Raw genomic sequence first — 177,736 nt, forward strand, 5'->3', positions numbered from 1 at the left:
GATTGCCGCCATCAAGCTCTCCGGGCTGGTGCAAATCACTACCGGCCCCGGCACCTGGGCGTTACTCGGATTATGTCTGCTGCTACCGGTGATTAATCATCAGGATTTCCAGCCGCTGTGGATCCTCAAAAATCTCAGAGGCCAGCGCGAATGATGCCCGTTCAGGCTTTGCCGCAGGGGCTCATCCGTTGCCACGTTTGCGGGCTGGTCTGCGAACAGGTTTCCGGCGTGCATCGTCTGCCGTGTCCGCGCTGCCATGCGGCGCTGCATCCGCGCCAGCCGGACAGCCGCAGTCAGTCCTGGGCTTTCCTGCTCACCGCCCTGCTGCTGTATTTACCCGCCAATTTACTGCCGGTGATGTACAGCTCGTTTGCCGGTCGCGGCAGCGAAAACACCATTCTGGGCGGCATCGCGGAATTCTGGGCGTCCGGCTCTTACGGCGTCGCGACTGTAATTTTCATCGCCAGTGTGGTGGTGCCTTGCACTAAATTCCTGATCCTCGGCGGACTGCTGCTTGTCGCCGGAAAAGGCGAAGCGAAAAACCGTGTTCGCCGCGCACGCCTGTACCGCCTGACGGAATATATCGGTTACTGGTCGATGCTCGACGTCATGGTTGTGGCACTGGTCGCCGCGCTCGTGCAGTTCCCCGGTTTCAGCACTGCCGAACCGCGCATCGGCATTGTCTTTTTTGGCGCAGTGGTGATGTTTACCCTGCTGGCCGCCATGAAGTTCGACCCGCGTTTGATTTGGGAAAATAACCAGAATGACTGAACACATTTCACCCCCCCCTGAGATCACCCCGCGCCGCTGGCGTCCGTCGCTGGTCTGGGTGGTGCCTGTCGCCGCCGCAGTGATCGGGCTGTTTCTGTTTTTCCAGCTGTGGGCATCCGCCGGGCCGGAGATTTCAATTACCTTCCAGACCGCCAGCGGCTTACAGGCCGGAAAAACCGAAGTGAAATACAAAGACGTCACCATCGGATTAGTGAAATCCATCATCCTCAGCCCGGACAGCCAGCGCGTGCTGGTGACCGTATCGCTGATGAAAAACGCCGAAAGTCTGGCGAAAGCCGATACCCGCTTTTGGGTAGTCCGCCCCCGCGTCGGAATGGGCGGCATTTCAGGTATTGATACCCTGCTTTCCGGCGCATACATCAGCCTCGATACCGGCAAATCGGACAAAACCGGCTCTGTCTTTCAGGGGCTGGAGACACCACCGGCCATCATCAACGGCATGCCCGGCAGGCAATTTGAAGTGGTTGCGGACGATCTCGGTTCGCTGGATATCGGTTCCGCCGTGTATTACCGCCGCGTGCCCGTGGGCCGTGTGTCATCTTACGCGCTGCGCCCTGACGGCAAAGGCGTCAGTTTGAACGTGTTTATCGATGCACCCTATGATCGTTTCGTCACGCCCGCCACCCGCTTCTGGAATGCCAGCGGGCTGGATTTATCCCTCGATTCCGAAGGATTGCAGTTGAAAACGCAGACCATGGCGTCGGTGATTGCCGGGGGCATTGCCTTCGCCAACCCGCCAGATGCGACAGCCGTCACCCCGTCGCCGGATCTCAGTATCTTTACCCTGGCCGACGATCAGGCCTCTGCGATGGCACCGCAGGACGGCACGCCGCAAATTCTTCAACTGCGTTTCCAGCAATCGTTACGCGGAATGAAAACCGGCGCGCCGGTGGAATTTTCCAGCGTGAAACTCGGCAAAGTGACCGCTATCGAGCTGGATTACGAGCCTGCCGGTTCACGGTTTATCTCGGTGGTGACGATAGAGGTTTACCCGAACCGGTTAGGCCAGGTGCTGGAAAAACTGCCAAAACCGGAAAAAGACGCCCAGAAACAGGCCGCCGTTTTCTTGCGAGATATGGTGCAACACGGCCTTCGCGCGCAGGCGCGCACCGGAAATTTACTGACCGGCCAACTGTATATTTCGCTTGATTTCATCCCCAACGCCGCACCGGTTCCTTACGATATCAACGCCAGACCACTGCGCATTCCGACGCTGAATGGCGGGTTTGACCATTTACAGGAACAGCTGGCAACGCTCATCGGCAAGGTGTCGAAAATGCCCACTGAGTCGATTGGCAATAATCTCAACGCCACGCTGGGCAATCTTAACCAGACGCTGATTCAGGTGAACAGACAGGTTCTGCCACAAACCACGCAGACACTCAGCACAATGAACCAGACCCTGACCCGCGCTCAATCCCTGCTGGCGGAAGATTCGCCGCTGCTGCAAACGCTGGCTGAATTCCAGCGCACGTTATATTCCCTGCGCACCCTGACCGGCCTTTTAACGCGTCAGCCACAGGCACCGCTTACCGGCAGAGCGGATGACAAAAAGGAACAGCCATGAAACTTGCCCGAACCGCCAGCGCGGCATTTGCCCTGCTGGTCTTAACCGGCTGCGCGTCTTCCGCACCGCACTATTACACGCTGACCACCGCCGCCGACGGTTCCACATCAACGACGGCCCGCCCCGCGCCTTTTGTGCTCCGGGTGAAACCGGTAACCGTTGCGGAACGGCTCAATCAGCCGCAACTGGTGGTGCATCAGCGCAACGGCGAACTGCTGATTTCGGATAACGCACTCTGGGCTGCGCCGCTGCCCGAGGAGATCCGCGCGGCGCTGACCGCCCGGCTTGAACATTCGCTGAATACCACGGACACCAGCGGGCTGACACCACCGGCAGACAAACCGGTTATTGGCGTCCGCGTGGCAGTCGGGCAGTTCGACGTCTGGCAAGGCGAGAAAGCGACGATAGCCGCCACCTGGCAGCTGGATTTCAGTAAAGAAAGCGGGCAGATCACCTGTCAGACGCAACATCAGCGCGCGGTACAGGGCGGCACTCAGGAGCGCGTGATTATTCAGCAGAAACTGGTGCAGGACGTGGCCGACGACATCGCCGTTTCGGTTCTCCGGCACCGTTGCGGCTGACTTTTTCGCAATGCTTACAGTGTAAAAACGGCCTGTGTCACATTATTGAATACGTTAACGAAGCCACGCGTAAGATTAACGAACTGTAAGACTGCTGTTACGTAAGCCCTGACGTTTATCACTTCGCTTAAATAAACCTGACTTAATCCGAACTGTTTTATTTCGATAAAACGGCCAGGGTTTTTTTTGCCTTTTTTTTAAATAGTAAAAATCGATATTTGGAATAAAAAAAAGGGGCCGTACAGGGTCGGCCCCAAAGAAGGAAGAACTCCAACAATATTATAATGGCATGATGTTTTACCATAAATGGTTGCTCAATAAACATCATGCGAGCATTATAATTGATTCACTATCTGTTTCCATCCTCATTACGTCTGTATAAAGTAATAACTTCGTAAGCCGGTAATATTATCACCAGGTTTTCCCGATATTAAACTGGAACTGTTCTGCGCTGTCGCCTTCATATTTCACCAGCGGTTGTGCATACGAGAATACCAGCGGGCCTAACGGGGATTGCCATTGCAATGAAATACCGCTGGAAACACGAATATGCGTCGGATCACTGTAATCCGGAATACCCGCCGCTTCCGTCGCCGTCGTATTTTGCCATTTCGTATCCCACACCGTACCGGAATCCACGAAGAACGACGTGCGCACGGAACTGGCGTATTTTTCACTGATAAACGGCGTCGGTACGTAGAGTTCTGCGCTGGCAATCGCCAGCGCATTCCCGCCCACCGCATCGGTAGATTTTGTCACCGGACAGGTAGAATACGAGGTATCAACGCTGGCACATTTGTAATACGCCGCTTTCGGGCCGATGGTGTTGGACGAGAATCCGCGTACCGAGCTGGAGCCGCCCGCGTAGAAGTTATCGTAGAACGGCACGTCGTTGCCGCCCAGTCCGGCGGCGTAACCGGCTTTGGCGCGGCCCATCAGCACCCAGTCAGATTTATCGCTCAGCGGAATGTAGTGATTGGCATCAAACGTAATTTTGTAATAACTGTCGTCCGAGCCCGGCGTAGTGACTTTTGCACTCAGGCTGGCGCGCGTGCCCGAAGACGGGAAGAAGCCGCGGTTAAGATCGTTATACGCCCAGCCAACACTGGCGAAGAAGTCGTTGGTGCGTAACTCCGCCGTGCTGTTGCCGGATGTCACGATCCCCGGATTTACACCGGTGGAATTGAGATAGCGCCACACCGCCACCTGCGGTTCCATGTCGCTCAGTGTGCTGTGAACATAATCCAGCCCCAGGTTCAGCGTATTGTCTTCGCTGACCGGCAGACCGAGATTGACGCCGGTGCCGTAGCTTTGCAGATTGTACGCGGCCAGATCGTTATCTGAAGCATCGTAGTGATTGTAGAAGACTTTACCGCCCAGACTGACGCCGTCGACCGTGTAATACGGGTTGGTCGCCGAGACTTCGACATACGTCTGGTAGGAGTTCCGCGTGCCGCTAAAACTGACCGTGTTACCGCTGCCCAGCCAGTTATCCTGCGTCACGCCGAGCTGATAGCTGATGCCGCTGTCCGTGCCGTAACCCACGCCGACGTTGAATGTGCCGGTGTTCCGCTCTTTGACTTTGTACACCACGTCAACCTGATCGGTGGAACCCGGCACCGGTTGTGTATCGACGTCTACAGTCTCAAAATAGCCGGTGCGGTTCAGACGGTCTTTGCCTTTTTGTACCAGATCGTTACCCAGCCACGCGCCTTCCATCTGCCGCATCTCACGGCGCAGCACTTCGTCTTTCGACGTGTCATTGCCCTCGAAGCGGATCCGGCGCACCGAATAACGGTTCCCGGTATCCACGTTAATATGCAGCCTGACAGTTTTATCGGCGTCGTTAATCTCGCTTTGCGTGGTGACGTGCGGATAGGCATATCCGTAACGGCCCAGCATATTTTTAATATCCCCTTCAATTTTCGTCACTTTCGCGCCGTTATATAATTCCCCAGCGGGAATCGCGGTCAGCGCTTCGACTTCGGCAGAATGCCCGGCCATCGGACCGGTCAGCGTGACACCGGAAACTTTATACTGCGCGCCTTCGGTAATATTGACCGTAATATAAATCCCTTTCTTATCCGGCGTTAAACTGACCTGCGTGGAATCCACCGTAAACCGCGCATAACCCCGGTCAAGATAAAAACTGCGCAGCGTTTCGAGGTCGCCGGACAGCTTTTGTTTTTCGTATTTCTTATCGCCGATGACGTTCCACCACGGAACTTCATCACGCAGCTGGAAGTGCGCGATCAGATCGTCATTGGTGAAGGCTTTATTGCCCACGATATTAATTTGCTGAATCTTTGCCGACACCCCTTCGGTGAAGACCAGTTTCACATCCACGCGGTTACGCGGCAGCGGCGTCACCACCGCTTTCACGCTGGCGCTGTATTTACCGACGCTGTAATAGAAATCCTCCAGGGCGTGTTCAATCGACGAAATGCTGGTGCGATCCAGCGCATTGCCGACGCGAACCCCGGAAGCTTCAAGGTTTTGTTTCAGCATGTCGTCTTTGATGGCTTTGTTGCCCGAGAACGTAATACTGGCGATAGTCGGCCTTTCTTTTACCTGCACAATCAGCGTGTTGCCCTCTTCCAACACTTTCACATTGTCAAAATTCCCGGTCGCAAACAGCGACCGAATCGTCTGGCTGATATCGTCATCCGATACCGTATCTCCCACACGCACGGGGATGCTCAGCAACGCAGCGCCAACGGTCACGCGCTGCAAACCTTCAACGTGAATGTCTTTGACGACAAAACCGTCCGCGGCAACAGCCGCCGTGCTGCTCAACAGCAGCGACGCTAAGAGTAATTTTTTCATTGTCATGTGATCCGTGCACGCCGTTTTTCAACTCACCCAATTTCCTGAAAACAAAAAATATTTAGCTTTCAGAAGAAATAACCACGCTAACAGACTGCGGGAAATATCCGAGGTTCATCGGGGACGTTTTGATTTTCGGAAAACATGGGATTCTGTTACGCATTACTTACGTTATTTTCGCGAGGCGTACAGGAGGGGTTTTAATATTGATAATAAAAATCTGATACCGCTACCTAAAAGAGCCAGAAAAAAATCACAAAACCTTTTGCATCAAATTGACACATTTTGTTATGTTATCACATATCAAATACACCACCACGATGAACAGGTTGAAGGGAATGACTGCTGACAGGGCGAAAAACGTCGAACCGGTCCTTGAGGTTAAGGGGCTGACGCTGGAAATCGCCGGTGAAAAACATGTCGCGAATTTGTGCTTTTCAGTGAACGCGGGCGAGCGGGTTTGCCTGCTTGGCGCTTCCGGTTCCGGCAAATCACTGACGGCGAAGATGATCACCGGCACGCCGCCTGCTGGCGCAAAACTCAGCGGCAGTATTCGCGTGAACGGCATCGAAGTCTGCGGAAAACATCCTGTGGCGCGTTGCGCGCAAAGCCGCGTGGCGACGGTGTTTCAGGATTCTTCCACGGCGCTCAATCCCCTGATGACACTCGGCAAACAACTGAATCTCGCCCTGCCTGCGGCCAGCGCAGACCAACTCGCCGAAATGCTCCAACGCGTCGGGCTGGATGACATCCCGCGTTTTGCGGCACGCTATCCGGCAGAGCTTTCCGGGGGCCAGCGGCAGCGTTTATGTATTGCGCTGGCGATGCAATCGTCTTCCTCCTTGCTGGTCGCCGATGAGCCAACGACCGCACTCGACGTGATCACGCAGCAACGGGTTTTACAGGTGATGCGTGACGCCAGTGAAAACACGCTACAGTCGCGCGCACTGCTGTTTATCACGCATGACATCGCCGTTGCCGCGCAACTTTGCGGGCGGGCGCTGGTGATGGAACACGGGCATCTGGTGGAATCCGCGCCAATGCCGCAGATACTTAACAATCCGCAACACGCTTACACAAAGCGTCTGGTTGAAGCCGCAAAGCACAGCGCGGCGCTGCACCGGAACGCCTCCACGCTTTGCGCGGTAGCCGTCTGATGAATCCTTCGCTGCAACGCGTCACCGAACCGTTTTTGCACCTTCACAACGTCAGCCGGAATCTGGCCGTTCCGGGCTTTTTCTGGCAAACAAAACGTGCGGAAACACCGCTTTTTTCGCACTTATCCTTACGCATGGCTCGCCACGAGCGCGTCGGGCTGGTGGGCGCTTCCGGCTGCGGGAAATCCTCGCTTTTGAGAATCCTGCTGGCGATGGACGCGCCAGACGGCGGCGACGTGTTCTGCGACGGAAAACCTGTCCGCCCCGGTTCTGCCCGTTCGCTGCGTGAATACCGCCAGCGGGTGCAATACATTCCGCAGGATCCGGCCGGTTCGCTGCCGCCCAACCAGACTGTCTGGCAGATTATCGCTGAACCGCTGAAGCGTCTGGGTTTTCAGGGCGAGTTACATTCTCGCGTGACGCAGGTGATGGCGCAGGTTGGCCTGCCGGAGACGCTGAGGCATCGCGCGGCGGGCGAGCTGTCCGGCGGGCAGGCGCAGCGCGTGGCGATTGCCCGTGCGCTGGCGGTTCGCCCTGAATTTCTGATTGCCGACGAGCCGGTCAGCGGGCTGGATTTACCACTGCGCGAGCAAATCAAACAGCTTTTACAACAGGTCACGCAGCAAAATGGCATGGGGCTGCTGATGGTGACACACGATATTTCGATGGTCGCCGGGCTGTGCGAACGCCTGCTGGTGATGCACGAGGGCGAAATTATCGAAGACGCCCAGACGCAGGACGCGCTGCTTTCCCCGCGTCATCCGCATACCCGGCAGTTGCTGGCGGCTGTTCCTCATTTACCTTTGATCGTTAACGGATAACCCGATGTTCACCCGCTCTCAAACCCGCACTTCTGCGCCCTGGCCCCCGCTGCTGCTCGGCAGCAATCTGGTCTTTAACATCGGTTTTTACGCCGTGGTGCCGTTTCTCGCCCTCTTTCTGCGCGATGACATGCTGCTCTCCGGCTGGGCGATCGGGCTGGTGCTTGGCCTGCGCACCTTCTCACAACAGGGCATGTTTTTGCTCGGCGGCGCGTTATCCGACCGCTTCGGCGCGCGGGGGTTATTTTGTGCGGTTGCGTGGTGCGCATCGCCGGATACCTGCTGCTCGGGCTTTCCGACACGCTGACGCCGGTGATACTCGGTGCCTGCCTGACCGGCATCGGCGGCGCGCTGTTTTCACCGTCGATTGAAGCCTTACTGGCGCAGGCCGGAACGCACAGCGAGAAAGCCGGAAAACGCAGCCGCGCCGAGTGGTTTGCGCTGTCCGCGGTTTGTGCGGAACTGGGCGCGGTGCTCGGGCCATTGCTCGGTTCGCTGCTTTCCGGCTACGGTTTCCAGCCGGTGGCGCTGGCGGGTTCCGGCTTATTTTTGGCCGCGCTGGTGGTGCTGTTTTTCACCCTGCCCGCCGCGCCGAAACGCGCTGCCGAACTGAAAATTGTGCCGTGGTGGGAGACCTTCCGCCAGCCGCGTTTCGTGGCTTTTATCGTGGCCTACAGCGCGTATCTGTTCAGCTACAACCAGCTGTATCTGGCGCTGCCGGTGGAACTGCGTCGCGCCGGCGGCGGCGAGCAAGATCTCGGGCCGCTGTTTGTGCTCGCATCAGTTCTGGTGATCGTACTGCAAATGCCGCTGGCGCGGTTTTCCCGCCGCATTGGCGCTCGGATCATTTTGCCCGCTGGTTTTCTTCTGCTTTCTGCCGCCTTTGCCGCCGTGGCGATGTTTGCCTGGACGGTGCCGCCGGAAGGCTGGCTGCGTCTGCTGCCGTCGGTGCTGCTGATCACCCTGCTGACCGTCGGGCAAATGCTGATTGTGCCGGTGGGCATGGATTTAATCCCACGTTTTGCCGGGCAGCATAATCTCGGCGCGCATTACGGCGCGCTGTCTTCGATGGGCGGTATCGCGGTGCTGGCGGGGAATTTCCTGCTCGGCGGCCTGCTCGATGACGCACTAGTGCCGTCGCCCGGCGCGGTGATCCCCTGGCTGGCACTGGCCGCCGTTCCGTTTTTAAGCGCACTGGCGATGTGGCGAATCTGCCGCCAGTTGCCTCCTCCTGCACTCTGACAAGGAACTTCTGATGTCTGCGTTACGCATGTGCCCGCTGGCCGGGCTGCTTTCTGCTGCACTTTTACTGACCGGTTGCTTTAATGAAGCCGATAAAACCACCGAAAACAACACAGATTCCCGTCTTCGTCTGGCGATGTTGCAACCGCCGCGCTCCGGCCTGACGCCGCTCAGCGACGATGCGTTTAAGCTTTCGCGCTGGAGCACGGCGGAAACGCTGGTGGTGCTGGATAAGCTCGGCGAAGCCCAACCGGCGCTGGCAACGAAATGGCAGCAAACCAGTGAAAACAGCTGGCGTCTGGAGCTGCGCACGGAGGTGAAATTCCACGACGGTACGGCGCTCGATGCAGCAACTGTCGTGAATTCCCTGACTGTAGCGGCAAACTCCGCGCCGAAACCGCGCATTCTCGACGGCGTTCAGCTCACCGCCGTAGCTGAAGGCGAGCACGCGGTGATTGTCACCACGGCGCAGCCCGATCCTCTGCTGCCGCAGCGTCTTTCCAGCCCGCAGCTGGCCATTCTTTCGCAGAAGGCCTACAGCGTCAGCGGCGTGGTTGACCCGCGTCATACCGGTTCCGGCCCGTTTGAACTGGTGCAGGTGAACGGCACCAGCAGCGCCAGGCTCGATCGTTTCGACGGCTACTGGGGCGAAAAAGCCAAAGCCAGCGGTATCGACGTCAGTTTTGTGCCAGACGGCACGGCGCGTGGCGCGGCATTGCGCACCGGCACGGCGGATATCGTTGAAGCCATTCCGGTTTCTCAGGCACCGTTGCTCGATCAAACCTTAATCCACGAAGTGCCGATGCCGCGCACCAATACGTTGTATCTCAACTCGCGGATCGGCGTGATGCGTGATCCGGCGTTGCGGGCGGCGGTGCGCGAAGCCATCAACCGGCAGCAACTGGTGGATAACGTCTACGAAAAACGCGCCGATGTGGCGCAAGGTCTGCTCGGCCCGGCGCTGCCGTGGGCCGCGCAGTTACGCCAGCCGGTCGCTCATCCGGTGGCGGCGCGTAAACCGGCCGGGGAAACTATCACGCTGGCGACGTTCAGCGACCGCGCCGAGCTGCCGGAAGTGGCGGTGTATCTGGCGCAACAGCTGACCGCCGCCGGGTTTACCGTGAAACAAGTGGTGCGCGAGTATTCGCAAATTGAAACCGATGCGCTGGCAGGTAAATTCGACGCCTTCATTTTATCCCGCGCGACGGTGCTGGATTCCGGCGATCCGGTGGCGTATCTCTACAGCGATTTCTCCTGCAAAGGGTCGTTCAACATCGCACAACTTTGCCGTCCGGAAATTGATGAAGCGCTGAAACACGCCTCCGTCATTCCTGCCGGAGAAGCGCGCCGTCAGGCCATTATGCTGGTTGAAAATCAGATCCTCGACACCGACGCCGCCATTCCAATGCTGCATGAGCGGGTGATTCAGGGCGAAGCGGCAAACGTCCAGGATGCGCTGCGCGACCCGCGTGAACGCACGCTGATCAACACCGCCACACAGCGCAATTCTCAGGCCGACTGATGAGCGAACCGATTTATTGCCGGACCTGCGCGGGCGTCAGCCGGTTGCGGTTGCGTCCGTCGAATACCCTGGTGCCGCTGATTTCACGCGCGCTGACGCTGGCCGCCATTGTGGTACTGATCGGCCTGCTGCCGTGGCTTTCCGGCACGGATCCGGCGCTGTCATTGCTGCGCGCCCGTTCCGGTGAACAGGAAGCAACGGCCGAAACGCTGAACGCCATCCGGCTGTCGCTCGGGCTGGATCAGGGGCCGTGGCACGCGCTGGCGCACTGGCTCGGCGGTTTGCTGCACGGCGATGCGGGGGTTTCGTGGGTATCAGGATTGCCGGTCTTGCCGGGTATGCTGCGGGCGACCGGCGTTTCGCTGACGCTAATGGCGTCGTCGGCGCTGGTGGCGCTGGTGCTCGCGTTGCTGTTGTGTGCGGGCACGTTAATGCGCGGATTACGCGGCCGCACGCCGCGCCCGGCGGGCTTTTTCGCCGCCCTGCTGACCGCATTGCCGGAGTTTTTGCTGGCGTCACTGTTGCTGATCACCGGCGCAGTCTGGCTGCAATTCTTCCCGCCTTACGGCTGGCTCGGCTGGCAGTACGCGGTTTTGCCGTCGCTGGCGCTGGGATTGCCTGCGGGCGGTTATCTCGGGAGGCTGTATTCCGATGCGCTGGCAGGAACCTTTGGCGAAAGCTGGCTGACCACCTGGAGCGTGCTGGGCATTTCTCGCCGTCACACCGCGCTGGCGGTGATCGCCCGATCGCTGCCGGGCGTCATGCCGCTAACGGGTCTGGTGCTGGTTTCGCTGACCGGCGGCGCAATCGCCGTGGAAAAAGTTTTTGCCATTCCCGGACTCGGGCGTGCCACGCTGGGTGCCGCCGCCGCCGGGGATTTACCGTCCTTGCAGACGGGTGTGCTGATCCTGCTGTTGCTGGCGTCGTGCATGGGAATGCTGGCGGGCGGCGGGCGACGTTTATTGCTGGGCCACGCGCTGCAACTGGGCGCGGTGCCCGTTCCGGCGCAGGCGGTTCCGCCGGAAAAACAGCGGGCGTGGATCCCGTTGCTGTGTCTGGGAATATTGCTAGTGATGGTGCTCACCGGTTTGCCGCGTGACCCGCTGACGTCGGAATATCTGCGTTTACAACCGCCGTCGCTGGCACTGCCTTTTGGTGCCGATGCGATGGGACGCGACCTTCTCGCCCGCGTGGCGCACGGTACGCTCAATACCTGTTTGCAGGCGCTGGCGGTGTCGCTGATTTGTCTGGCAGCCGGTCTGGTAGTCGGCGCCTTTCCCCGCGCAATGACCGGACCGATTGAAGTCACCAACGCGCTGCCGCCGGTGATTGCCGGATTAGTCGTCGCCGCCGTGAATGGCCCGACCGCAACCGGCGCGGCGATTGCCGTCACCGCCGTAAGCTGGGCACCGCTCGCAGCGCATACCGCTGCGCTGGTCAGCGAAATTCAGGCGCGCCCCTATATGAAAATGTTGCCGCTCGTTGGTGTGGGCGCTATCCGCCGCACAATCTTTTACGTGCTCCCCGCGCTGTGTGGCCCGCTGCTGCGCCACGCGATGTTGCGGGTACCGGGGATCGCGCTGGCGCTGGCGTCGCTCGGGTTTCTCGGGTTGGGCGCACCGCCGCCGGTGCCAGAATGGGGCGCGTGCTGGCCGAAGGTATGCCGTATATCGAACGCGCGTGGTGGAGCGTTTTCGCCCCGGCCGCCGCGCTGGCCGTGCTTTCCGTCATGGCCGTTACGTTCGGCGGTTTGCGCTGGAAAAAGCGCGCAACCGCGCACTGAAAATTATCTGAATCATTATTTTCGCGCTAAGCTGTCGGCCTGAATTTTTACCGGATGAACGGAAATGGAAGCGCGTAAACCGCTGGACGGAATGGCAACCAGCGTAATGGTGGGGTTGTGTGTGATTTGGGGCGTGCAGCAGGTAGCGATCAAAAGCGCGGCGGCCGATATTACGCCGTTGTTGCAGGTTGCGCTGCGTTCGGGAATTGCCGGGCTGGCGGTGCTGATTCTGATGCTGGTGCGCCAGCGGAAAATCCCGTTCAGCCGTGAAACCCTGCGCCCCGGTTTGCTGGTCGGTCTGCTGTTTTCCATCGAATTCATGTTTGTCGCCGAAGGGTTACGCTTCACCACGGCGGCGCACATGGCGGTATTTCTGTATACCGCACCGATTTTTGCCGCGCTGGGGCTGCACTTTCTGGTGCCGGAAGAACGGCTGAGCGGGCTGCAATGGTCGGGCGTCGGCATCACGTTTACCGGCGTGATTGTGGCGTTTTTGTTTGGCGGGCACTCTGCTGCCGTGCCGCAGGCCAGCAATATGCTGCTCGGGGATTTCTTCGGCCTGCTGGCCGGCATGTTCTGGGGCATGACCACCATCGTGGTGCGCCGCAGTAAATTATCGTCTGGCAGCGCCACCATGACGCTGTTCTATCAGCTGGCGGGCGCGTTCGTGCTGCTCGGCGGGCTGGCACTGCTGACCGGACAAACGCAGTTCCGCCTCAGCCCGGTTTCGGTCAGCAGTATGCTTTTTCAGACTGTCATCGTGACCTTCGCCAGCTACCTCGCGTGGTTCAGCCTGATGCGCCGTTATCAGGCGTCGCGTCTGGGGATTTTGTCCTTCATGACGCCGGTCTTCGGCATCATCGCGGGCGTGGTATTCCTGCACGAACCGCTGAAAGTGAATTTCATCCTAGGCGCGATGCTGATTATGTTAGGGATTGTGACCGTCAGCGCCGAAGGAATTTTGCGGGGCTGGATGGCGAAACGGCGGGGTTAATCCCCCGCGGTTTCAGGCGGCAAGAATATGCTGAATGCCGAGGAACATGGGCACTGCCCCGAATGCATTCGGCGGTGCATCCAGTTGGGCAAATCCCAACCGGGCATAGAAATTAATCGCGGCGGGATCGGCATCCAGATACACCCCTTTGATTGGCAGCGCGTCATGAATAACTTTTATTTGTTCAAAAAATGCCAACAGCAAATCCTGCCCGTACCCTTTATTTTGCTCTTTCGTGGCGACGCCTAACATAATGAGGCGTACTACGCCGACTTCCAGAGGCAATGAACCGCTTACGACTCCTGCTAATTTCCCGCGCTCAAGCCAGTAAGCAGAGAAAGTACACACACCGAACAACTCTCCGGTCTGTGCATCAATCACCGCTTTGGCGGCGCAGTTCCCATCTCTGACACTTTTTTTCAGGGAGTTGCGCACAAAGGCATTGAGCACCGGATGCCCGCAATCAAAGTGCTTATTGCCAGGATACGTAATATCAGACTGGTAGCTGCATACCATCACGCCGGTTTGCTTACTCTGCAGATTTACCATTTTTCTTTCTCCGCATTAACGCCTGCAATGCCAGCGTTGGTGCAGCCGGTTCCGCCAGAAGCTGATTAATCTGCTGCCAGCCTTGTGACGAAAGCTCACGGCGACGCTGATTCTCCAGTACGTTTTCAGCCCGCTCGATTGCAGCGTTGAGGATAAAAGCACTCAGGTCCAGCCCCGCCGCCGCCGCCGCTTCGCGCAACAACTCTTTCAGATCCGGACTGGTCTTTAGCTCAACACGCGCACTCTTTATATTTCTTGCGTCAGAAGGGAGTATCGCTTCTTTAGACATGATGACCTCTCGATTCAGATACGGCTATCAGCCGTATGCAGCACTGTACGCGCGTCCGCTGGCAACGTCAACGCTATACGGTTGATAGCCGTATAAAAGAGAAATCTGTGTTTTTTACAACATCACTTTCGCCGCCATTTCTCGGCTGTAATCGCGGCTGGCGTCGACCAGAACGCGGGTGTAGTCGTCCTGAATGTCGCCGCGCAGGAGTGCGTCGGTTTCCAGCGTTTCGAGGATTTTGCCGAATTTCATCACCGCCACGCGCTGGCAGAGATGCGCGATAACGCCCAGATCGTGCGTAACCATCAGGTAGGTCAGTCCTTCCTCTTTTTGAAGATCGAACAGCAAATTGAGGATTTCTGCCTGCACCGAAACATCCAGCGCCGAGGTCGGTTCGTCGAGCAGCAATACGCGCGGTTTGAGGATCAGCGCACGGGCAATCGCCACGCGCTGGCGCTGGCCGCCGGAAAGCTGGTGCGGATAACGGCTGCGGAAGGCACGGTTCAGACCGACCTTTTCCAGAATCGCATTGATGCGCGCATCGCGCTGATCGATGCGGTGAATTTGCAGCGGCTCTTCCAGAATATCGCCGATGGTATGGCGCGGGTGCAGCGAACCGTAGGGATCCTGAAACACCATCTGCACCAGACGACAGCGGTCGCGGCCAATGCGGTGTTCAAGTGGCTGGCCGTCGATTTCCAGCTCGCCTTTCCAGTGGGTAAACAGCCCTGCCAGGCATTTCAGCACGGTGGTTTTACCGGAACCGGATTCGCCCACCAGCCCGAAAATTTCCCCTTCGCGCACGGCGATATTGACATCCGTCAGCACCTGCGTGATTTTCGCGCCTTCGCCAAACGTGAGGTTCAGGTTGCGAACGTCGATCATGGTTTTTTGAGACATTTCGGTTTCCTTAATCGGTCAGCCAGCTGGCCTGACGCTGCATCACCGGCAGCGGATAACGGCGGTTATCCATGTCCGGCAGCGCATTCAGCAGGCCGCGCGTGTACGGATGCTGCGCGTTATCCAGATCGGTGGCGGCGATGGACTCCACAATGCGCCCGGCGTACATCACCAGCACGCGGTCGCAGAAACTGCGCACCAGATTGATGTCGTGACTGATAAAAATCAGCCCCAGACCGCGTGTTTTCACCAGATCGTCGAGCAGCGCCAGCACCTGTAAACGCACCGAAACGTCGAGCGCGGAGGTCGGTTCGTCGGCAATCACCATTTCCGGATCGGTGATCAGCATCATCGCAATCATAATGCGCTGCCCCTGCCCGCCGGAAATCTCGTGCGGATAGAGGCCATATACGCGTTCCGGGTCGCGGATCCGCACCACGTCGAGCATGTTCAGCACTTTGCGTTTGGCGTCTTTATATGAACATTTGTGGTGCGAGCGCCACGCCTCGGCAATCTGGTCGCCGACACACAGCACCGGATTCAGCGAGTATTTCGGATCCTGCATAATCATCGAGATGCGCTTCCCGCGCACCTGCCGCATTTGTTTCGCGGTGGCATTCAGTAAATCCACATCGGCGAACTGCATTTTGCTGGCCGTAATCTGCGCTTTAGACGGATGAAGGTGCAGCAACGCGCGTCCGACGGTGGATTTACCGGAGCCGGATTCGCCGACGATCGCCAGCTTTTCGCGTCCGAGCTGGAAGGAAACGCCGCGCACCGCGTGCGTCACCTGACGGCCATTCACAAAGCTGACGTTCAGGTCGCGCACGTCGAGTAACGCCGGAGCGTCAGTCATTTCGGGGATCAAGGATGTCACGAAGGCCATCTCCTAAGAAGTTGAACGCCAGGCTGTTAATCAGGATCGCCAGACCGGGAATGGTCGCCACCCACCAGCACTCCATCATGTAAGTACGGCCACTGGAAATCATCGCGCCCCACTCCGGATCCGGCGGCTGCGCGCCCAGTCCGAGGAAGCCAAGACCGGCGGCGGTCAGGATAATGCCGGCCATATTCATGGTGATACGGATGATGACCGACGGCAGGCACAGCGGCACAATGTGACGCCACAACACCCGCACCGGAGACGCGCCCTGCAAACGCACCGCCGAGATAAAATCGGCCTGACGCAACGAGAGCGTTTCGGCGCGCGCCAGACGCGCAATCGGCGGCCAGGCGGTGAGCGTAATGGCGATCACCACATGTTCCAGCCCCGGCCCGAGCGCGGCGACAAATGCCAGCGCCAGCACCAGACTCGGGAAGGAGATGAAGATATCGGTGACGCGCATCAGCACCATGTCGGTTTTGCCGCCAAAATATCCGGCGGTTACGCCGAGCAATAACCCGAGCGGCCCGACGGTGACGGACACCAGCAGCACGATATAGAGCGTGATCCGCGAGCCGTAAACCAGACGGCTGAAGATATCGCGGCCAAACTCGTCGGTGCCAAACCAGTGCGCCGCCGACGGCGGGCTGAGCGCGTTGTTTAAGTCCTGCACCAGCGGGTGGAACGGCGCAATCCACGGGGCGAACAGCGCCACAATCATTAACACCAGAACAATCGCGCCACCGATGGCGGTCAGCGGATTGCACGCCATCTGCCAGAGAAAATGCCCGATGCGGCCCAACGCCCGTTTCACACGCTGGCGCTTTTCGTCGCCCGCGCTGAGCACCACAGAATCGAGGGAAATCGTCATACTTTTGTCCTCGGGTCAAAGACCTGATACAGCAGGTCAGAGAGCAGGTTCAGCACCACGAAAATCATACCGACCACCAGCACGCAACCCATCACGGCGTTCATGTCGCCGAGCATCAGGCTGCTGGTGAGATAGGAACCGAATCCCGGCCAGGAGAAGACGGTTTCGATCAGCACCGCACCTTCCAGCAGCGAGCCATAGGCCAGCGCGACCACGGTCAGCAACTGAACCAGAATGTTGCGAAATGCGTGGTTCCACAGCACATCCCATTCGCTCAGCCCTTTGACGCGGGCGGTGATGATGAATTCCTGTGAGAGTTGCGCCAGCATAAAGCTGCGGGTCATGCGGCTGATGTACGCCAGCGAGTGAAAACCAAGCAGCGACGCAGGCAGGAGCAGGTGATTGAGCGCGTTGCGGAACACTTCCCCATTTCCGGCGATCAGCGCGTCGATCAGCATAAACCCGCTGTGGCGGGTGACCTGACCGTCGAGGCTGAAATCCAGACGCCCCGCGCCGCCGGCCCAACCGAGCCAGGCGTAAAACACCAGTAATCCCATCATGCCGACCCAAAATATCGGCGTGGAATAACCGGCCAGGCTGATGATGCGCACCATATAATCGGCAATGCTGTTGCGTTTTGCCGCCGCCAGAACGCCCAGCGGAATGCCGGCGCCTGCACCGAGAATGATCGCCAGCGTCGCCAGTTCCATGGTGGCCGGGAACACGCGCAGAATATCCTGCGTCACCGGTTTGCCGGTCAGCAGCGCATTGCCTAAATCGCCGTGCGCCAGCCCGGAAAGGTAGATGCCAAACTGCGTCCACAGCGGTTTATCAAAGCCGAGCTGGTGATAAACCTGCTGATACGTGCTGTGGTCGGCGTCCGGCCCGACAATCGCCAGCACCGGATCTACCGGCATCACGCGGCCAATAAAAAACGTCAGCAGCAGCAGGCCGAACAGCGTGACCGCCACCTGAACCAGCCGTTTGCCGATGCGTCCGGCGGGAATGCCGGAATGCCAGGTATGAACTTGCGTGGTCTGAGTTTGCGTGGTCATAACCCTTTACCTCCCGCCGGTTGAGGGTCAGCGGCGTCGACTTTGTACACGTCGCGCAGGAAAGTGGTTGCCGACGGATGCGGAACATAATTTTTGACGTCCGTGCGCACCACAATGGAATCCACCATTTGCGAAACCGGCACCAGCGCCGGGATCAGCGCGTCGTAGCGTTCCTGAATCGCGAAGTAATCCTGTTTTTGCTTTTCCGGGTCGCGTTCGAGCAGCGCCTGATCGATATCCATATTCAGCTGTTTATCGTAGAAACCGGTTCGCCAGCCCTGAAAATTGGTGAGACGCGCTTCATCGCTGTTGTCCGGGTTGTAGACCAGCGAACGCAGGCTGGAATGCGGATGCGGTTCTACGCCGCTACCGCCGCGCCCGACCAGCATGTCGAATTTACGTTCGCGCATCGCGCCGTAAATCTGGTTGCCAGTGCCGGTGACGATTTTGGCGCGAATGCCCGCCTGCATCAGCGTGGACTGCACGGCAATCGCGATATTGAGGAACGGCTGATCGGCCAGCACCCGCAGCGTGGTGTCAAAACCGTCGGGGTAACCGGCTTGCGCCAGCAAGGTTTTGGCGCGCGGGATGTCGAGTTTGTAGCCCGGATCCGGCAGTGTGGCGGGCATTCCGACCTGAATCGGACGCTGATGCACAATACCGTAACCGGTCATCAGCGCTTTGCCGATGCCCTGATAATCAATCAGATAGCGCACTGCCTCGCGCACTTTCGGGTTGGCGAAATGCGGCTCTTTCATGCTCATCGCCACGTAATAAAGGGTGCCCTTTTTCACCTGATCCACGACCATCGCCGGATCATGACTGAGCGCGGTAACGTCGGACACCGCCATATTATTGGCAATATCCAGGTCGCCTTTTTCAATCATCAGGCGCAGGGTCTGGGATTCCTGAAAATGGCGGAACACCACGCGGGAAAGCCGCGGTTCGCCGCGCCAGTACTGCGGATTGCGGCTCATGTTCAGCACATCTTTCGCCTGCCAGCTGTCGAGACGAAACGGGCCGGAACCTGCTTCGTTGGTGGTCAGCCAGCGGTTGCCCCGATCGCCGTTCACTTCGTGCGCCTGCACGGTTTTGCTGTCGAGCGCCACCACGCTGCCGAGCGCGGCCAGCGAGTAAATCACCAGTTTCGGGTCGTTCGGTTTAGGCAACTGGATTTCAACGGTATACGGTGACGGCGCGCGCACCATTTCATCGACGTTCTTTTTGGTGAATCCGTAAGACTTCCACACCGACGCCTGCGCCAGATTCAGGTGCAGAATGCGGCGCATCGACCACACGACATCTTCCGCCGTCACCGGATTACCGGAGTGAAATTTCACGCCTTCGCGCAGATGAAACGTCAGCAGATTTCCGGCATCGTTGACCTCCCACGAGGTCGCCAGCGCCGGACGCACATTGGTCAGTTGTTGCGGATCAAGCTCAATCAGCGGGTCATAAAGATTGACCACGATGCCGACAATGTCGTTGCCGGTCATCGCTGCCGGATCGAGCGTCAGCAGGTTATTCATGTTCATGCCGATGATCAGCTGGTCGGGCGGCGTTTTCGCCAGCGCCGGCCAGCAGCTCACCGACAACAGGAGCGCGAAAAACCACGCCCTGAGGGGTGTGCCAGAGTTCATGATGTACCTTCCGGGTAGAGTCAGAGGTTTATTATTTTTTCTGCCCGCAGGTCAGTCGCGGCTGACGGTATGGGTCTCTATGTATTCAAAATTGATGTCCTCTCCGAGGCCGGGACGGTTAGAAAGATGCACAAAACCCTGTTCATCCATCGGATCAACGATGCTGTTCAGGTAGGCGGCGGGTTCGTCATAGTCAAGGAACGGATGCAACAGGCCGCGTTCGTACCAGCGACAGTTGCGGATCGCACCGACCACCGCCAGGCTGGCCGCGCCGTTGCCGTGAACTTCGCAATCCATGCCGAACGCTTCAGCCAGACTGGCGACTTTCATGCACGGCGAAATCCCGCCGACGCCGTTTGCGCCTGCGCGCAGAATGTCGCAGGCACCCGCTTTCACCCAGTCCGCACGGCTGTGATGTTTACCGCCCAGGCTTTCCGGGCCGATCACGTCGATTGACAGATTTTCCGCCAGCCACGCGTAGGACGCCATGCTCTCTTCTTCCATCGGCTCTTCGAACCAGGCGAAGTTGAGTTTTTCCAGTGCCTTACCAATCGTCAGCGCCTGACTGCGGCTGTACCAGTGATAGCCATCGAGCATCAGTTCGATGTCCGGCCCAACCGCCTCGCGCACGGCGGCGCAGGCTTTGATGTCCATTTTCGGATCCGGCGCGAACGCCACCGGCGGCATCCAGGTGTGCAGCTTGATGGCCTGATAACCGCGCGCCACCAGTTTTTCGGCGAACAGACCGAATTCATCCGGCGTTGACAGGCCGCCTTTCAGCTCGTCGCCGCACATGGTGCTGCCGTAAGCCGGGACTTTTTCGCGGAATCCGCCCAGCAGTTTGTGCACCGGCATATTCAGCTTGCGGCCAATCAGATCCCATAACGCCTGCTCGACAAACGACAACGCGCGTTCGGTCAGCTGATGCGCACTGCCGCGCTGCCAGTGAACCAGATCCTGCCACAGACGTTCGCGGTCAAACGGGTTCTGGCCTATCAGCACTTTTCTAAAAAATGCGTTCACGACGTGCGGACGCACCACTTCCGGCGGCGCGAACGAATAACCGCAATCGCCTTCGTCAGTGGTAATCGTCAGCATCGCCATTTTTGCCTGACTTTCTTCACCCGGATGCGAATGACCCGCGCTGTCTGAAACACGACGGGTCGGATAAGTAAAAACAGTGACTTCAACAGAACTTATTTTCACAGCGATACCTGCCATTACTGAGAGAGTTAACGCTCATCAGAGCGCCCCCGGAATGCGTCAAAACCGCAATCCAACATAAATAAAATAGCGTTTCATTATTGAAGTTAGCCAGTTTATTCACGCATTGCCACGGATAAAAGCCGAAAATTTCCGTGTAAGTTTGGGCATCTGCACGGGGCGGTGTGAGCATTTTCACGAAAGCGGGGCAAAGTGTGATCTGTACAGGAAGTAGGCGGAGTGAGTGTGTGGGGATTTCCTGCGTGCTTTTTGTGATGAGAAAAGTGGGCATGAAGAAATCATTCCGTTAGGCTAACGTTTTTTAAGAACGTGTCCGGCGGTCTCTGGAGTGGAATATGTTGCGAGTTATTGATACGGAAACCTGCGGATTGCAGGGTGGCGTGGTGGAAGTGGCGTCTGTCGATATTGAGGACGGAAGGATCGTCAATCCGATGAGTGATCTGGTGCGTCCAGACCGCCCGATCAGCCACCAGGCGATGGCGATCCACAAAATCACCGAGGCCATGGTGGCCGACAAACCGTGGATTGAAGAGGTGGTTCCCCGCTACCACGGCAGCCCTTATTACGTCGCCCACAACGCCAGTTTTGACCAGCGTATGCTGCCTGAAATGCCCGGCCAGTGGATTTGCACCGTCAAACTGGCACGCCGTTTATGGCCGGGGATCAAGTACAGCAATATGGCGTTGTACAAATCCCTGAAGCTTGATGTGAAAACTCCGGCAGAACTGCATCACCACCGTGCGCTTTTTGACTGTTATATCACCGCCGCGCTGCTCATCCGCATCATGGATGAATCCGGCTGGACGCCGGAAGAAATGGTCACTATTACCGGCCGTCCTGCGCTGATCAGCACCATGATGTTCGGCAAATACCGTGGCAAAAAGATTGCAGAAATCGCCGAAGACGACCCGGCTTATTTACGCTGGATGCTGAAAAACATCAAAGAATTAACGCCTGACTTGCGCATGACGCTTAAACATTATCTGGATGCGCAATAGGGTTTTCTGGCACTTTTTCCCGGCAAACGCTCAGCACCAACTGACGCAGCCAGCGGTGCGCCGGATCGACTTCTGAACGCGGGTGCCACATTTGTGAAATCGTGATTTCGCGGGTTTTCACCGGCAGTTCGAACGCACAAAGCCCGACGGGATCAGAAATAAGGAATGACGCGGGGATCAGCGCCACCAGGTCGGAGTGTTGCGCGATCGCCAGCGCGGCAGAAAATCCCGGCACCACGGCGGCGATCTTTCGTTTCAGCCCCGTTTCGGCCAGCGCGTCATCCACCGGGCCATGCGTGCTGTTTCGGCGTGCAACCACAACGTGCCCGAACGAGACATATTCCTGCGCTGTGAGGGTTTTCGCCCGCGCCAGCGGATGACCTTTTCTCACCACACCGATAAATTTGTCGCGGAACAATGTCTGCAACCGGATTTCCGGCCCCATGTCGCCGGCGACGCCAATCTCGAGATCGACCCGCCCTTCGCGCAATGCATTTGAGGTTTTTTCCGGTTTTGGCGTGAACCGCAAACACACGGAAGGCGCGGCCTGCGCGGCAGCAGCAATCAGTGCTGCGCCAAACGCCACGACAAACCCGTCGTTTGAGCGGATCAGGAACGTGCGTTCAAGCCGGGCTAAATTGAGTTCTGCTGAGGACGGTCGAAGGAGCGCGCGCGCTTCAAAACTGGCGTTCTGCGCACGTTCGCGGATTGCTTCGGCATACGGCGTCAGCACCATCTGGCGGCCGGCACGCACCAGCAGCGGATCACCGGTTGTTGTGCGCAGGCGGCTGAGCGTCCGGCTCATCGCGGAAGCACTTAATCCCAGACGACGCGCCGCACCCGCTACACTTCTTTCAGCGAGCAGCACATCAAGGGCAATGAGTAAGTTCAGATCAGGTTCAGTCATCCGCGCAGTGTAACGCGCCACGAAACCGGAGAGAAGGCGTTGGGTGCAGGTATTCAATGCAAATGCTGCGTCTTCCGCTATGTCCGGCGTCCCGCTATATTCCCTGCATCCCCTGTGAAAGATAACGGATTGAATGATGGAATTATTTACAGACAGACCCGGCGATGAAGGATTGCCGGGACGCGAGCGCGGTTTCGCCATGGCGGCCGTCATGACGATGGCAACAATGTCAGTATTCGACGGTTCGATGGTCAATATCGCGTTGCCGCAAATCGCACGGGCGCTGGATATTTCGGCAGGCGCGGCGGTGTGGGTTTCCAACGCCTATTTGCTTTCGGCGTCCATGGCGCTGGCGATTTTTGCCGCGATGGCCAGCCACATCGGCTTTCGTTCTATTTTTGTCGGCGGGCTGGCTCTGTTCACCCTTTCTTCCCTGGGCTGCGCGCTGTCGTCCTCCCTCGATGTGCTGGTGTTCATGCGTGTGTTACAGGGGATTGGCGCAGCGGCCACGCTGAGTATAGGACCGGCGATTTTGCGGTCGGTATTCCCTACCCGCTTGCTGGGACGAATTCTTGGCCTGAATGCCCTGAGCATCGCCACCAGTACGGCCATCGCGCCGGTGCTTGGCGGCACCATTTTGTCGGCGCTGAGCTGGCAATGGCTGTTCGCGATTAATATTCCGCTGGGCATTATTGCGATGATCCTCGCGATGCGCGTCATCCCGGCAAACCCGGCAGCCACGCGCCAGCCGTTTGATTTTGCGGGTGCCGTGTTATCCGCCGCGATGCTCGGTACGCTGATCATGGCGGCAGACGCCTTTTCGCGTCCGGGCGCAGATGATTTGGCCACGGCAGTCGGCTACGGGCTGGCCGCTGTTCTGGCAGGCGTCGCTTTTGTCTGGCGTCAGCGCCACGCAACAAAACCGCTTCTGCCGCTCGGCATATTTTCCTCCTCACGGTTTTCGCTGGCGGCGCTCACCTCGCTGGCATCGTTTGTCAGCCAGGGCATTACCTTCGTGGCGCTGCCTTTTCTGTTCCAGAGCGTTTACGGCTACAGCGCGTTCGTCTCCGCCCTGCTTTTCACGCCGTGGCCGCTGGGCATTATTCTCGCCGCGCCCCACGCCGGACGCCTCGCAGATCGCTATCCGGCTGCCATTATTTCAACAATCGGTCTGGCAGTCTTCGGAGTGGGATTATTGCTGCTCGCGCAACTGCCTGAGCATCCGCAATTCTGGGATATCGGCCTGAGAAGTTTCGTCTGCGGCCTTGGTTTCGGTTGTTTCCAAAGCCCGAATAACCGCGAAATGTTGTCGAACGCCTCGCGTGAAAACAGCGGTTACGCATCTGGCGTGCTGGCGATTATGCGCACTTTCGGGCAATGCCTTGGCGCGGCGGTGGTCGGCGTGACCCTGTCCGTTTACGCGGCTAATAGCGTGATTCAGGAAGCCCATGCGGTAAAACTGAGCCTGTGGATTGCCGTGATGGCGACGGCGCTGGCGGTTGCCATCAGCGTAAGCCGGTTGCGCGGACAGCGACATGATTTGCAGGAAGAGAAATAATGGAAATAATAGCCTTCCGGAAACTTAAGAGATAAAAACCGTGTCCCGTTCCCAGCGTTTACTTGATTTGATACAGATCCTGCGCCGTCACCGGTTTCCGGTGACGGGCGCTCAGCTGGCTGCGGATCTTAATATCAGCGTCCGGACGCTATACCGGGATATCGGCACATTGCAGGAACAGGGGGCTGATATTCAGGGCGAACCGGGGCTGGGATATATTTTACGCCCCGGCTTTATGCTTCCTCCCCTGATGTTTTCCGAGGATGAAATCCAGGCGCTGGTGCTGGGTTCCCGCTGGGTCGCAAAACGCACTGACGGGCAACTGAGCGCGGCGGCCAAAAATGCGCTGGCAAAAATTGCCGCCGTTCTGCCGGAGGATCTGCGCCTGTCTCTGGAATCTTCGACGTTACTGGTCGGCCCTCCTGACAACGCATTAACCGGAGAAACCTTTTTGCCGCAGATTCGTCAGGCAATACGGGGCGAACGTAAGCTCGAAATCGTATACCGCAGCCTGAAAAACGAAGAATCCCGCCGGATAATCTGGCCATTCGCACTCGGGTATTTCGACCTCGTTCATGTCCTCGTCGCCTGGTGTGAGTCCCGTCAGTGTTTCCGCCATTTCCGCACGGATTGTATTCTCTCGCTGGCAGAAGCAGAGGCGCGTTATCCCAAACGACGACAGAGATTGCTCAAAGAATGGCGGGATCAGGAAAAAATCGCGCCTCAATAGCCCGGATGACTACTGACAATAACTGGCAGCAGTTGCCTCTACGATACGCAGTAAGGGACATCAAGCGTGATGTTTCATTACCTCAGAGAGGCAACTCATGATCGATTCAAGCCTGGTTATTTTGTACGTCAACAACCCGGAAGCCAGCGCCAGATTTTATGCAGACTTACTTGGAAAACAACCGGTTGAGGCATCACCTACCTTTGCGATGTTTGTTCTGCCTTCAGGCATGAAACTGGGATTATGGTCTCGCCATACCGTCGAACCCGCCTCAACGGGGACGCCCGGTTACGGCGAAATCGTCTTTTCAGCCGAGTGTGATGAACAGGTGAATTCCCTGTATTCACTCTGGGAGGAGAAAGGATTAGACATTGCCCAGCCGCCGGTTGCGTTGGATTTCGGCTATACGTTTGTGGCGCGGGATCCCGATGGGCATCGCCTGCGGGTTTACCGTTTATCGCAGGAATAATGGTGTAAGGCAGAGCGTTTCGGCGCTCTGCAAAAAATCATCGGTTCTGGTACAAATCCCAGCGTTTGCTGTCTATGTTTTGCTATCCCGACGCGGGACTTTTCTCAGGCCGCTGTTTCAGGTTATGTTTACGACGATACACATCGGTAAAAATTGAAGCCTGTTCCTGAAGTAAACCCACAGAGGATAAATTTCTATGCTGGAACTGAGACCTAACTGCGAGTGTTGTAATACCGATTTGCTTCCCACTTCGGCAGACGCGAAAATTTGTTCGTTTGAATGCACATTCTGCGTCACGTGCGCCGACACCAAACTGGGCGGGATTTGCCCTAACTGCGGCGGAGAATTAGTGTCACGTCCCCGCCGCCCGGAAAACAAATTAGCCAATAATCCGGCGTCGGTCACACGTGTTTTTAACCCGGCGGGTTGCGCGTCTTCGTAAAGGTTATCGGGTGGAAGGCGACGCCTGCGTTTCAGCCGCTGGCGTACCCTGATGGAAAACCAGCTGCCAGCCGGTGCCTTCCGTCAGTGTCCAGATTGAGGAGCGCAGCGCACCGCGCAGATTTCCGGAATCACTGCGCACGCAGGTTTTGTAGGTCAGAAGCACAGATTCCTCGCTGAGGATTTGGAGCTGAAAATCATCGGATTCGATCCCAGATCCTTGCGTTTCCGCAATCAGCGCCGCAATAGTCTGGTGACGGTCAACCCTCTTGCCAGAACGCGTGATTTCCCTGAAATCCGGATGCAGCACCCTTTCCAGCCACTGTTTGTCATTGCGTCTGGCGTTATGAAGGCTGCATTCCAGCGCTTTTATTTCGTCTAAAATGGCGGTCATGTGGCTTCTCCATTCCGTTCGCGGTGTAAACAAAACGGGCAGAATTCTTGATATTAACTTTCGGCTAACATACGTGACTTTTCAGCTCATTTGCATCATCCACCGATAAATACACGTTAATTCATTGATTTTATTACGGATTGAATCTTCAACTTTTTCGCTAATTATTAGTGGTGACCATATAGTTAGATGAGGGGAGACTTGCATTGTCCGAGTCAGGTTTTTACCATCTTTTTTTACCATGGTGACATTTTGCGTATTACGCTTCCGATAATCGTGTTCTTTATCCAAGCATTCTAGCGCTTCATTTAAAATACTTTGCCACTTTTCTCCTGTCAGCTCATTAAGTCCAAATGGTCTACCTCCTATATATTTTTCTTCAATTTCAGGTCTGGATGCTACTTGCCAAGCATCCCGCCAAAAGGTCAGGAATATTTCATCTGGAGCATCTAAGGTTTGTATTATCCTCGGCAGTTTTGGCGTTATAACCTCTGATTTTATAAGCCGAGATATAGGCCAGTCCTTGTACATTTTACCTTCGAGGTTAACCCCTATATGAATATTGTTGGCCTGCGGATGTATAGAAATATTCCATTGAACACCTTCATTTCCATCACTCATCCCAAAAAATGGTTTGTTAAACTGACCAAACGGTCTACCCTTCACCCCCAGAACCTCACAGAAAGACTGTAACAAAGTGGCATATTCAGCCGAAAAACTTCTGACCGGGTAATTATTATTATTTTTTTTCTTGCGATGAATTTTAATTTTTGATGAGTTTTTCGAATCAAATTCTTCCATGATTTTAATATCACTCTGAGATTCAATGATCGATATTACTGCTTTATATGCATCGTCTGCACATAGATTAAAAAATTCTCTTTTCTTTTGTCGCAATGGATCTAACTTATAGTGAACTAATTTTTCCAGTTCCCTACAATCATCCACAGTGATTGAGTGGGCAACAGCCCAAATAAAATCACCTGTGGAACTTTTATTTATTTCATGACATCGGGAAATGGGATCCCTGGTAGTCATTCCAATTTTACATACCGGCAAATCAATGTCAGCAACTTCCAGTATATATACGTAGCCACTCGGTTTGTCAGTCATATTCACCTATTTATAAAATTTATGAGTATCTTTTAATTATGCAATGGAATAAAAGTCCATACTGAGGCGGTAAAAAATTACAATCAAATACTATAGTATTTTAAATACAGAAAAGCGAACATTTTATAGGCAAAATGGACTAATATCATGGCCCTATAAGTCATCCTGGTTTTTTGTATAAAGCCAAAATCACCACCGTCATCTTCGGCATAAAAATATGCCAATGGCAGGTCTAAAACTTCAATCTGACTGTTTTCAGCAACAGGGTGCGTCCAAATCTGAAAGCATGACTTCTGATTAGTCGGAATCGAACTTAGCAATGCAATGTGAAATCCCACCTGCCAGCTGCGGCCGTGGAAATCGAAGAAGTCTGTTTTGATCATGGGCAAAAGAAATAAAAGGGCTTTATTGCGCCGCAACGATCCCTTGCGGCTGCCGGATACCAAAGTGTTGCTCTAAGGCTTTCCAACCCGACTCGGTGACTTTCAGCGCTCTGGATTTACTCGAGCGGCTCAGCCATTTCCACGCGATAAAAGCCTCCAGCAGAGCGGTGCCAGGAGAGCCGGCGAGGTGATATTGCCGCTCGGTCCAGTCGAGGCACAGGCGGTGACTTCCTGCGCGATCTGCGTTGATTTCCACGCCTTGCTGTTCAAACCAACGATGCCCCTCAACGGTTAGCACGTAGTGCTGACCTTCCCGCATGGCAATCAGACCGCGGTTAAGCATACCCTGCGTAATCAACACACCGATTTGTCCGGCTAAATGATCGTAACAACAGCGCGCAAAACGCAGCTCCCTGGCGGAACGACTCGGTGTAGTTTGCCACTGCGAAGTGACCGGCCCGACCGAGGCCAGACTTTCTAAAAGCTGGGAGATATGTGGCCCGGCCAGACGGTAATAACGATAGCGTCCGACAGACTCCACGGTGATCAGCCCGCCATCACGCAGTTTTGCGAGATGAAAACTGGCAGTCTGTGCTGTAATTCCGGCGGCCTCGGCCAGCGCGCTAGCGGAAAGCGCCTCGCCTCCCGACAGGTTGATTAGCATTATCGAACGCACCGGCTCGGCGATGAGATGGGCCACGACTGAAATGTGAAATTGGTTCATTTTTCGCGCCATTAAATAAGAAATCAGTGTGCATCAGTGGGATTAATACTTCGATGTAGCTCGAATCATTATTTAGCGTGCACAAGGTATAGTCAATTTATCCCCTGAATAGAAAATTGCCTCCCAACATGAACAGCACCTCTTCGGCTCAAAAATGGTTGTTAGCTGCCACCAGTATCAGTTACGTCATCGTGATTCTTGATACCTCGATTGTGAACGTGGCGCTTGCGCCGCTGGCTGCCACCCTGCACTCGACCATAACCGGACTTCAGTGGGTGGTCAGTGCCTATACCGTGACTTTCGCCAGCCTGCTGCTCAGCGGTGGGGCTTTGGGCGACAAACTGGGTACAAAAAACGTTTATCTCACCGGCCTGCTGCTGTTTGCACTGGCTTCGGCGGGATGCGGCTTTTCATCAACATTATCCGCTCTGGTGTTCTCGAGGATATTGCAGGGTATCGGTGCGGCGTTGCTGGTCCCCGCCTCTCTGGCGTTGATAAACAGCGCGTTTCCGGAGTCCCATCAGCGCGCTAAAGCCATCAGTATCTGGGCGGGGTGCGGTGGAACTGCGATGGCTGCCGGCCCGTTATTTGGCGGTTTGCTGATCCAGCTATTTGGCTGGCGAAGTATTTTCCTGGTCAATGTCCCCATCGCACTGCTCGGGGTCGTGCTGGCAGCACGCATTCCTGCGATAAAAAACACGGCAAACAGGCGGCCGGTGGATTTTGCAGGGCAACTGCTGGCTATCATCGCGCTGGGATCGTCTATTGCTGTGCTGATTGAAGGCGTCCATCGGGGATGGCGTGACCCGTGGATTTGCGGCGGAGTCACGGTGGCGGTGATTGCCTGGGGGCTTTTCATCTTTACCGAACGCACAATCAACCAGCCTATGCTGCCGATGAAGCTCTTTCGCCTTGCTGATTTTTCGGCCGCGGTGACCGTCTCGCTGATTTCAGGATTAGTGTTTTACGGGCTGTTTTTCCTGCTCAGCCTGTACTTCGAGACCGTGCGCGGGTGGTCATCGCTGGACACCGGTCTCGCCTTTCTTCCGCTGACCGTGCTGGTCACGTTGGGCAGCTTTAGCGCCGGAGCACTCAATCGCCGGTTTGGCGCATTTTGGCTGATAGCAGGATGTTGCGGCCTCTACGCCGCCGGATTTGCAGGGTTAATGATACTCCGAGAAAATGCACCCTATTGGCGGATCGCGCTTTGTTTTCCGGCCCTCGGTCTGGCGGCTGGCGTCATTACCCCGGTTGCCACGACCGTTGTCATGGGCTCGATAGTCAAAGAGCAAGCAGGAATTGCCGCCGGGGTACTCAACGCCAGCCGGCAAACGGGCTCAGCGCTGGGAGTCGCCATCTTTGGCGGATTGCTCAGTGCTGTTGAACCGCTCGCGGCGGGTATTTATTTCGCCGTCTGCCTCGCCATCGCCCTCTCACTGCTCGCGGGTCTGTTATGGATCACGACCCTCAGCAGAAACCCGCCACGGCTTTAGCGTTTTCCCTGTAACGCAATGAACGTGAATCAAGTCAGGGGATTACATTCATCGAATATAGAAAAACTTTGTTACCCATTGACGATAGTTCAGATAAATTTTTCCCATAAAGAAATGTTAACGTTACCCTACACACCAATAAGGAGGGATTATGATCACCGTTTTTGTTTTACTTAAAACCACGAAGGAATGGCTGCGACTCGCGCGAACTGAAAGGAACCGGATAGCGGATAACGTGTTATTAACCGTGCTGCCCGATAACAAAGTCACGTTAAGAATGTTTGATGCCGAGGCATTTACCACAAAATGCACAGATGTTGCCATGTTCCAGGCTCAAGACATGGAGTCATTCTACTTTGCGATTGAACGCTTGAGGGACTCAGAGCTTATTACCAAACCCTATTTCGAAATGGTAGAAATCATTCCCACCATCGAGGATGGATATAAAGCGTTTGAAAAAGCCTCCTGAGTAATGCGGTGCCTCACATAAATGTCAGTCAGCCCTCAGAAAGTATCAGCACATTAGTCTGATTGACAAAATCCTGCCTGAGCAGGATTTTGCTTTTACTCGCGGACTGGCGAAGCCATATCTGACAAACACCGCCGTCATTTTTCATACAATTTATTGCACCAGAATGCCCTGGATCAGGCTTGCTTTCACAATAGTGACCTGTGAAATATTCAGCGCCTGCATAAATCCTTCGACCAGCAGCAGATTACTCACGTCAGTTGACCGGTATTGCCCGGCAATCTCACTGTCATTTTTCCATACCTGATTTTTCGAGACGCGTTCAACGTCCGCCAGCTGGTAGGTATTATTGGCCGGATGAAGCTGATCCTTAACCGAATAACCGTGAACGCCACCAATTCCAATCACCCGGCGTTTTTGTGCATCCTGCTTGATCTGGGCGCTGACGTGCGTCCGTGCATAAAAGTTGACGTAACGCAGAACGGTATTGCGCAGCGAACCAATCGGATTCGGTGAGTCTGTTTTATCCAGTTCCTGATTTTTCAGCACGCTGATAATGAATTCTTTCAGTGTCACGGAAGCCAGTTTGCCCAGATAAACATCCATCACAGTCCGGCCATCTTGTTCACGCATAGCCGTCATCTGCATCGATCCGCCACCGATATCCCAGACCAGCAGATCCTCATTTTTGACATTGCTGTCATGCAAAGCCGCTTTAGCAGACAGGAATCCCAGTTCGGCCTCCTGTTCCTGAGAAATTATGCGCAGTTGAATCCCGGCTTTTTGGTTGAACATGTCAATGACTTGCTGACCGTTGGACGCCGTTCGGAAAACGGCCGTTGCTACGCCGGTAATACGTTGCGGGTGGAAAGTCCGGGCTTTATTCACCATCTGTTTCAGCGCAAGCACGCCCTCCTGCTGGATCGCTTCGCTGATTTTATTGTCCCCTGATTTCCCCAGTGCATCGTTAAAAGCCAGCGGCCGCTGATCCTCATACAACACTTTACCCAACTGGTGATGGCAGATATCCACTTCTGCGACCTGAATTTTGGTTGTCCCCGATCCCATATCAATTCCCGCACGGGTTTCGATACAATTATTGGCTTGTGCAGAAAACGTGGTTAACGCGAATACGATGCAAAAAAAACTTTTTAGTGGGTGTTTCATTTCATCCTGCCCTGAAAAATAAAGAAAAATTGAATCAGCGACCAGGAAACGATACCCAGCTTCCGGCGCAACCTGCATACACCTCTGAACCCTGCGATTTTCCGGGCAACGCCGGACGCACGCCGCCGGGTCCGGTTTCGATCCGGGCGAACGCAATCTGCCAGCGCGCATCCGCTGCGAAGCGCACGCCGTCCAGCGTGATATCAAGCTGATGAGTGTCATCGTAACCCCGCAGTACGAGATCGCCGGATGCACCAACGACGTCCCGGAGGACGATGTCGCGGAAGACCGGGATCTCGCTGCCCTGCGCTTTGGCGTCGTATCGGGTGTCGAAGTCAATTGGGCGGCGGTTGTTACGCAGACACACGTGCTCGTAGCGCACATTGCTGACTACTCCGCCTCGGCTGGCGTCACTCTTGATGCGCAGGCCGGAGGTCGTGCCGTCAAGTGTCAACCCCCGGACAAGGATATCGCTGACGCCGCCGACCGTCTCGCTGCCGATTGACAGACCGTGCCCCCAATAAAAATGGTTATCGGTCAGCGAGATGTATCGGGTAGCCCCGCCGCTGCCAGCCTTGATTGCCACGTTATCGTCGCCGGTGCGGATGAAACTGTGTGCAATGGTGACATCCTGCGAGGCACCGGGGTCGATGCCATCCGTATTGCGCGCATCTGCCGGCGTATCGATACGCACATCCCAGAACGTCGCTCCCTGTACGCCATTCATCGCCACGTGGAAGTTGGGCGCATTGTGCAGCGTGACCTTGTAGAACGTGATGTCGTGTGCGTGGTCAATCTGGATCAGGCGCGGGATGTTCTGCTTGTTGCTTTCAGTTTGTGCGCGACGCGCGAGTTGCCACCATGTCTCGCTATGCCCAAACATGGCTTGCCCGCCCTGTCCGTCGATCACACCCTCGCCAACGATGCCACCGCCCTGCGTGCCCTTGAACAAGATAAACGGACGGCAGCCGTTACCTTTGTCATCGAGCGTGCCACAGCGGCCATCATTGTCATAAGCACGTGGATCGGTCGTTGCCGCCAGCACGGCATCACGATCGAGCCAGAGTGTGACGCCGGATTTCATGATCAGCGGTCCGCTAACGAAGCGTGTGCCCGCCGCACCGGCTATCAGGCGTACGGCGGCGCCCGGCTGACAGTGATTGATAGCATCCTGTAAACGCTGAGTATCATCTTTGGATTGTGCGGAAGAGGTCAATGTTGCGCAGACCGAAACAGGTAATCCGGGTTCTGATACGTGCCGCCGATCCTGCGCCAGTGCGGGAGTACTGGCCAGGAGCCCTGATAAGACCAAAACACGGCAGACAAATCCTAATAAGTCACTGCGACTTCTGGACATACAATCAACTCACTGATAATAAAAACAACATCATATTTGAGACATATGAATTAGTCATGTTTTGACCAAAAAAATTCGCAGTTGGCCCGTCAGGGATGGCAGCTTTCATTTCCCAGTCGTTAATGACTTGTTTAAAGTGTTAACAACCGTTTTTTCCTGAATCATTTATGAGGGCAACAATGCAAGAACTCGACAGGATCATAAATTTCGCAGCAAATCCGATAGTGGATACGAATTTTCTTTCTGAATGTAAAAGGAGGCTGAATGAAAATGGCGTCCTGGTCTTGCATGACTTTCTTAATCCTGCTGCGCTGAAGGCAATTAAGCGTGAGGGGGATGAAAATCGCCATCTGGCTTATTACACCAGCAGTAATCACAATGTTTATCTCTTGAAACCTGATGACGGGTTACCAGACTCGCATCCAAGAAACCGGCAGATTGTCTCCTCAAAGGGCTGTATTACCGATGAAGAGATCCCGCCGGACTCGGCACTGCGCGCACTGTACGACGCGCCTGTGTTCCGGGCGTTTCTTTGCTCGGTGCTGGGTGAGGCACAGCTGTATGCTTACGCTGACAAACTTTCTTCAATCAACCTGCATTACGCCAGCGAAGGCCAGGAGTTGGGCTGGCATTTCGATAACTCGTCTTTTGCCATCACCCTGCTGATTCAAAAACCTCAGGCTGGAGGCGTGTTTGAATACGTTGAGAACCTGCGTGATGCAGATGCTGGCGACATGAATTTTGAAGGCGTTGAAAAACTACTGAATAAGCAAATTGAGCCAAAAAAACTCGGCATTGAGGCAGGCGATCTGGTGTTGTTCCGCGGTCGGAATGCGATTCATCGCGTGACGCCAACGGAGGGGGATACCACGCGCATGCTGGTGGTTTTAGCTTACAATTCTCAGCCTGATATTTCGTTGTCCGAGCCTGCCAGAATGACCTTCTACGGGCGTATTTAATGGTCTGCGGTGCTGATTCAACATAAAGCGAATCAGCACCGCGTTTTAGAATCGGCTAACGTATTCACGGCGGAAAATCTGCGGCGTTCGAAGCTGAACATTGCAGCAGATCTACCCGAAACCACCGGGTTCTGCCCTTTGCGATCCGACCGTCCTGAAGGCCGCGAAGGTTCAGCAATGTATGCTCGATAAAGGCTTCGAACCCAAAGGAAAACTCATGCTGGTTTGCCGTAATTATCCGCAGGTGACAGGCTGCCGGACATCGCGGGACAGAAAACAGCGGGTTACGCCAGATAAAAAAGCCGGGCACTTACGCTCCCGGCTTTTTACATGCTCAGTGGCTTACCACTGGTATTTCACGCCCACCATTCCCTGATAGCCCTGATAATTATTGTCGCCCCAGGTGCTGCTGACTTGTCCCCAGGTCTGCCATTTATCAGTGATGGAACCGGTCACGCCCGCTTTCACTTCATAACGGTTAACGGACGTGGCGTTTTCAAAGCGAACCTGATTGAAGTCCACGCTGTCGGACGCCGGTTGGCCGTTGTACCAGTTCACTTCGACGAACGGCTGAGCGGAGTTCAGTTTCACCGTGTTCTGGCGGCTCAGGCGGACACCCGCGCGGGTTCTGATACCGTCATCGCTGTTGGAATTGATGCGGGTGCCGTTATCTTCCGTATGACCGTCGGTGTCGTAGTGGCTGTAAACCAGCTGCGCCTGAGGCGTTACGACCCAGCGGACTTCATCGGATTGTTTAAAGGCGAAGCCGTAACCGGTTTCGAGAGAGACATCCGTCCCCTGACTGTCGTAAGACTCTTGCGGCAGGCTGTCACCGTTGACGTCATTTTTGTACCAGGCGTGCTGGATCCAGCTGTCGACATACGCGCCACTGACGCGGTCGGCCTGCTGATACCATGTTCCGTAAGCGCCGACACTGTAACCGTTAACCTGACCTTTGGCTTCGTAAGGGCTGTTTTTAACGCTCACGCTGCTGCTCGAATGCCCGTATCCCGCCATCACACCGGCGTTAATCTGGTCACCGTTTGCGCCGTCGAACTGATACAAATCGCTGCCCAGTTGAACCAGCGTGGTATGCGTTCTCTCATCGTACAGACCGCCGTTGCTTTTCTGTTTGGTATAATCGCCGCCCAGACGTACCCAGCCTTTCGCCATGTCAGTGTCCTGACTGCTGCGCGCCGCGCCTGAACGGTCATAAAGCGTGTGCAGGAACATGTTTTGCGCCGCACGCTGGTTCGCCAGATACGCGCCGGGTTCAGGTCGGAAGTTGTTGGAAGACGGCGTTGGCGGCTCCGGTGGTTGCGGTGGCTGTGGTCCGGTATTGCCAGATTGCAGATACCAGTCGCCGTTGGTGCTGTTTTTCACCAGATGGTATTCGTAGGCACCCGCCACCGCACGACCATTAAGGCTGAAGACGCCGTTCGATTGCCCGCCGACATCCACGACCTGGATCCCCGTGCTGGTTTGCGCACCGGTGCCGCCGGCATTTTTCACTGTCACCTGCGTGGTGCCGGAAGTGTCACCGGCGACCACCAGTTTATCGGTCACCGAGTTATCACCGCCGAGCACGGTTTGCAGCGCCAGAACGCCGCCGCCGACGTAATTGCCGCCCACCGATAAAGTGTTCCCGACCGTGCTGCCCGCCAGTTGCAACAGCCCGCTGTTGGTCAGATTCCCGCTGAGATTAAGCACGCTGGCCGCCGCCGAACCGTAAGCGGAAAGGCTGTTGAGCGCAGCCAGTGTACCGCCGTTGGTGACATCGCCGCTGACCGTGCCGTTCCCGGCAAGCGTTGCGCCCGAGGCCACGGTCACCGCACCGGCATTATCCGCACCCAGCTTAGCGCCGGTCTGCGTACCGTCACCGACAATCAGCGTACCGCTTTTCACCGCCGTGGTGCCGGAATATGCGGGTTGATAAACCGTCAGTGTGCCAGCGCCTGTTTTCACCAGCCCGCCGGATCCGGTCACGCCGTTGGTCAGCGTCATATCAGCCGCATTATCAATTTGCAGCAGGCCGTTATCAGTGAGGGTCGCCGTGCCGAGATTCGCTGACTGCGAGGCGATCAGGGTGGCGTCGTTACCGATAGTGAAATTACCGTTAAAGCTGCTGTTATCCGCCGCCAGGCTGATCACTTCACTGCTGGCAAGCCGGACGGAACCAGCACCGAGCAGTGTATTGTTCAGCGCTCCCGCCGCCGTCTGGCCGTTGAAGGTATCAAATGTCAGCAGGTCATCAGCGGCATCCAGGGTGATGCTGCCGGTGCCCAGACCCTGCACATTGTTAAGACGCACTTCTGATCCTCCGGTAATCAGCGTCGTCGCCGAAAGATTCGGGTTCGCGCCGTCAACGGTCAGCACGCTCGGGTCGACAATCAGCTGACCGCTGCCGGTCAGACGCCCGAGTACGGTTCCGCCGTCGGTGTTACCCGCCGTGCGCTGGCTGTCGGTGAGGGTCAGCGTGCCGCCGTTAAGATTCACCACCGTGCCCGCCGCGCTGTTCAGTGCACCGATGCTTTGCGTTTTCCCGTTCAGATCCACCTGACTGGTGCCGAGCACGTCCAGCGATGACGTATTACCCAGCGTGTGATTAAAGCCCAGACGCAGTGTTCCGTTGGTCACTGTGGTGCTGCCGGTGTAATCGTTGCGCGGGTTATTCAGCGTCACGGTATTGACGACATCGACATTCAGACCGCCCGCGCCGGTGATCAGCGCGTGCATTTCGTTGCCGCCGAGCGGCGCGCTGCCATCCTGTATCAGCGAAACCTGCTGACCCGCCAGCAAATCAAGTTTCACCAGCCCCGAATACAGGAACAGGCCGGTTTGGTCACGCAGATTGCTGCCGGTCAGCCCGTAGCCGTAAGTCCCGATCCCAACCACTTTGCCGAGTTGCGTGACATCTGCGGTGGTCGGTGTCAGCGGATTGCCTGCGCCATTGGTCAGCGTCATGTTTGCCGCCGAACCGGTATTGCCCTGCGAGAGGATCAGCGGATCACCGATGATGTCGTCCTGCTGGAGCAACGGTTCACTGGCCGCATTGGACGGATCCGGTAACGTCTCCAGCCCGCTGACCCGCACTTCACCGCCGTTCAGCGCCAGCTGGTTGGTGGTGATTTCGGAGTTTGTCAGCAGGTCGAATTTCGTGGTGCCGCCGCTGAGTGCCAGGTTACCGATATTCTGGATACCGGCTCCCACGGTGATATTGCCGGACTGGTTTTGCAGCGTCGCGTTGGTCAGCGCCAGCGTGTCGCTGCCTGACAAGGCAAACGCACCCTGACCGAGATTCACCAGACCGGCGAAGGTATTGCCGCTGCCCGCGCCAAAGGAGAAGCGATCTGCCGCCGTCGCCATCGCGACATTCAGCGCGCCCTGTCCGGTCAGCGTATTGTCAAACGCAAAGTCGCCACTCAACGCATTCACATTCAGCGTACCGTTAAGCAGCACACTGCCCGCGACGAGGTTTTGCGCGGAGGTCACGGTGGAATCACTGCCGGAGGTCAGATCCCACATACCGTTAAATCCGCTGTTATCACCGCTGATGGTGAGACCGGTGGCTGAAATACGGTTGGTGCCGCTGCCGGTAATGTTGCCGCTAAGCTGATTACCTGCGCCGCTGACGGTCAGTAATCCGTTGTTATCAATCGCGTTGGCGAAATTGCCGCCGGTGAGGTTTAGCGCCAGCGTACCCGGTGCGGCGATGGTCGCCGTGCCGGTGCCTGCGCCCTGCGCATTGGTCAGTGTCAGCGTTCCCGCACTGACCGTCGTGCCACCGTTGTAGGCGTTGGCGCTGCTGATGGAAATATTGCCGGTGCCGGATTTCTCCAGCATCCCGCCACCGATGACCGCATTGGCGAGCGTCCAGTCTGTGCTGCTGTCGAGGATCAGCGAGCCTTCGTTGCTGATGCTGGCGGTGCCCAGATTCTGCGCGGTGCTGGCCGTCAGGATGCTGGCGTTATCCACCGCGAAGCTGCCGCTGAATCCGCTGTTATTACCGGAAAGCACGACATCAGCCCCTTGCAGACGGGTGATGCCGGAGCCCTGTAGCGCGTTCGCCAGCGTGCCGGTTGCGCCGTTGATCTGAAGACCGGTTCCCACGCCGTTCAGGTTGAGATTACCGGTGCCCAGCGCCGCGACATCACTGATCAGCGCCTGTACGTGGTTATTGAGAACCACCGCCGCACTCAGGCCCGCGTTCGCACCGTTTACCGTCAGCGCGCCGCCGTTCACCGTGATGTTCCCCGCACCGGTCAGCGAGCCGTCACTCTGGCCACCGTTGCTCAGGGTCAGATTACCGCCATGTACGTTCAGCGTTGAACCCGCCGCGCCGGTCAGCGTGCCGATCGTCTGCGCTTTTCCGTTGAGGTCAAAACCGGCGGCGCCCTGCAAGATCAGTGCGGACGTCGTGCCCAGCGAGTGATCGTTACCCGCCACCAGCGTGCCGCCGCTGACTGTCGTCGTCCCGGTATAGATGTTGCTGGTGTTCGTCAGGGTAATCGTCTGCGCACCGGATGCGCTGCCGTTGACATCCAGGTTGCCGCTGCCGGTCAGCTGGGCGTTCAGCGCCGCACTGTTGCCGGTTGCCCCGCTGTCCGTTGCCAGATGCAACGTCTGGCCATTGAGCAGATCCAGCCCTTTCAGGCCGTAGCCAAGGTACAGCCCGTCGTTGTTGCTGCCAGTCGTGAGCATGAAATCGTAACTGGCGTTCGCCACCGTGGTGCCGCTTTCAGTAATGGCCAGTGTCTGCGGATTATTAACCGTCTGACCGGTGCTGTCGGTCAGCGCCAGCGAAGAGGCATCGCCGGTGACGGTCCCGCTGGCGGCGATCAGCTGAGACTGGATCTCGCCGTCGTCCTGTGCCAGCAGGTTCAGCCCCGGCGAGGTGACCGGGTTCGGGATCCCGTTAGTTTCCGGGACATCCACCTGAACCGTCCCGCTGCCGAGCGTCAGATCTGTCACGTTCACTTTGCCCGCAGGCGTTTGTGGCGGAGTTTGTCCGCTCCACGCCATCGTGCCGCCGTTCAGGTTTAAGTTGCCGATGTTCTGATCCGCCGCCGCCACGGTGGTGGTGTTACCGCCATCGAGTTTCAGCGTCGCGTTAGTCAGCGCCGCGGTGTTATCACCGGAAAGCGCAAACTGCCCCTGACCGAGTTCGACGGTGCCGGTGAACGCATTACCGGCCGCCGAGCTGAAAGCAAAGCTGTCGGTAGCTGCCGCCAGATTCGCTTTCAGCGTGCCGCTTCCGCTCAGCGCGTTGGTAAAGGTGTAACTGCCGCTGGCTGGCGCATCAATCTGTAACGTCCCCGGTGCGGCAATAGCGACTGCGCCGGTGCTCAGCGTGCCGCTGTCGGTCAGACGCAGATTGCCCAGCACGTTGGTGCCGCCGGTATAGGTGTTCACACCGGTTAAGGTCGCGGTGCCAAAACCGAGGGCATCCACCCTGCCGCTACCGCTGATGACGCCGTCGTAAGTAAAATCGTTGCTGCGAACAAACGCCAGAATGCCGTTATTGGTGATATCGCCGACCACGCTACCGGTGGCGGTGTTACGCCCAAAGGAGAACGTCGCCCCGCTGGTGATCGTCGTACCGCCGGTGTAGGTATTATCAGAGGTGACATCGATAATACCTTTGGTGGTCAGCTGACCTGCGCCGTCGATCAATCCGCTCAGGTTAATCCCCGCCGTACCGATGACAGTTCCGCCGCCGCTGCCGAGCGAAATGTTATTGGCCAGTTCGCCGGTCGCTGCTACATCAAGAGTGGAATTGTTATTGAGGGTGACGACGCTGGTGGCAGGGCCGAGCGCGGTGAGAGAAGATGCTCTTATCTCACCCGCGTTGATGACAGTTCCGCCTTCGAAACTGTTATTGCCGGAGAGTGTCAGTTTTCCGGTGCCCTCTTTCACCAGCCCGCCGCTGCCGCTGATTACCCCGTTGAGCGCGAGGTCAGTGTTATTTTCCATCGTCAGGGTGGCCGTGCCCAGCGAGACGTTCCCACCACCGCCAATATTTTGTACCTGCTGATTGAAGTTGTTCAGGTCAAACGTCGCCCCCAACCCGACCAGCATAGAGCCGCTTTGTGCGAAGGCATTCTCAATGCCGGTTTGCAGCGTACCGCCCAGAAGACGGGTCGGGCCGGTGTAGGTATTCACCGCCGAGAGCGTCAGGGTTCCGGTACCAAGCTTGGTCAGCGTGGTGCCGTCCCAGGCGGTGCCGTTGGCTGTCTGATCGGCCAGCACCACATCGACGTCAAAGGCATTCGTGCCGGTCAGGGTGAACGTCCCTGATGAAGCAGGCGCAACCGCGTTCCACGCCAGAATGCTGCCGACGCTGTAATCCTTGCCGTCGGCGGATTTTTTCGCATCGTTAACGATGTAATCGGCACTGCCCGCACCCACGCCTTCCACGGCGCTGAAATCACCGGTAATGCCGTTAGTGGTATGGATAACCACGGTACGTGCGCCGTCGAGGTCACTGGCTTTCGCCACCGGTCCGCTGGTGTAACCCGAGATATTCAGTGCGGAACCGGCGGGATCCAGCGTCGCATCGGCGGCAGTCACCAGCGGGGCGGTGCCGCCTAAAGTCACATCCAGCGTGCCGTCTATGACCGTGCTGCCGCTGGTGGAGACCGGTGAACTGGCATCCAGCTTCGCCGTTGCGCCTGCGTCTACATTGAGGCTGGCGGCGTTAAACATGCCGGTTTGCGCCAGATGTAAGGTGCCTGCATTGATGTTCACCGCGCCCACCTGGTTGCCCGTACCGGAAAGCGTCAGCACGCCGGATCCGGTTTTGGTCAGGCCGCCGGTGCCGGTGACCGGCCCGCTGAAGGTGGTATCGTTGTTGTTCTGCGCCGTCAGGGTGCCGGTTCCCAGCGTGATAATCCCTGCACCGCTTAAGTCCTGGAGCAGCTGGTCAAAGTTATTCAGTGCCAGTGTCGCGCCTGACGCTACCGTGACACCGTCACTGTCTGCAATCGCGTTATTCACGCCGGTGGTGAGTGTCCCGGCCTGAACATTTGTTCCACCGGTATAGGTGTTAGCGGCAGACAATGTGAGATTGCCCGCACCCAGTTTGGTGAGCGAGGTGCCGTCCCAGCCGGTGGCGCTGGCGGCCTGATTGTTCAGCGCCACATCGACATCAAACGCATCGCCGGTGCTGGTCAGGGTGAAATCACCGGAAGACAGCACCGGCCCGGCATTCCAGGTCAGACCGCTGCCCACACTGTAATTTTTGCCGTCAGCGGATTTGTGCGCGTCGTTGGAGATGTAATCCACACCGCTGGCCGTGATGCCCGTGACCGTCGCAAAATCACCGGTAATGCCGTTGGTTGTCTGGATGATCACGCTGCGTGCGGCATCAAGATCGCTGGCTTTGGTGGCGATGACCGGCGTAAAGCCGCTGACATTGAGCGCGGAACTGCCGCCGAGCGTGGCATCAGCGGCGGTGATCATTGGCGTACTGCCGCCAAGCGTGACATCCAGCGTGCCGTTGACCGTCGAGGTGCCCGCCGTGACGATTTTCGCCGTGCTGTCGATTTGCGCCGTCGCCCCGCTGTCGACCAGCAAACTGGCGGCGCTGAAGGTACCGGTTTGGGTAAGATGTAAAATCCCGGCGGCTATTTCAGCGGCACCCACCGAATTACCTGCATTCGAAAGCACGAGCGTGCCACTGCCGGTTTTGGTCAATCCACCGGTTCCGGTGATCGTGCCATCGAAAGCGGTGTCGTTGTTGTTTTGCGCCGTCAGGGTTCCGGTGCCCAACGTAATGGCACCGGCTCCGGCCAGATCCTGCGCCGTCTGGCTGAAATTATTGAGATTCAGCGTTGCCCCCGTCGCCACGTTAACCGCCGAACTGGTGGCAAACGCACCGGTAATACCGGCGGTCAGCGTCCCCGCCTGCACGTTTGTGCTGCTCGTGTAGGTATTAACTTTGGACAGCGTCAGATTACCGGCGCCTTTTTTGGTCAGCGACTGACCGTCCCACGTTGCGCCGTTGGCCGTTACGTCCGCCAGTGCCACGTCGACGTTAAACGCATCGCCCGCATTGGTCAGCGTGAAATCGCCGGTGGCCTGCGGAGTGCCGGATGTCCAGGCCAGTTCGCTGCCTACGCTGTAGCTGTTGCCGTCGGCAGAAAGTTTGGCGTCGTTAAAATAGTAATCGACACCGCTGGCGGGCAAGCCGGTCACCGTATTGAAATCACCGGTGATCCCGCCGGTGGTCTGGATAACAACCGTGCGGGCAGCGGACAGATCGCTGGCTTTGGTGGCCGCAGCCGGGTTAAAACCGGTGATATCCAGTGCAGAACCACTGCCTAACGTTGCCGTGGCTGCCGTAATTTTTGGTGTGCTGCCGCCCAGCGCAACGTTCAGCGTGCCTTCGATATCCGCATTACCTGTCGCGGCGATTTTCGCGTCACTGTCGAGCTGCACAGTTGCGCCGGAGCTCACCAGCAGGCTGGCGGCATTGAATGTCCCGTTCTGACTAAAATGCAGATTCCCGGCACTGACCGTCGTCGCCCCGACCGAGTTGGTGGTGCCGGAGAGGATAAACTCGCCGGTGCCGGTTTTGGTCAGACCGCCGGTGCCGGTAAGTTTGCCGCCAAATGTGCTGCCCGTGTTGCTTTGTACCGTCAGGTTTCCAGAGCCTATCGTCACGCTACCGACACCGGTAAGATCCCGCACCCGCTGATTCAGGTTTTTCAGCACCAGCGTACTGCCAATGTCTAATTCCACCGAGGAACTGGTCGCAATCGCGTTTTCAACGCCGAGGTCAAGCGCCCCGCTGGTGACTTTCGTGCTGCCAGTATAGGTATTCACGCCATTGAGATTGAGTGTACTGGTGCTGTATTTCACCAGATTCCCCGCTCCGCCAATCACACCGCTTGATGTGCCGCTACCCAATTGCAAAGTCGTATCTGCATCGGTGATATTCACGATACTGTTGGTGCTGCTACTTAATCCATTGATAATGTGCGTGTTCGCGCCGTTGAAGTTCAACGTCTGCGCACCCGTGATAGCCCAGGTCGCCTGACCGAGTACAGTATTCACATCCACGGTGTAGGCATCACCGTTGAGGCTTACCGTGCCGGTGTAGTCATTCGCTGCACCATTGAACGCCAGTTTCAGCGAACCGCCGGTATTGTTCTCCGACATATTGACGCTGAACGTGCCGGTCCCCGTCAGGTCACCGTTCATCGCCAGCGAGTGAGCGCCGCTGTCAGCGACATAATTCAGTGAGCTTGAATTACTGGCGGCCACATCGCCGTTGAAGACCAGGTTCGCCGCAGCAAATTGCTCAAAATCAAGGGTTGAGTTACTCAGGAATATTGGCGCAGTAAGACTGTCGAAATTGTAGGATACCGCGCCCGCAAGTGGCCCGGCCTGCGTGCCCTTCAGCAACAATGTTGCGGTATCCAGCGTCAGGCTGTTCGCCGACAAATAATAATCGGTAAACGTGGAGGCATCGCCCAGTTGCAGGGTCGCGCCGTTGGTCACGCTGACCGGGCCACTGCCGAGCGAGTTAGTGCCACCCATTCCGTTGAGTGTGCCGTTAATCACCTGCGTGCCGCCGCTCCAGGTGCCATTTCCCGCCAGATTAATGACCCCGGCACCAGCCTGAATCACGCTGCCCGAACCGCTGATGTTACCCAAAAAGGTATCATCATCGGCACGGTTAAACGTCAGCGAGCCGTTGTTAATCACGTTGTCATTCAGGGAACCGGTGGTCCCCCCGCCGCCGATCAGCATTGAAGTCCCGGCATCAAGTGTGGTACTGCCCGTGCCGGTGTTACTTAATGCGCCGGTGACAATAACATTGCCGTTTTTGAGATGGATTGCCCCCAATACCGGCATCGCTTGTGTGATATTCCAGGTTTTACCCGCGGCATCGATATTCAGGAAATTGATCGAGCGACTGTTCACATAATTTCCAAACGTGCCCGTGTCCGCCGTCCCCCAACAGATTGAGAGTATTATTGGTTTTTCCGACATCCAGTTGCACATCACCGGAAATGACTGAACTGGTATTGAGATTAATCGTATTATTGTCGCCAAATAACCGTATCGCCACCCCTCCGCCGCTGCCGTCATCAGAGGTGATCGTGCCCGCATTATTAATCGTCGCGCCGGATGCAGAAGTTGTTGTTTCTATAACGGTATGACCGCCTGATATTATCGCCCCTGCGTTATTTGTCAGGGTAAATCCGTTGCCCATATTACCTAAACTGAGAAGGTTTGAACTGGTAAGACCATTGATAACTCCGTTGTTAATAACGTTAGACCCACTGCCGCCGCCAAAGTTGATGCCGTACCCACCGGAGATCGTGCCATTGTTGGTCAGGGTATTATTGTTGCCTCCGGCAAAATTGAACCCGGCAGACGTGCTGCCCCCGGTCACCGTGACGCCGCTGTTTACCGTGAAAGCGCTGCCCGTCACAGTAGCATCGGCATTAATTCCATCACCCGGCGCGGTGATGCCGCCCGTTACTGTAAAATCTGTCCCCTGCGTACCGGTCACCGTGCAGGTCGTCGTGCCACCGTCACAGCCTGCATCCGGCGACGGCAAATCGACGGCGTAAACACTGGGCATTCCGAACGTGGAAGACATAAATATGATCTTCAGGGCGATGTACAATTTGTTTAAGGAATAATCTTTTAGCTCACGTTTTCTCTTGTTGGATATATTGCCATTTTGTGTGCTTAGCATATTTCTCTCGCCCTGTATAATTTCAGTGGTTATCCATGAGGTGGTATTTTTTCACGTGATAAAATATATCCCCACACGGGCAGGCCATGTGCGGATTTCATTGGCAACAACTCATATGCCGGAACGTATGCTGGAAGGTGACTTAAATGAATGTCAGAGAATATTCTTTGGTAATTTGCCTTAAAAGTTATAGCTAAAGGCTGAAAAATTGCCAGTATAAAATACTCATACTGTTAAGTTATCGGGGATAAATAGATATAAAAAATATAATTGAAAATGAAATGATTTTTATGGATTAAATTTATCATTATAAGACTTATAAAAAACTTATATAAATCTGACACAAAACTGTGCCTTTCCGGCTCTCAGCCTGATTCAGGCTGCCGCCGATTTTCGCTGCCTGTTTCGGTGAGATAGTCCCCCTCAGGGCGATAAAATCACTTTCTTTGGACTATACTTTTTCCGCTCACGTTACTCCCCACGCACACGCGGGGTCCAGGGACGTTCATAATATGATTACTCAAGGATTTTTATGCCCCGCCTCTCTGTAATGATTTCTTTGCCTGCTCTGACAGCGTCTGTTTTTCTGCTGACCGGATGTCCTCCGCCACCGGATTTAACGCAATGGCAGCGCCCTCATACCTCAATCGATGAAACCCGCGTCGCGATGGGGCAATGCGGCGTGCCGCTGCCGGGGCCTGAACCGGATTTTACCGATAACGAAACCGTTCTTTATTACCAGTGCATGGAAGGCAAGGGATTTACGTTTAAGCATGATTTTCATATTTGCGATGTGAACAAAAACACGCCCGCCTGCGTGGCTAAACAGCAGGGCCGTCCGGTGAGCCAGAAGCAACTCGAAGCGCTGCCTTTTGTCGCTGATGGGGGTTTCTACTATATCAAACCGGGTTCGGGCGTAGATGAATCCCAGTTCATCCGCTGGCGTAAGGCCGGGGCTTCACTGCATTTTTCCCATGCCGTTGAGAACAATAAGCTCGCGTTACAGACGATGTATGAGTGTGGCTACCCGAATCCGCTGGGCTCAGTGTCTTTTCTTCCGACCGTCCTGAAGGCCGCACAAATTCAGCAATGTATGCTCGATAAAGGCTTCGAGCCCAAAGATAAACTCATTCTGGTTTGCCGTAACTACCCGCAGGTGACGGGCTGCCGGACATAGCGAATAAAGAGCGATATTTCGGGTACAAAAAAGGCCGCTTTCGCGGCCTTTCCATTATCTTCACACTTTCTTCAAACGCGGATTATTTCGCGTCTGGCAGTGCGTAAGCGATGATGTAATCGCCCAGTTTGGTGCCGAACGAACCGTGACCACCGGCTGCGATAACAACGTACTGTTTGCCATTCACAGAGTACGTCATTGGGGTGGCCTGGCCGCCTGCGGGCAGACGGGCTTCCCACAGTTTGTCACCGTTGCTCATGTTGAACGCGCGCAGGTAGTTGTCTGCGGTTGCTGCGATGAAGAACACGTTACCGGCTGTGGAAATCGGTGCGCCCAGCATTGGCATACCCATTTTGAACGGCAGCGGAAGCGGTGAGCTGTCGCGCACGGTGCCGATACGTTTTTTCCACACGATGTCGTTGGTTTTCAGGTCAACGCCGGAAATGTAACCCCATGAAGGCTGTTTACATGGGAAGCCCAGCGGAGACAGGAACGCGTTCAGGGTAACCGCGTAAGGCACGCCGTACTGATGCTGGATACCCGACTCAGAACCGGAACCGCCTTTATCGTTGGCATCTGGCTCGATTGGGTTGCCAGGGCCACGTGGGATCAGTTTCGACACGAACGGCAGCGCGATCGGGTTAGCGATAGCCACCTGACGGTCGGTATCCACAGAAATACCGCCCCACTCGAACATCCCCAGGTTACCCGGGAATACCAGCGTGCCCTGCTCGGAAGGCGGCGTAAACGTCCCTTCGTAACGCAGTTTGTGGAAGATCACACGACACATCAGCTGGTCGTAAATCGTCGCGCCCCACATGTCCTTGCCGGTCAGTTTGGCTTCCGGACGGAAGGTCAGTTTGGAGAATGGCTGAGTCGGAGACACGTGGTCGCCTTTCGCCGCACCCTGCGGAACCGGTTTCTCAGGCGCATCAACAATCAGCTTACCGTCACGGCGATCCAGCACGAAGATGTTACCGGTTTTGGTCGGCACATAAATCGCAGGCACTTTGTTGCCGCTCTTGTCGGTGATATCAGCCAGCGTTGGCTGCGCCGGAACGTCCATATCCCACAAGTCGTGGTGAACGGTCTGGTAGAACCAGGCCAGTTTACCGGTGGACGCGTTCAGCGCCAGCAGGCCGCTCGCGAAACGTTCCATATTTGGCGTACGGTTGCCGCCCCAGATGTCAGGTGTCGCTACGCCAATTGGCAGATAAACCAGATCCAGTTTGTCGTCATATGACGCCGGAGCCCATGAGTTCGGGGAGTTCGCCACGAAGTGCTCGCCATCAGCAGGCAGCTTGTTCGGGTCAGACGCGCCCGGATCGAAGGCCCACAACAGTTTACCGGTCTCAACGTCAAAGCCACGGATCACGCCGGAAGGTTCGCGGGTTGAGAAGTTATCGGTTACCGCACCGGCAACAATGATCACAGATTTGGTGATGATTGGCGGTGAAGTCGGTTCGTAGTGGCCCGGAACCGCGTTAGGCATGTTGCTTTGCAGGTTCAGCTCACCGTTGTTACCGAATGCCGGGCAACGTGCGCCGGTTTCAGCGTCCAGTGCAAACAGACGGCCATCGTTGACAGGCAGAATGATACGACGTGAACAAACAGCAGGGGCTGCGCCGTTCGTTTCGGTGCCTTGCGCGGCTGGCGTGGCCTCATGATAAGACACACCACGGCAGGTCACGTGCTGGAAAGTCGGGTTAGGCTTGAGCTGCGGATCAAACTTCCACTTCTCTTTACCGGTCGCGGCATCCAGAGCAAACAGTTTCTGGTGCGGCGTACACAGGTAAAGCATGTCGCCGATTTTGATTGGCGTCACTTCATCCGTGATTTCACCCGGATCGTTCGCTGTTTTCAGGTCGCCGGTACGGAAAGTCCAGGCCACATCCAGCTTGCTGACGTTCTGGTCGTTGATCTGGCTCAGCGGCGAGTAACGGGTACCGCCCTGAGTACGGCCATAGGCAGGCCAGTCACCGTCAGGAATACCGGAATCCGATTTTGCAGGCGCAGAATCTGCCGCTTTAATCGTACCGTTGATGACCTGCGGGTCGTTGAAAATGGAGTAGCCCAGAACGATCACCGTGAACACCAGCGACAGCGCCAGTGCGCCACGCGCGAAAGCGTTCTTCGCAGTCATCTGGTTATAAACGACGGGCAGCAGGATCCACAGGCCGAGGAAGAAGGTCACGTCCAGACGCGGTGTCAGCGCCCAGAAGTCAGTACCCACTTCCCATACAGCCCAGAGGGTGGTGCCGAACAGGAACACGGCGTAAAGCAGTAATGCAGAAGAGCGACGGCGGAACAGCAGCCACGCGGTGACCAGCGAAATCACACCGGCAATAATGTAATAAAGAGACCCCCCTAATTTCGCCAGCCAGATACCGCCGGCTAAAAGATAAATCCCGCTTAACGCGGCGAACAAAGCGGTAATTATGACGACGATGCGTGATAACGAGGCTTTCGTTTCCATAGTTGATGACCTTACAGATTTTTATAATCGTCGATTCAGGTGCGCTGAATCTTCAAGAACACCCGGTTTACACGGGCGTCATGCCTTGCGAATGCTGCCAGCGTAAATACGTGCAGGCGTCTGGCAGCGTCGCGGGGTACTTTTCTACTGAATTAAAACGGACTTCTGTGACTGACTGAAAAACGTAAAACTTATTCGAAGCTATAAGAGAGCGTAGCTCCGCCACCGTAGTTCCTGCCAGGTGCTGGCTCGAAATAGCGGCCATTGCCTTCATTGACGATCACGGAACCGACATAATTTTTGTCGAACAGGTTGTCGACGCGGGTGAACAGGTCGAGCGTCACTTTGCTCCAGTTGAAGCGGTAACCTGCGTTCACGCTGGCGACGGTATAGGCCGGGGCCTGCTCGCTGTTTTCATCGTTGACTTCGATGTCGCTCATGTAACGAACATCTGCGCCCGCGTGCCAGCCGTCAACCGGTGCCCATTCCAGCGAGGCATAACCCATGTTGCGGGCGATCCCCGGCAGACGGTTACCCGCTGGCGTACAGTCGCCCGCACCGCAGGTTTCGTTGCGGAATGTTGCATCGAGTAACGTCCAGGCCATTTTCACGCGCCAGTTCTCTTCGAACTGCTGATCCAGCGACAGCTCAAGCCCGCGACGACGGGTTTTCCCGGCGTTCATGTAGCTCGAACGGCCGCCGACGCTTTCGGCAACAATCAGCTCGTCATCGGTATCGGTCTGGAACACGGCGGCGGTCACTAACCCGTTGCCCACGCGCCATTTGCTGCCAACTTCAACCGTGGTGCTGGTCGACGGTTGCAGATCCAGGTTCAGACCTGACTGGCCGTCAGTGCGGTAAGAAAGCTCGTTAATGGTCGGCGTTTCAAAACCACGTCCCGCAGACACATAAGTGTTCAGCGTCGGCGTGACCGCGAAGTTCAGGGACGCCATCGGCAACAGTTTATGGTAACGGCGTGAACCGCTGTCATCCGGGTTGCTGCCGGTGATGTAGTAATCCGTTGAATCGAAATTGACGGTGCTGTAGCGCGCGCCAACATCCAGCGTCCAGCGCGGCGTCAGGTTCCATGTAGTTTGCAGATACGGATCAAGGTTCCACATCACGTTCTTTTCGTTACGGCGTTCATTGCCCTTCACGCCAAGATCGCCATCAGAATCAAAGTTCTCATACCCGAAACGGCGCTCGGTCATGGTTTCATAATCCAGGCCACCGGTGACGGAGAACGGCACAGAACCGATCTGATCGTCGTGTTTCCAGCGGGTATCCACACCGGAATATTTACGCTCCAGCACAATCACACCACCAGCGTTCAGCGGGTTTTTCTGCGACGCGGCAGGAATGGTTTGGTATTGCGTCGTGTGGCGCTCGCCGTGATACGTCATCAGACTGAACTCGTCGTTCTCGCCCATCTGACGCTGGTAGCGCAGGCCGACTTGCGTCTGATCCAGCGATTTACGCGCATTGTACTGATCGGCACGTGTCGCCTGTTTCGGGTTGTCATGCCATTCGGATTCGGTCAGACCGCCCGGATCGTTCGCATCCACGGACACGCTGTTAAACATCAGCGTCAGGGTGCTGGCGTCATCGATACGCACGCCCAGTTTGCCGTTACCGAGATTTTTCTGCGTACCGCTGTGGTCGCGGTAACCGTCGGTGGTGAAACGCGAACCGGAAATCAGGTAATTCACATCGCCCGCGTGCGTACCGTCGCCGGTTGCGCCGCTGGCTTTTACGCTGTTACGGAAAGAACCGTAACTGCCGAAATAGGTACCAGCTTCAAGTTTGGCGGGCTGCGAACCGGTTTGCGTATCCACGTTCACCACGCCGCCGGATGAGTTGCCGTACAGCGCCGAATACGGGCCACGCAGCACTTCAACGCGGTCGACCGAGTTCAGATCGATATTGGAAGTCTGCCCCTGCCCGTCTGGCATGGTGGCCGGAATACCATCAACATAAATACGCACGCCGCGCACGCCATACATGGAACGGCTGCCGAACCCGCGAACGGAAAGCTGTAAATCCTGCGCATAGTTCTGACGGTTCTGCACCTGTAAACCCGGCACGCTGCCCAGACTTTCCGACAGGTTAACCTGCGCTTTGCTGTTTCTGAAATCGTCGCCATCAATCACGCTGACTGCAGCAGGCGTGTCCAGCTCGGATACTCCGCCGGTGCTTTCACGTTTGATAACCATCAGCGAGGAAGAATCTGACGTATCATCGGAATCTTTCGCCGAGGTGCCCGACGCTGACTGTGCGTAACTGACTGAAACTGGGTTCAAAACTGATAGAAACGTGATGATAAAAGCAGAAGTTTTGGCGTTCACTTTATGAGTTCTTTTGTTTTACGTTAAAAGGTTGAGTCAAAAAAGACGACGCACATCTCAATTTTAGACATTAGAAGTAGACACAAATCGACCAATCTGATTGAGAGCGGTGAAGAGCGTCACTATAGTTTTTTTCTTCCTGTTAGTACATACGCAACTTTACAAATATAACTTTTTAACAAAATACCGCACGCAGAGTACATTTGGGGGTCAATTTCATTTTAAATCTCCGCGCAAAACCTGCGTGTATATACAACCTGTGGCTTTTTTTCTCCCATATGAAATAAACGACTTGTTTCACTTGAAAATTAACCTGAGAACATCAGGGTTATTCATTATGTTAGATGGAAGCGATTACAGTAAATTTAACGCATTGATTTTTAATAATTTTATAAAAACAGTAAATTACAAATAAACGCAATTCATAACGCACAAAAATCACAATATCAGTCGGAATATCCTGTTTCGCATTCCTCATAAAATTCCGCTTACTGAATGAATGTAGACCACTATTTGCACAACCGGGAATAAGTCGCGGCTTTTTTATACGCACAGTGTTCCGATATAGGGCACCGCCCTGCCTTTACAAAACAAATAGAACCGGATGGCTGGTGACGCGCGGATTTGGGCAGGGAAAGCGTTTTCACAGAAGTCATACCATGTGCTTACGTTTAGCTTCAACATGACGGGTAACCGACACAGCCGCGTTCGGTTCCCAGGCAGCGTTAGGCTCGATGAAGTAGAGATTCAGCTTCAGGATTGGTGATGCAGAGAAGTGTCTTCTCTTAGGGGTACTTTATTGATCAGACAGTGAAAATTCTCTGAGAAGCGATCAGTTGAGCGCCGCAAACGGTTTTCATCCCCTCCACAGCTAATGCCAATCCATTAACTGTAATTTGAGGCGTACCTTCCGTAATGGGAAAAGTTCCTTTACACATCGGGCATGAGACCCGATGCCCAACGCCTGCAACGGGTATATTTGAACACGTTACCTGTTCAAACCCTTCTGTTACTGTTCCACCGTGCGTGGTTTTATCGCCTTTAAGTATTACGGCCAGATTAGGCATCGTGATCGACTCCAAAGAGGGTTAAAGACATGTTGTGGTTATTTTTGTGGGTGTGGATGTGGGTGTGATTTTTTCCACATCAAGAACTGAATCTTTACCCAGTATAATTACTGTGATGGTCTTTATAAAATGTTGACCTGAACATGAAGTGCCAGGGGTTGAACCTTCAACGGTTAGCTGTGAGATCCCCTCATGCTGAGGTGTTCCCTTTATTTCGAATATCCCTCTTGAGATTCCACCATCTTTAGTAGGGTGTAATACATTCAAATTCAGACCGTCATCTAATTTATTATCATTAAATTTTATTTCGTAAACAACGAAAAGGGTTTCTATTTTCAAATAATATGGCTCTCCCACTTTGGTAATTAGATAATTATCATACTTCAACTCCAGATCTGGGGTCTTCCAGCAACAACCATTTAAGAAAAGCAAAATCAATAAACACGTAAAAGACCTCATATAATTATTGATGAAAGCTAAAAGGATTTTATTAATTGCATGTATACTCCTTTTGCTAAAGGCATTTTATAACCACCGGTTCATTTCTCAATAGGATTACAGTTTGGACTTCCGATTTTAATTCAGGATCTATCATCACCAGTTTGAGCTTTTTTCTAAACTGTAAACCGGAACACTGAGTACCAGGCGTTGAGCCTTCCACTTCAAAAGATATAATCCCAACCTTATTTGGCACCCCTGTTATTTCAATGAATCCGTACATCGAACTATCAACATACGCCCGTATATTCATACCGCTATCTGAAAATCCTTCTACATTTATAACGTCCAGTCTCCTGACTGGTGAACCCTTCGTAATAATCCTAACATGATAGGGGTTTCCAACTCTCGCTACAGGAGGTTTTTGTGGATATAAGTCAACATGTCTTTCTTCCAGAGAGCAGCATCCAGTAATTAAAAAAATCAAAGCAAGATAATTTGACTTCATGACCGTCTCTTTTAGGTTGATTTCAAATACCATTCATCTACAATTTATAAAAAAGCATTCATATTTAAATAACCCTACCCAAACATTTAGTCATTGCATTATGATTATCAGAGTCACGGAGGCTTAACTTTAGCGACTCATTATCTGACTTAATAACTGATATTCTGTATGTCTTCGAAAACTGCAAACCAGGACATTGTGTCCCGACGGTTGAGCCAACAATATGTATATCAAAAGACTTCAACGCCAGAGGAATACCCGAAATTTCAATGACACCTCGACTTTCTGAATTATCCTCTCTGGGAGAAATTAACTTTATTTTCAAACCGTCCTCAATGTATTCATTTAAGTAAACCCCATCATTAACGAAACTCATCCATGTTACAGGAAAACCATTGGTGTATATCGTTGCATAAAACGCCTCCCCTGCTACCGCCTGAGGGAGCTTCTCAGGTAAAAATCCTATATGCTTATTGTCAATAACTGAGCAACATCCAGAAATAGCAATAATGAAAAAAATAAAAAAATTTCTCATCCTATCCTCACGGTATTTTTTTAAAAACAACACATCCATAAACATATGTTCTGTACTTACCAAACGACATGGGACCACTTAACCTAAATTTACTTAATTCTTTAGACTCCCCCCATGAAAACAACTTAGCATCAACTAGCTCACTATCGCTCGTTTCGCTACTTACCAATAAATTAGATTCATATAAACTCAGTTTTTCTTCAAGAACAATCCAGTGTGAAGGATATCCACTCTCACCACCACTAAGTAAACCATCATTAACGAGTACAGCTACATGGTTAGTTGGCTCAACCAATTTATTTAATTCTAATACTTTATTTTTTGACCAAGACGTCAGCGTCATCTCATGGAAAATTATTTCTGCGCCAACCGCTGAAACCCATTTTATTATACCTTCAGGCAACGTGATCCCGCTAACCGTATCATCCGGAGAATTATATTTCATAAAAATATTTTCATTGTCCCTCAGACTTGCCAATGATATCCAGTCAATCGCTGGCAAACGTGTGCTTGCATCGGGCCTGGTGTAATTTACTGGATGGCAACACCCTTCAGAAGGTATTACTTTAAGACTGCCCAGAATACCTATTCCATCATTCCATAAGTCCTTTATGAATTGACTGTAGACATCAGGCCGATCCTTTAAAAGGGAAAATAAGAACGCTGCAGGCCCACATAAACTTGCGTCACGTTGGTCAGGAAATTGAAATCGCATGTATTCTGATGCTAATGCCCGATACTCCAACCTCGCCCGTAACTGCCGTTCTATTTTACTCTTCTCAAAAGGATCGTTGGGATGCCCGACGGGGAACTGCGAATCAATAAAAATTCGGTGATTGGATATTGTGCAAATTTTATCGAATGCCGGGTTCTTTGTTGTTTCTGCAGAACTAAACTTTTTATTAAACACTGTCCAGTTGTTCGTGGTACTGGCATCCGGGAATGAATTAATCAGAATATTTTTATCCGTGCATAATCCCTGACAAAAAATATCGCAATACACCAGGGGTTTCTCAGTAGGTGCATTTACAAACGTCATGTGATGATGTGCAGAATGGCCGTCCTGCGTGAAAGCAGTCTCTGGTTCAGAATGTAAAATATCCTGCTCGCCAGAAGCCTCACGAAGGCTCATCACATAAGTATATTTTGTGAAATCTATTGTAACGCAAGCATCCTGATTCAGGGCTTTTAGGGTGAAATACGCATTAACGTCCATGATTATTGAATCCTGCTTTGATTGTTATGCAATACAGCTTCAACATGTATCTGATCGGCTTTTTCGCTAGTAAATATTTGCGTATAGCCCTGATCGTCAGTCTGGCCGGTCATCTGGCTTCCATCAGGCAAAAAGGCAATATAGTCCGTCCCGGTATAGGGATTATTCTGGTCGTCTTCGAGTAAGAAACGGGCCTTATATTTATCCTCTTCATTGTCTTTATCCACTTCATCTTTCTTATCATCTGAGGGGGCCGTATTCTTGTTATCCGAAGAAGGGCTTTGCGCATTATCATCTTCAGCCGGCGAGAAGGTTGAGGCATGAATTTCGACGTTACTAAAGCTTCTGCCACCACCTTTTGATGCTGACAGAGAGGAAACCACTGGCGGGAGTATTTCAACCTTACCGCGGAGCCGGATAACCGGACCTTCCAGCGTGATGCCGGACTCATCAATAGTGATGCGCCCCATGGGTCCCTGAATATCTACTTTCTCGTTGCCTTTAAGATTGATTTTTTTGGCCTGAATACTGTTCTCTTTGCCCGTTAAGATCGTTTCCTTGCCCTCAGTCAGTCGTGAGTAATCACCGGCAGTTTCACTGTGATAATTCGCCTGTGAGAATTCTTCTCTGTGGGCTTTTACATCGAGATGCAAGCCACCTTTGATAGTGGTATGGCGGTCTCTTTCCACGATGACCGTATCATCCCGGGCAACCGATAAGCGCTGGTCATTTCCTACGACTATTTCACGATCGTGCTGAACGGTATTGTATTGATCATTCAGCACTACCGTCTTCATGTCCTTCTGCGCGTGCATCGACAGGAGTTCCTGACTGGTCGCATCTTCGAACATCAGTTCGTTGTAACCGCTGCCTTTGTAGGTTTGTGAGCGGATAGCCATCTGCGTTTTGGTGCCCGGCAGGTCACCCGGCGAGCGGTTGCTGGCGTGGTAGGTGCGACCGGTGATAATTGGCTGGTCAGGGTCGCCGTTGAGGAAATCGACGATCACTTCCTGCCCGACGCGCGGGATCGCGATATTGCCGAAACCCGTGCCAGCCCACGCCTGTGACACGCGGATCCAGCACGAGCTGTAGTTGTCGGCTTTGTTATAGCGATCCCACGCGAATTTCACTCGCACGCGGCCGTGCTCGTCGCAGAAAATTTCTTCGCCCGGCGGGCCGGTGACGATGGCGATCTGCGGGCCGTCGATGCGGGGCTTCGGCTTCGGCATGGGCCGCCAGGTTTGGGTGGAAGGGATAACCTCAAATTGGGTGCTCAGCGTGGTTCCCTGGCCTTCGTTCCCTATCCACGCCTGCGGCTGGTCGCCGTGCATTTCGATGGAGACTACCTGCCAGTTGGCGTTCAGGTCTTCGCGCGGGTGGTCGGTCAGGGTAAAGCACACGCTGGGACAGAGCTGCGGTGAGTTAGTGCTTCCTATCACCATGTCAGCGTCGTTGCGCCAGCCTTCCATCTGATATTTGGCGAAATCGGCGCCGTGCTGCTCGTCTTTAAACCGCCCCGGATAGTCAAACACGTCGTACACCGTATGCTGGTGTCCCATTTTTGACGGTTTTTCCTGATACTGCGCCTGCCAGTTCGGCGCGGTAAACGTGTAATCCTGCGTGATGACTTTTGAGGGGCGAACCTGCGCGCTGCGACGGAAATTGTTGATGCAGTAGGTCTCAGCCTCGGAGGCGGCGTTCGGGTTGTACGGGAACGCGCCGATATTGGTCAATGCGCTGCAGTTGTCCGCGAAAGTGAGTTTTTGATCGTTGGCCTTCAGGAACTCTTCTTCGTAAAAGAAAATCCCCTCTTCGGCGGTCAGGCGCGAGATGAAATCGAAATCGCTTTCCATAAACTGGACACAAAACTCGCGCCAGCTGTGGCTGGAGCGGAACAGCGTGTCGTGTTTGAGGACGCCCATCTCTTTGAGCAAGGGGGCGAGAATGGCAACAATATTGAGGTTCTGAAAACTGCGGCAGTTGCGGCGCAAGGAACTGCGCCAAAAATAAGGGCGGATAATCATGCGGTACAGCGTCTGGTTTTTGCCGGTATCGCCCTGCTCGCAAAAGGTGACGATACTGCGAACCCTGCGCTTTATTTCGTCACCCTGCCAGATCACCAGCGTCGCCACTTCATCCAGCACTTTTTCAAACCCGATAGCCGGGTCGCTGCTGACCAGCACGACACCCAGGGTAAAGAGTTCTGAGTAGCTTTGGGAAAGGTTAAAATTCAGGACGGCAAAAGTGTCTTTAGGAGTTTTTCCGACATTGATGGTAAAGCGGGTTCCATTGAGTGGCACGTGCTTAGTCCTTAAGCTGAGAGGAATAATCATTGACCGGAAAGTGAATTCACCAATGATTCATCATTAATATAAATACAATAAAATCAATAGGATAATTAAAATAAGAGTGCGAAAAGTAAACCTAACAACGCGAGAGTTCCGTGATTGTTATCACAAATAGAAGATTGGAGTAGCGAAGGGAAAGGCGCGGTGAAATAAGCCTGATCAGCCGGTGAAAACCGGCTTTTACGGAGGTTATGCTTTTCGGGTGTACGCGATCATATGGGAAAGCGCGTACACCACGCAGCCGAGGAAGGCGGCGGGGGCGAGGCTGTCGTAAAGATGTCCCGGCTGGGCGCCTGAATACAGGATGATCGCCGAAACGGCGATACCCATCATCGCGCCGGGCATATGGATCCAACGGCTGAAGCGTTCCTTTTTGGCTTTATACGCCGCGAACTCCTGCTGCGTGCGTTCCAGTGCGTTGCCCAATCTTTCGCAATCTTCTTCATTCTGGCGAAAACCTTCGGTTAAACGGGCGTTTTCGTCATCCCGTTCGGCCAGCCGCTTTTTCAATTTCACCAGATTCTCTTTCGCCGATTGCCCTTCAAACTCCTCACGTTTCAGGCTGACACGCAGTTGGGTGATTTTGCGGTTCGCTTCTGAAGTGAGTTCTTTTTGCTGTTCAAGCAGCGCGTAATTACCATCCGCCCGGCGGTTGGCAGCATGGCGTTTATTTTCTTCTTCGCCTACGCGGTGTTCTGAATCGCTTTCCATCTGATTTAAACGCTGTTGCAACTTATCGCGCGCTGCCGCCATCGCGGCCATCTGGCTGCCGGTATAGCTGATCAGCTTATTTGCGGCGTCCAGCTCAGCAGAGGTCGAAGCCCCGGCGTTTTGCTGACGTGAACGGAGCAGCGCCAGTTCATCCGCGTGCTGGATCCTTTGAATTTCGGCCTGACGTTGCAATTCGGTGATCCGGGCGTTCAGGCGATAAGCTTCATCCCTCATCTGCCCGATCTCTTCAGCATTGCCGGTGACAGGTTTATTGCGCGTAACGGCGAGTTCGTGGGTGAGGCTGCGCACCTGTTTTTCCAGCGAGGCCAGTCTTTCCAGCGTGACGGCGGTGTCTTTAAAAACGGTTTTAACCTTTGCCTTATCTGCATCAGAGCGGCCGAAACTGACGCCTTTCAGCGCATTTTCCACTTCGCGGGCGATAGTGGTTTTGTCCATTGCCTTCATCCGGTTACAGGCGCTCGCGAGAAAACTCGCGGCTTCATTGCTGTTTCCGGTTCCAAAGGCTTGTTTGATAAGGCTTTGTATCACGCTCATTGTTGTCGTGCTCACTCGCAGAATATATTCAGGACACGCATGATGCAGACCTTAGGTGCATCAAATTCTAATTAATCATTGTATCAGATAGGATTTGTTTTATTTATCGAAGTTATTTTAAGCGGGTGTTTTGAAGGATTAAAGGCAGTGATCATGAGATAAAAAAAACCGGAACAAGGTTTCCCCCACTCCGGCTGTCTTCATGCCAAAATTAATGGAATTGCAGGTACGCGACGTGAGTTTGCAGATATTCCTGCAAGCCGTGTTTACCGTCCGCGCCGCCGACGCCGGATTTACGCCAGCCCGCATGGAAGCCCTGCATCGCTTCGAAGTTCTCGCGGTTGATGTAGGTTTCCCCGAACTTCAGTTGCTTGAGCGCTTTCATCGCAGTGTTGATGTTTGACGTGTAGATCGAAGACGTCAGCCCGTATTCGCTGTCGTTGGCCATCGCGATGGCTTCATCCAGCGTTTTGAATGTCGCGACGGGCAGTACCGGGCCGAATACTTCTTCGTGCATGATCGGCATGTCCTGTTTCACATCCACCAGCAATGTGGGCTGATAGAAGAAGCCTTTGTCGCCGTGCCGTTTGCCGCCCAGCAGGACTTTCGCGCCTTGTGATACGGCTTTCGCCACTTTGTCCTCGACGCGTTTTAACGCCGCACCGCTGATGAGCGGCCCCATATCCAGGTCTTTTTCTTCGGCGGGGTTGCCGAAGGTCACTTTTTTCATCGCCTCGCTGATTCGCGAAATGAATTCGTCGTATACGCCTTCCTGGACGTAAACACGTTCCGCACAGTTACAAACCTGTCCGGTGTTGATCACACGCGAGCTGACGATAGCTTTGACGGCCAGATCCAAATCCGCATCGTCCATCACGATGGCCGGGGCTTTACCGCCCAGCTCCAGCGACACTTTCGTGACGTTCTGCGCGGCGGCGGTCATGGTGGCGATACCGGCGGCGACGCTGCCGGTCAGGCTGACCATCCCGACTTTCGGGTTGGCGGCCAGTTCCTGCCCGACGGTAGGTCCGTAGCCGGTCACAATGTTCAGCACGCCTTTAGGCAGACCAATTTTGTGGATGATTTCAGCGAAAATCACCGCATTATTCGGGGTGATTTCGCTCGGTTTAATCACGATGGTATTGCCCGTGATCAGCGCCGGTGCGGCTTTGCGCGCAATCAGGAAGAACGGGAAGTTCCACGGCAGGATCCCGGTGGTCACGCCGATGGCTTTGCGGAACACAAAGATATTTTCGTTAGGCCGGTCGCTTTGAATAATTTCGCCTTCGTAACGGCGTGCCCATTCGGCCATGTAATCGAGATAATCAGCAGTGAACAGCACTTCGGTTTGCGCCAGGCCGAAGGTTTTACCGCCTTCCGCAATAATGGTTTCGGTCAGTTCGGCTTCGCGTTCGCGGATCCCGGTGGCGATTTTGTGCAGCCACACGCCACGTTCCACCGCAGGCAACGCTTCCCAGCCCGGCTGCGCGGCTTCGGCAGCATCAATGGCTTTTTTCGCGTCTTCCGCAGAGCCTTCAGGGATCTGCGAAATCACCTGTTCTGTCGCCGGGTTGACCACGTCAATCCACCGACCGCCGGTGTTTTCAACAAATTCGCCATTGATGTACATACGTTTTTGAACTGTGCTCATGTCAGAAATCTCCAAAGACCGGATAGAGGGATGATGAACGAGTTGTTAAAAAATAAGCTCTTTTTTGTAAAGTTCTAACAGCCTGTTCTATCCGTGAGGTTTTTACCTTTCCGTGATTGCCAGTTCATTTTGAGAAATGGCAAAAATGTCATGATCGGTCTGCCCGACCTAACATTTTTGCAAATTGAGTATTTTCCTTCGGAATACCCAAAATAGTTCGAGTTACAGAAAGGCGGCAAACAAGGGAATCCCGATGAGCTGACATAAGTCAGTGATTCGGGTGACCGCGTGCAGCCAACGCATCTCTAGCTCGAAATATGAAGGGTATTTACTGGCGGACGTGGCGGGGCGCATACCCAAATTCACGTTTGAATAAGGTCGAGAAATAGTTGCTGTCGCAGAAACCGCACTGATGGGCGATGTCCGTGATCGAGCTGTCGCTGAAACGCAGCATATTGCGCGCATTGAGCAGGCGCAGGCGGTTGAGATAATTGAGCGGCGTGCAGCCGGTTTGTTGTTTCATCTGGCGATGCAGCGTACGCAGGGACATGGAGAATTGTTCCGCCAGCACCGGCCAGTTAATCTCTTCGTCATAATGCTCGTTCATCCAGTCCAGCACATTATTCAGGTCGCCGCCCTGCCCGCGATAACCGACGTCACGGCTGCCCTGACGCAGCAGCAATAGAAGCTGCATAAAATACAGTTCCTGCTGAGCCTGCGATTCCGGTGTCTGGCTGACCGTTTTACGCGCCAGCAGGTCGATGAGCGTTTTGGCCTGCGTCACCTGATTCGGGCTGATGCGCCAGTGCGCCGGATAAATGCCATCGACTTCCTGCGGCAGTAAATCGCTGACGCCGTTGAGGAAACGAAACGCATTCGGGCCACGGTACAGGACGTTGGTCAGATGCAGATTGTCGGTATCTTCGTAGAGATGGTGGTCGCAGTGGCGCACAAAGCAGACGCTGCCCGCACTGAGGATCAGCGGATGGTCATTAAAAACATGCGTCCCGGTGCCCTGTTCGACCAGCACAATCTCGTTGAAATCCTGATGATGATGCTCAGGAAAAGTTTCCTGCGGGTAACGGGGTTCAATGGCGACCGGAAAATTCCCTGAGGGGAAATAATCACTACTGCGTAACACGGTCATTTCCGACTCCTTATTAACATTATCGTAATATCTTAGTCGTCACTGACGCCGCCATCGGGTTGAAATTGTGATCTGCCAGCCGCTTTTGAACAAAACCTTTCTTTCCCGACACAATCTTTCGCAATCCGGCGTATGACGCAGGTTTACGCCCTCTTTCAGTGCGGTTTTTCCGGGTCGAAAATCGGTTTTTTTCGGGGTGTTTCCGTGGCTCGAAACAAGATTGTTATCAATTTGTGAGGTTGTTCTCTTAAACCTTTGCAGCTTTGCCATAGTTAGCGCAGAACTGGCACTCGCGGAAAGGTCAGATCCTCAGCAACCTCCTAGAGTCGTGATCATGCGCCTGGCGCGTCGGCAATTTTTGGTCGTTAAACTTTATGCAGACTTATGCGGAGTACAAACAATGAAATTAAAACACGTACTGAGCCTCACCCTGATCGCGAGCAGCATCCTGCTGGCAGGCGCGGCATCGGCAGAAGTGAAGATTGCGCTGGTGGCAAAGTCACTGGGCAACGGTTTCTTTGAAGCGGCAAACGTTGGCGCGCAGCAGGCAGCGAAAGAGCTGGGCGATGTGAAAGTGATTTACACCGGCCCGACCACCACCACCGCCGAAGCGCAGATTGAAGTGCTCAACGGCTTGATTGCCCAGGGCGTTGATGCGATTGCCGTTTCCGCCAATGACCCGGACGCGCTGGTGCCGGTGCTGAAAAAAGCCATGCAGCGCGGCATTAAAGTGGTGTCCTGGGATTCCGGCGTCGCCAAAGAAGGCCGTCAGATCCACCTGAATCCGTCCAACAATGCGCTGATCGGCGAAACCAACGTCAAACTGGCCGCCGACGCACTGAAAGCACTGAATGTCGAAAAAGGGGATGTCGCGATCCTCAGCGCCACGCCAACCTCGACCAACCAGAATCTGTGGATTGCCGAGATGAAAAAGGTGCTGCCAAAGTACCCTTCCGTCAATCTGGTCACTGTCGCATATGGCGATGATTTATCAGATAAAAGCTACCGCGAAACCATCGGCTTATTGAAATCTTATCCTGATCTGAAAGTCATTATTTCCCCGTCTTCTGTCGGGATTGTGGCCGCCGCGCAGGCGGTGAAAGATCAGGGCAAAATCGGCAAAGTTTACGTGACTGGCCTCGGTCTGCCGTCTGAAATGGCGGGCGCAGTGAAATCCGGTGCGACCAAAAGTTTTGCCATCTGGAACCCGATCGATCTTGGCTACGCCGCAACCTATCTGGCCGACGATCTGGTCAAAGGCACCGCCACCAAAACCGAAGCCAGCATGGGGCGTTTAGGCAAAGTGAAACTGGACGCAGACGGCAGCGGCGCGATGGCTGAACCGTTTGTTTACGACGCCAGCAACATCGACAAATTCTCGAAAATATTCTGATCCTGACGGCGGCTCATCGTTGTGCGGTGAGCCGTTTTGTTGTGCTTAGCCAGACAGGGGAAACGAAATGACAGATTCCACGACTCCGCTTTTGTCATTACAGGGCATCAGCAAGGTCTTTCCGGGCGTCAGGGCGCTGAATAACGTGCATGTGGATTTGTATCCGGGAAAAGTGACGGCCCTGATAGGCGAAAACGGCGCGGGTAAATCCACGCTGGTGAAAGTCATGACCGGCATTTATCAGCCGGAAGAAGGCGAGTTGCGCTATAAAGCGATTCCGATAAAACTGCCCAATCCGGAATCGGCGCACAAAATCGGTATCACCGCGATCCATCAGGAAACCGTGCTGTTTGACGAGCTTTCCGTTACCGAAAATATCTTCGTCGGCCATTACGTTTACCGCGGCATTTTCAAGCGACTGAACTGGCCGGCGATGCATCAGCAGGCGCGCGATATTCTGACGCGTCTGGAAGTGAATATTGATCCGCACGCCATTTTGAAAGAACTGAGCATCGCCCAGCGCCATATGGTGGCGATTGCCCGCGCGCTGTCATTTGATCCGCAGGTGGTGATCCTCGACGAACCGACGGCGGCGCTGTCGCAGCATGAAATTGTGGAGTTTTATCAGATTGTCGAACGTCTGAAACACGAAGGAAAAGCCATCCTGTTTATCTCGCACAAGTTCGATGAGATTTTCGCGATTTCCGATTTCTACACGGTGCTGCGCGACGGCAGTTATGTCGGCTCCGGCAAAATCAGTGATATCAGCGAGCCGCAGATGGTCACGATGATGGTCGGGCGCGAAGTCAGCCAGGCGTATCCGAAAGTGAACTGCGAACCGGGTGAAACTGTGTTGCAGGTGCAGAATCTCAGCCATCCGACCGAATTTTCAGGCATCAATTTCTCCCTGCGCAAGGGCGAAATTCTCGGATTCTACGGGCTGGTCGGCGCGGGACGAACCGAGCTGATGCAGGCGCTGTTTGGCGTCACGCAGCCGAACGGTGGCAAGATTCTGATCCACGGCAAAGAACATCATTTCACCCGCCCTTCTCAGGCCATCCGCGCGGGAATTGTGTACGTGCCGGAAGAGCGCCAGAAACAGGGCGCGATTATCGATTTGCCGATCAGCCAGAACATCAGTTTGCCGCAGCTCAGCCAGCTCAACCCGCGCGGCGTGCTCAATGATAAAAAAGAGTGGGCGCTGGCCGATGATTATGCGCGCCGGTTACAGGTGAAAGCCTCGAGCTGGAGACAACCGGTGGGCACGCTGTCCGGCGGCAATCAGCAAAAAGTGGTGATCGCAAAATGGCTGGCGACGCAGCCGGACATCATCATTCTTGATGAGCCGACCAAAGGGATTGATATCGGTTCGAAAGCGGCGGTGCATCAGTTTATGTCTGAGCTGGTCGGGCGAGGGCTGGCGGTGATTATGGTGTCGTCCGAATTGCCGGAAGTCATGGGCATGGCCGACCGGATTATTGTGATGCACGAAGGGCTGATGGTGGCGGAATTCAGGGCGGGTGAAGCGACCGCCGAAATGATTGTCAGTGCCGCCAGCGGCGCAGGCGAGGAGGCGGCATGATCAAGAATTTATTTAAATACCGTGAGCTGTTGCTGGCGGTGGTGATTGTCCTGATGGTGCTCGGCGTCGGTGCGCGTTCACCGGAGTTTATCGGCGCCGGAAACCTGCTGGAGATGTTCAACGACACCTCGATTCTGATCATTCTCGCGCTCGGCCAGATGATGGTGTTGCTGACCAAAGGCATAGATTTGTCGATGGCCGCCAATCTGGCACTGACCGGCATGATTGTGGCACTGATCAACTTTCATCACCCGGAGATTCCGGTGTGGACGCTGGTCGTGCTGGCGACGGTTCTCGGCCTGATCATGGGCGCAATTAATGGCCTGCTGGTCTGGAAAGTGGGGATCCCGCCGATTGTGGTCACGCTGGGCACCATGAGTATTTATCGCGGGATTATTTTCCTGCTCTCGAACGGCGGCTGGATTAACGCGCATCAGATGAGCCCGGATTTCCTCAGCCTGCCGCGCGCGCCGTTCCTTGGCCTGCCGCTGCTCGGCTGGTGCGCGATTGCCGCGCTGATTCTGGTGGCGTATTTCCTGCGCTACAGCCGGACCGGTCGTGCGTTATACACGGCGGGAGGCAATGCCACGGCGGCGTATTATACCGGCATCAACGCAGGCAAAATGCAGTTCATCAGTTTCTGCCTTTCCGGCGCGCTGGCGGGTTTCTGTGGTTACCTGTGGATTTCACGCTTCGCCGTCGCCTACGTGGACGTCGCCAACGGCTTTGAATTGCAGATCGTCGCCGCCTGCGTTATCGGCGGGATCAGCACGATGGGCGGCATCGGTTCGGTGGTGGGCTGCCTGCTCGGTGCGCTGTTCCTCGGCGTCATCAACAACGCCCTGCCGGTAATTGAAGTGTCGCCGTTCTGGCAAATGGCCATTTCGGGCGCGGTAATTGTCATCGCTGTAATTCTCAACGAACGCGGCAATAAGCGTAAAGGAAGACTGATTTTACGCCATTCTCCTTCCGTCCACGTATCAGGACCTGAATCAGAGGCCAGATCATGAATAAGACCTTAACTTCAACTTCGCGCACGCCTGCACGGGAAAGTGTGCCGATGGCCGTGACGCCGTTCTTCCGCCGCCTGATGTGCTGGGAAGGATTTTTGCTGGGGGTGACGCTGCTGGTGTTCGTGGTGAACGCCCTCGCCTCGCCGTACTTCCTCAATATCTGGAATCTGTCGGACGCGACGTTCAACTTTACCGAAAAAGCCATCATTGTTCTGCCGATGGCGATGCTGATTATCGCCCGCGAAATCGATTTATCCGTCGCTTCAACGATGGCGCTGAGTTCAACCATAATGGGATTCTGCGCGCAGGCTGGGCTACCGACACCGGCGCTGGTGGGCGTAGGGCTGAGCGTGGGATTATTGTGCGGGCTGATTAACGGGCTGCTGGTGACGCGTCTGAATCTCTCGTCGATTGTGATCACCATCGGCACCATGAGCCTGTTCCGTGGCATCACGTATGTACTGCTCGGGGATCAGTCCCTGAATAAATATCCGGCCAGCTTTGCGTGGTTCGGGCAGGGTTACGTCTGGGGGCCGCTGTCGTTTGAGTTCGCGTTATTTCTGGTTTTGGGCGCCGTCTTTTATTTTCTGCTGCACAAGACTAACTTCGGCCGCCGTACCTACGCCATCGGCAATAATCCGGTGGCGGCCTGGTATTCCGGCATTAACGTGAAGCGCCATAACCTGACGCTGTTTGTGCTGGTCGGCGTGATGTCCGGGCTGGCGGCGGTTCTGCTGACGTCACGGCTGGGCAGTACGCGCCCGACGCTGGCACTCGGCTGGGAACTGAGCGTGATTACGATGGCGGTGCTCGGCGGCGTCAGCGTGCTGGGCGGTTCCGGCAGCATGACCGGCGTCATTATTGCCGCCTTCCTGATGGGCCTGCTGACCTTCGGCCTCAGTCTGCTGAACGTGCCGGGGATCGTAATGTCAGTCATCGTTGGCGCGATGCTGATTGTGGTGATTTCGCTGCCGGTGCTCTACCGGAGGATTATCACAGCGCGGGGGGAATAACGTCTGACTGATAATCCCCGCCTGCGGGCGGGGGTTGTGGAGAGAGAGTTATGTTTCAATGCCTTCGCGTAATGCCTCAACCAGCTTCTCCAGCATAAAAGCGATAAATGCCGTGCAGTCACTGGCGCGGTCGCATTCACCCAATACGCGGTAATAGTCCTGTTGCTGATTATGGATCAGGGTTTCAACCGGCAGCCAGGCAAGCTCAGGACGCCACTGGCTCAGGATCAGCGTTTGCCACAAACGCCCCATTCTGCCGTTGCCGTCCGCAAACGGGTGGATGAATTCAAATTCGTAATGAAAAATGCAGCTGGCTATCAGCGGATGAATCTCGGTTTCCTTCAGCCAGTTCAGCAAATCGGCCATCAGGCGCGAAAGCTGCCCGACCGGCGGCGCCATATGAATCAGCTGATTATCGCGATAAACCCCGACATCACCGCTGCGGAGGTGACCCGGCGCATCCACCAGGCCGGTCATCATCAGCCGGTGAGCTTTCAGGACGTCGTCGAGACGATAGCTTTTCCACAAGGGTAACTGTTCGTAAGTCAGAATCGCGTTACGAACCTCCTGAATATCTTTTTGCGGCGCGAGCACGCGCTTGCCTTCCATAATAGCCGTCACCTGTTGGGTGGACAGGCTGTTATGTTCAATCGCCAGTGAAGCCTGAATGGTCCGGATGCGGTTTTCTTTCCGCAGCAATACCGATGACTGTTCCGCATGCGCGGCCCAGCGCCCGAGTAATTCTCCAACCTCAACGACCCGGTTCAGAATGGCAGGCGTAATACTGTACGGTGGCTGATAACCTGCCATTCAGTGCTCCTTTTAGAAATAGTGATGCGTAATAGTATCACGCGACAAAATCATCAAAAATTCTTCTTTTCTCTCCAGCCACTGAATCCTTTATGCCGCCGCCTCTTGATTAAAAGGCTATGACTCCCGTAGTTTAAACCCACAGCTTGGTTTCTGAATGTCTTGAAACAATGGGGAAAACATATGCGGATTTTAGTAGTAGGCGCGGGTGCGACGGGCGGATATTTCGGTGCGCGGCTGGCTCAGGCCGGGCAGGATGTGACGTTTTTACTGCGCGAGAAACGCGCGCTGGCAGTGCAGAAAGACGGACTGACGGTTCACAGCCCGCACGGTGATTTCCACCTGCAACCCGCCGTCGTACAGGCTTCTCAGCTGACCGGCCCTTATGATCTGATTTTGCTGACGGTGAAAAGTTTCGGGCTGGACGCGGCAATCAAAGATATCGCGCCGATTGTCGGCGAAAATACGCTGGTCATGCCGGTGCTCAATGGCATGAAGCATATGGAAACGCTCAGCCAGCGCTTCGGCGAACATGCGCTGATTGGCGGCCTGTGCAAAATCAACGCCACGCTGGATGCTGACGGCCATATCCATCAGATAACGCCACTGCACCAGATTATCTATGGCGAACTCTCCGGCGAGAAAACCGAACGCATTCTCAAAGTCGATCAGGCATTCCAGAGCGCCGGTATCGATGCCATCCTTTCGGAAACCATCATCAGCGATTTGTGGGAGAAGTGGCTGCTGCTTTCGAGCTTTGGCGCCATCACCTGCACCATGCGCGGCAACATTGGTCAGGTCGCCTCTGCGCCCGGCGGAACCGAGTTCGCGCTGGCCATCGTGAACGAAGCATTAACCACCATGAAAGCCTTTGGCTACGCGGAACGCGCAGCGGCGGTGGCGAAAGTCAGAGAATCGGTGACAGATAAAAACTCACCGCAAACGTCGTCGATGTATCGCGATATGACGCAGGGATACCCTATCGAAGCTGACCAGATTATTGGTAATCTGGTAGAACGCGCAACGCGTGTGGGGATCACCATTCCGCTTTTACAGGCCGCGTATACGCATTTGTGTGTGTATCAGAAGAACCGCGAATAATGCCTGATCCTGCCAAATCTGAAGGCCAGAGGATCTTCAAACGATAAAAACAAAAAACCCGCCAAAAGGCGGGGATTTTGTGGTGCTTCGATTCGCGGTCTGACACCAAACAGGCGACCTGCAAGGGGCAGATACACTTAAATTTGCTCACCCGGCTACAAATCGCGCGAATTCACTGTTGTGGCATATCTTTTATGGATTTAATTTGAGTTAAATTGAGTCATAAATCCAGTCACTTGCATAAATCAAACAGGTTATTTCAATAAAACCATCTGGCGTGATATCCCAATCAAAACCCACCGCGAGGAATATTATTCTTCCGAATTCTCTTTTTTATTGCCCGCTAATCCTTCCCCGGCAACATGCGTATCAGCGTATTATCACGGCGGCCATAGTGGTGCCAGAGCGCCGCAAAAGCGTGTAATCCGATGAGGTAATATCCGGTATTCGCCAGCCATTCATGCAGGGTTTTTAACTGTTTTTGTAAGGGCAAATCAGCCAGATAGCTTCTTGGCATTCGGATGGTAAACATCGTCCAGTCATGGCCGCCAAAATATTGCGACAAAATACCCAGAACCGGTAAACCGATAAACGTCAGATAAACGATGGTATGCAAGGTAACCGACAAACAATGTTGCCACTGCGGCAAAGCAGGCTTAATGGCGGGCGTGACGTACATCGCGCGAACAAAAAGGCGCACGCACATCAGAAATAATACGCAGAACCCCAGGCTGTAATGCGTGAGTGTTAATAGCTCTCGTGCAAAGGAACCTTTCGCGAAGGCCCCTTTTAAATCCATCGTTGTATAGGTCAGAACGACCAAAACAAACACCAGCCAGTGCAGCACAATTTGCGCGGAAGAATATCGGGTACGCATAGATGTTCCGGTAAACAAGGTTACCGTTACCTTACTGGCTGAGACTTAAGCTTACATTAAGAGACGGCAGGTTTGGTTGTCATGAAAGTGTCAAAGACCAACGCTGCAAATCTCCGGATTTTCAGCAGGCCTGCCTTTTATTGATCTCTAATCAGCATTTAATATGCTTTAACAGACATTATTTAGCCGTAAATTTCATCTCAGCGTTAACGCATAATATTCAGAACTGCTTATGTATTGTGCATTGACGGACAATGGGTTAGCTGAAAAAACATCAGCGGATTGAACAGTTTTAATCAAAAAATAAATGCATTAATTCAGCGTGTTAAGAATCATTAATTCGCGCACTGCCGCAATATGTCGGCCGTGGTGCCGGATACAGCTCTGCACTACGCTTATCCGTGCCACCCATTGCATAAATATATTTTACCTTTTAGCGCTCTTTACCGAGAGATGCTTTAAGAATTCGCATGGGGGCAAAAAACACTTGTGGTTATTTTAACTATTCACAGCAATCAATCGTGAGGCTTACCTATGTCTGATCTTCAACTGAACTCCAGCAATAATATCCTCAACGTTCTGGTCGTCATCGACACTGATTCCATCGTTAATGATTTTAAAGGCAAGAGCCCAAGTCAGAACTCTGCGAGTCCAACAGGAATTGGTCACCAATATGCCTATATGGTGGTGACGACCCCTTCCGCAATAAGTGGAACGGGGACTGCGGATTTGAATCTCTCTGCTAACGTGGGCGACGTTATTCGCTGGACCGGCACATCGGAGTCAAACAACTTTGACTCCAGCGTACTGGTATATGGTTTGCCACAGTTTGGCAGTGGCACTCAGGTATTTACGAATCCGACATTTAAGTTGTATACCAAGAGTTCGATGTTGCCCGCGCAGAACACCATTTTCCCGGTGACATTCCCGTCACAGTCTTTCTGGTTTATTCAGGCAGATATTAGCAATACAGGCACCGAGCATTACATGGTCCAGTTTGCTCTGTATTATCGTCCAAGCGGGGGTGCGGAAGAGTTGTTTGGCTATTTCAGCTGGGATCCGACAATTACTGTCAGCAACTGATGCCGGTAATTTTGTAGTGTAACCAGAACGTCAATGTTAACGGCTGATTGCATGTGCTGGTTTAACAGAGCATGCAATCAGGGCACATCAGTAAAGCGGAGAGGCGATTAACGCGCGATCAGGAAGCTTTCCAGCTTGGCGCCTTTATCCAGTGCGGCTTTGATTGCAGAAGGCGTGCGCCCCTGGCCGGTCCAGGTTTTTTTGGAGCCGTCAGTATCGGTATATTCATAGATTGCCGGACGCGGTTTACGCTTGGCTTTGGTGGTTTCTTTTGCAGACTGATGACCCAGCAGGTCATCAATTGCGATGCCGTCATTGGCCAGCATCTCACGGTATTTCAAGAGTTTTTCATCACGTTCCTGCTGCTGCGCACTGCGCGCTTTCACATTCTCGCGTGACTCTTCGACAATAGCAGTCAGCTTTTCCAGAATTTCTTCCAGAGTGCTTAAAGGCGTTTCACGAGCCTGAGCCCGGAGTGTACGGATATTATTCAAAACGTTTAATGCGTTGTCCATGATGTGCTCACTTTAGGGGGGATCATTAAATTAGTGACACTGATTCTACACAAACAAATAATGATATCAATTGCGCCAGCGTAATATTAACGCTCATTACGGCATTCCTTTGTCTGCCGTTTAGTTTCATTGAATCTTAATACGCTATTTTTATAAGGGATTGCAGTATGCGAATAAATAAAAATCATATCTTCACCCCTTAATCCTGACGAATATGTTGCTAAATATTAACCCAAATTTACTCCTCTTCTTAATAGTGCCGCTGCGTGAATAACAGATGTTGTTATTATGTACGATTCACAGAAGTTCTTTTCTTTTCGTGCTGACGATCCCTCGGATATCGCGTTAACAATCTAATGTCCGATTTTTCTCCGCCAAAACGCATTTCCTGCACAATAATAAGTATGCGATTTAACAAATCCCGCCGCAGACTGTGACATCCGTCACAGACAGGATCCTCTTCATACGATGTTTAAAACCCTTTTTTTCGCGTGCGCCGCCTGCGTGCTACTCAAACTGGCACTCGACTGGCAGGTTATTTTACAGGCGGTTGAAGGCTGACCGCCGCTTCTTTCGCCATGGCGACAAACTCAGGCAAATTGCAGGCGCGGAACATCTTAAGCTGGGACAAACTCAGTGTTCTTCTCAAAAAGTGAACGGTTTACTCATTTTTATTCATTTTTATTAAATCGTGCAAGCGTCTACTCTTTACGGACTGGCTTAACGAGGACACCAAAATGACGACAACGAATCCGAACACGTATGCAATCTCAGTCAATCCGTTTAACGGCGAACGCATCGCAGACTATGCGTATGACACCGATCTGGCGCTCGAAGCCGCCGTTGCACAGGGCTTTTCTGCGTTTAAACAATGGCGCAAAACTGACGTAAACGAACGCGCCGACCTGCTCGTCCGTCTGGCTGGCGCCCTGCGCGAAGCCAGCGAAGACATTGCACGCAGCATTTCTCTGGAGATGGGCAAACCGGTGAAACAGGCACGTGCCGAAGTGGAGAAATCCGCCGGTTTGTGCGAATGGTATGCCGAAAATGGCCCGGCGATGCTGGCACCGGAACCGACACTCGTCGATAACGGCGAGGCACACATTCATTACCGCCCTTCCGGCATGATTCTGGCGATTATGCCGTGGAACTTCCCGGTCTGGCAGATCCTGCGCGGCGCGGTTCCGGCTTTGCTGGCAGGGAATACGTTCCTGCTGAAACCTGCGCCGAGCGTCATGGGCACAACCTATCAGGTGAAACAGGCCGTGCTGAAAGCCGGTTTCCCGGCTGGCGCGTTTGGTGTGATTAATGTCGGTACACCTGCGGTGGCCGGGCTGATTGCCGATCCGCGCGTGGTGGCGGTGACGGTCACCGGCAGCGTGCGTGCCGGTGCGGCTATCGCTGAACTGGCAGGTAAACAGGTGAAAAAATGCGTGCTGGAACTCGGCGGGTCTGATCCGTTTATCGTTCTTAATGATGCAAATCTCGACGAAGCCGTGAAAGCTGCCGTCGCCGGGCGTTATCAGAATACCGGGCAGGTTTGCGCCGCCGCCAAGCGTCTGATCATCGAAAAAGACGTGCTGGATGCCTTCACCGCGAAATTTGTGGCGGCCACACAGGCGCTGGTGGTGGGAAATCCGCTGGAGGACGCCACATATATCGGCCCGATGGCGCGTTTCGATTTACGCGATGAACTGGATAAACAGGTTCAGGACAGTCTGTCTGAAGGCGCGACGTTGCTGCTGGGCGGTGAGAAAATTGCCGGGAACGGTAACTTTTATGCGCCGACCATTCTCAGCAACGTCACACCGGAAATGACCGCATTTCGTCAGGAACTGTTCGGGCCGGTCGCAGCGATTACGGTTGCCCGCGACGCAGATCACGCGGTCGAGCTGGCCAATGACAGCGATTTTGGCCTGAGCGCGACGATTTTCACCGCCGATGCAGAACGTGCAAAGCAGATGACCGCAGAGCTGGAAACCGGCGGCGTCTTCATTAACGGCTACAGCGCATCTGACCCGCGCGTGGCATTTGGGGCGTGAAGAAAAGTGGCTATGGCCGCGAACTGTCACACTTCGGCCTGCGTGAATTCTGCAACGTGCAGACCGTCTGGTCTGATCGCAAGTAATCTTTACGTCGTTGTAAAAAAAGAATCACAGGATTACAGCATCCTGTGATTCTTGGCATGTACATCCCCTTACCGCGCTCATCAGTCATAACTCGACAGAGAAAACACAAATGATTAGTATTCACATTCTCATTGCGTGCTCTTCTCAAAATTTGCGATTCAGACAGATGACCACGGTCAGATGATCCTGTGTAAAGACAATGAAAAGAAGCGGCGGCGCGTTCTATTAATGTGGTTTTTACGGGATACATTATGTCTTTCAGTGGCAGGGATTACGGCGCGGAAACGTCTGCGCCGGAGAACAAAAGTACGCTTTCAACCTCATTGTCGGCACTGGCGATCCTGGTCATGACGGCTTCTTCCGCGGCTTCCGGCAGTACAACAACAACCGCTGCGCCCGCCGCCGATGAGAATATGGTCGTGGAAGGAACGACAGGCGCAACCGCCGATGAATCGCAGGATTACAGCGTCAAAACCACGCGCGCGGGCACGAAGATGTTGCTGACGCCGCGTGACGTGCCGCAGTCCGTCAGCGTGATCACTAAACAGCGTATGCAGGATCAGAACCTGCAATCGGTCGGCGACGTGATGGATAACACCACCGGCATCTCGACGGAGGTCATCGACAGCGAACGCGTTTCCTATTTCTCACGCGGCTTTTATATCAATAACTACACCTACGACGGTATTCCCTCCTCCGTCAGCGATACCTGGAACTTTGGCGATGCCGCCGAAGACACCGCCATTTATGACCGCATAGAAGTGGTCCGCGGCGCGACCGGGCTGATGACCGGTGCGGGTAATCCGGCGGCGTCCGTCAACATGGTGCGCAAACAGGCGGACAGCAAAGAATTCACCGGCAATATCAGCGCCAGCTATGGCAGCTGGAATAAACAGCGTTACGTGCTCGACGTTTCCGGCCCGCTTAATGAAGAAGGCTCGGTGCGCGGCCGCGTCGTGGCCGGTTATCAGGATCAGGACAGCTGGCTTGACCGCTACCATAAAACCAAGAAATTCATTTATGGCGTGATTGACGCCGATGTGACCGATAACACCACCGTGTCGCTGGGCTACGATTATCAGGAAAATAACACCGGCAATCCGACGTGGGGCGGGCTGCCGACCTGGTACAGCAACGGCGCACGCACGCATTTCGACCGCAGCACCAACACTTCCGCAGACTGGACGCACTACAACACGCAATCGCGCAAAGTCTTCGCCAACGTGAAACATGATTTCGACAACGGCTGGACATTCCGCGTCAACGGCACGCATGGCGAGCAGAAGTTCGACGATAAACTGCTGTATATCGAAGGTTTTCCGGACGCGACAACGGGTGAAGGGATTTCCGGTTTCGGCAGTAAAGACCGGGGCACGCGCAAACTGGATTCGGTAGATACCTACGCCAGCGGGCCTTTTCAGCTCTTTGGCCGCCAGCATGAAATGGTCGCGGGCGTCAGTTACAGCCGCCAGCACAACTCGACGTACAGCGCCAACGGGCCGATCGACAGCGACACCATGGGCAGTTTCAACAACTGGAACGGCGATGTCGCCGAACCGGCATGGGACGACTGGTATCTGAACGCAGACGACGTAGTGCGCCAGAAAGCCGGCTACCTGGCGACCCGGTTCTCGCTGGCCGACCCGCTCTCGCTGATTATCGGCGCGCGTTATACGCAGTGGAGCACCGTCGGCAGCAGCGGCAATATGCGTAAAAATAACCTCACGCCTTACGGCGGGCTGGTTTACGACATCGACGATACGTGGTCGGCTTACGCCAGTTATACCTCCATCTTCCAGCCGCAAACCTACCGCACCCGCGACGGCCATTACCTGGCACCGGCCACCGGGAAAAACTACGAAACCGGCCTGAAATCCAGCTGGATGAACGACCGCCTGACCGCCACGTTCGCCGTTTTCCGCATCGAACAGGATAATGTCGCACAAGCCGACGGCGACAACTTCGTCAATGACACCAGCGAACAGGCTTACTACGCCGCGCAGGGCACAGTCAGCAAAGGCGCTGAATTCGAAATTAACGGCGCGGTGACCGACAACCTGCAAATGACATTTGGCGCCACACGCTATGTCGCGCGGGATAACACCGGTGGGCGTCTCAACAGCAACATGCCGCAGACGCAGCTGAAATTGTTCAGCCGCTATCAGTTGCCGTGGATGCCGGATCTCACCGTCGGCGGTGGCGTTAACTGGCAAAACCGCACCTTCCAGGATGCCACCGGGCCAGACGGCAACACCGTGCGCGTTTATCAGGGCAGCGTTCCGCTGGTTAATTTGTTCACCCGTTATCAGGTCACCCGTCAGCTCGCGGTACAGGCAAACGTCGATAACCTCTTCGACCGCAGCTATTACTCGTGGCTGAGCGATTACGCCGTTTACGGCCAGCCGCGCAGTTATTCCGTCAGCCTTTCATACGCGTTCTGATGTGATCGTCATCGCGCAATTACCCCCTTTCGATGCGGTAATTGCGCGATTGGCTTTCGGAACATTCCGATAACATCCCTGAAATAAATCAACAAAACGACGCCTGCACGTCAGATTATCTCAGGGAATAACCATGACTCGCCTTCATCGCGCAACAGGCGGCTGTGCCCGTTTTGTTTGCGCCTTTCTTCTGTTGTCTTTATTTTCAATATCGTCTGCCATCGCCCAATCAGCGGGCTGTACCGCACTGGATAACGCGACGTTCTCCACCGCGACATTCGCTGCACAGGCTTATCAGGCCAGCCAGTTTGAGGCCGGTGATACTTTAACGCTGACGTTTACCGATTCCGGCGCAGGCGTGAACAGTGACATCACTAATACCGACAGTTTCGGCCTGACGAACTACGGGATGAGCACGTTCTCAACCTATTACCCCACCGCAAGTTCCGGCGGTACGGCGGGAACACATACTTATACCGTCACGGGCTCGCAGCTGGTGAGTGCCGGACTCCGGTTTCGCATGACGACCAGCCACGGCTACCTCAGTCCGCTCACGGTTTCCTGTACCTCAGCGACCAGCGCATCAGCGGATGCCAGCCTTTCGGCGCTTTCGGCTTCTCAGGGTTCACTGTCTCCGGCGTTTTCTTCCGGCACCTCGTCTTACAACCTGGCTGTGGCGAACAGCGTCACGAGCATTTCTCTGACGCCGACCACCAGCAACAACACGGCAACTGTCACCGTGAACGGCGTATCCGTCACCTCGGGCAGCGCGTCCGGCGCGATTGCGTTAAGTGAAGGTAATAACACTTTAAGCGTGGCCGTCACGGCGGGAGATGGGACAACCACTTCCGCCTATACCGTAGTGGTGCAACGCAGCGGACTGGCACCGGTCGCAGGTTCGGACAGTGCCAGCGTGGCGATCAACAGCAGCAATAACGCCATCACCCTGCCCCTTTCCGGCGGAACAGCCACATCGGTGGCGGTAACGTCTTTACCGGCGCACGGCACGGTCGTCATCACAGGAACCACCGCCACTTACACGCCGTTGAACAACTATTTTGGCGCGGACAGTTTCAGTTACACCGCCAGCAATACGTGGGGAACGTCCACTCCGGCGACCATCAGCCTGACGATTTCTGCGCCCACGATTACCCTTTCCCCGCGACACTCGCAGCAGCGGCTTCCGGCACCGCTTACACCCAGGCATTCACGGCAAGCGGCGGCTCAGGCAGCTACAGTTTCTCAATATCAGGAACATTACCGCCCGGTTTAACGTTCACACCGGCTGGCGAACTTTCGGGAATACCGACAGCGGCGGGTAGTTATAATTTTGCAATTATTGCGCAGGATGCAGCGAACGCCGCGACGGGAACGCAAAACTACACAATAACGGTTTCCGGGCAGGCACCGGTTGCAAATGCGGTCAGCACGACCGTCGCCGGGAACAGCAGCAATAATGCCATCGTGCCTGCACTTTCCGGCGGAGCGGCAACGTCTGTCACCGTTGCCACCGCCCCCCTTCATGGCACGGCGGTCGCTTCCGGCACGACACTGAATTACACGCCCGTTGCCGGATATTCAGGCACGGATACTTTCACCTATACCGCCAGCAATAACTGGGGAACCTCAGCGCCTGCCACCGTCAGCGTCCACGTGTCCAACATGACGCTGAGCTTCACACCGGCCAGCGGCGCATTGTCTTCCGCCACTGTGGGCACGTTGTGGTCACAGACCATCACGGCCAGCAACGGCACGTCACCTTATACCTACAGCGCCTCCGGCCTGCCCGCCGGGCTGACAATCAGCGCCAGCACCGGCGAAATTTCCGGAACGCCAGTGGTATCCGGTAACTATACAATTCAGGTCAGCGCGGCGGATAACACCGGGGTCACCGGCACGGCCAGTTACCAGCTTGCCGTTGCTGGTCAGGCACCGGTCGTCAGTGCGGTGTCATCAACCGTGGTGGCAAATACCCGTGAGAATCTGATTGAACCGGTGTTATCCGGCGGTGCAGTAACGTCGCTTGCCATTGTGCAACAACCCGCACACGGCACCGCGCGCATTCAAAGCCTGAAAATCCGCTATACGCCTGTTGCTGGATATTCCGGCAGCGACACTTTCATCTACAGCGCATCCAACAATTTTGGCGCGGCGCAGGCGACGGTCACACTTAACGTTACCGCCACGACGCTGGTATTTACGCCCGCCAGCGGCGCATTGCCGGAAGGTCGCGCAGGCACGGCTTACCGCCAGACGTTCAGTACTTCAGGTGGCGCAGCGCCTTATCAGTACCGCATTTCAGGGGCTTTACCCGCCGGATTAGCGCTGGCTGGCGATACCCTTAGCGGGACGCCAACCGCTAAGGGCAACAGCAATTTCACACTGACGGCGACGGATGCCAGCGGCGCAACCGGCCAGGTCGCGTATACGCTCGATATCATCAGTGCGGAGCCAGTGGGTGCGAGCCATGCTGCTTCCGTACTGGCCGGGAAATCCGTGCGCGTTAACCTGACGGAAAACGCCACAGGCGGCCCGTTCACCGGTGCGCGCCTTGTTGATTCAATGCCAAAAGCGTTGGGTAACGTGACGCTTGAACAGAGCGAAAACAGCGTTTATCTGGATTTCGACGCAGCCAGTCAGGCTTCCGGCACGGTGGCACTACGCTATGTGTTGCTGATGCAAACCTCGCAATCTGCGCCCGCGACGGTGACATTTACCATCGCCGGACGTCCTGACCCGTCAAAAGACCCGGACGTTCTCGGGCTGGTCAGTGCGCAGATTCAGTCGGCACAAAATTTTGCACGCGCTCAGATCCGCAACTTCAGCGATCGTCTGGAAACCCTGCACAATCCGGCCAGCGTACACAGCGAGATGAACGGTATCCGCTTCACCATGCCGTCGTCTAAAAAAGAACGCGGCCTTGACGACACGCTGTGGAATTCCGCCTGGGAAAATAGCCGTCAGATCCCCGAACTGCCCCAACTGACCGATAAAACCTCCGCACAGCATCCGCTTAACCGCAATAATTCACGCATCAATTACTGGACCGGCGGGTTTGTCGATTTTGGTCATTCCGGTAAAGACGGCGTGAGTTTCAGCCATACGCTGGTCGGGATCAGCACCGGCGCGGACTACCAGTTCACCCCGTCAATTACCGCAGGCATGGGGATTGGCTTCGGCCGGGACGTCAGCGACATTGGCGACAGCGGCTCCCGCAGCAACGGGCGCTCCGTCAGTTCAGCGTTTTATGGCAGCTATCATCCGGGCAAATACTTTATCGATGGCCTGATCGGCTATAGCCGTCTGGACTACGACAGCCGCCGCTACGTGACAGAAATGGACCACTTCGCGCGCGGCGATCGTGGCGGTTATCAGGTGTTTGGCGCCGTCACCACGGGTTACGATTACCGTCTGCCGGACCTGCTCATCTCGCCTTACGGACGCCTGCAATTATCGCGCACGCATCTGAACAGCTACTCCGAATCGAACGCCGACGCCTATGATCTGGCCTTTGCGTCGCAGGTGCTGAATGACGTCACCGGCGCAGTCGGGATCCGCACGCAGTATGCGTTACCGCTGACCTGGTCGATGTTGCGCTGGCAAAGTCGTGTCGAATACACACACGCCTTCAGCGATCAGGGCCGCGCCCGTCTGGGCTATGCGGACAGCGGCAATGACAGCTGGAGCGCAGATGTCTTCGGCGACAGTCAGGAAAACATCGTGCTGGGCATGGGGCTGGATTTCCTGCTGCCGCACAACATTACGCCGGGTATCGCGTATCAGGGAACGCTGGGGCTGGATGATGCGCGAAGCCGTTCTCAGATGATCATGGTAAGGGTGAATATCGGATTCTGAGGTGTTTAAGAAACGAGATAAAGGGCGTGAGAACGCCCTTATTTTGTGCGGAATTATTGGGGCGGGGTGAGAATTACGTAATAATTCGTGCGTAATCAGCTTTTTGTCGTTTTGGTTACGGGTTGTGATCCCGCAATAACTGTTAATTTCTTATCGGTGTCTTTTTCTTCCTGCAATGTTTCTTCAAGTAATTTCGCAGCCTGAGAATATCCCAGTTTTTTTGCTAACGCGGCTAATGTGCCGTAAGTCGCAATTTCATAATGCTCAACTTTTTGGGCAGCACCGATAAGCCCGGCGTCCAGCACTTCGCCTTTTTCAACCGAATCGATCAGCTCCTGCGCTTCTTCGACCAGCCCTTCCATTGCATGACATTTCATACGTTTAAGGCGAATTTCATCTGAAGACTCAACAACTTGATCTAACCTTTCAATCTGCCCCTGCGTTTCTTCAAGGTGTGTTTTGAAAGCATCGACTAATTTAGGGTCTGTGGCGGCACGGGCCATTTTAGGCAGCGCCTTAGTTATCTGACGTTCAGCACTATAAACATCAGATAAATCATGAATAAATAATTCTTTTAAGGTTGTAATAGACATTATATTTCCTTTTTACAGAGGCGGATTTATTGACTCATTAAGCGTAGTCCCTTTGAACGAAGTAAATTTCGTTTGAGACTTATCTCATCAGGAATATAAAATAAAAATCTATTTTTATTCATCCATAAATACGCTAACTCCCTGCCTGCTATGACGATAATATTATTTCCCAACAGCCGGAAAAAATAACATTGCTTTTATATTAAAAAACAAATTTCCATTCAGGAAGTACGATCGCTTTGTCTGATCACCATCAAACGCATTTGACGCAATATGAAGTGCAGAATGTAACTCACTGCAACGATTAAATTTTCTCTGGAAAGCAAACCTCAATTCTGCATTAAGGCTGTTGGTTTACTTCTTTGTATTACGCTATAGTGCGCCCGCTGCGGCAAAATCCGCAGCCGGGTTTCGCAGCTCGGTTAACTCTATAAGGACGTACTTAATGCCATGCATTGAGTGCTAATGTCTTTGCTCATCTGTTATTTGTACGGCTTACGCTGTCTGATAACATCAATGGTGGCTCAGACGGGGCAGCCTTCGGGCTGGCCGGTGTCCTTGTAGGCCGGTACTGCGAACCTTGTCTGAGCTACCACCAAAGAGTTTCGCAGCTCTCGTGGTAGTCGTATTTACTACAAGGAGATGTCAATGAAACTATCGCATAGCCCCACTTTTCTGCCCTTCTGCACCGCGGTTCCTGCGCAAGCCAACACAGGAGCAAACCGTAATGAATAATCAGGACTGGCATCAGGCCGATATCATTGCCGCGTTACGCAAGAAAGGCACCACGCTTGCCGCCGTTTCCCGCGCTGCCGGTCTGAGTTCTTCGACGCTTTCAAATGCGCTTTCCAGACCGTGGCCAAAAGGTGAAATCCTGATCGGTCAGGCGCTGGGCATTCCCCCTTCCGTCATCTGGCCGAGCCGTTATTACCATCCTTCCACCCATGAACTGATGCAGCGGCCACCGCGCGCGGCGAACCGGATTTAAGGAACTGCTTGAGAAAACAGGGTTAAGGGCGCGGAACGTGCCCTTTTATTTGCTCATGTCAAAAACACCGAACCTGTAACCCACTGTAAATATCCTCTTTGAATATTGCGTTAAGTGTGGCGGAAGTTTGCTTAACACTGAATTAGCAATTAAAGCTAAAGGTCGCAACATAAAAAGGTGTTTATTGGCAATGTGCCCGATAAATATCACCTGTGCGCAATCACCGCGGATAATTACGACACGTTCTGAATACCCAAATCATCTGGGGTATTAAAACTGTATTAGCTAGGAGTAACTCCATGAAAGGCTTAGTCAATGATGTTTTATCCATATTCTATCCAAAAGCTGTTAAGCCTGTTTTGGTGCGCGCCGGATTATCGCATCGTGAAATAGCCTCCCTGCAAGCCGTCGGCGTGACCACGGTTTCCTGGGCAACGTCCATGGAAGAACTCAACAGTGCATTTGTTAAGAAAGCGTTAGACGCCGGTGCTGTCGGTTACCACATCACCAATGTGGAATCGCACAAACCGGGCAAGGAAGATCAACACGTCATGGCCGCAACGGCAACCTTCTACCATATCAACCACAAAGTGGCTTATGGCTAATGGATTACGACAGCCGTGATGAAATCAAAATGCCGCAGGCCGGGGAGGTTTACGGCATTTTTTATTCTCAGAATGGCTATTTGCAATCAATTGAAGGGAACACTCTGCACCCTCAACACCCATCATTCTCTTTTTCTTAGTGTAAAGAACGAGTAAGATTAGCCCGGATAACAACAAATAAGGGAAAGGAATAGGAAATGGGATCAATGGTTTTTTGTAGGGGATGCGGCAAGGAAATCCACGAGTCTGCCAAAGCATGTCCACAGTGCGGTGCCACTCAAAGCACGGGTGCGCAAGGGACTAAAAGCAGAGTTACAGCAGCTTTATTAGCATTCTTTTTAGGTGCCTTTGGCGCGCACAAGTTTTACTTAGGCAAAATCGGGCAAGGTTTCTTATACCTCATTTTCTGCTGGACGTTTATTCCGTCCATAATCGCATTCATTGAGTTCATTATTTACTTATGCGATTCAGATGAAAATTTTGCCAAAAAATACGGCTGAATTTACGCATCTCATCACGATAAAAGCCGCTTATTAAGTGGCTTTTTTTATATTCCGCACCAGAGAACCATTGTTATAAAGGTCATTAGTGTTGCATGAAATAACACGTCTTAACGTTATAGTGCTCAACAAAAAAAACCCATCCCCACCTTTCGGCAGAACTGGGTTTTCAGCAATCTTTGCGCGTTAAATCAGATTACATCTGGATCAGATGTTTGATTTTCACGTCAGGATTGGTATCGGCAGCGTAATCCACGCCGTTCAGGCCGAAGCCGAACAGGCGCATAAATTCGCTTTTGTAGCCTGCAAAGTCAGTCAGTTCAGCGATGTTATCGTTGGTGACTTCGTTCCACAGTTTGCCCACTTCGCCCTGCACTTCTGGCGTGATCTCTTTCAGGTCAGCGCGCAGACGGCCTTCGTTATCAAGATGCGGAGAAGTCCCGTACAGGCTGTCTTTGTACAAGCCGTAAACCTGCTCGATACACCCTTCGTGAGTGCCCTTCTCTTTCATCACTTTGAACAGCAGGGAAAGGTACAGCGGCATCACCGGGATAGCAGAACTCGCCTGAGTGACAACGGCTTTCAGAACGGAAACGCGTGCGTCGCCGTGCTGTTCTGACAGTGAGTTGCGGATATCCAGAACACGTTTGTCCAGATCCTTTTTCGCTTCGCCGATAGAACCGTTCCAGTAGATATCCTGCGTCACTTCTTCACCCAGGTAGGTGAAGGCCGTGGTTTTCGCGCCATCAGCCAGCACACCGGCGGCTTTCAGGTCTTCAATCCACATCTGCCAGTCTTCGCCACCCATAACCGCGACAGTCCCGGCGATTTCTTCCGGTGTTGCAGGTTCAAGCGTGGTTTCATTAATGGTTTCTTTATCGGTGTTGATACCACGGACAGTGACTTGCTTACCGATGGGTTTCAGGGTGGAGTTGAATACTTCACCGGTTTTCGGATGGGTGCGGCGCGGCGCAGCCAGGCTGTAAACCACCAGATCAACCTGACCCAGATCCTGTTTAATCAGTTCGATAGTTTTCTGTTTTACAGCATCAGAAAACGCGTCGCCGTTGATGCTTTTGGCATACAGGCCTTTTTCTTCAGCGAATTCTTCGAAAGCGGCAGAGTTGTACCAGCCCGCGGTGGCGGTTTTGGATTCGTCGCCCGGACGTTCGAAGAAGATGCCCAGCGTAGCCGCGTCTGAACCAAAAGCAGCGGAGATGCGGGCTGCGAGACCGTAACCGGTGGACGCACCGATCACCAGGACTTTTTTCGGGCCGCCGTCGATTTTACCCTGTGCGGTCACGTAATCGATTTGTTCTTTAACGTTCGCCTTGCAACCTTCCGGATGGGCAGTAACACAGATAAAGCCACGGATGCGTGGTTTGATAATCATATAGACCTCATTGTTACAACTGTCTCAGTAAATTGGTCGATAGAATATAGGTTTGCGCCGTTTCAGGCAAAACCTCCTGCTTTATCCCATCGTAAACAGACTTCTCTTAAGCGAAAACGGGTTCAATTTTACCCAAATGGGAAAAAAACGAACCATAATGCCGGCTTTGACAAAGTGTAATCCAGTTCCTGCGTCGCTCCTGCGCGGCGTTCAGTTTTTTCCTAAATTTCCGCTCCAGCGGCGTTAAAAAGAACTCATTCCGCCCTTTCCCTACCAATATTCTCAACATGCGTTACGTTTAGAAGCTGTGTGATCTGCATCACACTTCCAAACTACAATAATGAAATACAGGGAGCACTTGTGACTGACAAACTCAACAACGGGCAGGAAAGCGAGGTAAAGAAAACGCCGCAGCCAACCGAACCGCTGGTAAAAATCATCGCGTTTATTGCCACCCTGGGTGGTCTGCTTTTTGGCTACGATACCGGGGTGATCGCGGGCGCGCTGCTGTTTATGAAGCACGACCTTCACCTGACATCGCTGACCACCGGGATGGTCACCAGTTTTCTGATACTGGGTTCTGCCATCGGTGCAATTTGCGCAGGGCGTGTCGCTGACCGGTTTGGCCGCAAGAAAATCATCCTCGCGATGGCGCTGATTTTCATGCTCGGCTCGCTGGGTTGTGCGCTGGCGCCGAACGTCGTACTGATGATTATTTTCCGCTTCATTCTCGGGCTGGCCGTCGGCGGTGCAGCGGCGATTGTGCCGATTTATATCGCCGAAATCGTGCCGTCCAACCGTCGCTGGCAATTTGTCACCTTGCAGGAGCTGATGATTGTGTCCGGGCAGCTGATTGCTTACACCAGTAATGCGGCGATTAACGAAGTCTGGGGAGGAGAAACGACGTGGCGCTGGATGCTGGGTGTCGCGTGCGTTCCGGCGGTGATTTTGTGGGTCGGCATGTTATTCCTGCCGGACACTCCGCGCTGGTACGCCATGCATGGCCGTTACAGTGAAGCGCGCGACGTGCTGGAACGCACCCGTAAAGCGGGCAAAGTCGAGAAAGAACTCAGCGAAATCCGCAGTTCCATGAGTTCCAAAAGCGAAAAACATTCCCGACGTCAGAAGACCATTTCCGTGTGGATGAAGCGGCTGGTCGCGCTGGGGATAGGTATCGCGATGCTTCAGCAACTGTCGGGCGTGAACACGATTATGTTCTACGCGCCCACGATGTTGCAGGCTACCGGCCTGAGTACCAATGCGTCGCTCATGGCGACCATCGCGAACGGGGTGATTTCCGTCATCATGACCTTCGTGGGGATCATGCTGCTGAGCCGTTTCGGGCGTCGTCCGCTGCTGCTGACCGGCCAGATTGGCTGTACCTGTACGCTTCTGGCGATCGGGCTGGTGACCTGGCTGATGCCCGAAACGGTTAACGGTCATCCTGACGCGGTGCGCAGTTATCTGGTGTTGGGCGGAATGCTGATTTTCCTGAGCTTCCAGCAGGGCGCGCTGTCGCCCGTGACCTGGCTGTTGCTGTCAGAAATGTTCCCGATGCGCATACGCGGAATGGCCAACGGGGTGTCAGTATTTGCCATGCAGATGACGAACTTTTCTATCGCATTTATGTTCCCGATCATGCTGGAAAGTATCGGGCTGACCTGGTCCTTCTTCACCTTTGCCGCCATCGGCGTCGCGGGCGGGATTTTTGCGGTGATTTTCGCCCCGGAGACACAGGGCAAAACGCTGGAACAGATCGAGAAACACTTCAAAAAGCATTTACAGGACGAGCCTGCGGAGCAGCAGCCAGGCGTTTAAGAAGACTTACCGGCGCAGGGACGCGCCTTTCACTCAAGCCTCACGCATATCAAAACGGTGCTTCCGGCACACCGGGCACTGTTTTTCATCTGCTGACCAGGCTGTAAACGGACGGCGGCAGGTCGTACACACCGCGCCCGTTGTTTCGAAAATTTCTGAAACCGCCGCCGTCTCCTCCTCCACGCTGATCGCTTTTTCAAAGCAAAGCGTTTCGCAGTTGCCGCAACCCGTGCAATTTTGCGCAATCAGCATGAAAGACATTTCACTGATTTGAATCGCCAATTCCGGGCAAACCCGCGCACAACCGCCGCACAGCGTACATTGTTTACCATCCAGCACGATGCGATATTCCGTCACCTGCGGGAAGCAGGCGCGTCGTGCCCTGCCGCCCGGCGTGACGTGGCCGGTCTGACGCGAATCATCTTTAATGTGCAGCCAGCGACGGCGCGATCCCTGCTGAATATCTTCAGAAGGTGGCCGGAGTTTCCACAACGGTTCACCGGTTTGTTTCAGCCGGATATTCAGTGCGGCAACCGCCATCAGCCAGCCGGGATGCAAACCGGCCTCCATTTCGACAGAACGAATTTGGTATTGCGCGTGCCACATCAGCAGTTCGTTAACCGACGGTGCACTCAGACTCAGCGGCATCGTCAGACAACATTCGCGGTAAACACGTTCCGGCGGCGTAATGTCTTCAATTGCGCCAGCCGGACAGGCAAAAAGACAGGCCCCGCAGGCCGTACAGCCTGCGGTTTCGATTTCAACTTTCCCGTTGTTTAGCTTTATGACGCCCGCGCTGCAGGCATTCACGCAGGCCTGACAAGGATTGCCGGGCAGAGTATTGCGAACGCAGGCCTGTCCGGCACCGGCTTCAGGCGGACGGGCATTGAGCGAAAACAATTTCATTAATGAATGCTGAAGAAGTTAAAGCGCAACATCACTTCGGCAACAACGATTAGCACCGCCCCTGCCAGCATCCGCAGGCGGCTGAACCGCTGAGTGTGCAGACATAATGCCGTCACGCACACGCCTGCAATCAGCAATGCCCAGGCCACAAAGCGCGTGACCGCCATCTGCCCGTAGGCTTCCAGAGGCTGATGCGGGAACGTCATCAGATCCTCGCCGCCCAGACTGGCCAGATAATTGCCGTACACCGGCTGGACCAGCAGGCGCAAAACGGTGACCGCGATCAGCACGCCAATCGACATCATCGCCAGCCTGTGCACGGTTCCCCACGCCAGTAACGGACGCGCCGCCAGTATCCACAATCCGCTGACCGCACCGAGGGTCAGCGCGGTACCGCCGAACATCACGTAGGTGTTGAAATGCATCCACGTCACAACGGAAGCGTGAACGTAAATCGCACTCATGCAGAAAATATCTACCGCACCCATCGCGACGGCAATCACCATTAACAGCGTAATCACCCGTTTGGTCAGAAGCGCCGTCAGCGTCGCCAGCCCCAGCGCCGCCAGATACGCACTGGCGAACACGATTTCACGGCTCAGCCACGAACTGCTGAAATGGCTCAGCGCATGAAACGCGTTGAGCGGATACCCGAGATGCGCGGTGGACGCGATAAGCCCCAGCGCACCGGCGGTAAACGCCGTCAGCATGGCGGGCAGCGCAAGACGATGCTTTTCTCTGGCGCTGAGTTTGTCCGCGCCGGAAATCAGGATCAGCGTGGTGAACAGCGTGATGCCGACGGAACTCTGGATCAGCAGAGTAAAAATAATGAGTGGCCATTCATGCATGATTATTTACCTCCCTTTTCAGCGCCCTGATGCGGTTTGATGACCAGATTGGGCTGCGTCAGCGAGGATTCAGGCAATCCCTGAACGTCGCTCAGGCTGCCGTATTTTGCGCGTAACTCGTCGATTGGCCCGAATTTGATTGCGCCCAGGGGACAGGTCGCGACGCAAACCGGTTGTTCTCCCGCTGCCTGAAGATCGACGCAAAAATCGCATTTCGACATCTGGCCGGTTTCCTGATTTAACTGTGGCGCGCCGTAAGGACATGACCATGCGCAGTAGCCGCAACCGACACATTTGTCGGTATTGACGCGCACAATGCCGTCGCCCGGACGTTTGTGCATGGCGGTGGTCGGGCAGTTTTTGGTGCAGATCGGGTCTTTGCAGTGATTGCAGGAGATCGACAGCGTGTAGGCATAAACGTTGTTGTAAACGCCGCCCTGCCCGGTTGATACAAATCCACCGCCTTTCACTTCGTAAATGCGGCGGAAACGGCGGCCCACTTCCAGATTGTTTTTATCCTTGCAGGCAACCTGACAGGCTTTGCAGCCCGAACAGCGGGAAGAGTCGATAAAGAAACCCAGCTGGCGGTCGCTGACCGGCGCGTAATCTATAAATTGGCTCATGCTTTAACAACCTCCACCAGCATGGTTTGATGAGAATTCCCTTTTGCGAGCGCCGTAATGCGCGCAGAACTGAGCACGTTGGCGCAACCGCCTCGGTCAACGCCGTTTTCATCCGGCTGCCACCACGCGCCCGCCTGTAAAGCCACGACGCCGGGCATGATGCGCTGCGTCACTTCCGCCGAGATCAGCGTTACACCGCGATCGTTGTGAATGCGCACGCTGTCACCCTGCGCAATGCCGCGCTGCATGGCATCAGCCGGGTTGATCCACAGTTTTTGCTCCTGAACTTCTTTCAGCCACGGGTTGGCATACTGCGTTGAGTTCGCGCGGTTTTTGCCTTTCCAGGTGATCAGCTGTAACGGGAAGCGGGCAGAAAGTTCATCTTCCGGGCCTTCGTGCGCCGGCACGTAATGCGACAACGCCGGGATTTCCGGATGATGCATGTCGTAAAGGCGCTTTGAGAAAATCTCAATTTTGCCGGAAGGCGTCGGGAACGGATTGTTTTGCGGGTCGCGGATGTTCGCTTCGAACGCGATATGCGGTTTGCCCTTGAAGAGATAACGGCGGGTGATCATCAGCTCATCGAAGGTCGGCAGTTTTTCATCCGGCATCGATTCACGGGTTTTCTCCCAGATGCTGACGATCCAGTCTTTTTCCGTACGCCCGAGGCTGAACGCTTTTTCAACGCCCAGTTTGGCCGCCACGTCGCGCAACCAGTCGTAGTCGGTACGGCTTTCAAACTGCGGTTCAATCAGCTTTTCAGAAAGGATCAGGTAGTTGCCGGTTCCCCACGACTCACCGATATTCCAGCGTTCCATAAAGCTGGTTTCCGGCAGCAACAGATCGGCATATTTCGCGCTGGGCGTGAGGAACAGATCACTGGCCACAATGAATTCAATTTTGGATTCATCTTCGAGAACCTTTACGGCCTGATGGATATCGGGGTTCTGGTTCGCCAGATAATTCCCCGCGAGCGAAAACAGGATGCGGATATTGCTGTCCAGTTTGTCGCCGCCGGTCAGCCCGTCCGCAGGCGTGATTTTGCTGGCGTCATCCGCCGCCTGCACCCAGTTCATCACTGAGATTTTCTTCGTCACCGGGTTGTCAGGCATTTCAACGCCAGCGGTGAATTTGCGGCTGCTGTCGCCGCCATAACCGCCCGCCCAGCCGCCCTTCACACCGACATTTCCGGTGATCGTCGCCAGTAATGTCGAACCACGCGCAGTACGTTCGCCGCAGTTGTGACGCTGCGGGCCCCAGCCCTGGATCAGCGCCGCCGGTTTGGTGGTGGCGTAATCACGCGCCAGCTGGCGGATAGTTTGCGCAGGCACATGCGTGATTTTCTCCGCCCATTCCGGCGTTTTTTTCACGCCGTCTTTCGCGCCGGTCAGGTACGCCACCAGCGATTCATTGGCCGGAACGCCTTCCGGCATCGAACTTTCGTCAAAACCCAGGGTGTAACGCGCAACAAACGCTTTATCGTGCAGATTCTCGGTGATGATGACGTACATCATCGCATCCATCAGCGCATTGTCGGTGGACGGCAGCAGCGGGATCCACTGATCCGCCAGCGAAGCCGCCGTGTCTGAATAGCGCGGATCCACCACGATAAACCGGGTGCCGTTCTGTTTCATTTTCTGAAAATAGTGATTGGTATGCCCGAAAATGGTTTCGTTCGGGTTATGCCCCACAAGATCACCAGCGGCGTTTCCGCCAGTGTATCCAGCGTATTGCCGCTGGCTGCCGCGCCGTAGGTGTAAGGCGTCGCCGCCGCCGTATTGCCCATGCTGACCGAGTGATAGGTATTGAGATAGCCGCCGGTCTGGTTCAGTAACCGGCGCACCATGGTATCGCCGGAGAACGGGCCGCCGCTGACCGCCGTGCCGACGTGAACATAGCGCGATTCCGCGCCGTATTTCTCCGTGATGCGTTTGAGATTATCCGCAATCAGCGTCGTGGCTTCGTCCCAGCTGATCCGCTCGAATTTGCCTTCGCCGCGCTTGCCGACGCGTTTCATCGGGTATTTCAGCCGGTCAGGGTGATAGACAAATTTCCGGTAACTGCGCCCGCGCACGCAGGCGCGCATGATGGGCATTTCCGGGTCGAGATCAGTATCCGGACGGGTGGAAATACGGGTGACGACGCCTTCCTGCACATGGGCGCGAATATCACATTTGCCGCCGCAGTCGAACGAACTGCATGTGGGAACGATTTTTTCCGGCGCAGGGGAAGCATCTTTAGAAATCACCGGAATGGTTTGCGCTGCGAAGGCAGGTTTGAACCCTATCAGAGGAAGTGCGGCCACCATGCCGCTGAGTTTGACAAAATCCCGGCGGTTCACGCCTGAGGGATCCTTACAATCTTCATTATTTTTCATAACATTAGCTCACAAAAGAAAAAATCATCTCACGACTAAGTCAAATTTTTCCTTGTGTGATATCAACGCGCTCGCAGGTGGCCTCTCCTTTCGGAGTAGATACGCTTTATTTTTTAATTTCATCAGGTTATCTATAAATTGCCGTGATGTATCGCACGCAATTCATAGTTCAGAATAGGTATCAAACGCCGCTATATTTCTGCCCATCACATTTGATGCATCATGTTGTATAATCGGCTTCCACGAATTCCTTCTTAATCCGGGTGCGCGCACTCTATTGCTACGGTGAACTTTGAATTATCCCATCAGCTCAATTAACCACGCCTATCTGGGCAGCAGCGTCTACGCCACGTTGCGCGAAGCCTTAATAACCGGCCGCCTCAAACCCAATGACCGCCTGCGCATCCGCGAGCTGGCGGAACAGGTCGGCACCAGCGTGACGCCGGTGCGGGACGCGATTTTACAGCTGGCAAAAGAGCAGGCGTTGGAAATGCGCACACCGAAAGATATCCGGGTGCCGCAGCTTGATGAGCAGCAGTATCAGGAAATCCGCACCTTGCGGTTAGATCTTGAAGGTCTCGGGGCGGAAAAAGCGGCGCAGACGGTGACGGAATATGAGTTACAGCGCATCGCACAAAACATTGAGAACAACCGCAAAGCCATCAGCAGCGAAGATTTGCCGGAAGCGTTGCGTCTCAACAGTGAGTTTCACCTGATGCTGGCCGAAAGCGCGCGGATGCCGCTGTTGAGTAATTTCATCGACAGTTTGTGGATGCGCACCGGCCCGCTGATTGCCCAGGCATATGCGCATTTTTCCCAACGGATGGCGATTGAACATCACGAAGAAATCTTGCACGCCCTGCGCAAACGCGACAGCGCTACGGCAAGAAAAGCCATTCAGGAAGACATTCTCGACGGCAGTCAGAAGATGGTTGAATTCCTGGCCGCCAGCCGGGAGAGGTGATTTTAGAGCGGGAAATTCTGCCAGCGAAACTGGCAGAATTAGGCAAGACAACTAATTACACATAACCCCTTTTCTGATAGGGTTTCTCTCAATTTCTCCTTCCTTCGTTTCAATATCTCAGCACTTAAATGCATTTATGGTGATGGTCTTCTTGGTGGGCGCATTTTTTGCGTCCCTTTGTGAGGGTTCTGACATGGAATTTTGGCTTTTCATTCTGGCTTTACTCGCCCTTTGCTTTCTCTGTATCAAAAAGAAAAAAACTACCGGTACAAAAAAATCTGTCAGAAACTCGCCTCATTCTCACCATGTTCCCGAGAGTAACTTTTCATCTGTTAATGGAAGAACTGTGAATAAAAAGCCCCAACCAGTACCAATCCGCGGCGAGCAGATGACGATGAACTGACAACGTTTAGTTGTATTGATGGGAATTTGAAATCCACGGAAAAATGCGACGATATCCCAAAAGAAAACGCCCAGCGAAAACACTCTAAAAAAGGACGCTGGATCAAACCGGGGATACTGTCACGGTGCAAACCAGAGTCATTAGCCGGGGCAATTTTTATTACGGTGAAGAGTTAATCAATTTCCCTTCCCATCATTACTATTCTGATGACGGCAATGATGCTTCGTTGGTTAATGGTTCCCTTCTGACAAGTTTCGCACCTGAAAATTATCAGGATGAAACCCTGAGCTACTGGCCGAGGTATGCCTCACTCTCGCCCGGTTGCCGGGGAGCCTATCTCAACTGGTTGGCCAGCGAGCGTTCAGAAGCTTCCTGCCCGATTGGCTATATTTTTATCTACTTCTACGGGCTTGAACGCCGGATTCTTTTAGATGGAAAGCAAGGGATAGTGGCTGATGATGAATTCAGGCAAATATTTGATGAGGTTTACCGGCTAAGAAATATCTTCAAAGATAATTACTCCTTCCGAAATTACTCCGCCCGTTTAATTGATGTGATGTTATTCCTCAGGCCAGAGGTTGTTTCAATACCCGAAGCCTCTGGTTTTATCTTAACAAATGAATCACTGTCCTTTCGGTTTCAGCTGGCAAAAACCGTTGAAGAAGGGCTTCCGATAGCGGAAGCAATGGCACTTGCCTGGGTAATTTATTATCCCCTTTACACTTTGCGAACCCCTGCCCGACGATGCGAGTCTGAGTTTTCAGCACTTTTCAAAAAACGTTATACCCAAAAGTTTGGGGCGAGCCTGATTGTTAAACCGAACAAGACGCGATTAAAACTGGAATATACCCCGCCAATAACACACTCAGGGCATTGTTCTCGAACAACCCGATCTCAACGACCCGAGTATGTTGAAGACCCCCTGCAAAAGCTGATACAAATTGCAGAAACCGCCACCGATGAACTGGAAGCTTACAGCCGGTATTTAGGCAAAAAAGACACATCAAAAAACGATATTGCCGCAATGGTATTACTCCCTGAAGAAATACTTTCGGAAGACAATAAAAAGTTAATGACACATTTTAAAAGTTGGGCTGATGAACGTATCCATGAACATAATGGATTAGTGCCTCTCTCTGCATTTTGGGAATGTTTAGGAATATCTTCACCAGAAAAAATCAATAAAAAAGAAACAGAACTGATGCAGGGTTTTACCGGTAAAGCGGGGTTCGGCTATGCGCCAGATAGCCGCTATCATTACGCGAAACCTGAGCCTGACGGCAATATTGTGTTATTCGCATGCGAACCTGGCGAAAACCTTATTCCCTCTTCAGGATTTGCTTCGGTATCGGTTGCACTGCGTCTTGGCGCTCAAATGGCACAAGCAGATTCAGATATAGATGAATCCGAACGCGGGTTATTACAGCGAATTATCGATAACAACCACACTCTGTCTGCCGTAGAAAAGCGCTCATTGCATGCTTATCTTGTATGGCGTCTGAATATGCAGGCAAACGTCGCAGGCCTTAAAGCCAGAATTGATCAGATCAGCGTTCAGGAAAGAGCAAGTATCGGTGAAATTATTGTCAGCGTTGCCTGTGCCGATGGGAAAATAACCCCCACTGAAATCAGACAACTGGAAAAGATCTACACGCATCTCGGGCTGGATAGCAATGCCGTCACCCGCGATATACATCATTTTTCGACCTCTTCAAAAATGTCGTCCTCTGCATCAGATGGCTCTAAATCCCCGGAGAGTTTCTCTCTGGATAAAAACATTCTGGCCCGTCATGAATCCGAAACCAAAGACGTTCAAAACTTGCTGAATGCTATCTTTGAAGGCGAGCAACCTGAGGAACCCGTAAAAACATCTTTACCGGTTTCTCAGCCCGTTTTGACAAATCTTGATCAGGCTCACAGGACTTTTTATGAACATCTGCTGCAACAGGATGCATGGGCCCGCGAGGCGGCCACAGAGATTTGCAAAGGTCTGGGATTAATGCTGAGTGGCGCGGTAGAAACAATCAATGACTGGTCTTATGAACGGGTCGATGCGCCGGTTCTGGAAGATAACGACCAAATATATGTGGACTTAGAAATAGCCCAAGAACTGAAAGGATAAACAATGTCTGTTACCCGTATTCGCCTCAAAGAAAAAGATGCCATTATTCAGTCATTGAAGTCCGGTGTAACGCCTAAAATCGGCATACAGCATATTCAGGTTGGACGGATTAATGAACTCAAAGCACTTTATAACGATATTGAACGAATCTCCGAAGGAGGGGCAGGTTTCCGTCTTATTATCGGGGAATATGGCTCTGGCAAAACCTTCTTTTTAAGCGTGGTTCGTTCAATCGCTTTAGAGAAAAAATTAGTGACCGTACATGCCGACTTATCGCCTGACCGCCGCATACATGCATCCGGGGGACAAGCACGCAATCTCTATTCAGAGTTGATGATGAACTTATCAACCCGCAACAAACCTGATGGCAACGGACTTCTCAGCGTAGTCGAACGTTTTATCACCGAGGCACGAAAGGAAGCGGAATCAATAGGTTCAGGCGTTCCCGCAGTCATTCATCAAAAACTTTCTGCGCTTTCTGAGCTGGTGGGTGGCTACGATTTTGCAAAAGTCATTGAATGCTACTGGACCGGCTATGAGCAAGATAATGAAGCATTAAAATCAAATGCGATTCGCTGGCTGCGGGGTGAATACACCACCAAAACCGACGCCAGAAACGATTTAAATGTCCGAACGATCATATCGGATGCCTCATTTTATGATGCGCTGAAACTGATGAGTTTATTCGTTCGTCAGGCGGGTTATTCCGGATTACTGGTGAATCTTGATGAGATGGTCAATCTCTATAAGCTGAATAATTCCCAGGCGCGAATGTCCAACTACGAACAGATATTGCGTATTCTGAACGATTGTTTACAGGGCGCGGCTGAGCATATTGGTTTCCTTCTCGGTGGCACGCCTGAATTTCTTTTGGATCCGAGGAAAGGGCTGTATAGCTATGAAGCGCTGCAATCCCGTCTCGCCGAAAACAGCTTTGCACGACACGCAGGCGTTATTGATTACTCATCCCCTGCCCTGCATTTAGCGAGTCTGACGCCGGAAGAGTTGTATATCCTTTTAAAAAATCTTCGCCACGTTTTTGCTGGCGGAGAGGAAGATAAATACCTTGTCCCCGATGAAGCCCTGACCGCTTTTTTACGCCACTGTAGCAGTGCGATTGGTGATGCTTATTTTCGGACGCCCCGAAACACCATAAAGGCGTTTCTGGATATGCTGGCCGTACTCGAACAGAACCCTTCAATGCAATGGTCACAGCTAGTGACAGCCGTGGAGATAAAAGAAGATAAGCCAAGCGATATGGATATCACCGTTGATTCGGACGATGGCGATGATGAACTGGCTGACTTCAGACTATGAACAGTGAATATCAGCGATTGGATCCGCGGGTGCAGAAATGGGTTTTCAAGCAAGGCTGGAAAGACCTGCGGGAAATTCAGAAAAAAGCGATTCCGCACGTTCTCGCTGGCGACCGTGATGTGCTTATCAGTGCTTCCACTGCGGCAGGCAAGACAGAAGCTTTCTTCTTGCCCGCCTGTTCTGCCATTGCTGATATTCATGACAGTTTCGGCATTTTATACATCAGCCCTTTAAAGGCGTTGATAAACGATCAGTATCGCCGGTTGGAAGGCCTGGGCGAAATGCTGGATATGGAAATTACACCCTGGCACGGTGATGTCGCGCAAAGCCACAAAACGAAGGCGAAAAAGAACCCCTCAGGAATTTTACTGATTACCCCGGAATCTCTGGAGGCAATGATGATCCGTTCCTCAGGGTGGATGCAGCTGGCTTTCGCAAAATTAGCCTATGTCGTTATTGATGAATTTCACGCCTTTATCGGGGCTGAAAGAGGCATGCAACTTCTTTCGCTGCTGAACCGGCTCGAACATTTGCTTGGCAGAACAAAAGCGCCCATACCACGGGTGGCATTAAGTGCAACGTTAGGCGATTTGAAAACCGTTCCTCTTGCTCTCAGGGCTAACTCGTCATTCCCATGTGAAACAGTCACAGCCGCAAACAACGATGCAACGTTTAAAGTGCAGGTGAAAGGTTATCTGGAGCCACTGATAAAGGATCCCGCTTCTTCTTCATCCGCAGAACAGAAGGTTTGTGATGACCTTTTCCGGCTCTGCCGTGGTGATTCGCATCTGGTTTTTGCAAACAGCCGCAAACGTACCGAAAGTCTCGCAGCCTCGTTAAGCGACCTCAGTGAAAATCATGTTGTCCCCAATGAGTTTTTCCCTCATCACGGTTCGTTATCACGCGAATTGCGTGAAATGCTGGAAAAAAGGCTTCAGAAAGGGAATTACCCCACCACAGCCATTTGCACCATGACCTTAGAGTTGGGTATCGATATCGGGAAAGTCGCCTCTGTCATTCAGGTGACAGCGCCGCATTCAGTTTCAAGTTTGCGTCAAAGAATGGGGCGTTCGGGAAGGCGTGATTCAGCCCCGGTTCTGAGAATGTTAATCACGGAAAATGAGCTTACGCCAACATCGGGATTAGTCGACCAGTTACGACTGCAGCTGATTCAGTCAATCGCGATGTTACGCTTACTGATTGCCAATCAATGGTTTGAACCTGCGGATGTTCAGCAACCTCACTACTCCACGTTGTTCCATCAGATACTCGCGGTCACCGCGCAATGGGGCGGCGTCCGTGCCGTGCAGCTCTTTTCACAATTATGCCAAACTGGCCCCTTCCAGCAGGTCTCCGGTGAACGTTTCAAAAAGTTGCTTCAGCACATGGGCGCACTTCAGTTTCTAACCCAGCTTTCAAGCGGAGAACTGGTTTTAGGCATCGAAGGAGAGAGGCTGGTCAATCAGTACACCTATTTCGCCGTGTTCAAGACGCCTGAAGAATTTCGGATCGTGACGGGCAACCGAACTCTGGGTTCTGTTCCCATGGACTCCCCCGTCATACCTGAGCAGCACATTATCTTTGCCGGGAAACGCTGGAAAGTCATAGAGATAAACGCCGAAGCGAAAGTCATTTACGTGACAGAAACCAAAGGCGGTAAACCGCCGATATTTGGTGGTGAAGGAATGTCGGTACACGATGTCGTCAGACAGGAGATGTATAAGATATTTTCCGAAGGCGACTATCGTATTGCGACGGGTGAGCATAAGAAAGATTTTGCTGATACCACAGCACGGAAATTATTCGATGAAGGCCGTTACTATTTTGAAGCCAATAATCTGGCTAATGAACGCATTATTCAAAACGGCGGATATGTTTATATTATCCCCTGGCTGGGCGACAGAGCCGTAAACACACTTTCTGCATTATTGCTTTATTGCGGATTCAGGAGTGGGGCATTCGCTGGCGTTATCGAAATAGCAAATGCGAAGGTTTCGGATGTCAGAAAATCTTTATCCCTGATGCTTCAGCAAGGCCTTCCCTCTGAAACTGAGTTGGCAAGCCGCGTTGAGGAAAAGCATCTCGAGAAGTTCGATGAATTTTTGCCAGAAGACTTGCTTACCGAAAGTTATGGATTGCGCGTTTTTGATATCAAAAGTGTGCAGGCGTGGCTGATGGCAGAACTCAGCGGCAATCCGGTAGTTGAATAAAACGGAAAGACATTCTCGACGGCAGTCAGAAGATGGTTGAATTCCTGGCCGCCAGCCGGGAGAGGTAATATTTAAACAGGAATATCCGCCAGCACGCCCGCCAGTGTTTCCAGTAACAGCGTGGCGTGTTCGGGCTGGAAGACCATCGGCGGGCGGATTTTCAGGACGTTTGCCGCCGGGCCGGTGGCGCTGATCAGAATCTGTTTTTGCCGCATCTGGTTAACGACAAACGCCGCCAGCTCAGGCGCGGGCGTGTTGCGCTGATCGCTCACCAATTCCACGCCGATAAACAATCCGTCGCCGCGCACATCGCCGATCACCGGATAACGCGCCGCCAGTTTCAGCAGCCCCTCACGCAGAATTTCCCCCGTCCGTTGCGCGTTTTGTTGCAGTTCTTCACGTCGTAAAACCTGCAAGACCGCATGTGCCGCGCGGCACGAAACCGGATTGCCGCCGAAGGTATTGAAATAACGCTGACGGCGGCCAAATTCCGCGAACAGTTCCGGCCTGCCGACCAGCCCGGCGACAGGATGGCCGTTACCCATCGGTTTGCCCAGACTCACCAGATCCGGCATCACGCCATAACGGGCAAAACCCCAGCGCTGGCTGCCGGTGCGGCCAAAACCGGGCTGCACTTCATCGGCAATAAATAACCCGCCAGCCGCACGGACAAGCGCCACCGCGCGCTGCATGTCTGCCGGTTCAGGGCTGAAAACGCCGTCGCTGGAGAAAATGGTATCTACCAACAGCGCCGCCGGTTTCACGCCCGCCTGTTTCATGGCTTCCAGCACCCGTTCTACGCCTGCGGCGAAGGCGCCCTGACGGCGGAAAGTGTCCGGCGCATCAATCAGCCAGACATTTTTGCCCTGCTCAAAACCGTCGCCGAGCGAAGGCGAAAGTTCGGCCAGTGCGCTGGTGACGCCATGATACGCCCAGCGCGTGACCAGAACGCCCTGCCCGCCGGTGATTTGCCGCGCCACGCGCAGCGCCAGATCGTTGGCTTCACTGCCGGTGCAGGTCATGGTGAGATTGCGCAGTTCCGGCGGAAACTCCGTCAGAAAATCTTCGGCAAACTCAACGATGGCGTCATGGAGATAACGCGTGTGCGTATTGAGCTGCGCCGCTTGCGTGGCAATCGCTTCGACGACGGCCGGATGGCAATGCCCCACGGACGCCACGTTGTTGTAAGCATCCAGATAGCGCCGCCCTTCGCTGTCGAACAACCAGACACCTTCGCCACGCACGACGTGCAGCGGTTCCTGATAAAACAGACGATAACCGCCGCCCAGCCATTGCTGGCGGCCTTCTAAAACCTGTTGCTGAGTCAGCATGTTGACTTCCTTTACGGCAAATGAGACATGCAGGACTGACTGAAAATTTCGCCAATCTGCGAAAAAGACAGCGCCATCAGACGCGATAAACTGCCCCACGCGTGCGCCTGATTACGCAAAATATACTCACGGTTTTGCGGATATAACACGGCGCGGTGCTGGGCGATCAACAAGCTCAGCGCCAGCCGCGAGGCCACCAGTTCAGGCAAAACCTGCTGTTCCGCCACGCTCAGCGGCTGGCGGGCGGTGTACGCCGCAATCATCGGATGGCAATACCGGAAGAGGTTTTCGCCCTGACTGTCGAGCTGATACGCCAGTGCCGTCGCCAGTTCATTGATCAGCGGCGCATGGAGCGCATCGCCAAAATCAATAATTCCCGCCAGCCGCTGCGGGTTCGCGCTGTTAACCAGCACGTTATGCGCGTTCAAATCGTTGTGGATCACCTGTTTGCGCAGCCCACGGCTGGCGGGCACCACTTTTTGCTGATGGACTGCCAGAACGCGGCTGATGGTGTGGCGCTGTTCAGGATCGGCCAGATGCGGGATCCAGCCTTCCAGACGCGACATATCACTGATATCCCACAATAAATCCCGCTTCGCGCCGGGATGTTGAAAATCGCTGAGGGCGATATCCAGACGCGCCAGCGTATCGCCCAGTTCATGCATCAGCGCGGGTGAACGTGGCACCTGATATTGCGCGATCCCCGGAAGATAACTGACGGCGCGTAAAGTCAGGTTTTGCCCGCCGACGCTGACCTGCGGCGTCAGTTCGCCGCTGCGGCTTTCCTGTAAACGCGGCACCGGCAGCGGGCTGTCGCGCAACGCAAGATGGCTGAGAATGGCGGTCTGAAAATCGACTTCTTCGGGCACTTCTGCCGGATTCACAAACCGCAGCATGTAAGCGCGGCCAGAAAGCGTGGTCAGGCAAAAATTGCTGTCGCGCTCTCCGCCCAGAACCTGCGCGGAACCTTCCAGCCCGTAGATTTGCGCGGCGATATTTTCGGCCTGAGACGGGCTGACGCACGGCACTTCTGTTGTTAACAGTGACGGCGCTTCAGACATGCTGACCGCCGTTAACGTGGATCTCCGCGCCGTTCACGTAAGACGCGCCAGAGGTGCAGAGGAAGTAAATCAGCGACGCGACTTCTTCGGCTTTGCCCAGACGCTGGAGTGGTACGCTGCGTTCCACGATTTCCTGCGTGCCCGGCGACAGAATGGCGGTATCGATCTCACCCGGCGCAATCGCATTGACGCGCACGCCGTGCGGGCCAAACTCATGCGCCATTTCGCGGGTCAGCGTGGAAAGCGCGGCTTTCGAACAGGCATAGGCCACGCCCGCAAACGGATGCACTTTGCTGCCTGCAATCGACGTAACGTTGATGATGGTACCCTGCGCGGCCTTGAGTTCATCAAATAAGCCGGTCGCCAGAATTGCCGTCGAGAACAGGTTGACGTTAAACACCTGTAACCAGGTGGCGTAATCGCTGCCGAGCACGCCCATGCGTCCACCCGTCGGCGTTTTTGGCGAGATACCGGCGTTATCTACCAGCGCATCCAACCGCCCGCCGAGGCGTTCTTTAATCATCGGCAGCGCTTTTTGCACGCTGTCGATATCTTCCAGATCCAGGTGAATATGGTTGAGGAAACCTTCGGCCCACGGGCATTCATCCACCCAGTTCTGGCGCGATGCAGTAAAAATCCGCCATCCGGCAGCGTAGAAATGTTTAACCGTGGCATGTCCGATGCCGCGACTTGCGCCGGTCAGCAATAACGTTTTCTTCTCTGTCATGGTGAAGGTCCTTATCATTTTGATATTTGATGCATCAGGAATAATCAAAAAAAGAGGACCTGTAAAGTCCTCTGATGTATTTATGTTTATTGTGCTGCCGCAGAATGACGCAGACGCTCGCCACGACGGCGCAGCAGTTCCATCACCAGCAGTAAAATCAGCGACGCGCCAACCATCAGCGATGCCGCCGCAGCAATCGTCGGATCAAGGTTTTCACGGATACCGGCAAACATCTGGATCGGCAACGTGCGCTGACGCGGACTGGCGAGGAATAATGTCACCACCACTTCGTCAAACGAAGCTGCAAAAGCAAACAGCGCGCCGGAAAAAACGCCGGGCGCAATCAGCGGCAGTGTCACTTTGCGGAATACGCGCCACGGCGAAGCGCCCAGACTGGCCGCCGCGCGGGATAAATTGCGGTCATAGTTTTTGAGAATTGCGGTCACCGTGATCACCACGAAAGGTACACCGAGCAGCGCATGCGCCAGCACCAGCCCAAGATAGCTGTTGAGCAGGGAAACGCGGGCAAAAAAGAAGAACATTCCGACGGCGATGATCACCACCGGCGCGATCATCGGCGAAATCAGAATCGCCATTACCAGAGATTTGCCGCGAAACTCACCGCGCACCAATCCCACAGAGGCAAGTACGCCCAGCACGGTCGCCAGAATCGTCGCCAGTGGCGCAATCAGCAGGCTGTTACCGAGCGAACTCAGCCATTCATCCGAATGGAAAAACGTGTGATACCAGCGCAGCGAAAAACCGGTCAGCGGATAACTCAGAAACGATCCGGAATTAAACGACAGCGGCACGATAATCAGCACCGGCACAATCAGAAACAGCAAAATCGCCGCGCTGTAGAAGTTGAAACACCCGCGCCACAACCGCAAAATCAGCACCCCTTTTTGTTTCATACTGTGTTTCATGGTCGGGCTCCTTTAGTTCGCAGCCACTTCGGCTTTGGTGCGCGTCACACGGATATAAACGATATAAAGCAGCACCACGATCACCAGCAACTGGCTCCCGAGCGCCGCCGCCATTCCCCAGTTCATCGTGGTATTGGTGAAGAATGCCACAAAATAACTGACCATCTGGTCACCCGGCCCGCCGAGCAACGCCGGAGTAATGTAGTAACCAATCGCCATCATAAACACCAGCAACGCGCCTGCCGTCACACCGGCATACGTCTGCGGCACGTACACACGCCAGAACGCGGAGAAAGGATGCGCGCCGAGTGAAATCGCCGCGCGAACATAGTTCGGCGAAATGCTTTTCATCACGGCATATAGAGGAAGGATGATAAAAGGCAGCATAATGTGCGTCATCGAGATGTACACACCGAGGCGGTTAAACACCATCACCAGAGGGTGATCGATAATGCCGGTGGAAAGCAGCGCGCGGTTGATCAGCCCGCCGGATTGCAGTAACACAATCCAGCTGGCGGTGCGGACAATCAGCGATGTCCAGAATGGCAGCAGCACCAGGATCATCAGTAAGTTGGCGCGACCCGTTGGTTGCTTCGCCAGCCAGTACGCCAGCGGATAACCGAGCGCGACGCAGCACAGGGTGACGACCAGCGCCATCCACAAGGTGCGAAGCAGAACGTTAACGTACAGCGCCTGATCCGGCGGCAGCGCGGTAATTTTGCCGGTATCGACGTCAATTTTGCGGTCAACCGCGGCCAGTAAATAGTAGGATGTCAGGGGTTTTGCCACGCGTTGCAGCGTCTGCCAGGTGCTCAATTCACCCCACAGCGGCATGCTCTGGATCAGCGCATCCTTGACCGGCGCGGTGCCTTCGGGCACATGGCGTAATGTGCCGGTGATCAGGCTCCGGTAACGGTTATCCTCATAGCTCAGCCGTTTGGCGATGGTCGCCATCTGGCCGCTGTTGCGGGCATTGCGCAGGTCAGTCACCAGCGCAGAAAACGTCGCTTCATCTGGTACGGTTTTCCCTTCCCAATGGGCAAGCTGCGCCACGGTTGCCGGCATCGTGGTGCCAAGCTCCGGATTGGTCACGCTCTTGCCCAAAATGGACGCGATCGGGAACAGGAAGCTGATAATCACAAACAACAAAAGTGGCGCAATCAGTAGCAAAGAACGTCGCGTATACGCCGCTTCAACTTTACGCAGGCGCTGACGCAGCGTCGGCCCTGAAGCGGTGTCGTCATCCGGCACCGGTGTCGTCAGCATTTCAGTCTGGCTCATAATTTTCTCCCGCTGCGGGTTCTCTGGTATTACCCAACTCAAAACACAAAATCATTCGGGCTGAATCAAGACGGCGAGCGAGGCGAATCCCCGGTCACATACAAATGACTGTGACCGGGGATTCGTGAGCGAAGCCAACGCTGGGTCAGACCGAAGGATGACGGGTATTTACTTAGCAGCCCAGGCGTTGAAGCGCTGTTCTAAGTCTTCGCCATGCTCAATCCAGAAGTGTGTATCGACCTGCAAAGCGCCTGCCAGGTTTTTCTCGGCAGTCGGCAGATTCTGCGCATATTTAGGGTCGATCATGCCGGTGACTGATTTTTCAGTCGGGCCGTAGGGGATGGTTTCAGCAAAGACTTTCTGGTTTTCAGGTTTGTTGGCGAAAGCAATAAACTGTTCGGCCAGATCTTTGTGTTTCGAGCCTTTCACGATGGCCCAGCTGTCGAGGTCATACAGGCTGTTGTCCCAGACCATTTTGAAGTCATGACCTTCACCCTGTGCGGCGCTCACGCGGCCGTTATAAGCGGAAGTCATCACAACGTCGCCGGAAACCAGCCACTGAAGCGGCTGCGCGCCGGATTCCCACCACTGAATATTCGGTTTGATTTGATCGAGTTTTTTGAAGGCGCGTTCCACACCGGCTGGCGTGGCAAGCACTTTATAGATGTCTTCACGTTTCACACCATCGGCCAGTAAGGCGATTTCCAGCGTGAATTTGGCGCTTTTGCGCAGTGCGCGTTTGCCCGGAAAATCTTTCATATCCCAGAAATCAGCCCAACTGGTCGGCGCTTTTTTCAGTTTGCTGGCGTCAAATGTCAGCACGGTTGACCACAGGAAAATGCCCGCACCACATTCGGTTACCGCGCCCGGCACGTACTGCGTTTTGTCGCCCAGTTTGCTCCAGTCCAGCGGTTCAAACAGCCCTTCGTCACAGCCACGGATCAGTTCCGGGCTTTCGACTTCCACCACGTCCCAGCCGACCTGTTTGGTTTCCACCATCGCGCGGATACGGGCCATTTCACCGTTGTATTCGCCCGGCTCGATGGTGCCTTTACCGGCTGCCGCGAAAGGTTTGTAAAACGCTTTGTCCTGAGCGTCTTTATTCAGACCGCCGAAAGAGATCACTGTCAGAGATTCAGCCTGGGCCTGAAACACCAACCCGGCGAGAAGAGTGGTAAGGGCAATCTTTTTAAACATGCTGTGACTCCTGGGTTAACTAAAAAAGTAAGGAAAGCGCTAAGGTAACGGCATTGTTAAAAATATGATGCATCATATTTTATGATGAAGCATAAACCATGCCATTACTGTGGAGTCCGTCCGCCACGCCGGAAATAGCGGGCGGACAGGTTTTGCAGAGGCGTTATGTGATTTTTTTGTGCCTCATGACCATTCAGTTTCTTTTTATTGTTTAACCTTGCACTGCGTCCGTGCATTTCTGCACCCTATCGGGACGTTGTGCGTCAGGATTACTCACCCAGCTCAATGCACAGATATTTCATTTCCAGATAGTCGTCCATACCGTGGCGTGACCCCTCCCTCCCCAGACCGGACTGTTTAATGCCGCCGAACGGCGCGACTTCGTTAGAAATCAGGCCGGTATTGATGCCCACCATGCCGTATTCCAGTGCTTCCGGAACCCGCCACTGGCGCGCTGAGTCACGCGTGAAGAGATATGCCGCCAGCCCGAATTCGGTATCGTTAGCCATCGCCACCGCCTGGGCTTCATCGGTAAAACTGAAAATCGGCGCAACAGGCCCGAAGGTTTCCTCGCGCGCAAATTTCATAGCAGACGTCACACCACCGACCACCGTGGGCTGGAAGAACGTACCGCCCAGCGCGTGTGGCTGACCGCCGGTGAGAATTGTCGCGCCATGCGATAACGCATCGTCGATGTGCTCACGCACTTTACTGACCGCGGCGTCGTCGATCAGCGGCCCCTGCGTGATGCCGGTTTGAGACCCTCGCCCACTTTCAGCTTTTCCACTTCTTCGACCAGCCGTTTGACCAGCGCCGGGTAAATCCCCTGCTGGACATAAATCCGGTTGGCGCAGACGCAGGTTTGCCCGCTATTGCGGAACTTCGAGGCCATAATGCCTGCCACGGCACGCTCAAGATTGGCATCATCGAACACGATAAACGGCGCGTTGCCGCCCAGTTCGAGAGAGAGTTTTTTCACCGTCGGCGCACTTTGCGCCATCAGAATGCGCCCGACTTCGGTCGAACCGGTGAAACTCAGTTTGCGGATCACCGGGCTTGCGCACAGCACTTTGCCGACATCCTGCGCAGAACCGGTGATCACCTGCAATACGCCCGCCGGTATGCCCGCTTCCACCGCCAGTTGTCCGAGTGCTAAGGCGCTGAGTGGCGTTTGTTCAGCCGGTTTCACAATCATCGCGCAACCGGCTGCCAGCGCGGGTGCGGCTTTACGGGTGATCATCGCCGCCGGGAAATTCCAGGGCGTGATCGCCGCGCACACGCCAATCGGTTGTTTCAGAACCAGCATGCGTTGTGACGCCTGAACCGGAGCCAGCACGCTGCCTTCCACGCGCTTCGCCTCTTCGGCAAACCATTCAATAAAAGACGCGGCGTAGACGATTTCGCCTTTTGCCTCCGCCAGCGGTTTGCCCTGTTCGGCGGTCAGTAATGCGGCCAGATCGTCCGCATGTTCCAGCATCAGTTGCGCCCATTTCTGCATCAGCGCAGCACGTTGCTTACCGGTTTTCCCCCGCCAGCCCACCTGCGCCTGTTCTGCGTAAGTAATCACCTGGGCCGCTTGTGCCGGAGTAATTTGCGGAACGCTGCCGATCACCACGCCCGTTGCCGGGTTAGTGACGTCTTCGCGTTCGCCGTTTTCGCTGTCCACCCATTCGCCGTTGATCAGGCATTGCTGGCGAAAGAGTTCTGTATGTTTGAGTTGCATAACGTTCCTCAGTCAGCCAGTACGCGGGACAAAATCGCCAGTGCATCTTTGAACTGCGCATCGGGAATGGTCAGCGGATACAGGAAACGGATCACGTTGCCGTGAACACCGCAACTCAGCATCAGCAATCCGGCATCCAGCGCTTTACGCAGATACTGTTTGGTCAGTTCAGCGGAAGGTTTGCCTGTCGCCGGGTCGTTAAATTCTGCTGCGACCATCGAACCCCGCGCACGCACATCGACCAGCGCCGGGCATGTCGCCTTAGATTTTTCCAGCGTTTCAACCAACTCTGCACCCAGACGGTTTGCGCGCTCGCACAGTTTTTCTTCTTCGATAATATCCAGAACGGCCAGCGCCGACGCCACTGCCAGCGGGTTGCCCGCGTAAGTGCCGCCCAGACCGCCCGGTTCCGGCGCATCCATCAGTTCAGCGCGGCCGGTCACACCGGAAATCGGAATACCCCCGCCCAGGCTTTTTGCCATGGTGACTAAATCCGGTTGGGCATTCGGGTAGTAATCAGACGCAAACATTTTGCCGGTACGTGCAAAACCGCTCTGCACTTCATCCGCGATCAGCACGATGCCGTGACGGTCACAAAGATCGCGCAGACCTTTCACAAAATCTTCCGGCGCAATATTAAAACCGCCCTCGCCCTGAATCGGTTCGTAAAGAATGGCGGCAACCTGCTGCGGGCTGATATCGCTGCGGAAAATACGTTCGATGCTCTCCAGCGCCATTTCCGTGCTGACGCCGTGGTGCGCGTTCGGATATTGGCCGTGGAATACGGATGCCGGGAACGGACCGAAGCCCACTTTGTACGGCACCACTTTACCGGTCAGCGCCATGGTCAGTAACGTGCGGCCGTGGAATGCACCGGAGAAAGTGATAATACCGGGGCGACCGGTGGCAGCGCGGGCAATTTTCACCGCGTTTTCTACCGCTTCGGCACCGGTACTGAAGAAGGTGGTTTTCGCTTTTCCTGACACTGGCGCAATTTCGTTGATACGTTCGGCCAGCGTGACAAAGCTCTCATAAGGCACAATCTGGTAGGCGGTGTGCGTGAACAGGTCGAGCTGTTTGCGGATCGCTTCGACAATTTTCGGATGGCGGTGACCGGTATTGAGCACCGCGATCCCGGCGGTGAAGTCGATATATTCACGGCCCTGCTCATCCCACAACGTTGCATTTTCCGCCTTCGCTGCATAGAAATCACACATCACGCCGACACCACGCGGTGTGGCTTCTTTACGGCGTTTTTCCAGTTCGCTGTGACTCATCTTTCGCTCCTGCCTGAAGGTTATGTTTTGGAGATTGCCGGTTGTAAGGTGAACAATTTGTCGAAATAGCAATCCGTCCTTGTTTTTTATCCTGTCAGCGGCCCTATAATCCAGAACCAGTTTTATTTATTTTGAGGATCCACTTTTGCGCTCATTGCTTTCTGACCTCATTTTTCAGCGTCTGACCGGGCTTTCCGAATCTTCTGCGGGCACGCTCAACAAGCGGGTTTATCAGGCATTACAACACGCTATCTTTGATGGCAGTATCAGCCCCGGCAGCCGCTTGCCCGCGTCACGGGATCTGGCCAAAGAGCTGGAGATTTCGCGCAATACCGTGCTGGCGGCCTACGAGCAATTACAGGCTGAGGGCTACATTCAGACGCGTACCGGAAGTGGAACCTTCGTCACAGCAGATTTACCGGAAGACGGCGTGATTGCGGATAAAACCACCACGCGCTGTACCCCGCTTCGCAGCCACGTTTCACTTTCCAAACGCGGTTCGAATTTGCTGACACGGACCGGCGTGGCGTCGCACCAGTGGGGCGCGTTTATGCCGGGCGTGCCGGATGTAACAAAGTTCCCGCATGACATCTGGCGCAAGCTGCAAAACCGTCTGAGCCGCCGCCTGCACCCGGAATATCTCACCTACTCGCGCCACGGCGGCTGCCCGGAACTTCAGCATGCGCTGGCCGATTATCTGCGAATTGCACGTTCGGTGGACTGCACGGCCGACCAGATCCTCATCACCGCCGGTACCCATCAGGCGCTGGATTTACTGGCGAAAATGCTCTGCGATCCGGGTGATGTCGCCTGGATTGAAGAACCCAGCTACTGGGGCATTCGCAATGTGTTGTCCATCAACGGCGTGGATGTTCAACCGATACCGGTCGATGAAAACGGCATGGATCCACCTGAAAATCCGCCAGAAAACCGCGCACCCAAGCTGATATGCGTGACACCGTCACATCACTATCCTCTGGGTGCAGTGATGAGTCTGGCACGCAGACAAAAAATTCTCGCGATGGCCAGCCAGCAAGGCAGCTGGGTGGTGGAAGATGATTACGACAGCGAATTCCGCTATTCCGGCAGCCCGATCCCTGCGTTGCAGGGCCTGAGCAGCGATGCGCCGGTGATTTATATCGGGACGTTCAGTAAAACGTTGTATCCCGCGATGCGGATCAGTTACGTCGTTTTGCCGCGGCCTCTCGCTTCGCGCCTCAAGATCGCGCACTCCGAGTTGTACCGTGCCGGTAACGGTTTAACGCAACTCACGCTCGCGGAATTTATCCGCGAAGGCCATTACGCGGCGCATATTCGCAGGATGCGGCTGATTTACGGTAAACGGCGTAGCGCACTGACGCGGCTGATTGAACAGGAACTCGGGCCGGAGTTTTTGATCGAAAACAGCAATGCCGGACTACATCTGATTTTGTCACTGCCGGATTCGATTGATGACGTGGCGCTGAGCGCAGAGCTGGAACAAAAGCACGTTCTGACCCGGCCACTTTCAGCGTATTACCTTCGGCCTGCTCCTCGGCGCGGGCTTTTGCTCGGCTATGGCGGTGTTTCTGAGGAAGAAATCGTGCCTGCCTTCGGGCATATCGTGGATTGTTTACGGCGCAGGCTGCAACCTTACAGTGCAACCGATGAACGGGGTGAGCTCGCCGAACCGGAAACGAACAACTTGCCTGATCCTGCGTAATTGCTTTTTCACATTGCTAGCAATCTCTCGTTTTAATTAAAAAATAGCAATAAAATTCATAAGCCTGCGAGAATTCTCTCAGGCTCTTTTTTTTGTGGTTTTTTGCGGAAAAATGCTTGTTAGCGTTTCAGGCGGGTGGTAAAGATTTTTAATAACGCCAGACAAACAATCCTTCTGAGGATGTTTTATGCATGATTTGTGCCGGGTTGCGTCATCCACTTTCCAGTCTTTTTCTTCGCGGAGTGCCTGTTATGAGAACGTATGTCAGCTTCAAAAATATCAAGAAGAGCTATGACGGCGACAAACTGGTCGTTAAAAACCTCAATCTTGATGTCCATGAGGGTGAGTTTTTGACGCTGCTTGGCCCTTCAGGTTCCGGCAAAACCACCAGCCTGATGATGCTTGCAGGGTTTGAAACACCGACCCAGGGCGAAATTCTGCTGCGCGATAAACCTTTGCATAATCTGCCTCCGCATCAGCGTGATATCGGGATGGTTTTCCAGAACTACGCTCTGTTCCCGCATATGACGGTGGCCGAGAATCTGGCGTTTCCGCTAACGATTCGGCGCCTGAACAAGACAGATATCAAAGAGAAAGTAGACCGCATTCTGGACATGGTAAAACTTAAACCACTGGCTGACCGCTACCCTGCCCAAATGTCCGGTGGGCAACAGCAACGTGTCGCCCTCGCCCGCGCGCTGGTGTTCGAGCCCAAACTGGTACTGATGGATGAACCGCTTGGCGCGCTGGATAAGCAATTGCGTGAACATATGCAGATGGAAATCAAACAATTACACCAGATGCTGGATCTGACGATTGTCTACGTTACGCATGATCAGAGCGAAGCGATGACCATGTCTGATCGCGTGGCGGTGTTTAACGATGGCGTTATCCAGCAGATGGACAGCCCGAGTGTGATTTATGAACAACCGGATAATGCGTTTGTTGCTCAATTCATCGGTGAAAATAACAGCCTGCTGGCCACCAACACGGCGGCAGAAGGTGATTATTATCGTGCGTCGCTTGATGACGGCACAATTCTTCGCGCCGTTAAAATTCGTCCTAGTTCGCCCGGTAAGAAGATTTTACTCTCCATCCGCCCTGAGCGAATCAGTATCAACAATCCTCAGCCAGGGATGGAACAAGTCAAAGCACGGATTAAACAATTTATTTATCTGGGCGACCATGTTCGCATGATGACTGAAGTTGCCGGTCAGGATAACTTCATGGTTAAGCTTCCCGCCGCGCACATAAAACCGGAATGGCAGGCGGGTTCTGAAGTTCTGCTTTCCTGGTTACCGGAACATCTGCGCGCTCTTGATGTTGTAACCCATTAGTTGCGTATCCAATAAACCCCTGAATCCCCGAATCCCGAGATTTTGTAATCTCGGGATTTTTTTGTATAACTGCATCTTGTCATCTTGTCATCTTGTCATCTTGTCATCTTGTCATCACAAGATAAATCTCATAATCATAAAATCACACCATCCTGAAATCCCAACATCCCAACATTCATCACGAACCGCGTTAATCCTGAGATTTTAAGATTCCATAATCTTACACAATCAATAAATCCCAGAATCCTTGAATCTTAATGTTTTGCATTCATTACATCCATAATCATGGAATCTCTGAATCCCCGCACATTATGAGAATCCTACAATCCCGAGATTCGTCGAATAAATCCTGTAATCTCAAAATCCTATCGGGGATTATGTAATCCTGCCATCCTCTGATGGCAGATTATTCCCAGCCACACGTAACACAACTAACCAGTTGATTTAATTGAAATGATTATGTAATCATACAATCCTAGCTCAATATCATGTAATCCTGAGATTCACTTTCAATCCCAGGATTATATGATATCCATAACAATATAAGACCGTTCAGCTCTCATTAATGTGTAATCTTATACTCCTGTAATCCTCATTAAGATTACGAAATCATGTCATCCTGGAATCCAGGTGTACCGAACATGCCGGCTTGTTCTTCTAAAGATAATTAATGATTCGAAGATTAGTTAATCCCATAATCCTACTATTCATATCCGAACGTTTCAGTATTTTGTGATCTCAGGATTTCCAGAATCACTTAATCCTGTAATCATAAAATACAGGATTAGCATTACATACTTCTGAAATCCCAAGATGTATACATCCCTGGATACAGAAATCACAAGATGGTGAGATGGTGAGATGGTGAGATGGTGAGATGGTGAGATGGTGAGATGGTGAGATGGTGAGATGGTGAGATGGTGAGATGGTGAGATGGTGAGATGGTGAGATTTTCGAGGCTATTGTTTTGGACGTCAACATCAGCCGAAACTTTTCGGCGTTCTCATTTGCATGTCTCATTTGCATCATGCATCCCCGAAAAATCCCAAGATTGCAGAATCATAAAATCACAAGATAGCGAAATCCTCGTAGCTTCATGTTGTACCATTATTCTCTGAGATAGAAACTTCAGCCTCATCCGCCTGTAATCCTGATATCCCAAACTCCTGGGATGATGAGATTCAAAAATCACAACATCCTGAACATAATGTTACCGTCGCGAGCTCTTGACTGGTAATCACAGAATCCCGAAATCACAGGATAATGTAATTCGGTAATCCTAAAATATTGAAATCCTCGGATGTAAACTTTATAGTAGTACTTCAATCCTGTGATTCATGGATTTTTAAATCCCAGAATCCTATGATTACATAAATATTGAATCCCAAAATCACATAAGCTTGGGATTCACTTGTCTTCATTCTAGCGCTTCATCAAGAGGTTGTTATGGCAGCGAAAATTATTTCTTTCCTGAACGGGAAGGGCGGGGTAGGGAAAACCACGACTTCTATAAACATCGCAACCTGTCTTGCACGGCAAGGGCACAAAGTTGTGATGGTCGATACCGACCCACAGGGAAGCATCAGCAACTGGTACGATGAAACTAAATGTAAATTTGATCTGGCTGAAGCCGCATCAGAAAAAGAAGTCTATACCGTACGCAAACAGTTGAAAGAATATGATTACGTTGTGATTGATGGAGCTGCGGCGATTTCTGCCATTTCATCAGCTGCGGTTATGGTGAGTGATTTAGTCTTAATCCCCGTGACACCGTCACCTTTAGATTTCGCAGCCTGCGGCGCAATACTTGCCGTTGTCGAAGCGCGTGAAAATTTACAGCCAGTCATCGCGCGTTTTCTGATCACCAAGAAAGTCGCCTCCGCTAAGATGTTGGAAGTCCTGAAGGAATCAATTGCTGATACGGGCGTTCCGGCATTGCGGACAGGTACCACTCAGCGCCAGGTTTACATCCGTACCATGATGGATGGCGGAACAGTCTTCGATACAACGGACGGTAATGCGAAAGGCGAGATTGAAATTATGACCAAAGAAATTACGGAGTTGTTGAAATGAAAATGAAACTTGGCCAGCACCGACAACTGACTACAGCACTGGACGCTGTAGCAAAGCCGCCCGCTTCAGTGAAGAAATTACAGACTAACATCGATGAAGAGTTGCATCGCCGTTTCAAAACCAGCTGCTTCTTGCAAGATCGCGAGATGAAAGACGTTCTGACAGAGCTGATCAATGCCTGGCTTATCACCAACGAACGTTCCTGATCGTTTGTTCCGTCTGGATCGGGCCTTTTCAGGCCCGTTTCTGTTTCTAAATCTGCACTACATTGTCCCGTCTGGTGTTACCTCTACCCAATCCTTTACGCAACAACGTCGCCAGTCCTTATCAGGATCCCAAGATCAAATAGTGTTTTGTTTTATTTATAAGTTTAGATCTTTCTCTTTAAGAGAGGTTTTTTTCTATGTAAATCAGCAGGGTACAACGGGTCTTGTGGAGATATTTCATGCTCCAAGTGGAGATCCTTCCTGCTGGATGTGGATCCTTTTCATGATCAATGTAGAGCTTTTTCCTGTGGATAATTTCCTTAGAGATCAGTCCACTGGATACGTGGAGCTTTTTTCTGTGGACAGTTTTCCCTTGCAACCCATGTCATGAACATCAGCTTAGATTTAACGCTAACATATTGCTACAACTCATTTTTCTGATAAGTGGAGTAATTTCCTGATCCCTGAACGAGCACTCATGTGGAGACATTTCCTGTGACAGCGTCACGTTGTGTCACGTAACAGGGAGAGGATCATCCTGGTCAGGCATAATCCGCTTTAGAAATCCGTATCCGGGCAGCAGAGCAGAGCAGGGCATATGTGGAAGATTTTCCTGATCCAATCAGCGGTCATGTGGAGACATTTTCTGATCTCATTAACACTATTGAAACGATCGCTGAAAATATAATGTATTATAAACAGTAGGTTAGATATTATGTGACATTGTCACTTGCCTATATGTGGAAGAATTATCTGATCAAACGTGCGTGAATTAACGGTAACTGTCCGGTCAGCTAACACTTTGCGATGGAATACGTGGAAGTATTTCCTGATCCCGCGGATTGCTATACGTGGAAAGATTTCCTGAGAACTGAACGCCCCCTTATGTGGAGTTATTTCCTGATCGCTGAACGTATTATCCCAAATGTGGAGACATTTTCTGATCCCTATGGCTGCATACGTGGAAAGTTTTCCTGTAGATCCTGGTTCTTGCTGCGAATCAACACTGAGGATGAAATGAGAAGGGGATCACAAAGCCGGTTCCGGTCAGTTAACGTGCAATATGGACTCATATGTGGAAGAATTTTCTGATCTGCAGGGGAACTTAGCGCGTATATCAGACATTCCAGGCAGGAGATCTTCAGTTCGATAAGTGGAGTAATTTCCTGTAAAAAACGTGCCGATCCAGCATGTTAAAAAAAGGATCCCGAATGCGGCTTAAAAGCATATGTGGAAGTTTTTCCTGATCGCTGTTTGGTGATCCTTTTGTAATGCATTGAAATTAATGGGATAAATAAGCCTTGTTTTTACTTTACGTCAGTATTTTTTATGTGGAATAATTTACCTACTTTCCACTTATGGATCCTGCTACATGGAACTGAATAAACTCACCGTAGTTCAGGGGAACGATCTTCTTGAAGGCGCCTATAGCGTTACTCTGGATGAAATGCGCTTGCTTAACCTGGCGCTGGCACAAATTGATAGCAGGAAACCTCAGCCGGACACGTTATATCGACTTTTCCCTCAGGATTACCAGCGGATCTACGGGGTAAACCCGACCAGCAGCCATCGCCAGTTGCGTGAAGCGGCAGAAAGCCTGATGAAAAAGCCGGTCACCATCTACAAACCGGATACGAAAACCGGCAAGGTTCGTACTGTGCAGCTTTCGTGGTTCTCACGCCTGGAATACGTCAGCAGCGATGACCACAGCGCCGTTGTGCTGAGATTCGGTCAGGACGTTGCGCCTTATCTGTATGAATTAAAAGAATCTTTTACCAAGCTCAATTTTGCGAATATCGCAAAACTGGATACACCGTTTTCCGTGCGTCTGTATGGCTGGTTAATCAAAGCCAAAAACCTCTACGGGCGGCGCAGTGGCAAAGCCATTGAAGTGACCCTGGATCTCAACTGGATGCGCGAGAAGGCGGGTCTGGCGGGCAAATACGAGGATTACCGTGACTTCCGTCAGAAGCTGCTTGAGCCGACGATCAACCGGATCAACGCCAATACTGATATTTCCGTGGTCTGGGAGCCGGTGAAGCAGGGCAGAACCGTTGTTTCGATCAAGTTCGCCTATGTCGATGAGTCAGCGCCAGAAGCCAGCAAACCGCTGCGCCCGCGCTTACCACGCCGTCCGCGCGCGGTGGCAGGCTCTGCGCTGGAAGGCGAGTGGGCTCGCCGCTGTATCACCATCTTCGAAGAGTATCGTGAGAAATTAAGTGCTTACGACGTTGAAGAAAAGGCGACGTTACCGGATCTGCGCAAACTTTCTGGTTGGTACAAGCTTCTCGGCGAGAAGAGCAAACAAAAAGAGATCCTTGCTGAAGTCAGTTCCCGCAGTAAAAAAACCGCAGCCTGAAACTAAGGCCGGAAAGCATTCAGAAAGAAACGGCGTATCTTCGATGAGATACGCCGTTTTTCTTTGTGCGCATCCGGGTATCTTTGGGCTGTTACAAGACTAACCTGCTGATTTTTATACCATCTAATGTTAGTGAGTACTTACTGGGTGTGATCAGGAAATTCTTCCACATTAGCCGTTTTGGTGGCTTTTTCGGCGTACAGCCCAAAAGCTATAAGCCATATTTTTTCGTTGTTAGACAAGGACAAACCCCAACCTTACTCTTCGTCATGTTTTGTAAACCTATTGCACACTTATTGATGAGGGATGTCACTTGGCTACGTTACTCACTTCTGCCCCGGCGCAATCAGTTTCCCGCGCGGGCCGCACCGCTTCTTTTAAAATCGCATTGCTGGCCAGCGCGGTAATGTTTTCTTCTTTATCCTTTGCGGACGATGTTCTCAAAGAAGGCATCACGCCCGCCACAGACGCCAGCCAGGTACCTGCTGCCGCAAAATTGCGTACAGATACCGTGATCGCCGGGATCTCCGAACCGCAGGGCATTTTTAACCCTTACTTCTTCGTGAATGGCTGGGATGAAAACGTCACCAACGTGATCTTCGCCCGCCTCATTGACTGGGACAGCCAGGGCAAACTGGTTCCGGGTCTGGCAGAAAGCTGGACAGTCAGCCCGGACGGCAAAACGTACACCATCAAATTGCGTCCGAACCTCAAGTACAGCGACGGTTCTGCGCTGACGGCGGAAGATGTCGCGTTCACACTGACCGTTTTGTATGACCCGAAATATGATGGCGATACCGATATCACGCTGGCGCATATCGCCGGTGGCGATGACTACAAGCAGGGCAAAGCGGACAGCATCAGTGGCCTTAAAGTCATCGACCCGCTGACCCTGCAGGTGACGACGACGCAGGCAGGCGCGACCACGCTGCAAAAAATCGGCGGCCCGGTGCTGTCGAAAGCCTATTACGGCAAAGATTATCAGCGCGGAAATCTCGACACGTTGCGCACTTTGCACGGTAAACCGTTGGGCAACGGCCCGTACGTTTACGATAAATACATTCCGGGGCAGGAGATCCGTTTCCACGCCAACACGAATTATTACCGTGGCACACCGCCGACGCCACGCTTCATTTATCGTGTCACCAATCCCTCGACCAATTTCCAGTTATTCCAGACCGGCGATACCGATTACGACGCTTTTACGTCGCGCCCGGATGATATTGAACAGTTGAAATTGCTCGGTTTTGCGAACATCAACCTGTACGGATCCAGCGATTACAGCAAGATTGAGTTCAACCTGCATCGTCCGGTGTTGCAGGACGTGAAAGTTCGCCAGGCGCTGATCTACGGTCTGGATCGCCAGAAACTGATCGACGTGGTGTATCAGGGTTACGGCACCGTGGCCATCGAGCCGATCGCGCCAATCTCCTGGGCGTATAACACCGACGGGGTGAATCCGTACAAATTCGATCCGGCGCAGGCCAATAAATTACTGGATGAAGCGGGCTGGAAAACCGGCGCGGATGGCATTCGTGTGAAAGACGGTAAACGTCTGGAACTGACGCTGCTGGTCAGCAAAAAAGTGCTGAACGACGCGCTGATCCCGATTGCCAAAGAGGATTACCAGAAGATTGGTGTGCTGCTGAAACCTCAGGTCGTGGATTTCAACGCGCTGATGTCACAGCGTAAAGCCGGGAATTACGATCTGGCGTCATTCAGCACCAGTACGCTCAACGATCCGCACGACGGCGTCTGGGATTACTACAGCACCGAGGCCAAAGAGCAGGGCTACAACAATCCGGAAGTGGATAAGCTGATCAACGAAGGCAATGCGACGCTCGACATCGAAAAACGGAAGCCGGTTTACCATGAACTGTACAAAGTTCTGGCGAACGATCCGCCGGTGATCCTGCTCGGCAACCGTAAAATTCTGTCGGCCAGCAGCGCCCGCGTGACCGGTTTCAAACCGGATATTTACAACGGCCTGACCGGCAGTCTGCCGGATGTCAAAATCGTTAAATAATCAGAAATCACGTTGCTGCCGGTCGTTACCGGCAGCTTCAATGAGAAAGTCATGAGAAATTTCATTCTGCGTCGTTTGCTTCAAACCATCCCGATGTTGTTCCTCGCTTCGCTGCTTATCTTCATGCTGTTTGCCAAAACGCCGGGCGATTTTATCGACGGGAACATTACCCTGACCGCGCAGCGTGCCGCTGAACTCAAAGCGTTATACGGCCTCGATCAGCCGCTGCTTAGCCGTTATCTGCACTGGCTGGGAAACCTGCTACAGGGCGATCTGGGCTTCTCGCTGCAATATCAGATCCCGGTGAGTCAGTTGCTGGATCAGTACATCTGGAACTCCTTCCTGCTTGCGACCATCGCGATGGTGCTGTACTGGGGGATCGCGATGGCGGTGGGCATTGTTTCTGCCATGAAACCCTATTCGCTGTTTGATCACGTCGTCAGCGTGGTGATATTCGCGGCGATGTCATTCCCGACGTTTTTCCTCTGTCTGCTGCTGATCAAATGGTTTGCAGTTGATCTTCACTGGCTGCCGGTCGGCGGTATGACCAATACCGGCAGCGACGCCACGGGCTGGGCCTGGGTGATGCAGGTCGCGGCACATCTGGTATTACCGGTGATTGCGCTGGTGATGCTTCAGGCGGGCAGCCTGACGCGCTATTTTCGCGCCAGCATGCTGGACGTCGTGCGCATGGATTTTATCCGCACCGCACGCGCTAAAGGGCTGCGTGAGCGCACCGTGATCCTCAAACACGCATTGCGCAACGCGCTGTTGCCGATTATCACGCTGTTAGGGTTCGAGCTGCCGGGGCTGTTTTCCGGCGCGCTGATCACCGAAAAAGTCTTTAACTGGCCGGGCGCGGGGCACATTCATATTGATTCGCTGGCGGCGCGTGATTATCCGGTGCTGATGGGATTCACGCTGTTTCTGGCGGTGCTGACCATTCTGGGCAACCTGATTGCCGATGTGCTTTATGCGTGGGCTGACCCGCGTATTCGTGTGAGGTCGTGATGTTTGGATCATTATTTTCAACTAACCGGCGTCTGCGCGAAGCGGAAATTCCGGTGATGGCGCAGGTGACACCGTCACCCTGGCAGCAGGCCTGGAAATCGTTACGCCAGAACCGGCTGGCAATGTTTTGCCTGATCTTGCTGCTGGTCATGGCGGTCTGGTGCGTAGTGGGCCCTTACTCTTCGCCGTGGCGCGATGATGCCACCGATGCGCTGATGATTAATAAAGCGCCAAACGCAGAGCACTGGCTGGGCACCGATTTTCTGGGGCGTGACGTTTACACGCGCCTGCTTCTGGCCGGGCGTATTTCGCTGATCATCGGCCTGCTCACCATGTTGCTCTCCGTGACGCTTGGGTATCTGATGGGCGCGGTTTCGGGGTATCTGGGCGGCATTGCCGACAAAATCATCATGCGTTTTGCCGATCTGGTGATGACCATTCCGAGCCTGCCGCTGCTGATTGTGATGGGCGCGATGCTGTCTGAACTGGATTTCTCACCGGATTCCCGCGTCTACATGGTGATCGTAATGCTCAGCTTGCTGGAATGGCCGAAGCTGGCGCGTCTGGTGCGCGGACAAATTTTGTCCCTGCGCGAGCGTGATTTTATGCTGGCGACGCAGGTGCTCGGGTTATCCGCGCGCCGTCGTCTGTTCGGCCATCTGTTGCCCAATACCGTGCCCATTCTGGTGGTGATGGCGACGATGGCGGTGGCAAACGCCATTCTCAGTGAATCGGCGCTCAGCTATCTCGGGCTGGGCGTGGTGCCGCCGACGCCTTCATGGGGAAACATGATGGACGCCGCCAACAGCCTGATCGACTTCCAGCGTCGTCCGTGGCTGTGGATGCCGCCGGGCGTGGCGATTTTTATCACCGTCATTGCGATTAACGTACTGGGCGATGGCCTGCGCGATGCGCTCGATCCTAAGATGAAACGGAGCAAAAAATGACTGAACCATTGATCCGTTTTAATCAGCTTTCACTGTCATTCTCCAGTGATCAGGGGCGTGTGCGTGCGGTGCAGGATGTCACGTTTGACGTTCAGGCCGGGCAAACCGTGGGCATTGTAGGCGAATCCGGTTGCGGAAAAAGCGTCACGGCGATGTCGCTGATGGGATTACTGCCGCCACAGGCCGCGCGCATTGACGGCGGGGAAATCCTGTTTCAGGGACGTGATTTACTGAAATTGCGCCCGTCACAAATGGCGGATTTACGCGGGAACCAGCTGGCGATGATTTTTCAGGAACCGATGACTGCGCTCAATCCGGTGCTGACCATTGGTGAACAGCTGGTTGAGCCGCTGATCCGCCATCTCGGGGAATCGCCAAAATCGGCCTGGGAAAAGGCAACGAAGATGATCACTGAGGTCGGGCTGGCGCGTGCAGAAAGCCTGATGACCAGTTATCCGCACCAGCTTTCAGGCGGTATGTTGCAGCGCATCATGATTGCGATGGCGCTGAGCTGTAAGCCGCAGCTGCTGATCGCCGATGAACCTACGACGGCGCTGGACGTCACCGTGCAGGCGCAGATCTTACGGCTGTTGCGCGATCAGGCGCAACAAAACCACATGGCGCTGATGCTGATTACGCATGATCTGGGCGTGATTGCGCAGATGGCGGATCACGTGGTGGTGATGTACGCCGGTAAAATTGTTGAGCAGGGTGCCACGGCGGACGTGCTGCGCAATCCGCTGCATCCGTACACGCAGGGGCTGATCGCGTCGCGGCCCACGCCGGGCGAGCGTCGCCGGCGGTTGTATTCTATCCCCGGTCAGGTTCCCGATCTGGCCGCGCTGCCGCCGTATTGTGCCTTTACCGATCGTTGCGAACGCGCTACAGAACGCTGTCGTCAGGGGATCCCGCCGCTGGAAGGGCGGTCACGGCAGGCTGCCTGTTTTTACAGCGGACTGAGTCCGGCGAATCAAATGACGCAGAAGGAGTTGCAGCCATGAGTGCTGACTATCTGATGAGTACCGACTACCTGATAGAAGTCGACGGACTGAAGAAACACTTCCCGATCCGCGACGGCGTTTTCGGGCAGGAAACCGGGCAACTGCGCGCGGTGGATGGCGTCAGTTTTAACATCCGCAAAGGGACGATTTTCGGGCTGGTGGGTGAATCCGGCAGCGGCAAAACCACTGTCGGGCGCACGCTGCTTGGGTTGTACGACAAGACGGCGGGCAGCGTGAAGTTTCGCGGTCAAGACCTGCACCGGCTCAAACCGAAACAACTTAAAGCGCTGCGGCCGAAAATGCAGCTGGTGTTTCAGGATCCGTACAGTTCCCTGAATCCACGGATCCGCATTGGTGACGCGATCGGCGAAGCGATGCTGGAACATAAACTTTGCTCACGCGCTGAAGTGCACGGCAAAGTGCTGGACGTGATGAAAATCTGCGGGCTTTCACCGCTGCATTACAACCGCTTTCCGCATGAATTTTCCGGCGGCCAGCGCCAGCGTATTGGCATTGCACGGGCGCTGATCCTTCAGCCTGAATTTATTATCGCCGACGAACCAATCTCCGCGCTCGACGTCTCGATTCAGGCGCAGATCATCAATTTGTTCTCGGATTTACGCGACGATCACGGCGTGACGTTCCTGTTTATCTCGCACGATCTGGGCGTGGTGGAACATCTGTGTGACGACGTGGCGGTGATGTATCTGGGGCAACTGGTGGAAACGGCGAGCCGCGATACGTTGTTCCGCCAGCCGTTGCATCCGTACACGCAGGCATTACTGGCCGCCGTGCCGACGCTTGATCCTGACAGCGAACCGGTGGCAATGGTTAGCGGTGAAATTCCGGATCCGTCAAAACCGCCGTCCGGCTGTCGTTTCCATACCCGCTGTCCGCGCGCGACCGAACGTTGCCGTGCTGAAATTCCGTTACTGCGTGAAGTGGAAAGCGGCCACCGCGTCGCCTGCCATCTGGTGTAATTTCCGGTTCTTTCCCGCCGCGGCTGACGTCAGTCTTCCAGCATGCGGCGGGCTTCGCTCTGCATTTTCTGCCCGACGTTTTGCGTCACCTCAATCACCTTCTGCGTTGCTGGCGAAAGAAACGCGCCTTCGCGCCAGGTAATCCCTACACGGCGCGGCATCATCAGTTGATCGTTATCAATCCGGATGAGCCGGGAGATAAATTCTTCCTCAACCAGAATGTTTTCAGAAAGAAAGCTGAGCAGGCCACTTTTGGCGATCAAGCCGGGTACTGACGCCAGCGAGCTGATTTCCACTTTAACGTCCGGCAGCGGGCAATGATTCTCATAGAATATCTTGTCCAGCCACTGGCGCATCGACACGGTTTTGGCCGGTAAAATCCATCCGTAACGGCTCATATCGCGCAGGGAAACCGGCCTGCCCGCCAGCGGATGGTCACGTGACGCTGCGACGACCACGCGATCGGCGGTGACCGGCACCTGAACCACCGGGCTTTCATAGTTGACCAGCGGCCCGATAATAATGTCGATGACGTGGCGCTCCATCAGCGTAAACAGAACATCGTTCATGCCGATCTGGATTTCCAGTTTTACGTTGGGAACCTGTGACTGAAGCGTTTTGCAGATTTCCGGCAGCAAAAATTGCGTCGCGGAACCCGACACGCCCACACGCACAATCCCGCCCGCGCCGCTGCTCAGTTCTGTCATGACTTCGGCCATCTCATGATAAGAATTTTGCAGCGCCAGACCCCGCTGATAAAGAATGCGACCCGCCTCGGTCAGTTCCAGACCACGGCCGACTCTTTTGAATAATTTGATGCCCAGTTCTTTCTCTAAACGGGTGATGGATTTTGACAGAGCGGGCTGCGTAATATTTAAATTTTGTGACGCAAGTCTCAAATTTATCATCTCTGCGGCAGTGACGAAATAATCTAAGTCCCTGTTATTAATCATACATTCCTGAAATTCATCGGTTTGGTAAAAAAATATAGTAGAAGGCATGAGAGGCGCGGTCAATAATCTCGCGATCTTTACGGGGGCATGAGCGTCACCGCAATCTGAACACCAGTGAATTCACCTGTTTTACGTTAAATAAGAAACTAAGCGCATCTATGAAAATTGTTAATTTCATCATCACTAAAGAACAAACCCAAAGTTTCGGCCTCTTCCAGGCAGACGGCATCGTCGATGTTGGCCGTCACTCGGGATGCCGCGACATTAACGAATTCATGGCGCACCATCAGCTTGAAGAATTGCAGCGTTACGCGCCGCTTCCGGCGGATCTTCAGCTCAACGATATCGGCTTCCTGCCGGTGATCGACCGTCCGGGGAAAATCTTCGGCGTCGGCATGAACTACGCCGAAAAGCGCAAAGAATTTAACGAAACCTGCGATGCGCCGACGTTGTTCGTCCGCTTTGCCGATTCACAAGTCGGGCATAACGGCAGCGTTATCAAACCGTCGTCGACAAATGAATTCGATTACGAAGGTGAACTGGCGATCGTTATCGGCCGTACCGGGCGCAATATTTCCGCAGACGACGCGCTGAGTTATATCGCCGGTTACAGTTGCTATATGGATGGTTCGGTGCGCGACTGGCAGCATAAATGGTATACCGCCGGAAAAAACTGGCCGTCGACCGGGGCATTTGGTCCGTGGATGGTGACGCCGGATGAAGTGGGCGATCCGCAGAATCTGAGCATAAAAACCTGGCTCAACAACCGGCTGGTGCAGAACGACACAACCGCTAACATGGTTCACACCATTCCGCAAATCATCGCCTATATCAGCACGTTTACTCAGCTTTCACCGGGCGATGTGATCATGACCGGTTCACCGGGCGGTGTGGGTAAAACCCGCGTTCCGCCGCTGTTCCTCCATGAAGATGACATCATTGAAGTGGAAATCGAGAACATCGGCCGTCTGACCAACCGGATCGAAAATTCGCCGCTGTCTGAAATAGCGCATTCAAAAACAGCGGCCTGAACACATCAGCGGGTTTGATTCACCAAAGGCACCGATCTTTCGGTGTCTTTGCTTTTAACGACCATCAGATACGTCAGCGTAAATGACAATCCCAGCGACAGCACCACGCCCATTACGATGTAGATGAAATACGGGCCGATGTAGGCGGGCAGGCTGAAAATGCTCGACAGAATATAGCCGTACAACCGCACCCCGAAGAACGCGATAAACGCCGACGCCACAGAACTGCTGATCGTGGTGGCGATAAACGCTTTTTTGTAGCGCGTCAGCACGCCAAACAATGCCGGTTCGGTAATGCCCAGCAGGCCAGAAATCGCCGCCGACAGCACCACAGATTTCTGCTCGCGTGTTTTTACGTGGAAGTAAATCGCGAAGGTCGAGCCGGCAATCGCCATGTTGGCCATAAACATCATGGGCATCAGCATATCCCAGCCCTGATCGGTGAAGTTCTGCAAGGCAATTGGCGTCATGGCGTGGTGCATTCCGGTGAGGATCGCCACCGGGCGGATCGCGCCAACGATAAAACCGGCAAACACCGATGACACTTCAAACAGCCCCTGAATGCCCAGCGCCAGCAGTTTACCCAGGTAAATTCCGGCCGGGCCAATCACCGTCAGCGAAACCAGCGCCGCAATAAATAACGTCAGCGTTGGCGTGAAAACGGTTTTCAGCACGTCCGGCATGATTTTGTCCACCCAGCGGTGGATGTAGCTCAGTGCCAGCACCGAGAAAATCACCGGAATAACGCTGGCCGAATAGTTAAATACTGAAACCGGCAATATATCCATGAAATACAACGCGGTCGGCGCGCCAGCGGTATGGCTGGCGAGCGCTTTTGCGGCGTAGATCAGCGTCGGATACATCAGGCAGGCGGCGACCGCGGCGGCCAGATATTCATTGGTTTTGAAAATTCTCGCGGCGGAGACCGCCAGAAAGAACGGCAGAAAATAGAAAACGCCGCTGGCGATCAGATCGATGATCATCACGGTTTCGCTTTTCGCCGAAATCACCTTGAGGGCAATTAAACCGGCCAGTAAACCTTTGATCATCCCCGCGCCTGCGATGGCCGGAACGATCGGGCCAAACACGCCGGACACCGTGTCCATGAACATCGAGATCAGACTTTTGCGCGCATTTGTGGAAACATTTCCTGTTGGCTTTGACGCCGGATCCAGCTGCGAAACAATCGCTTCGTACCAGGTATTCACTTTCGGGCCGACAATAATCTGCACCTGACCGCTCTGGCTTTGCGCACCCAAAACGCCGGGCAGATTTTTTATCTCATCCCACGCCACTTTATTTTCGTCGGCTAAATCAAAACGCAGACGGGTCATGCAATGCCAGAATTTATTAATATTCTCTGCACCGCCGACGCCTTTAATAACGGACTGCATTATTTCTGTATTCACCCTGAACCCCGCGACGGAAATTGTATTTTTATTCTCAGATGGGAAGGGAGTGTAATGAGCGTTGTTTTTAAAAACAAACCAATAAAACAGGATCTCCGTCACACAATCCGCGCTGTAAGCCTGGTTTAACGGGGTTTTGTGATAATTGGTCTGGTTTTTAGCAGTAATTGGCCGGTCTTTCAAACCAAAATAAAAGCCTGAAATTTAGGTTTACAGGGAGGCGGAAAATACGGTGAAATAACCGCAATACGAATATTCCCGCACTCTTTTCCTTAAAGGATCTGAAGGCCATTATTAAGGATTTTCCATGAAACCTGTGCTGATTACGCATATTGAATGCCAGATAACGCGCCCCGATCGCCATAATTTAGTGGTCGTCAGAATTGAAACGGATAGCGGTGTTTTCGGCCTCGGCTGCGCCACATTCCAGCAGCGTCCGCTGGCGGTGAAACTGATGGTCGATGAATACCTGAAACCGCTGCTGTTAGGCCGCGATGCAAATCACATCGAAGATATATGGCAGATGATGAGGGTGAACGCGTACTGGCGTAACGGGCCGGTGATTAACAATGCCATCGCGGGCATCGATATGGCGCTGTGGGACATCAAAGGCAAGCTGGCGAATATGCCGCTGTATCATTTATTCGGCGGTAAATCGAAAGATGCGGTTATCGCGTACAGCCACGCGGCGGGTGAAACGCTGGAAGATCTTTACGGTGAAGTGGATCGTCTTCTGAGCGAAGGTTATCGCCACATCCGTTGCCAGCTGGGCTTTTACGGTGGCAATGCGCGCGATTTCCACACCACGCGCGAACCGGCGGCGGGCGCGTATTACGATCAGGATCAGTACATGGATAACACGCTCGCCATGTTTAAAGCGCTGCGTGAAAAATACGGCAATCAGTTCCACATTCTGCACGACGTTCACGAGCGTCTGTTCCCGCAACAGGCGGTGCAGTTTGCAAAAGCGGTGGAACAATATCGCCCGTATTTTATTGAAGATATCTTGCCGCCAGATCAAAACGAATGGCTGGCGCAGATCCGCAGCCAGACCGCTGTGCCGCTGGCCACCGGCGAGCTTTTTAATAATCCGGCGGAATGGAAGGATCTGATCATCAACCGCAGGATCGACTTTATCCGCTGCCACGTTTCGCAAATCGGCGGCATCACGCCAGCGCTGAAACTGGCGCATTTCTGCCAGAGTTTTGGCGTGCGTCTGGCCTGGCATTGCCCGCCGGACATGACGCCGATCGGCGCGGCGGTGAATACGCACCTGAATATTCATCTGCATAATTCAGCGATCCAGGAATTTGTTGCTTATCCACCCAATACGCAGCAGATTTTCCCCGGCGCACAGGCCCCGGTGAACGGGTATTTTTATCCGTGTGAAGAAGCCGGGATCGGCGTGGGTTTCAACAGCGAGGTGGCGAATGAATTTCCGGTGGTGTATCGCCCGCATGAATGGACGCAAAGCCGCCTGCCCGACGGCGTGATCCACACGCCTTAAGTCTGGCGAAACGCCAGATTATCCTGATTAAACGGGATGACGTAAGTGCATGAATAATCGATATCTATGATATCGCTGAACGCGTAAACGCGGCCGCCCTGCAAAATCCCTCTGTTGGTAATCTGCATGGCGGCGATGCCTTTCTTGCAGCCCAGCAACTGCGCCTGCTCTTTGCTGACGGTGACCGCCTGATAACGGGTGAGGGAATGCGAAATCGCGAAGCCTTTATTCAGAACGTATTGCTGAATGGAATGCTCAATCGTTTTCTGATTCAGATCAGCAAAACCTTCGGCGGGCATCCGTGAATACTCAATCTGTACGTTGCGCTGGCTGATGCGCCGCAGCCGGGTAAACGCCCAGATAAAATCATCTGCCGTTAAATCAAAAACCTGCTGTTCTTCCCGGTCTGGTCGCCGTTTGTGCAATTCCAGCATTTTGAAACTGATGTCGGTGAATTTCTTCTCGGTAATCGAGTTGTACACCAGCGGATTACTGCTGACGCCCGCATTGATATAAATCCCCGAGCCTTGCACGATGCGCACCGCGCCGATACTCACCAGTTTTTCCAGCGCCTTGCGCACGGTAAACCGCGACACACCATACTCTTCCGCCAGCTGGCGCTCCGGCGGCAACTTTTCCGGCACAGATCCGCTGTGCTGATAAATCTTGCTCAGCAAATCCTGAGCGATAAATTCACTTTTTTTCATCGGCGTCTGGCTTATTCGGGACAGGGAGTTCGGGAACGCATTGAAACATGCGACAGGCGTAAAGGGCAAATTACAGCCTGAAAGCTGTATTGGATTTTTACAGCTTATAGGGTGTAGAGGATATTTTAATATTATCCGCTTTAGAGGATAGAAATTGATTTATCCCTTACAGGGGATATACTGAAAATATCCGGCAGGGAGGATAATATGAATATAACTTCAACAAAAATGTTGGCCAATGCACTGCGGAATGAACGTAAAAAGCGCAAACTGAGCCAGAGTAAAACCGCTGAGACCATGGGCCTGAAACAGTCCACGGTTTCTGAATTTGAAAATTACCCGGATGGAACCCGGTTGGAAACACTGTTTAAGCTGCTCGCCGCGCTGGATTTAGAGCTGCAGATAGCACCAAGAAACAGTGATCCGCAGGACAAAACGTCGTGGGATCAGGAGTGGTAATACATGGATAAGTTAACGCTCGCGTTAAATGGCATTACGGTGGGAACGTTAGAGAAAGCCAGTGGCGGTGAAATGTCATTTGTGTATCACGAAAGCTGGCTGAACCGGGCGGGAGCTCGTGCCATTTCGTTATCGCTTCCGCTGCAAACCGCAAAGTTTCGTGGTGCCGTGGTATACAACTTTTTTGATAACCTTCTCCCCGATAATGAGCAAATCCGCAGCCGTATTCAGGCGCGTTTTGCCATCCCGACGAAACAACCTTTCGATTTGCTTTCCCGCATTGGGGGCGATTGTGTCGGTGCTGTTCAGTTGTATCCGGAGAACAGCCAGGTCACACCGGTCACTGAAATCCATGCCCAACCGCTAAGTGATGAAGAAGTGGAACATCTTCTTCAAGGCTACAAAGAAGCCCCTTTGGGCATGGAAGCGGAAGTGGATGATTTTCGTATTTCGCTGGCCGGAGCTCAGGAAAAAACAGCCCTGTTATGGTATCGCGACCAGTGGCATCGCCCGCAGGGAAGTACGCCGACCAGCCATATTCTTAAACTTCCCATTGGCTATATAGCAAACAATGGAATCGATTTAAGCGAAAGTGTTGAAAATGAATGGTTGTGCCTGAAGATTGCGGAACAGTTTGGGCTTCCCGCCGCCCGTGCCGAAATTGCCCGTTTCGGTACGCAAAAAGTGTTAGTGGTTGAGCGCTTTGATCGCCGCTGGTCACAGGATGGTTCCTGGTTAATGCGGCTGCCTCAGGAAGATTTCTGTCAGGCGATGGGCGTGGCTCCGGCACTGAAATATGAGTCTGACGGTGGTCCGGGAATAGCGGAGGCAATGAAACTCCTGCTTGGCTCACAGCAGGTTTTGCGTGACCGGGAACTGTTTTTTAAAAGTCAGATTCTGTTCTGGATGCTCGCCGCCATTGACGGTCATGCTAAGAATTTCAGCGTGTATATTGAACCCGGGAGCGCATACCGGATGACGCCATTGTATGACGTGATGTCTGCTTTCCCGCTTATGCATCCGCAAGGTATACCGGCGAAAAAAGCCAAAATGGCGATGGCCGTTCTGGGGAAAAACCGGCATTTTCACTGGGACAGGATCCTTCCCCGGCATTTTGGCACAACGGCGCAGCGGGTCGATTTTCCGCAAGAGAGTGTGGTCAGGATGATGGCGGAAATGAAAGAAAAAACTCCGCAGGTGATTAAGGACGTCTCGGCTTTATTACCCGCCGGTTTTCCTGCAAAAATCAGCGAAGCAATATTCGCAGGATTAAAGAGTCAGGCATCAAGGCTTCCCTGAACACCTCGATAAACAACCGCCAACAAAAAGCCCGCCAGTTCACACCGGCGGGCTTTGTTTTTCGACTGAATTAAATCGAATTACTTCTGATCAGGCAATGCGTAGGCAATCACGTAGTCGCCGCGTTCTGCGGACTGACGTGCGCCACCGGCGCTGATGATGATGTACTGTTTACCGGTTTTCGGTGAAACGTAAGTCATCGGGCCGGACTGGCTGCCCACCGGCAGGCGGGATTTCCAGATTTCTTTACCGGTGGCGGTATCGAACGCGCGCAGATAGAAATCCTGCGTACCGGCGAAGAACAGCAGGCCGGATTGCGTTGACAGGCTCGCGCCCAGCGTTGGCATACCGACTTCCATTGGCATACGCATTTTGATGCCCAGCGGACCGGTGTCTTGCACCGTACCGACCGGAACCTGCCAGACGATTTTACCGGTTTTCAGGTTAACCGCAGACATCGTACCAAACGGAGGTTTCTGGCAAGGAATGCCCAGCGGAGACAGGAAACGCTCGCGGACTGCGCCGTACGGCGTACCGTCCATCGGCACCATCCCCATCTCAATACCGCTCGCGCCAGTGGGCACTTTGGCACGTGGAACCATGTAGTTCGCCAGACCCAGACGCATATCATTCACGAACATGATGGCGTTGTTCGGGTCAACCGACACGCTGCCCCAGTTCATGCCGCCCAGAGAACCCGGGAATTGCAGGGAACGATCCAGACCCGGAGGCGTATAAACGCCTTCGTGACGCATGCCTTTAAACTCGATGCGACACAGCAACTGGTCCATCGGTGTTGCGCCCCACATGTCAGACTCTTTCAGCGTCTGATTGCCGATGTTTGGCATACCGACAGAGAAAGGCTGCGTTTTGGAGTAGCGTTCGCCAGGAACGTTACCCTGTGGTACTTCGCGGTTTTCGACTTTCGCGACCGGCTGACCGGTTTCGCGGTTCAGCATGAAAATCATGCCTTGTTTGGAGGTCTGCACCAGAACCGGCGTGCTGCCACCTTTACCGTCCGGCAGGTCATACAGCAGCGGCTGAGACGGCAGGTCGAAGTCCCACAGATCGTGATGTGTGGTCTGGAATGTCCAGCGAACTTTACCGGTTGTGGCTTCAACGGCGACCACCGATGAACTGTATTTATCGTCCAGCCCGGTACGCGTGCCGCCGAAGAAGTCAGGCGTGGCGTTGCCGGTTGGCATATAAATCAGACCCAGTTTCGGATCATAAGACATCGCTGACCAGACGTTCGGCGTACCACGAGTGTACGTCTGACCTTCCGGTGGCAGCTTGGTGATGTTCGGATTACCCGGATCCCATGCCCAGACCAGTGCGCCGGTGTGAACGTCAAACGCACGCACTACGCCCGGAGGTTCGCCGGTCGAGAAGTTATCGGCGACACGGCCACCGACCACAACCACATTACCCGCGACCAGCGGGGTAGAGGTCTGCTGGTAGTAACCCGGTTTGACTTCGCCCATGCCAGTTTTCAGGTCAACCACGCCATTGTCACCGAAATCAGCACAAGGCTTACCGGTATCAGCGTTGATGGCGATCAGACGTGCATCGATGGTTGGCAGGAACAGACGACGTTCGCAGGTTCCGCTGACGGTACCGCCGGTGGCCGCTGGCGCATCAGCCGCAGGAATGGCTTCCGGTTGAGTCGCCGGAGCCTGAGGCGCAGCGCTGTTCTCGTAATAGCCCAGACCACGGCAACGCTGCCAGTTTGGCGCAGTAGACTTGGAGTCGTATGCCCACAGTTTTTTACCGTCATCCACAGAAAGCGCGATCACTTTGCTGTACGCGGTACAGACAAACAGCTTGTCACCGATTTGCAGCGGCGTGTTCTGGTCTTCTGCACCGGAACCGTTGCTCTGCGGGATATCGCCGGTATGCGCAATCCACGCCACCTGCAATTTATCGATGTTGGTTTTGTTGATCTGATCCAGTGCAGCAAAACGGTCGCCTGCGGTGGTGTTACCCCAGTTCGCCCAGTTTTTCTGTTCCGCACCTTTATCAACCGGTTTGACCGGAACCTGATCGTTGTCGGCGCTGATGATTGGCGTCGGCACGAACGTGTTACCGAATGCCGCGATCAGGGCAACGGCCAGCACGGCGGCGAGAGAGAAACTCGGGCCTTTGCGGGCAACCCGACCCGCGCGCGTTTTCAGCAGCGGATATGCCAGTGCGACGAGGAAGGCCAGAACACCAAAGGTGAACAGGCGGGAGAACAGCGGCCAGAAGGTGAAACCGGCGTCCCAGATAGCCCAGATAACAGAAAGCACGAAGGCGACGGCGTAGAGCCATGCGCCCGAAGGCTTGCCTTTGAAAATTAAAACGGCGGAAACGACGAGAGCCAGACCCATCAGCAGGAAGTAAACGCTTCCGCCTAATGTGGCCAGATACGCACCGCCGATGCCGAGTGTCAGGCCGATAACGACCATCAGCGCACTCAGCAGCCAGAGGAGCCAGGTCCATTTACTCTTAGTTGTTGGCATGATTTATCTCACTGCACATATGTTATAGACAAAATTATTGTAGTCAGGATGTGTGAAAAGCTGGAAACACGTAATGAACACCCGTTATCAAATGAACCAGATAGAACAATTTCGCCGAAATAATAATACTTCTCACCGAAGTTGTGAATGTGTAACGAAGAGTTTGAATTTAGGTGAAGTATTATAGGAGGGATTATTCTTTGTGCGGATTATTTCTATCATGATGATTTAAAATGATAAAAAAAATAAACTTATTCAAATAAATGATATTTAAACGGTGATTTATATTTTTTAAGTCTATGCGGGCGCACTATTTGCGTACAAACGGGGGATTCTGGATAGAGAATTTGACTGCAATCACAAAGAATTGTGATTTCTTGTGAACCTTTTGGGGAATTTTCCTGATGTTGCGGCGAGGTAAAGATCACCGCGCAGGATAGCTGCTGCATGGCTCAGCGCCGGCAGGTAACGTGAATGATTAAATTAGTTACAACATACTTTATATGTGGAAAGATCTTCTGTCCGCGTTATCTGTATGTGCCCTGCAAATTGGCGGCATGAGCTCTCTCTGTAAGCCGCATAGCAGGCGGAGTCTGGCTTAGTTCAAAAGATGATTAGGAATACCCTAACGGTCGTTATAAAAAAACTTGACCCGGTGACGGTGATCACGTTTTATTACGATAATTCTACACGTACGTAATAATTCACCTTGCTAAGGATAACAATAATGACTGAGTGCTCATCGCTGGACACCCGGCCAGAAACGTCTGCATTTCGCCGCTGGCTGGCGGTTTTTTCATTGGCCTGTGGCACCTTTGTTCTGGTTAACACTGAATTTCTGCCCATCGGGCTGCTGTCGCCGATTGCGCAATCTTTGGGCGTGACGGAAGGCCACGCCGGGCTGGCGGTGATGTTGCCGGGATTCGTCGCGGCGATTTCTGCGCCGCTGATTATGCTTTTCGCCAAAAAAATGGATCGCCGGAATCTGCTTTTATTGCTGTCTGCGTCGGTGATTTTGGCAAACGGCATCGCGGTGATGGCGGAATCGTTTAACGTTTTGCTGATCGGACGCATTATTCTCGGCATCGGTGTCGGCGGTTTCTGGTCGTTTGCTATTCCGTCCGGGCGCAGGCTGGTGGCCGAAGAGCAGGGCGCTCGCGCCATTTCGCTGATCACCGCCGGTGTGGCCGTCGGAACCGTGGCGGGCGTTCCGGCCGGGGCGTTTATCGGCGATCTGTTCGGCTGGCGGATGGCGTTTACCCTGAACTCCGTGCTGGCGCTGGTTTTCTTTGTGCTGCAATGGCTGGCGCTGCCTTCATTACCGGCGCAGCAGTCAATCGGTTTGCGTGCGATGCTGGGCGTCACGAAAGTCGCGGGGATCCGCTACGCGCTGATTATCGGCGTCTTTATGGCGGGCGGGCATTTCGCCGCTTACACCTATCTCGAACCCTGGCTGCGTTTTAACCTGAAACTCCCTGCCAGCGAACTCTCTTTATTGCTGATGGGTTACGGGGTTGCGGGGCTTATTGGCACATTGACCACGGAAATCACCGTGCGTGAATTGGGGGTAAAGAAAGCTTTTATGCTGAACATGTTGCTGCTCAGCCTTTCGGTGCTGGTGTTGTCGCTGTTTGACGTGCCGTTGCCGCTTGCCAGCGCGCTGATTATTCTGTGGGGCCTGTCGTTTGGTGCGCTTCCGGTGTGCCTGAATATCTGGACTTACCAGGCGTCGCCCGCCTTGTTTGAAACCGGTTCGGCGTTGCTGGTGTGTGTATTTCAGACATCGCTGGCGCTGGGCGCGCTGTTTGGCGGGATCCTCGCGGATAACGCCGGTGTGAGCAGCGCGTTTCTGCTCGGCGGCTTGCTCACATTACTGGCCGGTATCACCATTTTCCTTTCCCGCCCACAGCCGGTCGCGCTGCATTCTGCAAATGAATGACCGTTAGCGATCAGGAAATCTTTCCACGTAAGCGATTCTGACCTCTCAGAAGCCTGCGTCTGGCAGGCTTTATTTGATTTAAGGCAATTTCAGTTGAATTATTGTTCGCATGAACTTCAGCGCCCTGCTATTTTTTTAATGGGATTTAACCGAAGGGAGTGCGTTATATGAAAGTGTTGAGGAGTGAAAAGGACTATATATCGTGGATGTTTGAAGACTACTTTCGGTTTTCAGATTCCCCGGTTTCACCTTTAATGAGTGATGAGGAAATTCAGCAGGCACTGGTTGAATTGCATCCTGACTCTTTCCCCTGTATTGGATATTTAACTTCTACACCAAGCGGTTGTATTTACGATGTAAATTATATTTCTCCCGACACAGTTTCTGTGTGAGCGGCGGAATTAGATCTACGGTAAATCTATTTTATTGGTAATGAAATACCCCAGAAAAACATGGTCTTGAGAATAATCCTAGGCCATTTTTTGTTTTACCGAAACAAGTTGTATAAAAGTAAAACAACAGAATCACAACAATCAGGTTACCGATTCATTGCATTAGCGTAGAGATCCCCGCCAAAAATCTCCCTTTTTGCATTAAGTTATTTCTTTTTCGTATTTGCCCATATGGACACGTTTTGAAACACTGTGTCTGTAAAACCACGGTTTAATTTGCACACTTATTCACGGAAAGAGTAGACCTCATGCGCACTGCAATAAAATTTTCACTCCTGGCGTTATCGCTGGTTGGCGCACTGTCGCTGACCGCTTGTGATCAAAAATCTAAAGAGAACCACATTAAAGTGGGCATCAGCGCGGGTATCGACCAGCAGATGTGGGAAACCATCAAGAAAACAGCTAAAGATAAATATAATCTGGATGTCGAAGTCGTGACGTTCAATGATTTTGTGTTGCCTAACTCTGCGCTAAGCAGCGGTGATATTGACGTCAACTCATTCCAGCATCGTCCGTATCTCGACAAGCAAGTGAAAGAACGCGGCTACAAGCTGGTCGAAGTGGGGAAAACCTTCGTTTATCCGATTGCGGCGTATTCCCGTAAAATCAAATCCATCGATCAGTTGAGCGATGGCGCACAAGTTGCCGTGCCCAATGACCCGACTAATCTTGGACGCTCGTTGCTGCTGCTGCAAAAACAAGGGCTGATCAAACTGAAAGATGGCGTGGGCTTGCTGCCAACGTCGCTGGATATCATCGAAAACCCGAAACATCTCAAGATTGTTGAGATTGAAGCGCCGCAGCTGACCCGCGCGATTGATGACGACAAAATTGAACTGGCGATCATTAACACCACGTATTCCGGTCAGGTGGGTCTCACGCCGGGCAAAAATGGTCTGTTCGTCGAAGATAAAAATTCGCCTTATGTGAACATTATTGTGGCGCGTGAAGATAACAAAGACAGTCAGGCCGTGAAGGAACTGGTTGAGGCTTATCACACTGATGCGACGGTAAAAGCGGCGGACGCCATCTATCACGGTGATGCTGTAAAAGGCTGGTGATGGTGCGGAAGTAGATAAATCATCATTGAATCCTGAGATTTCACAATCTCAGGATTTTTTGTATCTGCATACCGAAAAAACGGCTGTCAGCAGACGCCGAAATCACCGTCTAAGTGATAAAGATTCACGGAATCTGCGGCCACTTCGATCTCTTTTTTTGAAAAATCATCCGTACGCGCACACCACAATGTTTCGCCTTCCACGCGCAGCACAATCATTTGCGGTCCGCCGGTTTTTGACTGAACCAGATCCTGAGGTTTAAACATGTTTTTCTCTCTGATTTTTTGTGAGGGTGAATGAATTTTGTGGTTGGCGATAAAACCGCGGTGAAGCCGCATAGCCCGACGATCCTCGCGAAACACAGCGTCAAAGCTATACTTATAGCCAATGTAATACAAACCGGAGGAAAAACATGACCATTCATAAGAAAGGATCGGCGCACTGGGAAGGCGATATTAAACACGGTAAGGGTTACATCTCGTCTGAAAGTGGTGCCCTGAAGGATCAGCCGTACGGATTTAACACCCGTTTTGAAGGTAAGGTCGGCACCAATCCCGAAGAACTGATTGGCGCGGCGCATTCCGCGTGCTTCTCGATGGCGTTATCACTGATGCTCGGCGAGGCTGGGCATACGCCGGAAAGCATTGATACCGTCGCTGACGTCTCACTCGATAAAGTGGACGGCGGCTTTGCCATCACCAAGATCGCGCTCGACAGCAAAATCAAATTGCCGGGTATCGATAAAGACAAATTTGACGAAATTATCAAAAAAGCCAAAGCCGGCTGTCCGGTTTCACAGGTGCTGAAAGCGGAAATCACGCTGAATTACCAGTTGGAAAACTGATAATCGGTTAAGCCGTCAGCGTTTGAAACGAATAAAGCCACGCGTTATTGCGTGGCTTTTGTATTACTGATGGGCAAAAAGTTCTTCTATCGACTTAGTCGGCAAGAAAAGCGAATTTGCGTTATCACCGGTGAGTGATATGAAATCCAGTTTAAGATAGAACTGTTTCGCCCGCTCATTGAGCGCGTCCACAAACATCGCATGGACTCCGACAGTCTTCGACGCGTGGAAGACGACGCTCATCGCATGTATGACAAGTGTGGTGCCCCACTCTTGTCCCTGTAAATCTTTATGAACCGCTAAACGCCCTAAGGTAATGCCTGGAACGTTTTCATAAGGCACTTTGCGTTTCCAGGTATTCGAGGGAAGTGTTTCCTTTTCGAATGAACACCCCGACAACGTGTAGTAACCGACGACTTTTTGTATCGGCTCTTTGGTCATGAGCAGATAAGCGCGCAAAATTCGGTTTTTATGCTGACGAGCCAGATGAGCCGTAAGAAAATTATTCAGAGACTCTTCGCCACAGTCGAAATCTGATAAATCATATTCGGCATCTTCAGAAAAAATTCCAATGGTTAAATCAGCCACGTCTTACTCCATGTTTTTAAGACGTTTTGCAGCTCGTTTTAGCCTGTCATTCAGTACTGGCGGGTGACTAATCGCATCCATCACCAGATTCCACGATTCGTTGTTAAGGATCAGACGTCGATGCTGTTCAATAACTTCCGCAGCGCGTTTAGAAGCACTGGCCACCATAAATTGGGTCATTGTCTGGTTGGACATTGCCGCCGCTTCTTCGATCGCGCTCTTGTCGTCGTCACTTAATCTGAGATCTATGCGCTGTTTCTTTGGTGCTGACATGATGAACCCCTCGACTGCGAACCCGGAGGCTGCGGCCGTTCTGTTTGCTTTCAGATATTCAAAGAGATTGAGACTTGCGATGCGTACGGTTTTATTCCGTACATTAACTATAGGTTTAATCAGCGAATTTTTCAATTGATATGTCCTCTCCGTTGCTGCTGGTGTGCACTTGCCTGATCGTGCGTCCATTTTTTCACCCGATACCCGTGGCGTAACTTATCCCTTTCCGCGCGAGTGTTCGAACGCGGGTTTCCCGTTTTCCATCACACCTCGAAAACATAATTCTCCCCCCGTTTGACAAAAATCCTTCGCCTGCCATTACTTGATCATTCCCTTAAACCGAATGCTAAGCCATTGCGTTCGATTATATGTAGAGGTCATGTTGTCGCCATGCTGACGTTACGCCAGATCCGCCATTTTATTGCCGTCGCCGAAACCGGTTCGATTTCTGCCGCCGCGCAGGCTTCGTTTGTTTCGCAATCGTCGTTAACGCAGGCGATTCAGCAACTTGAAGTGGAAACCGAAGCGCGGCTGTTTGACCGTCACGCCAAGGGAATGACGCTGACGCATCAGGGACATCAGTTTTTGCGCCAGTCTTACCTGATTCTCGCCACGGTCGATAACGCCAAACGGAGCCTGCAACTGGGAACCGAAAGCGTGACCGGGCAAATCACGCTGGGCGTAACCAGTCTGGTGGCCGGGTATTTCCTGGTGGATTTGCTTAAGCAGTTCAACGCCTATTACCCGAACGTCGAGGTGAAAGTCGTCGAGGATGAACGCCAGTACATCGAACATCTGCTGGTCAGCGGCGAAATTGATATCGGCGTGCTGATCCTCTCAAACCTTGAAGACCGCGATGCGTTGCAGACCGAAGTGCTGACCCATTCCTCTTATCGTCTGTGGCTGCCGCCGCTGCATCCGTTGCTGGAGCGCGAGAGCATTTCGCTGGCGGATATCGCGAATGAACCGCTGATTCAGCTCAATGTGGATGAAATGGAAAAGCACGCCCAGCGGCTGTGGGCGCGGGCGGGGCTGAAACCGAATATCGCAATGAAAACCGCCTCGACCGAAGCCGTACGCAGCTTGGTCGCAGCAGGGCTTGGTGTATCCGTGCAGCCGGACATGGCGTACCGCGCGTGGTCGCTGGAAGGCAATATGATCGAAGCCAGCAAACTGGAGGATTCGATTGAGCCGCTGGATATCGGGCTGGCCTGGCGGCGAGGCAGTGCGCGGCCCGAGCTGGTGACGCCGTTTCTCACCATTGCGCGGGAAAACAGTGCCAAGCGACGTCCGGCTTAACGGAGCATTCGTTTTTTCCGAACGCAGCCTTCAGTAATTGCTATTTGTTGCCCTCAGGGAAATTACCTAATGTGAATAGACAAATTGTTACTAACAAATAACATTTTTGTTAATTCACGATGATTGTCTTCTCTGTGGGGTAAGCGATGTCGGATGCAGAATTTGTTGCCCGTTTTTCTGAAAAACATGCGATTAACGGCGACCTCCAGACCGGCGAGGGCGCCACGCAAAGTATTTTCAATCCCGCTACCGGCGAAGTGATTGCCGAAATCGCTGAAACCTCGCTTTCTCAGGTCGGTCAGGCCGTCACTGCCGCCAATAATGCTTTTCTGCGCTGGTCACGCACCACGCCAGCCGAACGCGCCTCGGTGCTTTTGCGCATTGCCGATGCCATCGAAAAACAGGCGTCGTCTCTCGCGCAGCTGGAAGCCATTAACTGCGGCAAACCGCTGCATCAGGCGCTGAAAGACGATCTGCCCGCCGCCATCGATGTGTTCCGTTTCTTTGCCGGTGCGGTGCGATGTCAGCAGGGCCAGCTTTCCGGCGAATATCTGCCCGGCCACACGTCGATGGTGCGCCGCGATCCGCTGGGCGTGGTGGCGTCGATTGCGCCGTGGAATTACCCGCTGATGATGTCGGCATGGAAGATTGCTCCGGCGCTGGCCGCAGGAAATACCGTCGTCTTTAAACCTTCTGAACATACGCCGCTGACCATTCTTGCGTTGCTGCCTGCGTTACAGGACATCCTGCCGCCCGGCGTGCTGAACGTGATCACCGGCAGCGGCGACGGCGTCGGTAATGCGCTGGTCAGCCATCCGCATGTTCGCCTGATTTCCCTGACCGGCGATATCGTCACCGGCCAGCGTATCCTTCAGGCTGCGGTCAAAACCGTGAAACGCACGCATCTGGAACTGGGCGGTAAAGCGCCGGTGATTGTGTGTAATGACGCCGATATTGACGACGTGGTGGAGGCGGTCAGCCGCTGGGGATACTACAACGCGGGGCAGGATTGTACGTCCGCCTGCCGCGTCTATGCGCAGGCCGGAATTTATGCGCGTCTGGTGGAGAAACTCGGCGAGGCGGTCTCGCAGTTATCTTTCGCCCGCAAAAACGACAGCGAAAACTTTATGGGGCCGCTCATCAGCAGCCGTCAGCGGGATCGCGTTTCAAGCTTTGTGGAGCGGGCGCTGAGCCAGCCGCACATCGAGCGCATTACTGGCGCGGCGTCGCATTCCGGCCCCGGTTTTTATTACCAGCCGACGTTGCTGGCAGGCTGCCTGCAAAGTGATGAAATCGTCCAGCGCGAAGTGTTCGGGCCGGTCGTGAGCGTCACGCGGTTCGACACGATTGCGCAGGTCGTCAGCTGGGCAAACGAATCAGAATACGGGCTGGCGTCGTCGGTCTGGACGCAAAATATCGACCTTGCAATGCAAATCTCTTCCCACCTGCAATACGGCACCACCTGGATTAACACCCACTTTTCATTAGTCAGCGAAATGCCCCACGGCGGATTAAAACGCTCCGGGTACGGCAACGATCTTTCCAGTTATTCATTACAGGATTACAGCGTAGTCAGACACATCATGGCGAAGTTCAAACCACAATTCTAAAAACATATCTATGACGACAGGACAGGAGTAACCGATGAAAAAGCTATCTGCTATTTGTTTGGGCCTGCTGAGTTTTTTAAATACCGCTCTGGCCGCGGAAACACCGGCAAGTCTGGGTAAAGGCGAAGGTCAGTTAAATATTGTGGCCTGGCCGGGGTATATCGAGCGCGGTGAAAGCGACAAAAATTACGACTGGGTGACCCAGTTTGAAAAACAAACCAGTTGCAAAGTAAACGTGAAAACGGCGGCGACGTCCGATGAAATGGTCAGCCTGATGGCGAAAGGCGGCTATGACCTGGTAACGGCGTCCGGCGATGCGTCGTTACGTCTGATTTACGGCAAACGTGTGCAGCCGATCAACCCGGCGCTGATCCCGAACTGGAAGAGTATCGACCCGCGTCTGACTCAGGGCGCATGGTTTAACGTGGGCGGAAAAGTGTACGGTACGCCGTACCAGTGGGGGCCGAACCTGCTGATGTACAACACCAAAACGTTCCCGACCGCGCCGGACAGCTGGGCGGTCATTTTCGTTCCGCAAAATCTGCCTGACGGTAAACCGAATCAGGGACGCGTACAGGCGTATGACGGCCCGATCGCCATCGCTGATGCCGCGCTGTATCTGAAAAGTACCCAGCCGGATCTGAAAATCGACGATCCGTACCAGCTCAACGAAACCCAGTACGCCGCCGTGCTGAAAGTGCTGCGCGCGCAACATCCGCTGATCCACCGCTACTGGCACGATGCATCGGTACAGATGAGCGATTTCAAAAACGAAGGCGTGGTTGCCAGCTCTTCCTGGCCGTATCAGGCCAACGCGCTGAAAGGCGAGAAACAGCCGGTTGCCACCGTGTTCCCGAAAGAAGGTGTCACCGGCTGGGCGGATACCACCATGTTAGCCGCCGATTCCGAACATCCGAACTGTGCGTATCAGTGGATGAACTGGTCGCTTGAGCCAAAAGTGCAGGGCGACGTTGCCGCGTGGTTTGGTTCCGTGCCTGCGGTTCCGGCCGGATGCAAAGCCAGCCCGCTCTTAGGCGCGGAAGGTTGTGAAACCAACGGCTTCAATAAGTTTGCGTCCATTTCCTTCTGGAAAACGCCGCAGGCCGAAGGCGGGAAATTCGTTCCCTACAGCCGCTGGACGCAAGACTATATCGCCATCATGGGCGGCAGATGAATACGCTTTATCCTTTGAGCCGTCTCTGCGTTGGCTGCGTTCGCGAACCCCGGTCACTTACTTCAGTAAGCTCCCGGGGATTCACTCAGTTGCCGCCTTGATACAACTCAAATGATTTTGCGTTTGATTTCGGTGAAAAAATCCAGGAGAACTTTATGCCTGCCGTACAGTTCATCAATGTTTCCCGTTTATTCGGGGAAGTCAAAGCCGTCGATAATGTGTCGATTGATATTCAGGACGGCGAGTTTTTTTCCATGCTCGGGCCTTCGGGCTCGGGGAAAACCACTTGCCTGCGTCTTATCGCAGGTTTTGAAACGCTGACATCAGGGTCAATCCGTATTCACGGGCAGGAAGCCACTAAACTTGCGCCGTACGAGCGCGACGTGAATACCGTTTTTCAGGATTACGCGCTGTTTCCGCACATGACGGTGCTTGATAATGTCGCTTATGGCCTGATGGTCAAAGGCGTGGGGAAAAAGGAGCGAACGCACAAGGCGATGGAAGCGCTGGAACGCGTGGCGCTCGGTTTTACCGCCGCACGTAAACCGGCGTTTTTGTCCGGCGGCCAGCGTCAGCGTGTGGCGCTGGCGCGTGCGCTGGTGAATCAGCCGAGCGTGTTGTTGCTCGATGAACCGCTTGGTGCGCTGGATCTCAAACTGAGGGAACAGATGCAGGGCGAGCTGAAAAAGTTGCAACGCGAGCTGGGCATTACCTTTATTTTTGTCACCCACGATCAGAGTGAAGCGCTGTCGATGTCGGATCGCGTCGCGGTGTTCAACAATGGCCGCATCGAACAGGTCGATACGCCGCGTGAGCTGTATCTCAACCCGCGTACCGCGTTTGTCGCGCAGTTTGTCGGCACCGCGAACGTGCTGACCTCCGATCTTTCCCTGAAGCTCACCGGCCTTTCCGGCAGCCGATCCATCCGCCCTGAACATATCCGCCTGACACCTCAACCGGTGGCCGGAACGGATACGGTGCAGGTCAGCGCCATCCTCAAAGATATTCATTTCCAGGGCGCCGCCACGCGCTACGAACTGGCGCTGGAAGGCGGTGAGAAGCTGTTTGTCAGTGAGGCAAATAACCTTTCGGTCAGCGCGCAAAACACCTTCCATCAGGGGCAACCGGTGGTGGCCTGTTGGGACAAAGATGCCATGGTGGCGCTGCTTGAGGGTTAAACGATGGATATCAGTATGACTCCTTACGAGAAGCGATCGCGGCGGGGCCGGGCGCTGGTGACATTCCTGCATCGTCGTCCCGGATTTTATCTGGCGCTGCTGCTGGTGCCGCCGCTGTTGTGGTTCGGTGCGGTGTATTTAGGCTCGCTGTTTGCGTTGTTGTGGCAGGGTTTTTATACCTTCGACGACTTCACCATGACGGTGTCCAACACGCTGACGCTGGCCAACTTGCAGGCGCTGTTTGATCCGGTGAATGCCGACATCATTATCCGCACCGTGACGATGGCGCTGCTGGTGTCATTTTTCAGCGCAGTGCTGGCGTTTCCGATTGCGTATTACATGGCGCGTTACATCACCGGCAAGAAAAAGGCGTTCTTTTATATCGCCATTATGATGCCGATGTGGGCGAGCTATATCGTCAAAGCGTATGCATGGACGCTGCTGCTTTCCAAAGGCGGCGTGCTGCAATGGTTCCTGGAGCATCTCGGGCTGGAACCGCTGCTGACGGCGGTGCTGAGCCTGCCGGGGATTGGTGGTAACACGTTATCGACATCCGGCATCGGGCGCTTCTGGGTCTTCGTCTACATCTGGCTGCCTTTTATGATCTTGCCGATTCAGGCCGCGCTGGAACGTCTGCCGCCGTCGCTGATTCAGGCGTCGGAAGATTTAGGCGCTAAGCCGTGGCAGACGCTGCGCTACGTGATTTTCCCGCTGGCGGTGCCGGGGATTGCCGCCGGGTCGATTTTCACTTTCTCGCTGACGCTGGGCGATTACATTATCCCGCAACTGGTGGGGCCGCCGGGGTATTACATCGGCAACATGGTGTATTCACAACAAGGTTCGATCGGCAATATGCCGATGGCCGCCGCGTTCACGCTGGTGCCTATCGTGCTGATTGCGCTTTATCTGTCGATGGTTAAACGATTGGGGGCTTTCGATGCACTCTAAACGCGCACCCTGGTTACTCAAGTTGTCCGCGTGGGGCGGGCTGGTTTTCCTGCATTTCCCGCTGCTGATCATTGCCGTCTACGCCTTTAACACCGAAGACGCGGCGTTCAGTTTTCCGCCGAAAGGTTTCACGTTGCACTGGTTCGCCGTGGCAGCGGGGCGTCACGATATTCTCGACGCCGTCTGGCTCTCGGTGCAAATCGCCTGCTACGCCACGATTATCGCGATGGTATTAGGCACGCTGGCGGCTGCGGCGCTGTATCGCCGGGATTTCTATGGCAAAAACAGCATCACATTATTGTTCATGCTACCGATCGCACTGCCGGGGATCATCACCGGACTGGCGCTGCTCAATGCCTTTCACGCCGCGCAAATCGAGCCGGGAATGCTGACCATTGTTATCGGCCACGCCACGTTTTGCATGGTGATTGTTTACAACAACGTGATTGCGCGCTTCCGGCGGATTACGCACAGCCTGATTGAAGCGTCGATGGATCTCGGGGCGGACGGCTGGCAGACCTTCCGTTACATCATTTTGCCCAATCTCAGCACCGCGCTGCTGGCGGGCGGAATGCTGGCGTTCGCGCTGTCTTTCGATGAAATCATTGTGACGACATTCACCGCCGGTCACGAACGGACATTGCCTATCTGGCTGCTCAATCAGTTGGGCAGGCCGCGCGAAGTGCCGGTGACGAATGTTGTTGCGCTGAGCCTGATGGTATTGACCATGTTCCCGATTCTGGGGGCGTGGTATCTGACAAGAAACGGGTCTGATGTGGCCGGTGACGGCAAATAATAAGGATAAATGATGCAAACGAACATGCTGATTAATGGTGAGCTGGTTGCCGGAGAAGGGGCGTCATTACCGGTTTTCAACCCGCATAACGGACAGGAAATTGTGCGTCTGGCGCAGGCCAGCGAACAGCAGACCCTACAGGCCGTGGATCTGGCGCATCGCGCATTTACGCAGTGGGGGCAAACCACGCCGAAATCCCGCGCCGGACTGCTGCTGGCGCTGGCCGATCGCATTGAAGCCAACGCCGAAGCGCTGGCAAAACTCGAATCCCTTAACTGCGGCAAACCTTATCATCTGGCGCTGGGCGATGAGATCCCGGCAGTCGCCGATGTGTTTCGCTATTTCGCCGGTGCCAGCCGTTGCCTGAACGGTTTAGCCAGCGGGGAATATCTGGCCGGGCATACGTCGATGATTCGCCGTGACCCGCTGGGCGTGGTGGCGTCTATCGCGCCGTGGAACTATCCGCTGATGATGGCGGCGTGGAAAATCGCGCCGGCACTGGCGGCGGGAAACTGTGTGGTGATCAAACCTTCCGAAATCACGCCACTGACGGCGCTGAAGCTGGGCGAACTGGCGCAGGATATTTTCCCGGCTGGCGTGCTGAACGTGCTGTTTGGCGACGGCCAGACGGTGGGTAACGCGCTGACGCATCACGATAAAGTGCGCATGATCTCCCTGACCGGTTCGGTCGCGACGGGCGAAAAGATTGTTGCGCAGGCCACCAGCGGCATCAAACGTACACACATGGAACTCGGCGGCAAAGCGCCGGTGATTGTTTTTGATGACGCGGATATCGATCAGGTGGTTGAAGGCGTGCGGACGTTTGGTTTCTACAACGCCGGACAAGACTGTACCGCCGCCTGCCGCCTCTACGTGCAGAAAGGCGTTTATGCCCGGCTGGTTGCCGCGCTCGGAGAAGCGGTTTCCACCCTGAAATTAGGCACTGATGAAAGCAGTGAAATGGGCCCGCTGGTTTCTGCGGCGCATCTCGAACGCGTCGAAGGTTTTGTTCAGCGCGCAAAACAGGTGCCGCATATTGAGGTCGTGACTGGCGGCGAACGCGTCTCGGGCGAAGGGTATTATTTCCAGCCAACGGTGCTGGCGGGCGCACGGCAGGAAGATGAAATCGTTCAGCGCGAAGTGTTCGGCCCCGTCGTCAGCGTGACGCAATTCGATACCGAAGAACAGGTTCTCGACTGGGCAAACGAGTCAAACTACGGGCTGGCCTCGTCAGTCTGGACGCAAAACATCGGCCGTGCGCACCGCCTCAGTGCCCGCCTGCAATACGGCTGCACCTGGGTGAATACGCACTTCATGCTGGTCAGCGAAATGCCACACGGCGGGCAGAAACAATCCGGCTACGGCAAAGACATGTCGATGTACGGACTGGAGGATTACACCGCGATCAGGCATGTGATGATAAAACACTGAGAATGAGGTAACTGGCTGTAATAGTTAACTAAACTATTCCGGCCAGTTTCTTATCGGGCATCTGTGGGGCATTGAAGTCGAAATTCTGATTAAGGACGGCAATCTGGTCACCATTTTGCTCAGCCATCCAATTTCCATAAACACTGAATACCATCTGCGCATTTGTGTGCCCCATCTGACTGGCAATGAAAGTAGGAGTTGCTCCAGTTTTAAAATTTGCTTAAACATATGGGCTTTCCGCATCATTTTTCAAAATACACATATAGTAGTTTAGTGCCGTTCCATTTATATATTAACTGCCAAGTTCTAATTACAAACAAAAGATTTAATCTTAACTAATTCTAAACAACTTTTGGCACAGTGACAAGTCTCATTGCAATATGTTAATATATAACAAGAAGGAATTTTGGGTTTTAGCTATTAGATATAACCATGACAAATAAAACACAAATTGGAAACGATGTTAATGTTTAGACTCGATATAAATGCACTTAGATTTCTGGCTGTAATATCAGTTGTTTTATTCCATTTTAAAATGCCTTATACCTCTGGTGGATACTCCGGTGTCGATATTTTTTTTGTGATATCTGGATATCTCATGCATCACATGCTTTCTAAAAATACGCTTAATCGAGAGAATATAATAATATTCTATAAGAGACAGTTCTCTCGTATATTTCCGGCGTTAGCAGTGTGCTTGTTTATATTCTCCATAGTTTCAACCATCCTAAGTCCGTTATCCCTTCTAAATAGTATCAGAAACCAGGTTCTTTCCGCAGCTACTTTCACGTCAAATTTATTTTTTACAAATGCACTTTCTAGCTATTTTTCACAAACAGCAGACAGTTATATTTTTCTTCATACTTGGTCATTGGGTTTGGAGTTCCAATATTATCTGATTTTTCCATTAGTTCTATTGGCTATACGGAAATTAAAATTTGATGAAAGTTTGGCAATAGCGTTTATTGCTGGGCTGTCTTTGATTTTTTGTTTGGTGATGGTAAACATTAATCAAACTGTGACATTCTATAATCTTCCATTCCGAGCATGGGAATTACTGGCAGGGGCTTACGCATCATCAATTGGCGATGTAGTAAAATTAAAACCTAAGACTAAAAAATTAGTCGAAGTTACCTGCATTTGTGGGATTTTGGCATTTGTCATTTTTGGAGATTCGCCTTCTTCATGGCCTGATGCAAAGGCAACTATACCAACCCTACTTACGTTCATTATTTTAATATTAAAAGTTGATAACGAATGTGTTGCCCTTAAAAATCCATTTTTTCAGGGATAGGGAAGTGGTCATATTCAATATATTTATATCATTGGCCACTAGCATCAATTTTAGTTACTCAGAATTTAGAAAGTAATAATATTTTAGTTTTAATATTCTTAGTTCTTTCGATCATTCTTGGATATTTATCATATAGGTTTGTCGAGAATAATAGGCGCATCCCTGCGATAACTATCGCCAGTTTAGCTCTAATAGCTATTTTAAGCCCGGTATTGGGTAAATATTTATACATACATGAAAAATGGATGGGTAAAAATGATCTTTTGTTGGACTCATATAGCAAGTACAATATTAAACCTCAATTTAACGGAAGCATAAAAAATCCGGCTAAAAGTTGTTTTTTGAGCAGCAAAAACCCTTCCATTGATGATTATGACTATAGTTTTTGTACTAATACAGAAAAACACAAAAAAACAATTTTATTATTTGGCGATAGCCATGTTGCGGAGTTTTCTAAAGCCATCAGAGAGAAGTACTGGAATTACAATATAATTCAAGCTACCGCATCTGGATGCCCGCCTATCATTAATGTGAAGGGCGACGGAACTTGTCAAACTTTATTTAAAATGGTATTTAACCAAATTATAAAGGAAAAGCAAATCGACATCGTTATAGTGGGTGCTAACTGGAGTGCTTTTGCTCTAACTAATGATGTCATTCCCGGAATAAAAGAAACAAACGAGTTACTCAAAGAAAAAATTCCTAGCGTTAAATTCATTAGCCAAACAAAGAACTTTCCTGCTGCACTTCCGATGCTAATCATGAATTCGAAAAATATTAGTGAAATAATTCCAGAGAAATCTAGTCGTGATTTTTATAATAAAATGAAGAAAGAACTACCATCAGTTGATTTTATTGACATCTATAATTACGGCTGCAAAAATGATAAGTGTATTTTATTAAACGACGACAATATACCCATGTTCTTTGATAACAATCATTACACATACGAATGGACAAAAAGTATTGTTAACGAATTGTTTTAGCTAAGATATTATTATCAGCTAATAACATTAATATCACACTATAGAGGCCACGTTGGCACATCAGACCTGATAAGGTCTCTGATACTGCAAACGGGCTGTCCAGTTGAATAGGGATATTCATACGCTCATTTTGGCTTTTTGTAGCGTTCACCCGGCAACCAGCATCTAAAAATATTGGCCCAATTAAGAGATAAGCCAATGAAAGTGCCGGGTGGGATAAAAATTAATGAGTAGGCCGCCATCGGGCGGCCTTCTGCATTTCTGAAGCGGAGCCTACGATGAACTGCTCAGGAAAATGATGGCGATAATGAACGAGACGACCGTCAGGGCTGCGAGTAAGCAGTTGCCGGGAGTCAGCAACTTGCTGTTGGTCTTGCTTCGGTGGTTTCGGAACAGTATCCAGATCATCACAATCCCGATGAGTATGAATATTATCCCGCCGGTCAGACTGGCAACTGAAGTCATGTATGAGCCCTCATCAGTTAAACCCTAATGATAGCTCATATTATTGAATCTATTCCCGAAGCAGGCGTGAGACCGTTACGCCTCGCCGGACGTTGCGATCTTTTTGCGGGCAATGTCGATGAACAGAATGCTGGCCGCAAACGAAATTCCTGATCCGATGATCATGGAAAGCAGATAAGAAGTGACGTAATTATATTCTTTATCTATCAATGTCTGTTGTTCAGAAATTAAATCAATGTTGTCCATGACATAACCCCGGGACAAAAAGAGCCCTGCCCACAGCGCGCCGCAGACAATGAAACAGGTGTAACAGACGTACGAGAATTTTTTATCAATATAATCAAGGTAGAACTTGGGATCTGAATAGGCCATTTTGAGAAGACCTAAAAAACAGCCCAGATAAATACCAATCAACCACTTCATTACGTCCCAGTTCATAGATGTCTCTGAATGTTGCCGCTGCGGCAGTAAACGATAGAAAGAAGCCATGTCCGGATGCCTCATTACGCATCGCCCAATAGCTGCCAAACCCCTAATAATTTGATTTTGCGTGGTTTTTGTCTGAAATGACGCGGCGTATTATCACACACACTTCAATATTCTGGCAAGATTGTTAGCGCTGTCGGGTGAGTGAAACAAGATAAAGAAAGTTCTAAATCACGGGGAATTAACCGAAAAAAAAGGGCCTCAGATTTTTCTGTCGGCCCTGTTTTGGTCATACACATTTTGATGCTTAATTAACGCTTTTTCGCCAGCAACGTCGCAAAACGCAGTTTATGGCGGTTGCCGTTTTCGTCGCGCTTATGCAGTTCACCGACATCTTCGTTGTATTTCACGATTTCCCAGCCAGCATAATAATTACACAGTTCTTCCGGTTTGAAGGTAAACGGGAAAGGCAGCGGGCACGGATAATCCGGGCTGTCCATCGCCGCGACAATCAGGTTGTAGCCGCCGGGTTTTGTCGCCGCATGCATGTCTTCGATGATGTGCGGAATGCTGTCGCGTTCCAGAAACATCATCACCACGGTGGAGAAAATAAAATCGTATTCGCCGCTGAAACGGTGCGAATTAAGATCTGCTTCACCGATCGAGATGTTTTGCAGTGATTCTGCGGTGATGATTTCATTCACTTTCGCGACGCTCAGCGCGTTGTGATCCCAACCGGTGACGTCAAAACCCTTCAGGTTAAGATAAAGCGAGTTACGCCCGCTGCCGCAGCCTAAATCCAGCGCTTTGCCCGGCTGGACGTGCTTTACGGCGTTGATGATTTCAGAGTGGGTGCGGGTCAGGCCGTATTTTTCGGTGTAATAATCTTCGTGCGCTAGGGTTGAGTCATCCCTGTTTCCTCTAATAGTGTATCGGCTATCCGCCATTATCCCCCAAAATGACGCCCACACCATTACCCTTAATAAGCAGCTTTATCGCCCAACATTTAAACCGCCAGCCAGACCTTCGCACTGGCTTTCATTTTGTGTTCCAGTTCGCTGCCACGCGTGGCAAATACGCGGCTCAGCGGAAAGCCACTTTTTTCCAGCATATAAGCCAGTGCTGCATATTCGCGCGGATACTTCGTCACGACGCTCTGGTCTATTTCCACCGGACCCAGCGGGAAGGTAAACGTGCCCATGTCGTACACACTCTGGCGGTGGAACAGTTTCCAGACGCCGTCGCGCTTTTCGGCCAGATCGTAAAAACGGTTATGACATTCACAGCCCAGATTGAGTTTGACGTTCTCGCCAATGATCATCGCGTTGGTTTCCAGGACCGCTTTGTCCCCGCTGGCGTTAAAGGTGACGACAGGGGAGCCAATCAGGTGTTTGGTGCGCAAATCCGACGCGCCCATACGCATTGAGCCATCAATAAAATCGCTCGCCAGCCCTTCAAACCAGGTGATTTCAATCGTGCCGTCCGGGTGGAATAAATTGCGCAGCTGATCCCATTCCCCCAGATCACGGTGCATCCAGCCATTCATCAGGTCATTAAGTTGCTGGCGGTCTTCAAGTTGATTTTGCATTTCGGTGACTCCGGTTAGTTGACGGTGTTCAGTTTGGTCGGGGAAGACGTTAAACTCAAATATATAGATTTGACTGAATAATCATTTTTAATGATTGGTGGGGTGAGTATGGATTTGCGTCATCTGCGCTACTTTTTGGCTGTCGCTGAAGAAAAGCATTTCGGGCGTGCCGCTGAACGGCTCAACATCGTTCAGCCCGCGTTAAGTATGCAAATCAAAGCGCTGGAAGCCGAACTGGGCGGCGCTTTGTTTATCCGGACCAGCCGCCACGTAGAACTGACGGAAGCGGGAATCCTCCTGCAGGCAGAAGCGCAGCGCACGCTGGACCAGGTGGAACATACGCGACTGGCCGTTGAGCGATCCCTGCGCGGGGAAACCGGCCGCGTCAGGGTCGGTTTCGCGGGCAATGCTATTTTCAGCGGTAAAATGACCCGTGATTTACGGCGTTTCCATAAAATGTATCCCAACGCGGAAATTGTGATTCAGGAAGTCGCGCCGCAAAAACAGGTGGAAGCGATCCTCGCCGGACAGCTGGATATTGGCTACACGCCGGATAACAGCACGACATCCGCAGCCGCCATCAGGGTGCAAAAGGCCGGAAGCTGGGAAATTATGGTGGCGCTGACGGACGATCATCCGTTAGCTGTTCATGCCTGTATTACCCTTGAAATGCTCGCAGAGCAGCCGCTGATTTTGTACGACGCGCACGATAGCCACGAGCATGTTTACCTCATGTTTGCGCAAAGGCTCGGGGATAAGTTTCGTGTCGCGCACCGTTCCGCCAGCACCCTGAGCGTACTGGCGATTGCCGCCGCCGGACTTGGGCTGGCACTGATCCCCGCGCCGGTTCAGCAGGTCAATATTCCCGGTCTGCTCTATCGCCGTCTGGATGCGCCGGAAATGATGGCCAATCTGGTGATCATCAGCCGTGTCGCAGAACCCGGCAACGCCGTCATGGCGTACCTCGAGATGGCAGCCCCGACGGTTTTGTGAGATGTTGTCACGCCGTTAATGTCCGCGATGATCGGTTTGCCGGTAAATATAACTGCCAACACCGTGAACCGGATCGCCCTGAAAACCCACTTTTTGCATACCGATTTTTTCCAGGACACGCTGTGACGCCAGATGGTTTTCACGCACCGTCGCGGAGATTTGCGGAATGCCAAAATGCTCAAAGCCGGAATTCAGCGCCGCGCTGGCAAATTCGGTCGCCAGCCCTTTACCCCACGCGGAAGTTGCGAAGCGGTAGCCGAGAAACACCCGGTGATTTTCGTAACCTTCGCGGACACTCAGCCCTCCAAACCCGATAATGTTGTCCGGGTGCGTATTCAGCGTAATCGCCCAGTGCCCGAAGCCCAAATCCGGCCATTCATGCAGCCAGCCGCGTAGCTTTTCACGGGCAAATTCGAGGTCAGGATAGGGGCCGCGCGGGTTGAACTGATTAGTCTGCGGGTCGCCGTAGAGGGCGAAAAGGGAATGGACATCATTGACCTCAACAGGCCGGAGCAATAACCGCGATGTTTCGATGAGCATAGTGAACGTTTTCCTCCCGTTAGCTGAAATCAATCTTAGCCTGAGCGGAGAACTCTGCCACTGTTTGTAAAGAATAAACGGTCTTTAAAACAAAAGAGAATGTGTTTATGCCATCGACATAATGCAGTAATATGTTTATAAAATCGTAATTTATCGACATATCATCAAAAAGTATTTATCGTATCGACATATCCTGAAAACGTGTCGATAAAAACGAGATAAATGAACTTATGTCATGGGATCCTGCAAAGCCTTTCAACCAACTTCCTCTTCTGCCGCCTGAAAATATCCAGGTGGAAACTGTGCCTGTATTAAAGGCATGTATCAGAGCCCGTGCCGCTCTGGCTGAATTGAAGCAGGCGGGTAATTTATTACCCAATCAGGGAATATTGATAAATCTGATCCCTTTGCTCGAAGCGAAAGACTCTTCAGAAATCGAAAATATCGTCACGACGACCGATCGTTTATTTCAGTTTTCTCAGGAAGATAGTCAGGCAGACCATGCGACGAAAGAAGCGTTACGTTATCGGAAAGCCCTGCATGATGGTTTCAAGTATCTGAAAAAAAAGCCATTGTGCATATCAACCGCGATTGGGATTTGTAGCACATTGAAAAATAGCGAAATGGATATCCGCAAGGTTACGGGAATTGCCCTGACAAGTCATGACCGACGCGTAGTTTACACGCCTCCGGCTGGCGAAAATGTCATACGTGATTTGCTGAGTAATTGGGAAAAATTTATTCATACAGAAGACGAATTGGATCCTCTGGTGAAAATGGCAATTTCACATTACCAGTTTGAAGCTATCCACCCGTTTTCAGATGGTAATGGCCGTACAGGGCGCATTCTAAATATCTTGTTCCTGCTGGAGAATGATCTGCTGACGTTACCGATTTTGTATCTGAGTCGGTATATTGTCGCAAATAAAAACGACTACTATCAGCTACTTCGTGGTGTGACAGCATCGGGTGAATGGGAGGCGTGGATATTATTCATGCTCGCAGCGGTTGAACAAACTGCTAAATGGACGACAGATAAAATCGCCGCTGTCCGCATTCTCATTGAGATAACCACCGGATATATCCGGGAATCACTGCCAAAAATTTACAGCTATGAGCTGGTGAAAATTATTTTTGAGCAGCCTTATTGTCGTATTTCAAACCTGATTGAGTTGGGCATAGCGCGACGCCAGACAGCCTCTGTTTATCTTAAACAGCTTTGCGATATCGGTGTTTTATACGAGATTTCTGTCGGGCGGGAAAAACTGTATGTCCATCCGAAACTTATCGAGTTGATGACAACAAACGATAATAGCGTCACGCCATATTGATGCTGGAAAATTACCATAATCTGCACAACGGAACTCTACCAAAGTGACCTTGTTATCTCCCAACAACAAGGTCATGGTAATACGCGGGTTACAGATGGAGAGGTGAAATTAGTTACCGACCACCACGTGGTCAACATCAATTTCTACGCGGCCATCATCTTTATCCACATCACCGATAATATGCACGGTTTTGCCGATCAACCGCCGTTCATCGTCGTCGTCATCATCGTCCACGTCGATGCGGATTTTGCCCGTACTGTCCTGGAACCAGTAGCGGTCGTCGTCTCCGGCGTAGCTGATGATTTTTCCTGTCAGCATCACCCGTGCATCGTCGCGCAGTGTTTTGGCCTGTGCCACGGTGACTTCACGGGTATGTGAATGATTCGCCAGGGCGAACATGGGAAACAACATAATAAGTAATGCACTTTTTTTAACCATTAAGGATCCATCCTTCCCTGCGGGAATGCTATTCCGAACCGGTCTGAAAGTGAACAAAAGCAACCGGTTTACGGCGGAAGCGGATTCTAATCCTGAACAGAATGTAAGTTAATCCTGCGGGGAAATTATCAGAGATTTCTTTCACTTATTCTGGATTTATCTGACCCTTCAGGAAATCAATAAACCGCCGCACTTTCTCGGGAACGTGGCGGGTGTTGGGGTAGAGCGCAAAAATCCCCTGGGGCGGAAAACGATGATCGGGCAGCAAATGACATAGGCGGCCCGTGTCGATTTCCGGCTGGACCAGCCAGTCCGGCAGCAGCGCGACACCGGCACCGTGCAGGGCGAACGCCAGCAGCGATGACGCGTTATCGGCGGTCACGACTGGCGGCGTGGTAACGCGAAACGGCGTTTGTCCGCCCTGCGTGGAAATCACAGGCCAGCTCACCGGCAACGGCAGGCGACTGTGGGCAATCCATTTTGTCTGTGCGAGCTGTTGCAGATTTCCGATGTCGCCGTGTTCACGTAAAAACGCCGGAGATGCCACCGGCAATATGTCAAAACTGCCCAGCGCGGCGGCATGATGGCTGGAATCTGCCAGTTGTCCGAGGCGTATCGCCAGATCGAACCGGCCTGAAATCAGGTCATCGTGATGTGAAGACGCAACATGCTGAATGCGTAATTGCGGATGCAGTGCCGCAAACGCTGCCAGCGCCGGAACCACCACGCGCGCGCCGTATTCCGGCGTACTGGTGATCCGCAACTGACCGCTCAGCCCGCCGTGATCGCGCCGCACATCATCGAGCACGGATTCCGCGTCCTGCAATAAGATCCGGCAACGTTCATAAAAGCGCTCGCCGGAATCGGTCAGCGCCAGACGTCGCGTGCTACGGGTAAGCAGCGCGACGCCGGTTTCAGTTTCGAGCTGCTTAACGTTAAAACTCACCACCGCTTTGGTCAGCCCGAGGGTTGCCGCCGCGCCGGTGAAACTGCCCGCCGTCACCACGGCCACGAAAATCTCCAGACGTTGTAAATTCAGCATGCCGAAGCCTTTTATTGTCAAAATTATTTTGACAGTGTAACGGTTATGCGCCCGTATATCAGCCGCCATTTCTCCGTTACATTGCCCGCCATTCAGGGTGAAGGAGAGAATCAAATGCAGTACCGCACGCGTGTGGCCATTGTGTATCTGCTGGGATTTTTCGTTGATCTGATCAACATGTTTATCGCCAATGTGGCGTATCCCGGCATCGCCCGGCATTTTGACGCGCCGGTCAGTGCGCTGGCCTGGGTCAGTTCCGGGTATATCCTCGGGCTGACGCTGGTGATCCCGCCCAGCCGCTGGCTGGCTTCGCGGCTGGGTGCACGTCGCGTATTCACCGTTTCTCTGGCGATGTTTATGCTGGCGTCGCTCGGCGCGGCGGGTGCCGAAAGCCTGACGACGCTGACGGTCTGGCGGATTGTGCAGGGGCTGGGAGGCGGTTTGCTGATCCCCGTCGGGCAAACGCTGGCCTACGCACTTTATCGCAGTCACGAACGCGCACGGCTCTCTGCGGTGATCATGCTGGTTGGCCTGCTGGCACCGGCGCTGTCGCCGGTAGCGGGCGGCATCATCGTGGATCACCTGAACTGGCGCTGGGTTTTTGTTGCCAGTTTGCCGCTGGCGCTGCTCGCCTGGGTTCTGGCGTTGTGCTGGTTGCGCGAGGTTCCGGCTGAACCTGCGGTGCGCTTTGACCTGCGCGGTTTTTTGCTGGCCAGTCTCGGGCTGGCGCTGATTTTATCCGGCCTGACACATCTGGGAGAACGCAGCGGATTGCCCGCAGGCAGCGCGTTATTGCTGGCAGGCGCGGCGTGTCTTTACGCTTTCGTGCGTGATGCGCGCAGGCGACACAATCCGCTGCTGGATTTGTCACTGGTCAGGGAACCGCTGCTGCGCACCGCGATGATAATTTACCAGTGCATCCCCGGTATTTTTACCGGCGTGAGCCTGATTGCGATGCTGTTTCTGCAGGATGAAATGCAGTTTTCTGCCGCGCAGGCGGGCGGCCTGATGGTGCCGTGGTCGGTGGCGTCGTTTGCGGCCATCGGGCTAACCGGCAAAGTGTTTAACCGCACCGGCCCGCGCGCGTTGTTTATCCCCGGCTGTCTGGTTCAGGGCGGCGGTATTGCGCTGCTGGCGTGCATGACCGTTTATCCGCAGGCGTGGCTGGCGGTGGCGGCGTTCACGCTGATGGGGTTCGGCAGCAGTTTGTGCAGCAGTACGGCGCAGAGCTGCGCATTTTTACACATCGCCGCGCCGCAGCTGGCCGACGCCAGTGCATTGTGGAACATCAACCGCCAGCTGAGTTTTTGTCTTGGCGTGACGGTGATCAGCGTCCTGCTTAATCTGTTGCAGGCGCATCTGCCGCAATATGCCTACGAAGTGAGCTTCGGGCTGGCGGCGGTGAGCGTGCTGGTTCCGGTGATATTTTGCCTGAGATTACCGCGCGGGGCGGTGGTGCAGGAATGAAAACGACAGGAGAAAAGATGAACCGTTTTGTGAAAGAAGTGTTTGATGCACATGAACTTATCCGGCAATGGCTGGGTGATGCAGATTCACCGCAGGCGATTTGTGATGAATTGCTGGCGCGGTTTAGCGCGGAATATTCGATGGTGACACTCACCGGACACCGGCTGGATTGCGCGGCGTTACGCACATTTTTCACCGCGCAGCACGGAGCGAAATCGGGGCTGGAGATTCAGGTTGAGCAGCCGGTCGTGATGGCGGAAAGTGAATTATCCGCCGTGGTAACGTATCAGGAACGTCAGCAATTGCAGGGGCAGGCGGCGACATTACGTTATTCGACGGTGGTATTCCGCGTGGACGGGCAGGGCAAAATCCTGTGGCGACATCTGCATGAAACAGCGGCGGGCTGATTGCTGGCGTACAGACGAAAAAACGGCCTTCCCGCAGGAAAGCCGTTTTGATTTGAAACACGATATTGGGCTGGCAACGAAATCAGTGCGTCAGCGTTTTTCTGACTTCACTGACGTCTTTCGCTGTCACCGCGGGTGCGTTATTGCTCCAGCCCTGACGGATAAAGGTCGACAACTGCGCCGCTTCTTCATCGGTCAGACGGCCCGCAAAGCCCGGCATCGCCAGCGTTGACGGTGCGCGTGCGGTTGACGGTTGCTGAGCACCGGCGAGGATCGTGTGGATCAGACCGGTCGGATCTTTCGCATTCACAATCGTTGCCTGATCCAACTGCGGGAACACGCCCGGCGCGCCTTTGCCGGTGACAAAGTGGCAGGCGCTGCAATTATCCAGATACAAACGCTCGCCTTCGCTGAGGTTCTTCGCCGCCGTCAGTTTGGCTTCGGTCGCGCTGGCTTTCTGCGTGTCCGGTGCCGGAACCGGCGGATTGCCGCCCAGGAATTTGATGTACGCGGCAATGGCTTTCAGATCTTCATCGGTCATGTGCGCGGTGCTGTTCTCCACCACCGACGTCATTTCACCGCCCACGGCCGCTTTGTTGTTGCGTCCTTTGCCCAGATAATCAACGATTTCCTGCTGATCCCAGTGCGCCACGCCGCGCAGCGACGGAACATCCCAGTTATTCAGACTGCCGCCCGCGAGGAAATCAGCGTCGCTACTGTCCAGCGCCTTCTCGTTCATCCCCAGACCGCGCGGCGTGTGGCAACTGCCGCAGTGCCCGAGGCTTTCCACCAGATACGCGCCACGGTTCACTTCGGCAGATGCGCCGCCAATCGGCTGGAACGGTTTATCGGACGCGAACGCCCAGTTCCAGAAACGCATCCCCCAGCGCTGGCTGAACGGGAAACTCAGATCTGTTTCCGGCGGCTGTTCAGCACTCGGTTTCACGCCCTGCATGAAGTAAACGTAAAGCGCGTGCATATCTTCATCGTTGATTTTGGCGTAATCCGGATACGGCATCGCCGGGTACAAACGGGTGCCGTCCGGCAGCACGCCTTTACGCACGGCGTCTGAGAATTGCGCTTGCGTATAACTGCCGATTCCGTGATCTTTATCCGGCGTAATATTCGTCGAATAAATGGTACCCAGATTCGAGTTAATCGCCAGTCCGCCGGAAAACGCCGGTTTACCCGCCACCGTATGGCACGCGCCGCAGTCACCCAGACGCGCGACGTACTCGCCCTGTTTGATGAGCTGCGCGTTGTTAGCGTCATCAGCCTGCGCATTTGCCATCAGCCCGGCGCCCAGCAGTAGGGCGTTCGCGATAAATAAACGTTTAAGTTTCATCCTGTTCATCTCCGCTTATGCCTGAACCAGTGGACCTGGGTTTTTCAGATACTGATCTTTAATCGCCTGTGCGGCCATCAGCGTGATGGCCCCGATGGTGTCCGTCGGGTTCGCCTGGAAGTTCTGCGGGAAGGCATTACCGCCCGGCACAAAGACGTTATGCACATCCCAGCTTTGCAGGAACTTGTTCAGCGCGGAGGTTTTCGGGTTATCGCCCATGACCGCGCCGCCGACGTTGTGCGTCGAAACGTATTTGGTCAGGTCAAAGTGTGCGTCCATCGGCAGGAAGCTTTCGCTGTAGCTGTCCGGGTTCAGCTCTTTGGTGATATTGCCCACGATCCCTTTCAGGTATTGCTGAAGTTTGAGTTCGTTCTGTTTCCAGTCGAAGGTCATACGCAGCAGCGGATAGCCATATTCATCTTTGTAGTTCGGATCGAGATCCAGATAAATATCGCGATATGACTGGCAGGTGGTGGTGATGCTGATTTTCATCGAATGGCCGTACCACTCTTCCATGCCTTCTTTCCAGCCAGTGCCCCACGCCGGTGTGCCTTTTGGCAAAGACGTGCTGATTGGCGTGCCGGTGGCCTGAGAACTGTGGATTTTCGCGCCGCCGATAAAGCCCAGAGCAGGGCCATCGAAATTGCCCGGAGAGATATCGTTGATCATCTGGCCTGTTGCGCCTGCGGTGGCGAACGGATTGAAGTTTTTATCTTTGAAGAACAACGTTGAGCCGCCGTTGCTCAGGAACGCGTAGTTACGGCCAATCACGCCTTCTTCGGTGATCGGGTTGTAAGGTTTGCCGATCCCGGAAAGCAGCATCAGGCGGACGTTACAGAACTGGAAGCTGCTCAGCACCACGATTTTCGCCGGCTGGAAGCACTCGTTGCCCTGCGCATCCCTGTAGATCACGCCTTTGGCGGTTTTCTTGTCGTCATGCAATTCGACTTTCAGCACGTTGGCGTGGACTTCATAAGAGAAGTTGTCCATGCGTTTCAGGGCGTCCATGACCGCCGTCTGCGGCGAGGCTTTCGAGTAGTTCAGGCACGGATATTTACTGCAATAACCGCAGTAGTTGCACGGCGCGATCTGGTTACCGTACGGGTTGGTCCAGGCGCGGGACACACAGGCAGACGGGTTCGGGAACGGGTGATACCCCATCTTTTTCGCCACTTCGGCAAACATGCTGCTGTTGAGCGTATCTTCCAGCGCAGGCAGCGGATACGGCTCGGAGCGTGGCCCTTCAAACGGGTCGCCGCCTTCCATAATCTGGCCGCGCAGGTTGCCGGTTTTGCCCGACTGCCCGCAGATGTGCTCAAACTTGGTGTAATACGGCTCGATTTCATCCCAGGTGAACGGGAAATCCATGATCCGCATGTCTTCCTGCAAAATGCCCGGTTTGTACGCCTCATCGGCATACGTTTTGAGCTTCAAATCGGTCGGCGTAGGGCGGATAAGAACGGCCGTCCAGTGCAGACCGGAACCGCCAACGCCCGTGCCCGGCGCAAATGCACCCCATTTACGGGTCGGCAGCGCGGTTTCGCTCATGTTGTAACGCACGGTCACCGCCGCTTCGGCGGGCGTCGCCATCACTTTGTTGCGTACGGCGTAGGCGTATTCATCCGCCGGTTTCGGGTAAGCAAATTCTTCGTACCCGCGATCGCCGCCGCGTTCAAGTGCGCGCACGGTCAGACCGGCCATTGCCAGCTCGATGCTCATCAGCGAGCCCGCCCAGCCGAGGCCGACGACGACAACGTCGACTTCTGGTTTAATTACTTGTGCCATCTTTAATCCTGTCAGTCATCAGAAAACGGAAATAGGCTCCGGCGCTCAGGCGCGGGCACCTTGCAGACTCACCGGCCCCAGCGGATAAGGGACGTTGTGTTGCTTCACCCACTCCGTAAAGCTGGCGCGCGCACCGGGGAATCCGATGGCAATCCACGCTTTCATGCCTTTGTTGCCGCCATAAATCGGGTCTGCCAGATAGCCATGTTTGGTATCGGAAAGCAGTTCGCCGAAGAATTGCGACGCGACCAGATTCTCTTCGCCCATATCGGCAAAACGGATGCCGTTTTTCTGAAGCTGCGTCAGGGCGTTGTCTTTGTCCTGATCCGAGAGCGCATGGAAGTCTTTCTGATGATTTTGCTGACACCAGCTGTTCGCCAGGCGAATACCGGTTTTGTAGATTTGCTGAGGACGGAAGGGGATCTGATACCCCATAGTCGCGGGCGCGTGAACGTTAAACGGCCCCTGCATATAGATTTCTTCGCCGAAATCGCCGTGCATTTGCTGATCGATAAAAATCGGCACATTGGTTTCAAGCGCGCCGGGCGCTTTCCCTTTGCCTCCTGCGGGGATCAGACGGTCAGCGGCGGCCATAATAAACTGCCACTCATCCGCGCTGAAAAACACGGGTTTATAATCGAGTAAATCCGGGGCAGCCATTTCAGCAGCCTGCGCCGCGGACAACCCTTTCATCATGATGGTGCCGACAGGCAATGCCATCAGCGACCCAAGTAAAAACTTGCGACGGGTAGTTTTCTTTTGAAGGAGCATAGGATGACGACTCTCACATGCCTGATGTTAAGTTTGGGTTAATTGTTATTATTTTGGGTACAAATTTATAATATCACCGCTACATTTAAAATAAATGACTAATTTCCACAATGAATGTGAGGAAGAGATGTTTATTATGTTTTTCAGATGTCAGTGGTGAGTTTAAATTTCATATATAACATTGAGTTATGATTGTTTAATTTGGATGTGAAGTTGCGGGGATTTAGCATTTCTTATCAAAGAATAACGCCGGTAAATTCCGGTTAAATTTAGATTAATATAATTTCGGAAGGAAAGTTCATGTTATTTGTTGATATAAATGTTACCTAACATTTTTAACATTTAGAAAATGGAATAAATTTAATGTTTATATTTAAGGTCAATGCCAAGACCTTGGGTTGCCACCCAAACTGGCTTCAAGGGCTTCACACAGATTTGTGTAAGTTTCGGTTTTTCAATTGCAGTGATCGCTCAGGCCAAGACCTTGGGTTGCCACCCAAACTGGCCTTAAGAGGCGCCTATCGCCGCGCCTCTTAAGAATCTCCGGCTCTTTAACTGCGCGCTATCGCTTGCTGGCTATGTTTCAGAAACTCCTCTTATTGCCGCAAACGCCGCCGCTGCGCGGTCCTCTCGTTTCGGGTTCGAACCAGCTCGGAAAAGACTCTCGCCGTTTCTCACCGCTCACTCCACGTCGTTTTGAAAGCGGCCAATGGCTATGTAATTCGGAAGAATGATGTAGGGTGGTTTTGATTTTGAATTAAAAATGCCTCCAGCCGCTTTCAGAAAACTTGCTGAATGAGTGTTTCGAGACCTTAGTCTCGAAGACCGAAATGAAGGTACCGCGCAGCGGCAAGTTTTCGCGGCAATAGCTACGGCACCTGAAACATAGTCAGCGAGCGATAGCGCGCAGTTAAAGAGCCGGAGATTCTTAAGAGGCGCGGCGATAGGCGCCTCTTAAGGCCAGTTTGGGTGGCAACCCAAGGTCTTGGCCGAAGTGATAACCGCAATTGAAAAACCGAAACTTACGCCAAGCTGCTGCTTCAAAGCTGTTCGGGCGGCGAGCCCAAAAACAATCAGGCTGATTCCCTGATCACCAACCTGTACCCTGTATCCAAAATCGGTTCCTCAACCACAATCCCTTCAATTCTGTCCGCCAGCATACTGGCCGCTTTGATCCCAAGATCCCATTTCTCTACGCTGACTGTCGTGATCGACGGCCGGTTATGGGCCGCGAAATTCAAATCGGCAAAACCCATCACCGAGAAATCGTCGGGCACGCGCAGCCCTTGTGCTTCCGCTTCCATGATTACGCCCTGCGCCAGCGTATCGGAACTGCAAATGATCGCATCGAAACGTTCACCACCGGAGAGCATCTCTTTCAGCGCGGCGCGTCCGACTTCCATATTGGCAGGCAGTGACACCATCATTTCGCGGATTTCTGTGCCGGGTTGTGAACGCAATACGGAGATCGCGCCATTCTTGCGCACCACGGCGCGTCTGTCCGAAGCACAGATAAAACCAAAACGCGTGAAGCCTTTCTCAAGGAAGTATTCGCCAATCGCATTGCCCACTTTTTCGTGTGAGAAGCCGATCAGCATATCAATCGGCGTCGGGGTTAAATCCCAGATTTCCACCACCGGAATATTGGCGTTGAGGATGATTCTTTTCAGGTCTGAGGAGTGATGAATACCGGTCAGAACGATACCGTCCGGACGGCGCGAGAGCAGGGTGGCGACAATCTCAGTTTCCGCTTCCGGCTCGTAGCCGACAATGCACAGCAACATATGGTAGCCACGTGCCGCCAGTTGATCGCTGATCGCCTGAACGGTATCGACAAACATGTTGTTGTTAATCTGCGGCACGACCACGGCGATCAGCTTCGTGCGGCTGGTCGCCAGCCCGCCGGCCAGCATATTAGGGATATATCCGGTGGCGCTGACGGCTTCCATCACCCTGGCGATCGTCGCGGGGCGCACAACCTTAGGGTTATTCAGCGCCCGGCTGACCGTCATCGGTGAAAGACCGGCTTCTCTGGCAACATCTTCAAGCGTGGCCGTACGGGAACGACCTGTGTGATTCTTTATTATATTATTCAAAGCATTGCTCACTGGTTTGCAAGTTCAAACTACGAATGTTTGCGCAATCATTACCAGTTTCTCACAAGAAAATGAGGGGCGGTAGACCTGAAGTGTTAAAACGCTGTTATCAGACAGATATCGAATTGACGTGGAAAATTCTTAATCTATTCTTCTGTTTCCCCGCAGCCGTTTGCATGGCCTCTGCAAACGGGAACCTTATTTATTTTCGCGAATTATTTCCCCAAAACGTGAAGGGAGTCATGGGCGATGGTCAAGGAGAGACAATTTCTATAAGTTCGGAATTATCCCTGCCCGAAGTGATGCCGTATACTTCCCTCAAGCAGAAGCAATTAACACACTCTTTTTATCTGCTGAAGTTAAGTCATGACAGATAAAGAAGGATCCGTTGTCAGACCTGCACTCTATATGGGATACGAGGGTTTTCATTATGGAAAAGAAAGTCATTTATTTATTTTGTTCCGCCGGAATGTCCACTTCTCTGCTGGTGACTAAAATGAAGGTTCAGGCCGAGAAATACGAAGTGCCTGTCATTATTGAAGCATTTCCCGAAACCCTGGCCGCTGAAAAAGGCAGTGCAGCGGATGTGATCCTTCTCGGGCCGCAAATTGGTTACATGCTGGAAGAAATCAAAAAAGTATTACCGGGCAAGCCGGTTGAAGTGATCGATTCTGCCCTTTACGGCAAAATTGATGGATTAGGTGTATTGAAAGCAGCGGTTGCTGCGATCAAAAAAGCAGCAGCTCAGTAAGTTTTAACTTTTGCGTCAATTTTAAATTAGCAGTGATTAGCATTTTTAAGTCAAAGAGAACTCCAGTCAAAGAGCGAATTTCATACCCTTGCCGCCGGAAGGCGGCATTAAAGGAAAATGCCAATGAGCAAAGCCATTGATTCACTTGAAAAGATACTTCTCCCGTTTGCGGTAAAAATAGGTAAGCAACCCCACATTAATGCCATCAAAAATGGCTTCATCAAATTAATGCCGCTGACCCTGGCTGGCGCCATGTTCGTTTTAATTAATAACGTATTCCTGAACTTTGGTGCCGGTTCCTTCTTTTATTCCTTAGGTGTACGTTTAGACCCGTCAACCATTGAAACGCTGGCCGGTTTAAAAACCATCGGGATTAACGTTTATAACGGTACGCTCGGAATAATGTCCCTGATGGCGCCGTTCTTTATCGGCATGGCGTTAGCCGAAGAGCGAAAAGTCGATTCACTTTCTGCGGGTTTATTAGCCGTCGCCGCATTTATGACGGTCACACCTTATAGCGTCGGTGAAGCCTATGCCGTTGGCGCAAACTGGTTAGGCGGCGCGAATATTATTTCGGGGATGGTTATCGGGCTGGTCGTCGCTGAAATGTTCGCATTTGTTATCCGCCGGAACTGGGTGATTACGCTGCCCGCCAGTGTACCGACTTCGGTCGCGCGTTCGTTCTCTGCGTTAATTCCGGGCTTTATTATTCTGTTTATTTTCGGGGTAATTTCCTGGTTACTCGGATTATATGGCCACAACTTCCACCAGATTATTATGGATTCCATTTCTAAACCTCTGGCGTCAATGGGAAGCGTGGTGGGCTGGGCATATGTGATTTTCAACTCACTGCTGTGGTTCTTTGGTGTGCACGGTTCTCTGGCGCTGACCGCGCTCGACAACGGCATCATGACCCCGTGGGCGCTGGAAAACATCGCGCTTTATACCGAATACGGTTCTGTGAGTGCGGCGATTGAAGCGGGTAAAACCTTCCACTTCTGGGCCAAGCCGATGCTCGACTCCTACATTCTGTTAGGCGGTTCCGGCGCAACATTGGGCCTGATTATTGCCATCTTTATTGCGTCACGCCGTGCGGATCACCGTCAGGTGGCGAAACTGGCGCTGCCGTCAGGCATCTTCCAGATTAACGAGCCGATTCTGTTTGGTCTGCCGATTATCATGAACCCGGTCATGTTCATCCCGTTCGTGCTGGTCCAGCCGATTCTGGCAGCCATCACGCTGGCGGCCTACAGCATGGGCATTATTCCTCCGGTCACCAACCTCGCACCCTGGACAATGCCGACCGGGCTGGGGGCGTTCTTCAACAGTAACGGCAGCATTGCGGCGCTGCTGGTCGCCCTGTTCAACCTCGGTGTCGCCACGCTGGTTTACATGCCTTTCGTGATTCTTTCCAACAAGGCACAGGCGATTATTGAAGAAGAAGAAAGCGAAGAAGACATTGCGGCTGCACTGAAATTCTAATCTGACCTGAAGGCGGGGCGAAAATAGCCCCGCCATTCAGCGGACTTTCAAGGAGAGATAAACATGTTTGATTTAGACCATATCGAAGATACCGAAACCGAGTTGCAGGATCTGGAAGAAGTGGTGATGGGGTTAATCATTAACTCGGGGCAGGCACGAAGCCTGGCATACGCCGCACTGAAAAAAGCCAAAGAGGGCGATTTCGAGCAAGCGCGTGCGGTGATGGCGCAGTCAAAAATGGCGCTCAACGAAGCGCATCTGGTGCAGACCAAACTGATTGAAGACGATCAGGGTGAAGGGAAAACCAAAGTCAGCCTGGTGCTGGTTCACGCACAGGATCACCTGATGACATCGATGCTGGCCCGTGAACTGATTGCAGAACTCATTGAGCTTCATGAAAAAATAAAATAACGTAGGGATCCGGGATGCAGCCACAGGTATTGAGCATGGAAATCAAGACAGCGCGCGAAAATCAACTCTTCGACGGTCAAAATTTCCACATGTTCATCTACAACAAAGTAGAGAGTATTTCCGGGCTGCATGAACATGATTACTACGAATTTACTGTGGTGCTGACGGGGCGGTATTACCAGAACGTCAACGGGAAAAGGGTATTGCTTGAACGCGGAGATTTCGTTTTTATTCCTCTGGGTTCTAATCATCAAAGCTTTTATGAATTTGGCGCGACAAGAATATTAAATGTCGGCATCAGCAAAGCATTTTTCGAACAGCATTATCTGGCTCTGTTACCGGCACAATTTATCGCGTCGCAGGTGTATAAAATAAACCCCGAATTTCTGAATTATATTGAGTCCGTCACGGCGTCCCTTAATTTTCGTAACGGCGAATTTAATGAATTTCTGGAGATGGTGACGTTTTATATCGTTAACCGCCTGCGCCACCACCGTGAATCTGAAGTGACGGCGGATATTCCAGGCTGGCTGATGATGGCGGTTGAGAAAATGCATGATAAATCCCGTTTCGGGGACAAAGCCTTATCCAATATGGTGCAGTTATCCGGTAAGTCACAGGAATATCTGACCCGCGCCACGCAGCGCCATTACGGCAAAACGCCGATGCAAATCATCAATGAGATTCGTATTGATTTTGCGAAGAAGCAGCTGGAAATTACAAACTACTCCGTTACTGATATTGCGTTTGAATCCGGCTATAGCAGCCCGAGTATGTTTATAAAGAATTTCAAGAGGCTAACTTCTTTTACGCCAAATCATTACAGGAAGAAATTATTCAGCATTAACTAAATGCCCGTTATTTTTAATGGCTTATTTTAATCGTTTTTGTAATTTACAGTGCATGATTGTTGCACGGGAGCTCCTATGCGTAAAAAACTGAAAGTTGTCACTATTGGTGGCGGAAGCAGTTATACCCCTGAATTACTTGAAGGCTTTATTAAGCGTTACGAAGAGTTGCCGGTTACCGAATTGTGGCTGGTCGATGTTGAAGGCGGAAAAGCCAAACAGGATATTATTTACGATCTGTGCGTGCGCATGGTTGAACGCGCGGGTGTGCCAATTGAAATTCACAAAACGCTGGATCGCCGCGAAGCGCTGGCGGGTGCAGATTTTGTCACCACGCAGCTGCGCGTCGGGCAATTAAAAGCGCGTGAACTGGATGAGCGTATCCCGCTGAGCCACGGTTATCTGGGCCAGGAAACCAACGGCGCAGGCGGGTTATTCAAAGGATTACGCACGATCCCGGTGATTTTTGACATCATCAAAGATGTCGAAGAAATCTGCCCGGATGCCTGGGTGATAAACTTCACCAACCCGGCTGGCATGGTGACAGAAGCGGTATTCCGTCACACCCAATTCAAAAAATTCATCGGCGTCTGCAACATTCCTGTTGGCATGAAAATGTTCATTCAGGACGTGCTGAAGCTGTCAGCCGAAGACGATTTATCGATCGACCTTTTTGGCCTGAACCATATGGTGTTCATCAAAGACGTACTGGTTAACGGTGAATCACGCTTTGCGGAACTGCTCGACGGCGTCGCCTCTGGCACCCTGACGGCCGGTTCGGTGAAAAACATCTTTGATTTACCGTTCAGCGAAGGGCTGATCCGCTCGCTGAACCTGCTGCCATGCTCGTATCTGCTGTATTACTTCAAGCAGAAAGAGATGCTGGCGATTGAAATGGGCGAATTCTACAAGGGCGGCGCGCGCGCAACCGTGGTACAGAAAGTCGAGAAACAACTCTTCGACCTGTACAAAAATCCGGAGCTGAACGTCAAACCGAAAGAGCTGGAATTGCGCGGCGGCGCGTATTACTCCGATGCGGCTTGTGAAGTGATCAGTGCGATTTACAACGACAAACAGACCGAGCAGTACGTCAACTTCCCGCACAACGGCCATATTGATAACATTCCCGCAGACTGGGCGGTGGAAATGACCTGCACGATTGGCCGCGACGGCGCGAAACCGCATCCGCGTGTGACGCACTTTGACGATAAAGTGCTCGGCCTGATCTACACCATCAAAGGCTTTGAAATCGCGGCCAGCGAAGCGGCGCTGAGTGGCAAACTCAACGATGTCCTGCTGGCGCTGAACCTCAGCCCGCTGATTCATTCTGATAAAGATGCTGAAATACTGGCGCGTGAAATGTTGCTCGCCCATGAAGCGCTGCTGCCAAACTTTGCCGAGACCATTGCCGCGCTGAAATAATCCGCCGCCCTCCCGTAAAAAGGAGGGCGCGTTAAAAGGGACGCTTATGGATAAATTACTGATTGTGAATGCCGACGATTTCGGGCTGTGCAAAGCGCAAAACTACGGGATTATCGACGCGTTCACCAATGGCGTCGTAACGTCCACCACGGCGATGATGAATATGCCGACCATCGGGCATGCTGCGGCGCTGAGTGCGGAAAATCCGGGCCTGGCCGTCGGAATGCATTTTGTCCTGACGCTGGGAAAACCGCTTTCGCCGATGCCCGGTCTGGTGCGCGAAAACGGTGAACTGGGAAAATGGATCTGGGAAATGGCGGAGCAGGGCACGCTGCCGCTTGATGAAATTAAGCAGGAGCTGAAAGCCCAGTTTGCGCGGTTTACGGAACTGTTTAGCCGACTTCCTACGCATATAGACAGCCATCATCACGTGCATCTGCTTGCGCCGATTTTTCCGATTGTGGAAGCTTTTGCGAAAGAACAGGGCGTGGCGATACGCATCGACCGCGATGAAATCAGGAAAGGCGAAATTGTCCTGCGCGGTGCGCAAAGCACGCAAGGTTTCGACAGCACTTTCTACGGCGAGGCGATTTCAGAAGCGCTATTTCTGAAAACGCTGGATCAGGCCACCGCGCGCGGCGACGAATCTCTCGAAATCATGTGCCACCCTTCGTTTCTTGATAACACGATCCTGGCGAGCAAATATTGTTATCCGCGACTGGCGGAGCTGGACGTGCTGACGTCTGCATCGCTGAAACAGGCTATTGCAGAACGTGGGTTCAGGTTGGGGACGTTTAAGGATTTATAAACATGAAAAACATAAAGCCCGCTGCTGGCACTATGCTTGCGGCGGGCTTTTTGCTGTGCAGATTTAAACGTGTTTCATGCGTTCGTTAAGCGTTTCAACGATGAACGCGTTAACGGAAACTTCATTCTCAGCGGCTGCCTGATTTAGCCGGTCTCCGAAGGATTCAGGATAGCGCAGGGTGAAGGTTTTAATTTTTTCCTGTTTTGCGTAGGGTTCAACACCGGTTGCACTGCAATCTTCCAGATATTCACGAAGGGAAATTTCACCTTCCTTGTTCAGCCCCTGAATACTGTCAGAAACAAAATCACAATATCCAGATAAGCCCAAAAATTTGCCCCGGAACATACCAAGTTCAGGTACGTAGCTGATAACTGCGGGCTGGCCGCCGATGTTCATTGTGTTGAGCGTTGTAGTTTTGCTCATTATGGATTTACTCCTATGCTTTCCAACCATTCGCGCAGACTGACGACCGCGCCTTTATCTGTATCCGGAGACGGATGTGGGCGGTGAAATCGGGCGATGCTGCCATTAAGCAGGAATCGCACCCGGGAGCCGCTTCCTTCTTTAATTTCGCCACCTAACGATTTGATCAAAGATTCAATATCTGACCATTTGATACCCGAGGATACCGGCGTTTTAGAAATCTGGTCTAGCGTGTTTTTTTGTCTTTTCCTTAACACCGAAACGGATTCTGTCATTTCGTATTTTATGACTTCATTCTGTGAAGTCATTTTCCCTTTGTGATTTTATGAAGTCAAGTTATGAAGTCATATCTTGTATGCCAACATAACGGGGAATTGCTTTTAGCGGAGGGTAACTTGTGGAGAATATTCAGGAATGTTTGCTTGTCGCGCGAAACATTGTGCGCGGATTTTGTTCGATTAAATAGCTGTTGCTATGAAATTAATGCGGGCTTTCTCGAGTTATTGATAAGATTTTTGACCCTCTTTTAGTTTCTTTCCTGCAGGAAAGACCTGCATTTATTTTTTTACAGGTCATTCTCAGTTCAGAAGAGTGGGCGGTCAGGTAAACAGGTGGCTGAGCCATGAATGTTTCGCGGTCTGCATTGGCTGCGTGACGGGCAGTGCCGCAACTCCGCCCAAACCTCCGCTGCTTGTAAGCCCGATCCCCCACCGGGCGTTTTGTCTTTCTGCGACAAATCTCGCCTAAATCCGGCTTTCCGCTTTAATCCATTGCATAAAATCATCGATAAAGACCCGCGTTTTAAGCGGCAGGAGTTTGTTGGGCAGGGTGATCGCGTAGGTGTTGCGCGGGAGCGGGTTTTCCACGCGCCAGTCAGGTAAAACGCGGCGCAGTTTACCGCTGGCGATGTACCGGTTGGCGATAAACGTAGGGATCAGCGCAATGCCGACACCTTGCAGAATGGCGTCAATCATGGCGTCGCTGTTATTGATCATCAGCCTTGGAACCAGCGTCACACTTTCCATGATTTCATTTTGCCAGAAGCGCCATGCGCCGCGAAATTGCCGTTCATCAGGGAAAAAAATGTTGTGTTTGATGAGTCCGGCGGGGAAATCCGGCAGCACTTCGTCGTAATCCGCGGAACACACTAATACGTAATCGATCGGCATCAGGGCGCGGGCCACCATGTTTTCCGGCGGGCTTTCGGTGACCCGCAGCGCCAGGTCATAAGCGTCTTGCGCCAGATTACTGACCCTGTCAGACAATGTCAGCTCGACATTGATCTCGGGGTAACGGCGTAAAAATGCGGGCAGAAACGGTGTGAGCAGAATTTTACCCAGCGTATTCGGCGCGGTAATACGCAAAACACCCTGAGGGGTATCACTGAAACTATCCGCCTGGGAGAAGAGTGCCTGCGTGGCGGATAATACGGCCTGCGCCTGCCGGTAAATCTCGAGCCCGACCTCGGTCGTCGTGACCGATCGCGTGGAGCGGGTAAACAACACCACATTGAGGCGTTTCTCCAGCCTGTCGATCATCCTGCTTACTGACGAGGGGGCCATCGAGGTCTCACGTCCTGCCGAAGAAAAGCTTCCTTTTTCAACCACCTGAATAAAAACGGACAAACTGGGAAGCAGTTCTGCTAACTCACTTGTGTTCTTCACGCATAGCTCTTTTGTTTCTGGGATATCTAGCCAAATTAGCATCAAGCCGTATGATGTTCAACAGAGGCCTCATCGGGTGCAAATCGACCATAATAATCAATTTATTTAACAGGTTAGCTATGCCAAACCAAACGGTAATTGAAATGATCCGCCAGCGCGATGTGCTAAATGTTGGCGTTAGTCTGGGTTTTAAAGGGTTGTCATTTCGTAATTCCATAAAGAATTGCTGGGAAGGGTTCGACATTGATTTAGCCCGGGCTGTCGCGGTGGCGGTCTTTGGCGACGTCGGAAAAATCCATTATATGCCGTTGCAGTCTGGTGACCGTTTCCGGGCGCTGCGTGATGGTGTGATTGATCTGGGTTCGTTCAATTCCAGTATTACTTTCCAGCGTGAGGCGGAATCAGAGGTCACTTTTGTTCATCCGATGCTGTTTGACGGTGAAGTGCTGATGACGCCGGCCAGTAATTTGCTCGAACCGGTTGAACAGGCAAGTTATACCCGCAAGCGCCGGATAGCGGCCATGCGCGGTTCAACAACCGAAGAAAATCTGAAGCGTTATTTTGGAAATTTAAACCTGTACTGCGAAATCAGTCTGTTTGATTCGCCGTCTCAGGCACGCCAGGCTTATCAGCATGGTGAATGCAATATCTACTGTCTCGATTCCTATCTGCTGGCCGGTGAACGCGCTCAGCTGAAGGATAAAGACGCGCACATTATCTTGCAGGATCGTATCTCACTGGAAACCATGTCACCGGCGGTTGCATCGCATGACCCGCAGTGGCTGAAAGCGGTGACCTGGATCATGCGTGCGCTGATTGAAGCGGAAAACCTGCAAATCAGCAGCAAAAATATTCATGAAATGAGTCAGGAGGCGACGGGGTATCTGAAGACCTTCCTGTATCCGTCGGAACAGAATTGCAAGAATCTGGGTCTGCGGCCTGAATTTATTCGCGAGATTATTCTTCAGGTAGGCAACTACGGTGAAATATTCCAGCGCAATCTGGGGAAATACTCAGAACTGAACCAGGCGCGTCGTGATAATAATTTATGGTCGCAGGGCGGGATGTTGTATTCGCCTTTATTTATATAGCCTCTGATTTATATTTATACTTAATTTTATTACGTTATTTTCGCGCGGTTATCCTTTAAATATTCTTTGGCAGGAACATCATGAGTGAACTATTAGCTGAAAAACAGCAAGAGATGATTTTGTCTGGCTCTGTGAAAAAGAATTTCGGTTATTTAGAGACGCAGCCCGATAATGTTGATGCCAGCGTTATCAGAAATATTATTCTGCATGGCCATCATCAGGGCAATGTTTTATATGTTATTCGTAATTTCGCGAATAAACAGATTTGCCAGGATGTGGCTGAAAACTTCAATAAGATGGTGAATCGCAACGGCGGTGGAAACCGTGCGGATGACGGTTTTGTACTGACCAACCAGATTGGCGCCACGCAGTTCTCACGTAATGGCGAACAATATATGGCGGAAGTGAACCGGGTGAATGCCAGCGTCGCCGAACTGATGTCAGTGACAGACACGTATGCCACAGAATCCCTGTTCCTCAACCGCACGCTGGAAGATTTATTCCTCGAGGAAGGCATTCACTTTGGCCCGGCGCGTTATAAAAATACTTACGCCTGTTTTGCCACTTTCCGCCGCTGGCTGGATAACGGTGCCATGTCGCTGATGCCGCATGAAGACCGCGCCCAGCTCAAATTTGCGCTTCAGGATAATTTCGAAATTGCCGATGCAATGACGGTGACTGCTTTCAACGTGTGTCTGGAAGCGGCACAGGGCGGCGGTGAACTGAAAATGTGGAATCTCGACCCGGACGAACACTGCCGCGCCCGTTTTGGTGTGACGGACACCGGTTACCCTTATCCCCCACATCTGCTGCAGGGCGTGGAGTCATTATCCGTTCAACTGAATGCTGGCGATATTTACTTTATGAACGCCTGTCATTTGCACGGTGTGAGCAGTGTAAGTCAGGGAAGCCGTCTTACAGCCGGGCGCTTTATTGGCAGACTCAGTAACAGCAAAGTGGTGTATTGGACCTGACCGGAATGAATTAACAATGACGGATTATACACTCTTCCTTCTGAATTAATAATGAGTCTGATATGGAACATGTTAATCATCTTGCTGCCGAGGGATACGCTTTTATTCCTGGCAGTTATTATCAGGCGTTGCCTGAAGCGAATTACGAAAACAAAGATACTTTTCTTTCTGACCTGGAGCAGTTAAAACTGGCGTACGAGAATCTGACGCTGGATCCTTATTCTCCGGGTAACCGCTGGCGCGGTTATGCGCAATGTCGTCGTAATGCGCAGGGGGAACTTTCTTTTGGTCAATTCACGGCATATAAGCAAACTAAAAAATACAATCCGGATACCGGCGGTATTATTCGCCAATATCCCTTATTGCCGAAAAATATCACCGCTAACCGTCTGATGCAGGCAATTTTGCAAGACGATATCGCTTTGGTGGAAGCCTATGAGCGTATCGGGCCGCTGGATGAACTGACCATCGGCATTCACCTGTTCCGCTACGAGGCGCAGTGCGGTTCACCTGCGTACAGCTCGCCAGTGTGGCTACATAAAGATGATGAGGACGTGGTGTTTGTGCATCTGATCCATGCCTCCGCCAACATGCTGGGTGGCGACAATCTGATCGCGCCGAACCCTAAAAATATTGAGCGGGTGCTGCGTCTGGAGACGTTGTTCGACACGCTGGTGGTGAATCACGACAAATACCATGCCGTGACGCCGGTGGGTTGCCGGAAACCCGGAAAGACTGCTGTGCGTGACATCATTTTGGTCACGTTCCAACGTAATGAAGGAGAGGCGGCATGAGCCTGAACCTGAAAGCTTTTATCACCGGAGCATCCAGTGGCATCGGTCAGTCAATGGTGGCGGCCTATCTCGCCGCCGGTTATGTGGTCGAGGGCATTGACTGCGCCCCGTCCGTTTTCGCTGATGAACCTGACTACTCTCACCACCAGCTGGATATTACCGACTCCGCGCGCCTGGATGGTCTGTTTGAAGCGGCAGAGTACGCCAGCGGTAACAACGTTTTAATCAACTGCGCCGGAACCCGTGAAATCTGCCGCATTGATGAATTATCGCTGTCACTGTGGGAAAAGGTTTTTGCCGTCAACGTGACCGCCAGCTTCGTGGCCGGACGCGCCTTCTGCCAGCAACTGGTTCGGCATAACTTGCCGGGCAATGCCGTCAATATCGCCTCGGTTTCCGGGCTGATGGGCGAGCCGGATCGCACCGCCTACGTCTCGTCAAAACACGCCGTGATCGGCCTGACTAAACAACTGGCGCTGGAATACGGCAAACATCAGATCCGGGTGAATGCCATTGCGCCCGGCGTGATCCGCACGCCGCTGACCGAACCTTATTACGACAACCCGGCCCAGATGGAGAAGATCCAACGCGGTCAATACCTGCCTGTGCTGGGCGAAACCCGGGATGTGGCACACGCGGCGATGTATCTCACCTCTCCCGAGGCGCGATTTGTGACAGGTTCCACACTGGTTATCGACGGCGGCTGGACGATTGGTAAAGAACTTTAATCCGATGGCCGGCATAACGGCCACTCATGACTTGCAGGAGTTTTAACATGAACAACACCTATATTCTGATCCTGGGCGGTGAATTCGCCTTACGTGAACGCGTTCTGGCCGGTGCCCTGCGGGCTTCTGGCGGCATGCGGGTACTCACCATGGCGAAAAACCGCACCACGCCGACAATCAAATTTTTCGACGGCTTTTTGCCGGGCGATGTGGCTGATGCTGAGGCTGTGCTGCGTGCCGTTCAGGCTCATCAGGAGAAAACCGGTGAAAGCCCTGCGGCGGTGATCCCGATGAACGACTTTACCGTTCGCGCCGCCAGCCTGCTGAATGAGTATTACCAGTTGCACGGGAATGACAGTCAGACGATCACTAACTGCCGCGACAAATTTGTCATGAAGCAGATCCTGCAAGCCGCTGGCCTGCCGGTACCTCGCTTCGCTGCGTTTCGAACCCTGAATGAACTCAAGAAACTGATCGCAGAGATCGGTCTGCCGGTGGTGATTAAACCCCGTGAAATGGCGGGCAGCCTGGGTGTGTTAAAAATCAGTCGTGAAGATGAAATCGAAGAAATTTTCGGCAAATGCGTGACCGATGTCATTTCTCTGAACGGGGAATCATTTGCGCCGGAAGATCTCTTCCAGGTCGAGGAATATATCCCGGCATGGCAGGAGGTCAGCGTTGAGGTGATCAATCAGGGCGACTATCACCGGGCGATGGCCGTGACCGACAAATACCTGGGTGAAGAGCCGAATTTTGTGGAAGTGGGCCACAGCATGCCGTCGCTGCACAGTGACAATAAGCAACTGCGTGATATCGCCGAACGCGCCTGTCATGCACTGGGGATCCGCTACGGCGTGGCGCATTTTGAAGCGCGAATCACGCCCGCGGGTGAAATCAAAATCATTGAAGTGGGGGCGCGTACCGGTGGCGATACCATTATGGATCTGGTGGAAAGAACCTACGGTATCAATCCTTATGAACTGCACGTACTCAGCCATCTGAACAAACTTAAACCCCTTCCTGACACCCTGAAACCGCGTGGTCTGAGCGCCGTCGCGTTTATTAAAGCCGACGAAGGCGTGATTGAGAAAGTCACTCTGCCCGCCAGCCTGCCAGACCACGTGGTGAATATGCAGGTCACGGCGAAGCCGCTGGATACGTCGAAAAAGCTGGTGTCGTGGAAAACCCGCGAAGGTTCGGTGGAGTATTTCTGGCCACAGCGTGCAGCGGAACCGGGTTTTGATGAGCATTTAACGATTGCCGATCAGTACGCGCGTTCACTGTTTACGCTTCGTCAGGCTTGATATTAACCGGGCCGCCGTGCCTGTGCCGGTGGCCCCTGAACTCTTTTAAGGATAGTGACGATATGAACAGTGATCGTTTTGGACTAAAACGTTTTGTCTTTTCCCGCTTTGCCGGGTCACTGTGCGATCAGTTTCTGCTGTTTGCCGTTCCGCTGGCGATTTTGAAAGCCACCGGATCGTTGACCTTTTCTTCGCTGGCCTTCGTCATTGAATGGCTGCCGCGTATTCTGTTTTTCCCGCTGTCTGGTTTTCTGGCCGACCGTATCAAACCGCGTTTTATCTTCTTCAACGTAGAAGCAGGGCGCTCGGTGTTGATGGTGGTGGCCTTCCTGACCCTGACTTTTCATCCCAGCGCCACATTCCCGGTACTGGCCGTCATGATGGCGCTGCTGTCTGTCGCTTATGTGCTGAACTTTGTGGCGACTGAGGCGTTGTTACCGCGCCATATTCCGGCAGAGACCTTGCCGAAAGCACATTCAATGTTACAAGGCGTTGATCAGACCACGCAGGTCCTCGGGCCAGCGCTGGCGGTAGCCATTTCTGTTTATGGTGGCGTCGGAGCCATTTTAGCCTGTGCCGCCGTGCTGTTTGCTGTCTCTGCCATCAACTATCTGTTCCTCGAAACGCATGATCTGGTGGTTGCCGAAAAGATGAGTTTCCGCTCAATTGTGGAATCAAACCTTAAGGCGATTCATGTACTTAAGCAGAATAAAATCCTGCTGCATCTGTGTGCGCTGACCTGGGTGGTGAATCTGGTCTACGGGGCGGCGCTGGTGGTGAGTGCGGCGGTGATCCTCAAAGAGTTTCACCTGCCGGAAAGCTATTTTGGCGTATTACAAACTTCCGCCGCGCTGGTCACCATTGTGACGTTTCTCTTTGTGCCGCGCATTGCCAAACGCTTTGGTCTCTCCACGCTCGGGACACTGTCATTTTGCGGGATGATTTTGTCTGGCGCGCTGATGTCGTTGTCAGTCGATTACGCGATGTATCTGGTGGGTTATGCGGTGCTGATGGCCTTTGACGGCGCATTCAGTGTCTATCTGCGCACCTTGCGTAGCCAGATTATTCCGCAGGAGCATCTGGGGAAAACCATGGGACTGATTGGCCTGATGAATATGTGTTCGGTGCCGGTCAGTGGTCTGGCGGTAACGGCGCTGGCGGGCAGCTTTATGCCGTTGCAAATCATCGCCATTATTCTGGTTTTTGCGCTGGCATTAGGATTGGTGCTGATCGTCGTCGGTCGCCGCACCTTTGGCTACCGCAGCTGGCTACCCCCGGTGATTGCGCAGCCGCAGGCTTAACGAGGAGTAACCCCTTACCCGTGATGATGGGTAAGGGGCATGTCAGCTCAATCAACGTATCAGAAAGAGAAGCACGAACATCCCAGCGCGCCCCAGAAGGCGTTGTCGTCGGAGACCGGGACATCGGAACCGCGGGCAATGTCATGACTGTGTTTATGCACGCCGCAAGGGCCTGCGCACTGGTGCGCCTGGCGAACCAACCCGACGCGCGCTGCGCCTTGCGGAGGTGCGGAACGGTAATGCCCCGGCACGGTGGTCACCGGCGACCAGTCCGGCAGAACCGGGATCGCCGGTGGCGAAAGCGGCGAGAATCCGCCCGCGGCGTACACCACTTTGCCGTCTACCACTGTCATCACCGATTCAATCCCTTTGATGCGTTCTTCCGGCACGCTGAAGAAATCTTCAGAAAGCACCGCCAGATCCGCCAGTTGCCCGGCTCTGATTTGGCCTTTTTTGCCCTGCTCGCTGGAGAACCACGCGCTGCCCTGCGTCCACAACATCAGCGCAGTTTCGCGGTCGATTCTTGCGTCGTCATCGTACATCGCCATTCCGCCCACCGTGCGGCCGGAAACCAGCCAGTACAGCGCCGTCCACGGGTTGTAGCTGGCAACGCGGGTGGCATCGGTACCCAGCCCGACCGGTAAACCGGCGGACAACATTTTCGCCACCGGCGGCGTATGTTTGGTGGCTTCGAGACCGTAGCGCTCAGCGAAATATTCCCCCTGGAAGGCCATACGGTGCTGGACCGCAATCCCGCCGCCCAGCGCTTTGACGCGCTCAATATTCCGTTCGGTGATGGTTTCGGCGTGGTCGAAGAACCAGTGCAGACCGTTGAACGGAATATCGCTGTTCACTTTCTCAAACACATCGAGCATACGGCTGATGGATTCGTCATAGGTAGCGTGCAGGCGGAACGGCCAGCGGTGTTCGACCAGATGGCGCACCACGCGCTCCAGCTCCACTTCCGTGCCCGGCGGTAAATCCGGACGCGGTTGCAGGAAATCTTCAAAGTCTGCCGCCGAGAACACTAACATTTCGCCTGCGCCGTTATGACGATAGAAATCCGTACCCTGACCGGGTTTCAGCATGTCGGTCCACAGTTTGAAATCATCCAGCTCATGCTGTGGCCGCTGCGTGAACAGGTTGTAGGCGATGCGGATCGTCAGCTGATTTTTCTGATGAAGTTCATCAATAATCTGATAATCCTCGGGATAATTCTGGAAACCGCCACCTGCGTCGATGGCGCTGGTCAGGCCGAGGCGGTTCAGCTCGCGCATAAACTGGCGCGTGGAGTTCACCTGTTGTTCCAGAGGCAGTTTTGGCCCTTTCGCCAACGTCGAGTACAAAATCATCGCGTTCGGTTTGGCAATCAGCATGCCCGTCGGGTTGCCATTGCTGTCACGCTGAATTTCGCCGCCCGGCGGATTGGGCGTGTCTTTGGTGTAACCGACCACTTTCAGCGCAGCGCGGTTGAGCAGGGCGCGGTCATAGAGATGCAGGATGAAAACCGGCGTATCCGGCGCAGCCTGATTGATTTCATCGAGCGTGGGCATCCGGCGTTCGGCGAACTGAAATTCAGTCCAGCCGCCCACGACGCGAACCCATTGCGGGCTTGGCGTGCGCATGGCCTGCTCTTTGAGCATCCGCAGCGCATCCGCCAGAGAAGGCACGCCTTCCCAGCGTAATTCCAGATTGTAATTCAGACCGCCGCGTATCAGGTGAAGGTGCGAGTCGTTAAGGCCGGGAACTGCCGTGTGACCTTGCAAATCAACCACCTGCGTGCCTGCATCGGCGAACTGCATCACTTCATTTTCTGTGCCGACGGCAAGGAATTTGCCGTCTTTAATGGCCACAGCGTTCGCCAGCGGTTTTTCGCGGTCGACCGTGTGGAATTTACCGTTGGTTAAGATCAGGGAAGCAAAACTCGTCATTGGAAAAGCTCCTGTCATTGCGCGGTTGTGCGCGTCAGCCATGAATGAAAAACTCGGGTAATAACCGGCATCCAGAGGAATACCACCAGCGCAACGACGGACGCGTCATTGAGTAAATGGCCGCCCTCCGTGCCTTTGAGCTGCGGCAAAAAGAGACCCCAAAACCAGGGTACGATGTGCGTCGACGGGTAAATCACCAGCAGGGTCAGCAGATATTGTTTCCAGCGTGCCGGAGGACGAACCGTGGCGCTTGGCGGGGTGAACCAGAATTCGGCGCCGGGGCGCACTTCCGTGCTGTCGCTTTGCAACAGCAGCGGGCTGACTTCGTCCACCAGTTGCTTGCGCAGGTCTGATTTGTGCCAGGCGTTGAGATTTTCCAGCGTGTCGAACCGGACCAGAATGGTATAGGCATCGCCGCTGCGGCTCGGGCGGATAACGTTGACGCCCAGATGCCCCGGAAACGTACTGGCCTGCGGCATGATTTTATTCAGCCAGGCTTCGTATTCTGCTTCACGGGCAGGCGCAACTTTGTGCGTAATGACAAGCGTGACGTGTTGCTTGTGGGTCTGAGACTGGGACATTTACCACCTCACCTGTTGAATATGAAATCATTTATCGAATCAATGAAATGATATTAGTTGGCGAGTTGAATCAATGATAGGTGAGAATTTTGGCCTTCTTGTTAAGTTTTTTTGTTACTCATTTTCCCCGACCACGCGCAGGCTGCGCTGCTTCATGACGCGGTGCAAATTCGATTCCAGCCAGTTCGCCAGCCCGGAAACCTGATCCTTCACCTCAATCCCCAGCGGCGTCAGACTATACTCAACGTGCGGCGGCACGACCGGGAATGAACGGCGGTCAACAAAACCATCTTCTTCTAACGACTGCAACGTCTGCGCCAGCATTTTTCTCACTGACGCCCCCGACTTTCCGGCGCAGTTCGCTAAAACGCAGCGTTTTCGTCGCTCAGGGCCAGCAAAATCAGTAAACCCAGCGGCTGGTAATGTGCCGGAGGATTTCGCGGGACGGACAGTTAGGATCGAGCACTTCGCCCCGACGTATTTGTTCTGTCAGGGGCAGACGCTCTGCCGTTTTATCGGAAGAAATTATTTTCATACTAACCTTTTGGTGCGTACTTACGAAAAGTTAGTATATCGCATAGGATGTTTTCAGAGCCAGCGTCTTTTCAGGCCTCATGTTGAATAAACACTTTTTGGAGAAACAAAATGATTGCAATCACCGGTGCTACCGGCCAGTTAGGCCGCCTCGTTATTGCCGCACTTTTGAAGAAAGTGCCTGCTAATCAAATCGTTGCTGCGGTCCGCAGCCCTGAAAAAGCCAAAGACCTGGCTGATTTGGGTGTGGAAGTGCGTCAGGCGGATTACAGCCAGCCCGCAACACTGGATTCTGCCTTTAAAGGCGTTGAAAAACTGCTGCTGATTTCTTCCAGCGAAGTGGGTCAGCGTGAAGCGCAGCACAATGCGGTGATTGCTGCCGCAAAACGCGCAGGCGTTAAATTGCTGGCCTACACCAGCCTGTTGCACGCAGACAAAAGCCCGCTGGGCCTGGGCGTGGAACACCGCGCGACAGAAAAAGCGCTGAGTGAATCCGGCGTGCCTCATGTTGTGCTGCGTAACGGTTGGTACACCGAAAACTATGCGGCGAGCATCGCACCGGCACTGGCGCACAATGCGTTTATCGGTGCTGTCGGTGAAGGGCGTATTGCTTCGGCCGCGCGTCAGGATTATGCAGAAGCCGCCGCAGCGGTGCTGACCCTCGATAATCAGGCGGGTAAAGTCTACGAACTGGCAGGCGATGAAGCGTATACACTGGCTGAATTCTCCGCCGAAATTGCGCAGCAGTCCGGTAAGAAAGTGGATTACGTCAACCTGCCGGAAGCCGAATTTGCAAAGGCGCTGACCGGCGCGGGTCTCCCGGACTGGCTGGCCACTATGCTGGCTGATTCTGATGCAGGCGCGGC

At 53.2% G+C, this 177,736-nt stretch carries 142 protein-coding genes and 8 pseudogenes (1 of these 150 cut by a window edge); 81 read left to right on the top strand and 69 right to left on the bottom strand.

Features of this window, described 5'->3' with window-relative positions; translation table 11 throughout:
• The 4 genes in view from ACM5QY_RS24725 to ACM5QY_RS24740 are tightly spaced (each overlapping or abutting the next) and all read left to right on the top strand, a layout consistent with a single transcriptional unit that may run on beyond the window.
• Positions 1 to 154: the final stretch of a paraquat-inducible protein A gene (locus ACM5QY_RS24725; RefSeq protein WP_416123290.1), read on the top strand. 464 nt of this gene lie to the left of the window's left edge; only the last 154 of its 618 coding nucleotides appear in the window; its start codon lies beyond the left edge, outside the window; it ends in the stop codon at positions 152 to 154.
• Positions 151 to 771: a paraquat-inducible protein A gene (locus tag ACM5QY_RS24730; RefSeq protein WP_416123291.1), complete on the top strand. Its 621-nt coding sequence runs from the start codon at positions 151 to 153 to the stop codon at positions 769 to 771. Before ACM5QY_RS24725 ends, ACM5QY_RS24730 begins: the two co-directional genes overlap by 4 nt.
• Positions 764 to 2,359 (top strand): PqiB family protein, encoded by a 1,596-nt coding sequence (locus ACM5QY_RS24735; protein ID WP_416123292.1) that lies wholly within the window; start codon positions 764 to 766, stop codon positions 2,357 to 2,359. The genes ACM5QY_RS24730 and ACM5QY_RS24735 overlap by 8 nt, the downstream gene beginning before the upstream one ends.
• Entirely contained in the window at positions 2,356 to 2,940 is a 585-nt protein-coding gene (locus ACM5QY_RS24740) for a PqiC family protein (protein ID WP_416123293.1), read from the top strand. The genes ACM5QY_RS24735 and ACM5QY_RS24740 overlap by 4 nt, the downstream gene beginning before the upstream one ends.
• A 411-nt stretch (positions 2,941 to 3,351) precedes the next feature.
• Here the strand turns inward: ACM5QY_RS24740 and bamA are convergent, their stop codons facing one another.
• Positions 3,352 to 5,772 (bottom strand): outer membrane protein assembly factor BamA, encoded by a 2,421-nt coding sequence (gene bamA, locus ACM5QY_RS24745; protein WP_416123294.1) that lies wholly within the window; start codon positions 5,770 to 5,772, stop codon positions 3,352 to 3,354.
• Positions 5,773 to 6,104: 332 nt separating this feature from the next.
• On the opposite strand from bamA, the gene ACM5QY_RS24750 reads away from it, so the two are divergent.
• From ACM5QY_RS24750 to ACM5QY_RS24775, 6 genes and pseudogenes are all read left to right on the top strand, one after another.
• Positions 6,105 to 6,923 carry an ATP-binding cassette domain-containing protein gene (locus ACM5QY_RS24750; RefSeq protein WP_416123295.1) on the top strand — a complete coding sequence of 273 codons (819 nt, stop codon included), beginning with the start codon at positions 6,105 to 6,107 and terminating at the stop codon, positions 6,921 to 6,923.
• The gene (locus ACM5QY_RS24755; protein WP_416123296.1) at positions 6,923 to 7,744 is read left to right on the top strand and encodes an ABC transporter ATP-binding protein; all 822 of its coding nucleotides are present in this window, start codon (positions 6,923 to 6,925) and stop codon (positions 7,742 to 7,744) included. Before ACM5QY_RS24750 ends, ACM5QY_RS24755 begins: the two co-directional genes overlap by 1 nt.
• A 4-nt stretch (positions 7,745 to 7,748) precedes the next feature.
• Positions 7,749 to 8,986 (top strand): annotated as a pseudogene (locus ACM5QY_RS24760) (MFS transporter).
• Positions 8,987 to 8,999: 13 nt separating this feature from the next.
• Positions 9,000 to 10,508 carry an ABC transporter substrate-binding protein gene (locus ACM5QY_RS24765; protein ID WP_416123297.1) on the top strand — a complete coding sequence of 503 codons (1,509 nt, stop codon included), beginning with the start codon at positions 9,000 to 9,002 and terminating at the stop codon, positions 10,506 to 10,508.
• Positions 10,508 to 12,291: pseudogene (locus tag ACM5QY_RS24770) on the top strand (ABC transporter permease subunit). The gene ACM5QY_RS24765 and the pseudogene ACM5QY_RS24770 overlap by 1 nt, the downstream one beginning before the upstream one ends.
• Before the next feature lie 64 nt (positions 12,292 to 12,355).
• Positions 12,356 to 13,285, top strand: a complete 930-nt coding sequence (locus ACM5QY_RS24775) for a DMT family transporter (RefSeq protein ID WP_416123298.1) — start codon at positions 12,356 to 12,358, stop codon at positions 13,283 to 13,285.
• A 12-nt stretch (positions 13,286 to 13,297) separates the two neighbouring features.
• Here the strand turns inward: ACM5QY_RS24775 and ACM5QY_RS24780 are convergent, their stop codons facing one another.
• From ACM5QY_RS24780 to ACM5QY_RS24815, 8 genes are all read right to left on the bottom strand, one after another.
• A complete protein-coding gene (locus tag ACM5QY_RS24780) occupies positions 13,298 to 13,834 on the bottom strand; it encodes a GNAT family N-acetyltransferase (protein ID WP_218521474.1) in 537 nt (178 codons plus the stop codon).
• Positions 13,815 to 14,126, bottom strand: coding sequence for a type II toxin-antitoxin system TacA family antitoxin (locus ACM5QY_RS24785; protein WP_416123426.1), 312 nt, complete (start codon positions 14,124 to 14,126; stop codon positions 13,815 to 13,817). Before ACM5QY_RS24785 ends, ACM5QY_RS24780 begins: the two co-directional genes overlap by 20 nt.
• A 111-nt stretch (positions 14,127 to 14,237) precedes the next feature.
• A complete protein-coding gene (locus tag ACM5QY_RS24790) occupies positions 14,238 to 15,008 on the bottom strand; it encodes an ABC transporter ATP-binding protein (RefSeq protein WP_416123427.1) in 771 nt (256 codons plus the stop codon).
• Between the two features lie 25 nt (positions 15,009 to 15,033).
• Positions 15,034 to 15,900 carry an ABC transporter ATP-binding protein gene (locus ACM5QY_RS24795; RefSeq protein WP_416123299.1) on the bottom strand — a complete coding sequence of 289 codons (867 nt, stop codon included), beginning with the start codon at positions 15,898 to 15,900 and terminating at the stop codon, positions 15,034 to 15,036.
• Complete coding sequence (locus tag ACM5QY_RS24800; protein WP_416123300.1) at positions 15,872 to 16,777, bottom strand: ABC transporter permease; 906 nt, start codon at positions 16,775 to 16,777, stop codon at positions 15,872 to 15,874. The genes ACM5QY_RS24795 and ACM5QY_RS24800 overlap by 29 nt, the downstream gene beginning before the upstream one ends.
• Positions 16,774 to 17,832, bottom strand: a complete 1,059-nt coding sequence (locus ACM5QY_RS24805; protein ID WP_416123301.1) for an ABC transporter permease — start codon at positions 17,830 to 17,832, stop codon at positions 16,774 to 16,776. Before ACM5QY_RS24805 ends, ACM5QY_RS24800 begins: the two co-directional genes overlap by 4 nt.
• Positions 17,829 to 19,367, bottom strand: coding sequence for an ABC transporter substrate-binding protein (locus ACM5QY_RS24810; protein WP_416123428.1), 1,539 nt, complete (start codon positions 19,365 to 19,367; stop codon positions 17,829 to 17,831). The genes ACM5QY_RS24805 and ACM5QY_RS24810 overlap by 4 nt, the downstream gene beginning before the upstream one ends.
• A gap of 156 nt (positions 19,368 to 19,523) precedes the next feature.
• Positions 19,524 to 20,678 (bottom strand): mandelate racemase family protein, encoded by a 1,155-nt coding sequence (locus tag ACM5QY_RS24815; protein ID WP_416123302.1) that lies wholly within the window; start codon positions 20,676 to 20,678, stop codon positions 19,524 to 19,526.
• 353 nt (positions 20,679 to 21,031) lie between these two features.
• Between ACM5QY_RS24815 and exoX the strand changes: the two genes are divergently transcribed.
• On the top strand, positions 21,032 to 21,694 hold the full coding sequence (gene exoX, locus ACM5QY_RS24820) for an exodeoxyribonuclease X (RefSeq protein WP_416123303.1): 663 nt from the start codon (positions 21,032 to 21,034) through the stop codon (positions 21,692 to 21,694).
• On the opposite strand, the gene ACM5QY_RS24825 is transcribed toward exoX, so the two are convergent.
• A complete protein-coding gene (locus ACM5QY_RS24825; protein WP_416123429.1) occupies positions 21,669 to 22,601 on the bottom strand; it encodes a LysR family transcriptional regulator in 933 nt (310 codons plus the stop codon). The two genes, exoX and ACM5QY_RS24825, sit on opposite strands and share 26 nt — an antisense overlap.
• Positions 22,602 to 22,737: 136 nt before the next feature.
• On the opposite strand from ACM5QY_RS24825, the gene ACM5QY_RS24830 reads away from it, so the two are divergent.
• The 4 genes from ACM5QY_RS24830 to ACM5QY_RS24845 all read left to right on the top strand — a co-directional run bounded on the left by ACM5QY_RS24830 (position 22,738) and on the right by ACM5QY_RS24845 (position 25,800).
• Complete coding sequence (locus ACM5QY_RS24830; protein ID WP_416123430.1) at positions 22,738 to 24,159, top strand: MFS transporter; 1,422 nt, start codon at positions 22,738 to 22,740, stop codon at positions 24,157 to 24,159.
• 40 nt (positions 24,160 to 24,199) lie between these two features.
• Positions 24,200 to 24,889 (top strand): helix-turn-helix transcriptional regulator, encoded by a 690-nt coding sequence (locus ACM5QY_RS24835; protein ID WP_416123304.1) that lies wholly within the window; start codon positions 24,200 to 24,202, stop codon positions 24,887 to 24,889.
• 97 nt (positions 24,890 to 24,986) lie between these two features.
• On the top strand, positions 24,987 to 25,358 hold the full coding sequence (locus tag ACM5QY_RS24840) for a VOC family protein (RefSeq protein WP_416123305.1): 372 nt from the start codon (positions 24,987 to 24,989) through the stop codon (positions 25,356 to 25,358).
• A 196-nt stretch (positions 25,359 to 25,554) separates the two neighbouring features.
• Positions 25,555 to 25,800, top strand: a complete 246-nt coding sequence (locus ACM5QY_RS24845; RefSeq protein ID WP_104925167.1) for a DUF1272 domain-containing protein — start codon at positions 25,555 to 25,557, stop codon at positions 25,798 to 25,800.
• A gap of 3 nt (positions 25,801 to 25,803) precedes the next feature.
• Here ACM5QY_RS24845 and ACM5QY_RS24850 read toward each other — a convergent pair whose 3' ends face one another.
• From ACM5QY_RS24850 to ACM5QY_RS24860, 3 genes are all read right to left on the bottom strand, one after another.
• Positions 25,804 to 26,193, bottom strand: a complete 390-nt coding sequence (locus tag ACM5QY_RS24850; RefSeq protein WP_416123306.1) for a nuclear transport factor 2 family protein — start codon at positions 26,191 to 26,193, stop codon at positions 25,804 to 25,806.
• An 81-nt stretch (positions 26,194 to 26,274) separates the two neighbouring features.
• Entirely contained in the window at positions 26,275 to 27,306 is a 1,032-nt protein-coding gene (locus tag ACM5QY_RS24855) for a GIY-YIG nuclease family protein (RefSeq protein WP_416123307.1), read from the bottom strand.
• A gap of 405 nt (positions 27,307 to 27,711) precedes the next feature.
• Positions 27,712 to 28,413 (bottom strand): helix-turn-helix domain-containing protein, encoded by a 702-nt coding sequence (locus ACM5QY_RS24860; protein ID WP_416123308.1) that lies wholly within the window; start codon positions 28,411 to 28,413, stop codon positions 27,712 to 27,714.
• 128 nt (positions 28,414 to 28,541) lie between these two features.
• Here ACM5QY_RS24860 and ACM5QY_RS24865 point away from each other — a divergent pair, with 128 nt between their 5' ends.
• A complete protein-coding gene (locus ACM5QY_RS24865; protein WP_416123431.1) occupies positions 28,542 to 29,906 on the top strand; it encodes an MFS transporter in 1,365 nt (454 codons plus the stop codon).
• A gap of 151 nt (positions 29,907 to 30,057) precedes the next feature.
• The gene (locus ACM5QY_RS24870) at positions 30,058 to 30,375 is read left to right on the top strand and encodes a darcynin family protein (protein WP_416123309.1); all 318 of its coding nucleotides are present in this window, start codon (positions 30,058 to 30,060) and stop codon (positions 30,373 to 30,375) included.
• A 153-nt stretch (positions 30,376 to 30,528) separates the two neighbouring features.
• On the opposite strand, the gene ACM5QY_RS24875 is transcribed toward ACM5QY_RS24870, so the two are convergent.
• Together ACM5QY_RS24875 and ACM5QY_RS24880 are read right to left on the bottom strand one after the other, a co-directional pair.
• Positions 30,529 to 31,542, bottom strand: coding sequence for a Ppx/GppA phosphatase family protein (locus ACM5QY_RS24875; protein ID WP_416123310.1), 1,014 nt, complete (start codon positions 31,540 to 31,542; stop codon positions 30,529 to 30,531).
• Positions 31,543 to 31,576: 34 nt separating this feature from the next.
• Positions 31,577 to 32,626, bottom strand: a complete 1,050-nt coding sequence (locus tag ACM5QY_RS24880) for a glycoside hydrolase family 28 protein (protein WP_416123311.1) — start codon at positions 32,624 to 32,626, stop codon at positions 31,577 to 31,579.
• A gap of 452 nt (positions 32,627 to 33,078) precedes the next feature.
• On the opposite strand from ACM5QY_RS24880, the gene ACM5QY_RS24885 reads away from it, so the two are divergent.
• Positions 33,079 to 33,858 (top strand): HalD/BesD family halogenase, encoded by a 780-nt coding sequence (locus tag ACM5QY_RS24885; protein ID WP_416123312.1) that lies wholly within the window; start codon positions 33,079 to 33,081, stop codon positions 33,856 to 33,858.
• 342 nt (positions 33,859 to 34,200) lie between these two features.
• Here ACM5QY_RS24885 and ACM5QY_RS24890 read toward each other — a convergent pair whose 3' ends face one another.
• Positions 34,201 to 43,788, bottom strand: a complete 9,588-nt coding sequence (locus tag ACM5QY_RS24890) for an autotransporter outer membrane beta-barrel domain-containing protein (protein ID WP_416123313.1) — start codon at positions 43,786 to 43,788, stop codon at positions 34,201 to 34,203.
• Positions 43,742 to 44,572, bottom strand: a complete 831-nt coding sequence (locus tag ACM5QY_RS24895; protein ID WP_416123314.1) for a hypothetical protein — start codon at positions 44,570 to 44,572, stop codon at positions 43,742 to 43,744. Before ACM5QY_RS24895 ends, ACM5QY_RS24890 begins: the two co-directional genes overlap by 47 nt.
• 532 nt (positions 44,573 to 45,104) lie before the next feature.
• Here ACM5QY_RS24895 and ACM5QY_RS24900 point away from each other — a divergent pair.
• Positions 45,105 to 45,749 carry a hypothetical protein gene (locus ACM5QY_RS24900; protein ID WP_416123315.1) on the top strand — a complete coding sequence of 215 codons (645 nt, stop codon included), beginning with the start codon at positions 45,105 to 45,107 and terminating at the stop codon, positions 45,747 to 45,749.
• 82 nt (positions 45,750 to 45,831) lie between these two features.
• Here ACM5QY_RS24900 and ACM5QY_RS24905 read toward each other — a convergent pair whose 3' ends face one another.
• From ACM5QY_RS24905 to rhaS (ACM5QY_RS24955), 11 genes are all read right to left on the bottom strand, one after another.
• On the bottom strand, positions 45,832 to 48,225 hold the full coding sequence (locus ACM5QY_RS24905; protein ID WP_416123316.1) for a glucose/quinate/shikimate family membrane-bound PQQ-dependent dehydrogenase: 2,394 nt from the start codon (positions 48,223 to 48,225) through the stop codon (positions 45,832 to 45,834).
• 191 nt (positions 48,226 to 48,416) lie between these two features.
• On the bottom strand, positions 48,417 to 50,570 hold the full coding sequence (gene pqqU, locus ACM5QY_RS24910; RefSeq protein ID WP_416123317.1) for a TonB-dependent receptor PqqU: 2,154 nt from the start codon (positions 50,568 to 50,570) through the stop codon (positions 48,417 to 48,419).
• A gap of 803 nt (positions 50,571 to 51,373) precedes the next feature.
• The gene (locus ACM5QY_RS24915; RefSeq protein WP_416123318.1) at positions 51,374 to 51,637 is read right to left on the bottom strand and encodes a PAAR domain-containing protein; all 264 of its coding nucleotides are present in this window, start codon (positions 51,635 to 51,637) and stop codon (positions 51,374 to 51,376) included.
• Between the two features lie 21 nt (positions 51,638 to 51,658).
• Positions 51,659 to 52,024, bottom strand: a complete 366-nt coding sequence (locus ACM5QY_RS24920; RefSeq protein WP_416123319.1) for a hypothetical protein — start codon at positions 52,022 to 52,024, stop codon at positions 51,659 to 51,661.
• Between the two features lie 127 nt (positions 52,025 to 52,151).
• On the bottom strand, positions 52,152 to 52,583 hold the full coding sequence (locus tag ACM5QY_RS24925; RefSeq protein WP_416123320.1) for a hypothetical protein: 432 nt from the start codon (positions 52,581 to 52,583) through the stop codon (positions 52,152 to 52,154).
• Between the two features lie 64 nt (positions 52,584 to 52,647).
• Complete coding sequence (locus tag ACM5QY_RS24930) at positions 52,648 to 53,157, bottom strand: hypothetical protein (RefSeq protein WP_416123321.1); 510 nt, start codon at positions 53,155 to 53,157, stop codon at positions 52,648 to 52,650.
• A complete protein-coding gene (locus tag ACM5QY_RS24935; RefSeq protein ID WP_416123322.1) occupies positions 53,126 to 54,334 on the bottom strand; it encodes a hypothetical protein in 1,209 nt (402 codons plus the stop codon). Before ACM5QY_RS24935 ends, ACM5QY_RS24930 begins: the two co-directional genes overlap by 32 nt.
• 2 nt (positions 54,335 to 54,336) lie before the next feature.
• Positions 54,337 to 56,634: a type VI secretion system tip protein TssI/VgrG gene (gene tssI / locus ACM5QY_RS24940; protein ID WP_416123323.1), complete on the bottom strand. Its 2,298-nt coding sequence runs from the start codon at positions 56,632 to 56,634 to the stop codon at positions 54,337 to 54,339.
• Between the two features lie 237 nt (positions 56,635 to 56,871).
• A complete protein-coding gene (locus ACM5QY_RS24945) occupies positions 56,872 to 57,948 on the bottom strand; it encodes a coiled-coil domain-containing protein (protein ID WP_416123324.1) in 1,077 nt (358 codons plus the stop codon).
• Positions 57,949 to 58,159: 211 nt separating this feature from the next.
• Complete coding sequence (gene aldA / locus ACM5QY_RS24950) at positions 58,160 to 59,599, bottom strand: aldehyde dehydrogenase (RefSeq protein ID WP_416123325.1); 1,440 nt, start codon at positions 59,597 to 59,599, stop codon at positions 58,160 to 58,162.
• A gap of 328 nt (positions 59,600 to 59,927) precedes the next feature.
• The gene (rhaS, locus tag ACM5QY_RS24955) at positions 59,928 to 60,746 is read right to left on the bottom strand and encodes an HTH-type transcriptional activator RhaS (RefSeq protein ID WP_416123326.1); all 819 of its coding nucleotides are present in this window, start codon (positions 60,744 to 60,746) and stop codon (positions 59,928 to 59,930) included.
• Between the two features lie 400 nt (positions 60,747 to 61,146).
• Between rhaS (ACM5QY_RS24955) and rhaS (ACM5QY_RS24960) the strand changes: the two genes are divergently transcribed.
• From rhaS (ACM5QY_RS24960) to ACM5QY_RS24975, 4 genes are all read left to right on the top strand, one after another.
• Positions 61,147 to 62,139, top strand: a complete 993-nt coding sequence (gene rhaS, locus ACM5QY_RS24960) for a rhamnose ABC transporter substrate-binding protein (RefSeq protein WP_104925188.1) — start codon at positions 61,147 to 61,149, stop codon at positions 62,137 to 62,139.
• Between the two features lie 67 nt (positions 62,140 to 62,206).
• Positions 62,207 to 63,721: a sugar ABC transporter ATP-binding protein gene (locus tag ACM5QY_RS24965; RefSeq protein ID WP_416123327.1), complete on the top strand. Its 1,515-nt coding sequence runs from the start codon at positions 62,207 to 62,209 to the stop codon at positions 63,719 to 63,721.
• Positions 63,718 to 64,731 carry an ABC transporter permease gene (locus ACM5QY_RS24970; protein WP_416123328.1) on the top strand — a complete coding sequence of 338 codons (1,014 nt, stop codon included), beginning with the start codon at positions 63,718 to 63,720 and terminating at the stop codon, positions 64,729 to 64,731. Before ACM5QY_RS24965 ends, ACM5QY_RS24970 begins: the two co-directional genes overlap by 4 nt.
• Positions 64,728 to 65,747, top strand: a complete 1,020-nt coding sequence (locus tag ACM5QY_RS24975) for an ABC transporter permease (protein ID WP_416123329.1) — start codon at positions 64,728 to 64,730, stop codon at positions 65,745 to 65,747. Before ACM5QY_RS24970 ends, ACM5QY_RS24975 begins: the two co-directional genes overlap by 4 nt.
• Before the next feature lie 57 nt (positions 65,748 to 65,804).
• Here ACM5QY_RS24975 and ACM5QY_RS24980 read toward each other — a convergent pair.
• Positions 65,805 to 66,557: pseudogene (locus ACM5QY_RS24980) on the bottom strand (Fic family protein); the annotation flags it as partial.
• Positions 66,558 to 66,740: 183 nt separating this feature from the next.
• Between ACM5QY_RS24980 and panE the strand changes: the two are divergent.
• A complete protein-coding gene (gene panE / locus ACM5QY_RS24985) occupies positions 66,741 to 67,658 on the top strand; it encodes a 2-dehydropantoate 2-reductase (RefSeq protein ID WP_416123330.1) in 918 nt (305 codons plus the stop codon).
• 343 nt (positions 67,659 to 68,001) lie between these two features.
• Here the strand turns inward: panE and ACM5QY_RS24990 are convergent, their stop codons facing one another.
• Positions 68,002 to 68,535, bottom strand: a complete 534-nt coding sequence (locus ACM5QY_RS24990; RefSeq protein ID WP_416123331.1) for a cytochrome b — start codon at positions 68,533 to 68,535, stop codon at positions 68,002 to 68,004.
• A 534-nt stretch (positions 68,536 to 69,069) separates the two neighbouring features.
• On the opposite strand from ACM5QY_RS24990, the gene ACM5QY_RS24995 reads away from it, so the two are divergent.
• Positions 69,070 to 69,618: an inclusion body family protein gene (locus ACM5QY_RS24995; RefSeq protein ID WP_416123332.1), complete on the top strand. Its 549-nt coding sequence runs from the start codon at positions 69,070 to 69,072 to the stop codon at positions 69,616 to 69,618.
• Between the two features lie 107 nt (positions 69,619 to 69,725).
• Here the strand turns inward: ACM5QY_RS24995 and ACM5QY_RS25000 are convergent, their stop codons facing one another.
• The gene (locus tag ACM5QY_RS25000; protein ID WP_104925194.1) at positions 69,726 to 70,133 is read right to left on the bottom strand and encodes an H-NS family histone-like protein; all 408 of its coding nucleotides are present in this window, start codon (positions 70,131 to 70,133) and stop codon (positions 69,726 to 69,728) included.
• A 737-nt stretch (positions 70,134 to 70,870) separates the two neighbouring features.
• On the opposite strand from ACM5QY_RS25000, the pseudogene ACM5QY_RS25005 reads away from it, so the two are divergent.
• The 4 genes and pseudogenes from ACM5QY_RS25005 to ACM5QY_RS25020 all read left to right on the top strand — a co-directional run bounded on the left by ACM5QY_RS25005 (position 70,871) and on the right by ACM5QY_RS25020 (position 78,558).
• Positions 70,871 to 72,261: pseudogene (locus tag ACM5QY_RS25005) on the top strand (aldehyde dehydrogenase family protein).
• Positions 72,262 to 72,513: 252 nt separating this feature from the next.
• Positions 72,514 to 74,703, top strand: coding sequence for a ferric-rhodotorulic acid/ferric-coprogen receptor FhuE (gene fhuE, locus ACM5QY_RS25010; protein WP_416123333.1), 2,190 nt, complete (start codon positions 72,514 to 72,516; stop codon positions 74,701 to 74,703).
• Positions 74,704 to 75,223: 520 nt separating this feature from the next.
• Positions 75,224 to 75,778 (top strand): annotated as a pseudogene (locus ACM5QY_RS25015) (cadherin-like beta sandwich domain-containing protein); the annotation flags it as partial.
• Between the two features lie 20 nt (positions 75,779 to 75,798).
• Positions 75,799 to 78,558, top strand: a complete 2,760-nt coding sequence (locus tag ACM5QY_RS25020; protein WP_416123334.1) for an autotransporter family protein — start codon at positions 75,799 to 75,801, stop codon at positions 78,556 to 78,558.
• 95 nt (positions 78,559 to 78,653) lie between these two features.
• On the opposite strand, the gene ACM5QY_RS25025 is transcribed toward ACM5QY_RS25020, so the two are convergent.
• The gene (locus ACM5QY_RS25025; RefSeq protein WP_416123335.1) at positions 78,654 to 79,151 is read right to left on the bottom strand and encodes a YciE/YciF ferroxidase family protein; all 498 of its coding nucleotides are present in this window, start codon (positions 79,149 to 79,151) and stop codon (positions 78,654 to 78,656) included.
• Positions 79,152 to 79,878: 727 nt separating this feature from the next.
• Here ACM5QY_RS25025 and ACM5QY_RS25030 point away from each other — a divergent pair.
• From ACM5QY_RS25030 to ACM5QY_RS25040, 3 genes are all read left to right on the top strand, one after another.
• Positions 79,879 to 80,139 carry a helix-turn-helix domain-containing protein gene (locus ACM5QY_RS25030; protein WP_416123336.1) on the top strand — a complete coding sequence of 87 codons (261 nt, stop codon included), beginning with the start codon at positions 79,879 to 79,881 and terminating at the stop codon, positions 80,137 to 80,139.
• A gap of 299 nt (positions 80,140 to 80,438) precedes the next feature.
• The gene (locus ACM5QY_RS25035; protein WP_101078070.1) at positions 80,439 to 80,744 is read left to right on the top strand and encodes a YdgH/BhsA/McbA family protein; all 306 of its coding nucleotides are present in this window, start codon (positions 80,439 to 80,441) and stop codon (positions 80,742 to 80,744) included.
• A gap of 197 nt (positions 80,745 to 80,941) precedes the next feature.
• Complete coding sequence (locus ACM5QY_RS25040; RefSeq protein WP_416123337.1) at positions 80,942 to 81,244, top strand: TM2 domain-containing protein; 303 nt, start codon at positions 80,942 to 80,944, stop codon at positions 81,242 to 81,244.
• A 196-nt stretch (positions 81,245 to 81,440) separates the two neighbouring features.
• Here ACM5QY_RS25040 and fabV read toward each other — a convergent pair whose 3' ends face one another.
• Positions 81,441 to 82,637, bottom strand: coding sequence for an enoyl-ACP reductase FabV (gene fabV / locus ACM5QY_RS25045; protein ID WP_416123338.1), 1,197 nt, complete (start codon positions 82,635 to 82,637; stop codon positions 81,441 to 81,443).
• Between the two features lie 360 nt (positions 82,638 to 82,997).
• Between fabV and ACM5QY_RS25050 the strand changes: the two genes are divergently transcribed.
• Positions 82,998 to 84,455 (top strand): sugar porter family MFS transporter, encoded by a 1,458-nt coding sequence (locus ACM5QY_RS25050; protein WP_416123339.1) that lies wholly within the window; start codon positions 82,998 to 83,000, stop codon positions 84,453 to 84,455.
• Positions 84,456 to 84,488: 33 nt separating this feature from the next.
• Here ACM5QY_RS25050 and ACM5QY_RS25055 read toward each other — a convergent pair whose 3' ends face one another.
• The 4 genes and pseudogenes from ACM5QY_RS25055 to ACM5QY_RS25070 all read right to left on the bottom strand — a co-directional run bounded on the left by ACM5QY_RS25055 (position 84,489) and on the right by ACM5QY_RS25070 (position 89,209).
• On the bottom strand, positions 84,489 to 85,361 hold the full coding sequence (locus ACM5QY_RS25055; RefSeq protein WP_416123340.1) for a 4Fe-4S binding protein: 873 nt from the start codon (positions 85,359 to 85,361) through the stop codon (positions 84,489 to 84,491).
• Entirely contained in the window at positions 85,361 to 86,209 is an 849-nt protein-coding gene (locus ACM5QY_RS25060; protein ID WP_416123341.1) for a dimethyl sulfoxide reductase anchor subunit family protein, read from the bottom strand. The genes ACM5QY_RS25055 and ACM5QY_RS25060 overlap by 1 nt, the downstream gene beginning before the upstream one ends.
• Positions 86,210 to 86,211: 2 nt before the next feature.
• Positions 86,212 to 86,832, bottom strand: a complete 621-nt coding sequence (locus ACM5QY_RS25065) for a DMSO/selenate family reductase complex B subunit (RefSeq protein ID WP_416123342.1) — start codon at positions 86,830 to 86,832, stop codon at positions 86,212 to 86,214.
• Positions 86,829 to 89,209 (bottom strand): annotated as a pseudogene (locus ACM5QY_RS25070) (DMSO/selenate family reductase complex A subunit). Before ACM5QY_RS25070 ends, ACM5QY_RS25065 begins: the two are co-directional and overlap by 4 nt.
• Before the next feature lie 292 nt (positions 89,210 to 89,501).
• Between ACM5QY_RS25070 and ACM5QY_RS25075 the strand changes: the two are divergent.
• The 4 genes from ACM5QY_RS25075 to ACM5QY_RS25090 all read left to right on the top strand — a co-directional run bounded on the left by ACM5QY_RS25075 (position 89,502) and on the right by ACM5QY_RS25090 (position 96,225).
• Positions 89,502 to 90,173 (top strand): GntR family transcriptional regulator, encoded by a 672-nt coding sequence (locus ACM5QY_RS25075; RefSeq protein ID WP_416123343.1) that lies wholly within the window; start codon positions 89,502 to 89,504, stop codon positions 90,171 to 90,173.
• 527 nt (positions 90,174 to 90,700) lie between these two features.
• The gene (locus ACM5QY_RS25080; protein ID WP_416123344.1) at positions 90,701 to 92,698 is read left to right on the top strand and encodes a tellurite resistance TerB family protein; all 1,998 of its coding nucleotides are present in this window, start codon (positions 90,701 to 90,703) and stop codon (positions 92,696 to 92,698) included.
• 3 nt (positions 92,699 to 92,701) lie between these two features.
• The gene (locus ACM5QY_RS25085) at positions 92,702 to 94,015 is read left to right on the top strand and encodes an ATP-binding protein (RefSeq protein ID WP_416123345.1); all 1,314 of its coding nucleotides are present in this window, start codon (positions 92,702 to 92,704) and stop codon (positions 94,013 to 94,015) included.
• Positions 94,012 to 96,225 (top strand): DEAD/DEAH box helicase, encoded by a 2,214-nt coding sequence (locus tag ACM5QY_RS25090; protein WP_416123346.1) that lies wholly within the window; start codon positions 94,012 to 94,014, stop codon positions 96,223 to 96,225. The genes ACM5QY_RS25085 and ACM5QY_RS25090 overlap by 4 nt, the downstream gene beginning before the upstream one ends.
• Before the next feature lie 71 nt (positions 96,226 to 96,296).
• Here the strand turns inward: ACM5QY_RS25090 and ACM5QY_RS25095 are convergent, their stop codons facing one another.
• The 8 genes and pseudogenes from ACM5QY_RS25095 to ACM5QY_RS25130 all read right to left on the bottom strand — a co-directional run bounded on the left by ACM5QY_RS25095 (position 96,297) and on the right by ACM5QY_RS25130 (position 105,748).
• Positions 96,297 to 97,556, bottom strand: coding sequence for an aspartate aminotransferase family protein (locus ACM5QY_RS25095; RefSeq protein WP_416123347.1), 1,260 nt, complete (start codon positions 97,554 to 97,556; stop codon positions 96,297 to 96,299).
• A gap of 11 nt (positions 97,557 to 97,567) precedes the next feature.
• Entirely contained in the window at positions 97,568 to 98,617 is a 1,050-nt protein-coding gene (locus ACM5QY_RS25100; protein WP_416123348.1) for a phosphotransferase, read from the bottom strand.
• Positions 98,610 to 99,344: an SDR family NAD(P)-dependent oxidoreductase gene (locus tag ACM5QY_RS25105; protein WP_416123349.1), complete on the bottom strand. Its 735-nt coding sequence runs from the start codon at positions 99,342 to 99,344 to the stop codon at positions 98,610 to 98,612. Before ACM5QY_RS25105 ends, ACM5QY_RS25100 begins: the two co-directional genes overlap by 8 nt.
• Before the next feature lie 86 nt (positions 99,345 to 99,430).
• A complete protein-coding gene (locus tag ACM5QY_RS25110) occupies positions 99,431 to 100,270 on the bottom strand; it encodes an ABC transporter permease (RefSeq protein WP_416123350.1) in 840 nt (279 codons plus the stop codon).
• 12 nt (positions 100,271 to 100,282) lie between these two features.
• Positions 100,283 to 101,551: an ABC transporter permease gene (locus ACM5QY_RS25115; protein WP_416123351.1), complete on the bottom strand. Its 1,269-nt coding sequence runs from the start codon at positions 101,549 to 101,551 to the stop codon at positions 100,283 to 100,285.
• Between the two features lie 168 nt (positions 101,552 to 101,719).
• Positions 101,720 to 102,748: an ABC transporter substrate-binding protein gene (locus ACM5QY_RS25120; protein ID WP_416123352.1), complete on the bottom strand. Its 1,029-nt coding sequence runs from the start codon at positions 102,746 to 102,748 to the stop codon at positions 101,720 to 101,722.
• 269 nt (positions 102,749 to 103,017) lie between these two features.
• Positions 103,018 to 104,471, bottom strand: a pseudogene (locus ACM5QY_RS25125) (NAD-dependent succinate-semialdehyde dehydrogenase).
• A gap of 8 nt (positions 104,472 to 104,479) precedes the next feature.
• Complete coding sequence (locus tag ACM5QY_RS25130) at positions 104,480 to 105,748, bottom strand: 4-aminobutyrate--2-oxoglutarate transaminase (protein WP_416123353.1); 1,269 nt, start codon at positions 105,746 to 105,748, stop codon at positions 104,480 to 104,482.
• 145 nt (positions 105,749 to 105,893) lie between these two features.
• On the opposite strand from ACM5QY_RS25130, the gene pdxR reads away from it, so the two are divergent.
• From pdxR to ACM5QY_RS25180, 10 genes are all read left to right on the top strand, one after another.
• Positions 105,894 to 107,450: a MocR-like pyridoxine biosynthesis transcription factor PdxR gene (gene pdxR, locus ACM5QY_RS25135; RefSeq protein ID WP_416123354.1), complete on the top strand. Its 1,557-nt coding sequence runs from the start codon at positions 105,894 to 105,896 to the stop codon at positions 107,448 to 107,450.
• A 251-nt stretch (positions 107,451 to 107,701) separates the two neighbouring features.
• On the top strand, positions 107,702 to 108,787 hold the full coding sequence (locus ACM5QY_RS25140) for an ABC transporter ATP-binding protein (RefSeq protein WP_416123355.1): 1,086 nt from the start codon (positions 107,702 to 107,704) through the stop codon (positions 108,785 to 108,787).
• Positions 108,788 to 110,233: 1,446 nt separating this feature from the next.
• Complete coding sequence (gene parA, locus ACM5QY_RS25145) at positions 110,234 to 110,860, top strand: ParA family partition ATPase (RefSeq protein ID WP_104925211.1); 627 nt, start codon at positions 110,234 to 110,236, stop codon at positions 110,858 to 110,860.
• Positions 110,857 to 111,066: a plasmid partition protein ParG gene (locus tag ACM5QY_RS25150; protein WP_101078106.1), complete on the top strand. Its 210-nt coding sequence runs from the start codon at positions 110,857 to 110,859 to the stop codon at positions 111,064 to 111,066. The genes parA and ACM5QY_RS25150 overlap by 4 nt, the downstream gene beginning before the upstream one ends.
• Before the next feature lie 1,372 nt (positions 111,067 to 112,438).
• Positions 112,439 to 113,425 carry a replication initiation protein gene (locus tag ACM5QY_RS25155; protein WP_416123356.1) on the top strand — a complete coding sequence of 329 codons (987 nt, stop codon included), beginning with the start codon at positions 112,439 to 112,441 and terminating at the stop codon, positions 113,423 to 113,425.
• A gap of 406 nt (positions 113,426 to 113,831) precedes the next feature.
• Positions 113,832 to 115,451 carry an ABC transporter substrate-binding protein gene (locus ACM5QY_RS25160; protein WP_416123432.1) on the top strand — a complete coding sequence of 540 codons (1,620 nt, stop codon included), beginning with the start codon at positions 113,832 to 113,834 and terminating at the stop codon, positions 115,449 to 115,451.
• A 51-nt stretch (positions 115,452 to 115,502) separates the two neighbouring features.
• Positions 115,503 to 116,462 carry an ABC transporter permease gene (locus ACM5QY_RS25165; protein ID WP_416123357.1) on the top strand — a complete coding sequence of 320 codons (960 nt, stop codon included), beginning with the start codon at positions 115,503 to 115,505 and terminating at the stop codon, positions 116,460 to 116,462.
• Complete coding sequence (gene opp4C, locus ACM5QY_RS25170; protein WP_416123358.1) at positions 116,462 to 117,409, top strand: oligopeptide ABC transporter permease; 948 nt, start codon at positions 116,462 to 116,464, stop codon at positions 117,407 to 117,409. Before ACM5QY_RS25165 ends, opp4C begins: the two co-directional genes overlap by 1 nt.
• Complete coding sequence (locus tag ACM5QY_RS25175; RefSeq protein ID WP_416123359.1) at positions 117,406 to 118,410, top strand: ABC transporter ATP-binding protein; 1,005 nt, start codon at positions 117,406 to 117,408, stop codon at positions 118,408 to 118,410. Before opp4C ends, ACM5QY_RS25175 begins: the two co-directional genes overlap by 4 nt.
• Before the next feature lie 14 nt (positions 118,411 to 118,424).
• Entirely contained in the window at positions 118,425 to 119,390 is a 966-nt protein-coding gene (locus ACM5QY_RS25180; RefSeq protein WP_416123433.1) for an ABC transporter ATP-binding protein, read from the top strand.
• 29 nt (positions 119,391 to 119,419) lie between these two features.
• Here ACM5QY_RS25180 and ACM5QY_RS25185 read toward each other — a convergent pair whose 3' ends face one another.
• Positions 119,420 to 120,391: a LysR family transcriptional regulator gene (locus tag ACM5QY_RS25185; protein WP_416123360.1), complete on the bottom strand. Its 972-nt coding sequence runs from the start codon at positions 120,389 to 120,391 to the stop codon at positions 119,420 to 119,422.
• Between the two features lie 110 nt (positions 120,392 to 120,501).
• On the opposite strand from ACM5QY_RS25185, the gene ACM5QY_RS25190 reads away from it, so the two are divergent.
• The gene (locus ACM5QY_RS25190; protein ID WP_416123361.1) at positions 120,502 to 121,374 is read left to right on the top strand and encodes a fumarylacetoacetate hydrolase family protein; all 873 of its coding nucleotides are present in this window, start codon (positions 120,502 to 120,504) and stop codon (positions 121,372 to 121,374) included.
• Positions 121,375 to 121,379: 5 nt separating this feature from the next.
• On the opposite strand, the gene ACM5QY_RS25195 is transcribed toward ACM5QY_RS25190, so the two are convergent.
• Positions 121,380 to 122,768, bottom strand: a complete 1,389-nt coding sequence (locus ACM5QY_RS25195) for a PTS transporter subunit EIIC (RefSeq protein WP_416123434.1) — start codon at positions 122,766 to 122,768, stop codon at positions 121,380 to 121,382.
• A gap of 322 nt (positions 122,769 to 123,090) precedes the next feature.
• On the opposite strand from ACM5QY_RS25195, the gene ACM5QY_RS25200 reads away from it, so the two are divergent.
• A complete protein-coding gene (locus tag ACM5QY_RS25200) occupies positions 123,091 to 124,290 on the top strand; it encodes an enolase C-terminal domain-like protein (RefSeq protein WP_416123362.1) in 1,200 nt (399 codons plus the stop codon).
• Here the strand turns inward: ACM5QY_RS25200 and ACM5QY_RS25205 are convergent.
• Positions 124,287 to 124,997: a GntR family transcriptional regulator gene (locus tag ACM5QY_RS25205; RefSeq protein WP_416123363.1), complete on the bottom strand. Its 711-nt coding sequence runs from the start codon at positions 124,995 to 124,997 to the stop codon at positions 124,287 to 124,289. The two genes, ACM5QY_RS25200 and ACM5QY_RS25205, sit on opposite strands and share 4 nt — an antisense overlap.
• A 207-nt stretch (positions 124,998 to 125,204) precedes the next feature.
• Here ACM5QY_RS25205 and ACM5QY_RS25210 point away from each other — a divergent pair, with 207 nt between their 5' ends.
• Complete coding sequence (locus tag ACM5QY_RS25210; RefSeq protein WP_152326717.1) at positions 125,205 to 125,456, top strand: helix-turn-helix domain-containing protein; 252 nt, start codon at positions 125,205 to 125,207, stop codon at positions 125,454 to 125,456.
• A 3-nt stretch (positions 125,457 to 125,459) separates the two neighbouring features.
• Entirely contained in the window at positions 125,460 to 126,755 is a 1,296-nt protein-coding gene (locus ACM5QY_RS25215; protein WP_416123364.1) for a type II toxin-antitoxin system HipA family toxin, read from the top strand.
• A gap of 80 nt (positions 126,756 to 126,835) precedes the next feature.
• On the opposite strand, the gene ACM5QY_RS25220 is transcribed toward ACM5QY_RS25215, so the two are convergent.
• Positions 126,836 to 129,256 (bottom strand): membrane-bound PQQ-dependent dehydrogenase, glucose/quinate/shikimate family, encoded by a 2,421-nt coding sequence (locus tag ACM5QY_RS25220; RefSeq protein WP_416123365.1) that lies wholly within the window; start codon positions 129,254 to 129,256, stop codon positions 126,836 to 126,838.
• Positions 129,257 to 129,983: 727 nt separating this feature from the next.
• On the opposite strand from ACM5QY_RS25220, the gene ACM5QY_RS25225 reads away from it, so the two are divergent.
• From ACM5QY_RS25225 to metQ, 3 genes are all read left to right on the top strand, one after another.
• Positions 129,984 to 131,195, top strand: a complete 1,212-nt coding sequence (locus ACM5QY_RS25225; protein ID WP_416123366.1) for an MFS transporter — start codon at positions 129,984 to 129,986, stop codon at positions 131,193 to 131,195.
• Between the two features lie 206 nt (positions 131,196 to 131,401).
• A complete protein-coding gene (locus ACM5QY_RS25230) occupies positions 131,402 to 131,587 on the top strand; it encodes a hypothetical protein (protein WP_416123367.1) in 186 nt (61 codons plus the stop codon).
• A 308-nt stretch (positions 131,588 to 131,895) separates the two neighbouring features.
• Positions 131,896 to 132,708: a methionine ABC transporter substrate-binding lipoprotein MetQ gene (metQ, locus tag ACM5QY_RS25235; protein ID WP_416123368.1), complete on the top strand. Its 813-nt coding sequence runs from the start codon at positions 131,896 to 131,898 to the stop codon at positions 132,706 to 132,708.
• 86 nt (positions 132,709 to 132,794) lie between these two features.
• On the opposite strand, the gene ACM5QY_RS25240 is transcribed toward metQ, so the two are convergent.
• Positions 132,795 to 132,974, bottom strand: coding sequence for a YodC family protein (locus tag ACM5QY_RS25240; protein ID WP_104925228.1), 180 nt, complete (start codon positions 132,972 to 132,974; stop codon positions 132,795 to 132,797).
• Positions 132,975 to 133,120: 146 nt separating this feature from the next.
• Here ACM5QY_RS25240 and ACM5QY_RS25245 point away from each other — a divergent pair, with 146 nt between their 5' ends.
• Positions 133,121 to 133,552: an OsmC family protein gene (locus ACM5QY_RS25245; RefSeq protein ID WP_416123369.1), complete on the top strand. Its 432-nt coding sequence runs from the start codon at positions 133,121 to 133,123 to the stop codon at positions 133,550 to 133,552.
• A gap of 63 nt (positions 133,553 to 133,615) precedes the next feature.
• Here the strand turns inward: ACM5QY_RS25245 and ACM5QY_RS25250 are convergent, their stop codons facing one another.
• On the bottom strand, positions 133,616 to 134,140 hold the full coding sequence (locus ACM5QY_RS25250; protein ID WP_416123370.1) for a GNAT family N-acetyltransferase: 525 nt from the start codon (positions 134,138 to 134,140) through the stop codon (positions 133,616 to 133,618).
• A 3-nt stretch (positions 134,141 to 134,143) separates the two neighbouring features.
• Positions 134,144 to 134,413 carry a type II toxin-antitoxin system TacA family antitoxin gene (locus ACM5QY_RS25255; RefSeq protein ID WP_416123371.1) on the bottom strand — a complete coding sequence of 90 codons (270 nt, stop codon included), beginning with the start codon at positions 134,411 to 134,413 and terminating at the stop codon, positions 134,144 to 134,146.
• 390 nt (positions 134,414 to 134,803) lie between these two features.
• Between ACM5QY_RS25255 and ACM5QY_RS25260 the strand changes: the two genes are divergently transcribed.
• The 9 genes from ACM5QY_RS25260 (at position 134,804) to ACM5QY_RS25300 (ending at position 145,129) form a co-directional block, all read left to right on the top strand.
• Complete coding sequence (locus ACM5QY_RS25260) at positions 134,804 to 135,712, top strand: LysR substrate-binding domain-containing protein (protein ID WP_104925231.1); 909 nt, start codon at positions 134,804 to 134,806, stop codon at positions 135,710 to 135,712.
• A gap of 146 nt (positions 135,713 to 135,858) precedes the next feature.
• Complete coding sequence (locus ACM5QY_RS25265) at positions 135,859 to 137,322, top strand: gamma-aminobutyraldehyde dehydrogenase (protein WP_416123372.1); 1,464 nt, start codon at positions 135,859 to 135,861, stop codon at positions 137,320 to 137,322.
• Between the two features lie 34 nt (positions 137,323 to 137,356).
• The gene (ydcS, locus tag ACM5QY_RS25270) at positions 137,357 to 138,496 is read left to right on the top strand and encodes a putative ABC transporter substrate-binding protein YdcS (protein WP_416123373.1); all 1,140 of its coding nucleotides are present in this window, start codon (positions 137,357 to 137,359) and stop codon (positions 138,494 to 138,496) included.
• Positions 138,497 to 138,651: 155 nt separating this feature from the next.
• Entirely contained in the window at positions 138,652 to 139,674 is a 1,023-nt protein-coding gene (locus tag ACM5QY_RS25275) for an ABC transporter ATP-binding protein (RefSeq protein ID WP_416123374.1), read from the top strand.
• A 15-nt stretch (positions 139,675 to 139,689) separates the two neighbouring features.
• Positions 139,690 to 140,622 (top strand): ABC transporter permease, encoded by a 933-nt coding sequence (locus ACM5QY_RS25280; RefSeq protein WP_104925307.1) that lies wholly within the window; start codon positions 139,690 to 139,692, stop codon positions 140,620 to 140,622.
• Positions 140,612 to 141,418 carry an ABC transporter permease gene (locus tag ACM5QY_RS25285; RefSeq protein ID WP_104925235.1) on the top strand — a complete coding sequence of 269 codons (807 nt, stop codon included), beginning with the start codon at positions 140,612 to 140,614 and terminating at the stop codon, positions 141,416 to 141,418. Before ACM5QY_RS25280 ends, ACM5QY_RS25285 begins: the two co-directional genes overlap by 11 nt.
• 12 nt (positions 141,419 to 141,430) lie before the next feature.
• Positions 141,431 to 142,849 carry a gamma-aminobutyraldehyde dehydrogenase gene (locus ACM5QY_RS25290; protein WP_416123435.1) on the top strand — a complete coding sequence of 473 codons (1,419 nt, stop codon included), beginning with the start codon at positions 141,431 to 141,433 and terminating at the stop codon, positions 142,847 to 142,849.
• 466 nt (positions 142,850 to 143,315) lie between these two features.
• Positions 143,316 to 144,143 carry an acyltransferase family protein gene (locus ACM5QY_RS25295; protein ID WP_416123375.1) on the top strand — a complete coding sequence of 276 codons (828 nt, stop codon included), beginning with the start codon at positions 143,316 to 143,318 and terminating at the stop codon, positions 144,141 to 144,143.
• 245 nt (positions 144,144 to 144,388) lie between these two features.
• A complete protein-coding gene (locus ACM5QY_RS25300) occupies positions 144,389 to 145,129 on the top strand; it encodes an SGNH hydrolase domain-containing protein (RefSeq protein WP_416123376.1) in 741 nt (246 codons plus the stop codon).
• A gap of 273 nt (positions 145,130 to 145,402) precedes the next feature.
• On the opposite strand, the gene ACM5QY_RS25305 is transcribed toward ACM5QY_RS25300, so the two are convergent.
• The 4 genes from ACM5QY_RS25305 to ACM5QY_RS25320 all read right to left on the bottom strand — a co-directional run bounded on the left by ACM5QY_RS25305 (position 145,403) and on the right by ACM5QY_RS25320 (position 147,608).
• On the bottom strand, positions 145,403 to 145,594 hold the full coding sequence (locus tag ACM5QY_RS25305) for a hypothetical protein (RefSeq protein ID WP_416123377.1): 192 nt from the start codon (positions 145,592 to 145,594) through the stop codon (positions 145,403 to 145,405).
• Between the two features lie 75 nt (positions 145,595 to 145,669).
• Entirely contained in the window at positions 145,670 to 146,083 is a 414-nt protein-coding gene (locus tag ACM5QY_RS25310) for a hypothetical protein (RefSeq protein WP_416123378.1), read from the bottom strand.
• A gap of 248 nt (positions 146,084 to 146,331) precedes the next feature.
• The gene (tehB, locus tag ACM5QY_RS25315) at positions 146,332 to 146,967 is read right to left on the bottom strand and encodes a tellurite resistance methyltransferase TehB (RefSeq protein ID WP_416123379.1); all 636 of its coding nucleotides are present in this window, start codon (positions 146,965 to 146,967) and stop codon (positions 146,332 to 146,334) included.
• Positions 146,968 to 147,026: 59 nt separating this feature from the next.
• The gene (locus tag ACM5QY_RS25320; RefSeq protein WP_416123380.1) at positions 147,027 to 147,608 is read right to left on the bottom strand and encodes a nuclear transport factor 2 family protein; all 582 of its coding nucleotides are present in this window, start codon (positions 147,606 to 147,608) and stop codon (positions 147,027 to 147,029) included.
• 108 nt (positions 147,609 to 147,716) lie between these two features.
• Here ACM5QY_RS25320 and ACM5QY_RS25325 point away from each other — a divergent pair, with 108 nt between their 5' ends.
• Positions 147,717 to 148,601, top strand: a complete 885-nt coding sequence (locus ACM5QY_RS25325) for a LysR substrate-binding domain-containing protein (RefSeq protein WP_416123381.1) — start codon at positions 147,717 to 147,719, stop codon at positions 148,599 to 148,601.
• A 15-nt stretch (positions 148,602 to 148,616) separates the two neighbouring features.
• On the opposite strand, the gene ACM5QY_RS25330 is transcribed toward ACM5QY_RS25325, so the two are convergent.
• Positions 148,617 to 149,141 (bottom strand): GNAT family N-acetyltransferase, encoded by a 525-nt coding sequence (locus ACM5QY_RS25330; protein ID WP_416123382.1) that lies wholly within the window; start codon positions 149,139 to 149,141, stop codon positions 148,617 to 148,619.
• A 230-nt stretch (positions 149,142 to 149,371) separates the two neighbouring features.
• On the opposite strand from ACM5QY_RS25330, the gene fic reads away from it, so the two are divergent.
• On the top strand, positions 149,372 to 150,472 hold the full coding sequence (fic, locus tag ACM5QY_RS25335; RefSeq protein WP_416123383.1) for a protein adenylyltransferase Fic: 1,101 nt from the start codon (positions 149,372 to 149,374) through the stop codon (positions 150,470 to 150,472).
• A gap of 108 nt (positions 150,473 to 150,580) precedes the next feature.
• Here the strand turns inward: fic and ACM5QY_RS25340 are convergent, their stop codons facing one another.
• Both ACM5QY_RS25340 and ACM5QY_RS25345 read right to left on the bottom strand, forming a co-directional pair.
• Positions 150,581 to 150,910 carry a NirD/YgiW/YdeI family stress tolerance protein gene (locus ACM5QY_RS25340; protein WP_416123384.1) on the bottom strand — a complete coding sequence of 110 codons (330 nt, stop codon included), beginning with the start codon at positions 150,908 to 150,910 and terminating at the stop codon, positions 150,581 to 150,583.
• A gap of 145 nt (positions 150,911 to 151,055) precedes the next feature.
• Positions 151,056 to 151,952 carry a LysR family transcriptional regulator gene (locus ACM5QY_RS25345; RefSeq protein WP_416123385.1) on the bottom strand — a complete coding sequence of 299 codons (897 nt, stop codon included), beginning with the start codon at positions 151,950 to 151,952 and terminating at the stop codon, positions 151,056 to 151,058.
• Positions 151,953 to 152,066: 114 nt separating this feature from the next.
• Between ACM5QY_RS25345 and ACM5QY_RS25350 the strand changes: the two genes are divergently transcribed.
• A complete protein-coding gene (locus tag ACM5QY_RS25350; protein WP_416123386.1) occupies positions 152,067 to 153,419 on the top strand; it encodes an MFS transporter in 1,353 nt (450 codons plus the stop codon).
• A 17-nt stretch (positions 153,420 to 153,436) separates the two neighbouring features.
• Positions 153,437 to 153,826, top strand: coding sequence for a DUF4440 domain-containing protein (locus ACM5QY_RS25355; protein ID WP_416123387.1), 390 nt, complete (start codon positions 153,437 to 153,439; stop codon positions 153,824 to 153,826).
• Between the two features lie 82 nt (positions 153,827 to 153,908).
• On the opposite strand, the gene ACM5QY_RS25360 is transcribed toward ACM5QY_RS25355, so the two are convergent.
• The 4 genes from ACM5QY_RS25360 to ACM5QY_RS25375 form a co-directional block, all read right to left on the bottom strand.
• On the bottom strand, positions 153,909 to 155,171 hold the full coding sequence (locus tag ACM5QY_RS25360; protein WP_416123388.1) for a c-type cytochrome: 1,263 nt from the start codon (positions 155,169 to 155,171) through the stop codon (positions 153,909 to 153,911).
• 15 nt (positions 155,172 to 155,186) lie between these two features.
• On the bottom strand, positions 155,187 to 156,956 hold the full coding sequence (locus ACM5QY_RS25365; protein ID WP_416123389.1) for a GMC family oxidoreductase: 1,770 nt from the start codon (positions 156,954 to 156,956) through the stop codon (positions 155,187 to 155,189).
• Between the two features lie 45 nt (positions 156,957 to 157,001).
• Positions 157,002 to 157,727, bottom strand: coding sequence for a gluconate 2-dehydrogenase subunit 3 family protein (locus ACM5QY_RS25370; protein WP_410148229.1), 726 nt, complete (start codon positions 157,725 to 157,727; stop codon positions 157,002 to 157,004).
• A gap of 1,073 nt (positions 157,728 to 158,800) precedes the next feature.
• Complete coding sequence (locus ACM5QY_RS25375; RefSeq protein ID WP_416123390.1) at positions 158,801 to 159,823, bottom strand: LacI family DNA-binding transcriptional regulator; 1,023 nt, start codon at positions 159,821 to 159,823, stop codon at positions 158,801 to 158,803.
• Positions 159,824 to 160,253: 430 nt separating this feature from the next.
• On the opposite strand from ACM5QY_RS25375, the gene ACM5QY_RS25380 reads away from it, so the two are divergent.
• The 6 genes from ACM5QY_RS25380 (at position 160,254) to chbG (ending at position 165,545) form a co-directional block, all read left to right on the top strand.
• Entirely contained in the window at positions 160,254 to 160,574 is a 321-nt protein-coding gene (locus ACM5QY_RS25380) for a PTS sugar transporter subunit IIB (RefSeq protein ID WP_416123391.1), read from the top strand.
• 123 nt (positions 160,575 to 160,697) lie between these two features.
• The gene (gene chbC / locus ACM5QY_RS25385) at positions 160,698 to 162,056 is read left to right on the top strand and encodes a PTS N,N'-diacetylchitobiose transporter subunit IIC (RefSeq protein WP_416123392.1); all 1,359 of its coding nucleotides are present in this window, start codon (positions 160,698 to 160,700) and stop codon (positions 162,054 to 162,056) included.
• 63 nt (positions 162,057 to 162,119) lie between these two features.
• Positions 162,120 to 162,467 carry a PTS N,N'-diacetylchitobiose transporter subunit IIA gene (gene chbA, locus ACM5QY_RS25390; protein ID WP_416123393.1) on the top strand — a complete coding sequence of 116 codons (348 nt, stop codon included), beginning with the start codon at positions 162,120 to 162,122 and terminating at the stop codon, positions 162,465 to 162,467.
• A gap of 14 nt (positions 162,468 to 162,481) precedes the next feature.
• Positions 162,482 to 163,318 (top strand): transcriptional regulator ChbR, encoded by an 837-nt coding sequence (gene chbR / locus ACM5QY_RS25395; RefSeq protein ID WP_416123394.1) that lies wholly within the window; start codon positions 162,482 to 162,484, stop codon positions 163,316 to 163,318.
• 75 nt (positions 163,319 to 163,393) lie between these two features.
• Positions 163,394 to 164,737, top strand: a complete 1,344-nt coding sequence (locus tag ACM5QY_RS25400) for a 6-phospho-beta-glucosidase (RefSeq protein ID WP_416123395.1) — start codon at positions 163,394 to 163,396, stop codon at positions 164,735 to 164,737.
• Between the two features lie 46 nt (positions 164,738 to 164,783).
• Positions 164,784 to 165,545: a chitin disaccharide deacetylase gene (gene chbG, locus ACM5QY_RS25405; RefSeq protein WP_416123396.1), complete on the top strand. Its 762-nt coding sequence runs from the start codon at positions 164,784 to 164,786 to the stop codon at positions 165,543 to 165,545.
• Between the two features lie 63 nt (positions 165,546 to 165,608).
• On the opposite strand, the gene ACM5QY_RS25410 is transcribed toward chbG, so the two are convergent.
• The 3 genes from ACM5QY_RS25410 to ACM5QY_RS25420 all read right to left on the bottom strand — a co-directional run bounded on the left by ACM5QY_RS25410 (position 165,609) and on the right by ACM5QY_RS25420 (position 167,632).
• Positions 165,609 to 165,968, bottom strand: a complete 360-nt coding sequence (locus tag ACM5QY_RS25410) for a type II toxin-antitoxin system HicB family antitoxin (RefSeq protein ID WP_416123397.1) — start codon at positions 165,966 to 165,968, stop codon at positions 165,609 to 165,611.
• On the bottom strand, positions 165,968 to 166,243 hold the full coding sequence (locus ACM5QY_RS25415) for a type II toxin-antitoxin system HicA family toxin (protein WP_416123436.1): 276 nt from the start codon (positions 166,241 to 166,243) through the stop codon (positions 165,968 to 165,970). The genes ACM5QY_RS25410 and ACM5QY_RS25415 overlap by 1 nt, the downstream gene beginning before the upstream one ends.
• A 468-nt stretch (positions 166,244 to 166,711) precedes the next feature.
• A complete protein-coding gene (locus ACM5QY_RS25420) occupies positions 166,712 to 167,632 on the bottom strand; it encodes a LysR family transcriptional regulator (protein ID WP_195812990.1) in 921 nt (306 codons plus the stop codon).
• A gap of 119 nt (positions 167,633 to 167,751) precedes the next feature.
• Between ACM5QY_RS25420 and ACM5QY_RS25425 the strand changes: the two genes are divergently transcribed.
• From ACM5QY_RS25425 to ACM5QY_RS25450, 6 genes are all read left to right on the top strand, one after another.
• Positions 167,752 to 168,723: a transporter substrate-binding domain-containing protein gene (locus ACM5QY_RS25425; protein WP_416123398.1), complete on the top strand. Its 972-nt coding sequence runs from the start codon at positions 167,752 to 167,754 to the stop codon at positions 168,721 to 168,723.
• A gap of 80 nt (positions 168,724 to 168,803) precedes the next feature.
• The gene (gene hilA, locus ACM5QY_RS25430) at positions 168,804 to 169,697 is read left to right on the top strand and encodes an L-isoleucine 3(1)-dioxygenase (RefSeq protein WP_416123399.1); all 894 of its coding nucleotides are present in this window, start codon (positions 168,804 to 168,806) and stop codon (positions 169,695 to 169,697) included.
• Between the two features lie 62 nt (positions 169,698 to 169,759).
• Positions 169,760 to 170,491, top strand: a complete 732-nt coding sequence (gene hilB, locus ACM5QY_RS25435) for a 3(1)-hydroxy-L-isoleucine 4-dioxygenase HilB (protein WP_416123400.1) — start codon at positions 169,760 to 169,762, stop codon at positions 170,489 to 170,491.
• Entirely contained in the window at positions 170,488 to 171,219 is a 732-nt protein-coding gene (locus ACM5QY_RS25440) for an SDR family NAD(P)-dependent oxidoreductase (RefSeq protein ID WP_416123401.1), read from the top strand. Before hilB ends, ACM5QY_RS25440 begins: the two co-directional genes overlap by 4 nt.
• A gap of 47 nt (positions 171,220 to 171,266) precedes the next feature.
• Positions 171,267 to 172,523: an ATP-grasp domain-containing protein gene (locus tag ACM5QY_RS25445; protein ID WP_416123402.1), complete on the top strand. Its 1,257-nt coding sequence runs from the start codon at positions 171,267 to 171,269 to the stop codon at positions 172,521 to 172,523.
• A gap of 62 nt (positions 172,524 to 172,585) precedes the next feature.
• A complete protein-coding gene (locus tag ACM5QY_RS25450; protein ID WP_416122976.1) occupies positions 172,586 to 173,824 on the top strand; it encodes an MFS transporter in 1,239 nt (412 codons plus the stop codon).
• Positions 173,825 to 173,883: 59 nt separating this feature from the next.
• Here ACM5QY_RS25450 and ACM5QY_RS25455 read toward each other — a convergent pair whose 3' ends face one another.
• The 3 genes and pseudogenes from ACM5QY_RS25455 to ACM5QY_RS25465 all read right to left on the bottom strand — a co-directional run bounded on the left by ACM5QY_RS25455 (position 173,884) and on the right by ACM5QY_RS25465 (position 176,871).
• Positions 173,884 to 175,755 carry an amidohydrolase gene (locus ACM5QY_RS25455; protein WP_416122977.1) on the bottom strand — a complete coding sequence of 624 codons (1,872 nt, stop codon included), beginning with the start codon at positions 175,753 to 175,755 and terminating at the stop codon, positions 173,884 to 173,886.
• Between the two features lie 14 nt (positions 175,756 to 175,769).
• Complete coding sequence (locus ACM5QY_RS25460) at positions 175,770 to 176,336, bottom strand: antibiotic biosynthesis monooxygenase (RefSeq protein WP_416122978.1); 567 nt, start codon at positions 176,334 to 176,336, stop codon at positions 175,770 to 175,772.
• A 114-nt stretch (positions 176,337 to 176,450) separates the two neighbouring features.
• Positions 176,451 to 176,871 (bottom strand): annotated as a pseudogene (locus tag ACM5QY_RS25465) (winged helix-turn-helix transcriptional regulator).
• 110 nt (positions 176,872 to 176,981) lie between these two features.
• Between ACM5QY_RS25465 and ACM5QY_RS25470 the strand changes: the two are divergent.
• On the top strand, positions 176,982 to 177,736 hold a 755-nt coding region (locus ACM5QY_RS25470), incomplete at its 3' end, for an SDR family oxidoreductase (protein WP_416123403.1).

The organism is Rahnella sp. PCH160, from assembly GCF_047784855.1.
GTDB lineage: Bacteria > Pseudomonadota > Gammaproteobacteria > Enterobacterales > Enterobacteriaceae > Rahnella.

Bases quoted from the DNA above. Each gene is read 5' to 3' on its own strand.
- ACM5QY_RS24730 (WP_416123291.1), top strand. From the start codon at position 151: ATGATGCCCGTTCAGGCTTTGCCGCAGGGGCTCATCCGTTGCCACGTT.
- ACM5QY_RS24735 (WP_416123292.1), top strand. From the start codon at position 764: ATGACTGAACACATTTCACCCCCCCCTGAGATCACCCCGCGCCGCTGG.
- ACM5QY_RS24740 (WP_416123293.1), top strand. From the start codon at position 2,356: ATGAAACTTGCCCGAACCGCCAGCGCGGCATTTGCCCTGCTGGTCTTA.
- bamA (WP_416123294.1), bottom strand. From the start codon at position 5,772: ATGACAATGAAAAAATTACTCTTAGCGTCGCTGCTGTTGAGCAGCACG.
- ACM5QY_RS24750 (WP_416123295.1), top strand. From the start codon at position 6,105: ATGACTGCTGACAGGGCGAAAAACGTCGAACCGGTCCTTGAGGTTAAG.
- ACM5QY_RS24755 (WP_416123296.1), top strand. From the start codon at position 6,923: ATGAATCCTTCGCTGCAACGCGTCACCGAACCGTTTTTGCACCTTCAC.
- ACM5QY_RS24765 (WP_416123297.1), top strand. From the start codon at position 9,000: ATGTCTGCGTTACGCATGTGCCCGCTGGCCGGGCTGCTTTCTGCTGCA.
- ACM5QY_RS24775 (WP_416123298.1), top strand. From the start codon at position 12,356: ATGGAAGCGCGTAAACCGCTGGACGGAATGGCAACCAGCGTAATGGTG.
- ACM5QY_RS24780 (WP_218521474.1), bottom strand. From the start codon at position 13,834: ATGGTAAATCTGCAGAGTAAGCAAACCGGCGTGATGGTATGCAGCTAC.
- ACM5QY_RS24790 (WP_416123427.1), bottom strand. From the start codon at position 15,008: ATGATCGACGTTCGCAACCTGAACCTCACGTTTGGCGAAGGCGCGAAA.
- ACM5QY_RS24800 (WP_416123300.1), bottom strand. From the start codon at position 16,777: ATGACGATTTCCCTCGATTCTGTGGTGCTCAGCGCGGGCGACGAAAAG.
- ACM5QY_RS24805 (WP_416123301.1), bottom strand. From the start codon at position 17,832: ATGACCACGCAAACTCAGACCACGCAAGTTCATACCTGGCATTCCGGC.
- ACM5QY_RS24810 (WP_416123428.1), bottom strand. From the start codon at position 19,367: ATGAACATGAATAACCTGCTGACGCTCGATCCGGCAGCGATGACCGGC.
- exoX (WP_416123303.1), top strand. From the start codon at position 21,032: ATGTTGCGAGTTATTGATACGGAAACCTGCGGATTGCAGGGTGGCGTG.
- ACM5QY_RS24825 (WP_416123429.1), bottom strand. From the start codon at position 22,601: ATGACTGAACCTGATCTGAACTTACTCATTGCCCTTGATGTGCTGCTC.
- ACM5QY_RS24830 (WP_416123430.1), top strand. From the start codon at position 22,738: ATGGAATTATTTACAGACAGACCCGGCGATGAAGGATTGCCGGGACGC.
- ACM5QY_RS24840 (WP_416123305.1), top strand. From the start codon at position 24,987: ATGATCGATTCAAGCCTGGTTATTTTGTACGTCAACAACCCGGAAGCC.
- ACM5QY_RS24845 (WP_104925167.1), top strand. From the start codon at position 25,555: ATGCTGGAACTGAGACCTAACTGCGAGTGTTGTAATACCGATTTGCTT.
- ACM5QY_RS24850 (WP_416123306.1), bottom strand. From the start codon at position 26,193: ATGACCGCCATTTTAGACGAAATAAAAGCGCTGGAATGCAGCCTTCAT.
- ACM5QY_RS24855 (WP_416123307.1), bottom strand. From the start codon at position 27,306: ATGACTGACAAACCGAGTGGCTACGTATATATACTGGAAGTTGCTGAC.
- ACM5QY_RS24860 (WP_416123308.1), bottom strand. From the start codon at position 28,413: ATGAACCAATTTCACATTTCAGTCGTGGCCCATCTCATCGCCGAGCCG.
- ACM5QY_RS24865 (WP_416123431.1), top strand. From the start codon at position 28,542: ATGAACAGCACCTCTTCGGCTCAAAAATGGTTGTTAGCTGCCACCAGT.
- ACM5QY_RS24870 (WP_416123309.1), top strand. From the start codon at position 30,058: ATGATCACCGTTTTTGTTTTACTTAAAACCACGAAGGAATGGCTGCGA.
- ACM5QY_RS24875 (WP_416123310.1), bottom strand. From the start codon at position 31,542: ATGAAACACCCACTAAAAAGTTTTTTTTGCATCGTATTCGCGTTAACC.
- ACM5QY_RS24880 (WP_416123311.1), bottom strand. From the start codon at position 32,626: ATGAAATCCGGCGTCACACTCTGGCTCGATCGTGATGCCGTGCTGGCG.
- ACM5QY_RS24885 (WP_416123312.1), top strand. From the start codon at position 33,079: ATGCAAGAACTCGACAGGATCATAAATTTCGCAGCAAATCCGATAGTG.
- ACM5QY_RS24895 (WP_416123314.1), bottom strand. From the start codon at position 44,572: ATGCTAAGCACACAAAATGGCAATATATCCAACAAGAGAAAACGTGAG.
- ACM5QY_RS24900 (WP_416123315.1), top strand. From the start codon at position 45,105: ATGCCCCGCCTCTCTGTAATGATTTCTTTGCCTGCTCTGACAGCGTCT.
- ACM5QY_RS24905 (WP_416123316.1), bottom strand. From the start codon at position 48,225: ATGGAAACGAAAGCCTCGTTATCACGCATCGTCGTCATAATTACCGCT.
- ACM5QY_RS24915 (WP_416123318.1), bottom strand. From the start codon at position 51,637: ATGCCTAATCTGGCCGTAATACTTAAAGGCGATAAAACCACGCACGGT.
- ACM5QY_RS24925 (WP_416123320.1), bottom strand. From the start codon at position 52,583: ATGAAGTCAAATTATCTTGCTTTGATTTTTTTAATTACTGGATGCTGC.
- ACM5QY_RS24930 (WP_416123321.1), bottom strand. From the start codon at position 53,157: ATGGATGTGTTGTTTTTAAAAAAATACCGTGAGGATAGGATGAGAAAT.
- ACM5QY_RS24935 (WP_416123322.1), bottom strand. From the start codon at position 54,334: ATGGACGTTAATGCGTATTTCACCCTAAAAGCCCTGAATCAGGATGCT.
- ACM5QY_RS24945 (WP_416123324.1), bottom strand. From the start codon at position 57,948: ATGAGCGTGATACAAAGCCTTATCAAACAAGCCTTTGGAACCGGAAAC.
- aldA (WP_416123325.1), bottom strand. From the start codon at position 59,599: ATGAGCACAGTTCAAAAACGTATGTACATCAATGGCGAATTTGTTGAA.
- rhaS (WP_416123326.1), bottom strand. From the start codon at position 60,746: ATGACCGTGTTACGCAGTAGTGATTATTTCCCCTCAGGGAATTTTCCG.
- rhaS (WP_104925188.1), top strand. From the start codon at position 61,147: ATGAAATTAAAACACGTACTGAGCCTCACCCTGATCGCGAGCAGCATC.
- ACM5QY_RS24965 (WP_416123327.1), top strand. From the start codon at position 62,207: ATGACAGATTCCACGACTCCGCTTTTGTCATTACAGGGCATCAGCAAG.
- ACM5QY_RS24970 (WP_416123328.1), top strand. From the start codon at position 63,718: ATGATCAAGAATTTATTTAAATACCGTGAGCTGTTGCTGGCGGTGGTG.
- ACM5QY_RS24975 (WP_416123329.1), top strand. From the start codon at position 64,728: ATGAATAAGACCTTAACTTCAACTTCGCGCACGCCTGCACGGGAAAGT.
- panE (WP_416123330.1), top strand. From the start codon at position 66,741: ATGCGGATTTTAGTAGTAGGCGCGGGTGCGACGGGCGGATATTTCGGT.
- ACM5QY_RS24990 (WP_416123331.1), bottom strand. From the start codon at position 68,535: ATGCGTACCCGATATTCTTCCGCGCAAATTGTGCTGCACTGGCTGGTG.
- ACM5QY_RS24995 (WP_416123332.1), top strand. From the start codon at position 69,070: ATGTCTGATCTTCAACTGAACTCCAGCAATAATATCCTCAACGTTCTG.
- ACM5QY_RS25000 (WP_104925194.1), bottom strand. From the start codon at position 70,133: ATGGACAACGCATTAAACGTTTTGAATAATATCCGTACACTCCGGGCT.
- fhuE (WP_416123333.1), top strand. From the start codon at position 72,514: ATGTCTTTCAGTGGCAGGGATTACGGCGCGGAAACGTCTGCGCCGGAG.
- ACM5QY_RS25025 (WP_416123335.1), bottom strand. From the start codon at position 79,151: ATGTCTATTACAACCTTAAAAGAATTATTTATTCATGATTTATCTGAT.
- ACM5QY_RS25030 (WP_416123336.1), top strand. From the start codon at position 79,879: ATGAATAATCAGGACTGGCATCAGGCCGATATCATTGCCGCGTTACGC.
- ACM5QY_RS25035 (WP_101078070.1), top strand. From the start codon at position 80,439: ATGAAAGGCTTAGTCAATGATGTTTTATCCATATTCTATCCAAAAGCT.
- ACM5QY_RS25040 (WP_416123337.1), top strand. From the start codon at position 80,942: ATGGGATCAATGGTTTTTTGTAGGGGATGCGGCAAGGAAATCCACGAG.
- fabV (WP_416123338.1), bottom strand. From the start codon at position 82,637: ATGATTATCAAACCACGCATCCGTGGCTTTATCTGTGTTACTGCCCAT.
- ACM5QY_RS25055 (WP_416123340.1), bottom strand. From the start codon at position 85,361: ATGAAATTGTTTTCGCTCAATGCCCGTCCGCCTGAAGCCGGTGCCGGA.
- ACM5QY_RS25060 (WP_416123341.1), bottom strand. From the start codon at position 86,209: ATGCATGAATGGCCACTCATTATTTTTACTCTGCTGATCCAGAGTTCC.
- ACM5QY_RS25065 (WP_416123342.1), bottom strand. From the start codon at position 86,832: ATGAGCCAATTTATAGATTACGCGCCGGTCAGCGACCGCCAGCTGGGT.
- ACM5QY_RS25085 (WP_416123345.1), top strand. From the start codon at position 92,702: ATGTCTGTTACCCGTATTCGCCTCAAAGAAAAAGATGCCATTATTCAG.
- ACM5QY_RS25090 (WP_416123346.1), top strand. From the start codon at position 94,012: ATGAACAGTGAATATCAGCGATTGGATCCGCGGGTGCAGAAATGGGTT.
- ACM5QY_RS25095 (WP_416123347.1), bottom strand. From the start codon at position 97,556: ATGCTGACTCAGCAACAGGTTTTAGAAGGCCGCCAGCAATGGCTGGGC.
- ACM5QY_RS25100 (WP_416123348.1), bottom strand. From the start codon at position 98,617: ATGTCTGAAGCGCCGTCACTGTTAACAACAGAAGTGCCGTGCGTCAGC.
- ACM5QY_RS25105 (WP_416123349.1), bottom strand. From the start codon at position 99,344: ATGACAGAGAAGAAAACGTTATTGCTGACCGGCGCAAGTCGCGGCATC.
- ACM5QY_RS25110 (WP_416123350.1), bottom strand. From the start codon at position 100,270: ATGAAACACAGTATGAAACAAAAAGGGGTGCTGATTTTGCGGTTGTGG.
- ACM5QY_RS25115 (WP_416123351.1), bottom strand. From the start codon at position 101,551: ATGAGCCAGACTGAAATGCTGACGACACCGGTGCCGGATGACGACACC.
- ACM5QY_RS25120 (WP_416123352.1), bottom strand. From the start codon at position 102,748: ATGTTTAAAAAGATTGCCCTTACCACTCTTCTCGCCGGGTTGGTGTTT.
- ACM5QY_RS25130 (WP_416123353.1), bottom strand. From the start codon at position 105,748: ATGAGTCACAGCGAACTGGAAAAACGCCGTAAAGAAGCCACACCGCGT.
- ACM5QY_RS25140 (WP_416123355.1), top strand. From the start codon at position 107,702: ATGAGAACGTATGTCAGCTTCAAAAATATCAAGAAGAGCTATGACGGC.
- parA (WP_104925211.1), top strand. From the start codon at position 110,234: ATGGCAGCGAAAATTATTTCTTTCCTGAACGGGAAGGGCGGGGTAGGG.
- ACM5QY_RS25150 (WP_101078106.1), top strand. From the start codon at position 110,857: ATGAAAATGAAACTTGGCCAGCACCGACAACTGACTACAGCACTGGAC.
- ACM5QY_RS25155 (WP_416123356.1), top strand. From the start codon at position 112,439: ATGGAACTGAATAAACTCACCGTAGTTCAGGGGAACGATCTTCTTGAA.
- ACM5QY_RS25160 (WP_416123432.1), top strand. From the start codon at position 113,832: ATGTTTTCTTCTTTATCCTTTGCGGACGATGTTCTCAAAGAAGGCATC.
- ACM5QY_RS25165 (WP_416123357.1), top strand. From the start codon at position 115,503: ATGAGAAATTTCATTCTGCGTCGTTTGCTTCAAACCATCCCGATGTTG.
- opp4C (WP_416123358.1), top strand. From the start codon at position 116,462: ATGTTTGGATCATTATTTTCAACTAACCGGCGTCTGCGCGAAGCGGAA.
- ACM5QY_RS25175 (WP_416123359.1), top strand. From the start codon at position 117,406: ATGACTGAACCATTGATCCGTTTTAATCAGCTTTCACTGTCATTCTCC.
- ACM5QY_RS25180 (WP_416123433.1), top strand. From the start codon at position 118,425: ATGAGTACCGACTACCTGATAGAAGTCGACGGACTGAAGAAACACTTC.
- ACM5QY_RS25185 (WP_416123360.1), bottom strand. From the start codon at position 120,391: ATGCCTTCTACTATATTTTTTTACCAAACCGATGAATTTCAGGAATGT.
- ACM5QY_RS25190 (WP_416123361.1), top strand. From the start codon at position 120,502: ATGAAAATTGTTAATTTCATCATCACTAAAGAACAAACCCAAAGTTTC.
- ACM5QY_RS25195 (WP_416123434.1), bottom strand. From the start codon at position 122,768: ATGCAGTCCGTTATTAAAGGCGTCGGCGGTGCAGAGAATATTAATAAA.
- ACM5QY_RS25200 (WP_416123362.1), top strand. From the start codon at position 123,091: ATGAAACCTGTGCTGATTACGCATATTGAATGCCAGATAACGCGCCCC.
- ACM5QY_RS25205 (WP_416123363.1), bottom strand. From the start codon at position 124,997: ATGAAAAAAAGTGAATTTATCGCTCAGGATTTGCTGAGCAAGATTTAT.
- ACM5QY_RS25210 (WP_152326717.1), top strand. From the start codon at position 125,205: ATGAATATAACTTCAACAAAAATGTTGGCCAATGCACTGCGGAATGAA.
- ACM5QY_RS25215 (WP_416123364.1), top strand. From the start codon at position 125,460: ATGGATAAGTTAACGCTCGCGTTAAATGGCATTACGGTGGGAACGTTA.
- ACM5QY_RS25220 (WP_416123365.1), bottom strand. From the start codon at position 129,256: ATGCCAACAACTAAGAGTAAATGGACCTGGCTCCTCTGGCTGCTGAGT.
- ACM5QY_RS25225 (WP_416123366.1), top strand. From the start codon at position 129,984: ATGACTGAGTGCTCATCGCTGGACACCCGGCCAGAAACGTCTGCATTT.
- ACM5QY_RS25230 (WP_416123367.1), top strand. From the start codon at position 131,402: ATGTTTGAAGACTACTTTCGGTTTTCAGATTCCCCGGTTTCACCTTTA.
- metQ (WP_416123368.1), top strand. From the start codon at position 131,896: ATGCGCACTGCAATAAAATTTTCACTCCTGGCGTTATCGCTGGTTGGC.
- ACM5QY_RS25240 (WP_104925228.1), bottom strand. From the start codon at position 132,974: ATGTTTAAACCTCAGGATCTGGTTCAGTCAAAAACCGGCGGACCGCAA.
- ACM5QY_RS25245 (WP_416123369.1), top strand. From the start codon at position 133,121: ATGACCATTCATAAGAAAGGATCGGCGCACTGGGAAGGCGATATTAAA.
- ACM5QY_RS25255 (WP_416123371.1), bottom strand. From the start codon at position 134,413: ATGTCAGCACCAAAGAAACAGCGCATAGATCTCAGATTAAGTGACGAC.
- ACM5QY_RS25260 (WP_104925231.1), top strand. From the start codon at position 134,804: ATGCTGACGTTACGCCAGATCCGCCATTTTATTGCCGTCGCCGAAACC.
- ACM5QY_RS25265 (WP_416123372.1), top strand. From the start codon at position 135,859: ATGTCGGATGCAGAATTTGTTGCCCGTTTTTCTGAAAAACATGCGATT.
- ydcS (WP_416123373.1), top strand. From the start codon at position 137,357: ATGAAAAAGCTATCTGCTATTTGTTTGGGCCTGCTGAGTTTTTTAAAT.
- ACM5QY_RS25275 (WP_416123374.1), top strand. From the start codon at position 138,652: ATGCCTGCCGTACAGTTCATCAATGTTTCCCGTTTATTCGGGGAAGTC.
- ACM5QY_RS25280 (WP_104925307.1), top strand. From the start codon at position 139,690: ATGACTCCTTACGAGAAGCGATCGCGGCGGGGCCGGGCGCTGGTGACA.
- ACM5QY_RS25285 (WP_104925235.1), top strand. From the start codon at position 140,612: ATGCACTCTAAACGCGCACCCTGGTTACTCAAGTTGTCCGCGTGGGGC.
- ACM5QY_RS25290 (WP_416123435.1), top strand. From the start codon at position 141,431: ATGCAAACGAACATGCTGATTAATGGTGAGCTGGTTGCCGGAGAAGGG.
- ACM5QY_RS25295 (WP_416123375.1), top strand. From the start codon at position 143,316: ATGTTTAGACTCGATATAAATGCACTTAGATTTCTGGCTGTAATATCA.
- ACM5QY_RS25300 (WP_416123376.1), top strand. From the start codon at position 144,389: ATGGGTAAAAATGATCTTTTGTTGGACTCATATAGCAAGTACAATATT.
- ACM5QY_RS25305 (WP_416123377.1), bottom strand. From the start codon at position 145,594: ATGACTTCAGTTGCCAGTCTGACCGGCGGGATAATATTCATACTCATC.
- ACM5QY_RS25310 (WP_416123378.1), bottom strand. From the start codon at position 146,083: ATGGCTTCTTTCTATCGTTTACTGCCGCAGCGGCAACATTCAGAGACA.
- tehB (WP_416123379.1), bottom strand. From the start codon at position 146,967: ATGGCGGATAGCCGATACACTATTAGAGGAAACAGGGATGACTCAACC.
- ACM5QY_RS25320 (WP_416123380.1), bottom strand. From the start codon at position 147,608: ATGCAAAATCAACTTGAAGACCGCCAGCAACTTAATGACCTGATGAAT.
- ACM5QY_RS25325 (WP_416123381.1), top strand. From the start codon at position 147,717: ATGGATTTGCGTCATCTGCGCTACTTTTTGGCTGTCGCTGAAGAAAAG.
- ACM5QY_RS25330 (WP_416123382.1), bottom strand. From the start codon at position 149,141: ATGCTCATCGAAACATCGCGGTTATTGCTCCGGCCTGTTGAGGTCAAT.
- fic (WP_416123383.1), top strand. From the start codon at position 149,372: ATGTCATGGGATCCTGCAAAGCCTTTCAACCAACTTCCTCTTCTGCCG.
- ACM5QY_RS25340 (WP_416123384.1), bottom strand. From the start codon at position 150,910: ATGGTTAAAAAAAGTGCATTACTTATTATGTTGTTTCCCATGTTCGCC.
- ACM5QY_RS25345 (WP_416123385.1), bottom strand. From the start codon at position 151,952: ATGCTGAATTTACAACGTCTGGAGATTTTCGTGGCCGTGGTGACGGCG.
- ACM5QY_RS25350 (WP_416123386.1), top strand. From the start codon at position 152,067: ATGCAGTACCGCACGCGTGTGGCCATTGTGTATCTGCTGGGATTTTTC.
- ACM5QY_RS25355 (WP_416123387.1), top strand. From the start codon at position 153,437: ATGAACCGTTTTGTGAAAGAAGTGTTTGATGCACATGAACTTATCCGG.
- ACM5QY_RS25360 (WP_416123388.1), bottom strand. From the start codon at position 155,171: ATGAAACTTAAACGTTTATTTATCGCGAACGCCCTACTGCTGGGCGCC.
- ACM5QY_RS25365 (WP_416123389.1), bottom strand. From the start codon at position 156,956: ATGGCACAAGTAATTAAACCAGAAGTCGACGTTGTCGTCGTCGGCCTC.
- ACM5QY_RS25370 (WP_410148229.1), bottom strand. From the start codon at position 157,727: ATGCTCCTTCAAAAGAAAACTACCCGTCGCAAGTTTTTACTTGGGTCG.
- ACM5QY_RS25380 (WP_416123391.1), top strand. From the start codon at position 160,254: ATGGAAAAGAAAGTCATTTATTTATTTTGTTCCGCCGGAATGTCCACT.
- chbC (WP_416123392.1), top strand. From the start codon at position 160,698: ATGAGCAAAGCCATTGATTCACTTGAAAAGATACTTCTCCCGTTTGCG.
- chbA (WP_416123393.1), top strand. From the start codon at position 162,120: ATGTTTGATTTAGACCATATCGAAGATACCGAAACCGAGTTGCAGGAT.
- chbR (WP_416123394.1), top strand. From the start codon at position 162,482: ATGCAGCCACAGGTATTGAGCATGGAAATCAAGACAGCGCGCGAAAAT.
- ACM5QY_RS25400 (WP_416123395.1), top strand. From the start codon at position 163,394: ATGCGTAAAAAACTGAAAGTTGTCACTATTGGTGGCGGAAGCAGTTAT.
- chbG (WP_416123396.1), top strand. From the start codon at position 164,784: ATGGATAAATTACTGATTGTGAATGCCGACGATTTCGGGCTGTGCAAA.
- ACM5QY_RS25410 (WP_416123397.1), bottom strand. From the start codon at position 165,968: ATGAGCAAAACTACAACGCTCAACACAATGAACATCGGCGGCCAGCCC.
- ACM5QY_RS25415 (WP_416123436.1), bottom strand. From the start codon at position 166,243: ATGACAGAATCCGTTTCGGTGTTAAGGAAAAGACAAAAAAACACGCTA.
- ACM5QY_RS25425 (WP_416123398.1), top strand. From the start codon at position 167,752: ATGCCAAACCAAACGGTAATTGAAATGATCCGCCAGCGCGATGTGCTA.
- hilA (WP_416123399.1), top strand. From the start codon at position 168,804: ATGAGTGAACTATTAGCTGAAAAACAGCAAGAGATGATTTTGTCTGGC.
- hilB (WP_416123400.1), top strand. From the start codon at position 169,760: ATGGAACATGTTAATCATCTTGCTGCCGAGGGATACGCTTTTATTCCT.
- ACM5QY_RS25440 (WP_416123401.1), top strand. From the start codon at position 170,488: ATGAGCCTGAACCTGAAAGCTTTTATCACCGGAGCATCCAGTGGCATC.
- ACM5QY_RS25445 (WP_416123402.1), top strand. From the start codon at position 171,267: ATGAACAACACCTATATTCTGATCCTGGGCGGTGAATTCGCCTTACGT.
- ACM5QY_RS25450 (WP_416122976.1), top strand. From the start codon at position 172,586: ATGAACAGTGATCGTTTTGGACTAAAACGTTTTGTCTTTTCCCGCTTT.
- ACM5QY_RS25455 (WP_416122977.1), bottom strand. From the start codon at position 175,755: ATGACGAGTTTTGCTTCCCTGATCTTAACCAACGGTAAATTCCACACG.
- ACM5QY_RS25460 (WP_416122978.1), bottom strand. From the start codon at position 176,336: ATGTCCCAGTCTCAGACCCACAAGCAACACGTCACGCTTGTCATTACG.